The 230,686-nt window shown below is 74.8% G+C and carries 187 protein-coding genes, 3 pseudogenes and 1 riboswitch; of the genes and pseudogenes, 79 read left to right on the top strand and 111 right to left on the bottom strand.

The features are described from left to right. Nucleotides 1–16 precede the first annotated feature (16 nt). Nucleotides 17–736, bottom strand: coding sequence for a hypothetical protein (locus C593_RS0121280; RefSeq protein ID WP_018849338.1), 720 nt, complete (start codon nt 734–736; stop codon nt 17–19). Between the two features lie 397 nt (nt 737–1,133). Here C593_RS0121280 and C593_RS0121275 point away from each other — a divergent pair, with 397 nt between their 5' ends. Then, a complete protein-coding gene (locus C593_RS0121275; protein WP_018849337.1) occupies nt 1,134–2,225 on the top strand; it encodes a hypothetical protein in 1,092 nt (363 codons plus the stop codon). Between the two features lie 43 nt (nt 2,226–2,268). Further along, a complete protein-coding gene (locus tag C593_RS0121270) occupies nt 2,269–2,811 on the top strand; it encodes a hypothetical protein (RefSeq protein WP_018849336.1) in 543 nt (180 codons plus the stop codon). Between the two features lie 51 nt (nt 2,812–2,862). Here the strand turns inward: C593_RS0121270 and C593_RS0121265 are convergent, their stop codons facing one another. Next, nucleotides 2,863–4,401: an NHL domain-containing protein gene (locus tag C593_RS0121265; RefSeq protein ID WP_026277918.1), complete on the bottom strand. Its 1,539-nt coding sequence runs from the start codon at nt 4,399–4,401 to the stop codon at nt 2,863–2,865. A gap of 621 nt (nt 4,402–5,022) precedes the next feature. Between C593_RS0121265 and C593_RS33085 the strand changes: the two genes are divergently transcribed. After that, the gene (locus C593_RS33085) at nt 5,023–5,379 is read left to right on the top strand and encodes a hypothetical protein (RefSeq protein WP_018849334.1); all 357 of its coding nucleotides are present in this window, start codon (nt 5,023–5,025) and stop codon (nt 5,377–5,379) included. A gap of 15 nt (nt 5,380–5,394) precedes the next feature. Here C593_RS33085 and C593_RS33885 read toward each other — a convergent pair. Beyond that, nucleotides 5,395–5,687: pseudogene (locus tag C593_RS33885) on the bottom strand (IS5/IS1182 family transposase); the annotation flags it as partial. A 340-nt stretch (nt 5,688–6,027) separates the two neighbouring features. On the opposite strand from C593_RS33885, the gene C593_RS0121250 reads away from it, so the two are divergent. The 4 genes from C593_RS0121250 (at nt 6,028) to C593_RS0121235 (ending at nt 9,852) form a co-directional block, all read left to right on the top strand. Continuing rightward, nucleotides 6,028–6,882, top strand: coding sequence for an NAD(P)-dependent oxidoreductase (locus C593_RS0121250; protein WP_018849332.1), 855 nt, complete (start codon nt 6,028–6,030; stop codon nt 6,880–6,882). A gap of 151 nt (nt 6,883–7,033) precedes the next feature. Further along, nucleotides 7,034–8,407 carry a cryptochrome/photolyase family protein gene (locus C593_RS0121245; RefSeq protein ID WP_018849331.1) on the top strand — a complete coding sequence of 458 codons (1,374 nt, stop codon included), beginning with the start codon at nt 7,034–7,036 and terminating at the stop codon, nt 8,405–8,407. A gap of 261 nt (nt 8,408–8,668) precedes the next feature. Then, the gene (locus C593_RS0121240; RefSeq protein ID WP_018849330.1) at nt 8,669–9,025 is read left to right on the top strand and encodes a PRC-barrel domain-containing protein; all 357 of its coding nucleotides are present in this window, start codon (nt 8,669–8,671) and stop codon (nt 9,023–9,025) included. Nucleotides 9,026–9,213: 188 nt separating this feature from the next. Further along, entirely contained in the window at nt 9,214–9,852 is a 639-nt protein-coding gene (locus C593_RS0121235; RefSeq protein WP_018849329.1) for a pyridoxamine 5'-phosphate oxidase family protein, read from the top strand. Nucleotides 9,853–9,908: 56 nt separating this feature from the next. Here the strand turns inward: C593_RS0121235 and C593_RS33080 are convergent, their stop codons facing one another. Next, nucleotides 9,909–10,130 (bottom strand): hypothetical protein, encoded by a 222-nt coding sequence (locus C593_RS33080; RefSeq protein WP_018849328.1) that lies wholly within the window; start codon nt 10,128–10,130, stop codon nt 9,909–9,911. A gap of 383 nt (nt 10,131–10,513) precedes the next feature. Between C593_RS33080 and C593_RS33075 the strand changes: the two genes are divergently transcribed. Both C593_RS33075 and C593_RS0121220 read left to right on the top strand, forming a co-directional pair. Then, nucleotides 10,514–11,053 (top strand): RNA polymerase sigma factor, encoded by a 540-nt coding sequence (locus C593_RS33075; RefSeq protein WP_018849327.1) that lies wholly within the window; start codon nt 10,514–10,516, stop codon nt 11,051–11,053. A gap of 41 nt (nt 11,054–11,094) precedes the next feature. Continuing rightward, nucleotides 11,095–11,328, top strand: a complete 234-nt coding sequence (locus C593_RS0121220; protein ID WP_018849326.1) for a hypothetical protein — start codon at nt 11,095–11,097, stop codon at nt 11,326–11,328. 34 nt (nt 11,329–11,362) lie between these two features. Here the strand turns inward: C593_RS0121220 and C593_RS0121215 are convergent, their stop codons facing one another. Next, nucleotides 11,363–12,325 carry an aldo/keto reductase gene (locus tag C593_RS0121215; protein ID WP_486591164.1) on the bottom strand — a complete coding sequence of 321 codons (963 nt, stop codon included), beginning with the start codon at nt 12,323–12,325 and terminating at the stop codon, nt 11,363–11,365. 235 nt (nt 12,326–12,560) lie between these two features. On the opposite strand from C593_RS0121215, the gene C593_RS0121210 reads away from it, so the two are divergent. Continuing rightward, the gene (locus C593_RS0121210; RefSeq protein WP_018849324.1) at nt 12,561–13,400 is read left to right on the top strand and encodes a methyltransferase domain-containing protein; all 840 of its coding nucleotides are present in this window, start codon (nt 12,561–12,563) and stop codon (nt 13,398–13,400) included. A gap of 149 nt (nt 13,401–13,549) precedes the next feature. Next, on the top strand, nt 13,550–14,224 hold the full coding sequence (locus C593_RS0121205; protein WP_018849323.1) for an adenosylcobinamide amidohydrolase: 675 nt from the start codon (nt 13,550–13,552) through the stop codon (nt 14,222–14,224). A 149-nt stretch (nt 14,225–14,373) separates the two neighbouring features. On the opposite strand, the gene C593_RS30125 is transcribed toward C593_RS0121205, so the two are convergent. From C593_RS30125 to C593_RS0121190, 3 genes are all read right to left on the bottom strand, one after another. Next, nucleotides 14,374–14,580, bottom strand: a complete 207-nt coding sequence (locus C593_RS30125; protein WP_018849322.1) for a hypothetical protein — start codon at nt 14,578–14,580, stop codon at nt 14,374–14,376. A gap of 89 nt (nt 14,581–14,669) precedes the next feature. Continuing rightward, entirely contained in the window at nt 14,670–16,031 is a 1,362-nt protein-coding gene (locus C593_RS0121195) for an NAD(P)/FAD-dependent oxidoreductase (RefSeq protein WP_026277915.1), read from the bottom strand. 349 nt (nt 16,032–16,380) lie between these two features. Further along, nucleotides 16,381–17,319, bottom strand: a complete 939-nt coding sequence (locus C593_RS0121190) for a MerR family transcriptional regulator (protein ID WP_018849320.1) — start codon at nt 17,317–17,319, stop codon at nt 16,381–16,383. A gap of 113 nt (nt 17,320–17,432) precedes the next feature. On the opposite strand from C593_RS0121190, the gene C593_RS0121185 reads away from it, so the two are divergent. Further along, nucleotides 17,433–19,091, top strand: a complete 1,659-nt coding sequence (locus C593_RS0121185; protein WP_018849319.1) for an alpha/beta fold hydrolase — start codon at nt 17,433–17,435, stop codon at nt 19,089–19,091. Nucleotides 19,092–19,568: 477 nt separating this feature from the next. Here the strand turns inward: C593_RS0121185 and C593_RS0121180 are convergent, their stop codons facing one another. The 3 genes from C593_RS0121180 to C593_RS33415 all read right to left on the bottom strand — a co-directional run bounded on the left by C593_RS0121180 (nt 19,569) and on the right by C593_RS33415 (nt 22,224). Beyond that, complete coding sequence (locus tag C593_RS0121180) at nt 19,569–20,678, bottom strand: hypothetical protein (RefSeq protein WP_018849318.1); 1,110 nt, start codon at nt 20,676–20,678, stop codon at nt 19,569–19,571. 131 nt (nt 20,679–20,809) lie between these two features. Beyond that, the gene (locus C593_RS0121175; protein ID WP_018849317.1) at nt 20,810–21,805 is read right to left on the bottom strand and encodes a DUF3048 domain-containing protein; all 996 of its coding nucleotides are present in this window, start codon (nt 21,803–21,805) and stop codon (nt 20,810–20,812) included. Between the two features lie 260 nt (nt 21,806–22,065). After that, a complete protein-coding gene (locus tag C593_RS33415) occupies nt 22,066–22,224 on the bottom strand; it encodes a hypothetical protein (RefSeq protein WP_018849316.1) in 159 nt (52 codons plus the stop codon). 246 nt (nt 22,225–22,470) lie between these two features. Here C593_RS33415 and C593_RS0121165 point away from each other — a divergent pair, with 246 nt between their 5' ends. Both C593_RS0121165 and C593_RS0121160 read left to right on the top strand, forming a co-directional pair. Further along, nucleotides 22,471–22,929: a hypothetical protein gene (locus C593_RS0121165; protein ID WP_158686865.1), complete on the top strand. Its 459-nt coding sequence runs from the start codon at nt 22,471–22,473 to the stop codon at nt 22,927–22,929. 207 nt (nt 22,930–23,136) lie between these two features. Then, nucleotides 23,137–23,949: an SAM-dependent methyltransferase gene (locus tag C593_RS0121160; protein ID WP_018849314.1), complete on the top strand. Its 813-nt coding sequence runs from the start codon at nt 23,137–23,139 to the stop codon at nt 23,947–23,949. Between the two features lie 132 nt (nt 23,950–24,081). Here C593_RS0121160 and C593_RS0121155 read toward each other — a convergent pair whose 3' ends face one another. Beyond that, nucleotides 24,082–24,987: a Scr1 family TA system antitoxin-like transcriptional regulator gene (locus C593_RS0121155; protein ID WP_018849313.1), complete on the bottom strand. Its 906-nt coding sequence runs from the start codon at nt 24,985–24,987 to the stop codon at nt 24,082–24,084. Between the two features lie 92 nt (nt 24,988–25,079). Beyond that, on the bottom strand, nt 25,080–25,313 hold the full coding sequence (locus C593_RS0121150) for a DUF397 domain-containing protein (RefSeq protein ID WP_026277912.1): 234 nt from the start codon (nt 25,311–25,313) through the stop codon (nt 25,080–25,082). A 276-nt stretch (nt 25,314–25,589) separates the two neighbouring features. Between C593_RS0121150 and C593_RS0121145 the strand changes: the two genes are divergently transcribed. Continuing rightward, nucleotides 25,590–26,027 carry an ATP-binding protein gene (locus C593_RS0121145; protein WP_018849311.1) on the top strand — a complete coding sequence of 146 codons (438 nt, stop codon included), beginning with the start codon at nt 25,590–25,592 and terminating at the stop codon, nt 26,025–26,027. 121 nt (nt 26,028–26,148) lie between these two features. On the opposite strand, the gene C593_RS33070 is transcribed toward C593_RS0121145, so the two are convergent. Further along, nucleotides 26,149–26,691 carry a CAP domain-containing protein gene (locus tag C593_RS33070; RefSeq protein ID WP_018849310.1) on the bottom strand — a complete coding sequence of 181 codons (543 nt, stop codon included), beginning with the start codon at nt 26,689–26,691 and terminating at the stop codon, nt 26,149–26,151. Between the two features lie 340 nt (nt 26,692–27,031). On the opposite strand from C593_RS33070, the gene C593_RS0121135 reads away from it, so the two are divergent. Then, the gene (locus C593_RS0121135; RefSeq protein WP_018849309.1) at nt 27,032–27,766 is read left to right on the top strand and encodes a class E sortase; all 735 of its coding nucleotides are present in this window, start codon (nt 27,032–27,034) and stop codon (nt 27,764–27,766) included. 31 nt (nt 27,767–27,797) lie between these two features. Here C593_RS0121135 and C593_RS30115 read toward each other — a convergent pair whose 3' ends face one another. From C593_RS30115 to C593_RS0121110, 5 genes are all read right to left on the bottom strand, one after another. Next, nucleotides 27,798–28,370: a VanZ family protein gene (locus tag C593_RS30115; RefSeq protein WP_486591161.1), complete on the bottom strand. Its 573-nt coding sequence runs from the start codon at nt 28,368–28,370 to the stop codon at nt 27,798–27,800. Nucleotides 28,371–28,501: 131 nt separating this feature from the next. Next, nucleotides 28,502–29,230 carry an SDR family oxidoreductase gene (locus tag C593_RS0121125; RefSeq protein ID WP_018849307.1) on the bottom strand — a complete coding sequence of 243 codons (729 nt, stop codon included), beginning with the start codon at nt 29,228–29,230 and terminating at the stop codon, nt 28,502–28,504. Between the two features lie 85 nt (nt 29,231–29,315). Beyond that, nucleotides 29,316–31,595: an MMPL family transporter gene (locus C593_RS0121120; protein ID WP_018849306.1), complete on the bottom strand. Its 2,280-nt coding sequence runs from the start codon at nt 31,593–31,595 to the stop codon at nt 29,316–29,318. Between the two features lie 234 nt (nt 31,596–31,829). Continuing rightward, on the bottom strand, nt 31,830–32,045 hold the full coding sequence (locus tag C593_RS0121115) for a hypothetical protein (RefSeq protein ID WP_018849305.1): 216 nt from the start codon (nt 32,043–32,045) through the stop codon (nt 31,830–31,832). 324 nt (nt 32,046–32,369) lie between these two features. Then, nucleotides 32,370–33,872 carry a hypothetical protein gene (locus C593_RS0121110; RefSeq protein ID WP_018849304.1) on the bottom strand — a complete coding sequence of 501 codons (1,503 nt, stop codon included), beginning with the start codon at nt 33,870–33,872 and terminating at the stop codon, nt 32,370–32,372. Between C593_RS0121110 and C593_RS0121105 the strand changes: the two genes are divergently transcribed. Further along, the gene (locus C593_RS0121105; RefSeq protein ID WP_078521724.1) at nt 33,871–35,685 is read left to right on the top strand and encodes an FAD-dependent monooxygenase; all 1,815 of its coding nucleotides are present in this window, start codon (nt 33,871–33,873) and stop codon (nt 35,683–35,685) included. The two genes, C593_RS0121110 and C593_RS0121105, sit on opposite strands and share 2 nt — an antisense overlap. 83 nt (nt 35,686–35,768) lie before the next feature. Here the strand turns inward: C593_RS0121105 and C593_RS0121100 are convergent, their stop codons facing one another. Continuing rightward, nucleotides 35,769–36,914: a trypsin-like serine protease gene (locus C593_RS0121100; protein ID WP_018849302.1), complete on the bottom strand. Its 1,146-nt coding sequence runs from the start codon at nt 36,912–36,914 to the stop codon at nt 35,769–35,771. 302 nt (nt 36,915–37,216) lie between these two features. On the opposite strand from C593_RS0121100, the gene C593_RS0121095 reads away from it, so the two are divergent. Continuing rightward, complete coding sequence (locus C593_RS0121095; protein ID WP_018849301.1) at nt 37,217–38,899, top strand: serine/threonine-protein kinase; 1,683 nt, start codon at nt 37,217–37,219, stop codon at nt 38,897–38,899. Then, nucleotides 38,896–39,738, top strand: coding sequence for a hypothetical protein (locus C593_RS30110; RefSeq protein WP_020610369.1), 843 nt, complete (start codon nt 38,896–38,898; stop codon nt 39,736–39,738). Before C593_RS0121095 ends, C593_RS30110 begins: the two co-directional genes overlap by 4 nt. Before the next feature lie 95 nt (nt 39,739–39,833). On the opposite strand, the gene C593_RS0121085 is transcribed toward C593_RS30110, so the two are convergent. The 6 genes from C593_RS0121085 to C593_RS0121060 all read right to left on the bottom strand — a co-directional run bounded on the left by C593_RS0121085 (nt 39,834) and on the right by C593_RS0121060 (nt 46,442). Then, on the bottom strand, nt 39,834–40,709 hold the full coding sequence (locus C593_RS0121085) for a MurR/RpiR family transcriptional regulator (protein ID WP_018849300.1): 876 nt from the start codon (nt 40,707–40,709) through the stop codon (nt 39,834–39,836). A 125-nt stretch (nt 40,710–40,834) separates the two neighbouring features. Then, nucleotides 40,835–42,151: a Type 1 glutamine amidotransferase-like domain-containing protein gene (locus C593_RS0121080; RefSeq protein ID WP_018849299.1), complete on the bottom strand. Its 1,317-nt coding sequence runs from the start codon at nt 42,149–42,151 to the stop codon at nt 40,835–40,837. 158 nt (nt 42,152–42,309) lie between these two features. Then, entirely contained in the window at nt 42,310–43,593 is a 1,284-nt protein-coding gene (locus C593_RS0121075; RefSeq protein WP_018849298.1) for a M20/M25/M40 family metallo-hydrolase, read from the bottom strand. Continuing rightward, the gene (locus C593_RS0121070) at nt 43,590–44,342 is read right to left on the bottom strand and encodes an amino acid ABC transporter ATP-binding protein (protein ID WP_018849297.1); all 753 of its coding nucleotides are present in this window, start codon (nt 44,340–44,342) and stop codon (nt 43,590–43,592) included. The genes C593_RS0121075 and C593_RS0121070 overlap by 4 nt, the downstream gene beginning before the upstream one ends. 112 nt (nt 44,343–44,454) lie before the next feature. Then, entirely contained in the window at nt 44,455–45,465 is a 1,011-nt protein-coding gene (locus C593_RS0121065; RefSeq protein WP_018849296.1) for an ABC transporter permease subunit, read from the bottom strand. Between the two features lie 2 nt (nt 45,466–45,467). Continuing rightward, entirely contained in the window at nt 45,468–46,442 is a 975-nt protein-coding gene (locus tag C593_RS0121060) for an ABC transporter substrate-binding protein (protein WP_018849295.1), read from the bottom strand. 298 nt (nt 46,443–46,740) lie between these two features. Between C593_RS0121060 and C593_RS30105 the strand changes: the two genes are divergently transcribed. Then, complete coding sequence (locus tag C593_RS30105; protein ID WP_018849294.1) at nt 46,741–47,772, top strand: hypothetical protein; 1,032 nt, start codon at nt 46,741–46,743, stop codon at nt 47,770–47,772. Between the two features lie 61 nt (nt 47,773–47,833). On the opposite strand, the gene C593_RS0121050 is transcribed toward C593_RS30105, so the two are convergent. Both C593_RS0121050 and C593_RS0121045 read right to left on the bottom strand, forming a co-directional pair. After that, nucleotides 47,834–48,343, bottom strand: a complete 510-nt coding sequence (locus C593_RS0121050) for a TspO/MBR family protein (protein WP_018849293.1) — start codon at nt 48,341–48,343, stop codon at nt 47,834–47,836. Between the two features lie 164 nt (nt 48,344–48,507). Next, a complete protein-coding gene (locus C593_RS0121045) occupies nt 48,508–48,846 on the bottom strand; it encodes a winged helix-turn-helix domain-containing protein (protein WP_106434720.1) in 339 nt (112 codons plus the stop codon). Between the two features lie 147 nt (nt 48,847–48,993). On the opposite strand from C593_RS0121045, the gene C593_RS0121040 reads away from it, so the two are divergent. From C593_RS0121040 to C593_RS0121015, 5 genes are all read left to right on the top strand, one after another. Further along, on the top strand, nt 48,994–49,326 hold the full coding sequence (locus tag C593_RS0121040; protein ID WP_018849291.1) for a hypothetical protein: 333 nt from the start codon (nt 48,994–48,996) through the stop codon (nt 49,324–49,326). After that, nucleotides 49,323–50,363: a TerC family protein gene (locus tag C593_RS0121035; protein ID WP_018849290.1), complete on the top strand. Its 1,041-nt coding sequence runs from the start codon at nt 49,323–49,325 to the stop codon at nt 50,361–50,363. Before C593_RS0121040 ends, C593_RS0121035 begins: the two co-directional genes overlap by 4 nt. Before the next feature lie 318 nt (nt 50,364–50,681). Then, nucleotides 50,682–54,137: a DNA polymerase III subunit alpha gene (locus C593_RS0121030; RefSeq protein ID WP_018849289.1), complete on the top strand. Its 3,456-nt coding sequence runs from the start codon at nt 50,682–50,684 to the stop codon at nt 54,135–54,137. After that, nucleotides 54,134–55,141 (top strand): DinB/UmuC family translesion DNA polymerase, encoded by a 1,008-nt coding sequence (locus C593_RS0121025; RefSeq protein WP_018849288.1) that lies wholly within the window; start codon nt 54,134–54,136, stop codon nt 55,139–55,141. The genes C593_RS0121030 and C593_RS0121025 overlap by 4 nt, the downstream gene beginning before the upstream one ends. Nucleotides 55,142–55,384: 243 nt before the next feature. After that, nucleotides 55,385–56,917, top strand: coding sequence for a DUF6056 family protein (locus C593_RS0121015; protein WP_018849286.1), 1,533 nt, complete (start codon nt 55,385–55,387; stop codon nt 56,915–56,917). 56 nt (nt 56,918–56,973) lie between these two features. Here C593_RS0121015 and C593_RS0121010 read toward each other — a convergent pair whose 3' ends face one another. The 3 genes from C593_RS0121010 to C593_RS0121000 form a co-directional block, all read right to left on the bottom strand. After that, the gene (locus C593_RS0121010) at nt 56,974–57,567 is read right to left on the bottom strand and encodes an NUDIX hydrolase (protein WP_018849285.1); all 594 of its coding nucleotides are present in this window, start codon (nt 57,565–57,567) and stop codon (nt 56,974–56,976) included. 46 nt (nt 57,568–57,613) lie between these two features. Beyond that, nucleotides 57,614–58,639 (bottom strand): glycosyltransferase family 2 protein, encoded by a 1,026-nt coding sequence (locus tag C593_RS30100; RefSeq protein ID WP_018849284.1) that lies wholly within the window; start codon nt 58,637–58,639, stop codon nt 57,614–57,616. Between the two features lie 169 nt (nt 58,640–58,808). Then, entirely contained in the window at nt 58,809–59,789 is a 981-nt protein-coding gene (locus tag C593_RS0121000; RefSeq protein WP_018849283.1) for a lytic polysaccharide monooxygenase, read from the bottom strand. A gap of 169 nt (nt 59,790–59,958) precedes the next feature. Between C593_RS0121000 and C593_RS31900 the strand changes: the two are divergent. Further along, a pseudogene (locus C593_RS31900) lies at nt 59,959–60,453 on the top strand (aquaporin); the annotation flags it as partial. A 297-nt stretch (nt 60,454–60,750) separates the two neighbouring features. Here the strand turns inward: C593_RS31900 and C593_RS32620 are convergent. Together C593_RS32620 and C593_RS0120985 are read right to left on the bottom strand one after the other, a co-directional pair. Continuing rightward, a complete protein-coding gene (locus C593_RS32620; protein WP_037746585.1) occupies nt 60,751–61,617 on the bottom strand; it encodes an endonuclease/exonuclease/phosphatase family protein in 867 nt (288 codons plus the stop codon). Nucleotides 61,618–62,102: 485 nt separating this feature from the next. Beyond that, nucleotides 62,103–62,858, bottom strand: coding sequence for a class I SAM-dependent methyltransferase (locus C593_RS0120985; protein WP_018849280.1), 756 nt, complete (start codon nt 62,856–62,858; stop codon nt 62,103–62,105). A 151-nt stretch (nt 62,859–63,009) separates the two neighbouring features. Here C593_RS0120985 and C593_RS0120980 point away from each other — a divergent pair, with 151 nt between their 5' ends. The 7 genes and pseudogenes from C593_RS0120980 (at nt 63,010) to C593_RS0120955 (ending at nt 70,258) form a co-directional block, all read left to right on the top strand. Then, the gene (locus C593_RS0120980; RefSeq protein ID WP_018849279.1) at nt 63,010–64,071 is read left to right on the top strand and encodes an SPFH domain-containing protein; all 1,062 of its coding nucleotides are present in this window, start codon (nt 63,010–63,012) and stop codon (nt 64,069–64,071) included. Continuing rightward, nucleotides 64,068–65,039, top strand: a complete 972-nt coding sequence (locus tag C593_RS0120975) for a hypothetical protein (RefSeq protein ID WP_018849278.1) — start codon at nt 64,068–64,070, stop codon at nt 65,037–65,039. Before C593_RS0120980 ends, C593_RS0120975 begins: the two co-directional genes overlap by 4 nt. A gap of 419 nt (nt 65,040–65,458) precedes the next feature. Continuing rightward, on the top strand, nt 65,459–66,109 hold the full coding sequence (locus tag C593_RS0120970) for a DUF4360 domain-containing protein (RefSeq protein ID WP_026277911.1): 651 nt from the start codon (nt 65,459–65,461) through the stop codon (nt 66,107–66,109). Nucleotides 66,110–66,303: 194 nt separating this feature from the next. Next, nucleotides 66,304–66,732 carry a hypothetical protein gene (locus C593_RS0120965; protein ID WP_018849276.1) on the top strand — a complete coding sequence of 143 codons (429 nt, stop codon included), beginning with the start codon at nt 66,304–66,306 and terminating at the stop codon, nt 66,730–66,732. 169 nt (nt 66,733–66,901) lie between these two features. Then, entirely contained in the window at nt 66,902–69,283 is a 2,382-nt protein-coding gene (gene secD / locus C593_RS0120960; protein WP_018849275.1) for a protein translocase subunit SecD, read from the top strand. Nucleotides 69,284–69,338: 55 nt separating this feature from the next. Beyond that, a pseudogene (locus C593_RS33880) lies at nt 69,339–69,536 on the top strand (ricin-type beta-trefoil lectin domain protein); the annotation flags it as partial. A 206-nt stretch (nt 69,537–69,742) separates the two neighbouring features. Then, nucleotides 69,743–70,258, top strand: a complete 516-nt coding sequence (locus tag C593_RS0120955) for an SRPBCC family protein (RefSeq protein ID WP_018849274.1) — start codon at nt 69,743–69,745, stop codon at nt 70,256–70,258. A gap of 29 nt (nt 70,259–70,287) precedes the next feature. Here C593_RS0120955 and C593_RS0120950 read toward each other — a convergent pair whose 3' ends face one another. From C593_RS0120950 to C593_RS0120930, 5 genes are all read right to left on the bottom strand, one after another. After that, nucleotides 70,288–71,202 carry a LysR family transcriptional regulator gene (locus tag C593_RS0120950; RefSeq protein WP_018849273.1) on the bottom strand — a complete coding sequence of 305 codons (915 nt, stop codon included), beginning with the start codon at nt 71,200–71,202 and terminating at the stop codon, nt 70,288–70,290. A gap of 51 nt (nt 71,203–71,253) precedes the next feature. After that, nucleotides 71,254–72,447: a glycine C-acetyltransferase gene (locus C593_RS0120945; protein WP_018849272.1), complete on the bottom strand. Its 1,194-nt coding sequence runs from the start codon at nt 72,445–72,447 to the stop codon at nt 71,254–71,256. A gap of 127 nt (nt 72,448–72,574) precedes the next feature. After that, a complete protein-coding gene (gene tdh / locus C593_RS0120940) occupies nt 72,575–73,603 on the bottom strand; it encodes an L-threonine 3-dehydrogenase (RefSeq protein WP_018849271.1) in 1,029 nt (342 codons plus the stop codon). Between the two features lie 211 nt (nt 73,604–73,814). Beyond that, a complete protein-coding gene (locus C593_RS0120935; protein ID WP_018849270.1) occupies nt 73,815–74,219 on the bottom strand; it encodes a roadblock/LC7 domain-containing protein in 405 nt (134 codons plus the stop codon). Between the two features lie 127 nt (nt 74,220–74,346). Then, nucleotides 74,347–74,973 carry an ATP/GTP-binding protein gene (locus C593_RS0120930; protein ID WP_018849269.1) on the bottom strand — a complete coding sequence of 209 codons (627 nt, stop codon included), beginning with the start codon at nt 74,971–74,973 and terminating at the stop codon, nt 74,347–74,349. A gap of 96 nt (nt 74,974–75,069) precedes the next feature. On the opposite strand from C593_RS0120930, the gene C593_RS0120925 reads away from it, so the two are divergent. Next, a complete protein-coding gene (locus C593_RS0120925; RefSeq protein ID WP_018849268.1) occupies nt 75,070–75,729 on the top strand; it encodes a GNAT family N-acetyltransferase in 660 nt (219 codons plus the stop codon). Nucleotides 75,730–75,811: 82 nt separating this feature from the next. Here C593_RS0120925 and C593_RS0120920 read toward each other — a convergent pair whose 3' ends face one another. Further along, nucleotides 75,812–76,258: a DUF742 domain-containing protein gene (locus C593_RS0120920; RefSeq protein WP_018849267.1), complete on the bottom strand. Its 447-nt coding sequence runs from the start codon at nt 76,256–76,258 to the stop codon at nt 75,812–75,814. 409 nt (nt 76,259–76,667) lie between these two features. On the opposite strand from C593_RS0120920, the gene C593_RS0120915 reads away from it, so the two are divergent. The 3 genes from C593_RS0120915 to C593_RS0120905 all read left to right on the top strand — a co-directional run bounded on the left by C593_RS0120915 (nt 76,668) and on the right by C593_RS0120905 (nt 78,909). Beyond that, nucleotides 76,668–77,315, top strand: a complete 648-nt coding sequence (locus C593_RS0120915) for a methyltransferase domain-containing protein (RefSeq protein ID WP_018849266.1) — start codon at nt 76,668–76,670, stop codon at nt 77,313–77,315. Between the two features lie 135 nt (nt 77,316–77,450). Next, entirely contained in the window at nt 77,451–77,777 is a 327-nt protein-coding gene (locus tag C593_RS0120910; RefSeq protein ID WP_018849265.1) for a hypothetical protein, read from the top strand. 109 nt (nt 77,778–77,886) lie between these two features. After that, complete coding sequence (locus C593_RS0120905; protein ID WP_018849264.1) at nt 77,887–78,909, top strand: hypothetical protein; 1,023 nt, start codon at nt 77,887–77,889, stop codon at nt 78,907–78,909. Between the two features lie 45 nt (nt 78,910–78,954). Here C593_RS0120905 and C593_RS0120900 read toward each other — a convergent pair whose 3' ends face one another. Next, a complete protein-coding gene (locus C593_RS0120900; RefSeq protein ID WP_018849263.1) occupies nt 78,955–79,140 on the bottom strand; it encodes a hypothetical protein in 186 nt (61 codons plus the stop codon). Nucleotides 79,141–79,195: 55 nt separating this feature from the next. After that, a complete protein-coding gene (locus C593_RS0120895; protein WP_018849262.1) occupies nt 79,196–80,359 on the bottom strand; it encodes an acyl-CoA desaturase in 1,164 nt (387 codons plus the stop codon). Between the two features lie 308 nt (nt 80,360–80,667). Here C593_RS0120895 and C593_RS0120890 point away from each other — a divergent pair, with 308 nt between their 5' ends. The 4 genes from C593_RS0120890 (at nt 80,668) to exaC (ending at nt 88,094) form a co-directional block, all read left to right on the top strand. Beyond that, entirely contained in the window at nt 80,668–83,625 is a 2,958-nt protein-coding gene (locus tag C593_RS0120890; RefSeq protein ID WP_018849261.1) for an ATP-dependent helicase, read from the top strand. Beyond that, nucleotides 83,622–85,091: a hypothetical protein gene (locus C593_RS0120885; protein ID WP_018849260.1), complete on the top strand. Its 1,470-nt coding sequence runs from the start codon at nt 83,622–83,624 to the stop codon at nt 85,089–85,091. Before C593_RS0120890 ends, C593_RS0120885 begins: the two co-directional genes overlap by 4 nt. 99 nt (nt 85,092–85,190) lie before the next feature. Then, nucleotides 85,191–86,444, top strand: a complete 1,254-nt coding sequence (locus tag C593_RS0120880) for a GAF domain-containing protein (protein WP_026277908.1) — start codon at nt 85,191–85,193, stop codon at nt 86,442–86,444. A gap of 126 nt (nt 86,445–86,570) precedes the next feature. Next, nucleotides 86,571–88,094, top strand: a complete 1,524-nt coding sequence (gene exaC, locus C593_RS0120875) for an acetaldehyde dehydrogenase ExaC (RefSeq protein ID WP_018849258.1) — start codon at nt 86,571–86,573, stop codon at nt 88,092–88,094. A 136-nt stretch (nt 88,095–88,230) separates the two neighbouring features. Here exaC and C593_RS0120870 read toward each other — a convergent pair whose 3' ends face one another. Continuing rightward, on the bottom strand, nt 88,231–89,463 hold the full coding sequence (locus C593_RS0120870; protein ID WP_018849257.1) for a cation:proton antiporter domain-containing protein: 1,233 nt from the start codon (nt 89,461–89,463) through the stop codon (nt 88,231–88,233). 169 nt (nt 89,464–89,632) lie between these two features. After that, nucleotides 89,633–90,055 carry a winged helix-turn-helix transcriptional regulator gene (locus tag C593_RS0120865; protein WP_026277907.1) on the bottom strand — a complete coding sequence of 141 codons (423 nt, stop codon included), beginning with the start codon at nt 90,053–90,055 and terminating at the stop codon, nt 89,633–89,635. A 96-nt stretch (nt 90,056–90,151) separates the two neighbouring features. On the opposite strand from C593_RS0120865, the gene C593_RS0120860 reads away from it, so the two are divergent. Beyond that, nucleotides 90,152–90,994 carry a Rossmann-fold NAD(P)-binding domain-containing protein gene (locus C593_RS0120860; protein ID WP_037746515.1) on the top strand — a complete coding sequence of 281 codons (843 nt, stop codon included), beginning with the start codon at nt 90,152–90,154 and terminating at the stop codon, nt 90,992–90,994. Nucleotides 90,995–91,058: 64 nt separating this feature from the next. On the opposite strand, the gene C593_RS0120855 is transcribed toward C593_RS0120860, so the two are convergent. From C593_RS0120855 to C593_RS0120785, 15 genes are all read right to left on the bottom strand, one after another. Next, the gene (locus C593_RS0120855) at nt 91,059–91,832 is read right to left on the bottom strand and encodes a 4'-phosphopantetheinyl transferase superfamily protein (protein ID WP_018849254.1); all 774 of its coding nucleotides are present in this window, start codon (nt 91,830–91,832) and stop codon (nt 91,059–91,061) included. Nucleotides 91,833–91,839: 7 nt separating this feature from the next. Next, complete coding sequence (locus tag C593_RS0120850; protein WP_018849253.1) at nt 91,840–93,234, bottom strand: MFS transporter; 1,395 nt, start codon at nt 93,232–93,234, stop codon at nt 91,840–91,842. A 77-nt stretch (nt 93,235–93,311) separates the two neighbouring features. Next, nucleotides 93,312–93,761, bottom strand: a complete 450-nt coding sequence (locus C593_RS0120845; protein ID WP_018849252.1) for a hypothetical protein — start codon at nt 93,759–93,761, stop codon at nt 93,312–93,314. Beyond that, nucleotides 93,758–95,254, bottom strand: a complete 1,497-nt coding sequence (locus tag C593_RS0120840) for a glutamate synthase-related protein (protein ID WP_018849251.1) — start codon at nt 95,252–95,254, stop codon at nt 93,758–93,760. Before C593_RS0120840 ends, C593_RS0120845 begins: the two co-directional genes overlap by 4 nt. Next, the gene (locus tag C593_RS0120835) at nt 95,251–96,258 is read right to left on the bottom strand and encodes an asparagine synthetase A (protein WP_018849250.1); all 1,008 of its coding nucleotides are present in this window, start codon (nt 96,256–96,258) and stop codon (nt 95,251–95,253) included. The genes C593_RS0120840 and C593_RS0120835 overlap by 4 nt, the downstream gene beginning before the upstream one ends. 159 nt (nt 96,259–96,417) lie before the next feature. Further along, the gene (locus C593_RS0120830; protein WP_018849249.1) at nt 96,418–97,746 is read right to left on the bottom strand and encodes a hypothetical protein; all 1,329 of its coding nucleotides are present in this window, start codon (nt 97,744–97,746) and stop codon (nt 96,418–96,420) included. Then, nucleotides 97,743–98,153 (bottom strand): cobalamin-dependent protein, encoded by a 411-nt coding sequence (locus C593_RS0120825; protein WP_018849248.1) that lies wholly within the window; start codon nt 98,151–98,153, stop codon nt 97,743–97,745. The genes C593_RS0120830 and C593_RS0120825 overlap by 4 nt, the downstream gene beginning before the upstream one ends. A gap of 164 nt (nt 98,154–98,317) precedes the next feature. Further along, entirely contained in the window at nt 98,318–98,533 is a 216-nt protein-coding gene (locus C593_RS0120820; RefSeq protein WP_018849247.1) for an MbtH family protein, read from the bottom strand. After that, on the bottom strand, nt 98,530–105,720 hold the full coding sequence (locus C593_RS0120815; RefSeq protein WP_018849246.1) for a non-ribosomal peptide synthetase: 7,191 nt from the start codon (nt 105,718–105,720) through the stop codon (nt 98,530–98,532). The genes C593_RS0120820 and C593_RS0120815 overlap by 4 nt, the downstream gene beginning before the upstream one ends. Before the next feature lie 262 nt (nt 105,721–105,982). Further along, nucleotides 105,983–109,768, bottom strand: coding sequence for a condensation domain-containing protein (locus C593_RS0120810; protein WP_020610366.1), 3,786 nt, complete (start codon nt 109,766–109,768; stop codon nt 105,983–105,985). A 59-nt stretch (nt 109,769–109,827) separates the two neighbouring features. After that, nucleotides 109,828–111,717, bottom strand: a complete 1,890-nt coding sequence (locus tag C593_RS0120805) for a non-ribosomal peptide synthetase (RefSeq protein WP_018849245.1) — start codon at nt 111,715–111,717, stop codon at nt 109,828–109,830. 8 nt (nt 111,718–111,725) lie between these two features. Beyond that, entirely contained in the window at nt 111,726–112,760 is a 1,035-nt protein-coding gene (locus C593_RS0120800; RefSeq protein ID WP_018849244.1) for a TauD/TfdA family dioxygenase, read from the bottom strand. Between the two features lie 97 nt (nt 112,761–112,857). Beyond that, entirely contained in the window at nt 112,858–113,670 is an 813-nt protein-coding gene (locus tag C593_RS0120795) for an alpha/beta fold hydrolase (RefSeq protein ID WP_018849243.1), read from the bottom strand. Then, nucleotides 113,667–123,230: a non-ribosomal peptide synthetase gene (locus C593_RS0120790; RefSeq protein ID WP_018849242.1), complete on the bottom strand. Its 9,564-nt coding sequence runs from the start codon at nt 123,228–123,230 to the stop codon at nt 113,667–113,669. Before C593_RS0120790 ends, C593_RS0120795 begins: the two co-directional genes overlap by 4 nt. 151 nt (nt 123,231–123,381) lie before the next feature. Beyond that, nucleotides 123,382–124,731 carry a helix-turn-helix domain-containing protein gene (locus C593_RS0120785; RefSeq protein ID WP_018849241.1) on the bottom strand — a complete coding sequence of 450 codons (1,350 nt, stop codon included), beginning with the start codon at nt 124,729–124,731 and terminating at the stop codon, nt 123,382–123,384. 340 nt (nt 124,732–125,071) lie between these two features. Between C593_RS0120785 and C593_RS33410 the strand changes: the two genes are divergently transcribed. Then, complete coding sequence (locus C593_RS33410) at nt 125,072–125,344, top strand: hypothetical protein (protein ID WP_018849240.1); 273 nt, start codon at nt 125,072–125,074, stop codon at nt 125,342–125,344. A gap of 74 nt (nt 125,345–125,418) precedes the next feature. Here C593_RS33410 and C593_RS0120775 read toward each other — a convergent pair whose 3' ends face one another. Next, a complete protein-coding gene (locus C593_RS0120775) occupies nt 125,419–128,568 on the bottom strand; it encodes a BTAD domain-containing putative transcriptional regulator (protein WP_018849239.1) in 3,150 nt (1,049 codons plus the stop codon). 246 nt (nt 128,569–128,814) lie between these two features. Here C593_RS0120775 and C593_RS0120770 point away from each other — a divergent pair, with 246 nt between their 5' ends. From C593_RS0120770 to C593_RS0120750, 5 genes are all read left to right on the top strand, one after another. Next, nucleotides 128,815–129,243 carry a nuclear transport factor 2 family protein gene (locus C593_RS0120770; protein ID WP_018849238.1) on the top strand — a complete coding sequence of 143 codons (429 nt, stop codon included), beginning with the start codon at nt 128,815–128,817 and terminating at the stop codon, nt 129,241–129,243. A gap of 274 nt (nt 129,244–129,517) precedes the next feature. After that, nucleotides 129,518–130,249 carry a hypothetical protein gene (locus C593_RS0120765; RefSeq protein WP_051093741.1) on the top strand — a complete coding sequence of 244 codons (732 nt, stop codon included), beginning with the start codon at nt 129,518–129,520 and terminating at the stop codon, nt 130,247–130,249. A 102-nt stretch (nt 130,250–130,351) separates the two neighbouring features. Then, complete coding sequence (locus C593_RS0120760) at nt 130,352–131,059, top strand: AAA family ATPase (protein ID WP_020610364.1); 708 nt, start codon at nt 130,352–130,354, stop codon at nt 131,057–131,059. A gap of 578 nt (nt 131,060–131,637) precedes the next feature. Next, a complete protein-coding gene (locus C593_RS0120755; RefSeq protein WP_018849235.1) occupies nt 131,638–132,726 on the top strand; it encodes an adenosine deaminase in 1,089 nt (362 codons plus the stop codon). 229 nt (nt 132,727–132,955) lie between these two features. After that, nucleotides 132,956–133,222 (top strand): DUF5133 domain-containing protein, encoded by a 267-nt coding sequence (locus C593_RS0120750; RefSeq protein WP_018849234.1) that lies wholly within the window; start codon nt 132,956–132,958, stop codon nt 133,220–133,222. 143 nt (nt 133,223–133,365) lie between these two features. Here C593_RS0120750 and C593_RS0120745 read toward each other — a convergent pair whose 3' ends face one another. Then, the gene (locus tag C593_RS0120745) at nt 133,366–133,782 is read right to left on the bottom strand and encodes a Fur family transcriptional regulator (protein ID WP_018849233.1); all 417 of its coding nucleotides are present in this window, start codon (nt 133,780–133,782) and stop codon (nt 133,366–133,368) included. Between the two features lie 304 nt (nt 133,783–134,086). On the opposite strand from C593_RS0120745, the gene katG reads away from it, so the two are divergent. Beyond that, nucleotides 134,087–136,327 carry a catalase/peroxidase HPI gene (gene katG / locus C593_RS0120740; RefSeq protein ID WP_018849232.1) on the top strand — a complete coding sequence of 747 codons (2,241 nt, stop codon included), beginning with the start codon at nt 134,087–134,089 and terminating at the stop codon, nt 136,325–136,327. 330 nt (nt 136,328–136,657) lie between these two features. On the opposite strand, the gene C593_RS0120735 is transcribed toward katG, so the two are convergent. From C593_RS0120735 to C593_RS30080, 3 genes are all read right to left on the bottom strand, one after another. Continuing rightward, nucleotides 136,658–136,918 carry a hypothetical protein gene (locus tag C593_RS0120735; protein WP_018849231.1) on the bottom strand — a complete coding sequence of 87 codons (261 nt, stop codon included), beginning with the start codon at nt 136,916–136,918 and terminating at the stop codon, nt 136,658–136,660. Nucleotides 136,919–137,052: 134 nt separating this feature from the next. Continuing rightward, a complete protein-coding gene (locus C593_RS30085; RefSeq protein ID WP_018849230.1) occupies nt 137,053–138,090 on the bottom strand; it encodes a YihY/virulence factor BrkB family protein in 1,038 nt (345 codons plus the stop codon). Next, nucleotides 138,080–138,439 (bottom strand): hypothetical protein, encoded by a 360-nt coding sequence (locus C593_RS30080; RefSeq protein ID WP_078521695.1) that lies wholly within the window; start codon nt 138,437–138,439, stop codon nt 138,080–138,082. Before C593_RS30080 ends, C593_RS30085 begins: the two co-directional genes overlap by 11 nt. 242 nt (nt 138,440–138,681) lie before the next feature. Between C593_RS30080 and C593_RS0120720 the strand changes: the two genes are divergently transcribed. From C593_RS0120720 to C593_RS30075, 6 genes are all read left to right on the top strand, one after another. Continuing rightward, complete coding sequence (locus tag C593_RS0120720; RefSeq protein ID WP_018849228.1) at nt 138,682–139,248, top strand: PadR family transcriptional regulator; 567 nt, start codon at nt 138,682–138,684, stop codon at nt 139,246–139,248. 152 nt (nt 139,249–139,400) lie between these two features. Further along, a complete protein-coding gene (locus C593_RS0120715) occupies nt 139,401–141,119 on the top strand; it encodes an acyl-CoA dehydrogenase family protein (protein ID WP_018849227.1) in 1,719 nt (572 codons plus the stop codon). Nucleotides 141,120–141,384: 265 nt separating this feature from the next. Then, nucleotides 141,385–141,759 carry a hypothetical protein gene (locus C593_RS0120710; protein ID WP_026277902.1) on the top strand — a complete coding sequence of 125 codons (375 nt, stop codon included), beginning with the start codon at nt 141,385–141,387 and terminating at the stop codon, nt 141,757–141,759. A 195-nt stretch (nt 141,760–141,954) separates the two neighbouring features. After that, the gene (locus C593_RS0120705; RefSeq protein ID WP_018849225.1) at nt 141,955–142,317 is read left to right on the top strand and encodes a metalloregulator ArsR/SmtB family transcription factor; all 363 of its coding nucleotides are present in this window, start codon (nt 141,955–141,957) and stop codon (nt 142,315–142,317) included. 214 nt (nt 142,318–142,531) lie between these two features. Beyond that, on the top strand, nt 142,532–143,179 hold the full coding sequence (locus tag C593_RS33065) for a class I SAM-dependent methyltransferase (protein ID WP_018849224.1): 648 nt from the start codon (nt 142,532–142,534) through the stop codon (nt 143,177–143,179). A gap of 120 nt (nt 143,180–143,299) precedes the next feature. Next, on the top strand, nt 143,300–143,506 hold the full coding sequence (locus tag C593_RS30075; protein ID WP_018849223.1) for a hypothetical protein: 207 nt from the start codon (nt 143,300–143,302) through the stop codon (nt 143,504–143,506). 110 nt (nt 143,507–143,616) lie between these two features. Here the strand turns inward: C593_RS30075 and wrbA are convergent, their stop codons facing one another. The 9 genes from wrbA to C593_RS0120650 all read right to left on the bottom strand — a co-directional run bounded on the left by wrbA (nt 143,617) and on the right by C593_RS0120650 (nt 154,204). Then, the gene (wrbA, locus tag C593_RS0120690) at nt 143,617–144,219 is read right to left on the bottom strand and encodes an NAD(P)H:quinone oxidoreductase (RefSeq protein ID WP_026277901.1); all 603 of its coding nucleotides are present in this window, start codon (nt 144,217–144,219) and stop codon (nt 143,617–143,619) included. Between the two features lie 133 nt (nt 144,220–144,352). Next, complete coding sequence (locus C593_RS0120685; protein ID WP_018849221.1) at nt 144,353–145,006, bottom strand: spherulation-specific family 4 protein; 654 nt, start codon at nt 145,004–145,006, stop codon at nt 144,353–144,355. Further along, entirely contained in the window at nt 145,003–146,001 is a 999-nt protein-coding gene (locus C593_RS0120680; protein ID WP_018849220.1) for an SDR family oxidoreductase, read from the bottom strand. Before C593_RS0120680 ends, C593_RS0120685 begins: the two co-directional genes overlap by 4 nt. An 8-nt stretch (nt 146,002–146,009) precedes the next feature. Beyond that, a complete protein-coding gene (locus tag C593_RS0120675; RefSeq protein ID WP_026277900.1) occupies nt 146,010–146,723 on the bottom strand; it encodes a sugar phosphate nucleotidyltransferase in 714 nt (237 codons plus the stop codon). A gap of 116 nt (nt 146,724–146,839) precedes the next feature. Further along, nucleotides 146,840–147,841 (bottom strand): SDR family NAD(P)-dependent oxidoreductase, encoded by a 1,002-nt coding sequence (locus C593_RS0120670; protein WP_018849218.1) that lies wholly within the window; start codon nt 147,839–147,841, stop codon nt 146,840–146,842. 90 nt (nt 147,842–147,931) lie between these two features. Then, a complete protein-coding gene (locus C593_RS0120665) occupies nt 147,932–149,356 on the bottom strand; it encodes a hypothetical protein (RefSeq protein WP_018849217.1) in 1,425 nt (474 codons plus the stop codon). Then, the gene (gene pelF / locus C593_RS0120660; RefSeq protein ID WP_018849216.1) at nt 149,353–150,897 is read right to left on the bottom strand and encodes a GT4 family glycosyltransferase PelF; all 1,545 of its coding nucleotides are present in this window, start codon (nt 150,895–150,897) and stop codon (nt 149,353–149,355) included. The genes C593_RS0120665 and pelF overlap by 4 nt, the downstream gene beginning before the upstream one ends. A 100-nt stretch (nt 150,898–150,997) precedes the next feature. Beyond that, nucleotides 150,998–153,196, bottom strand: coding sequence for a hypothetical protein (locus C593_RS0120655; RefSeq protein ID WP_018849215.1), 2,199 nt, complete (start codon nt 153,194–153,196; stop codon nt 150,998–151,000). 480 nt (nt 153,197–153,676) lie between these two features. Then, a complete protein-coding gene (locus tag C593_RS0120650) occupies nt 153,677–154,204 on the bottom strand; it encodes a hypothetical protein (RefSeq protein ID WP_037746509.1) in 528 nt (175 codons plus the stop codon). A gap of 818 nt (nt 154,205–155,022) precedes the next feature. On the opposite strand from C593_RS0120650, the gene C593_RS0120645 reads away from it, so the two are divergent. Further along, the gene (locus tag C593_RS0120645) at nt 155,023–156,030 is read left to right on the top strand and encodes an Acg family FMN-binding oxidoreductase (protein ID WP_018849213.1); all 1,008 of its coding nucleotides are present in this window, start codon (nt 155,023–155,025) and stop codon (nt 156,028–156,030) included. Between the two features lie 579 nt (nt 156,031–156,609). Then, nucleotides 156,610–157,329 carry a response regulator transcription factor gene (locus tag C593_RS0120640; protein ID WP_018849212.1) on the top strand — a complete coding sequence of 240 codons (720 nt, stop codon included), beginning with the start codon at nt 156,610–156,612 and terminating at the stop codon, nt 157,327–157,329. Nucleotides 157,330–157,489: 160 nt separating this feature from the next. Here C593_RS0120640 and C593_RS0120635 read toward each other — a convergent pair whose 3' ends face one another. From C593_RS0120635 to C593_RS0120625, 3 genes are all read right to left on the bottom strand, one after another. After that, on the bottom strand, nt 157,490–158,554 hold the full coding sequence (locus C593_RS0120635; RefSeq protein ID WP_018849211.1) for a zinc-dependent alcohol dehydrogenase family protein: 1,065 nt from the start codon (nt 158,552–158,554) through the stop codon (nt 157,490–157,492). Between the two features lie 286 nt (nt 158,555–158,840). Further along, entirely contained in the window at nt 158,841–160,286 is a 1,446-nt protein-coding gene (locus C593_RS0120630; RefSeq protein ID WP_020610363.1) for a glyceraldehyde-3-phosphate dehydrogenase, read from the bottom strand. Nucleotides 160,287–160,528: 242 nt separating this feature from the next. Continuing rightward, the gene (locus C593_RS0120625; protein WP_018849208.1) at nt 160,529–161,515 is read right to left on the bottom strand and encodes a hypothetical protein; all 987 of its coding nucleotides are present in this window, start codon (nt 161,513–161,515) and stop codon (nt 160,529–160,531) included. Between the two features lie 149 nt (nt 161,516–161,664). On the opposite strand from C593_RS0120625, the gene C593_RS0120620 reads away from it, so the two are divergent. Next, nucleotides 161,665–162,549 carry a universal stress protein gene (locus tag C593_RS0120620; protein ID WP_018849207.1) on the top strand — a complete coding sequence of 295 codons (885 nt, stop codon included), beginning with the start codon at nt 161,665–161,667 and terminating at the stop codon, nt 162,547–162,549. A gap of 62 nt (nt 162,550–162,611) precedes the next feature. On the opposite strand, the gene C593_RS0120615 is transcribed toward C593_RS0120620, so the two are convergent. Continuing rightward, complete coding sequence (locus C593_RS0120615) at nt 162,612–163,574, bottom strand: polyprenyl synthetase family protein (protein WP_018849206.1); 963 nt, start codon at nt 163,572–163,574, stop codon at nt 162,612–162,614. A 771-nt stretch (nt 163,575–164,345) separates the two neighbouring features. Then, nucleotides 164,346–165,182, bottom strand: coding sequence for a LysR family substrate-binding domain-containing protein (locus C593_RS0120610; RefSeq protein WP_018849205.1), 837 nt, complete (start codon nt 165,180–165,182; stop codon nt 164,346–164,348). 58 nt (nt 165,183–165,240) lie between these two features. Here C593_RS0120610 and C593_RS0120605 point away from each other — a divergent pair, with 58 nt between their 5' ends. Then, nucleotides 165,241–165,636 (top strand): DUF5997 family protein, encoded by a 396-nt coding sequence (locus tag C593_RS0120605; RefSeq protein WP_018849204.1) that lies wholly within the window; start codon nt 165,241–165,243, stop codon nt 165,634–165,636. Between the two features lie 88 nt (nt 165,637–165,724). After that, nucleotides 165,725–166,075, top strand: a complete 351-nt coding sequence (locus tag C593_RS0120600) for a DUF779 domain-containing protein (RefSeq protein ID WP_018849203.1) — start codon at nt 165,725–165,727, stop codon at nt 166,073–166,075. Between the two features lie 33 nt (nt 166,076–166,108). Here C593_RS0120600 and C593_RS0120595 read toward each other — a convergent pair whose 3' ends face one another. From C593_RS0120595 to C593_RS0120535, 13 genes are all read right to left on the bottom strand, one after another. Then, nucleotides 166,109–166,303 (bottom strand): hypothetical protein, encoded by a 195-nt coding sequence (locus C593_RS0120595; RefSeq protein WP_018849202.1) that lies wholly within the window; start codon nt 166,301–166,303, stop codon nt 166,109–166,111. 279 nt (nt 166,304–166,582) lie between these two features. Then, on the bottom strand, nt 166,583–167,242 hold the full coding sequence (locus C593_RS0120590; protein WP_018849201.1) for an ATP-binding cassette domain-containing protein: 660 nt from the start codon (nt 167,240–167,242) through the stop codon (nt 166,583–166,585). Then, nucleotides 167,235–168,458 carry an ABC transporter ATP-binding protein gene (locus C593_RS0120585; protein WP_018849200.1) on the bottom strand — a complete coding sequence of 408 codons (1,224 nt, stop codon included), beginning with the start codon at nt 168,456–168,458 and terminating at the stop codon, nt 167,235–167,237. Before C593_RS0120585 ends, C593_RS0120590 begins: the two co-directional genes overlap by 8 nt. Continuing rightward, the gene (locus C593_RS0120580; protein ID WP_018849199.1) at nt 168,455–169,366 is read right to left on the bottom strand and encodes an ABC transporter permease; all 912 of its coding nucleotides are present in this window, start codon (nt 169,364–169,366) and stop codon (nt 168,455–168,457) included. The genes C593_RS0120585 and C593_RS0120580 overlap by 4 nt, the downstream gene beginning before the upstream one ends. Next, complete coding sequence (locus C593_RS0120575; RefSeq protein ID WP_018849198.1) at nt 169,359–170,351, bottom strand: ABC transporter permease; 993 nt, start codon at nt 170,349–170,351, stop codon at nt 169,359–169,361. Before C593_RS0120575 ends, C593_RS0120580 begins: the two co-directional genes overlap by 8 nt. Further along, nucleotides 170,348–172,015 (bottom strand): ABC transporter substrate-binding protein, encoded by a 1,668-nt coding sequence (locus C593_RS30070; protein ID WP_078521691.1) that lies wholly within the window; start codon nt 172,013–172,015, stop codon nt 170,348–170,350. The genes C593_RS0120575 and C593_RS30070 overlap by 4 nt, the downstream gene beginning before the upstream one ends. Nucleotides 172,016–172,131: 116 nt before the next feature. Next, on the bottom strand, nt 172,132–173,211 hold the full coding sequence (locus C593_RS0120565; RefSeq protein WP_018849196.1) for an acyl-CoA dehydrogenase family protein: 1,080 nt from the start codon (nt 173,209–173,211) through the stop codon (nt 172,132–172,134). Continuing rightward, nucleotides 173,208–174,389 (bottom strand): acyl-CoA dehydrogenase family protein, encoded by a 1,182-nt coding sequence (locus tag C593_RS0120560; RefSeq protein ID WP_018849195.1) that lies wholly within the window; start codon nt 174,387–174,389, stop codon nt 173,208–173,210. Before C593_RS0120560 ends, C593_RS0120565 begins: the two co-directional genes overlap by 4 nt. Next, nucleotides 174,386–175,363 carry an NADPH:quinone oxidoreductase family protein gene (locus tag C593_RS0120555; protein ID WP_026277897.1) on the bottom strand — a complete coding sequence of 326 codons (978 nt, stop codon included), beginning with the start codon at nt 175,361–175,363 and terminating at the stop codon, nt 174,386–174,388. Before C593_RS0120555 ends, C593_RS0120560 begins: the two co-directional genes overlap by 4 nt. Nucleotides 175,364–175,515: 152 nt before the next feature. Further along, a complete protein-coding gene (locus tag C593_RS0120550; RefSeq protein WP_018849193.1) occupies nt 175,516–176,118 on the bottom strand; it encodes a cupin domain-containing protein in 603 nt (200 codons plus the stop codon). Between the two features lie 7 nt (nt 176,119–176,125). Then, nucleotides 176,126–176,869: a PIG-L deacetylase family protein gene (locus tag C593_RS0120545; protein WP_018849192.1), complete on the bottom strand. Its 744-nt coding sequence runs from the start codon at nt 176,867–176,869 to the stop codon at nt 176,126–176,128. Between the two features lie 85 nt (nt 176,870–176,954). Next, entirely contained in the window at nt 176,955–178,253 is a 1,299-nt protein-coding gene (locus C593_RS0120540) for an alpha/beta fold hydrolase (protein ID WP_018849191.1), read from the bottom strand. Nucleotides 178,254–178,379: 126 nt separating this feature from the next. Further along, a complete protein-coding gene (locus C593_RS0120535; protein ID WP_018849190.1) occupies nt 178,380–179,486 on the bottom strand; it encodes a glycoside hydrolase family 5 protein in 1,107 nt (368 codons plus the stop codon). Nucleotides 179,487–179,801: 315 nt separating this feature from the next. On the opposite strand from C593_RS0120535, the gene C593_RS0120530 reads away from it, so the two are divergent. Next, nucleotides 179,802–180,965 carry a betaine/proline/choline family ABC transporter ATP-binding protein gene (locus C593_RS0120530; protein WP_018849189.1) on the top strand — a complete coding sequence of 388 codons (1,164 nt, stop codon included), beginning with the start codon at nt 179,802–179,804 and terminating at the stop codon, nt 180,963–180,965. A 157-nt stretch (nt 180,966–181,122) separates the two neighbouring features. Here the strand turns inward: C593_RS0120530 and C593_RS0120525 are convergent, their stop codons facing one another. The 5 genes from C593_RS0120525 to C593_RS0120505 form a co-directional block, all read right to left on the bottom strand. Beyond that, the gene (locus tag C593_RS0120525; RefSeq protein ID WP_018849188.1) at nt 181,123–182,085 is read right to left on the bottom strand and encodes an ABC transporter substrate-binding protein; all 963 of its coding nucleotides are present in this window, start codon (nt 182,083–182,085) and stop codon (nt 181,123–181,125) included. Next, nucleotides 182,082–182,759, bottom strand: coding sequence for an ABC transporter permease (locus C593_RS0120520; RefSeq protein WP_018849187.1), 678 nt, complete (start codon nt 182,757–182,759; stop codon nt 182,082–182,084). The genes C593_RS0120525 and C593_RS0120520 overlap by 4 nt, the downstream gene beginning before the upstream one ends. After that, nucleotides 182,756–183,436 (bottom strand): ABC transporter permease, encoded by a 681-nt coding sequence (locus tag C593_RS0120515; RefSeq protein WP_018849186.1) that lies wholly within the window; start codon nt 183,434–183,436, stop codon nt 182,756–182,758. The genes C593_RS0120520 and C593_RS0120515 overlap by 4 nt, the downstream gene beginning before the upstream one ends. 198 nt (nt 183,437–183,634) lie before the next feature. Then, nucleotides 183,635–184,405, bottom strand: a complete 771-nt coding sequence (locus C593_RS0120510; protein ID WP_018849185.1) for a LysM peptidoglycan-binding domain-containing protein — start codon at nt 184,403–184,405, stop codon at nt 183,635–183,637. Between the two features lie 2 nt (nt 184,406–184,407). Further along, nucleotides 184,408–184,607, bottom strand: a riboswitch (cyclic di-AMP (ydaO/yuaA leader). 317 nt (nt 184,608–184,924) lie between these two features. Continuing rightward, a complete protein-coding gene (locus C593_RS0120505) occupies nt 184,925–185,626 on the bottom strand; it encodes a pyridoxamine 5'-phosphate oxidase family protein (RefSeq protein ID WP_051093739.1) in 702 nt (233 codons plus the stop codon). A 269-nt stretch (nt 185,627–185,895) separates the two neighbouring features. Here C593_RS0120505 and C593_RS0120500 point away from each other — a divergent pair, with 269 nt between their 5' ends. Then, complete coding sequence (locus C593_RS0120500) at nt 185,896–186,507, top strand: CBS domain-containing protein (RefSeq protein ID WP_037746504.1); 612 nt, start codon at nt 185,896–185,898, stop codon at nt 186,505–186,507. Between the two features lie 156 nt (nt 186,508–186,663). Here C593_RS0120500 and C593_RS0120495 read toward each other — a convergent pair whose 3' ends face one another. Next, a complete protein-coding gene (locus C593_RS0120495; RefSeq protein WP_018849182.1) occupies nt 186,664–189,072 on the bottom strand; it encodes a glycosyl hydrolase family 65 domain-containing protein in 2,409 nt (802 codons plus the stop codon). After that, nucleotides 189,069–189,335 carry a hypothetical protein gene (locus C593_RS0120490; protein ID WP_018849181.1) on the bottom strand — a complete coding sequence of 89 codons (267 nt, stop codon included), beginning with the start codon at nt 189,333–189,335 and terminating at the stop codon, nt 189,069–189,071. Before C593_RS0120490 ends, C593_RS0120495 begins: the two co-directional genes overlap by 4 nt. 182 nt (nt 189,336–189,517) lie before the next feature. Between C593_RS0120490 and C593_RS0120485 the strand changes: the two genes are divergently transcribed. After that, nucleotides 189,518–190,363, top strand: a complete 846-nt coding sequence (locus tag C593_RS0120485) for a universal stress protein (RefSeq protein WP_018849180.1) — start codon at nt 189,518–189,520, stop codon at nt 190,361–190,363. 627 nt (nt 190,364–190,990) lie between these two features. On the opposite strand, the gene C593_RS0120480 is transcribed toward C593_RS0120485, so the two are convergent. Next, nucleotides 190,991–191,281, bottom strand: a complete 291-nt coding sequence (locus C593_RS0120480; RefSeq protein WP_018849179.1) for a DUF1876 domain-containing protein — start codon at nt 191,279–191,281, stop codon at nt 190,991–190,993. Nucleotides 191,282–191,477: 196 nt separating this feature from the next. Here C593_RS0120480 and C593_RS0120475 point away from each other — a divergent pair, with 196 nt between their 5' ends. Further along, a complete protein-coding gene (locus C593_RS0120475; RefSeq protein WP_037746548.1) occupies nt 191,478–192,293 on the top strand; it encodes a transglutaminase domain-containing protein in 816 nt (271 codons plus the stop codon). A gap of 30 nt (nt 192,294–192,323) precedes the next feature. Here the strand turns inward: C593_RS0120475 and C593_RS0120470 are convergent, their stop codons facing one another. Further along, on the bottom strand, nt 192,324–192,554 hold the full coding sequence (locus C593_RS0120470) for a DUF6296 family protein (protein ID WP_026277894.1): 231 nt from the start codon (nt 192,552–192,554) through the stop codon (nt 192,324–192,326). 106 nt (nt 192,555–192,660) lie between these two features. Further along, on the bottom strand, nt 192,661–193,218 hold the full coding sequence (locus tag C593_RS0120465) for a TerB family tellurite resistance protein (RefSeq protein WP_018849176.1): 558 nt from the start codon (nt 193,216–193,218) through the stop codon (nt 192,661–192,663). A gap of 236 nt (nt 193,219–193,454) precedes the next feature. Between C593_RS0120465 and pgm the strand changes: the two genes are divergently transcribed. Next, nucleotides 193,455–195,098, top strand: coding sequence for a phosphoglucomutase (alpha-D-glucose-1,6-bisphosphate-dependent) (gene pgm / locus C593_RS0120460; protein ID WP_018849175.1), 1,644 nt, complete (start codon nt 193,455–193,457; stop codon nt 195,096–195,098). A gap of 215 nt (nt 195,099–195,313) precedes the next feature. Here the strand turns inward: pgm and C593_RS0120455 are convergent, their stop codons facing one another. Beyond that, nucleotides 195,314–195,667: a cupin domain-containing protein gene (locus C593_RS0120455; RefSeq protein WP_018849174.1), complete on the bottom strand. Its 354-nt coding sequence runs from the start codon at nt 195,665–195,667 to the stop codon at nt 195,314–195,316. 173 nt (nt 195,668–195,840) lie between these two features. On the opposite strand from C593_RS0120455, the gene C593_RS0120450 reads away from it, so the two are divergent. Next, nucleotides 195,841–196,482 (top strand): TetR/AcrR family transcriptional regulator, encoded by a 642-nt coding sequence (locus tag C593_RS0120450; protein ID WP_018849173.1) that lies wholly within the window; start codon nt 195,841–195,843, stop codon nt 196,480–196,482. Next, nucleotides 196,479–198,161, top strand: coding sequence for an acyl-CoA dehydrogenase family protein (locus C593_RS0120445; RefSeq protein ID WP_018849172.1), 1,683 nt, complete (start codon nt 196,479–196,481; stop codon nt 198,159–198,161). Before C593_RS0120450 ends, C593_RS0120445 begins: the two co-directional genes overlap by 4 nt. A 121-nt stretch (nt 198,162–198,282) precedes the next feature. Here the strand turns inward: C593_RS0120445 and C593_RS0120440 are convergent, their stop codons facing one another. From C593_RS0120440 to C593_RS0120400, 9 genes are all read right to left on the bottom strand, one after another. Further along, complete coding sequence (locus C593_RS0120440; RefSeq protein ID WP_018849171.1) at nt 198,283–199,857, bottom strand: alkaline phosphatase D family protein; 1,575 nt, start codon at nt 199,855–199,857, stop codon at nt 198,283–198,285. A 302-nt stretch (nt 199,858–200,159) separates the two neighbouring features. Then, nucleotides 200,160–201,203 carry an NEW3 domain-containing protein gene (locus C593_RS0120435; protein ID WP_018849170.1) on the bottom strand — a complete coding sequence of 348 codons (1,044 nt, stop codon included), beginning with the start codon at nt 201,201–201,203 and terminating at the stop codon, nt 200,160–200,162. A 53-nt stretch (nt 201,204–201,256) separates the two neighbouring features. Further along, entirely contained in the window at nt 201,257–202,693 is a 1,437-nt protein-coding gene (locus C593_RS0120430) for a Gfo/Idh/MocA family oxidoreductase (protein ID WP_026277893.1), read from the bottom strand. Between the two features lie 310 nt (nt 202,694–203,003). Beyond that, complete coding sequence (locus C593_RS0120425) at nt 203,004–203,489, bottom strand: peroxiredoxin (RefSeq protein ID WP_018849168.1); 486 nt, start codon at nt 203,487–203,489, stop codon at nt 203,004–203,006. Nucleotides 203,490–203,581: 92 nt separating this feature from the next. Continuing rightward, nucleotides 203,582–205,429, bottom strand: a complete 1,848-nt coding sequence (locus C593_RS0120420; RefSeq protein WP_018849167.1) for an SIP domain-containing protein — start codon at nt 205,427–205,429, stop codon at nt 203,582–203,584. Between the two features lie 94 nt (nt 205,430–205,523). Then, entirely contained in the window at nt 205,524–206,567 is a 1,044-nt protein-coding gene (locus C593_RS0120415) for an ABC transporter substrate-binding protein (RefSeq protein ID WP_018849166.1), read from the bottom strand. 2 nt (nt 206,568–206,569) lie between these two features. Further along, nucleotides 206,570–207,406 (bottom strand): ABC transporter ATP-binding protein, encoded by an 837-nt coding sequence (locus tag C593_RS0120410; protein ID WP_018849165.1) that lies wholly within the window; start codon nt 207,404–207,406, stop codon nt 206,570–206,572. Continuing rightward, entirely contained in the window at nt 207,403–208,485 is a 1,083-nt protein-coding gene (locus tag C593_RS0120405) for an iron ABC transporter permease (protein WP_018849164.1), read from the bottom strand. Before C593_RS0120405 ends, C593_RS0120410 begins: the two co-directional genes overlap by 4 nt. After that, on the bottom strand, nt 208,485–209,531 hold the full coding sequence (locus C593_RS0120400) for an iron ABC transporter permease (protein WP_026277891.1): 1,047 nt from the start codon (nt 209,529–209,531) through the stop codon (nt 208,485–208,487). Before C593_RS0120400 ends, C593_RS0120405 begins: the two co-directional genes overlap by 1 nt. 135 nt (nt 209,532–209,666) lie before the next feature. On the opposite strand from C593_RS0120400, the gene C593_RS0120395 reads away from it, so the two are divergent. From C593_RS0120395 to C593_RS0120355, 9 genes are all read left to right on the top strand, one after another. Beyond that, nucleotides 209,667–210,479, top strand: a complete 813-nt coding sequence (locus tag C593_RS0120395) for a helix-turn-helix domain-containing protein (protein WP_018849162.1) — start codon at nt 209,667–209,669, stop codon at nt 210,477–210,479. A 133-nt stretch (nt 210,480–210,612) separates the two neighbouring features. Then, on the top strand, nt 210,613–211,284 hold the full coding sequence (locus tag C593_RS0120390) for an isochorismatase family protein (protein WP_018849161.1): 672 nt from the start codon (nt 210,613–210,615) through the stop codon (nt 211,282–211,284). Nucleotides 211,285–212,207: 923 nt separating this feature from the next. Then, nucleotides 212,208–213,236, top strand: coding sequence for an N-acetyl-gamma-glutamyl-phosphate reductase (argC, locus tag C593_RS0120385; RefSeq protein ID WP_018849160.1), 1,029 nt, complete (start codon nt 212,208–212,210; stop codon nt 213,234–213,236). Continuing rightward, on the top strand, nt 213,233–214,387 hold the full coding sequence (gene argJ, locus C593_RS0120380) for a bifunctional glutamate N-acetyltransferase/amino-acid acetyltransferase ArgJ (protein WP_018849159.1): 1,155 nt from the start codon (nt 213,233–213,235) through the stop codon (nt 214,385–214,387). The genes argC and argJ overlap by 4 nt, the downstream gene beginning before the upstream one ends. Further along, nucleotides 214,384–215,409 carry an acetylglutamate kinase gene (argB, locus tag C593_RS0120375; protein ID WP_018849158.1) on the top strand — a complete coding sequence of 342 codons (1,026 nt, stop codon included), beginning with the start codon at nt 214,384–214,386 and terminating at the stop codon, nt 215,407–215,409. Before argJ ends, argB begins: the two co-directional genes overlap by 4 nt. Continuing rightward, nucleotides 215,406–216,683: an acetylornithine transaminase gene (locus tag C593_RS0120370; RefSeq protein ID WP_018849157.1), complete on the top strand. Its 1,278-nt coding sequence runs from the start codon at nt 215,406–215,408 to the stop codon at nt 216,681–216,683. Before argB ends, C593_RS0120370 begins: the two co-directional genes overlap by 4 nt. Before the next feature lie 223 nt (nt 216,684–216,906). After that, complete coding sequence (locus C593_RS0120365; RefSeq protein WP_018849156.1) at nt 216,907–218,364, top strand: lysine N(6)-hydroxylase/L-ornithine N(5)-oxygenase family protein; 1,458 nt, start codon at nt 216,907–216,909, stop codon at nt 218,362–218,364. Beyond that, nucleotides 218,361–219,833 carry a condensation domain-containing protein gene (locus tag C593_RS0120360; RefSeq protein WP_018849155.1) on the top strand — a complete coding sequence of 491 codons (1,473 nt, stop codon included), beginning with the start codon at nt 218,361–218,363 and terminating at the stop codon, nt 219,831–219,833. The genes C593_RS0120365 and C593_RS0120360 overlap by 4 nt, the downstream gene beginning before the upstream one ends. A 59-nt stretch (nt 219,834–219,892) precedes the next feature. Further along, the gene (locus C593_RS0120355) at nt 219,893–220,102 is read left to right on the top strand and encodes an MbtH family protein (RefSeq protein ID WP_018849154.1); all 210 of its coding nucleotides are present in this window, start codon (nt 219,893–219,895) and stop codon (nt 220,100–220,102) included. Nucleotides 220,103–220,155: 53 nt separating this feature from the next. Here C593_RS0120355 and C593_RS0120350 read toward each other — a convergent pair whose 3' ends face one another. Further along, a complete protein-coding gene (locus C593_RS0120350; RefSeq protein WP_018849153.1) occupies nt 220,156–220,677 on the bottom strand; it encodes a GNAT family N-acetyltransferase in 522 nt (173 codons plus the stop codon). Between the two features lie 155 nt (nt 220,678–220,832). Here C593_RS0120350 and C593_RS0120345 point away from each other — a divergent pair, with 155 nt between their 5' ends. From C593_RS0120345 to C593_RS0120335, 3 genes are all read left to right on the top strand, one after another. Then, nucleotides 220,833–221,099: a phosphopantetheine-binding protein gene (locus C593_RS0120345; RefSeq protein ID WP_018849152.1), complete on the top strand. Its 267-nt coding sequence runs from the start codon at nt 220,833–220,835 to the stop codon at nt 221,097–221,099. Next, nucleotides 221,092–222,453, top strand: a complete 1,362-nt coding sequence (gene entS / locus C593_RS0120340; protein ID WP_486591163.1) for an enterobactin transporter EntS — start codon at nt 221,092–221,094, stop codon at nt 222,451–222,453. The genes C593_RS0120345 and entS overlap by 8 nt, the downstream gene beginning before the upstream one ends. A 119-nt stretch (nt 222,454–222,572) precedes the next feature. After that, on the top strand, nt 222,573–230,686 hold an 8,114-nt coding region (locus tag C593_RS0120335; RefSeq protein ID WP_026277889.1), incomplete at its 3' end, for a non-ribosomal peptide synthetase.

Genomic DNA, 230,686 nt, shown 5'->3' with positions numbered 1-230,686 from the left:
GGGTGGCGGCCGCGGGTCACGTGAAAACGTGGTGGTAGGGGACGCTCCACTCGTTGGGCAGCCGCGGGTAGAACGTATTGATGACCGTGCCGGTGAAGTCCCCGCCCCAGTTGTAGGTCACGCGCGCCTCGCTGTCGGCCGCCACCGCGTGGTCCTTGAACCCCAGGATGGCGTCAGGGTGGGTGATCGGCACGAAGGTGAGCCCGCCCCACGGCGTCACCGTGACGACCCACAGCTGGGTGTCCTCGGGCGCGCCGTTCTTCCCGCGCCATAGGTCTCCGACCTTGTCGGGCAGGCCCACCTGGACGGTGGCGGCCGTGCCCTCGGGGGCTTTCTGATGCACGGTGATGCGCCGACGCTGCGGCTTGGGTGTCCCGTCGTCACCGCGCCCGGCGTCGGCCTGGCCCGAACCGGCAGGCTTGGGCGGTACCTGGCCCGCGGCGCTCTCGACGAAGTACAGCGGCCGCTGCCCGAAGAAGCCGGCGGGAGTGATGTACCAGAGGTGGCCCTGCGCTTCCTTGGTGGCCGAGTCGAGCGCGGTGGACAGCTTGACTCCCTTGTCGTGGACGCTGTCCTTCAGCTCGGCGGGCCGCAGGAAGCCGCCGTTGAAGGCGTGGACGAGCATGACAGGCCGGTTCTCGATCAGCGCGGCCACGATCGCGTTGTCGTAGCTGTTCACCGCCACCGGGCCGCCGACCACCAGGTTCGACATCGTCGTGCGTTCTTGGGTGTACATCGCGGAACCTCACCTGTTCTTGAAGTGGGGAATGAAATCCAGCCACAGCGCAGCGCTTCGCCGCGCTGCATTACTGCAGGATTTGACCGCCCTGCAAGCGGAAATGACTCGGGCTGCAATGGACAACCAAACAAAACCCCCACCACCGCACGAATCACAAGTGCAACATGCACGTGGAGCGCTTTCCGAAGGCGTCGATCGAGCGACCGGCAGTGCTTCACTTTACCGTTATTCCCGGCGACTTGGGGATGACCGGTGGGCACGTTCACCCGTTTGAGTGTGATAAGCGACGGCTTCTTCCCGGGAAACCAGTCGGCTGATAGCTTCGAATTTCGGAAAGCGCGCAGATGCCTTCCATTCCATCGGGCGCGTTTCGGAAAACAGTCGAGGACGGGGAATGCCTTCCACTGCTTATAACCTGGAACGGTTCAAGCGCCATCCGCTGACGAAAAAGAACCTGCGGGAACTCGGCATCGACCTGCCGTCCCTCCTGAACCATCCCAACCTGGTCTACACCAGCAACAACGGCGTGCAGCACAGACCGGTCGGCATCTCCATCAACAAGTCGAGCTCCGGCACCATTGGCGATTCCGCGTTCGATCTTGGCTGGCTCGCCTACATGAATCTCGGGGAGCCGCTGATCGAGGAGCGGGGCGACATCACTCCGCCCCCGCCCGACACGTTCTCCTCACGCGCCTATGTCAACCGCAGCGAGATGTACGAGATGACCTTCACCGACTCGGTCGACTTCACCGTGTCGAACGGGGTGACGTGGTCGCTCCACGGGGATGCGAAGCTCACCTTCGGCGGCAATATCGGCGCACAACTGCAGTTGCAGTTACAGAACCAGCTCAAGATGGACCTCCAGGCTCAGCTCGGGACGCAGCTGCGGAACGACATGGCGAACAAAAACGCCAACACGATCACCAACAAGAACAGCAAGGACAACGTCGGGGTCGACAACGCCAACGGCACCGAAACAGCCACGACGAACTCGGCGGGCAACTCCGCGTCCAACTCCGTGACGAACTCGGTGGCGTTCACGACCCAGGGCAGCGCCACCGGCAGCGCCTCACTCAACGCACAGCTGGCGCTGGGCCTCGCGGCCACCGTCGGCGGCTCCCTGACGACGAGCTGGACTTCGAAATCGCAGATCTCCGGCAAGGTCCCGAAGGAATCCCGGGTGGAAACCATTGCCACGCAGCGGCGTGCCCACAAGCATTACGAGTACGAGATCCCGGTGACCTTCGCCGGGTTCCTCGCGGTGAAGTACGCCGTGCCGGTTCCGGTCCTGTCTCCCCCGCAGCTCGGGTCCTTCCCGGGCCTCGCTCAGGTGGTCGCCCGCGACATCGCCGACGTCAACCTGGCCGGCGGCGGATACCGCATCAAGGGGCGGATGGAGGTCGTCTCCTGCCTGGACGTCCACCACACGATGTTCGAAGCCGAGCCTCTGACCTTCAGCCAACGAGCTCTGCACAAGGGGCCTTGACCGGGCAGCAGCACCGCCACGACGACGACCAGGGGTGACAACAATGGTGTTCGACAATATTCTCGGTTTCGCGCAGAACAGCGCGGGGCTCTTCTCGGTGAAGGCCGACGAAGGCGACGCGCAGCCGGGTGCGGACGTTGACTTCGAGGACGCCGAAGAGGACACATACGACGACAAGAGCAAGAGCCTGTTCATCCATGCGATCCACGGGGCTACCTCACGCTCGAAAGTCGTACAGGAGCAGTCCCCCGAAGCGCGGGTCATCCTGGGCATCCTCGGCTCCTTCATCCAGACCACCCGGGACTCGGCCGGCACGCAGGCCAAGCACGCCCATGCCAGCTCGGTCTCCGACACAGCGTCCGCCGGGATGACAAAGGCGAGTGAGAGGGTGAAGAAGGAGGACGGCCTGCAAAAGAACGAGGACCTCCAGGCCGAGCCGGACAAGGAGGCATACGCCAAGGCCCCCCAGGCTTCGGGAGCACCCAAGGCAGCACAACCCCCCAAGTCGCCCCAGGCGACCGCCGAGACACCGCAGAAGCTGGGGAAGACCGAGCCGACCACCGAGGGGCCCTCAGGTTCCCAGTAGCTCCCAGAGCACGCGGGGCAGGGGCACGACCGCCCCTGCCCTTCTCCTGTGTCATACCGGGAGCAACTGCCACTGCCGGTTCCGGTGGTCGCCCTGCGACCCGTGCTGCCTGATCACCGTGCGGGCGTTGGTGTCGACCTGTAGGAGCAGCCCGCTGTTCCGGTTCGCGATCTCATACACCCGCGGGGCGCCGTTCACCGAGCCCACCGGAATCAGCCTCCAGTGCTGGTGGTGTGCGTCGTTGCCATCGTAGGCGCGCTGTGCGACCAGCGCGCCGGACGCGGTTCCCGCACCGGCGACCTCCAGGACCTTGCCGCTGCGTACGTTCTCGATCCGGTAGAGGATGTCGCCGTTGTCGTGGCCCGCCTCGATGAGCCGCCACTGCTGGTGGTCCCGGGGGACGGCGAGGGTTTGGTGGACCTCGGCCCCGTCCTTGGTGGACTCACGCGCGACCCCCATCCGCAGTTTGCTGCGGACGTTGGCCCAGGAGACGACCGTGCCTGAGTCGGGCAGCCCGACCATCCTCGCCGACCCGACCCTCCGGACCCGGTGGTTGGCCAGATCGGCGATGTAGAGGGTGTCGACACAGTCCACGGCAAGCCCGTACGGGTGTTTCAACGGGGCCGAGGCTGCCGGAACGCCGTCAGCGCCGAAGGTCGCGGCGCCCGTGCCCGCGACCGTGCTGATCTTCTTATCGGCCGTCACCTTTCGAACCCGGTGATTGTTGCAGTCGGCGATGTAGAGGGTGCCCGCGCTGTCCACCACCACCGCCATGGGGGAGTGCAACGGAGCCGTGGTGGCCGGGACTCCGTCGGCGCCGAAGGTCGCGGCGCCGGTACCGGCGACCGTGCTGATTTTCCCGTCGGTCATGGTGACCTTCCGGACCCGGTGGTTGTTCTGGTCGGCAATGTAGAGGTCGCCCGCGCTGTCCACCGCCACCCCGTGCGGGTTTCGCAGCTGGGCCGAGACGGCGAGGCTGCCGTCTCCACCGGGCCCCGCGGCCCCGGTACCCGCGACCGTGCGGATCTTCCGGTCGGTCATGGTGACCTTCCGGACCTGGTGGTTGTTGCAGTCGGCGACGTAGAGGTCGCCTGCGCTGTCCAGCGCCACCCCCGACGGGTAGTTCAGCCGGGCGGCGGTGGCAAGAGTGCCGTCAGGGTCGGTGCCTGCGGCACCCGTGCCGACGACCGTGTTGATCTTCCCGTCAGCCCACGTGATCTTCCGGACCCGGTTGTTGCCGGCATCGGCGATGTAGAGGTCGCCCGCGCTGTCCACCGCCACCGCACGCGGGTATTGCAACTGCGCCGAGACGGCGAGGCTGCCGTCTCCACCGGGCCCCCCGACCCCGGTACCCGCGACCGTACTGATCTTCCCGTCCGTCGTGACCTTCCGGACCCGATGGTTGTAGAGGTCGGCAATGTAGAGGGTGCCGGCGCTGTCCACCACGAGCCCGATCGGACCGTTCAACTGAGCCGAAACAGCACGCTCAATCCCACCCTGGGGCGGTCCCGGGGCCCCGGTCCCGGCGACCGTGCTGATCAGAGGGTCGAATTGCTCGTCATCTGTGGCTGCCGCCTGGGCAGTGCTCATCGTCATCCCCTTCACCGTTGACCATTGCCGACCGTCCACTACGGACGGCTGGAGGTTGACTGCAGGAAGTCACAGGAGCGTTGGGGCGGCGGAGGTCACTTGTGTGATGTTCCGTGCGGGGGCACGTCAGCGAGACACCACAGCGGATCGGCAGTAGCCCCGCCAACGCCCGGACATGGAAGCGCTCGACCGCGGCGGCGGGGCTTGGGATCCGCCCGACGCGCTCTGGGAGCCGGTGGCACCAACAGCTCGCCCCGACACGCCATCACCGAGCGTCAATAAATTCGGGCAGCTCCCTTCCACCCGTCCAAGCCGCGATCTCCCTTGAAGAACACTCCCTGCAGAGGACATGCTGGCAGTCCGGCAGGTCAGGCAAACAGCGTAAGCATCATCCAGGTCGACGACTCCGTCCCAAAGGAGACGTTTAGTGCTGCATCAGCGCACTCGTTCCTTGCCTCCGGCAGGCCCGACGGTCCACCGACTGACCTGAAAGAACTCGCCCACATGGGTTACCCCGTCTCCCACACGCAGCCCTCGCAACGCGGTGCGGCGGACGACGCCGATCGAACATGCACCGGGCGTGGCCGCAGCCGACGCCGGCGGGGACGAAGCCGCTCGGCCGTGACGCAGGCGGCCCGGCTCGTTCTGCGAGGTCGCTTCGTCGTGGAGGTCCTGAGCGACGCGGTCCGGATCGGGCATGCCCAGCGCGCTGCTGACCTGTCCGACGTACCCGGCCAGTTGAACGAACAGCTTCGGGTCGACGACGTCGGTGTTGTTCTGGGTGAAGTGCTGCTGCTCGCCGATGATGACGCCCTTGGCGTTCGGCAGGTGATTGGCGTACGTGGTGCCGGTGCGCGCCGGGCTGGCCCGGTCTTGCCTGGCCTTACCCGGCCTGGCTGCTGCACTGTGCTGCTACCAGCGACGGTCCGCCTCACCACGTACGACACCGTCTGGACGTGTCCTCGTCGAAGCCTGTAGGCCTGTGCCGCCTGTGCCCTCGCGGCCGCGGCGTCTGCGATGGGCCCGCTGGTCCTTCGGCTGTGCTTGATCTGCCGTCTGCGCAGGTAGCGGCGGTTTCGCCGGGAGGAGCACGCCTTGTCGCCGCCGAGCTGTTCGGGCCGGGTGCGTGGATGCCCGCCTCCCGGCCGGGCAACGCGGACGCGTTCGAGGACCGGGATGAGCTGGGGCGCGTCGCCCCACTGGCCCGGTGTGATCAGCAGGGGGCGTCGTCCGCCATCGCCGACGAGGTGGATCTTGGAGGTCAGGCCGCCCCGGGACCGCCCCAGTCCCTCGTCGGGGCAGTGATGCCGGGGCGTCGATCCTTCTTCGGTACACGCGGTGCCTTCTTGCGGGCCCAGGCGGCGTGATGGTGAGCGCGGCACGAGGTCGAGTCCACACTCACCCTTCTGAAACGCACCCTGACCCCCGGCCCGGGGGCGCGCGGGGCGGGCCCGCTCCGGGTCGTGCGCCGGGTGCGTGGACCGGACCGGCGCGCGCGGACGCGCCGTCACGGACGGAGCGTGCTCCGGCGCTAGTGTGACCCGACGTCAGACGGCGCCCGCGCCGCCGCGCGGGCCGCGGCCGACCGTCGGTGCCACCCCGATCCCCGACGGGAGTTGCCTCACCATGACCTCACGCGTGGCCGTCCTCGGAACCGGCATCATGGGCAGCGGTATGGCGCGCAGCCTGCTGCGCGCCGGGTTCGACGTCGTGGTGTGGAACCGGAGCGCGGAGAAGACGGGTCCGCTCGCCGAGGCGGGCGCGCGGGTCGCCGAAACACCCGGGGAAGCCGTCGCGGACGCCGGCACGGTGCTGACCATGCTCTTCGACGCGGACTCCGTCGCCGGGGTCGTCGGCGGCTGCTCCGGCGCCTTCGCCCCGGACGCGGTGTGGCTCCAGTGCACGACGGTCGGCGTGGACGGCGCCCGGCAGCTCGCCGAGCTGGCCTCCCGGCACGGGCTGCGCACCCTGGACGCGCCGGTCCTCGGCACCCGGGAGCCCGCCGAGAAGGGCGAGCTGACGATGCTGGTGTCCGGCCCCGCCGAACTGCGCCCCGCGGTCGACCCCGTGCTGGCGGCCGTCGGCGGCCGGACGCACTGGGCCGGCGAGACCTACGGCGCGGCGAGCCGGCTGAAGCTGGCGGCGAGCGCCTGGGGGGCGACCGCGGTCAGCGGAGTCGCGCAGTCCCTGGCGCTGGCGCGGCGGCTGGGGCTGGAGCCCCGGCAGTTCCTGGACGCGGTCGCGGGCTCGGCGGTGGACGCACCCGCTGTGCGGCTCAAGGGCGCCGCGATGATCGAGGAGGACTGGACCCCGTCGCTCGGAATCGGGAACCTGCTGAAGGACCTCGATCTGGTCAAGGCCGCGATGGAGGGCTCGCACACCGACAGCGCGCTCCTCGACGCGGTGCGCGGACGGTTCGCGGCGGCGGCCGGGCACGGGTACGGGTCGGCCGACACGGCCGCGGTGGTCACCGCGTACTGAACCGGCCGCGCGGCGGCTGCGATGGCGTGCGCCTCACCCCCGGGGGTGAGGCGCGCATCCGGACGGGCCCCGGGAGCCGAATCCGCCGTACACCACCGGACCGGGTGCCGACCCGGGCCCGGTGCCGAACGAGTACCGAGGAGCCCCCGCCATGACCGTCGCGATCGTCCTGTTCACCTCCGACCTGCGGCTGCACGACAACCCCGTGCTGCGGGCGGCTCTGGACGCCGCCGACGAGATCGTGCCCCTGTTCGTGCGCGACAGCGGTGTCGCGGACGCCGGCTTCGCCACCCCGAACCGCACCGCTTTCCTCGCCGACTGCCTCACCGCCCTGGACGAGGGTCTGCGCGAACGCGGCGGGCGGCTGGTCGTCCGCTCCGGGGAGGTGGCCGAGGAGGTGGCGAAGGCGGTCGCCGAGACGGGGGCCGGGGAGGTGCACCTCGCCTCGGGGGTGAGCGGGTACGCGGCCCGCCGGGAGGAGCGGCTGCGCCGGGCGCTGGAGCCGGAGGGCTGCCGGCTGCACGTGCACGAGGCGGTGCTGACCGCCGTGGAGCCGGGCGCGGTCACGCCGTCGGGCGGCGACCACTTCGCCGTGTTCACCCCGTACTTCCGGCGCTGGTCCGGCGAGCGGCTCCGCTCCCCGCTCGGCGCGCCCCGCACGATCCGGGTGCCCGGGGGCGTCGGGTCGGAGGAGCTGCCGCGCCGGGACGCGGTGGAGGGGGTCGCGCCCGGGGTTCCGGCGGGCGGGGAGCCGGCCGGCCGGGAGCTGTTTTTCAGCTGGCGGCGGGACGGGATGGACGACTACGAGGACCGGCACGACGACCTGGCGGGCGACGCCACCTCCCGGCTCTCCCCGTATCTGCACTTCGGTGCGGTCTCCGCGGCGGAGCTGGTGCACCGGGCGCGGGAGCGCGGCGGGGCGGGCGCGGAGGCGTTCGTGCGGCAGGTCTGCTGGCGGGACTTCCACCACCAGGTGCTGGCGGCCCGGCACGCGGCCGCCACCGAGGACTACCGCGACCGGCACGACCGCTGGCGGAGCGAGGACGAGGCCGCCGACGACATCCGGGCCTGGCAGGAGGGCACGACCGGCTATCCGGTGGTGGACGCGGCGATGCGCCAGCTGCTGCACGAGGGCTGGATGCACAACCGGGGCCGGCTGCTGACGGCGAGCTTCCTGACCAAGACGCTGTACGTGGACTGGCGGGTGGGCGCCCGGCACTTCCTGCGCCACCTGGTGGACGGGGACGTGGCGAACAACCAGCTCAACTGGCAGTGGGTGGCCGGGACCGGCACCGACACCCGGCCCAACCGGGTCCTCAACCCGCTCGCGCAGGCCCAGCGATACGACCCGGAGGGCGGCTATGTGCGGCGCTGGGTGCCGGAGCTGGCGGAGGTCCGGGGCCGGGCGGTGCACGAGCCGTGGCGGCTGCCGGCGGAGGAACAATCCGCGCTGGACTACCCGGAGCCCGTGATCGACCTGGCGGACGGGCTGGCCCGCTTCAAGCACGCCCGCGGCAAGGACTGAGCCCGGCGGCGCGGGGCCCCGGCCGTCTGCGGCCGGCCGCACCGGGCAGCCTTGCCGCACCAGGGGCGGCCCCGTCACCGGGGCGCCGCCCCCTGCGCCGCCCCGGGGCCCGGTCTTCGGTCCCCGCCGCCCTGCCGGCACCCGCCCACTGCCGTGACGCGGCACGGAAGCGCCCCACAGCGAGCGTGAACCACCGCATTCCGGGCACGATGGAGATCCACGCCCATGGCCGGGCGGCCAGGTCACGGCAAGGAGAGCACAGTGGTCCAGAGCGCAGACATCCGCGAGTGGCGGAACGAGGAAGTGGTCGACCAGGACGGCAAGAAGATCGGCATCCTGGAGGCCGTCTACGTCGACACCCGCAGCGACGAGCCGACCGTCATCACGGTGGCCGTCGGGCTGCCGGGCCGGCGCAGGCTGGTGTTCGTCCCCCTCGCGGGCGCGACGGCGGGCCCGGGATACCTGCGGGTGGCGTACGGGAAGTCCCTGGTCAAGGACGCGCCCAGCATGGGCACGGACGATGTGCTGCCGGTGGAGAACGAGGAGGGGATCTTCAGCCACTACAGCCTGCCGTACGAGCCGGGCCCGAGCGGCGAGCGGCAGCTCGCCCGCCGCTGAGCGGGACGCGCCGCGGGGTCCGTCCCGGCGCCTGCCGGCCCCGGCGGCGGATCTTCACAACTGTCCGACGGCTTCACCCCCTCCCCCGGCCGCCGGGGCGGCACGATGGTGCCCACCGGTCCCGCCGGGGGGCCCTCTCCCTCCGGGGCCGTTCGCGCCCCCGAGGAACCCGAGGAAGAGGCCCGCCCGTGACGCCCGACAGCAGCTTCGGATCCGCCGGTGAACACCTGCTCCAGGCACACCTGGGCAGCACGGAGCGGGCCGCCGAGTTCTACGGCCGCCAGGTCCAGCCCCAGCTGACCCCCCGGATGAGGGAGTTCGTGCGCCGCCGGACGATGGTGTTCCTGTCCACGGCGGACGGGCGGGGCGAATGCGACGCGAGCTTCCGGGCGGGCCCGCCCGGCTTCGTCGTCGACCTGGACCAGCGCACCCTCACCTACCCCGAGTACCGGGGCAACGGGGTGCTCGCCAGCGCGGGGAACCTCACCGAGAACCCGCATCTGGGGCTGCTGTTCATGGACTTCACCCATGACCACATCGGGCTGCACGTGAACGGGCGGGCCGAACTGCGCGCGGACGAGGAGCAGCGGCGGGCCTTCCCCTTCCTCGCCCCAGACACCGCACCGGGCCGCCGGCCGGAGTTCTGGGTGCACCTCACGGTGCAGGAGGCGTATGTGCACTGCTCGAAGCACATCCCGCACCTGGAGCCCGCGCCGCGCCCCCGGAGCGCACCCGGCGTACGCCCCCGGGACCCGGAGTACTTCGTGGCTCCCCGGCCCTCCGCACCGCCCGCCGCCCTCCCCGAGCAGGCGCGCACGTCTCCGTGACGGGGCTTGACCGCGCCTCCGTGACAGCGACCTGACCGCGCCTCCGCGACGGCGGTTCACCGCGCCGCGCGGTCACCGGCGAGGCGGGCGAGCGGGACGCCGTGCGGCCGGACCTCGTACGCCCGGCGCGGTGCACCGGGTACGGCCCGGCTCCGGGCGCGCCAGGACAGGACCAGGGCGTCGTAGATGGGTGAACCGGCGGTGCCGGACGGGGCCGGGCCGCCCCCCGGCTCCGGCGCGGCGGCGCCGGCCGGCTGGTGGGTCTCTGTGGTGTCCATGCCCGTTCCAACGGCGCAGAGGCACCAGGGGCGCGCGCCCGGCGTACGCCGGTCCGCAAAGTATCCATCGGATAACGAAATGCTTCTTCCCGGGGCATAGTCCACAAGATTCAGACATTTTGTTCCGCAGTCAGGCGCGGCCGGCGGTCGGCGACCGGGGCGGCGGGGCGTGCGGATGCCGTCCGGGAACCGCCGGGGGCCGGGGCTCACACCGGCACGCAGCTGCTGACGACATCACAGGTCAGGCGATCCGGCCCGCCGGAGAACCGGAAACGGGGCCGCCGGATGCGACCCGGCGACCCCTGATCGACCGCCCCGCAACCAGAGATGGGGAAGCCTTGAATCAGCAGGTTATCCGAAGAACCCCCCGGTCAGCCCCGGAGTTGACCATCCAGCACGCCCGCGAAGGGGACGAGCAGGCGTTCGCCCTCCTGTACGGCACCTACCGCCAGCAGGTCCTGGGCTACGTGCGGTCCCGGGTGGGCGACGCCCACCTCGCCGAGGACCTCACGAGCGACACCTTCGTCCGCGCCCTGGGCGCCATCGGCCGCTACACGCCCGGCCGTTCGGACATCGGCGCCTGGTTCTGCGCCATCGCCCGCAATCTGGTCATCGACCACTACCGCTCCTCCCGGGTGCGCCGGGAGGTCCTCGTGGCCGACTGCCGGACGTTCAGCACGGCCACCGCCGACTCGGCCGAGGAGAGCGCCCTCGCCTGTCTGCGCCGGGAGCCGGTGCGCCGTGCCGTGGCGGCACTGCCCGCCCGGCACCGCACGGTGGTCCTGCTCCAGTACTGGGGCGGCTGGCCGAACGACCGCATCGGGCGGGAGCTGGGCGGCTGCTCACCGGGGGCGGTGAAGGCCCTGCGCCGCCGGGCGCTCGCGGGCCTCGGCTCCGCTCTCGGACCGGACGGGCCGGCATGAGGCGGTGGTCCGTGCGGCGGCGGCCGGGGCGGGAGGGGCCGGTGACCCCGGGGCCGGGGACGCCGGTGCTGCCCGTCCCCGTCCCGGGGCTGGCGGCCGGGCGGCCGCTCGCCCCGGACGAGGCCCACCGGGTGCTGCTGCACTGCGCGCTGGACGCGGCGGGGGTGCGGTTGTCCCCCGCCGACCACCAGGCGATCGCGGACATCGCCCGGCTGGACTTCCCGGCCGTGAACAGCGTGATCACCTGGCTGTCGGCGTCGTCGGCGCGCTCCTGAGCGGCCCGCCCGGGGCGGCCCCGGCGGCGGGGGTCTACGGCAGCGGCGTGCCCCGGGCGGCGATCCAGAGCCCGTACCACTCCTCGTGGCTGAGCCCGGGTGCAGCCGTCGCCGCGTCCCGGCAGGCGAGGATGCGCTCGGGCCGCGCACTGCCGATGACGGGGGCGATGCGGGCCGGGTGGCGCTGGAGCCACCACAGCAGGATCGTCTCCGGCGTCGTGCCCTTCGCCTCGGCGAGGCCGGCGACCAGGCGGGCGGTGGCCCGTTCCGCCGGGGTCTCCTCGCGGCCCGTGTAGCGGCCCTGGGCGAGCGCGCCCCACGCCTGGAGCCGCACACCGTTGTCCCGGCAGTACTCGACGGTGCCGAGCGGGAACCCGGTGTCCGTGGACGCCGGGGTGTTGACGAGTACCCCGGCCTCCAGCCAGTCCCGGCGGTGCAGGCTCATCTCCAGCTGGTCGACCGCCAGCGGGAGGTCCAGTCGCGCCTGGAGGGAGGCGATCTGGGCGCCCGACATGTTGGAGACGCCGAACCGGCGCACCAGACCCTGCCGGTGGAGGTCGGTGAGGGCCGCGGCCGTCTCGTCGGGGTCGGCCAGCGGGTCGGGGCGGTGCAGCAGCAGGACGTCGAGGACGTCGGTGCGCAGCCGGGTCAGGCTCTCCTCGACGCGGCGCACGATGCTCGGGCCGCGCAGGTCGTAGAGTCCGGGCCGGTCGCCCTCGGCCAGGCGGATACCGCACTTGGTCTGGAGGGTGACGCGCGACCGCAGCTCGGGGTCGCGGGCCAGCAGCTCGCCGAAGACGGCCTCGGCCTTGCCCATCCGGTAGATGTCGGCGTGGTCGAAGACGGTGACGCCGATCTCCAGGGCGGCCCGCACCGCGGCCTCGGCCCGGTCGATGTCCGCGGGGCCGTACGGCTCGGGGCCCCAGCTGCCGCCGAGCCCCATGCAGCCGTAGAGCAGCCGCTCACCGTTCCTGCCCGCGTCCCCGTCCCCGCTCACACCCGCGTCCCCGCTCACGTTTCCGTCCCCGCCCCGGTCGCCGCCGGTCTCGCCGCTGATCACGGCGCTCACCCTACGCGGAGGCACCGGCGGGACGCGGCGGGGCGGGGGGGCCGCCTCGCGGTGGCAGCCGGGGCGCAGGCTCCTACCCTGGGAGAAAAGGCACAGAAGTTCGTTCGCCTCCTCACGGCTGTCGGGCCGGGTGGCCGCCATGAGGCTCGGGAGGAGAGACGTCATGTCCCCAACGACCGACGCGGTCGAGGCAGACCGTGCCCTCAAGAGCAAGCACCGCGCGATGTGGGCCCTGGGCGACTATCCGGCCGTCGCCGCCGAGCTGATCCCCGAACTGGGCACCCGGCTGGTGGACGCCTGCTCGGTGGGCCCCGGGCAGCGCGTCCTGGACGTCGCGGCCGGGTCGGGGAACGCGGCGATCCCCGCCGCGCTCGCCGGTGCCGAGGTGACCGCCTGCGACCTGACGCCCGAACTCCTGGCGGCGGGACGGCAGTCGGCGGAGCGGGCCGGGGTGTCCGTGGAGTGGCGCGAGGCCGACGCGGAGGACCTGCCGTTCGCCGACGGCGCCTTCGACACGGTGATGTCCTGCGTCGGCGTGATGTTCGCCCCGCACCACGAGACCGCGGCGGCGGAGCTGCTGCGGGTGTGCCGGCCGGGCGGCACCCTCGGGCTGATCGACTGGACGCCGGAGGGCTTCGTCGGGCGCATGTTCACGACGATGCGGCCGTACGCGCCCCCGCCCCCGCCAGGGGCGTCGCCGCCGCCCCTGTGGGGCTCCGAGGACCATGTCCGCAAGCTGCTCGGGACGGGCGTGACGGACATGGGGATGCGCCGGGAGACCGTCCGGGTGGAGGCGTTCCCCTCGCCGGAGTCGTTCCGGGACTACTTCCGGGCGAACTACGGCCCGACGATCGCGGTCTACGGCCGCCTCTCCGGTGACGCCGACCGCACGGCGGCCCTCGACCGCGAGCTGGCGGACCTTGCCCGGCACCACGCCGACCCGTCCGGCTCGGGGGCGATGGAGTGGGAGTACCTGCTGGTCGTCGCCCGCCGCGGCGGCTGAACCGCGCCGCCGCCGAGGACCGGATCGGAGGGCGACGGGGCTCCCCGGAAGGCGGGTTAGGGTACGGCGTGCCCCGGACCCCGCCGCCGTCCCCCGTCCCCCCGGCCCCTCGCGCGCCGCGCGGGGAGCCCGCGCTCCGCGGGGTTCCCGTGCTGACCCGCGAGGAGGACGGCGGTGCCTGGCCGATGCTCCTGTGGGTGCCGCGGGGCCCGCGCCGGATGGTCTCCAGCGCCCTGCTCGGCGGCGGCATCGGGGAACGCGCGTGGGTGCTCAACGCCCAGGTGCCGCCCGGGTACGGCCGCCTGGATCCGGAGGCCCACCTCGCCGGGCTGGCGCGCGGGGCGGGTGCGGCCGGGCCGGGGGTGGGGCTGATGACCGCGGCCGATGTCCGGGCGCGCCGCTGGGCCGCGGACGGCGGGGTGGAGGCGCTGGTGACCGCGGGCATCGGCATCCGCGGCTGGGCCGCCGGGCCCGGCGCGGGAAATGCCGCCGCGCCGGCCCCGGGCACGATCAACATCCTGGTGTCCGTGCCGGTCCCGCTGAGCGACGCGGCGCTGGTCAACGCGGTGGCCACGGCCACGGAGGCGAAGGTCCAGGCCCTGCTGGACGCGGGGGCGGACGCGTCCGGCACCCCGACGGACGCGGTGTGCGTGGCGGCGGCCCTCCCCGTTCCGGGCGCCCCTGCCGAACCCTTCGCCGGACCCCGCTCCCTCTGGGGCGCCCGCCTGGCCCGGGCCGTCCACCGCGCGGTGCTGGCGGCCTGCCGCCCGGCGCTGGCTCATGTCCCCGCCCCGGCCGACCGGGCGGGCACGCCGGCCTCGTGACCGTGCTCGGGCGGGCGCGCCGAGGCCCCTGGCCGGGCCGGGGCTCGTGACGGGCCCGGTACGGGGGCGGGCCGGAACGGCGCGCGGCGCCTGCCGTGCCGGGGCACGGGCAGGCGCCGGGGGGTCCGAGGGCCGGGGCACCGTCGGCGTCAGGCCAGGTCACCCGTCGCGTCGCGGACGGTCTCGCCGACCTCGTCCGCGAGACCGGCGGTCGGGGCGTCCAGCTGGCTGAGGGCCTCCCCGCCGGTCAGGGCGCCGTCCAGGGTGTCGGCCTGGGCGGCCGGCGGCGGGCTGACGGCGGCGATGAACGCGCCGGTGGCGAGGGACATGACGGCGAGCATGCTGCGCTTCTTCATGCCCCGTTCAACTGCCGCCGGTGCCCCGGGGACACGGGTCGTCGGCAGAATGCCCGTTTCCGCAGGTCACACCCTGCGCGCCGGAAGTGTCACAGGCCGGCGCGGAGGGACGCGGTGTGCTCGCGGATCTGCTCGGGCGTCAGATAGGCGTCGGTGTACTCGAACTCCCGCAGGGTGCCCGGGCTGCGCGCGAGGAAGCCGGTCCGCACGAAGTCGTCCCCGGCGACCGCGTTGAGCATCCAGTTGGTGGCGACGCGGATCTTGGCGACGTTGGTGCGCAGGGCGCTCCAGTGGTAGCCACGGGCGACGGCCTGGGCGGGCAGGCCGCGCAGTTCGATGCCGAGGGGCTTGGAGACGGCGTCCTTGCCGCCGAGGTCCACCACGAGCCCGAGGTCCTTGTGCTCGTAGGGCTTCAGGGCGGCGCCGCGCAGGGTGGCGATCACATTGGCGGCCGCGGTGCGGCCCTGGCGCTGGGCGTGCTGGGCGGTGGGCGGGCAGATCGCGCCGTCGCCCTTAACCAAGTCGGGCACGGCGGCCGCGTCGCCGAGGGCGAACACCCCGGCGGCGCCGGGGACGGTGAGGTCGGGCCGGACCAGCAAGCGCCCCTTGACGGTTTCGGAGTCCAGGGTGGCGACGAGCGGGCTGGCGGCCACACCGGCCGTCCAGATCAGGGTGCGGCAGGGCAGGACCCGGCCGTCGGTCAGGGTGACCTTCTCGGGCCCGGCCTCCGCGACGGACACTCCGAGAGAGACCTCGATGCCCCGGCGCCTGAGGATGGCGAGGGCGGCGTCGCCGAGCGTCTCGCCGAGTTCGGGCATCAGCCGGGGGGCGATGTCCACCAGGTGCCACTTGATCTGGCGCGGGTCCAGGCGGGGGTAGCGCTTGACGGCGCCGGCGGTGAGGCGCTGGAGGCAGGCGGCCGTCTCGGTGCCCGCGTAGCCGCCGCCGACCACCACGAACTGGAGCCGGGACTCGCGTTCGTCCTGGTCGTGGCTGGCGTCGGCGAGGTCGAGCTGGGCGATGACGTGGTCGCGGATGTAGGTGGCCTCGGCCAGGGTCTTCATGCCCCGGGCGTGGTCGACGAGCCCCGGGATGTCGAAGGTCCGGGTGACGCTGCCGGGCGCGAGGACCAGGAAGTCGTAGGACCGGGCGTACAGCTCGCCGGTGATCTTGCGGATGACGCACGCCTTGGCCTTGGTGTCGATGCCGACGGCCCCGCCGGGGACGATCCGGGTGCGGTGGCGGCGGCTGCGGCGCAGCGAGAGGGCGACCGACTGGGGGGTGAGGACCCCGGAGGCCACCTGGGGCAGCAGCGGCAGGTAGAGCTGGTACGAGAACGGTGTGACCAGCAGGATCTCCGCCTCCGACGGGGAGAGTTCGCGTTCCAGGCGGCGTACGCACTCGACTCCGGCGAAGCCGGCGCCCACCACAAGAATCGTCGGTCGTGCCACGGTGTCCGTCCCTTCTGCGACGGGTGAGGTCTCTCCGCGCCGGCTGCGGTGTCCCCGTCCGGGCGGGCGGCCGGGTCCCCGGCCCGCGGGGCGGCCCGGATCGTCGGCCGGGCCGCGGGGACGAGCCGTCGGCACGACGATTCTCCGTCAGCGGGCGGCTCGCTGCCTGCTCAGACGATCGGGTGCCCCCGGGTGGGGCGTGGCATGCGCGCGTTTCGCCCGCCGGGCGCCGGGCGGGAAACCCTGGCGGCCCGGACCCCTCCGGTCGTGGACGAGCGGGTGCACGACCCGCCCGCGCTGCCGGCGGCCCGGGCCCGGCGCGCGGCCCGCCTCACCCGGAGAGGCGGACTCACGCCGCGGGCGTGGGCTCCGTGTCCGACGTCAGGGCCGCGTACAGCCAGTCGTGGGCGGCTCCCGGGGTCGGCGTCGTCGGACCGAAGAGGACCGCCGCGTCCTGCCAGTACCTGTCGATCCGGGGATCGGCGGCGAGCCGGTCGCCGAGCAGCCGGCGGAACGCCGGGGTGTCCCGGGTGCCGCACGCCGCCGCGTGGACGGCGACGAAGGAGTCCAGCGCCTCGCCCGGACCGGGGTCGCGGCGCGCCAGCACCTGGGCGGACGCGAGGGCGAACGCCTCCGGCAGGCCCTCGTAGAGGACGGTGGGACGGTAGCCCGTGCCGCTGCGGTGGGCGGCCGGCCGGCAGGGCGTCCCGTCGCCGGGGCACGGGCCGGAGACCAGCGCGTGCAGCCGGGCGAAGGCGAGCACCTCGGCGGGCGCGGGGTCGGCGGGAGGCTGCGGCACCGCGTGCTCGACGACGGCCGCGACGACGCGGGCGGGCAGTCGCGGGGGCAGCCAGCGCCGCCAGAAGCGGACGAGGGACGCCGTACCGGGTGGCGTGCCCACCGCGCCGATCAGCCGCAGCCGCTCGGCCCGTTCCCCCGGCGGGCAGTCGTGGACGAGCCGCAGGGCGGCCTCCCGCCAGCGCAGGGCCGCCAGTTGGGAGCCGACCTCGCGCAACTGCCCGGCGACGGCGCTCTCCACGGCGCTCCCGAGCCCGTCCGCCTCGCTGTCGAGTACGCGGCGCACCTCGGCGACGGGCAGGCCCAGGGTGCGCAGGGAGCGGATCAGCCCGATCCGTTCCAGCGCACCGGGGCCGTAGCGCCGGTGGCCCCCGGCGCTACGGCCGGCCTCGGGCAGCAGTCCGCGGTCGGAGTAGAAGCGGACGGTCTTCACGGTGGCCCCCGCGCGTGCGGCGAGTTCACCGATGCTCCAGGTGCCGTCGGGTGACACGAGGCGGACCTCCCTCGGGGTTGAACCTCCCTCAGGGGGAGTTCCTACCGTACCGGCGACGGCGGCCGGACTTCCGGGGGCGGCCGCGCGACCGCACTCACGAGGAGACCTTCATGACGGCATCCGTTCCGGCACCCGCCACGGCCTCCGCGCCGGATCCGGCGCCGGACTCCACACCCGTCTTCGTCCTGGTCGCCGACGCGCACACCGGCGGCTGGGTCTGGGAGGAGGTGGCCGGCCACCTGCGGAGACTGGGCGCCGAGGCGCACCCGGTGACCCTCACGGGCATGGGCGACCCGCTGCGTCCGGCCGGTCCCGGTACGGATCTGGAGACCCATGTCGCGGACGTGGTGCGGGTGATCGACTCCATCGACACCGTCGACGCCGCGAAGGCGCCCCGGGCGGTCCTCGTCGGGCACGGCTACGGCATCCACCCGGTGCTGGGCGCGGCGGACCGGCGGCCGGAGCGGGTCGCCAGGATCGTGCACCTGGACGCGGGCCTGCCCGGGGACGGTGACGCGCCGCTGCTTCTGGTGCCCGACGAGGAGCTGCGCGAGCGGCTGTCGGGGGCCGGTGCGGGCGGGCCGGGCGGCGCGGGCGGGTGGCTGGTGCCGCCGCCCGCGCCCGGGGAGTGGCACCGGTGGGGCAGCACCGACGGCGTGCCCCGCAAGGCCCTGGCCCGGCTCTCCGCCCTCGCCGCCCCGCAGCCGTCGGGCACCCTGACGCAGCCGCTGGGCCTCACCGGAGCGGCGCCCGCGCTCCCGTCCACCGGAGTCCTGTGCACCGCGAACGGGTCGGACATCGCGCTGGTCGAGATGGCGGTGGGGCTCGGCGACCCGCGTCTGCAGGCCCTCACGGACCCCCGGGTGACCTTCTTCGAACTCCCCACGGGGCACTGGCCGATGCTCTCCGCGCCCGAGGAGCTGGCCGGGGTCCTGGTGCGGGCGGCCCGGGGAGAGGGCCACCGGATCACGGGCGCCGCGGCGCAGCCGCCGGCCCATCTGCGTCCGTTCGTCCTCGACCCGCCGCACTGCCGCCGCGAGCGGTCGGGCCCGGTCGACCTCTATCTGCCCGAGGGCCTGCCCGGGCACCTGCCCGGCCGTCCGGACGAGGGCGGGGCGCTCGCGGACGGTGCTCCCAGGGGCGGGCCGCGCCCGGCGGTGCTTCTCGTCCACGGCGGTCCGGTGCCCGCCGGGGCCCGCCCCACGCCCCGGGACTGGCCGGCCTTCGTCGGCTACGGCCGCCATCTGGCGGAGCTCGGCGTGATCGCCGCGACCCTCGACCACCGGCTGCACGACGTCGGGGAGTACGGACGGGCGGCCGAGGACGTGGCCGCGGCGGCCGACGCCGTGCGCGCCGACCCGCGGGTGGACGGGGACCGGGTGGCGCTGTGGTTCTTCTCCGGCGGCGGGCTGCTGTCGGCGGAGTGGCTGGCCGCCCCGCCGCCATGGCTGCGGTGCGTGGCGGCGACCTGTCCGGTGCTCGCGCCCCTGCCGGGCTGGGGGCTGCGCCCCGGGCGGTTCCGTCCGGTGGATGCGCTGCGGACGGCGGGCCGGCTGCCGGTCGTCCTCACCCGGGTGGGCCGCGAACACCCCGGGATCGCCGCGACGGTGGCGGAGTTCACGGACGCGGCCCGGGAGCGCGGCGCGGCGGTCGAGCTGATCGACGTGCCCGAGGGCCACCACGGCTTCGAGACGGTCGACCACACGGAGGAGGCGCGGAAGGCGGTACGGGCGGCGGCGGCCTCGGTGGTGGGCCATCTGCGTGCCTGACCCGGCGGGCCGGGCGGGCGCCGGACGGGCGCCCGGTGGGCGGGCACTGGAGTGACGGCCGCCCGCCCGGCGGGCGTGGCTCGCGCCCGCACCCACCCCCGTTCCCAGGGTCTGCGGGGCAGCCGCCAGGGCGGAGAGGGCGAGATGGCACGAGGCGGGGCAGCGGACCCACGGACGGCACGGCAGCGGCCGGCGCCGGCGGGGCGCCGGGCGGGCCCCGGCGCGGCGGAGGAGAGGCCGTTCGCGGCGCGGGCACCGGCAGGTCACCCTCCCCTCGGGCGGGCTCAGCACGCCGGCCGGTCTGGCGCTCCCGCCCGGGGCGACTACCCCCGGCCGGGGTTCCCGGGGCAGTGAGCAGCGGCCCAGGGCAGAACCGCGTGAGCGGCGGGGCGGGGCAGAACCGCGTGAGCAGCGGCCCAGGGCAGAACCGCGTCGGCGGCCGGGCGGGCCCGGTCGGCGGCGGCCGGGCCCGGTCCGTCACCAGCCGCCGTCGGCGACCGGTTTGCCGGGGGCGGGGGCGTCGCCCAGGGGGTGGATCTGGTGGGCGCCGGGGGCCTGCCAGGGGGTGTGGTCCTCGCCGAGCCACTCCCCGGCCGGCTTGACCTGCCCCAGGGCGTCCGCCGGGGCCAGGTCGGCGGCGTCGTCGTCCTCGTACGTGAACCAGGGCAGCCCGGCGCGGGTGTAGGCGGCCCGGTCGACGGGGGACGGCGGAGGCTCCTCGCCCGTGATGGCGCGCCACTGCGGCGGGGTGACCAGGTGGACGAAGACCCGGGCGGCCGGACGGTCGTCCCAGTCCGAGAGCGGGCGGGTGTCCGCGTAGACCTCCTGGCGCATCGTGCCGCCGGCCCCGAGTCCCATCGCGGGCGCGGCGACCGGGGCGGGCGGCCCCCCGGCGCGGGGCATGGCGTCCGCGCCGAAGGCGGCGGGCACGGCGCCGTAGCCGCCGGACGGCGCGGGCGGGGCGCCGTAGCCGCCGGGCGGGGCGACGGCGGCCCGCCCGCGGCACAGCTCCTCCTCGCGGCGCAGGCGCTCCTCCGCCCGCCAAGCGGCGAGCGCCCGCCCACCCAGCGGGAAGCCCTGGAGCTGGACGCCGCCCCAGGTCTCCTCGCCGGTGACCTGGCCCTCCACGGTGGCGCCGAGGCCGAGCGGGACGGCGACGAACTGGCGCACGGTGCCCGTGCCGGAGTTGATGCCGTCCAGCCACGGCTGGCGCGGGGTGACGACGTAGTTCTGCGGGTCGCGGGCGAGTTCCCCGCTCCAGGGCTTGCCGGAGATCGCGCACACCTTACCGACGCCGACCTGGAGGGCGGTGGGCTCCCGGGTGCCGGCGAAGCTCAGCCACATGGCCTCGCGCAGGTACATGGGCAGGAACTCGCCGCCGCGCTCCCGCATCGCCGGGGGCACGGTGTCCGGGTGGTCCCCGACCCGCCGCAGCGGGAAGTCGCCGAGGCCCGGCGGCAGGGGGTGGGTGCCCGTCTCGGGCAGCCGGAGGGTCCTGATGAAGCGGACCGAGGGCCCCTCGCCCAGCAGCAGCGCCGTCCCGTCGATCCGTACCTGCCCCGCCGGTCCCGCCCGTTCCTTGCTCAACCGAACCCCCCGGGGTGCCTGTGCCTGCAGGTGCCTGTGCCCGTACATGTGCGCTCAGGTGCGCGCAGCGGTGCGATGTCCGGTATCACGCGCGGGCAGGCCGGACGGTTCCCCTCGCCACGCCCGGGCCGTCACGCCTCGCTGAGCACCACCCACACCTGCCCGGGCGCGAAGTCCAGCCGCTCGCCCGCCGCGTCGGTGAACACGGTGCCGTCCTCCGCCGCGGCGCGCTCCCAGCGGGCGTCGTACCCCTGCCCGTCGCGCAGGACCAGCGCCCGCCCGGAGCCGACCGTCTCGGGGTAGGGGGAGGCGTTGCCCCAGCGGTCGCCGAAGCGGGACGGGCGGACCTCGGTGTACTGCACGACCACGGTCGCGGGGGCGAGGCGGCCGTCGTCCGTCGTGGACGCCGGGGTGCCGTCCATGGCGACGTGCCAGCCCCGGTCGGCCTGGGACCAGGTGAACGCGTAGCGGGCGGAGGGGTAGCGCACGGTGTGCTCGCTGACGGGCCGCCCGCCCTCGGCCGGCGCCGGGCCGAAGCGGAAGCCGATGTCGGAGGCTGTGCCGACGTCCCCGGCGGCGGCGAGGGCTGCCTCGGGGCGCAGATAGAGGTTGTGCGGCGCGGGGCGGTCGCCGGAGCGGACGTAGGCGTCGGGGGCCCGGCCGGGCGGCAGGGCGGCCAGCGGCGCGGCCTCGATCAGGGGCAGCAGCGCGGTCTGGGCACCCGAGTAGGCGAGGGCGGGGCGGTCGAACTGGCGGAGCAGTTCGAGATCCGGCTCGCGGGCGCTGCGGACGGGGCCGATGCGGGGCGGGAGCTCGGTGGAGTAGACGGCGAGCAGTCGGGTCAGCCCCGCCTCCACGGGCTCGACATAGACGATGTCGGCGGCGCCGAGACCGGTGTGCGGGCGGGCCGGCCGGACATTGTCGATCTTCACGGCGAGGACGGGGCCGTTGCGGCCCGGGAGCCCGGTGAAATAGGAGGTGCGCGGGGCGGAGGTGGGGGGTGCGGTGGGCTCGGGCCGGGGTGCCGGGTCGGAGCAGGCGGCGAGGCCCACCAGGAGGGCGGCGGCCGACAGCAGGGCGGCGACCCTGCCGCCCCGTCCCTGCCGTCGTGCCCGCGATGTGTCCATAGGCCCCGTTCCCGTCACTCCAGTGGACCACGGGGACGGGCCGGGCGACAGCCGCCGGTGGCGGATACGCGCTGTCCCCGGCGTCGAAGGGCCGGGCAGGGTGTGTGCGTCGCAGCCATGGGGTGCGACGCCATGTGTGCGGGAGCCATGTGGTGAGGCTCGGGTGTGGGCGGGCCCTCGGTAGGGGCGCAGGCCATGGCGCGGAGTCCCGAGGGGCGGGCCCTGTAGGGCCGCGAGCCGTGTGGGGCGCGCGCGGGATGTCAGCGCAGGGCGCCGGCGCCCTGGAGCTCGAAGTCGAGGGTGCGGCTGACCTCGCGAAGGGTCTCCTCGGCCGTGCGGCGGACGTCCGCGGGAACGTCGCCACGCTCCTCGACGAGGCCGTCGTAGATCGGTGCGTCAGCCCTGTCTGCGGAGCTCACGATTCGTCCTTTCGTTCGGTTGCACGTGTCGGGCCACCGGCCCGGGGTCCGTGTCCCGCGTCGGAAGCAGGGGCGAGTGTACGGGGTCGGGACCCCGCTCCACCCCGCCGCCCCGGCCCCTGACCGGCTCCGGCGGCCCTTTCGGTATGCGCTCTTTGGGTGGGCGGGTGCGCCGTACGGGTACATATCCGGCCCCTGTGGCCCGAGTCGGGGTGACCGGGGACGGGCCCCGTCGTTGGGGCGGGCGTGAAAAGGATCACTTACTCCGCCGCCGTGTGCGCCCTCGCCGTGGGCCTCCTCGCCGCCGCCCCCGCCCAGGCGGGCCCGGTCGGCCCCGCCGAGGAGTGCGAGGGTCTCGGCCGGGCCACCGCCCTGCGCGTCGACGGCCGTGACGACCCGGGTCCGGTGACGCTGCGTGCCGGGCGGTCCACCGAGTTCGCGCTCGACTTCCGCCCGGCGCGCTCGCACGGCGCGACCCAGTTGCACCTGAAGGCGGAGGGCGGGTTCGGCGAGTACGCCATGACCCGGGGAGCGGTCGGCGCCGTCGAGGCCGGGCAGACGTACACGGTCCGTCAGCGGGTGACGCCGAGCGAGGCGCTCACCGGGCAGGACCTGCGGCTGCGGCTGCACGTCACGGGCGACGAGAACGTACGGGAGGCGTGCGTCACCCTGACCGTCCGGGTCGCGGCGGCCGACGCCCGCTGACGACACCCCGCTCCCCCGGCACTCCCCGGGTCCCGGCCGGCCCGGGCCGGGGCCGGGGCGCGTTCCGGAACGCGTCCCGGACAGATGCTGGCCGAAACATGTCCACCGGGCCCGGCCTTGCGCCGATCGTCTGTACCGGCGTTCCCCCGCTCCCTAGCATGTGGCACCCACTGCTACTGAAATTTCACGGACGCGGGTGAGGACTGGATGGGACGCGAGTCGTGGCGCCCGGACGCCATCGACACCAAGGTGCCCAGCGTGGCACGCATGTACGACTACTTCCTCGGGGGCGACGACAACTACCAGTCGGACCGGGAGGCTTGTGAGGAGCTGCTGAAGCAGGTCCCGAGCACCAAGGTCCTCGCCCTCAACAACCGGGGTTTCCTGCGGCGCGTGGTGCGCCTGCTGGCGACCGATTACGGGATACGCCAGTTCATCGACCACGGTTCCGGCCTGCCCACCCAGGACAACGTGCACCAGGTGGCCCAGGCCGTCGACCCCCGGTCCCGCGTCGTCTACGTGGACAACGACCCCATCGTCCTCGCCCACGGCCGCGCGCTGCTCGACGAGAACGACCGCACGACCGTCATCCAGGCCGACATGCGGGACACCGACGGCATCTTCGGCCACGAGGAGACCACACGTCTCATCGATTTCGACCAGCCGGTCGCGGCCCTGTTCGTCTCGGTGCTGCACTGCATCCCGGACGAGTCCGATCCCGGGGCCCTGGTCCGCCGGGTCGCCGAACGGCTGGCGCCGGGCAGCTTCCTGGTGGTCTGCCAGCTCGTCAGCGACCGCCCCGAGATCCGCTCCTTCGTCACGGACTTCATGGCCGAGGCGACCGGCGGCAACTGGGGACGGGTCCGCGAGGAGCACGAGGTGACGCGCTTCTTCGACGGGCTGGAGATCCTGGAGCCGGGGCTGGTGGAGGTCTCGACCTGGCGTCCGGACAACGACCTCGCGCCGGTGCAGCAGACGGACGAGTGGATCGAGTGGGGCGGCGTCGCCCGCCTGCCCTGAGCCCCACGTGGCGGACCCGGCGAACAAGGCCCGTCCAGGCCCGGATCACGGCCCGGTGGACACCGCGTCACGCGGCCACCGGGCCGTTGCCCGTGCCGTGCGCCCCGGGGCGTCGCTCGGCGGCCGGGAGGCTCAGCCGAGGGCGGCGAGCCGCTCGCGCAGCAGCCCTTCCGACTCCTTCGGGGTGAGCGCGCAGGCGCCGAGGCGGTCGAGCATGTCGCGGTACTGCTCGACGGTGGATGGTTTCTGCGTGAACGTACTGTCCGTCAGATGCTCGATGTACACGGCGTCCTTGAGGTCGCCGAGCGCGAAGCGCAGATAGCTGACGCCGGTGCCGACCCCGACGGCCGCGGTCACGTCCAGGGGAGCGATCTGGAGGGTGACCCGGGCCCGCCGCATCATGGCGAGCAGATGCTCCAGCTGCTCGCGCATCACCTGCGCACCGCCGACGGAGCGCATCAGCACCGACTCGTCCACGACGGCCCACAGCCGCGGCGCGTCCGGCTGGTCGAGGTGCCGCTGCCGCTCCTGGCGCAGGTCGACCCGCCGCTGGACGTCGTGCGGCAGCAGCCGTCCCGGCCCGGACTGGATCACCGCGCGGGTGTACGCCGGGATCTGGAGCAGCCCGGGGATGTAGAACGGCTCATAGGTACGGATGGTGGCCGCGGCGCCTTCGAGGGCGACCAGCGGCGTGAAGAAGTCGGACAGGACGTCGTTGAACGAGCGCCACCAGTCGGGCCGGCGGGACGCGTCGACCAGCCGCATGAACTCGGCCGCCTGCTCCTCGTCGTCCACGCCGTAGAGGTCCAGCAGGGCGAGGGCGTCGGAGGGCTTGCAGCCGTGGCGGCCCAGTTCGATGCGGCTGGTCTTCGACCGGGAGAAGCCGAGCTTGCCGTCCACGTCGGCGGGGTCGAGCCCGGCGGCCACGCGCAGTTCGCGCAGCTTTCCGCCCAGGATGAGCTTCAGGGCGGTCGGGTTGCCCTCGACCGCGCCCAGCGGCCGAACGAACAACGACGGGCTCGGATCGGCGGCGGTCATCGCACACTCCTGCGGAGACTCGGAGAAGGCGCCAGTATCCCAGCACAAGCCCCGCCGTACCAAGGGGCGGCGGGCCCCCGCAGGCAAGGGATTCAGCCAACCATGGTGTCGAAGTCGCCGTCGCGCGCCCCGGCGACGAACGCGGCGACCTCCTCCCGCGTATACACCAGCGCCGGCCCCTGCGGGTCGCGGGAGTTGCGGACGGCTATCCGGCCGTCCGGCAGCGCCGCGAGCTCCACGCAGTTCCCGGTGGCGTTGCTGTGACTGCTCTTGATCCACGTCGTGCCGGTGAGCGCTCCGGCCGGCATTCCGTTGACGAACTCCATGCCCATCAGCCCCTCGTCCCTCATAAGCCAGTTCCGGCGATCCTTCGGTGCAATCCCAGATGCAATTGCATCATGGGACACGGCTCGACAATACTCGTCCTGCGCCGGCTGTCGAACAGCGATTCCTGCAGGGAGACATGACCCGTGACGATTCATCTGCCGAACCGCCAGAGCGGGGGCCCCGTGCGAGGAGAGACGATTCGGCATGCCGGACCGGGCGTGAAGTCGCCCTCGGCGGGGCCGGGTTCGCTCTGCGCCCATGGCCCCGGGTGCGGCGTGGACGCCACGCTCACGGCCGGCGGCTTCGCCGCGTGCGGGCTCGACGGCGATCCTCGGAACGCGGGGCAGGCGCGGCGGTTCGTGGCGGTGACCCTGGACGGCTGGTCGCTGCCGGCACTCGCGGGCGACATGCAACTGCTCGTCACCGAGCTGGTCACCAACGCGGTGCGGCACGCGCTCGGCCCGGCGCCGGCGTACGGGGGTGACGACTATCCCGTGTGGCTGGGCCTGTTCCGGCACTCCGACCATGTGGTGTGCGCCGTCTCCGACCCGAGCCCCGAACCGCCCCGGCCCCGCGCCGCCGGGACATCGGCGACGGGCGGCCGCGGTCTCGCCCTGATCGGGGCGCTCAGCGACGCGTGGTCCTGGTGCCCGACGGCGCCGTACGGCAAGACGGTGTGGGCGTCCCTGCCCTTCCTGACACCCGCCCACTGAGCCCGGGCCGTTCGGGGCGGGCGAGCTGCTGGACTTCGCCTGGCGGTCGGCCGGCGAGGGTGCGCTCCTCATGGAGCTCCAGCGTCTGGAGCCGGCCTCCGCCCCGGCGGGGGGAGGCGTGTCAGCGGGGCACGGCGAAGTCCTGCACCCACCAGGGGCCCCCGGCGGCCAGGGAGACGGCCGCGCCGGTGTCCTTGAGGGCGCAGTCCTCGACCACCCTGCGGTGGGCCTCGCTCCTGGTCCAGTCGCGCACGACGGCGGCCGCGTCGGCCGGGCCGCGGTGGATGTTCTCGGCCGCCCGGCTCCAGGTGTACCCGGCGTCCCCGATCCGGTCGCCGACGTCCCGGCCGTCGGGGCCCCGGTGGGCGTAGTAGCGGTGGGCGGCCATGTCGTCGGCGTGGGCGCGGGCCGCCGCCCGCAGGCGTGCGTCGGTGCGCAGGGGGCCGCAGCCGGCGGTGCGGCGGTGGGCGTTGACCAGGTCGACCAGCCGCCGGGCCTGCTCGACGGCGGAGACGGCGGAAGAAGCCCGGTCCGGCGCGCGTTCCGGTGCCTGCCGCGGAGCGGGCGGCGGGCCATGGGTGTCCGACGGGGATGCGTCGCAGCCGGTGAGGAGGAGGGCGGCGGCCAGCAGGGCGGCGGTGCGGGTGGGCCGGGGGTGCGGCACGGGGGGGGCTCCCTCTCGGGCGGGTGGGCGCCTGGTCGTCCGCCACCGTAGGCGGCACGGTCGCGCGGGGTGGTCGGGACGCGCGGCCGCGGAGCGCGAGGGGCCCCGTCTGCCATGTGCGGTCGCGCGGGGTGGGGGGACGCGCGGCCGCGATGCGGGAGGGCCCCGTCTGCCGCGTGCGGGGGGACACCGGCCGGTTCGCCGTGCGTCCGGCCGGTGTCCGGGATGTCCGATACGATGGAACACCTGATCGATCCCCGTGCTCACGCGGGGAGCGGTATGCGTCCGGATCCCTTCGGGCGCGGGGTGCCGACCCCGTCCCCGGCCCCCGTCCGACGCCATGAACGCTCTGCGCACCCTCCCCGCGGCCCTGGCCGGTGTCTGCGCGCTCGCCCTCGCCGGCTGCGCGACCGCCGCGACGACCACGCCGGCCGGCGACGGGTCCGGCGGGGACCGCCCGCCGACCGCGACCGTCGCCGCCGCGGCACCCGCGTCCTCCGCCGCCGCGCCCACGACCGCACCCGCCGCCGTACGGCCCCAAGCGCCCGCGCCGCCCGCCGCCGACCCGCGGACCGAGCCCGCGCGGCTGTCCATTCCGGAGATCGGGCTGGAGGACCTGGAGGTCGTGCCGTACGAGGGGACGACGGACGACTGGCCCGGCACCCGCATCCAGAACCGGGGCCTGGGCGCCAGCCCGTACGGCCCCGAGGGCGGGGTGGGCCCCGGCGAGGTCGGGAACTACCTGGTCACCGCGCACCGGCTCTCCGCGGGCGGACCGTTGCGCGACCTGCCGGCGCTCGCCGAGGGCGATGTGGTGCGGGTGGCTTTCGGTGGCCGGGTGTACGAGTACGAGATCACCGGGACCCGGCAGACGTCCTTCCGCTCCGAGCGGTCCCTCGCCGAGCAGCGTGCCGCCGTGCCGGGCGAGCCGGGCGCGAAGCCCACCAAGGCGATGATCACGATCTCGACCTGTGCCACCCCGGAGGACGACGCGGCGGGCAACTTCTGGCGGGACGACCGGGGCAACCCGGAGCACCGGATCGACAAGATCGGCGTCCTGCGCGCCACCCGCTGAACCGCCCCGCCACCACGCCCGCCCCGGAGGATCAGGCGGTGGGCGCTTCCTTGCGCGCGGCCGCGTCGCGGCGGTTCCACCAGTGCCTGCGGCGCGGGTGGACGGCCCGGCCGAGCCGGCGGCCCAGCAGCAGGTAACCGAGCAGTGCGCCGGTGCTGTTGAGGATGACGTCGTCGATGTCGAAGGCGCGGCCGGTGACGAGGGACCCCTGGATCAGCTCCACCAGCACCATCACGGCGGCGGTGATCACCAGCACCCGCAGCAGTCCGCGCGCGACGGGCGCGAGCACCGGCAGGAGGACGCCGAAGGGCACGCCCAGCAGGATGTTCCCCCCGAGCTGCTTCACCGTGTCCTGGAAGGCGGGGCTCTCCAGGTAGGCGCGGATCGAGGAGCCCGGTTCGAGGTTGTTGTGGGTCAGGGGTTCGGAGGCGGCGGACGGTTCGAGGGTCAGCTTGGCGAGCACCACGCTGAACGCCACGGTCGCGAGGAACGCGAACATCATGGCGATCACCCGCACCCAGGGCGCCGCGGGCGCTCCCGGTGCCGCGGGTGGCGGTGCGCCCGCGTCCTTTCCGTCCGTCCTGTCCGTCACTCTGCGCGGCATCACGGCCCCACTTCCTTCTCGCTCCGGTCGGCGGTCACGGCAGGGAGGCGGTTACCCCCGGTGGTGGCGGGCATACCTGGGCCCGCGGGGCGCACACCGCACTCCGGGGGCGGGGACGGCGGGGCGGGGGCTCACATGCCGCCGGCGACGCGCAGCACGGCTCCCGTGGTGTAGGACGCGTCCGCCGAGAGCAGCCAGGACACGGCCCCGGCGACCTCGTGCGGTTGCCCGGACCGGCCCATGGGCACCAGGGCGGCGATCCTCGCGGGGCGCTCGGGGTCCTCGTGGAAGTCGGTCCAGATGGTGCCGGGGGCCACGCAGTTGACGCGGATGCCGTCAGCGGCGACCTCCTTGGCGAGGCCCACGGTCAGGGTGTCGACGGCGGCCTTGGTCGCCGCGTAGTGGACGTACTCGCCGGGGCTGCCGAGGGTGGCGGCGGAGGAGGAGATGTTGACGATCGCCCCGCCGCCGGCCGCCGTCATCTCCCGCACGGCACGCCGGGCGCAGAGGAGGTAGCCGAGGACGTTGACCTCCAGCACGCGCCGCATGGCGTCCGCGTCGGCGTCGGCGAGGCGGCCGTTGGGGCCGGGGACGCCGGCGTTGTTGACGAGTCCGGTGACGGTGCCGAGGCGGGCGGCCGCGTCGAAGAGGCGGTCGACGGAGGACTCGTCGGCGGTGTCGACGGGCACGGCGAGGGCGCGGCGGCCGGTGGCCTCGACGGCGGCGGCGACCTCGCGGGCGGCCGGCTCGTCGCTGCGGTAGCCGACGACCAGGTCGTGGCCGTCGGCGGCGAGGCGTTCGCAGATCGCGGCGCCGATGCCGCGGCTGCCGCCGGTGACGACGGTCAGATGCTGGGACACGGGGGCTCCGGGGTGCCGGGGGCGGTGATCGGGTGGCGCGCCTCGGAGTGTAGGCGCCGCCCGGACCACCGCCCCGGCGGGGAGGTCAGCCCGGGCGGGGGCCGGTGGCGGTCTGCTCGCCCTCGGGGTCGACGCGGGGCAGGACACGGTCCAGCCACCGGGGGATCCACCAGGCGGCCCGGCCCATCAGGGTCATGACGGCGGGGACGAGGAGGAGGCGGACCACGGTGGCGTCGATGAGGACGCTGGCGGCGAGGCCGAGGCCGAGCATCTTGACGACGATGTTGTCGCTGATGAGGAACGCCGCGAAGACGCTCACCATGATCAGGGCTGCGCAGGTGATGACCCGGGCGGTGATCTCCAGGGCGTGCGCGACGCTGGCGCGGGCGTCACCGGTGCGAATCCAGGCCTCGTGGACGCGGGAGAGCAGGAAGATCTCGTAGTCCATGCTGAGGCCGAAGACGATGGCGAACATCATCATCGGCACATAGCTCTCGATGGGCACGTCCCCGGAGACGCCGAGCGCCGGACCGCCCCAGCCCCACTGGAAGACGGCGACGACGACGCCGTAGGAGGCGGCGATCGAGAGGACGTTGAGGACGGCGGCCTTGACCGCGACGAGCAGACCGCGGAAGACGATCAGGATGACGAGGAAGGCGAGGCCGACGACGACCGCGATGATCAGCGGGAGCCGGGAGGAGACGATGTCCAGGAAGTCGACCTGGGCTGCGGTGGTTCCGGTGACATAGGTGCTCGCGTCGGTGCCGGAGACCGCCTGCGGCAGGACGTCGTCGGTGAGGTGGTTGACGAGGCGGGTGGTGGTCTCGTCCTGGGGCGCGGCGTCGGAGTAGGCGGTGGCGATGAGGACATCGCCGTCGGAGGTGGGCGTGAGCGGGGTGATGGTCTTCGCTCCGGGGACGTCCGTGAGGGCGTCCTGCACCTGGGAGGTGAGGGCGGAGCGGTCGGACGAGGGGACGTCGCTCTGGTCGACGACGAGGGTGAGGGGTCCGTTGGAGCCGGGGCCGAAGGCCGAGGACATCAGGTCGTAGGCGCGCCGGTCGGTGAACGACGTGGGGTCGGCGCCGTCGCCGATGTGGCCGAGCTGGATGGAGAACAGGGGGATGGCGAGGACCGCGAGGACGGCGACGCCCCCGCTCAGGAACCACCAGGGCCGCCGCTCCACGCGCTGTGCGTACCGGTGCCAGGTGCCCTGGACCTCCTCGCCGGGTTCGGCGTCGGTCTCGGCGACGGGTTTGCGCACGTGGTAGCGGTCGATGCGCCGTCCGATGATGCCGAGGAGGGCGGGGACCAGGGTGAGGGCGCCGAGGACGGCGGTGACCACGGTGACGGCGGCGGCCAGGCCGAGTTTGCCGATGAACGAGATCCCGGAGACCCACAGTCCGGACAGGGCGATGACGACGGTGCAGCCGGAGACGAGGACCGCGTGTCCGCTGGAGGCGGCGGCGATTCCGGCGGCGGTGTGCGGGTCCCGGCCGTTCATCAGGTTCTGGCGGTGGCGGGTGATCAGGAAGAGGGCGTAGTCGATGCCGACGCCGATCCCGATCATGGTGGCGAGGGTGGGTGAGACGGTGGCGAAGATGGTGGCCGCGGCGAGGAGGCCGAGCAGGCCGAGGCCGCCGACGACCGCGATCAGGGCGGTCACCAGGGGCAGTACGGCGGCGATCAGACTGCCGAAGCCGGCGAGGAGGACCAGGATCGCGACGCCGAAGCCGATGGCCTCGCTGGTGCGGTCGTTGGGCTGCGGGCGGGCGAGTTCGCCGAGGGAGCCGCCGTATTCGACGGTGACGCCCGCGGAGCGCAGGGGCTGGACGGCGTCGTCGACGCCGTCCAGGTAGGAGGCGCCGAGGGTGGAGGGCTGCTGGTCGAAGCGGACCGTGATGTAGGCGGTCTTCCCGTCCTGCGAGAGGGGGCCGACGTCGGTGGCCGGGGAGGACGGGGGCGGGCTGCCCGGCGGGGGCAGCGGGTTCTGGGCGGAGAGGACGTGCGGCAGCTTCTCCAGGTCGCTGACGGTCGTCGACATCTGGTCGGCGGTCCCGGTGAGCGAGCTCTTCGGGTCGTGCAGCACGATCTGGGCGCTGTAGCCGCCGGCGGAGGGCTCATGGGCCCTCAGGACGTCCAGCCCCTCCTGGGACTGGGTGCCGGGGAGGGCGAAGTTGTCCGAGTAGTCGCCGCCGTAGGCGCGGTCGAGGGCCTGGGCGCCGACGACGGCCGCGACCCAGAGGACCACGACGACCACGCCGTGCCGCGCGCACCATTCGCCGAGCCGGCGGAGCAGGCCCTTGCGGCCCGGGGCCGGGTCCCGGCCGGAGGGCGGGGTGGATGCGGGGGGCGCCTGCGCGGACATACGGCTCCCGGTGTGTGCGAGCCCCCGCGGGGGCTGGTGCGCATCGGCCCGCGGGCGTGCCGGACGGGCGGACGGGCGGACGGAGATGTCCTGCATTCAACGCGGGCGGCGGCGGGACGGCACGCCGGGGCGGAGAAACGGGTGACGCAGGGGCCCGCGAGGCGCCGCGGCCGGGCACGGAGGAGGGTGCGCACCCCGTGGGAGTGCGCACCCTCGGTGTTCCGTGGGCCCGGATCAGCTCCGGTGGCGGCCCTGCTCCTCGTCCAGCATCTGCTGGCGCGGCTCGCGCTCCTGACGGCCGCGCTCCTGACGGCCGCTCTCCTGCTGACCGCGCTCCTGCCGTCCGCGCTCCTGGGGCTGCCGGCCGGGCTCGCGCTCGTCGCCCATGCGCTTCTGGGCCTCGTTCTTGAGCTGCTCGGCCTTGTCCTGGAACTGGTCCTTGATACCCATCAGACTCTCCTTCGAGCTGGTTGGTGTGGGCGGGATCAGCCTTGCACGGGGGGACATTGGGCGCATGTCGGTTGAACACGGACAGTAAGTGTCAGGGGAAAACGGCTTGTCGGGGCCGTGATCGCCCGAAAGTCAGGGGCGCACGAGCGTTCTCGGAACCGTGTTCCGGCCCCAACTGCCGCCCGGACGTCTGCGGTCGGTGGTGAGCCGGCCGGGGCGCGCGCTGATTCGCGGCTGACGCTGCGGCGGTCGACTCGACGGCCGCGCGCCGCGCAGCCCGGTGCGGCGGGTCCCTCGCGGGGGCCGTGGCGGCGGACGGGTGGTTCAGGTGCCGGGGCCGAGTGCCGCGAGGCGGCGGCGGAGCAGGAGCAGGGCGGCGCCGTCCGGGCCGGGGACCTGCCGGCGCAGACGCAGGAGCGCCGGGGCCAGGCGGCGGGCCGCCGCGCCGTCGCGCACCTGCTCCCACTGGTGGTGGGCGCGGTCGACGGCGCCGGTGACATCGGGGGCACCGGGCGGCTCACCCCTTGTGAGCCGGGCCTCGGCCGCCTCCGCCCAGAGCGCGCAGCTGCCGGCGGGGTTCCCGGCGAGGCGCGCGAGGTCGGCGCGTACCTCCAGCCAGTGCAGGACTTCGGCGGTGCCCGGACCGTGAGTGCGCCGGGCCTCGCCCTCGTGGACGGCCGCGGCCGCGGCGGCCTCGCCGTGCCGCCCGGCCAGCGCGGCGGCGAGGATCGCGGCATGGGGGTCGGGGGCGGGGGCGCCCGGCGGGGCGTCGGGGGTGCTTCCGGCGGGGGCCGGCCGGGTGGGGGCGGTCGGCGCGGGTGCGGCTGATTCGGGCTCGGGCTCGGGCTCGACGGACGGTCCCGGTGGGGCCTCGGGGGCGGATGCGGGGGGCGGGGCGGCGGCGGGGGGCGGGAAGGGCGTGGGGGCGGAGGACGGCGCGAACAGGAGGCGGTCGGCGGGCTGTTCGGGGGCGCTCGCCGTGGCGGCCAGCTCGTGGAGTTCGTCCAGCGGCGGGCGGGCGCCGCTGCGCCAGATCGCGGCCATGGCCTTGAGATAGGCGGGTTCGGCGAGGCAGCGGCGCCCGGCGGCGCGGACCGCGCTGCCGTACAGCCGAACCGACGGCCCCAACGCCGCCCGCCCCTCGGCCAGTTCGGGCCAGGCGTCCGCGTCGGCGACGAGGTCCACGACCACGGTGGTGCTGCCCGGCCGCCGGGGCCCGAGCTCGCCCGCCAGCCAGTGCCAGGGCAGTGCCGTGTAGCGGACCGTCGCGGGGGTGGTGCGCGCCAGGGCGAAGTGCAGCAGTCGCTGCCTGCGGTCCATGTGGAGCTGCCCGGCCAGGTAGAGGACGAGCGGACCGGGCGCTGCCGCCGCCGCGCGGATACGGGTGAGCACGGCCTGGGGTTCCAGGGGGTCGGCGAGTTCCACCACGGTCGCCGCCGGCCCCGGCCTTTCCCGGTCGGTCCCGGCCGCACCCGCGCCGGCCATCACCGCCCCGGGCACGGCGGCGAGGGCGGGCAGTACGGACGCCGCGTCGATGAGCCGGGCCCGCCCCGCCGGTGCCGCCGTGAGCAGCAGCGCCGTGCCCGGTGCCGTGTTCCCGGCGGTGCCGTGTGCCGTGCCCCCTGCGGAGTGCTCCCCTGTGATCACCACAGCGGCACCGTATCGGACGCGGGGGAACGGACCGGTGGATCGGGGGCGGGGGCGCGGGTGGGTGAAACGGAACTCGGTGCTGCTGGGCCACGGCGTGCCGGGGCGGACCGCGGTGCCGGGGAAGTCCGGCCGCCCGTCCCCGGCGAAGTCGCCCGTCCGGCGGACGCGGGGGAGCATGGGAGTCGGGAACGCGGGGGTGGCTCTGCGAACGGGAGGCACCGTGGTGGACACCGATGTCCTGGTGGTCGGGGCCGGCCCGGTCGGTCTGACCGCGGCGCTGGAACTGCGGCGGCGCGGTGTCGCGTGCCGGGTGATCGACAAGCTGCCCGGCCGGCTGCCGTACGCCAAGGCCGTGGGCGTCCAGCCGAGGACCCTGGAGCTGTGGGACCGGGCGGGTGTGGTGCGGGACGCGCTGGAGGCCGCCACGCCGATGCGCGGGCAGCTCGCCTATGTGAACGGCGCCGAGGCGGGACGCGTCGAACTCGCCCTGCCGCCGGAGATCCCGTACGGCTTCGCCTGCCTCCCCCAGTACGAGACGGAACGTATCCTCACCGACCACCTGGAGCGCCGGGACACCCGGATCGAGCGGGGCACGGAGCTGGTCGGTTTCGAGCAGGACGAGGGCGGGGTGTGGTGCCGGCTCACCACCTCTTCGGGGGACGCGGAGGAGGTGCGCTGCCGGTTCCTGGTCGGCTGCGACGGAGCGCACAGCGCGGTCCGCAAGGGCCTCGGGCTGAGCTTCGGGGGCGGGGCGTTCCCCGAGGAGTACATGCTGGCGGACGTCGAGGCGGACTGGCGCCTGCCGCCCGGCTACGGCGTCCGCTCGATGCACCGCGGCCCGGACGGCGCGGTGGACGACCTGCTCGTCTGCATTCCGCTCCCCGGGCACGGGCGCTACCGCATGTCGATGCTGGTGCCGCCGGAGCTCTCCGCGGCCGCCAACGGCACGGCGGACACCGCCGGGCGGTCCGGGACCGCGGCGGGCGGCGCGCGGGGCGGTGAGAGTGTGGCGCACGGGCTGGAGGCAGCCCGGACCCCCGAGCTGGGCCACATCCAGGCGGTCGTCGACCGGCTGGCCCCCGAGCCCACCACCCTCTCCGCGCTGCGCTGGTCCTCCGTCTTCCGGATCAGCCACCGGATCGTGGACCGGTACGGCCGGGGGCGCGTCTTCGTCGCGGGCGACGCCGCCCACATCCATCCGCCGACCGGCGCCCAGGGCATGAACACCGGGATCCAGGACGCCGTCAACCTCGCCTGGAAGCTGGCCCTCGCGGTGTCGGGCGCGGCGCGGCCCGCGCTGCTGGAGAGCTATGACGCGGAGCGCCGGCCGGTCGGCGAGGAGGTCGTCGGCCGCACGGTGCGCCATGCGAGCGCGGGCGGTGTGCAGGCGGACCCCGGCGACCCGCGGACCCTGCTGCTGCGCGAGGCGCAGTTGCTCGTCGGATACCGGGACAGCCCGGTCGTCGGCCGGACGGGCCCGGCGGACGCGTCCGGGAACTCGGGCCCCGGCGCGGCGGACACGCCCGGACGGGCCGGGCTCGGTGCGGCGGACACCCCGTCGGAACCCGGCCCCGGCGCGCCGCCGGAGGCGGGCGACCGCGCGCCCGACTGCGGCGGCCTGATCGGGCTCGTCGCCGTCTATCCGGTGCGGTTGTTCGACCTGCTGCGGGACAGTTCGGAGCATGTGCTGGTGGTGTACGCGCCGGACCCGCAGTCGCTGGCGCGGTTCGCCGGGCCGGCCGCCGCGGCGGCCCGGCTGACGTACGGGCGTACGGGCACCCGCGCGGTGCTGGGCGCGGCCGAACCGCCGGTGGGTGACGCGGGGTTCCCGACCTGGGCGGACAGCCGGGGCGAGTTCCGCCGCGCGTACGGCGTCGACGGGCCGGCCGGGTTCCTGGTCCGGCCGGACGGGTACGTGGGGCTGCGCTTCGGGCCGGACGAAACGGCGGCGCTCACCGCGTATCTCTCGGGGATCCTGCGCACCACCTGAGGCGCCGGTCCGGCGAGCACGGCGGCTCGGGCGGACGCGCGTCCGCCCCCGGGGCGGCGTACGGCCCCGGGGGCGGAGACGGTTCACGCGGTGTGGAGCCGCAGGCCGTAGCGGTTCAGGATCTCGTTGACCGGCTGGTACCAGGTCTCGCCGCCGGAGGAGCAGTTGCCCCAGCCGCCGGAGGTGACGCCCTGGGCCTGGTCACCGCTGATGAACGACCCCCCGGAGTCCCCGCCCTGCGCGCAGACACTGGTCTTGGTCATCTGGTGCACCGCGCCCTGGCTGTAGTTGACGGTCTCGTTCTTGGCGAGCACGCGTCCGCAGTGCCAGCGGGTGGTGGAGCCGGAGCGGCAGACGGACGCGCCTACGGGCACCTCGTTGGAGCCCCGGACGAGCTGGTCGGGCACGGTGCCCCAGCCGAGGACGACCGGCACGGTCCACCAGCCGCTGCCGACGTTCACCCAGGCGTAGTCGTTGCCGGGGAAGGACGAGCCCTGGAAGTGGCCGATGTGGGAGCCGTCCCAGCCGCGCACGGCGGCGCCCACGCCACCGCAGTGCCCGGCGGTGACGAAGCCGCCGTGGACCGAGAAGCCGATCGAGCAGCGGACGTTGCCGGTGTAGTACGGGTCGCCGCCGACCGTGCCCGCGGCGAAGGTCTGCGGGGCCCGGTCGATCTCCTTCACGGTGACCGGGCCGGTCGCCCGGGCTCTGGCCAGGAAGGCGGAGACATCGTTGTCAGCCTTCTCGGAGGCGACCACGTGGACGACGACCTTGCCGGCCGCCGGGTCGACGTGCCAACTGCTCACGCCCCGGGGCGCGGAGAGCTTGTCGATCGCGGCCTTCGCGCGGTTCAGGGTGCGTTCGCTGTGCCGCACGAGGCGGGTGTCGGCGCCGGTCGCGCGGACGGCGGCGGCGGTGCGGGAGTCGGTGACGGCGACGGTCAGTTTTCCGCTGTCCGCGTCGAACCAGGATCCGCCGTAGCGGGCGCCGGCGACCTGCCGCGCCCTCTTCTCGACGGCGACGGCGGCGCGTTCGGCTGCGAGGCGTTCGACCGCCTGGCGTTCGGTGAGGCCGAGGTCGCGCTCCATGGCCTCGATCAGGCCGGTGGAGACGGAGGTGTCGGTGGCGGAGGGGGCGGCCGCGGCGGTGGCGGGGATCGCGACAGCGGCCCAGGTGCCGAGGACGAGGAGCGTGGACAGACCGGTGCGTACGGCAGTGGTGCGTCTCAAGGCGTCGACCTTTCGGATCGTTCCAGCACGGTGGGGGGTGGAACTGAGCGGACGCGGATCTGGATCTGGATCTGGGCCTGAGAGCGCTCTCAGGCAGCGCCCGGGGCGGAGCGTAGCGAAGAACGCGGGTCAGGTCCATGCCAATGGCGCGTCGGGTTCCGGACGGACGCATGGCCAAAAACGTGCGGAACACCGGGAACCGTGCGGGCCGCCGCCGGTGTCTGTGCCGTCGACGGTACGCGGACCGCGCCGTGCTCCGGTGGGGAGCGGGCGGGACGCGTCGGCCGGTTCGGGGGAACGCGATGGGCGTGTGGACGGTGCCGGGATACACGGAGTCCCGGGAGCTGGGCGCGGGCGGCGGCGGACGGGTCGTGCTCGCGGTGCACGACGCGACCGGGGTGCCGGTGGCGGTGAAGTACCTGGGCGAACGGCTGCGCGGGGACGGCGCGTTCGTCCGCGCCTTCCGGCGCGAGGCACAGCTCCTGGGCGCGCTGGACTCACCCTGCATCGTCCGGCTGCACGAGTACGTGGAGGCCCCGACCGGTGCCGCGATCGTGATGGAGCTGGTGGACGGCACGGCCCTGCGGGCGCTGCTCGCGCGGGAGGGGGCGACCGGCCCCGAGGCCGCGCTCACGGTGCTCAAGGGCTCCCTGCTGGGGCTGGCCGCGGCGCACGGGCAGGGTGTGGTGCACCGGGACTACAAGCCGGAGAACGTGCTGGTCGCCGCCGACGGTTCGTCGAAACTGGTGGACTTCGGCATCGCGGCCCGCGACGGTGCCACACCGGGCGCCGCCGGGACGCCCGCGTACATGGCACCCGAGCAGTGGCGGGGCGGGCCGGCCTCCCCGGCGGCGGACGTGTACGCGGCGACGGCGGTGTTCTACGAGTGCCTGACCGGCCACAAGCCCTACGACGGCGGGAACATGGCCGAGCTGGCCCTCCAGCACCTGGACGCGCCGGTGCCGGCCGAAAAGGCGCCCGAGCCGGTGCGCGCGCTCGTGCGGCGGGGGCTGGCGAAGGACCCCGGGGAGCGTCCGGCGGACGCGGCGGCCTTCGTGGCCGAGCTGGAGGCGGTGGCGGCGGGCGCGTACGGGGCGGACTGGGAGGAGCGCGGGCAGCGGCGGCTGGCGGCGCTGGCCGCCCTCGCACCGCTGCTGCTGCGGCCGGCCGGCAACGGCCCGGCGGTCGCCGACGACCGGGCGACGACCGCACTCGGGACCGGCGCGGCGCCCGGGGCCGGGACGGGCCCCGCGGCGTGGCTGACTCCCCCGCTGCGCCGGGCCCTTGCCGGGGTGGTCGCCCTCGCGGTCGCGGCGGTCCTGGCGCTGGCGGTGCGGGCGGACGAGGACGGCCGGGTCACCACGGCGCAGGTGGTGGCGACGACGAGCGCGGGCCCGGCAGGGCCGGAGGGCTTCGCGCCGCCCGTGAGCGCCTCCCCGGGGCCGTCCCCCACCGGGTCCGGGCCTTCGGCGGAAGCGTCCGCCGACGCCTCGGCGTCGCCGGACGTGCCGGGGACGCCGGAGACGGTGACGCCCGGCGTGTCTCCGGTGCCGACCGTGTCCGGTAGACCGACGGCTCCGGTACCGACGGCTCCGGTACCGGGCGGCCCGTCCGCCGAGCCGCCCGCCCCGGCTCCGCCGGCACCGTCGCCCGAGTCCGTGGCGGTCACCTCGGTCGCGGTGACGGGCTTCCGCCAGACAGGCCCCTGGGAGTCGGCCGCGACGGTCGAGGTCACGGCGGACGGGCCGGGCCCGGTGACCGTGGTCGTGGCCTGGTACACCGGCGACGCGGCGGACGGCCTCGGCGCACCGGACGGCACGGAGGTGTTCGAGCGCAGCGGCGCGACCCGGTACACGCTTGCGCTGACGCACACCGTCCAGGGCAAGGGCTGCCGTTGGGGCGTGCGGGCGTCCACCGAACCGGCCGCGGCGGGCGGGGCGGCGGAGCGGCAGCTCGTCGTCCGGAGGGGGTGTCAGGTCGGATGAGCGGACACGCCGGCGAGGACGCGACCGTGCGGGGGGCCGGGGCGGGCGGGACCGGGGCCGACGCTCCGGGCGACTTCCCGGTATCCCCCGCCTTTCCCGACTCCCCCGACTCCCCCGACTACAGTGCGACGGCGCTGGGCAGCCACTGGTTCGAGGGTCCGGAGCAGGCCCGGGGCCGGGTGACGCCGTCGGCACCGCCGCCGGCCGGCCCGGACGGCACCCTGGTCGCGCCCCGGCCGGCGGAGGCCCCGACGGCGCGTGGGGCCACCGGAGTTCCCGACGGAGTCCCGTACGAGGCCGTGCCGGACCGGGTGGAGGGCGAGGTGCTGCGCTTCGGCCCGGGGGTGACGGCCTCGGCGCGTCCGGTCGCGGGGCCCGCCACCGCCGCCGGGGTGTGGCACGGCACGCCGGCGGCCGGGACCGGCACCGGTCCGGAGCGCCGCTCCGGGCGCGGTCCGCGCCGCTATCTGCTCGCCGCCGGCGTCCTCGCCGCCGTGCTGGTGTTCCTCGCCTGGCAGCACTTCGGCCCGGGTGTGGCGGTCCGCTCCATCGAGGTGCGGGCCCCGGCCGAGGGGCCGCGCTGCGACGGCACCGCCGAGGTGGTGGGGACGGTACGCACCAACGGGCGCCCGGGCACCCTGCGCTACCGCTGGGTGCGGAGCGACGGCAGCTCCTCCGGACTGCTGCGCGAGCGGGTGGCCCGGGGGCAGGAGGAGGTCCGGCTGCGGCTGCTGTGGACCTTCCGGGGCCGGGGCGAGCACCCGGCCCGGGCCGAGCTGCGGATCGAGACGCCGGACCCGCGCGCGGCGTCCGCCCGTTTCACGTACAGGTGCGGTTAGCCGGACACCTCCCGGGCACGTGCTGTGCGGCAGCACCTCTCGCCCGGGCAGGCGCTGTGCGGCAGCGCTTCCCGCCGCCCGGGCCGTGCGGGTTCTCAGTACAGGCCGATACGGCCTGCGGTGTCCTCGGCGCGGCGCATGTGGGCGTGGGCGTCCTCGCCGAGGGCGGTGATCACCGCCGCGACGACCGTCTCGACGACGGCGAGGGTGGGCACGAGACTGTCGTACGGGGACGGTGCGTCGACGTGCGCCGGGAGGACCACGTCCGCGTGGGTGGTGACCGGGGAGAGCCAGGGGTCGGTGAACAGCACGACCTTGCCGCCGTGTTCCTGCACGAGCTGGGCGAGCGCGACCTTGTCCTGCTCGTACCGGCGGAAGTCGAAGACCACCAGGACGTCGCGGCGGCCGAGGGCGGCGAGGACGGCGGTGCGCTCGACCTCCCGGTCGGGCAGCAGGCGGACGTCGTCGCGGAGTTGCATCAGGTGCAGGCCGAGGTACTGGGCGAGGAGCTGGGTGAACCGCCCGCCGGTGAGGGTGATGCGGCGTTTGGAGTCGGTCAGCAGCCGGACGGCGTGGTCGAGGTCGTGCGGGGGGAGTTCGGCGAGCGTGCGGGAGACGCCGGAGGTGAAGGCGGCGCCGGTGCGCTCGGTGAGCGGGAGCTCCTCGCCCTCCTCGGCGGTGCGGGCACGCCCGTAGCCGGTGGCTTCGTACAGCGAGAGAGGGGAGGCGTTCCGCTCGTCGAGCTCCTCGCGCAACGCGGTCTGGAAACCGGGGAAGCCCCGGTAGCCGAGGCGGTGCGCGAAGCGGATGACGGTCGGTCCGCTGACGCCGGCCCGCTCGGCGAGGGTGGCGACCGTCTCGAAGCCGGCGGAGGGGTAGGCGGCGAGGAGAACACGGGCCACCTTGCGCTCGGCGGGGCTCAGGTCGCCGAGCTTGCTCCTGATTTCGTCGGCGAGTCCGCCAGAGGCCATGATCCGGTTCGTCCTTCCCAGGAGCGAGGGGGTGCGGTCCGATCCTATCGACGGGCCCGGGGCGTGCCGGGCGGCCGGTTCCCGCGGGCGGGAGCGCCGGTGGGCGGCCCCCGCCCGCGGGCTCCTCACGACGCGCCGGGGGTCCGGCGCGGGACGATGTCCACGCGCAGGCCGAGGAGGGTGCGGGCCGTGCGGTTGTCGTCGGTCCACGCCGCGAAGTCGCGGCCCTTGGTGAGGGTCACGTCGAAGCCGGGGTTCCTTTCGAACGTCGTGCCGGTGGCCCTGTGCTGGACGCGGCTCTGCGCGAGGGCGCGGGCGGTGCCGAGGAAGGAGTAAGGGCGGCCGTCCGGGTTGCGGACGGAGTAGAAGATGTCCGGGTTGGCGGGGACGGGCCCGGTGCCGCGCGGGCCGAGCGGCCGCTTGCCGCGGCCGGGGCTCACCCGGCGGGTGCGCGGGTCGTAGGCGTCGCCGTCGGTGAGGAAGCTGTAGCGGGCGCCGGTGAGGGTCCAGCCGTCGGACGTCTGCCGGGCCCGGGCGGTGGCCAGGTCGGCCAAGGTGAGGCCGTTCGTGCCGAGCACCCGCACCCGCTCGCGGGAGGTGCCGGGGCTGTCGACGATCAGTGCCGTGTCCTCCTCCAGCCCGTAGACCCGGTCGTGGCCCGTGTCGGAGGCCAGACGCAGGATGCGGCCCTCGCGGCCGTAGGAGCCGGTGTGGGTGTCCAGCAGGCCGGAGGCGAGGAAGCCGAAGCCGCCGCGCCGCCAGTACCCGAGCCTGGTGGCGTCGTCGAAGTAGCCGGCCGCGCTGCCGTCGCGCAGCCCCTCCCACGACTCACCGCCGGTGACCATGTCGGGGCCGGAGGCGATCTGGGCGCCGGCGCTGGAACCGGAGACCACGGCGCCCGCGGCGAGCTTGGCGCGGATCGTGGCGAGCACCCGTGAGTCGCGGTGGGCCGCGCCGCCGAGCAGGCAGGTGACGTAGCGGAACTGGTCGCCGCCGCCGAAGAAGAAGCCCGTCATCGATGCGGCCTGTGCGACGGTCCTGTCGTCGTCGGCGTTGGCGATGTGGTCGAGGTCGACGGGTATCCACTCGGCCGCGGCCGCCCCGTGCCGCAGGAACAGATCCGCGTAGTAGGCGCCGTTGAACTCGGAGTTCGACGCCCTGTCCGGGTCCCCGGCGTCCGGGTCCTGGGACTTGGGGACGGAGGCGGCGGTGATCACGCCGATGCGGGCACGCGCACCGCCGGCGCGGCGGATGATCTCGCCGTAGATCCTCTCGTTGTCGTCCGCGAGGGAGCCGCCAACGAGCACCAGGGAGCCGGCGCGGCGGGCCGTGCCGGTGCGGGTGGCGGCGGTGGCCGTCGCCGGGCGTGCGGCGAGGGCGCCGAGGACGAGGGCGGCGGCACCGGTGACGGCGGTGCGCCGGGTGGTGGGGCGGTGGTACATCGAGCCTCCTGCTTCGGGCGCGGACGATGGCGGGTGCGGACCCGGCCGGGCCGTGCGGCCGGGTCCGGCATACGGCGGGGGCCGGCCGTGTGGCGTCCCGGGCCGGGGGGCACGGGGGCGGGGTCCCGGGCCGGGTGTCACGGGGGCGGGGCGGGCGGTCAGCAGCGGTCACGCCGGTCGAGGACCCGGAGGTCCTGTGGCGCCGGGACAGAGGCGCGCACCGGGCCGTGCGCGCCGCCCCGGCCTCCGACTGCGGCGATCAGCGCCGCCAGCAGCGCCACCCGGGTCGGGACGGTGTCGACGCGCAGCCACTCCCGCGGCGTGTGGTCGGCGCCGCCGACCGGGCCGAGGCCGTCGAGCACGGGAACACCAGTCCCGGCTATGTAGTTGGCGTCCCCGACACCCCCTGTCGCCGCCGCGCCCAGGCTCAGGCCGAGCGCGGTGGCGGCCTCGCGTGCCCGGCGCAGGATCTCCCGGGAGGCGTCGGTCGCCTCCATCGGCGGGCACTCGTCGAGCTGCCGGACCGCCACGGTGGTGCCCGCGACCGCCGGGCGGGCGGCGGCACCCTCGATGGCACGTCGTGCCGCGGCGAGGCCCGCCGCCGTGGCGGCCCGCACCTCGACGCCGAGTTCGGCCTCGGGGCACACGATGTTGGTACGCGTCCCGGCCCGTACGGTGCCGACGTTGACGGTGACTCCCTCCCACCGCCCGTTGAGGTTCTGCAGTTCGACGACCAGGTGCGCCGCGGCGAGTGCCGCGTTCGCGCCGCGCTCCGGCTCGATGCCGGCGTGTGCGGCACGGCCGGTGACGGTGAGGAGGAAGTCCGCGACGCCCTTGCGAGCGATGACGACGTCGCCGTTCTCCCGGGCGCACTCCAGCGCGAGGGCGACGTCGACCCCCTCGCAGGCGGCCTCGGTGAGCGGGCGGCTGGCGGGCGAGCCGATCTCCTCGTCGCCCGTGGCGACGAACACCAGCTCGGCCCAGTCCTCGCAGCCCGCCTCGGCGAGGACCTCCAGCGCGGTGAGGCCGGCCAGGAGACCGCCCTTGTCGTCGCTGACGCCGGGTCCGTGCGCGCGCGTCTCCTCGACGCGGAAGGGGCGCGCCGCTGCCGTGCCGTCCTCGAAGACGGTGTCCATGTGCGCGGCGAGCAGGACACGGCGGCCCCCCGCGGCCCGGCTGAGAGCGCCGGCCCTGCGGGCGATCAGCACGTCACCGTGGACGTGGCCGCGGGCTTCCGGCCGCCGGTGGCGCTCGACGGTGAAGCCGAGCCGCTCCAGCCGGGCCGCCGTCCAGTCCGCGACGCGGCCGATCCCGCGGGGGCTGTGGGAACCGGAGTCGATCGCGACGAGTGCCGCGAGGTCGGCGAGGAACGCGTCCTGCCGTGCCTGCGCCAGGGCGAGCAGGTCCGTGGGACGGGCGCTCCGACGCGCCGTGGCGGTCACAGGACCTTGGACAGGAACGCGCGTGTGCGTTCCCGCCGCGGGTCGGAGAGGACGGTCCGCGGCTCGCCCGCCTCGACGACGACGCCGTCGTCCATGAAGACGGCCGTGTCGCCGACCTCGCGGGCGAACCCGATCTCGTGCGTGACGACGACCATCGTCATGCCGTCGGCCGCCAGCTGCCTCATCACGTCCAGGACGTCACCCACCAGCTCGGGGTCGAGCGCCGAGGTCGGCTCGTCGAACAGCATCAGCTTCGGCTTCATCGCGAGGGCCCGGGCGATCGCGACGCGCTGCTGCTGGCCTCCGGAGAGCTGGGCGGGGTGGGCACCGGCCTTGTCGGCGAGACCCACCCGGTCCAGCAGTCGGCGGGCGTCCTCGCGCGCCTGTGCCGTGGGCACGCCGGCGACCCTCACCGGCGCCTCCATGATGTTCTCCTCCGCCGTCATGTGCGGGAAGAGGTTGAAACGCTGGAAGACCATGCCGATGTCCCTCCGGCGCAGGGCCACTTCGCGTTCGCGCAGTTCGTAGAGGGTGTCGCCCTGCTGCCGGTGGCCCACGAGGCGGCCGTCGACGGTGAGCCTTCCGCCGTCGACCTTCTCCAGGTGGTTGATGCAGCGCAGGAAGGTCGACTTGCCGGACCCGGAGGGCCCGAGCAGGCAGCACACCTGCCCTCGCTCCACGGTCAGGTCGATGCCCTTGAGGACTTCGAGCTGCCCGAACTGCTTGCGCACGCCCTGTGCGTGCACCATCGGCGCGCTCACCGCGACCGTCTCCTTGCTCTCGTGACGCCCGTGACGCTCGTGACGCCGACGCCGCTCATACCGCTTATGCCGCTGATACCGCTCATGGCGCAAATGCTGCTCATGCCGGGGTGCTGCCCTTCCCGCTCAGGGCCGCCGCGTCCCGGGGCCCGTCCGCCGTCGCGGGGCGCCGGAACGGGCCGGCCGCACCACCGGCGAGCATCCGCCGCAGCACTCCCGCGCCGCCGGCGCGGACGCTGCCGCGGCCATAGCGCCGCTCCAGCCACGACTGCGGGACGGCCAGCAGGCTGACGAGGGCGAGGTACCAGAGGGAAGCCACCACGAGCATCGGAATGACCTGGTAGTTGGCCGCGTAGACCGCCTGGACGTTGGACATCAGGTCGTTGGCCGCGATGACCGAGACGAGCGCGGTCATCTTCAGCATGTTGATCGTCTCGTTGCCCATCGGCGGGATGATGACGCGCATGGCCTGCGGCAGAACGATCCGGCGCATCGTCAGGGCGGGCCGCATGCCCAGCGAGTGCGCGGCCTCCGTCTGTCCGGCGTCGACCGACTGGATGCCGGCCCGGACGATCTCGCTCGCGTACGCCGCCTCGTGCAGCGCGAGGGCCAGCAGCGCGGCGACCGGAGCGGTCAGCAGGCTGTTGGTCTCCGCCTCGAAGAACACGACGTCCGTGAACGGGATCCCTACGGTCACCTTCTGGTACAGGGCCGCCGCGTACCCCCAGAAGATGATCTGCACGAGCAGCGGGGTGCCGCGGAAGAACCAGACGAACAGGCCGGACAGGGCCTTGAGGACCGGGTTCGTCGACAGTCTCATCACGGCCAGCAGGACGCCCAGCACGACGGCCGCGGCCATCGCGCCCGCCGTGAGCCACAGGGTGGTGAGCAGGCCGTCGAAGACGAGGCCGGCGAAGAGGTAGTCACCGACGACGTCCCAGCGCAGGTTCTTGTTGCCGGCGAGCGAGACGCCCAGGGAGACCAGGGCCACGGTGGAGGCCACGGCCGCCGCGGTGCGGCCCCAGTGCCGGACGCGGACGACCTTCAGCTGCTCCGGCGCCGTCCCGTCCGCGCTCGGCGCACCGGGAGGAGCGGTGGTGCTCACGCTCACGTTCACTCCTTGCCGGCGTTGACGGTGGCCTTCTCCAGGGCTATGGAGGCGACGCCGTAGCCGGCACAGATCTTCTCGAGGGTGCCTTCGTCCATCAGCTGCTGGAGCGCCTTCTGGATCGCGTCCCTGAGCTCGGGCAGCTTCTTGGAGACGGCGATGCCGTTCGGGGAGGCGTTGTAGCCGCCCTCGGCCGCGGGGTCGTCGACGACCTCGAACGCTCCGCCGTCGTCGGCGGTCTTGGCGGTCCAGCCGGCGGCCGGTTTGGTGAGGACGTCGGCGACGACCTTGCCGGAGCGCAGGGCCAGCTGGGCATCGGAGTCCTTGGGGAAGGTCTTGATGTCGATGCCGGCGCCGGGGCACTTCTTCGTATGGGCCTTCAGGAGGTCGAGCTGGTTGGTCGCGGCCTGGACGGCGACCGCCTTGCCGCACAGGTCGTCCAGTGTGGTGATCTTCTCCGGGTTGCCCTTCTTCACCATGATCCCGGAGCCGGACTCGGAGTAGTCGACGAAGTCGACGACCGCCTGCCGCTCCTTGCTGTCGGTCATCGCGGAGATCGCGACGTCGAACTTGCCGGCCTGCATCGCCGGCACGATGCCGTCGAACTTCTGCGGTGTGAACGCGAACTCGACGCCGAGCTTCGCGCCGAGGGCCTGCCCGAGGTCGTAGTCGAGACCGGTCAGCTCGGTTCCGCCCTCCTCGACGAACATCTCGAAGGGCGCGTAGGGCACGTCGGTGGCCACGCGGACCTCGCCGGCGTCGGCGATCCGGCTCGGCAGGGACGCGTGGAGCTTCTCGTCGACCTCGATCTCGACGCCGGCGACCGTCTTCGTCGCGGAGGAGCCGGTCTTCGCGGCGGTTTTCGCGGCGGTCTCGCTCCCGGCACCGCCGCAGCCGGACAGCGCGAGCAGCGCGGCGGAGGCGAGGAGAGCCGCCGACGTGTGCCGGGCGGCGGGGGAAGGGGGCATCTTGGCTGTCACGGTCGATCCCTCTCGATGGAGCCAGCAGTTGCGGCGGAGTGCGGGGAGGCCCTCGCCGGCTGACACCCGGGAAGTTACAGCATCACCCTTTCAGTGCCTAGATGTAACGCGCATTACTCAGCGCCGGGGGTTCGCGCGGAGCGACCGAAGCCTCGCCGTCAGCAGGCGTGACCCGTCCTTGCGGGCACACTCACACACGAGGGACACACTGCCGTACGTTACATCTTCCCCGTATGGCGATTCATCTGTACTTTCCATTTCCGAGCCCCCGGCCCGCCCTCGTCACCGGAGCTGCCCGATGTTCAGACACACCGCCGGCACCCTTCCTCTCGCCCTCTCCCTCGCACTGCTGGGCAGCGTCCTCGCAGCCCAGCCGGCCCATGCCGCCGCGACCCGCGACCGGCAGGGCAGCGCCTCGGACGCCTCCCGCTCCTCCTGGTCCGGCCCGGCCCACACGATGAACGGCGCGGGCGCGGTCGTCCCCGCGACGGCGGCCAAGGCGGTCGACGCGATTCGCGGCGGCTCCGGAAGTCTCGACGTCGTCGTCCTCGCGGCCTCCGCCGCCGCCGGCGGGGGCACCCCGGAGTGCGACGACATCATGAGCCTGGCCGGCGTCAACTCGTGCACGACCTGGACCCTGACCACCGCGAAGGACGGGAACAACGCCCGCCTCAACACCGATGTCCGCAACGCCGAGTTCGTCTATTTCACCGGTGGCGACCAGTGCAGGTACGCCGCGTGGAAGTCGACGGCGCTGCGCGACTCGGTCCGCTCGGTGGTCGCCAAGGGCGGCGGCAGCGGGGGCGGCAGCGCCGGCCACCACATCAACTCCTCCGTGGTGTACGACGCGTGCAACGGCAGCGTCTACTCCGACGAGGCGCTGGAAGACCCCTACAACCGCTACATGTCGTTCACCACGGGGATGTTCGACTGGCCGCACTACGGCGGCACGGTGAACGACTCGCACTTCGTGGCCCGCGACCGCATGGGACGCCTGATGGCCTTCACCGCCCGCGCCGTGAAGGACGGACTGACACCGGACGGAAAGGCATGGGGCGTGGGCGTGGAGGAAGGCGGCTCGCTCTACATCGGCCCGGACGGAAAGGCGTCGGTCTCGGGCGAGGACGTCTACGTCGTGCTCGCCGACCACCAGCCGGAGCGGGCGGTGCGCGGCGAACCACTGACATACGAGGGCTTCAAGATCTGGCGCCTGCGCCCGGGCGACACCTACGACTTCGCCGACCGTCCGGCCTGCGGCTACTACCTGCGCAGCGTCCTCGACGGCCGCCCGGACTCCAGCCTCTACAGCGGCACGCCGAGCAGCTGCTGAGCCAGGCCCGGCGGCGAGAGCCGGGCCCGGCGGCGACAGCGGGGCCCGGCGCCCGCCCGGGTCAGGTGTTGAGCTGCCAGACGGCGAGGTTGAGAGCAGCCGCGTAGAGCGTCCACACCGCGTAGGGCACGAGGAGGAGGGACGCGACGGTGTCGACGCGACGGAAGAGCAGCATGGTCGTGCCGAGGGCGGCCAGGAGCAGGCAGATGTCGAGGAACGCGAGTCCGTACTGCCCCGCGCCGAAGAAGAGCGGGGTCCAGGCGAGGTTGAAGGCGAGCTGCGCCCCCCATGCCACGACCTGACCCCTTACGTCCTTGAACGCGCGGCGCCGCCAGGCCAGCCAGGCGGCGAAGGCGATGGTCGCGTAGAGAACGGTCCAGACCGGGCCGAACAGCCAGGACGGCGGCGCCCAGCCGGGGCGGTCCAGCGACCCGTAGACGCTTCCGGCGTCCCCGGCGGCGACAGCCCCCACCGCGGCCACCGCGTAGCACAGGCCGAGCAGCAGGAGCAGGAGCGGCCACCTCGACGGGTGACGAGGACGGGTGACGGCTCGGTGCGCGGTGCCGGCCATGTTCTCTCCCTGCTCGGTCCCTGATCAGCGTCCGGTCGGTGACGCAGGAGAGCGGGTGCCCCGTGATCGGGCAGGCATGCCGGAGCCGGAGGAAACGGGCGCGGCTCCCGGCCGGGCCCCGCGAGCGGACCGCGCGGGGCGCGGCGCCCCGGCAAACGGATGCCTCACGGGGTGGCGTGTTCCGGTCCGGTGACGGAGGGGTCCTCGCGGTGCAGGAAGGTGGCCAGGAGGTCGCCCACGGGGTGGTCGGCTTCGTTGGGGTGACGCAGGGCGACGGTGGGGTCGATGGTGTAGCGGTTGCGGCGGCCGACGCGTTCCCGGGTGAGGTATCCGGCCGCTTCGAGGTCCGCGACGATCAGCTGCACGGCACGTTCGGTGATGCCGATCAGACCGGCGACGTCCCGCAGGCGGGCCTCCGGGTCCTGGGCGAGGGCGATGAGGACGCGGGCGTGGTTGGTCAGGAACGTCCAGTGGGCACCGCGCGGGGAGGGGGGGTTGCTCATGACCTTCAGCATACGAACCCGGCAGCATCACCAGTAGCGTTTCGCGAAAAAATACACCCGAAAATATTTTCACGTAAATCTTGACGGGGATCAGGAGGTCAGTCCACCCTGGAATCCCCCTCCGCCCCCACGGGAAGAGAGCTCGCGATGTCCGCCCACTCGGCCCCGGCGGTCCGTCTGCCGCGCCCGGTGACCGCCCTGCTGACCAACCGTCCCGACGACCTGGCCGTGGTGGACGCCGCGGTCCGGGGACCGACGGGGCTGGACGCCCACAGCCCCGTCGAAGCCGCGGGCCTGCGCGGTGGTCCGCTCGCCCGCGCCGTGGGCGGTGGTCCGCTCGCCCGCGCCGTCACTCCCGCGCTCGGGACGGTGTGCGCCGCGGGGACCGGGCCCGGCGTCCGTCCGAGCGCGGACCGCCCGCACGTCCACCCGGCGGCGTCCGCGCCGTCCTTCGTCCCCCAGGAAGCCGACCAGCCATGAATGAGCTGTCGTTCACCGTCCCGCTGTGGGTGTGGGCCGCGGTCACCCTCGTGATCGCCGTCATGCTCGCCGTCGATCTGGTCGCCCACCGCGACAACCACGTGATCGGCTTCAAGGAGGCGGCGATCTGGTCCGCCGTGTGGATCGCCATCGGCCTCGCCTTCGGCCTGTTCCTGCTGCTGTGGCAGGGCGGGGAGGTCTCCTCCACCTACTACGCGGGCTACCTGATCGAGAAGGCGCTGTCCATCGACAACGTCTTCGTCTTCGCGCTGGTCTTCTCCTTCTTCGCCGTACCCGACGCCTACCAGCACAAGGTTCTGTTCTGGGGTGTCATCGGCGCCCTGGTCTTCCGGCTGGTGTTCATCTTCGTCGGCGCCGAACTGCTCCAGGTGTTCTTCTGGACCGCGTACCTGTTCGGGGCGTTCCTGATCTGGACCGGCTACAAGATGGCCGTCTCCAAGGACGAGGAGATCCACCCCGACCGCAACCCCGTCGTCCGCCTCGTCAGGAAGGTCGTCCCCACCGACGCGAAGTACCACGGCGGAGACTTCTTCACGAAGATCGACGGACGCCGGGTGGCGACCCTGCTGTTCGTGGCCCTGGTCGCGATCGAGGCCACCGACCTGATCTTCGCCGTGGACTCCGTGGCCGCGATCCTGGCGATCACCACCAACACCTTCCTGGTGTGGACGGCGAACGCCTTCGCCGTCCTCGGCCTGCGCAGCCTGTACTTCTGCCTCGCCGGGCTGCTGCGCCGCTTCGCCTATCTGCACTACGGGCTCGCGGTCCTGCTCGCCTTCGCCGGCGTCAAGCTCATCCTGTCCGAGACTCCCGTCGGCAAGCTCCCCATCCCCCTCACCCTGGGCGTCATCGTCACCACCATCACCGTCTCGATCGGCTGGTCCCTGATCGCCACCCGCGGCCGGGACGGCGAGACCACCCCCCACACCGGCCCGCCCCCGCAGGACTCCGGGACCGCCCCGGCGCCCGGCCCCGGGACCACCCCGCACCACCACACGCACGAACCCCCGCCCTGATCACCCGGCCCCGGGGCCGGCCGCCACCTGCCCGGCTCCGCCGCACCGCGGCTCCCCGGCGCCCCCTGCCCCGGCGCCCTCCACCCCGGCCTCGCGCGACGCCGGCGCGGGGGGGCGCCGGCGCGGGGGGGGCGCCGGCGCGGGGGGGCGCCGGCGCGGGGGGGCGCCGGCGCGGGGGGGCGCCGGCGCGGGGGGGCGCCGGGCGCGCTTCGCGCGCGAGGCGGTCACTCGAACCCACCTGTTCGAATATTTGTTCGGTATGGTGGCTTGTATCTGGTCACGGTGGCTGGAAAGGGGTGGTTTGCGGGAGGTGGCCGTATGCGTGCGGACGGTGTGCACCTCCATGTGGCCAGCGGGTTCTCGGCCCGCTACGGCGCTTCTCACCCCCGGGATCTGATCGCCCGGGCGGCGGAGCGGGGGATCGGGACGGTCGCGCTGACGGACCGGGACACGGTCGCCGGCGCGGTGCGGTTCGTGGCGGCCGCGACGGCGGCCGGGGTGCGGCCGGTCCTCGGGGTCGACCTCGCGGTGACCGCCCACTCCCCCGCCCCGGATCCCGCCAGGCGGCGGACGCCGGTCCGCGGCGGGGCGCACGTGGCGCAGGCGCCGCTGCGGGCGGTCCTCCTCGCGCGGGGCGGGGGCGGGTGGGGGCGCCTGTGCCGGATCGTGTCCGCCGCGCACACGGAGGCGGCCCGCACCGGCGGGGTGCCGGCCGCGCCGTGGGAGGCCCTCGCCGAGAACGCGGGCGAGGACGTCGTGGTGCTGCTCGGTCCGGTGTCGGAGCCGGTGCGCGCCCTGGCGGCGGGCCGCCCGGACGTCGCGGAGCGGCTGCTCGGGCCGTGGCGGGAGCTGGCGGGTGAGCGGCTGCGGCTGGAGGTCGTGTGCTGGGGGCTGGACGGGACGGGGCCCGGATCGGTGCGGCTGGCCGCGCGGACCCTCGCGCTGGCGGACCGGGCAGGTGTCCCGGCGGTGCTGTCGAACGCGGTGCGCTACGCCGACGGCTCGCAGCACCGGGTGGCGGACGTGCTGGACGCGGCCCGGCTGCTGCGGCCGGTGGACCGGCGGCGGCTGGACTGCGGACAGCGGTGGCTGAAAGGGCCGGCGGAGATGACGGCGGCGGCGGAGCGGATCTGCGCGGCCGCGGGCTCCGGGCCGGGGCGGGCCGCCCGGCTGCTCGCGGAGACGGCGGCCGTGGCGCGGGCGTGCGTGATCGACCCGGTGGCCGATCTCGGGATCGGACGGGCGCACTTCCCCGAGCCGGAGGTCGTCGGCGCGCCGGGGGGCGCGGGCGGGGCGATGGAGGAGCTGCGGCGGCGGTGCGCGGCGGGGATGGCGGCCCGGGGCCTGGACCGGGACGGGCGGTCGGTGGCGCGGCTGGAGGACGAGCTGGGAGTGATCGGCCGGCTCGGCTACGGCCCGTATTTTCTGGCGGTGGGGCAGGTGGTCGCGGACGTGCGGGCGGCGGGGATCCGGGTCGCGGCCCGCGGGTCGGGGGCGGGGTCGATGGTCTGCCATGTGCTGGGCATCGCGACCGCCAACCCGTTGGACCACAGGCTGCTGTTCGAGCGGTTCCTGTCGGAGCGGCGGGCGTCGCTGCCGGACATCGACCTGGACGTGGAGTCCGCGCGCCGTCTGGAGGTCTACGACATGATCTTCGACCGGTTCGGACGGGAGCGGGTCGCGGTCACCGGGATGCCGGAGACGTACCGGGCGCGGCACGCGCTGCGGGACACGGGGCTCGCCCTCGGGATGGAGCCGGGTGTGGTGGACCGGGTCGCGAAGTCGTTTCCGCACATCCGGGCCTGCGACATCACCAGCGCCCTGGCCGAGCTGCCCGAACTCGCGGGTCTGCGGGAGGAGTCGGCGGGCGGGCGGTTCGGGCCGCTGTGGGAGCTGGCGGAGCAGCTCGATGCGCTGCCGCGCGGGTACGCGATGCATCCGTGCGGCGTGATCCTCTCGGACCGGGGTCTGCTGGGGCGGCTGCCGGTGCAGCCCACCCCGGGCGGGGCGTATCCGATGGTCCAGGCCGACAAGGAGGACGTCGAGGCCCTCGGCCTGGTCAAGCTGGACGTGCTGGGGGTGCGGATGCAGTCGGCGATGGCGCACGCCGTGGCGGAGGTCCGCCGTACGACCGGCCGGCTCCTCGACCTCGACAGCCCGGACCACGTCCCCCTGGAGGACCCGGCCGCCCTCGGCCTGATCCGCCGCAGCGACACGGTGGGGATGTTCCAGCTGGAGTCGCCGGGCCAGCAGGACCTCGTCGGCCGGCTCCAGCCGCGCGGCCTGGCCGACGTGGTCGCGGACATCAGCCTGTTCCGGCCCGGGCCGGTCCAGGGCGGCATGCCCGCCCGGTTCATCGCCGCCCGGCACGGGGCCACCCCCGCGTTCGCGCACCCCGACCTGGAGCCCGTCCTCGCGGACACGTACGGGGTGACGATCTGGCACGAGCAGGTCATCGAGATCCTCTCGGTGATGACCGGCTGCGACAAGGCGCTCGGCGAGATCGCCCGCCGTGCTCTCGCCGACCCCAAACGCCTGCCGAGGATCGAAGCCTGGTTCCGGAAGGCGGCGGGCGGGCGCGGCTACACCCCGGCGGTCCTCGACGAGGTCTGGGACACCGTCAGCAGCTTCGGGGCGTACGGGTTCTGCCGGGCCCATGCGGTGGCCTTCGCAGTGCCCGCCCTCCAGTCCGCGTGGCTGAAGGCCCACCATCCGGCGGCCCTGTACGCGGGGCTTCTGGAGCACGACCCGGGGATGTGGCCCCGGCGGGTGATCGTCGCCGACGCCCGCCGCCACGGCGTGCCCGTCCTCGCGGTCGACGTCGACCGCTCCCGCCCCGCCTACACGGTGGAGGAGACCGGGACCGGCTGGGGGGTGCGGATCTCGCTGTCCTCGGTGAAGGGGATCAGCGAGGAGGAAGTCGCCCGGATCGCCGCCGGGCAGCCGTACACCGGCCTCCAGGATCTGTGGCACCGCGCCCGCCCGGCCCTGCCGACCGCCGAGCGGCTGATCCGCATCGGCGCCCTCGACCGGCACGCCGGCGAGGCGTCCCGCCGCGACCTCCTCCTCCAGGCCGCCGAACTCCACCGCCAGAGCCGCACCCGGCCCTCCCCGGGTCAGCTCCCCCTGGACGACGGGACACCCGTCGTCGCCGGTGCGGCCGGTCTGCGGGAGCTGACCGCCCGTGAGCGCCTGGCCGCCGAGGTCGACACCCTCGGCATCGACGTCACCCGGCACCTCATGGAGGACCACCACCGCCTCCTCGCCGAGATCGGCGCCACCACCGCCACCCGCCTGGCCGCCCTCCACCCCGGACAGCGCGTCCTCGTCGCCGGGGTGCGCGCCTCCACCCAGACCCCGCCCATCGCCTCGGGGAAGCGCGTCATCTTCGTCACCCTGGAGGACGGCACCGGCCTCGTCGACGTCGCCTTCTTCGAGGACTCCCACCCCGCGTGCGCCCACACGGTGTTCCACCACGGGCTCCTCCTCGTGCGGGGAACGGTGGAGGCCCGCGGGCCGCGGCGGACCGTCGTCGGGCAGATGGCCTGGGACCTGGACGCCCTCTCCGCCACCCGCGCGACCCACGGCCCGCAGGCCGTCCTCGACCTCCTCGGCCGCACCACCCCCGCCCCCACCCCCGCCGGGGCCGGCCGCACCGTCACGGACGGCACCACCGGCGCCCGGCTCCACCCCTGGGCCGACCTCCGGGCCCCCGGCACCCGCTCCGCCGACCTGCGCCGCCTCGGCCACACCAGCCCCGGGAGCGCCGGATGACCACTCCCGCCCCGGGCCAGGCGACGGAGCGCCAGCGGGTGCTGCTGCGCATCCACTTCCACCCGACCGACCCCGCCACCCGCTACACCGACCTGCTCGCCGTCCTCGACACCGTCACCGCCCGCGTCGAACCCCACCCCGGGACCTGGTCCGCCGACGCCGACCTCACCGGCGCCCTGCGCTACTGGCAGCGCACCCCGGCCGACCTGATCACCCTGATCCGGCTGCGCCTGCTCGCCCTCCACGCCACGCACAGCACCGCCGGAGCCGGGCCGACGCGCACGGTCGCCGAAGTCGCCGCCGCCACCGCCCCGCCCCACACCGCCCGCACCGTCAGCACGGGCGAGGTCGAGGAGTTCCTCCGGCACCAGCCCGTCGCCGTCCTGCCCGGCATCGGCCCCGCCCGCGTCCGCGCACTGACCCGCTACGGCATCCACACCGCCGGCGACATCACCGCCACCCCCCTGCCCACCCTCCACCGCATCCTCGGCACCGCCCCCGCACGCCTCGCCCACGACCGCGCCCGCGGCCACGACCCCCGGACCGTCACCCCCACCCCCGTCCCGCAGTCCGCGACCGCCGAGCACCACTTCGACCACGACGAACTCGACCCCCACCGGCAGCGCGCCGCCCTGCTCGGCCTCACCCACCACCTCGGTCACCAGCTCCGCAGCCGTGAGCAGGCCGCCGGAGCCCTCACCCTCACCGTCCGCTACGCCGACCGCACCACCACCGCACGCCACAGGACTCTCCCCGAAGCCACCGCCCACACCCCCGCCCTCACCGCCACCGCCTACGCCCTCCACGAGGCCCTCGGCCTCCAACGCGCCCGCGTCCGCGCCCTCACCCTCCGCGCGACCGGCCTCCGCCCTGCGGCAGAGACGGCCCGGCAGCTCCTCCTCGATCCCACCGACGACCGCGCCCGCCACCTCGAAGCCGCCGCCGACCGCGCCCGCGCCCGCTACGGGCCGGCCGCCGTCAGGGCCGCCACCCTCGCCTCGTGACCCGTCACCGCCGCCGCCACGGCGGCGACGCCGGAGCGGGCGGAGAGCCGCTGCCGGGCCTTGAGGCCATGGTCCCGGGTGCGCGGGTGCGCGCGGGCACGGCCTGTCGCGCCACGGTGATGATCGCCACGGGACCAGAATGGAACGGCGCGCCGGGGATCCGCCTCTTCGGTGCCGTACCGAAGGTCCGGGCCCGGGCCGCGCAGGTCCGCGATGCCGGACATCCCGAAAGGCAGTGGTGACATGGCCGCCGACGCATCGAGCGTCACCGTCGCGGACGAGGGGGGCGGCGACGACGCCCCGAAGCGGCGGCCCGGCCCCCTGCCGGCCCGATGGGCGCGCCGGTGGCCGCTCGCCCTGGCCGCCCTGCCGCTGGCGCTGCTGGCCCTGGCCTCCTGGTACGGACGCCACGTCCGGCCCAGCGCCGACGAGTGGTGCTTCATCCCGGTGGTGCGCGACGACGGGATCGCCGGGCTGGTGGGGAAGTTCTGGTTCACGGACAACGGCCGGCTGGCCAACGGCCTGCTGGTGGGCCTCTACACGAAGTTCCCGGTCGCCGGGCACCAGTGGTACGGGCCGGTCAGCGGTGTGCTGATGCTCGTACTGCTGTGGGCGGTGGCCGTGTCGGTGCTGCGCCGGGCGGGCCTGTCCGCGCCGCGCGGGGTGCCGCTGCTGGTCGCGTCGATGGTGACGGCGGTGTTCCTGTTCGCCACGCCCAACACGTACAAGACCTTCTACTGGCCGGCCGCTTCGGTGTCGCACACCCTGGCGCCGGTGCTGGCGCTGGCGGCGGTGCTGCCCTTGCTCGGCGTCCGCGCGGGCCGCGCGGGCCGGCGCGGCCGGGTGGCGGCTCTCGTCCTGGCCGCGGTGGCGGGGGTGTTCCTGGGGACGCTCTCGGAGGAGGCGTCGGTCGTCTCGCTGGTGGTGCTGTCGGCGGTGGTGCTGTGCGCGGGGCGGGCGGCGGTGGCGCGGGCCGGGCGGTACGTCCGGGTGTGGGCGCTCACGGGCATGGCCGGGATCGCGGCGGGGACGCTGATGCTGGTGCTGTCGCCGGGCTCGCGCAACCGGCGGGAGCGGTACGGCGCGCAGAGTGTGTCCATGCTCGCGCCGGACTCGCTGACGGGCTCGCTGCGGGGGTACGTGGAGATCCTGGCGACCGTGCTGACGTCCTGGCAGTACGCCGGGGCGGTGGCCGCGGGTGTGCTGCTGGGGCTGGTGGCACGGCGGACGCCGGACGCGGCAGCCTCCCCGGTGCCGCGGCCGGTGCGCCCGGGGCCGCTGCTGGGGATCGGCGCGGCGGCGTTCCTGGTGAGCGGCTTCCTGTGCACGGTGATCACGTATCCGGTGTTCGGCGCGCAGGTGGTGACGGCGCACCGCACCTGGAACGACTATCTGCTGCTGTTCGTCGTCCTGCTGACGGCGGCGGGCGCGTTCGCGGGGCGGGCCCTGCGGGAGCGGGCGGCGGGTGCCCGTCTGCCGTTCCGGCCCGCGGCCGTGCTGGCCGGGGCGGTGTGCGCGGTGACGGTCCTCGCACTCGCCGTGCCGCTGGTGTCCCTGGGGCAGGACATGCGGGTCCGGGCCGAGCGCTGGGACCGCCAGGACCGGTTCCTGCGCGAGGGCGCGGCGGCGGGGGCGCGTCAACTGCCCTACACCCCGCTGTCGGTGGGGCGGATGCTGGAGCCGTTCGCCGACCAGGGGCGCCGGACGTGGCCCGCGCAGTGCGTGGCCGACTACTACCACCTGGACCGGGTGACGTACTCGCGCACCCTGCCGTGACGCGCCCGGCACGGTGAGGGGGCGGTCAGCTCCTGGTGTCCGGCGCGTGCCGGGCCCTACCCCGTTGCGCGCGCGAGGAGTTGGAGCAGTCCCGTCAGGGCCACGCCGGTCACGATCTGCCGGGAGTCGATGAGGGACTGGACGCGGTCCAGGGGCACCCATTCGATGCGGTCCGCCTCGTGGGTGTCGACCGGGTCGGCGACGCGGCGGGCGGAGCGGGCCAGATAGAGGTGGTGGACGGCGTCGCACATCCCGCTGATGGGCTCGATGTACGCGAGGGGCGTGAGCCGGTCCGGGGCGACGGCGTAGCCGGTCTCCTCCAGGACCTCGCGCAGGGCGGCCGCCTCGGGGGCCTCGCCCGGTTCCACGATGCCGCTGGGGATCTCCCAGGACCAGGAGCCGGTGGCGAAGCGGTGGCGCCACATCAGGAGCACGTTCGGGCCGCCGTCGTCGCCGCCGCCACCGTCGCTGCCACCGCCGTCGCCGTCGTCGAGGAGGACGACGGCGACCACCGGCGACACCTTCACCAGGTGGTGCTCGTAGCGGGCCCGGCCGGGGGGCTCGACGTCGACGAGGTCGAGCGACACCCAGGGGCTCGTGTAGACGGAACGGTGCCCGTGGACGGCCCATTCGCTGCGGTTGATCTGCATGGCGGCCACCTTCGCACAGCGGCCGGGAGCACCGGCGGACGGCCCGTCAGCGGCTCCAGGCGGCCGCACGCGCGGCGAGCTCGGGAACGGCCGCGGACTCGGGGCCGGCCGCGGACTCGGTCCCCGGCCGGCCCGCGCCGCCGGTCTCCCGGATCACGTAGTGCGGGCGGCGCTTGGACTCGTGGTAGATACGGCCCACGTACTCCCCGATGACGCCCAGGGTCGCGAGCTGGATGCCGCCGAGGCCGACGACGGCGGTGATCAGGGTGGCGTAGCCGGGGGTTCCGACGCCGAACAGCAGGGCGCTGGACACGATCCACAGCGCGTAGGCGAGGGCGGAGACCAGCAGCCACAGGCCGGTGTGGATGGCGAGCCGCAGGGGGCGGCTGTTGAAGGAGAGCAGCCCGTCGATGCCGTAGTTGAGCAGCCGCCGGCCGCCCCACTTCGACCGGCCCGCCGCCCGATCGACGTTGGTGTAGTCGAAGCTCACGGTGTCGAAGCCGATCCACGAGAACAGCCCCTTGGAGAACCGGTTGGTCTCGGGCATCGCCAGCACCGCTCCGACGGCGCGCCGCGACAGGAGGCGGAAGTCGCCCGCGCCGTCGACGACTTCGACGTCCATGCAGCGCCGGACCAGGCGGTAGTAGGCGCGGCTGAGCGCGGAGCGCACGGCGCCCTCGCCGGTGCGGTCACGGCGGGCGACGACCTGGTCGTAGCCGTGGCGGTGCAGTTCGAGCATCCTCGGGATCAGCTCGGGCGGGTGCTGGAGGTCCGCGTCCATCAGGACGACCACGTCCCCGTGGGACATGCGCAGTCCGGCGAGCATCGCCGCCTCCTTGCCGAAGTTCCGGCTGAAGGAGGTGTAGCGGACGCGGGGGTCGGCCGCGGCGATGCCCTTGAGGAGCAGGCGCGTCCGGTCGGCGCTGCCGTCGTCGACGTAGCAGATCTCGAAGCTCGTCCCGGTCGGCTCCAGAGCGGCGACGAGGGTCCGGTGGAACTCCTCGACGACCTCGCTCTCGTTGAAGCACGGCACGACGACCGACGTGACGACCGGAGCTGGGACCGTTGTCATCTCTCTCCATGCGCTGTGGTGCTGCCGGCGGGCCGCGCGGCGGCGCTGCCCGTTGCATGGAGGGAAGAGGGCCGTCGGTCCGTCGAGGTTGCCTCCATGGTGCGGCGGGGGCGGTCCGGTCGGCGGGAACGGCGTGCCTGCGGCGCGTCGGCGGGACGGCATCCCAGCGTCAGGCTTCGCGCCTGCGCAGCAGGACCGCCGCGCAGAGGGCCGCGAGGGCGAGGGCGCCCGCCACTCCCCCGGCGACGATGCCGACGCTGTCGTCGATGTCCCGTCCGGCGGAGGCGGGTGCGGGCCGGGGCGCGGGGGCGGCCGCGTTGCCGACGGGCGGGGCGGCGGCCTCCCCGTCGCCGGACGCTTCCGGGGTCGGCGCGGGCGGCGGCTCGGACTCGGACTCGGAGGGACCCGGCGAAGGGAGCGGGACGGGGGGCGGCTCGGCGCTCGCGGGCGGCTCGGCGGGGCGGGAGGGGGCGCCGGCACCGGACCCGTCGCCGCCGGGGGCGTCACCGTCGCCCGGGGTGAGGATCACGTCCGAGCAGGAGTAGTACGTGTCGGGGGTGTCCGAGTTGCGCCAGATCGTGTACATGACATGGCGTCCCGTCAGGCCCTCGGGCAGGCGGACGCCGAAGCGGTACGCACCCCGGACGAGGGCCGGGTCCCGCACGGTGACCAGGGGCCGCGCCACCAGGTCGGACCAGCGCAGCGGGGTGCGGGGGTCGTACCCGGGGCGGGTGATGTGGACGGCGAAGGCGCCCCGGTGCGGGATGGTGGAGCGGTAGGCCATGGTGAGTTCGCCGCCCGCCTCCAGGGGTGTGGCGGGCCAGTCCCGGCGGGCGAGGTCGAGCCCGCGGTAGGCGTCGAGCCCGGCACTGCACAGCTGTCCGTCGGGAATCACCCGGCGGTCGCGCCCGGCCACTCCGGCGACGCGGATGTTGTCCCAGGCGCGGAACTCCACTCCCCCGTTGGCGTCGACGGCGGCCCGGCAGGCGGCCGTGGCGCGCAGGTCGGGGCCGCCCGCGCCGCAGGCGGCGGCGCGGCTGACGGGATCGGTGGGGGCGCCGTGCGCGGCGGCGGGGCCCGCGGCAGGGGCGAGGAGGAGGGCGGGCACGGCGGCGGTGGCCGCGAGGACTGCGGCGACTCGGTGCTTCACGGGGCGGACCTCCTGCGGGACGACGGTCGAGGAGCAGTACGGGGGGCGGGGGCGGGATGTTCAGCCGGGAGCCGCCGGTTCCCGTCGGCGCGGGCGGGGCGCTCGGCCTCTTTTGCCGGAACGGCGGCGCGGCCTCCCCATTTTTCGTTTCTCGGAATATATTTTCCGTATGACGGATTGCGTGGGTGGGGTGGCGGCGGCACCGGAGGGGACGGCCGCCGCCGGGGAGCCCGGTCTCGGGCGGCGTGCGGTGGCGGAGTTCATGGGCACGGCGGCGCTCGTCACGGTGGTGGTGGGCTCCGGAATCCGCGCGGAGGCCCTGAGCGCCGACCCGGGGGTGGCACTGCTGGCGAACACGCTGGCCTCGGCGATCGGGCTCGGGCTGCTGGTCGCCCTGCTCGGACCGGTCTCGGGCGGCCACCTCAATCCCGTGGTGACCCTGGCGGCCTGGTGGTCCGGGCGACGGCGTTCCGTCTCCGGCTCCCTCTCCGTCTCCGGCTCCGGGGTGGCGGGCACCGGAGGCTGGGTGCCGTGGTACGTGGTGGCGCAGGTCGCGGGAGCCGTGGCCGGGGCCCTGCTCGCGGACCTCATGTTCGGCCGCGCGCCGGGTATCTGGTCGCGGCAGGTCCGCTCGGAGGGTCATCTGCTGGTCGGGGAGACCGTGGCCACGGCGGGGCTGGTGCTGCTGATCGCCGGTCTGCGGCGGACCGGGCGGGCGAGGTGGACGGCGCCGGCGGTCGCGGCCTATCTGGCGGCGGCGATCTGGTTCACGTCCTCGGGCTCGTTCGCCAACCCGGCCGCGGCACTGGGCAGATCGCTCTCCGACTCCTTCGCGGGCATCGCTCCGGTGTCGCTGCCCGGCTTCGTCGCGGCACAACTCCTCGGCGGGGTGCTGGGGCTGGCGCTGACGGCGGCGGTGTACGGGCGGGAGCGGGCACCCGCCCGCCGGAGCGCCGGGGGCTCAGCGGCGGATGTCCGCGACGACCGGCAGATGGTCGCTGCCGGTGCGGGGCAGCGTGCGGACGGAGGTGACGGTCGCGCCGCGGGCCAGGATCTGGTCGATCCGCGCGATGGGGAAGGACGCGGGCCAGCTGAACGCCATGCCGGGGCCGTCGACGCCGAGACCTGAGGTGAGCGGGTCGAGCCCCCGGTCGTCCAGAGTGCCGTTGAGGTCGCCGAGCAGGATCACCGTCCCGGCCCTCTCCTCGGCGAGTGCCGCGCCGAGCAGCCTCGCGCTCTCGTCCCGGGGACCGGAGCTCATACCGCCGGGGCCGAGGCGCAGCGAGGGCAGATGGGCGACGTAGACGGCGATGTCGCCGCCGGGCGCCCGGAGGGTGGCGCGCAGGCCCCGGTTCCAGCCCGGTCCGATGCCGGACGGCCGGATGTCGACGGGCCGCACCTCCGTCAGCGGGTGCACCGACCAGAGGCCGACGGTGCCGACGACGGCGTGGTGCGGGTAGTCGGGTGCGAGCGTACGGCGGTAGGCGGGCAGGGCCGGTGGGGTCACCTCCTCCAGGGCGATGAGCTGGGGGCCGGCGTCGGCGAGGGCGCGTGCGGTGGCGGCCGGGTCGGGGTTCACATCGCTGACGTTGTGCTGCACGGCGACCAGGTCCGGCTTCCCACCGCTCGCGGGCAGGAGCAGCGGGCCGAACAGGACGAGCCACGCGGCGGCGGGCAGGGCGGTGGCGGCCGCGGCGAGGGCGCTGCGGCGCAGCAGGGCGACGAGGAGCAGGACGGGGACGGCGAGGCCGAGCCAGGGCAGGAAGGTCTCCAGCAGACTGCCCAGCCGGGGGCCCGCGTTGGGGACGAGGCCGTGGCCGGCGAGCAGGAGCGCGAGGAGGGCCGCGCAGGCGGCGGTGACGCGGCCGCGGCGCGGGGCGGCCGGGCGGGCCGCCGCGGCACGGGGGCCGGGGCCGGGGGCGGTGCCGGCGGCGTCGCGGCTGGTGGCATCGGGCGCCTCGGCCGGGCGGGGGCCGGCCTGGCGGGGGTCGGCCGCCCCGGTGCCACGGGCTCCGGCGTCGCCGTCGACGGCGTCGCCCTCGACGGCGTCGGCGGCACCGCGCGCCGCAGCACCGTTCGCTCCGGCACCGTCCGTCGCGGCACCGCCTGTCCCGGCACCGCCCTGGCCGGCCTTGCCCGCGCCGGGGTCGGCGGCACCGCCCTGGCCGGCGTCGCCCGCGCCGGCAGTCCCCGCGTCCGTGTCCCCGGTGTCGCTCATCCGTGCCTCGCCCCCGTGATCGTCGGCCCTGGCCGCGATCCTGTCAGACCGCCCCGGCCGATCCCGCGACCGCCCGGGCCGCTTCCGTGCCGGGGTCAGTCGCGCCGCGCGACGAGGAGGCGGGCGCGCGGGGAGCCGTCCGGCAGGCTGCCGAGGCCGGGCAGGGGCACGAGAGCGACGGTGAAGCCCGTGCGCTCCAGGTCGGCGAGGACCCCGGAGAGCGGGAAGGTCCGGTAGTACATGATGAACTTCGGCCGCCAGAGCGCGTTCCGAACGCGCATCGCGGCATCGAAGCCGAACAGCGTCCAGTAGAGCCGGGTCCGGGGGCCGGGCGGGGCCAGGACCGGGAAGGCGAACCGGCCGCCGGGGCGCAGCGCCGCGTACACCTGGGCGAAGAGGGCCGGGCGTTCGGCGGGCAGGAAGTGCCCGAACGCGCCGAAGCTCACGGCGAGGTCGAACACCTCCCGGAAGGGCAGGGCGCGCGCGTCCGCCTGGACCCAGTCGAGGCGGGGCGCGGGGCCCGTGCGGGCGGGACCGGCTCCCTCCGGGTCCGCGGCGGCCCGCTCCCGGGCCCGGGCGAGCATCCCGGCGCTGAAGTCGACACCGGTCACACGTTCCCCGCACAGCTCGCCGAGGACGCGGACCCCCGCTCCCGTGCCGCAGCAGACGTCCAGTCCCCGGGCGAACGGGCCGTAGGGGCGCAGCGCCTCGGTCACCGGATCGAGGACCGCGTCCGGCGTCCGGAACGGGGTGGCGTCGAACTTGGGCGCGAGGAGGTCGTAGCCGCGCCGGGTGGAGGAGAGAGCCTGCACGGCGAGCTCTCCGAACGTGGGGCCCTGTGGGGTGAACACCGGGCCCAGCCTAGTCCCCACGGGTGTCCGGCCGGGCGCGAAGGACAGCACCGGACCGGGCGGGAGAAGCAGCACCGGACCCACATCTCGTCCTGTTGACGACAAGAGGCTTCCCTCGATATCGTCACGACGACGAAAAGGGAGTCCTTCCATGGCCGACATCACCACCCGCTTCGGCTGGCGCCATCTGCGCGCCGCGCCCACCGCACACATCCGGCACCACCGCCGTGGGCGCCTCGTCCACGACGGTCCGGGGCTGAGCTTCTGGTTCCGCCCGCTGACCGCCGCCCTGTCGGAGGTGCCGGTGGACGACCGGGAGCTCTCGGTCTCGTTCCACGCCCGGACCTCGGACTTCCAGGACGTCGGCGTCCAGGCCACGGTGACGTACCGGATCCACGACCCGGAGACGGCCGCCGCGCGCCTGGACTTCTCCATCGACCCGGACTCGGGCGCCTGGCGGGGCGCGCCGCTGGAGCAGATCGCGACGCTGCTCACCGAGACCGCCCAGCAGCACGCGCTCGACGTCCTCGCGGGCACGCCGCTCGCCTCGGCCCTCGCGGACGGGGTGGCGGTGCTGCGCGAGCGGGTCGGGCAGGGGCTCGCGGCGGAACCCCGGCTGCCCGCGACGGGCATCGAGGTGGTCGCCGTCCGGGTGGTCGCCGTCCGCCCCGAACCGGAGGTGGAGCGCGCGTTGCGCACCCCGGCGCGCGAGCGGATCCAGCAGGAGGCCGACCGCGCCACCTACGAGCGCCGGGCCGTCGCCGTGGAACGCGAACGCGCCATCGCCGAGAACGAACTCGCCAGCAGGATCGAACTGGCCCGGCGCGAGGAGCAGTTGGTCGAGCAGAACGGGGCCAACGCGCGCCGCCAGGCGGAGGAGGCCGCGGCGGCGGACGGCGTCCGGGCGCAGGCGGAGGCCACGCGGACCGTGCGGCTGGCCCGCGCCGAGGCCGAGGCCGCCCAGCAGACCGGCGCGGCGCGCGCCGAGGCCCAGGCGGCGTGGCTGCGGGTGCACGCGGCGGTCGACGCGTCGACGCTGCACGCCCTCGCGGTCACCCGGCTCGCGGAGAACCTGCCGCGGGTCGACAGCCTCACGCTCTCCCCGGACGTGCTCACGGGGCTGCTCGCGAAGCTGGGCGCGGCGGACGGCGGCGGCCTCGCGGGCAGCGGCGGCGCGGGCGAGGCGGGACACGGACGGACGGCGCGGCCGTGAGCCTCGCGCCCCGGGCCGTCCTGGTCCACCGCACCACCGAGTACGAGGAGCTGCTGGCCCGGCACGGCACCCACGGGCAGGCGGAGTTCTTCCTCGCGAGCCGCGGCCGTGAGATCCGGGAGGTGGCCGAGCGCCACCACCGGGTGCGGCAGGCGGTGGCGGACGCGGCCGCCGCGATCCCGCTCGCGTGGCGCCGGGCCCGGGTCGAACGGGCCGGTCTCGACCGCTTCCTGTTCGCCCCGGAGGACGTGGTGATCGTGGTGGGGCAGGACGGTCTCGTCGCCAACGCGGCCAAGTACCTGACCGGGCAGCCGGTCGTGGGCATCGATCCGGAACCCGGCCGGAATCCGGGGGTGCTGGTGCGGCACCGGGTGCGTGACGCGGCCCGGCTGCTGACGGCGGCGGTCACCGCCGGTGCCCGGACCGAGGACCTGGCGATGGTGGAGGCGGTCACGGACGACACCCAGCGGCTGGTGGCCCTCAACGAGATCTACCTCGGCAGGCCGGGCCACCAGTCCGCGCGCTACCGCATCGGCCCGGACGCCGGCGCGGCGCGGACCACGGCCCGGGAGATGAGCCGGGGCGGGGACGCGACGCAGGCCGGGAAGGAGGACACGGACGCGGAAGGGGACGAGGCCCAGGCGTCCTCCGGGGTCCTGGTCGGGACGGGCACGGGCGCCACGGGCTGGCTGCGCTCGCTGTGGCGGGAACGCGGCGGCGCTCCGGCGCTGCCCGGGCCCGCCGAGCGCCGGCTGGTCTGGTTCGTGCGCGAGGCGTGGCCGTCCCCCACGACCGGGGCCACCCGGGTCGCGGGCTCACTCGCGGGAGCCGAGCGCCTGCGGGTCACCGTGGAGAGCGACCGGCTGGTGGTGTTCGGCGACGGGATGGAGAGCGACGCGCTGGAGGTGACCTGGGGGCAGACGGTGCGCTTCGGCCTCTGCGCGACGGCGCTGCGCCTGCTGGTCTGAGCGGCGGCGGGCCGGGCGGGCCGTCCCGCCGCTCCGGGGCCGGCGGCGCAGGAGCGGCGGCGGCCCGACCGCACGCGGCGGCCGCAATGACCGATCCCCGCCAAAGTCCGGGCGCCCGGGGCCCCGTCATTGGCCGGGTCGCGCCCTGGTGCGCGGATGCCGCCGGTTCCTAGCATTCGAGCACTCCCGGTCCACTCCGACGGGAGGATCCGGCGCGGTGAGTGTCATGTCCCTGACCATTCAACCATCGACAGCGCCACCGTGTCCGGGCGCATCACCCGTTCGAGCCCGTGCACCGGTCCCCCGCGGACCGTGCCACGCGGTCCGCGACGGCCGCCCCCGCACCCCTGAGGCGGTCGCACCCCCCGGCCCGGGGCGACTTCCGCCCCGGGCACCCGAGGCAACGGAATGGGAGAAGCATGAGAGCCCCGTTACTGGTGGGCGGAGCGGTCGCCGCTCTGTTCTTCTCGGCCCTGCCGGCCCAGGCGGGTCCGACGATCCCCGACCCCCCGCCCGACAAGATCGTCATCGACATCGCCACGGTGAACGGCTCCGGGTGCCCCCTGGGCACCGCGGCCGTGGCGGTCTCCGAGGACAACACCGCCTTCACGGTGACCTACAGCGACTACCTCGCCCAGGTCGGCGGCGGCGCGCCGCCCACGGCCGCCCGCAAGAACTGCCAGCTCAGCCTGCTCGTGCACGTCCCCGGCGGATTCACCTACGCCATCGCGAGCGCGGACTACCGCGGCTACGCCTCCCTCCAGCCCGGCGCGTCCAGCACCGAGAAGGCCTCGTACTACTTCCAGGGCTCCCCGAACACCGAATCCCGGACCCATACGTTCCGCGGGCCGTACGAGGACAACTGGCAGGCCACCGACGAGACCGACTGGGCCCAGCTCGTGTGGGCGCCCTGCGGTGTGCAGCGGAACTTCAACATCAACACGGAGATCCGCGTCAACGCGGGCACCTCGCACCCCTCGACCACCAGCTACATGACCATGGACTCGACGGACGGTGACATCAGCACCGTCTACCACCTGGCCTGGAAGGAGTGCCCGAAGAAGAGCTGACTCTCCGCGCGTCCCTCGCCGCCCCGGCCGGGCTCCCCCTTCCCGGCCGGGGCATCCCTCTGTCCGGGCGGAACGTCCCCCGGCAGGGCCCGGAGCCGGCGGGCACCGGGGGTGGCCTACGCTGAGGGTTCGTCATGGGCGCCGGGCCGTGAACCGGGTGTCCGGCCGGCAGGGGCGGGAAGGGGGCGGCGCGGATGAACCGCTGGGCGCGGCGCACCGCCGGGACCGGCCCTCTGCCGTCCGTACTCCTCGGCCTCTGGTCGCTTCTGATCGTCCTGCTCGGCAGCGCCCCGGCCGTCGCCGGCGCTCCCCCGGCCGCCCCGCCCGCCGCGGCGCCGGCGCACGGTCCGGCCGCGTCACCGTCCGGGCGCGGTACCGGTCAGGCCCCGCAGGCGCGCCTGCCCGAGCGGGGCGGCTCCGACGCCGCCGTGCAGCGGACCACGCCCGCCGAGCACTCCGTACGGCTGCCCGCGGCTCCGTCCGCGGTGGCCGGCGCCGCGTACACCGCGCCCCCGCCGCTGCGCGGCACCCTCCGCGCGGACGGCTCCGGCGAACGCGCCCCGCCGCACGCCTCGCACGGCCCCGGGCATCCCCGGGGACCTCCCTCCGCACGACACGGCTGACGCGACCGCGTGCCGCGTACCCGGGATCCCGTCCCGGGAGCGGGCGCGGCCTTCCCGCGCGCCGCGCCGCTTCTGCGGCGGTCCGGCGCCCCGTCCTGTGTCCGCCTCCCCGGCCGCCGGGTGCGCGACCACGCGTGCCCCGGCCGGGGACCCCTTGTGGAGTCCGTCCATGTCGCCCAAGCCCCACCCGCCCGCCTCCCGCGGGCCGAGCCGCCGTGCCACCTGGTGGCGTGCGCTGCTCGCGCTCGCCGTCGTCGGCGTCTCCCTCTACGTCGCCCTGACCACCCCCGCCCGCCTCGGACTCGATCTGCGCGGCGGCACCCGTATCGTCCTGGAGGCCCAGGACTCGCCCACCGTCCGCGCCGACGCGGCGGCCACCGACCGGGCACTGGAGGTGCTGCGCCGCCGGGTCGACGGACTGGGCGTCGCCGAGCCCTCGCTCGCCCGGTCCGGGGAGCGCCGGATCGTCGTCGAACTGCCCGGGGTCCAGGACCCCCGGGAGGCGGCCGAGGTCATCGGCCGCACCGCGCAGCTGACCTTCCACCCGGTCACCGGGGCCGCGGCGGAACCGGGCGGCGGGGCGCAGCCGGGCGGCGCACGGGTGCTGCCCGACCCCGACGCGCCCGGCGCCTTCCTCCGGCTCGGCCCGCCCGCCCTCACCGGGGAGGGCGTGGACGACGCGGCTGCCGTCCTGGACCCGCAGACCGGCGGCTGGCGGATCGACCTGTCCTTCCGCGGCAAGGGCGGCGACCGCTGGGCCGAGGTGACGGGCAAGGCGGCCTGCGCGGCCCCGGGCGATCCGGCCCGCCGGGTGGCGATCGTGCTGGACGACCAAATCGTCTCCGCGCCCGGGATGCAGAGCGGCGTGCCGTGCGGCGCGGGGATCACCGGCGGCTCGGCCCAGATCACGGGCGACTTCACCGCCGAGGAGGCGCGTGAACTCGCGGCCCTGGTCAAGGGCGGTGCGCTGCCCGTGCCGGTGACGGCCGTCGAGCAGAGCACGGTGGGGCCGACGCTGGGCGCCGAGGCGATCCGGGCGAGCGCGCTGGCCGCCGTCATCGGGCTGATGTGCACCGGGGTGTTCATCATCGCCGTGTACCGGCTCCTCGGCTTCCTCGCCACCGTCGCCCTCGCGCTGTACGGACTGATCTCCTACGCGGCGGTGGTCGCGCTCGGCGCCACCCTCACCCTGCCGGGCCTCGCCGGTTTCGTACTCGCCATCGGGATCGCCGTGGACGCCAACGTCCTCGTCTTCGAACGGGCACGGGAGGAGTACACCAAGCCCGGCACCCGGACACGTGCGCCGGTACGGGATCTGCGCCGGTCGCTGCGGACCGGGTTCTCGCGGGCGTGGAGCGCGGTGGCGGACTCCAACATCACCACCCTGATCGCGGCCGGGCTGCTGTTCGCCTTCGCGACCGGGCCGGTGAAGGGCTTCGGGGTGACCCTCGCCATCGGTGTGGTCGCCTCGATGGTGTCGGCCATGGTGATCACCAGGCTGCTGGCCGAGTGGGCGGTGGGCCGGAAGACGGTGGCCCGCCGGCCGGCGGTGACGGGGATCGCGGGCACCGGCCGGCTGCGGGCCCGGCTGACCCGCCGGCCGCTCCGGCTGATGCGGCACCGGCGGCGCTGGCTGGGCGTCTGTGCGGGCCTGCTCCTGGTCGCCTTCGCCGGGATCGGGGTGCGCGGGCTGGACTTCGGCGTCGAGTTCACCGGGGGCCGGGCGGTGCAGTACGCGACCGAGCGCCCGCTCGACGCGGACACGGCCCGCGCGGCCGTCGTCGACGCCGGCTTCCCCCAGGCCGTGGTGCAGACGACGGACGACGGAGACGTCTCCGTGCGCACGAAGGAGACGGGCGACGAGGACCAGCAGCGCATCCGCGAGGCGCTGGCGGCGGACGGCGGCGAGGTGACCGCCGAGCGGGACGACCTCGTCGGGCCGAGCCTCGGCAGCGAGCTGCGGACCCATGCGCTGATCGCCCTCGGGGTCGCCGTCGCGGCCCAGCTCCTCTATCTGAGCGTGCGGTTCCGGTGGACTTTCGCCGCGTCGGCGGTGGTGGCGATGGTGCAGGACGTCCTGCTGGTCGTGGGCCTGTTCGCGTGGCTCGGCAAGCCGGTGGACAGCGTCTTCCTGGCCGCGCTGCTGACCGTGGTCGGCTACTCCGTCAACGACACGGTGGTGGTCCTGGACCGGCTGCGTGAACTGCGGCGCACGGGCTCCTCGTTGAGCTGGGCCGCGCTCGGGGACCGGGCGGTGGCGCAGACGCTGCCGCGCACCGTGAACACCGGAATGGGGGCGCTGTTCGTTCTGCTGGCGCTGGCGTTCCTGGGCGGTGACTCGCTGGCCGACTTCTCCGTGGCGCTGCTGGCGGGCGTGGTGCTGGGCATGGCGTCCACGGTGTTCACGGCGATGCCGGTGACGGTGCTGCTCCAGGACCGGTTCACGGTCGGACGCCCGGAACGGTCCCGTCCGGCGAAGGGCTCCGGGAACGCGGCGGGCACCTCGGCGGCGGGCGGGCGCGGGCGGACGGGCGACGGGGCCGTGGTCTGAGGCCCTCCGGGGACCGGCCTCCCGGGCCGGGCGGCGCCACACCGCCCGGCCCGGGGCCGGGCGCCCCGCCGCCGGCACACCCGGCCGGCTCTGGGACTGCGACGGCACCGCGGCCCAGCGGTGGGTGGTCAGCGGCGCGCGCGACATCGTCAGCCGCCGGCAAGTGCCTGGACGCCACCGGCAACAGCTCCGCCAACGGCACCCGCCTCCCCTGTGGACGTGCGCCGGCACCGCCAACCAGAAGTGGACGGTGAACCGCTGCCCCACGGCGGGGCGCACTCTCCCGCACACGGCGTCCGACGCCGCACGGGCAGGCGGGCCCGCCCTTCGGGGAGGACGGGCCCGCCTGCCCGTGCGGCACCCCCCGCCGGGACGCCTCCCCCGCCCCGGGACCCCGGCGCGGGGAGCCGGACGCGCGCGCGGTAGCGTCGGGCGGCCCCCACGATCGGAGTCGTACGGATGCCACGGATTCTCACCGTCTCGGACAGCGTCGTGATCGACGCGTCCCCCTCGGCGGTCTACGCACAGGTCGGCGACCCGACGCGGATGGGGCGCTGGAGCCCGGAGAACCGGGGGGCGGTGGTGCGCGACGGGTCGGCGGCACCGGGCCCGGTGGGTGTGGGCACCGTCTTCGACGGACGGAACCGGCGGGGGCGGCTGAGCTGGACGACGCGCTGCACGGTGACGGCGGCCGACCCGGGTGAGCGGTTCGCCTTCCGGGTGCGGGCGATCGGCGGCCGGCGGCCCGTGCTGCCGGGACGGATCGCCACCTGGGAGTACCGTTTCGAACCCGCCGACGGCGGCGGAACCCTGGTCACGGAGACCTGGACGGACGACCGGCGCTGGCCGGACGCGCTGGCGAACGCCTTCGACAGGGCGGCGACCCGGGGGTACACCTTCGCCGACTTCCAGCGCCGCAACATCCGCACCACGCTGGACAACCTGAAGCGCGCGCTGGAGAACCGCGGCGCCTGACCCGCCCCCGGGCGGGCCGGCCTTGCTGCTCAGTTGGTGGAGAGGCCGGCCGCCGCGCGGGCGAGGGCGTCGAGGACGGGCCGGGTCAGCGGGTGGTCCTCCGCACCGCGCCGGACGGCGGCGAAGACCCGCCGGGTGGCGGCCGGTCCGGTCACCGGGCGGACCACGGCGTCCCGCAGGTCCATGCCGCGCAGCGCCGAGCGGGGCACGAGGGCGACCCCGGCGCCCGCCCCCGCGAGGACCGCGACGGCCCGGAAGTCGTCCGAGAGGTGCACCAGCCGGGGCTGGAAGCCGGCGAGTTCGCAGGCGAGGAGCACCATGTCGTGGCAGGGGTTGCCGGGGTAGGGGCCGATCCAGTCGCTGGCGGCGAACTGCGCCAGCTCCACCCGTTCCCCGGCGGCGAGCGGATGGCCGGCCCGCAGCACCGCGTCGAAGGGCTCCGCGTAGAGGGGGACGCGGGCGAGGCGCCGGTCGTCGGCGCCGGGGGCGCCCCGGTACTCGACGGCGACCGCGAGATCGGCCTCCCCGTCCAGGACGAGGGGCAGGCTCTCGTCGCCCTCGGCGTCCCGGACCCGGACGGCGATCCCGGGCCGCTCCCCGGCCAGGTCCGCTATCGCCGGGGCGACCACCTCGGCGATCCCGGTGGCGAAGGCGGCCACCGTGACCGTGCCGGACGAGCCCTGCGCGTAGGCGGCGAGCTCTGCCTCGGCCCGTTCGAGCTGGGCGAGGACGGAGTGCGCGTGGGCGAGGAGGATCTCCCCGGCGGCGGTCAGGGTGACGCCCTTGCCGCCGCGGATCAGCAGGGTGTGGCCGGTCTCCTGCTCCAGGGCGTTGAGCTGCTGGGAGACCGCCGAGGGGGTGAGGTACAGCGCGGCGGCCGCGGCGGTCACCGTACGGTGGTCCGCCACGGCCCGCAGGATGCGCAGCCGGCGGGGGTCGATCACTCCGCCATTGTGTCAGCCCCGGTCGGCGTGCCCCGCACGCCCCGGCCCGGGTCAGCCCCGGAGCGCGGCGCGCGCGTCCGTGAAGGCGGCCACGGCCCGCTCGACGTCCTTGGTCGAGTGCGCGGCCGAGAGCTGCACGCGGATGCGCGCCTGGCCCATCGGGACCACCGGGTACGAGAAGCCGATCACGTACACGCCCCGCTCCAGCAGGAGTTCGGCCATCCGGCCCGCCTCGGCCGCGTCCCCGATCATCACGGGGGCGATGGCGTGGTCCCCGGGCAGGATCTCGAAGCCCGCCTCCGTCATCCGCTCACGGAACAGTTTGGTGTTGGCGGCGAGCTTCTCGCGCAGGTCGCCCGCGGACTCCAGCAGGTCGAGGACCTTGAGGGAGGCGGCGGCAATGACGGGGGCGAGGGAGTTGGAGAACAGGTAGGGGCGGGAGCGCTGGCGCAGCAGCTCGACGATCTCCGCGCGGGCGGCGACATAGCCGCCGGACGCGCCGCCCAGGGCCTTGCCGAGGGTGCCGGTGATGATGTCGACACGGTCCATCACGCCGTGCAGTTCCGGGGTGCCCCGGCCGCCGGGGCCGACGAAGCCGACGGCGTGCGAGTCGTCGACCATGACCATGGCGTCGTAGCGGTCGGCGAGGTCGCAGATCTCGGCGAGCGGGGCGACATAGCCGTCCATGGAGAACACGCCGTCGGTGACGATCAGGCGGCGGCGGGCGTCCTGGGTCTCCTTGAGCTGCTGCTCCAGGTCGGCGAGGTCACGGTTGGCGTACCGGTGGCGGCGGGCCTTGGAGAGGCGGATGCCGTCGATGATGGAGGCGTGGTTGAGGGCGTCGGAGATGACGGCGTCCTCGGGGCCGAGCAGGGTCTCGAAGACACCGCCGTTGGCGTCGAAGCAGGAGGAGTAGAGGATCGTGTCCTCCTGGCCGAGGAACGCGGAGAGGCGCTGCTCCAGTTCCTTGTGGATCTCCTGGGTGCCGCAGATGAAGCGGACGGAGGCCATGCCGTAGCCCCAGCGGTCCAGGGCGTCCTTGGCGGCGGCCACGACCTCGGGGTGGTCGGCGAGCCCGAGGTAGTTGTTGGCGCAGAAGTTGAGGACGTCCCCGGGGGCGCCGCCGGCGGTCACGGCGACGGAGGCGCTCTGCGGGGTGCCGATCACGCGCTCCGGCTTGTAGAGGCCGGCGGAGCGGATCTCGTCGATGGTGGCGCGCAGTTCGTCGCGGACGGACGCGTACATGGAGTCTCCTTGAGGCGGGTGCCGCGGGTGGGCGGCGGCGATGCGGGGGCGGGGCGGCGGCGGGGGGCGCGGGCCGGCGGCGGGCAGGGGCGCGGGCGGGGGGCCGGGGCGCGGGCCTGGGGCCGGGTCAGGCCGTCCAGTCCAGGACGATCTTTCCGCTGCGGGCGCTGGACGCCTCGTCGAACGCGGCGTCGAAGTCCCGGAAGCCGTAGCTTCCGGTGATGACGGGGCTGAGGTCGAGGCCGCCCTCAAGCAGGACCGTCATCGCGTACCAGGTCTCGAACATCTCGCGGCCGTAGATGCCCTTGATGGTGATCATCGAGGTGACGATCTTCGACCAGTCGACGGCGAAGTCCTCGGCGGGCAGGCCGAGCATGGCGATGCGGCCGCCGTGGGTCATGTTGTCCACCATGTCCCGCACGGCCTCGGGGCGGCCGGACATCTCCAGGCCGATGTCGAAGCCCTCCTTCAGACCGAGCTGCCGCTGGGCGGCGGCGATGTCGGTCTCGGCGACGTTGACCGCGAGGGTGGCGCCGGCCTTGCGGGCCAGTTCCAGGCGGGGCTCGCTCACGTCGGTGATGACCACGTTGCGCGCGCCGGCGTGCCGGGCGACGGCGGCGGCCATGATGCCGATCGGGCCGGCGCCGGTGATCAGCACGTCCTCTCCGACGAGGGGGAAGGACAGGGCGGTGTGCACGGCGTTGCCGAAGGGGTCGAAGATGGCGGCGACGTCCAGGTCCACCTGGGTGCGGTGCACCCAGACGTTGGAGGCGGGCAGGGCGACGTACTCGGCGAAGGCCCCGTCCCGTCCGACGCCCAGGCCGATGGTGCTGCGGCAGAGGTGGCGGCGGCCGGCCAGGCAGTTGCGGCACTTCCCGCAGACGAGGTGGCCCTCGCCGCTGACGATGTCGCCGACCGCGATGTCCGCGACATCGGCGCCGACCGAGGCGACCTCGCCCACGAACTCGTGCCCGAGGATCCGGGGCGTGCTGACGGCCTGCTGCGCCCAGCCGTCCCAGGAGCGGATGTGCAGGTCGGTCCCGCAGATACCGGTGCGCAGCACTCTGATCAGCACATCGCCGGAGCCGGTCTCGGGCTCCGGCACGTCCATGAGCCACAGCCCGGGCTCGGCGTGCTGCTTGACAAGTGCCTTCATGGTGCGGCTCCAGGCAGGTGACGGGACTGACCGGATACCGAAAATACGGCTCCGCCCAGTGGACGGGCTCCAATCTGCCCAGCTCGGAGCGTCGCGTCCATCGAGGATTTCTTAAGCGGCCCCACAGGGGAGCTTCAGATGCCCCGATCCACCCGCCCCGATCCGCCCGCCGAACGGACTCGCCTCCGGCTCAGCCGGTGTGCCTGTCGGCTCAGCCGGTGTGCGGGTCCGGCTGTCGGGCGGCGACGCCGAGGTGTTCGCCGACGCGGTTGACCATCAGGGTCATCTCGTAGGCGATCTGACCGACGTCCGCGTCACCGGCGCTCAGCACGCACAGACAGCTGCCCTCGCCCGCCGCGGTCACGAAGAGCATGGCCTCGTCGAACTCGACCATCGTCTGCCGGGCCCGCCCGGCGCGGAAGTGCCGGCCGGACCCCCGGGCGAGCGAGTGCAGTCCGGAGGAGACGGCCGCCAGATGCTCGGCGTCCTCCCGGGCCAGGCCGCTGCTCGCGCCGGTGACCAGCCCGTCGTTGGAGAGCACCAGCGCGTGCGTGATGTGGTCGACCCGCTTGGTCAGATCGTCCAGCAGCCAGTCGAGTCCCTTGTCCAGCGCCATCGCGGCAGTCCCCCTCCGTCGTACGTTCCCCGTCGTCTCGCGTCCGGCCGCCAGCCTTTCGCACGCGGCGGCGCACGGCAAGGTGCTGCCCCCGGCGAGGGCCCCGCCCGGGGGCGTGGGGCACCTCCTAACCGACGGACTCCAGCAGGCGGGCGGCGTGCATACGGCCCGCGTACTCGACGAGGCGGACCAGCACCTCCTTGCCCGAGTCGCGGTCGCGTGCGTCGCAGAGGAGGACCGGGGTGCCCCGTTCGAGGTCGAGCGCCCGGGACACCTCGTGTGCGCCGAACGACCGTGCGCCGGGGAAGCAGTTGACGGCGACGACGAACGGGATGCGGCGGTGCTCGAAGTAGTCGACGGCCGGGAAGCAGTCGCTGAGCCGCTGGGTGTCCGCGAGGACCACGGCGCCGAGCGCCCCGTGCGCGAGTTCGTCCCACACGAACCAGAAGCGCTCCTGGCCCGGGGTACCGAAGAGGTAGAGCCCGAGGCCGGAACGGACGGTGATCCGGCCGAAGTCCATGGCGACGGTCGTGGCGCGCGGGACGCCGTCCCCGGCGGTGGCCGTCGTGCCCGCCGCGCCGAGGGGAGCGGGGGCGCCCGGTTCGCTGACGAGTTCCTCGGTCCGCAGCGGGCGGATCTCGCTCACCGCCCCGACCAGCGTCGTCTTGCCGGCGCCAGGCCCCCCGGCGACGAGGATCTTCAGGGCGAGCGCGGAGTCGTCCGCGCCGCTCCCGTCGTTGTACGCGAAGGCCATGGCTCACTTCTTCCAGGAGGGGCGGTCGGGACAGGAAGTACGGGTGCGGGCGGATACTCGCTCGCGGCGGGGCGGGCGGCGGCCGATGATCGGGCCGTGCACACGTTCCTGGAGACCGAACGCCTCACCCTGCGGCCCTGCGACGCCGCCGACGCCGAGGGCGTCCTCGCCCTGGACAGCGACCCCGAGGTCATGCGCCATCTCAACGGCGGACGCCCGGTGACCCGGGAGGAGGTGGTGCGCGAGACGATGCCGCGGCTGCTCCGCCGCCATCCCCTCGGTGCGGGCCCGTCCGGACCGGGGTATCCGGGCTACTGGGCGGCGGAGGAACGGGGCTCGGCGGCGGAGGAACGCGGCTCGGCGGCGGAGGAACGCGGCTCGGTGGCGGAGGAACGCGGCTCGGGCGGCTGGCTCGGCTGGTTCGAGTTCCGTCCGGTCGACGGGGAGAACTGGGCCGAGGTCGAGCTGGGCTACCGGCTCGGCCGAGCCGCCTGGGGGCGCGGACTCGCCACGGAGGGCGCGCGTGCCCTGCTCCGCCTGGGCTTCACGACCCTCGGGGTGGAGCGGGTCGTGGCCACCACCATGACGGTCAACACCCGTTCCCGCCGGGTGCTGGAGAAGTCCGGCCTGCGCTGGGTCCGCACCTTCTTCGAGGAGTGGCCGGAGCGCATCGAGGGCTCCGAGCAGGGTGACGTCGAGTACGCCGTGACACGGGCGGAGTGGCTGCGTGAGGCGTCGGCGGGCGGCGGGCGGTGAAGGGACGAGCTCGCGGGCCGGGGGGCGCCGGGGCGCGGCACGCGAGGACGCGGCCGCGTGCGCGTCCGGGGCCGGTGGGCTCTCAGAGCGCCCGCAGACCGTCGATGAGCTCACGCAGAATCCTTTCGTCCGAGAGGAGTTCCACCGCGGGGGCCGGTGCGACGCGCACCAGTCCGGCGGCGAGCAGGTCGCCGGTGAGGACCCGCACCGCGGTGACCGGCAGACCGGCGTCCGCCGCCAGATCGGCGACCGACTGCGTCCCTCGGCGGCACAGGTCGAGCAGGGTGCGGTGCTCGGGACCGAGGAGGGAGTCCGCCGCGGGGGCGGGAGGGTCCGGGGCCCCGGTGACGAGCGCCGTCAGATCGAGGCGGGCCCCGTCCGACCCCTGGCCCGTGCGGCCGCCGGCCATCGCGTACGGGCGGACGAGGGGGCCGGGGTCGGGGTCGTACCACCGGCCGCGGGCCGGGTCCGGCTGCCGGTGGGCCGGACGGGAAGGGGCCGGCGCTCCGACCGGCGGGGTTGCCGGCATCGCGGCGGGGGCCGCGGCGGGGCACGCGGCTGCAGCCGGGGGCGCGGCCGGGCCGGGTGCGGGCGTCTGGCCGGTGTGCTCGACCGCGGGCGCCCCGGCGTGGGCGCGCCGCCCGGTGCCGCCCGGCGCCGGAGGGGGCGGCGGAAGCGGTGTCCCTCCTCCGGGGACGGCGTGTGATGGGCGCATGGCCTCCTCGTTCCGGGTGCGGACCGGAGTACGTCGAAACGATCCGGCGCGTGGGGGTGCGCGGCCGTGTGGTCCCGTGGCTCAGGGACGCTAGCCCGCGGACTGCCGCCCGCGCGGGCGGCAGTCCGAAAGCTGATGGAAGCTGACAATCCGGCGCTCCGGAACGATCACTCCGGGCACATCCGTGCACGGAACGGTCGCCTCCGGGCCGCATGATGGGTGCATGAGCGACAACCGCAGCGGTGACGGCCACGACGACCACAGCGCCGACGACCGCACTCGCGTGCAGGAGTTCTTCGGTTCCCGGGCGGCCGGCTGGGACGCGAAGTTCCCGGACGACGGCCCCGCCTACGCCGCCGCTGCCGCTGCCCTGGGGCTGCGCCCGGGCGACCGCGTCCTGGACGCGGGCTGCGGCACCGGCAGGGCGCTCGCCCCCCTGCGCTCCGCCGTCGGCCCCGCCGGCACGGTCCTCGGCATCGATCTGACACCCGCCATGCTGGACCGGGCCCGGGCCCGGGACAAGGGGCGCGAGGCACGGGGCGCGCTGCTCCTCGGTGACGTGGCCCGGCTCCCCGTGCGGGACGCCGCGCTGGACGCGGTGTTCGCGGCCGGGCTGATCGCCCATCTCCCCGAACCGGCCAGAGGTCTGCGCGAGCTGGCGCGTGTGGTGCGGCCCGGCGGGGTGCTCGCGCTGTTCCACCCCGTGGGGCGGGCCGCGCTCGCCGCCCGCCACGGCCGCGAACTCGGTGCGGACGACCTGCGGGCGGAGCCCAACCTCCGTCCGCTGCTGTCCCGTTCGGGCTGGCGGCTGACCTCCTACACCGACCGGGACGACCGCTTCCTCGCCCTGGCCGAGCGGGCCGGCGGCTGACGGGCGCGCACGGGGGCGCAGTCCTTCCGCCGCTGCGGACCGGCCGGGGAGCGGCTGTTCGAACTCGGCACGCCGGTGGAAGACTTGAGGTACCGGCGGCAGGTGCCGCACCCTCGCCCGGAGAAGGTGGTCCGCGTGTTCGCCCTCCGCAAGGTCCTCGACCGGCTCCGCACGCTGTTCGCCCCGCACCCGCCCGTGCCCGTCGGGCCCCCGGGGCGCTCCGGCCCCCGGCACAACGTCTTCGAGGCGGCCGCGACCTATGTCACGGCGAGCGTCGAGGACGACCAGGACCGCGCCGACGAGGCCACCGGCTGGGTGGCGCCGGACGCGCTCGTCTTCGGGATCAACGAACTCGCCTGCCGCGCGGTGATCGCGCTCGCCCGGGAGCGGGACCAGCCCGTCGAGGCGGTCGCCCGCGGCCTGCTGGGCCTGCCGGGAGCGGAAGCGTCCCGGCCGGCCTGACCCGCACCGGCTGCCCGCCCTTCGGCGGACCCGTCTCGGCCCGACCCTCGACGTGCGGGTTACCCACTGGTTAAGGTGCGCCGACGAACGATGGGACCGGGAGGCAGCCGTGGGCGTGGCGGACGAGGTCGTGGACGAGGACGCGCTGTACGTACTGACCGCTGTGCTGCTCACGCCCGCGCAGTTCCCCGGCGTCCTCGGCGACGACTACCCGCAGGCGTGCGCCGCGCTGGACCTGGAACCGTACGCCGAGGGCTACGGGCTGGTGCTGGGGCAGGACGCGGCCGGAGCCCGGTGGACGGTGGTCGTCGACGATGTGTCGCTCGTCGCCGTGGCCATCGCCTCCTGGGACTGCGGCATGGAGTACGACCTCTCGCCGGACGAACGCTCGATGGTCACCGCGCTCCCTGGCTGGCCGGTGGAACTCGCCGTCGCCGCGCCCGGCATCCCCGCACCCCGTGACCCCGACCCCCAGGACGCCGGCCGGGCACCGCTCGCCCCGCCGGACGTGGACTCCTGGGGGTCGGCCCAGCGCCGGCTCGGGGCGGACGAGGTGGCTCTCCAGTGGGCGCAGTGGCGTGCGGAGACGTCCCCCGAGGACGCGGACCCCCACGAGCCGCGGCCCGGGAAGGGCACCGAGGGCACACAGGCGTCCGGCGCGGAACCGTCCGGCGCTGAGACGGACGGCGCGGAACCGACCGGCGCGGAGGCGGACGAGGCCCCCGGCACGGCGGCGACCGCCGCAAGCAGCCCCGGCACGACCGCCGGGGCCGACGCGGAACCGGGACCGGCCACGGCCGCCGGCGCGGAGCCGCCGGCGCCGTCCAGCGCGCCCGGCACCGCCGCACCCGCCGAACCCCGACTCAACGCGGAGGTGCGCCGCGCTCTGCGGGAGGCGCGCGCGTACGGCGAGCAGGCTCCCCCGCCCGGCCGCGTCCGCTCCGCCTTCGCTCCCGGCGGTGCGCGCACGATCCGCGCCGACGGCCCCGGCTGGTCCATGGTCGCCCGGACCGACGACATCGCCTATCTCCTCCTGGACACCGAGCCCTGCGAGGTCATCCCCGTGCCGCGCGGCCCGGAGCTGGAGTCCCTGCTGGAGGTGCTGGAGAAGGTCGCCGTCCACCCGGCCTGACGGAGCTGCCGCCGGCAGCCCGGTCCGCCCCGCCCGGCGAGCTGCTCAGCGCCCTATCTCACGGCGGGACGAGACCCGGCGCAGCCTGCGCCGCTGGCTGGGGTCGAGCATCAGATACGCGGCCGTCGGCACACCCAGCACGATCAGCAGGGAGAACCAGAACCCGATCAGCGGCCACAGGAGCAGACCTACGGCCACTCCCCCGATGACGATCTTCGTACGTGTCGACATGTCGTCGCCTCCTTCGCGGCGGCTGCCGCTTCTGACCGTAGAACGCGCCCGCATCTCAGACGGTTCCCCGTACCGCGCCGGACTCGCGCAGGGGTCCCCCGACCTCGTGCAGGTGGCCCAGGGCCTGCCGGTACGAGTCCACGAGCCCGGTCTCCGTGTACGGCAGGCCCAGGTCCCGGCAGTGGGCGCGGACCAGGGGCCGGGCCAGCCGCAGATGGGGGCGGGGCATGCTGGGGAAGAGGTGGTGCTCGATCTGGTAGTTGAGTCCGCCGAGGAGCCAGTCCGTGACCGGGCCGCCGCGGATGTTGCGTGAGGTCAGGACCTGTCGGCGCAGATGCCCCCAGTCCCGGCCGTGCTCCTCGTCCGGCATCTCCATGCCCTTGTGGTTCGGTGCGAAGGCCATGCCGAGGTGCAGTCCGAGGACCATCTGGTGCAGCAGCGCGAAGAGCAGGGCGCGGACCGGCGGCATCGAGGCGAACAGCAGTGCCGCGTATCCCGCAGCATGGGCGGTCAGCAGCACCGCCTCCACCAGGCGTTCCCGGTCCCGCCGGCCGGTGCCGCGGGCGGCGAAGACCGCGCGGAAGCCGTAGACCTTGAGGGCGATGCCTTCGAGCGTGGTCAGGGGGAAGAACAGCCACGCCTGGTGCCGGGTCAGCCACCCGCGCGGCCCCGTCCGCCCCACGGCCTGCCGCTGGGTGAAGACAAGGACGTCGGCGGCGACGTCGGGGTCCTTGTCGACGTGGTTGGGGTTGGCGTGGTGGCGGTTGTGCTTGTCGTTCCACCAGACCCGGCTCATCCCTAGCAACAGGTCGGCGTGCACGAGCTGGATGATCCGGCCCGCGCGGCGCCTCCCGGTGATCTGGGCGTGCCCGGCGTCGTGGCCGAAGAAGGCGGCACGGGCGGAGAACAGCGCGAGCGGCGGGGCGAGGAACAGCACCCACCAGGAGCCGCCCGCCAGGACGACCCCGGTGACCACCGCCGCCAGGGCGAGGAGGTTGATGCCCATGCCGCGTGCGTACCAGGCGACCCGGCGGTCCAGCAGCCCCTGCCCCCGGACGGCGCGCAGCAGCGGGGCGAACTCGCTCGCGGCCGGAGCAGCCGGCGCGGTCCCGGGGGGCGCGGGAGGCGGAACGGACGCGCCGGGCAGGCGGAACGCGGCCGGGGCGTCGGGTGCGCCGTCGGCGAGCGGGACTGCGGGCGGGGCGGCGGGCTGGGGCATGGCGGTCTCCGGTCCGTCGGATGGGCACGGGGTGGGCGCGGACCCGTCGGCCACGTCGGGCGGCATCGGGTCCCGCGCGTCGGATGTGCCGTGACCTGAGAAAACGTACGGATCGGAGTCCGCGGGAACCATGGCGGCACCACCCGGGCCGGTGCGGGGGCCCACCCGCCTCCCGGGGTGGGGCCCCCGGCACCCCCGCACGCGGGTCCGCCCGTCGCCGTCCCGAAAGCGGTGCGGACCGGTCGCCCCTGAGGTACCATCGGCGGCTCCCGCGCCCAGTAGTCAAACTTGAGGAGTACGCCATTCACGTGCCCAGGCCCTCCGCGACACCCACACCGCCCCCTTCCACGCCACCGCCCCCCGACGTCGGCCTGGCCCGCCACCCGGCCGTCTTCCTGCCCGGTGACCCCGCCCGCACCGGCCGGGTCGCGTTCCTTCCGCCGCCGGACGCCGACGGCACCGGCCGTCCCGGCACGGGCACCGTCACGGCCGTCGTCCCGGTCGCCGGGGGCGGCGTCCGCGCCGAGGAGCGCACCGCGGTGGTCCTGGACCTCGCCGACGCCCTGCCCGTGCTGACCCGCGCCCGGGTCCGCGAGGACGCCTCACCCTCGGCCGCCTTCTGGGGCGCCGCCACCGTGTTCGCCCTGCACCTGGCCGCGCGGGGCCTCCTGCTCCCGGGGCTCAGCCCGTCCGGCCACGACGCCTGGCGGACGGGCCCGCTGACGCCGGCCGATCTGGACCGGCTGCGCACCCTCGCCGCGTCGATGCCGCCCTCGGCCCACGCGGTGCCCCTCCCCGCCCTTCCCGGCCCGGACACCGGAACCGCCCCCGGCACCGAACCGCTTCTGCTGCCCGAACCCGAGCGCCTGCTGCGGCAGTTCACCGACGCGGTGGCCGACACCCTGCCCCGTACCCCCGCTGCCCCGGACGCCGCCGGCGGTCCCGCCTTCGCGGCCCGGGAACCCCAGCGGCTCCCGGGCCTCGCCGCCTGGGCGGCGGACATCGCGGCCGGGCACGACGCGGGCGTCCGCCTCTCCCTGCGTATCGAGGTGCCCGGCCTGGCCACCGCGGGCGAGGACGGCACCGGCGCCTCCTTCCGCGCGGTCGTCCAGGTGCACGGCGTGGCCGACCCGGGGCTGGTCGCGGACGCGGCCGACATCTGGGCCGGAACGGGCGCGGCCGCGGCGGCCTTCGGACCGCGCGTCCGGTTCGACGCCCTCCTCGCGCTGCGCCGGGCCGCCCGCGCCTGGCCGCCGCTCACCCCGCTGCTGCACACGGCGGTGCCGGACGCGGTCGAGCTCGCCGACGAGGAGGTCACCGAGTTGCTCGGCGAGGCATCGCGCGCCCTCGCCGCCGCCGGTGTCCAGGTCCACTGGCCCCGGCGGCTCGCCCGCCGGCTCACGGCCCGCGCGGTCATCGGCGCGTCGGACCCCGCCGGCTCCGGTGCCGGCGAGTCCGGAGCGCACCGGGCGCACGGCCACGGCCCGCACGCCGTCGGCGGCGGGCCCGGACTCCTGTCCGCGGACGCCCTGTTGTCCTTCGACTGGCGCTTCGCCCTCGGTGACGAGGAGGTCAGCCGGGCCGAGCTGGACCGCCTGGCCGAGGCCGGCCGGCCGCTCGTGCGGCTGCGGGACTCCTGGGTGCTCATCGACCCCGAGGAGGCCCGCCGCGCCCGGGACGGCAAGGACCGGACCGTGACGCCGGTGGACGCCCTCGGGGCCGTCCTCACCGGCACGGCCGAGGTCGACGGACGGCGCGTCGAGGTCACGGCCGCCGGGTGGCTGGAGACCCTGCGGGCCCGGCTCGTGGACCCGGAGGGCGGCCGGCTCGACATCGCCCAGCCCGCCGCGCTCGCCGCGACCCTGCGCGACTACCAGCTCCGCGGCCTCAACTGGCTGCACCGGATGACCTCCCTGGGGCTGGGCGCCTGCCTCGCGGACGACATGGGCCTCGGCAAGACGGTCACCGTCATCGCCCTCCATCTGCACCGGCAGACCGACCCGGCGGCGGCCGGGCCCACCCTCGTGGTCTGCCCGACCTCCCTGATGGGCAACTGGCAGCGGGAGATCGAACGTTTCGCCCCCGGCACCCCGGTCCGCCGCTTCCACGGCCAGGCCCGCTCCCTGGACGATCTCGCCGACGGCGAGGTGGTGCTGACCACGTACGGCACGATGCGTCTGGACGCGGCGCGCCTCGCGGACGCGGGCTGGGGGCTGGTCGTCGCCGACGAGGCCCAGCACGTCAAGAACCCCTACGCGGCCACCGCGCGGCAGCTGCGCACTCTCCGCTCCAAGGCGCGCGTGGCGCTGAGCGGCACGCCCGTGGAGAACAACCTCTCGGAGCTGTGGGCGCTGCTCGACTGGACCACGCCCGGTCTGCTGGGCCGTCTCGGCACCTTCCGCCGCCGGTACGCGGAGGCGGTCGAGGGCGGCGGCGACCCCGCGGCCGCGGCCCGGCTGGCGGCCCTCGTCCGGCCGTTCCTGCTGCGCCGCCACAAGTCCGACCCCGGTATCGCGCCGGAGCTGCCGCCGAAGACGGAGACCGACCATCCGGTGTCCCTGACACGGGAGCAGACCGCGCTGTACGAGGCGGTGGTGCGCGAGAACCTGGCGGCGGTCGCCGCGGCGGACGGGGTGGAGCGGCGCGGGCTCGTCGTGGCGCTGCTGACCGCGCTCAAGCAGATCTGCAACCACCCGGCGCAGTACCTGAAGGAGGAGGACCCCCGGCTGGCGGACCGTTCGGGGAAGCTCGAACTCCTCGACGAGCTGCTGGACACCATCCTCGCCGAGGGCGCCGGGGTGCTGGTGTTCACCCAGTACGTGGCGATGGCGCGGCTGCTGGAGCGGCATCTCGCGGCGCGGGGCGTACGCACCCAGTTCCTGCACGGCGGCACGCCGGTCGCCGAACGCGAGGCCATGGTGGGCCGGTTCCAGGGCGGGCGGGTGCCGGTGTTCCTGCTGTCGCTGAAGGCTGCGGGCACGGGCCTCAACCTGACGCGGGCGGAGCATGTCGTGCACTACGACCGCTGGTGGAACCCCGCCGTCGAGGCGCAGGCCACCGACCGGGCGCACCGCATCGGGCAGAGCAGCCCGGTGCAGGTCCACCGGCTGATCGCCGAGGGCACCGTCGAGGACCGGATCGCCCGGCTGCTGGAGCGCAAGCGGGACCTGGCCGACAGCGTCCTCGGCTCGGGCGAGGGCGCGCTGACCGAACTGACCGACGCCGAACTGGCGGAACTGGTCGAGCTGAGAGGGAGCGGACGATGAGCGGCGCACACGACGAGCACGCGGCCGGGGGCGCGGACCCGGTGAGGACCTTCGAGGCGCTGCCTCCCGCCCGGGGGCGGGCGTTCGCGACGACCTGGTGGGGCCGGGCGTGGCTGGGCGCACTGGAGGACACCGCCCTGGACGGGGAGCAGCTGCGCCGGGGCCGACGGCAGGCCCGGGAGGGCGCGGTCGGGGCGGTGAGCGTGCGCCCCGGGCGGATCACGGCGGTGGTCCGGGACCGGGACGGCACCGCGTACCGCAGCGATGTGCTGCTCCAGCGGCTCGGCGACGAGGACTGGGACCGCTTCCTGTCCGCGGCGGTGGAACGCGGGGAGCACATCGCCGCGCTTCTCGACCGGGAGATGCCGCCGCATCTGGTGGAGGACGCCGCGGCGGCCGGGGTGGACCTCCTGCCCGGCATCGGCGACCTGGAGCCCGAGTGCACCTGCGAGGCGTGGGACCACTGCCCGCACACGGCCGCGCTCTGCTACCAGTTGGCGCGCCTGCTGGACCGGGACCCGTTCGTGCTGCTGCTGATGCGCGGGCGCGGGGAGCGCCGGCTGCTGGACGAACTCCAGGTGCGCAGCGCTTCGCGGGCGGAGGCATCGGACGAGCCGGAGGCCCCGGCGGCGGAGGGGGTGCGCGCCGACGAGGCGTTCGCCGCGGCGGAGATCCTGCCCGCGCTGCCTCCTCCGCCGCCGCTGCCCGCGGCTCCGGGCCCGGCGCCGTCGCTGGACGCGGAGACCGGTCCGGGGCCGGGCGTGGACGCGGCGGCGCTGGAGTTCCTCGCGGCCGACGCGGCGGGCCGGGCGCTGGCGATGCTCGGGCGCGCGCTGGCGCCGGGGCACGCGGACCGGGAGCCGGAGCCGGTGTTGAGCCGCGCCGAGGACGCGGTGCGGCTCGCGGCGGTGGCGACGGCGTCCGCGGGCGCGACGGGGCCGGCGTCGGGGGGTGCGTCGGAAGCGGGTGCGGCGCCCGGGTCGGCGTCGGCGGGTGGGGCGATGGCGTCGGGAGGTGCGTCGGAACCGGGCGCGGCGGGCGTGGGCGCCGGTCCGGGCCCGCACCCGGGTGCATCGGGCTCGGCTCCGTACGCGGGTGTCGTGTCCCGGCTGGCCGCCGCGACCGGTCGCACACGGGCCGGGATGGACCTCGCGGTGCGCGCCTGGCGGGCGGGCGGGGCGGCCGGACTCGCCGTCCTCGAGGGGGAGTCCACCCCCGGCACGGCGCTGCTGGCCCGTGCGGCCGACGCCCTGGAGAGCGCCTGGGGCGAGGACGGGACCCGGCCCCGGCTGCGGGCGGCCGGGGCGGGCCGCTGGACCGTCGTCGGCACCGGCGCGCAGCTCCGACTCGGTCCGGACGGGCGGTGGTGGGCGTTCGTCCGGGAGGGCACGGCATGGGCGCCCGGCGGCCCGCCGTCCCCCGATCCGGCGACGGCCCTCGCGGCGTTGACGGCGGACGCACCCTAGGCGCCCCCAAGGGCAACCGGGAGGCGGCCGGAGGCCGGGCGGCGCAGGATGCTTGTCGCCGCCCGGCCGCGGGTCCACGATGGGCGCGAGGAGGCCGACGTGAGCGACCCATGGGTGGCCCTGGAGCCCGGCGCCGATCCGGCGGAGCGGAGCGCGGCGCTGCGGCGGGCGTACGACGCGTACCTGACGACGGGCCGGGTGGAGGTCCCCGTGCGGCCCGAAGTGGCGGACTCCTGGCGCAGATCGGCGGCGGCCCGGGTCAGCCCCGAGGGCGTGGCGGGCGTGGAGCCGGGGGACGGGGACCTGGAGGCGTACCGCGCCGCCCACGTCCTCGCCGCCGTGATGCCCCTGGTGCGCGAGCTGACCGGCGCCTATGCGCGGGACGGCGAACACCTGGTCGCGGTGTGCGACGCACACGGTCGGCTGCTGTGGGTGGAAGGCCCGGCCGCGACCCGGGCGAAGGCGGGCCGGATGAACTTCGTGCCCGGGGCGCGCTGGTCGGAGACGACGGCCGGCACCAACGCGCCGGGGACGGCGATCACCGTGGGCCGGCCGGTCCAGGTGTTCGCCGCCGAGCACTTCCGCCGCCCGGTGCAGGCGTGGACGTGCGCGGCGGCCCCGGTCCACGACCCGGCCACCGGTCACCTGCTCGGAGCCGTCGACATCACGGGCGGCGACCGGCTGGCCCATCCGCACAGTCTGGCCTTCGTCGGGGCGGTGGCCCGGGCGGCCGAGGCCCAGCTCGCCCTGCTGACGCCCCCTCTCCGGGCCGAGTCCCTGCGGCTCACCGCGCTCGGCCGCAACGAGGCGCTGCTGACGGCCCGGGGGCGGCGGATCCGGCTGAGCCCCCGGCACAGCGAGATCGCCGTGGTGCTGGCGGGCCGCCCGGAGGGCATCGGCGGGGACGAACTCCTGGTGGAACTGTACGAGGACGAGGCGGTCACCCCGGTGACCCTGCGCGCCGAACTCTCCCGGCTGCGGCGGCTGCTCGGCCCGGAGCTGCTGCGGTCACGGCCGTACCGGTTCGCGGCGCCGGTGGAGGCCGACTTCGACCGGGTCGCGCGGCGGCTGGCGTCGGGGGCGGTGTCCGAGGCCCTCGCCGGGTACGCGGGCCCGCTGCTGCCCCGGTCCGCGGCCCCGGCGGTGGTGCGGCTGCGCGGGCGGCTGGAGGACGGGCTGCGCGCGGCGCTCGTCGCGCGCGGGGACCCGGCGTTGCTGGCGGACTGGGCGTACAGCCGGTGGGGCGGCGACGACCTGGCGGCGTGGCGGGCGCTGGCGGCCGCGCTGCCCCCGTCCCGGCGCGCGCCGGCGCTCGCGCGGGTCGCGGAACTGGACGCGTGGCAGCGGGCGTGACGGCCCGGCCGGTGGCGGGGCCGGTGCGGCCGGGCGGGGACGCAACCGGGTTGCAACGTCCCGCCGCCTAGCCTCCTCGGCGAGCGCCGCCCGACGGCGGACGGCGCCCGACCGGGAGGCCAGGGCATGACCCGATACGCACAGCCGAACACCGACGGCGCGGTCGTCTCGTACGAGTCCCGCTACGACCACTGGATCGGCGGCGCGTACGTACCGCCCGCGCGGGGCCTGTACTTCGAGAACCCGAGCCCGGTGGACGGGCGGCCGTTCACCGAGATCGCGCGGGGCACGGAGGAGGACGTCGAGAAGGCGCTCGACGCGGCGCACGCGGCGGCACCGGCCTGGGGCCGCACCTCCCCGGCGGAACGGGCCGGGATCCTGCTGAGGATCGCGGACCGGATGGAGGCGAACCTGGAGCGGCTCGCCGTCGCCGAGACCTGGGACAACGGCAAGCCGGTCCGCGAGACGCTGGCGGCCGACATCCCCCTGGCGATCGACCACTTCCGCTACTTCGCGGGGGCGGTCCGCGCGCAGGAGGGCTCGATCGGCGAGATCGACGACGACACGGTGGCGTACCACTTCCATGAACCGCTGGGCGTGGTCGCACAGATCATCCCGTGGAACTTCCCCCTCCTGATGGCGACCTGGAAGCTGGCGCCCGCGCTCGCGGCGGGCAACGCGGTGGTCCTCAAGCCGGCCGAGCAGACCCCCGCCTCGATCCACGTCTGGCTGAGCCTGGTCGCGGACCTGCTGCCGCCGGGTGTGCTGAACGTGGTCAACGGCTTCGGCGTGGAGGCGGGCAAGCCGCTGGCGTCCAGCCCGCGCGTCGCGAAGATCGCGTTCACGGGCGAGACCACGACGGGGCGGCTGATCATGCAGTACGCATCGGAGAACATCAAGCCGGTCACCCTGGAGCTGGGCGGCAAGTCGCCCAACCTCTTCTTCGACGACATCTCCTCGGCCGACGACGACCTGCGCGACAAGGCGCTGGAGGGCTTCACGATGTTCGCCCTCAACCAGGGCGAGGTGTGCACCTGCCCGTCGCGGGCCCTGATCCAGCGCGGCCACTACGGCGAGTTCCTGGACGCGGGCATCGCGCGCACCGAGGCGATCGTGGCGGGCCACCCGCTGGACACGGACACGATGATCGGCGCGCAGGCGTCCAACGACCAGCTCCAGAAGATCCTCTCCTACCTCGACATCGGCCGGCAGGAGGGCGCCAAGATCCTGACGGGTGGTGAGCGCATCGACCACGGAGGCGACCTGGCGGGCGGCTACTACGTCCAGCCGACCGTCTTCGAGGGCGACAACCGGATGCGCGTCTTCCAGGAGGAGATCTTCGGCCCGGTCGTCGCGGTGACCTCCTTCACCGACTTCGACGACGCGATCACCACGGCCAACGACACCCTGTACGGCCTCGGCGCGGGCGTCTGGACCCGCGACGGCAGCACGGCCTACCGCGCGGGCCGCGCGATCCAGGCGGGCCGCGTCTGGACCAACTGCTACCACGCGTACCCGGCGCACGCGGCGTTCGGGGGGTACAAGCAGTCGGGGATCGGGCGCGAGACGCACAAGATGATGCTGGACCACTACCAGCAGACGAAGAATCTGCTGGTGAGCTACTCGCCGAAGAAGCTCGGCTTCTTCTAGGGGGCGACCCGGGGGCCGGATCTGCGGCCGGATCTGCGGTCGGATCAGCGGTCGGATCAGCGAGGTCCGATCGACGGGGCCGGGGCGGCGGCCGGTCGGGGGCTCGATGGCGCAGGGCCGTTCGCCGCCGGGCCGGTCAGCCGCCGCCCGGCGGGCCGGGCGGGGCGGCAGGGACGGCCGGGCGGGCGTTCAGGCGGGCGAGGCGGCGGGCGGCGGGTTCCGCGGTGGCGCCGTGGACGACGACGCTGAGCAGGACCGTCGCCATCGCTGCCTTCACGACGAGATTCGCGTCGCCCGGGGCCAGTTCGAGGTAGGCGAGGACGGCGAAGACGACCGAGGTGACGCCGCGGGGGCCGAACCAGCCGATGGTGAGCCGTTCCGGGAGGCTGAACGGTGTGCCGATGAGCGCGAGCACCACCGGTAGGAACCGGGCGACGAGGAGGACCATGGCCGCGTAGAGGAGGATCTCGGGGGTGATCCCGTCGGCGAAGGCCTCGGTGGCCAGCGAGCCGAAGGCGTACCAGGCCGCGAAGGCCATCAGATGGCTGGTGTCGTGGACCAGTTCGAGGGATGCGTGGCCGGTGACGGAGACGCTGTTCGCGTACCAGAGCCCGGCGACGAAGGCCGCGACGAAGCCGTTGCCGCCGATCAGCACGGAGACCGCGTAGGTCACGAAGGGCACCGCCAGTGCGGCCAGTCGCAGGCTCGCGGGCCGGGCCCACCCGGACTCCAGGGCCGCGCTCACCAGACGCGAGGCCGTCCAGCCGAGGACCGTACCGGCCAGCACCGCGTACAGGGCGCCCTCGCCGGCGTTGAGGAGGAGGTCGGCGAAGGTGTCGCCCTCCGCCGAGACGACGTTGGCGACGCAGAAGACGAAGAGGGGCGAGATCAGGCCGTCGTTGAAGCCGCCCTCGATGTTGAGCGCGGCCCGTACCCGCAGCGGCACCCGGCCGTCGCGCAGAAACGCCATGATCGGGGCGAGGTCCATGGGCATGACGACGAGGGCCGTGACGGCGAGCAGCCACCAGCCCGTGCCGGGAAAGACCAGGGCCCCGGCGAGGACGGCGAGGCCGACGGAAGCGGGGAGGGCGAGCCCCAGCAGCCGCCCCTCCCCCACCGGTTCACGGACGCGCGCGTACTCCCGCGCCTCGGTGGCGTCGGTGAACAGCATGACCGCCAGCACCAGTTCGATGCTCCGCTGGAAGGTGTGGGTGTCCATGTCCAGTGGCACCACGGGGTCGTCCCCGCCACTGAGGACGATCCCGGCCACGGCGAAGGTGATCGGCGCGGTGATGCTCCACCGGGCCAGCCGGTCCGAGACGACGGCCCACAGGAACAGCAGGGACAGCAGCACGAGGAGGGCGATCACGGCGACTCGCAGGAGCGGACGGCGGGAGACGGGCGGCGGGCGACGGACGGGACGAGCAGCGGACGGCGGGGGCGGGCGAGGGAGCGGCCTCATCCTCGCAGGCACGGGTGGCGTCCGGCGCCGGGACACCCCGGGGCCGGGCCGGTGTATGCCGGTCGGCGGCGGTCCGTCAGCGGATGTCGTGGCCGGGGTGTTCGGCGTCGTAGGCCCGTCGGGCGTCGGCGATGGCGTCCCGGTGGGTGAGGGACCAGTCGGCGAGGGCCTTGACGAGGTGGGTGAGGCTCGCGCCGGTGGCGGTGAGGCGGTAGTCGACCTGGGCGGGGACGGTCGGGTAGACGGTCCGGGTCACCAGGCCGTCGCGTTCCAGCCGCCGCACGGTGAGGGTGAGCATGCGCTGGGAGATCCCGTCCACGGCACGCTGGATCTCGCGGAACCGGCGTGGCCCGCCGGCCAGTTCCACGACCACCAGGACCGACCACTTGTCCCCGACGCGGTCGAGGACGTCGCGGATACCGCAGTCGGGGTGGTCCGGCTGCCCGCACGGCTCCAACTCGGCGGCCGCCGTGGTCACACCGGTGTGCCTCACTGACACGGAACTGCCTCCTTGTGGGTCTCTGGTCACCGTTCCACGATCTCATCGGCGGTTACCGAAGAGAACCACCGAAGAGAACCACCGAGGAGTCCCCTGATGATCATGGTTACCGGAGCGAGCGGGCAGTTGGCGTCGTTGGTGCTCGGCGCGTTGGCGTCCCGGGGCGTGCCCGCGATCGGCGGCAGCCGCTCCGCCGGGGACGGCCTGCGGCGGCTGGACTTCGACGATCCCGGCACCCTGGATCTGGTGGGCGTCACCACCCTGGTCCTGGTCTCGGCAGGGTACGCGGAGGACGACCGGGTCGTGGCCCGGCACCGGGCCGTGGTCGAGGCCGCCGTGCGGGACGGCGTGGGCCACCTCGTCTACACGAGTGTGACCGGCGCCGGGGACCACCTCGGGTTCGCGCTCGCCCACCGGGCCACCGAGCGGCTGGTCCGCGCGAGCGGCCTGGGGTGGACCGTGCTGCGCAACGGGCTGTACGCCGAACTCTTCGGCGCGCTGCTCAGCGGGGCGCCGGACGGGGTCGAGTCGCCGTTCGGGGCGGGTGCGCTGGCGGCGGTCGTCCGGCGGGACCTGGCCGAGGCGGCGGCGATCGTCGCGGCCGCGCCGGACGCCCACGCCGGACGGACCCATGAGCTCGTCGGCACGCCGATCACGGCGGAGGATGTGGCCGCGCGGCTCGGTGTGCCGCACCGCACGATCGGGCTGGGTGCGTACCGGTCGCGGCTGCTCGCCGACACCGGGCTGCTGCCGTTCCAGCCCCCGATGCTGGCCTCCCTCGCCAGCGGGGTGCGCCACGGGTTCCTCGGCGGGACCGACCCCGCCCTCGCGGAGCTGCTGGGCAGGCCGCTGTCGGACCCGCTCGCTGTGGCGGCGGAGGTGGCGGCGCGGAGCGGTGTGGCGGCGGGTGCGGCTGCGGCTGCGGCTGCGGGGAGCTGAGCGGGCCGGGTGGGTTGGGGGCCGGCCGGAGCGCAGGTGCGTGGTGCGTCCCGGCCGGCTCTCGTCAGCCCCGCAGGGCCACGGCCGCGTGGTGGCCGGGCGGGACGGTGACGTCGGAGAGCAGCCAGCCCGGCGGCCCCGTGGGGATCGGCCCGGAGCCGACGTAGTCCGCGGACGGGTCGGCGCCCAGGCCGACGCCGAGCCCCTTCAGATACGCCTCCTTCCGGGTCCAGATCCGGGCGAACGCGGCAGGGCGGCGGCCCGGCGGCAGCGCGGCGAGTTCCGCCGCCTCCGCCGGGTGGAGGACCTCGGCCGCCTCCGCGACCGTGTGCTGCGGCGGTTCGCGTTCGATGTCCACGCCGACGGGGACGGCCGCGAGGGCGATCAGGCTCAGCCCCTCACAGTGGGAGAGCGAGAAGTGCAGCCGCCCGTCCGGCAGCACCGGCCGCCCGTGCGGCTCGCCGCAGCAGGGGCACGGTGCCCGCCCCATCGGCACGTTGCGCGGGGCGGTGCCCAGATGGGCGCCGAGCAGCCGGCGCAGCCCCACATGGGCGCAGAGGTAGGTGGCCCGGTCGATGGGCCGCCGGAACTCCTCGCTGCGCGTCAGCTCGGCCGCGTCCAGGACCAGGGACGCGTACCGGAACACGCTGTCCCGGTGGGTGTCCGTCTCCACCAGCCACAGGTGCGGGCGCGGCGGACGGACGGGGGGCAGCCCCGGCAGCGGGGCCGGGAGGAGTGGGAGGGGCTCGGGGAGGAGGGGCCCGGCGGACAGGTGAACGTCCGGTGGCGAACCGGCTCGTGGGATGTCGGGCGTGGGTGGGACGACCAGCGGAATCATGGCTGCCTCATACGGTCGTGGCGGTGGGCTCCGGTGCGGTGCGGGTCCGGTCCCCGGCCGGCCGGTCGGTGGCGGTGGGTGTGTCGTGGGTGGTGGCCGTTGCCGCGTCGGTGGCAGGTGAGTCGGGAGCGGCGGGGGCTGTTGAGTCGGGGGCGCCGGCCGCCGGGGCCTCGTGGGCGGGGCGGCCGCGCAGGGCGATGGCCGCGGCGACCGGGGAGAGCATCGCCAGTCCCGCGCAGAGCAGCCAGGTGCCGGTCACCCCGAGCTGCAGCGAGACCGGGGTGAAGACCGCGAGCGACAGGGGCGCCGCTCCGATGCCGGAGAGGGCGAAGGTCGACATGGCCGCGCCCATCCGGCCCTCGGGGACGGCTTGTTGGTACGCGGTGACCAGAGCGGGCCCGTTCAGACCGGAGAGGAGTCCGACGGCGGCGCCGGCGGCGGCGAGGAGGCCGGGCGAGGGGACGAGGGCCATCGCGCCCATGCCGGCCGCGAGGCCCGCCCCGGTGACCACCAGCTTGACGCGCGCCGGAATGCGGTGGGACAGGGCGGCGCCCAGCGCGGCCGAGGCGAGCGCCCCGGCGCTGAACGCGGCCAGGACCAGGGCGACCGCGCCGATGCCCCAGCCCTCCTCGGAGGCGCGCAGGGGCAGGGCGATCTCGGCCGGCCAGAGGAAGGCCAGGTCCATGGCGAAGCAGGCGACGAACATCCACCGCAGTCGCGGGTGCGCGGCCAGCAGCCGGAAGCCGTCGCCCGAGCGCCGGACGAGGGAGGGTCCCTGGGGGGACCGTTCCGGCCGGGGCATGCCGTGGGTGACATGGGCGGCGCAGGCCAGCCAGAGGGCGCAGCCCACGGCGGCGGCGGTCATGGCGGCGGGCAGTCCGCCGACGACCACGAGCCAGGCGCCCAGGGGTGAGCCCGCGATGGGTGCCAGGCGCAGGGTCATGGAGAACAGGGAGTTGGCGCGGCCGAGTTGGTCCTGCGGCGCGAGCCGGGGCAGGAGGACGCCGGAGGCGGGCCCGGTGAGGCCGAGCAGGACGCCGTCGACGAGGGCGATGACGACGAGGGGCCAGAGGGTCTCGGTGGTGACGGTGACCAGCGCCCCGGCCACCAGGACGGCGACGCGGACACTGGTCGCGCGCAGCAGCACGGCACGCGGGCCGAGCACATCGGTGAGCGCGCCGCCGAAGAGGAGGAGCAGGGCACGGGGGACAGTGGCGGCAAGGGTCACGAAGGTGACGGCGCCTCGGCCGCCCAGCTCCACCGCCGTCCAGCTCATGGCGATCAGCAGCGCGAAGCTGCCCGCCTGGACGGCGGCCTGGCCGAAGACGAGGCTGCTGACGCGGGGCCAGTCGACGGCGGACGCGGGGCCGCCCGGGGTGCGGGCGGCGGGTGACGATCCCATGGATTCGGCTTTCTGTGCGCGGTGGCGGGGTGCGGGACGCGGGGCATCGGGTGGGGCGGAGTCCGAACTCGGCTTCCTCAGGCAGTCGTTCGCAGCCGGACGCGGATGTCGCCGGTCCCGCCCCGGAGGGTGGCGGCTACGGCGAGGGCCACCGCGCGGTCGGCGGCCCTGCGCACGGCCCGGTCGGCGGCCCGGTCGGCGGCGCGGCTTCGGGTGCGTTCGGCGGTACGGGGCAGGGGCCGGTGGTGGGCTGGGGGACGGGCCGAAGGCCCGGGCGTACGCAGTTCGACGCGGCCGCCGAGGTAGGCCCGGCCCGCCTCGGCGAGGGCGCGCTGCGCCGTGCGGCGGGCCGAGGCGGCCAGCTCGCCTTCCGCCCGGCCGTCGCCGTCGCCGCCGTCGCCGCCGTGGGCGGTGACGGCGATGCCGGGAGTCTCCCGTACGGAGAACCGGGCGTGGACCGTGCGGCGGCCGCGCGTGCGGGTCCGGGTGCCGGCGGCGGCCGGCCGCCGCCGGTGGCGCGGGCTCACGGGGTGCCCCCGGCCGGCCGGGGCCCGGCCCCCACGGCACCGGCGGCACCGGGGCCGCCGGTGCCGCCGGTGCCGCTGCCGGGCGCGGTGCCGGGCCCGTGCGCGGCCCCGGGGCCGTGTGCGGTGCCATGCGCGTGCGCGGTGCCATGTGCGTGCGCGGTGCCATGCGCGTGCGCCGCACCGGGGTCGTGTACGGGCTGGGGGGCCGGGGCCGCAGGACCGGGGTGGGCGTCGGGCCACCACAGGTCATCCGGGGCGAGAGCGCCCACCGTGTACTTGCCCAACGCGCTGACCAGCAGGCGCAGTTCCAGGGCGAGGGCCTCGGCCAGGCGTTCGAGTCCGTGTTCCGGGTCCTCGTCGACGGCGAGCAGTGCGGCGCGCCCCAGGCCGACCGCACGGGCCCCCAGCGCGAGGGCGCGCACGGCGCGTCCGCCTTCCCAGACACCGCCGGAGGCCAGGAGGCAGCCGTCCGGCCGGCCGATGCGGCGCAGGCACTCGGCGAGGGGCAGGCCGACGTGGTCGAGGAAGACCCCGGGGGCCCAGCCGCTGCCGCCCTCGGCGCCGTCGACGGTGACGGCGTCCGCCCCGGCGGCCCAGGCGGTGCGGGCGGCCCGGTCGATGTCCCGGCCGGGGTGGAACTTCACCCAGGTCCGGGCCTTGGGGAAGTTGTTGCGCATGAACCGGAGCTGCTGCCGCAGGATCTCGTCGGTGAAGGTGCCGGGCGTGGCACAGCGCAGCCGGTGCCCGTCGTCCGGGCCGAAGACCTCCCGGACGGTGAAGCGCCCGGCGAGCCGTTCCCCCTCGGCGCGGTCGACGACGGTCATGCCGCCGAGCCCGGGTTTGGCGCCCTGACCGGTCTTCAGCTCGAAGGCGAGCCGGCCGGTCTCCAGCAGCGGCCGGAAGGCGGGGTCGCTGTAGAGGAGGTTCCACACCTCGGAGTCGGCGTCCTCGGTGGACTGCTGGACGACGATGCCGCCGGCACCGTCGGGCACCGCGTCGAGATACGCCTCGACCCGGGCGCGCAGGGCGGAGCGCAGCACGTCGCCGGCCCGGCGGTAGCCGTGGACGGGGACCATGTTCTCGCCGATGACCATCGGGATGCCGAGGCGGGCGGCCTGCCGGCTCGCGTGGACCGCGAGGTCGCCGCTGCCCGCGCGGGTGGAGCCGAAGGCGGAGAGGTAGAGCGGCAGCCGGGCGGTGAACCCGCCTACGGCCGTGCCCAGTTCGACGTCGGTGAACTCGGGTTCACGGGCGAGGTCGATGAGCTTTTCGAGGCGTTCGGGCATGAAGACGGGCGGCACGATCCGGGCCCGGTCCAGCGCGTCGCCCGCGACGCCCGCCCCGGGGGCCGTGGACGGGCCGAGGAGGTGGGTGCCGTAGGCGGCCGGGGCGGGGAAGACCTCGGCGGTGCCACGCCGGGCGCGTGCGCGGATCGCCGCCTCGGGGAGGCCGGGAGCGGCAAGGGCGGCGGGGTTGCCGGTGGGCGCGGTCACGGGGCCACCACCCCGGGGAGCTTCGGGTAGGCGCTGACCTGCCAGAGGGCGTCGAGGCCGGTGAGGAAGCGGACCAGGCGCTGGAGTCCCATGCCGAAGCCGGCGCTGGCGGGGATGCCGTCGCGGGCCTCCTTGAGGTACCAGGCGTACTTGGCGGGGTTCTCGCCGCTCTCCCGCATCCGGGTGACGAGGGTGGCGTAGTCGGCCTCGCGTTCGCTGCCGGAGACGAGTTCGCCGAAGCCGTGCGGGGCGATCAGGTCGAAGTTGCGCAGGACGCCCGGCCGTTCGGGGTCCTCGCGGTCGTAGAAGCCGCGGGAGCCCTTGGGGTAGTCGTTGAGGAAGAACGGCCGGTCGGTCTCCAGGGAGAGCAGCCGTTCGCCGGCCCAGTCGATCTCCCCGTCCGGGTTCTGCGGGTGGCCGGCGGCCAGCAGGCGGTCGACGGCCTCCTGGTGGGTGTGGACGTCGTACTTTCCGGCCCGGACGTCGGCGAAGTCGGCCTCCGCTCGGCCGAGTTCGGTGAGGATGCCGGGGACGGCCGTCCAGACGTGCTCGCTGACGTGGGTGAGCAGCCCGGCGGCGATCTCCTGGGCGTCCTCGCGGCTCGCGTCGGCGATCTCCACGTCGATCTGGTGGAACTCCACGAGGTGGCGGCCGGTGCCGGCGGTCTCCTCGGGCTCCACGCGGACGTTGGGGGCGATGTAGAAGAGCCGGGGGAAGCCCCGCAGGGAGGCCTGCTTGTAGAGGATGGCACTGGTCATGAGCTTGTACGGGTGCCCGTAGTAGTCGACGTCGAGGGCCTTGGCGCCGCGTCCGCCGGGATCGGTGACGGGGCCGACGAGCGGCGGCAGCAGCTCGGTGAAGCCCTCGCCGCGCAGATAGGCGCGGGCGGCGAGCAGAGCCTCCTGCTGGACGAGCATGGCGGCGCGCAGCCGGGATGAGCGCAGGTGTTCGCCCAGCGGGGGGACGGCGGCGGCCGGCGCGCCGGCGGGGAGGGGCTGGTCCATGACGGGGGCTCCTGTTCGGGTTCCGGGCGGTGCAGGTGTCGGTACGGGCGGTACGGGTGTCGGTGCGGGCGGGTGTCGGTGCGGGCGGGGCGGGCGGTCCGGCCGGCGCGCGTCCGTGCGGCCGTCGGGCTGGTGCGTCTCGTGATGCGGGTGCGCGGGTCAGACGGTGAGCGGGGTGGCGGGTGGCCGGTCGTGGCCGTCGTCGCGGTCCTGGTGGCGCGGGTCGTCGTAGCGGCCCGCGACGTGGTGCAGGGCGGCGAGAAGGCCGTCCGAGGTGAGCGGGGCCGCGCCGGCCGCGGTGTCGGCGCGGATCGGCATGGCGCCGGTGCGGGCCCAGCGCAGCCGCCCGGCCGGGTCGATGAAGCCCAGGGAGCGGCCCGCATTGTCGGGGTGGAGGCAGAACGGCACGTCCAGCAGCCCCCGCCGGAAGGCGGTGGTCAGGGCGCGGGGCAGGTCGGGGTGAAGGCCGAGGACGGTCTCGATCAGGGTCCGCGCCTCCTGGTACACCTCGCCGTCACCGTCCGCGCCGTCGTCCTCGTGGCACGGTGCCTGGGCGAGGGCGGCGGCCGCGGCGGCGGTCTCCAGGGCGCGGACGTTCTCCCCGACGCCGGGAATCCGGTGCGCCTCGGCGGGGGTCTTGACGATGAGCCGGCCCGCGCCGGAGCGCACGGCCAGCCGGGCGGACGCCTCCAGAAGGCGGATGGCGCCCTGTTCGGTGCGAGGGTAGACGCCCATGTAGGTGTAGAGGACGACATGCCGGTCCACGTCGGCGGGCAGGAACTCGGCGGCGAGCCGGTGCAGGGCGCGCAGGGCCTCCTCGTCCTGGGCCGGGTCGGTCTGCTGGGCGTAGCTGAGGGAGACGCTGCGCAGGCCGAAGCGGACGAAGAACAGGCACTCCAGGAGACTGGTGGCGACCAGCAGGCCCGGGGGGCAGAGCTGGCCGAGGAGGCAGCCGCCGAAGCTCTCCAGGTGGGGGACGGCTCCGGGCCGCGCACCGTCGGCGAGCAGTTCGCAGGCGCGGACCCAGGCGTCCACGGACTCCCGCAGGGGCGTGCGCCCGTACGGCAGGCAGTAGGAGACGGGCCCGCCCTCGGTGGCGTCGAGTCCGGCGGCGGTCAGCGCCCGGACGATGGCCGCCGGGCGGGCGGAACCGTGCCGGACCTGGACGGGGAAGTCCGGGCCGGCCAGCCCGTGCAGGACGGCCCGGGTGGTGTCCGGGGAGTGGGCGGCGATCGGGTAGCCGTTGAGGCCGGTGCCGCCCTCGGCGACGGCGGCACGGGCGCCGGCGAGGTCGCCGACGCGGGTGTAGCTGTCGACGGTCAGAGTGCCGGCGGTGTGGGCGGTGGCCGCCTTCGTCCGCGCGAGTCCGGACCGCATCCGGCCGGGGTCGCCGAAGCCCATGCGGGGCTGGACGACGAGACGGCCGGCGGCCGTCGCGGCGGCGACGAAACCGCCGAAGGAGGCGCGGGCGGGTGCATGGGCGGTCAAGCCGGCACCTCCCGGTGCGCGCGGGCGGCGAGGAAGCGGCGCAGGGCGTCCAGGTCCTCGCCGAGGACGGCGTCGCAGCCGGCCTCGGTCAGCCGGGCCACGTCGGCCTCCTGGCGGTGGCCGGCGACGCCGAGCTTGCCCCCGAGGACCACGGGAAGGCCGGCGAGCGCGGGTTCCGCGCGCAGCCGGCGGACGGCGTGGAGGCCGTCGCGGTAGCCGTGGCCGTTGACGCTGCTGAGCACCACCGCGTCGGGCCTGTGCCGCAGACAGCCGGCGGTCAGCAGCTCGGCGTCCACGCACGGGCCGAGCCCGACGACCTCGTATCCCTGTTCCTCAAGGAAGAGACGGAGGTACACGAGATTCCAGGTGTGGGAATCCGATGCGGTTCCGCTCAGGAGAATCTTCATACCGGAAGAGTAGTTTTCCGGGGAATGCGCGAGGGGAAGTCGAAGCGGCAGGAACGACCGGCACTTTACCCATCGGAATCACCCGCACCGGGAAAGCGGAAAGGGCGCCGTGCCCCGCTTGGGTGCGGGGCACGGCGCCCTGGGCGATTCCTCTTGGCGAAGGGTCAGGCGTACTGGGCGACGAGGCTCCGGGGGCGGATGTCGGTCCAGTTGGCGGTGATGTACTCCAGGGCCTGGTCCCTCTCCCCCGGCCCCCAGACGCCGGTCCAGCCTGCCGGGACGTCCGCGAAGGCGGGCCACAGGGAGTGCTGGCCCTCGTCGTTCACGACGACATGGAAAACACCCTCGGCATTGTCGAACGGGTTGACGGAATCGCTCATGACTGGGTCCTCATTTCCTTCTTCTCGACCGCGGAGAGTTTCTCCGCGACGATTCTTCCGATGTTTTCGAGAGGTTCCGGTTCGGCCATCCGGAGATGGTCGCAGTCCAGGGTGTGGTTCTCGACGGTCCCCTCGGCGAAGGGAATCCAGGTGGCCGCGAGGGCGCCTTCGGGCTCCCCGGGGCGGCGGGCGGTGAAGAACAGGACGTCGGTGTCGGCGACGCCCGGCACATGGCGGGCCATCAGGGCCGCGTGGGTCTCCGAGGCGCGCAGCACGGCCCGCAGCTCCGAGGCGGAGAAGCCGGCCAGGACGGGGTCCTCGCGGCGGACGCGTTCCATCGCGGCGGCGAGGTCCCCGGCGGGGTCGGGTGCCGCGGCCGGGTCCGGGGCCGCGGCCCCGGAGTCCGGGCCGGCGGGCCGCGCTTGCGGTGGCAGGACGGAGACGCTGCCGGGCCCGGTCCGGTGCACGTCCATCAGGGCCAGGAGTTCGACTCGCTCGCCCGCCTCCCGCAGGCGCACCGCCATGGTGTGCGCGACGAGGCCGCCGAAGGACCAGCCGAGCAGCCGGTAGGGGCCCCAGGGCTGGACCTCCCGGACGCGTTCCAGATAGGCGTCGGCCATCTCCTCGACGCTGCGCGGACGGTGGCCGGGATCGCTCAGGGCGCGGGCCTGGAGGGCGTACAGCGGCTGCTCGTCGCCGAGGTGCCGGGCGAGCCCCGCGTACGCCCAGCCGACGCCGGTGCCGGGGTGGACGCAGAACAGCGGGCGGCGGGCGCCCCGGGTGCTCAGCGGCAGCAGCACCCCGAGGGCGGCGGCGGTGCCGTCGTCGGCCGGGCCGAGGAGTCCGGCCGGGGTGGGCGCGCGGAACAGGTCGCGGACGGTGCGCTCCACGCCCAGGACCCGGCGGATGCGGTTGACCAGGCGCACTCCGAGGAGCGAATGGCCGCCCAGGGTGAAGAAGTTGTCGTCGATACCGACCCTGGTGACGCCCAGAACCTCGGCGAACAGGCCGCACAGCACCTCCTCGCGGGCGTTGCGGGGCGCCCGCCCGCCGGAGGCGGCGGCGGGCCGGACGGGGGCGGGCAGCGCGGCCCGGTCCGGCTTGCCGTTGGCGGTCAGCGGCAGGGCGTCGAGGACGACGACCGCGGAGGGCACCAGGTGCTCCGGGAGCACGGCCCGCGCCTCGGCGACGAGTTCGGCCCCGGTGACCGCGTCGTCCGCGCGGGGGACGACATAGGCGACGAGGGCCTTCTCGCCCGGCCGGTCCTCGCGGACCACGGCGAGCGCCTGGCCGACCGCCGGGTGCGCGGCGAGGGCCCGCTCGACCTCGCCGGGTTCGATGCGGACGCCGCGCAGCTTCACCTGGCCGTCCGCGCGGCCCAGGAAGCGCAGTTCACCCGCCGGGGTCCACAGGACGCGGTCGCCGGTGCGGTACATCCGGCTGCCGTCCGCCTCGAAGGGGTCGGGGACGAAGCGTTCGGCCGTCAGGTCCGGCCGTCCGGTGTACCCCCGGGCGAGGTGCGATCCGGCGATGTACAGCTCCCCCGGCACACCGGGCGGGACGGGCCGCAGGGCCGCGTCGAGGACGTGGCTGCGGGTGTTGTCCATGGGCCGGCCGAGGTGGAGACCCGCGCCGCGCAGGGTGCGCTCGCCGGTGGTGAACCACTGGTTGTGGGAGGCGAAGGTGGTCTCGGTGGGCCCGTAGGAGTGGACCAGGACGGTGTCCGGGCAGTGGGCGAGGACGCGGGCGACGGCGGCCGGGGCGGCGACGTCGCCCCCGGTCCACACCTCGCGCAGCAGGCGGAGGGTGTCCAGGCCCTCGTCGGCCATCACATGGAAGAGGCCGACGGTGAAGTAGGCGCAGGTGACGCCGTGTTCGCGGACGGCGCGGCCGGTTTCGGCGAGGTCGGTGCCGTCGCCGCGCATCAGCACGAGGCTCCCGCCGTTCAGCAGCGGCACCCAGATCTCGAAGACGGAGGCGTCGAAGCCGGTGGCCGAGTGGACCAGCATCCGGTGCGGCCCGCCCCGGGTCACGTCGCCGTCGGCGGCGAGTTCGACGACGTTGCGATGGGTCACGCCGACGCCCTTGGGGCGGCCGGTCGAGCCGGAGGTGAACATCACGTACATCAGGTCGTCGCCGTCGGCGGCACTCTGCGCGGCGGTTGTCTGCGGGCGGCCCGTCTCCGGGGTGTCCACCAGGCAGAGCGCGGCTCCGGGCAGGGACGCGGCGCGGCCGGTCTCGGTGGCGACCAGCGCCGCTCCGGCGTCCTCCAGCATCAGCCGGATCCGGGCTTCGGGCAGCCGCGGGTCGAGCGGCAGATAGGCCGCCCCGCACTTGAGGACGGCGAGGGCGGTGACCACGAGGGGCACCCCGCGCTCCAGCAGGACGCCGACCGTGTCGCCGCGCCGCACTCCGGCGGTGCGCAGGCGGGCGGCCAGGGTCTCGGCGCGGGTGTCGAGTTCCCGGTAGGGGACGGTCTCCTCGTCGGTGATCAGCGCGGGCGCGTCGGGGGTGCGGGCGGCCCGGCGGGCGATCAGCTCCGGCACGGTGCCCGTGCCGGGGACGACGGTCGCGGTGTCGTTGTAGTCGCCGGTGAGGCGGAACCGGTCGGCGTCGGTGAGCAGGGGCACGTCCGAGACGCGCAGCCGGGGGTCGGCGGCGACGGCGCGCAGGGTGCGTTCCAGGTGGGCGGCGATCAGGGCGGCGGTCGGGGCGTCGAACAGGTCGGTGGCGTACTCGAGTCCGCCGGCGAGTCCCGCGGGCCCGCCACGGGGGTCGCGCCGCTCGGTGAGGGCGAAGGTCAGGTCGAACTTGGTGGTGACGGTGTCCAGGAGCGCGGGGGCGTCCTCGCGGAAGAGACTCCGTGCCGTGTCCGCGCCGGGAACGCCGCGGGCGTAGTCGTGGTGGAGCTGGACGACGATCTGGGCGAGCGGGTGGTGGGCGGTGGTGCGGACGGGGTTGAGGTGTTCCACGAGGCGGTCGAAGGGCAGTTCCTGATGGGCGTAGGCGGCCAGGTCGGTCCGCCGGACCCGGTCGAGGAGTTCGGTGAAGGCGGGGTCGCCGGAGGTGTCGGTGCGCAGCACGAGGGTGTTGACGAAGAAGCCGACCAGTCCGGTGAGGTGGTCGTCGTCGCGTCCGGCGGTCATGGTGGCGAGCGGCAGGTCGGTGCCGGCGCCGTGCCGGGTGAGGACGGTGGCGAGGGCGGCCTGGAGGACCATGAAGAGGGTGGCGCCGTGGTCCCGGGCGAGGGCCTCCAGGGCCCGGTGGGTGGCGGCGTCGACGGTGACGGGGGCGTGTCCGCCGCGGTGGCTCGCCTCGGCGGGGCGCGGGCGGGCGGCGGGGAGGTCGAGGACGGCGGGGGCGCCGGCCAGGGTCTGCGCCCAGAACTCCCGGTGCGTCGCGGCGTCGGGGCCGTCGGCGAGCCGGTGCTGCCAGAGGGTGTAGTCCGCGTACTGGAGGGGCAGCGGCTCCCGTTCGGGCTTCCGGCCCGCGGCGCGGGCGCGGTAGGCGGTGGCGAGGTCACCGAGGAGGGGACCGGTGGACCAGCCGTCGGCGGCGATGTGGTGGACCAGCAGGACCAGGATCTGGCCGCTGCCGTCGTCGGGGGTGAGGAGGGTGGCCCGCAGCGGGATCTCCCCGGCGAGGTCGAAGACGTGTCCGGCGGCCTCGGCGGCGGCCGCGGGGAGTCCGGCGGCGGGGAGGGTCCGGACGTCGAGGACGGGGCGGGCGGCGGGCAGGATCTCCTGGTGGGGTTCGCCGTCGACGGCCCGGTAGCGGGTGCGCAGCACCTCGTGCCGGTCGCAGAGGTCGGCGAGCGCCAGGGCCAGCGCCTCCGCGTCGAGGGGTTCGGCGGGGCGCAGGACGAGGGGGATGTTGTAGGAGGCGCTGGGGCCTTCGAGGGTGTCGATGAACCAGAGCCGGCGCTGGGCATAGGAGAGAGGTACGCGCTCGGGCCGCTCGGCGTGGGGGACGGGCCGGGGCCGGGCGGCGGCGCCCGGGGCGCCGGTGTCGGGGGCGGGGCTGTCCGGGTGCGCGGGTGCGGAGGCGGCGATGCGGCGGGCGAGGGCGTCGGGGGTGGGGGCGAGCAGCAGGTCGCGGACCTGGATGCCGGCGCCGAGGCGGGCCCGGACGCGGTTGGCGAGGCGGACGCCGCTCATGGAGTGGCCGCCGATGGTGAAGAAGCCCTCGTGGGGGCCGACCCGGTCAAGGCCGAGGACCTCGGCGAACATCGCGCAGAGGGTGTCGACGTGCTCGGCGGGTGGCTCGGTGGCGGTATGCGCGGCGGCTGCCTCGGCCGCGGCCGCTCCGGCGGCCTCCGCGGCGGCGAGGGCGCGGCGTTCGTCCAGGGCGCGGCGCTCGGCGGCGGGGACGAGCAGTTCGTCGCGGACCGGATCGCCGGTGCCCTCGGCGGCGAGGCGCAGGGCGCGTTCCAGGGCGGCGAGCAGGACCCTGGGGCCGTCCGCGTCGAACACGTCCCGGGCGTACTCCAGGGCGAGGCGCAGACCGGCGGGGGTGCCGTCGGCGTCGCGGAGTTCGGTGCAGGCGGCGGTCAGGTCGAACTTGGTGGTGGTGGGGCCGTCGCCGGCGAAGGTGCCGGGGATGCCGCCGAAGCGGAAGGCGCCCTCCTCGTGGGTGGCGGTGCGCAGGGTGAGCATCACCTGGAACAGGGGGTGGACGCCGGGTGTGCGGGGCGGGTTGAGGTGTTCGACCAGCAGGTCGAAGGGGACGCGCTGGTGGGCGAAGGCGGCGAGGTCGCTCTCCCGGACGCGGTCCAGCAGTTCACCGAAGGGGAGGTCGCCGGAGGTGTCGGCGGGCAGGACGAGGGTGTTGACGAAGAAGCCGACCAGGGCGTCGAGGGCCTCGTCGTCGCGTCCGGCGACGGGGGTGCCGAGGGCGACGCGCTCCCCCGCCCCGGCCGCGCGCAGTGCCAGGGCCAGGGCGGTCTGGAGGACCATGAGCAGGCTGGCGTCGTGCTCCTCGGCGAGACGGACCAGGCGGGCGTGGAGGGCCGGTTCGAGGCCGGTCTCCACCGTGCCGCCGTCGTGGGTGCGGACGGCGGGCCGGGGCCGGTCGAAGGGCAGATCGGTGGCGTCGGGGAGGCCGGCGAGGGCGGTGCGCCAGTGGTCGAGGCCCTGGACGGTGAGGGAGCCGGGGTCGGCGGGGTCGCCGAGGAGGTCGTGCTGCCAGAGGGTGTAGTCGGCGTACTGGACGGGCAGCGGCTCCCACGCGGGGACGTGGCCCCGGGCGCGGGCCCGGTAGGCGTCGGCGAGGTCGGTCATCAGGGGGGTGAGGGACCAGCCGTCGCCCGCGACATGGTGGAGCAGCACGGCGAGGGTGGCGCCGGGGCCGTCGTCGGGGTGGAACAGGGCCACCCGGAGCGGGAGTTCGCGGGAGAGGTCGAAGGTCCCGGCGGTGAACCGGGCGACCTGCGCGGCGAGTTCGCCGGCCGGGCACTCGACGGTGCGCAGCCGGACCGCGCCGGGGGCGAGGACGTGCTGGTAGGGCTCGTCGTCGGGGGCGAGGAACACGGTGCGCAGGACCTCGTGCCGTCCGACGAGGTCGGTGACGGCGGCGGCGAGGGCGGCCCGGTCGGGGGCCTGCTCCAGGTGGAGGACGATGGGCATGTTGTAGGCGGCGGAGGGACCGTCGAGCTGGTTGACCAGCCACAGCCGCCGCTGGGCGTGGGAGAGCGGCACCCGGTCCCCGGCGGGCAGGGGCTCCTCGTGGACGACCGGCAGACGCGGGTCGGCGGTGCGCAGGGCCTTGCGGTTGATCTTGCCGGAGCTGGTGCGGGGCAGGGCGACGACGGTCGCCACGGTGGGCACGGCGGCGGCGGGCATCCGTTCGCGGACCCGGTCGCGCAGTTCCTCGGCGCCGGTGCCGCCGTCGGTGACGACGAAGGCGACGAGCCGCTTGACGCCTTCGGCGTCCTGCTGGGCGACGACGGCGGCCTCGCGGACGGCGGGGTGGCCGGCGAGGACGGAGTCGACGGCGGCGGGGTCGATGCGCTGCCCGCCGATCTTCACCTCGTCGTCGAGGCGGCCGTGGTAGAGGATCTGGCGGTCCTCGCCGATGGTGACCAGGTCGCCGGTGCGGTAGGCGCGTTCGCCGTCGAGGGTGGTGAAGCGGCGGGCGTTCAGCTCGGGCCGGTGGAGGTAGCCGCGGGTCAGTCCGCCGCCGAGCAGCCACAGTTCACCGGCGACGACTGCGGCACGCACCCCCGGGAGGGGGCGGCCGATGGGGACGGGACCGCCGTCGTGGCGGGTGAGGTCGGCGACGGTGGCGACGACCGTGGCCTCGGTCGGGCCGTAGGCGTTGAGCAGCCGGACCCGGTCGCCGACGAGGGTGCGCCACTGGGCGATCCGCTCGGGGAGGGCGGCCTCGCCGTAGACGATCACGGTGCGCAGGCCCTCGGGCAGGCGGACGGAGCCGGTGGTCAGCACATGGACCAGTTCGTGCCAGTAGGCCATGGGCAGATCGAGGAGGGTGACGCCGTGGCGGGCGCAGCCGGTGAGGAGTTCGCCGACGTCGAGCATGTCCTCGGTGCGCAGGACGAGGGTGCCGCCGGCGCCGAGGGTGGTGAAGACCTCCTGGATGCTGGCGTCGAAGTGCAGGGGGCTGAACTGGAGGACCCGGTCCTCGGCGCCGATGCCGTAGGCCGGGGTGGCGCCGGCGATGAAGTGGGCGAGGGAGTCGTGGGCGACGACCACGCCGTTGGGGGTGCCGGTGGAGCCGGAGGTGTAGATGACGTAGGCGGCCCCCTCCCCCGCGCCCGGCCCGTCCAGGACGAGTTCACCGTGCCGGGCGACCTCGGCGGGGGTGGGCGCGTCCGCGCCGCAGGCGTCCTGGAGGATGGCCTCGTTGCGGGCGTCGGGAGCCTGGATGTCGAGGGGCAGGTAGGCGGCGCCGGTGGTCAGGACGGCGAGGAGGCCGACGATCGCGTCGATGCCGCGCGGCCGGTGGAGGGCGACCAGCCGGCCGGGGCCCGCTCCCCGGGCGGCGAGATCCGCGGCCCGCGCCCCGACGGCCTCGGCGAGGGCGGCGTAGCTGAGCCGGTCGTCGCCGTGGACGAGCGCGGTGGCCCCGGGCCGGGTGCGCACCTGGTGGGCGATCAGTTCGAGTACCGGCGGCGCGGGGACGGGCGAGGGCCCGCCGTCGAGCAGGTCGTCCGTTCTGCTGGGGGGCATGCTGAGTTCCTCCGGTGAAGGTCCGAGAGACCGGGGCGAACGGTTCCTCTCGCCTCCGTGACCTCCACGCTAGGGGCGCCCCGCGGGGCTCCGGGGCAGGAGACGCGGCAGCTCCGGGCGGCAGAACTCGCCGTCCGGAGCTGCCGGTCGGGGGTGCGGTGGGGGCGCCGTGGGGGCGCGGGTCCCGCCGGGGCGGGGCGGCTGCGGGTCGGGTCCGGCCCGGCGGCGGGCGTGCCGCCGGCCGGCGCCGGCCGCCCGCGGATCAGCCGCCGTGGCGGGCGCCCGCGCGGGTGCGGCGGCGGAGGGCGGGTGCGGGAACGGGCGGGTTCGGCACGGTGGGCCGGGGCCCGTCTGCCGTGCGCTCGGTCTCGGCCAGGCGGTGGGCGAGGGAGGCGGCGGTCGGGTTGCGGAACAGGTCCCGCAGGGTGAGGTCCTGCCCGAACTCTGCGCGGATCCGGTTGAGGAGCCGGACGGCGAGGAGGGAGTGGCCGCCCGTGCGGAAGAAGTTGTCGTCCGGGCCGACCGGGCGGCCGTCGAGCACCGCGCGGAAGAGGAGCAGCAGGCGTTCCTGCCGGGGGTCGGCGGACGGCGCCTGCGGCGGCTCCTCGGTGCGGGCCCGCTCGCCGGGGGCGGGCGGGCGGCCGGTCACGATCCGCGCCGGGGCCAGGTACTCCGGCAGCCGTTCGGCGGCCCAGCCGCGCAGCTCCGCCTCCGTCTGCGCCGCCCCGGGCGCGCGGGTGATGTACCCGTACAGCCGGTTCTCGTGGACGGTGACGGTCGCTTCGGTGACCGCCGGGTGGGCGAGGAGGACCCCCTCGACGCGGCCGGGCTCGACCGGGTAGCCGCCGGCGGTGAGGGTGGCGACGGGGCGCAGGGAGCCGTCGGCCGCGAGGTAGGCCCGGCGGCCGGTGGCGTGGCGGCCGCCGTCGGGCGTGAGGGTGTGGACCTCGCCGGGGACGCGGACGGGCGCGGGGCGGCCGTGCTCGTCGAGAACGGTCTCCCGGGCGGTTGTGGAGGGTTGGCCGTAGGGCGTCGCCGACACCCGCACCGCCGGGTCGGCGGCGAACGCGTCCAGGGTCGCGACCAGCCGTCGCGCGAGCAGCCGCGCCGTGTCCGCGTCGTAGAGGGCGGTGGCGTACTCCAGGGCGCCCTGCAGTCCGGCCGGTGAGCCGTCGGCGTCGGCCCGCTCGGTGAGCGCGAAGGTGAGGTCGCTCTTGGCGCCGGTGCCGCTGAACGCGACCGGGTCGCCGTCGAAGACGGAAGGGGCGGCGGCCTTCCCCCCGGCGGCGTGCACCTGGAGCATCACCTGCACCAGCGGGGCGTGGGCGGCGGAGCGGTGCGGGCTGAGATGCTCGACGAGCCGGTCGAAGGGCAGGTCCTGGTGGCTGTAGGCCGCGAGCCCGGCCGTCCGGACGCGGCGCACCAGCTCACCGGCCCCGGGGTCGCCGGAGGTGTCGGTGCGCAGCACCAGCGTGTTGACGAAGAAGCCGACGAGCGGGTGGAGGGCGTCGTCCGCACGGCCCGCGACGGTGGTGCCGATCGCCACGTCGGTGCCGGCGCCGTGCCGGGTGAGGAGGGCTGCGAGCGCGGCCTGCACCACCATGAAGAGGGTGGCGCCGTGGGCGCGGGCGCAGCGCAGCAGGCCCCGGTGGGTGTCGGCGCTCACCTCGAAGGCGGTGAGGGCGCCCGCGCCGTCGCTCTCGACGGGCCGGGGCCGGTCGGTGGGCAGGGCGAGCAGCGGCGGCAGGCCGTCGAGCGCGGTCCGCCAGTGCGTCAGCTGCGCCTGGGCGATGCCGTGTTCGCCGTCGAGGAGGTCGTGCTGCCAGAGGGTGTAGTCGGTGTACTGGACGGGCAGCGGCTGCCAGTCGGGGGCCCGGCCCCCGGAACGGGCCCGGTACGCGGTGTCCAGATCGGCGAGAAGGCAGGCGGTGGACCAGCCGTCGCCGGCGATGTGGTGGACCAGCAGGACCAGGGTCTGCCGTCCGTCGCCGCCGGTGATCAGGGAGGCCCGGAACGGGATCTCGGCGGCCAGGTCGAAGACATGTCCGGCCGCCGCGTCGACGGCGGTGCGCAGGGCCTGCGGCTCCTCGGCGCGGACCTGTTCGAGGACGGGCGTGGCGTCCTCGAGGACCTCCTGGTAGGGCTCGCCGTCCGCGGAGCGGTAGACGGTCCGCAGCACCTCGTGCCGTCCGGCGACATCGGCGAGCGCCGCCGCCAGGGTGTCCGGCTCGACGGGCCGGTGCAGCCGGGTCACCACGGGGATGTTGTACGTGGCGCTGGGCCCCTCCAGCCGGTTGAGGAACCACAGGCGGAGCTGGGCGGCGGAGAGCGGGACACGCGCGGGGCGCTCCTCGGCCGGGACGGGGCGCAGGGCGGGCCGGGGCGCGCCGGTGCCCCGCCCGGCGAGGCGGCGCAGCAACTGCCGGGGAGACGGCGCGAGGAACACATCGCGGATCGCGGCTTCCGCGCCCAGCGCGGCCCGGATGCGGTTGGTGAGCTTGCCGGCGAGCAGCGAATGGCCGCCGAGCTTGAAGAAGTTGTCCCCGGCCGCGACCTCCTCCCGGCCCAGTACCTCGGCGAACAGGCCGCGCAGGATCTCCTCCCGGGGGTCGGCCGGGGACGCGGGGGGCGCCGGCTCCTCGGTGGGGGGTGTCGCGCGCCGTTCGGCGGCCTCCGCGAGCGCCCGGTGGCGGCGGTCCAGGGCGTCCCGTTCCGCCCCGGTCAGCAGCTGGACCGCGCTGAGCGGTGTGTCCTCGCCCCGCGCGGCGAAGGCCCCGAGCGAGCGCCGGAAGAGATCGAGGAGCAGGGTGGCCGTTTCCTCGTCGTAGAGATCGGTCGCGTACTGGAGTCCCAGGGTCAGCCCGCCGGGTTCGCCCGCCGGGGCTTGGGTCTCCAGGCAGGAGAAGCTCAGATCGAACTTGGCGGTGGCGAGGTCGGCGTCGTCGAGTCCGGCCGGCAGGTCGCCGAGGGCGAGTTGCTTCTCGTGGCGGGTCCCGGTGCTGACCATGACCTGGAAGAAGGAGTGACGGCCCAGGGAGCGTTCGGGGTTGAGGTCCTCCACCAGCAGGTCGAACGGCAGGTCCTCATGGGCGAACGCGGCGAGGTCGCCGTCCCGGACCCGGTCCAGCAGCTCGGCGAGGGTCGGGTCACCGGAGAGATCGGTGCGCAGGGCGAGGGTGTTCACGAAGAAGCCGACCAGCTCGTGCAGATCCTCCTCGGGCCGTCCCGCCACCGGTGTGCCGACGACCTGGTCCGTGCCCGCGCCGGCCGCCCGCAGCGCGAGCGACAGCGCCGCACGGACGACCATGAAGAAGGTGGCGCGCCGTGCCCGGCCCACGCCGAGGAGAGCCCGGTGGGTGGCCGCGTCCAGCTCCGCCGTCACGACCGCGCCCCGGTGGGCGGGCTCGGCGGGCCGGGGCCGGTCGGCGGGCAGCCGGGTTTCGGCCGGGATGCCGTCCAGCGCCTTCCGCCAGTGGGCGAGTTGTTCGTGTGCGGTGCTGTCGGGATCCTCGGGGTCGCCGAGCATGTCCCGCTGCCAGAGGGCGTAGTCCGCGTACTGGACGGGCAGCGCCTCCCACTCCGGTGCGCCGCCTCCGGCGCGGGAGCGGTAGGCCGCGTCCAGGTCGCGTAGCAGGACGCCGACCGACCAGCCGTCGGTGGCGATGTGGTGGACGGCCAGGACCAGCACCGCCGTCCCGTCGTCCACCGTGAACAGCCGCACCCGCAAAGGCAGTTCACTGGTGATGTCCAGCGGCAGGCGGGCGAAGGCGGTCACCCTCTCGTCCACGTCCCCCGCCCCGCACGCCACCACCTCGAACGACACCCGGGCACCGTCGACGACCCGCTGGTACGGCTCACCGTCCCGCGCGGGGTACACCGTGCGCAGCACCTCGTGCCGTTCCACCACGTCCCGCACCGCCGCCTCCAGGGCCACGGCGTCCGGCAGAGCGTCCAGACGCAGGACCAGCGGAGCGTTGTAGGCCGAGGAGGAACCCTCCAGCCGGTTCAGGAACCACAGCCGACGCTGGGCATAGGACAGGGGGATCACGGTTGCTGCTCCTCGGGGGTTGCGGTGGCGAGTGGGTGGGCGGCCGGTGCGGTCGGCGGTCAGGCATCCCGCGCGGCCGTCAGCTCCTCGATACGGGCGGCGAGGTCACGCAGCCGCGGGTTGGCGTAGACGGCCTTGACCGGCAGCGTCACCGAGAGTTCGGCGCGGACCCGGGAGGCCAGCTTGATGGCGAGCAGGGAGTGGCCGCCGAGCTTGAAGAAGTTGTCCTCGGGACCGATGGACGCGGCACCCAGGACCTGCTTCCAGACGCGGGCGATCAGCTCCTCCGCCGGGCCGTTCAGCCCGTCCGCGCCCGCCTCTGCCGGGCCCTGTTCCTCCGGGGCCGCGACCAGCGCGGACAGCGCGGACCGGTCCAGCTTGCCGCTCGGCGTGGTCGCGAACCGGTCCACCGCGACGAAGGCGGACGGCACCATGTACGCGGGCAGGGCGGCAGACAGCGCGGGGCGCAGGGCGTCGGCGTCGCCGCCCCGGTGGTAGGCGATGAGGCAGGCGCTGCCCGAGGCGTCCTCGCCGAGGATCACAGCCGCCTCGTGGACGCCGCCGATCCGGGTCAGGGCGGCCTCGATCTCCGGGAGTTCGATGCGGTGGCCGCGCAGTTTCACCTGGCCGTCGGCGCGGCCGAGGTAGGCGAGGCGGCCCCCGGACAGGAGCCGGCAGCGGTCGCCGGTGCGGTACATACGCCCGCCCGCGACGCCGGAGGCCGGGTCCGACGGGTCGGCGACGAAGCGTTCCGCGGTGAGGGCGGGGCGGCGTCGGTAGCCGCGGCCGACGCGCGGGCCCGCGAGGTAGAGCTCTCCGGTCTCCCCCGGTGCGACCGGGGCCAGGTGCTCGTCCAGGAGGAGCGCCCGCAGTCCGGGCAGGGCGGTGCCGATGTGGGGTGTGCCCGGCGCGTCGATCCAGGCCGAGGTGGCGTCGACGGTGCACTCGGTGGGGCCGTAGACGTTGAGTGCCCGCAGCAGTCCGGAGCTGTGGGCGGCGGCGAGGCGGTCCCACAGGGAGGGGCTGATCGCCTCGCCGCCGACGAGGAGCGTCAGCGGGCGGGGGCCGCCGTCGGGGGTGAGCAGGTCGAGCAGCGGATCGGCGTGTGAGGGCGTGATGTCGAGGTCGGTCAGGGCGTGCGCGTCGATGCACGCGGCGAGCAGGGCGGGGTCGCGGCGGGTCTCCTCGTCGATCATGACAAGGGTGTCGCCCCGGGAGAGCCGGACCCACTGCTGGACGGAGGCGTCGAAGGAGGGCGAAGCGTTCCAGCCGACCCGGCGGGCCTCGCCGGTGGCCGCGCCGGCCGACTCCAGCTCCCGCAGAAGGAGGGAGGCGGCGCCCCGGCCGATCTCGACACCCTTGGGACGTCCGGTGGAGCCGGAGGTGTAGATGACGTAGGCGAGGGTGCCTGCGGTCACGGCGACCGGCGCGAAGGGGGGCGTCTTTGGTGCGGGGGCGGTGAGTTCGGCGACGGTGACGGTCCGTGCGCCGCCGGCCCGGGCCGCGGCGGCCTCGGTGTCGCCCGCGACGACGACCAGGTCGGCGCCGGAGTCCTCGAAGAGGTAGTGGCGGCGCTCGGCGGGCAGGGCCGGGTCGACGGGGAGGTAGGCGGCACCGGCGGCGAGGGTGCCGACCAGGGCGGTGACCAGGGCGGCCCCGCGCGGAAGGCAGAGCGCCACGACGCTCTCCGGGCCCGCGCCGAGGGCGGCGAGCCGGGCGGCGACGGTAGCGGCCTCGGCGCGCAGTTCGCCGAAGGTGAGGGACCGGTCACCGGCGACGACCGCACCGCGGTCGCCGGGGACGAGCGCGAGCCGGGCCATCAGGTCGGCCGCGCCGGTACCGGCGGCGCAGGAACCGCAGGCGCAGACGGCGGGGTGGGTCGCCGTGGTGGCGGTGGCGCGGCAGTCGGCGGCCTGGGCGGCGGAGCGCTCGGGGAGGACGGCGGTCATGTCGGGGCTCACATTCCGTACGGAGAGGCGGACGGGGCGGTGGTCGGGGAGCAGTCGGACAGCGGCACCGGCTCACCCATCGCGACGAGGATCTTGCGGTCCCCGGTGAAGGACTCGCGGCCGTGGGCACAGAGGATGTTGTCGACGAGCATCAGGTCGCCGTTCTGCCAGCTCTCCCGGACGGTGACGGCCTGATAGGCCGCGTTGATCGCGTCCACCTCGGAGTCGGTGAGGGGGGTGCCGTCGCCGAGCCGGGTGTCGAACGGGAGGCCGTCCGCGCCGAAGGTCTCGGTCAGCACCTCGCGCACGTCCTCGTCCAGGCTGCGGGCGTTCCAGAAGGCGAAGTGGTTGAACCAGACCTGCTCGCCGGTCACCGGGTGGGTGATGATCGCGGAGCGGAGCTGACGGGTCCGCAGGGTGTCCTCGTCCAGCCACTCGTAGCCGATGGCGTGCTCGTCGCAGTACGCCTCGGCGCCCGCCGGCTCCTCCGAGGAGAAGGCCTTGCGCCAGGGCATGCCCGCCAGGTCGGAGTAGTTGCGGATCAGCAGCCAGCCCGCCTCGGCGAACCGGGCGACCAGCTCCGGCGGGAGGAGGGCGAGCGCCTTGCGCATGTCGCCGATGGTGGTGGCGCCGCCGGTCTCGGAGGCGGTGACGCAGCCGAAGAGGAGGACGCCGGGGAAGTCGAGGGTGTAGCTGTTCTCGTTGTGCAGGCGGATCGGCTGCGCGGCAGGCAGGTCGGTGGAGGAGAAGACGCCCTCGCCGAAGTCGGTGCGCGGGGTGGCCTTCTCCTTGTATCCGGCACGCTGGGCGATGAGCGCGTCCCGCGCCTCGGCGAAGTCCGCCGCGTCGGTCACCGGCAGCCCGCGCAGCATCAGCGCTCCGGAGCGGTGCAGTTCGGCCTGGATCGCGGACCGCTGCGCGGTCAGCCAGGCGGTGGCCTCGGTCAGGGTCGCGAAGTGGGGCACCTGCACGAGGGCCGGCTTCCCGGGCTCCCGTGCGACGGTGAAACCGGCGGTGGACGGGTTCGGCGCGAAGGTGGTCATGGCGGGGTTCCTTGTCTTCTGGGGAGCCGGGGTGCGGGTGGAGTGGTGGCGGGACCGCCGGGCGGGCCCGCCGGGCGCAACCGGTCGTGACGGGACCTCAGGCGCTGGCGGCCGCGGTGCCGTGCAGGGCTTCGAGGACCGGGTTCAGCCGGGCGAAGAAGCCGGGGAGGTCCTGCTGGAAGTAGAAGTGGTCGCCGGGCAGCACCTCGGGCTCGATCTCGTGCCCGGCCACCCCGGACCAGCCGGCGAGCATGCCGACCGGCACGATGGGGTCGGCGTCACCGCCGAAGACCGCGACCGGGCAGTCCAGCCGCACGCCCGGGGCGGTGCAGCGGTAGACGTCGTCGATGGCGAAGTCGGCCCTGATGGACGGCAGGACGATCTCGCGCAGCTCCGGGTCGTCGAGGATGCCGTCGTCGGTGCCGCCGCGCGCCTTGATGGCGGCCACCAGCTCGTCGTCGTCCATCCGCTCCGGGTGCACGGGGCACTGGTTGGGCAGGACGGGCGCCCGGCAGGCGGAGGCGATCAGTCCGCGCGGGGTGCGGCCCGCGGCCTGGAGGGCGCGCGTCACCTCGAAGGCCACCAGGGAGCCCATGCTGTGGCCGAGGACGACCAGGGCGCCGGTGTCGGCGGGGAGGGCCTCGACCACCGGCAGGGCCAGGTCGTCGACGGAGCCGGGCAGGTCCTCGCAGTAGCGGGCGCCCCGGCCCGGGTACTGGCCGATCAGCAGCCGCACATCGGCCGGCAGGTGCTCGCGCCAGACGCTGTACGCGTGGGCGTTGCCGCCGGCGTGCGGGAGCACGAGCAGCGACAGGCGGTGCGGCGCGTTTCCGGGGAGGTCCCAGACGACGTCCTCGGGGGCGGGGCCGGTCTCGGGGCTCGGGGAGGTGGTGGTGTCGTTGCTGCTCATGAGCTGATCCGATCTGTCTCGGTGCGGCGGCGGAGGGCGGGTCGCGCCTTCCGTGCCGGAGTGGTCCTGAGGGTGTCGATGTGCGCCGCGAGCCGGGCCGCGGTGGGGTGCTGGAAGACGTCCCGCACGGTGAGGCGGACGTCGAGGGCGCCGGCGATGTGGTTCGTGAGGCGGGCTCCGAGGAGGGAGTGGCCGCCGAGGGTGAAGAAGTCGTCGTCGATGGTGAGGGTGTCGGTGGAGGTGTCGAGGGTGCGGGCGAAGAGGGCGACCAGGGTCTCTTCGAGGGGTGTGCGCGGGGCGCGTCCGCCGGTGGTGAGGGGCGCGGGGGCGGGCAGGGCGCGTTTGTCGACCTTGCCGTTGGGGGTGAGGGGCAGCCGCTCCAGGACGGTCAGATGGGTGGGCACCAGGTGTTCGGGCAGCCGGTCCGCCACGTACCCGCGGATCTCGTCCGGTGCGGTGTCCCGCGCGGTGACGAGGTAGGCGGCGAGCCGGTCCCGGTGGACGGTGACCACGGCCTGGGTGACCTCGGGGTGGGTAAGCAGTGCGGCCTCGGTCTCGCCTGGTTCGACCCGGAAGCCACGGATCTTGATCTGGTCGTCGGCCCGGCCCTCGTAGACGAGACGGCCGTGGGCGTCGAAACGGGCCAGGTCACCGGTGCGGTAGAGCCGGGAGCCCGGGCCTCCGAAGGGGTTCGGGACGAAACGTGCGGCGGTCAGGTCGGGCCGGCCGAGATAGCCGTGGGCCAGCCCCTCCCCCGCGAGATACAACTCGCCGGTGACCCCGGGCGGGCAGAGGTTGAGATGTGCGTCGAGCACATAGGCGCCCTTGTTGGTCAGCGGTACGCCGATCGGGACGAGGGTGTGAGGTGCGTCGCCGGGTTCGATGGTGTGGGTGGTGGTGAAGCCCATGGACTCGGCGGGGCCGTAGCCGTTGGCGATCACGATGCCGGGCTTCAGTCGGTGGAGTTTGTGGACGTGGGCGGGGGACGCGGCCTCGCCGCCGGTGAACGCCACGGTGACCGAGTCGAAGGCCTCGGGGTGCTCGTCCACCAGGAAGTTGAACAGGCTCGCCGACAGCTGGAGCATCGTCACCCGGTGCCGGCGGGACAACTCGCTGATCAGGGCGGGTTCCGGACGCTGCCCCGGCTGGAGGACCGTCGTCCCGCCGTGGAGGAGGGCTCCCCAGAACTCCAGGCTGAACGCGTCCCACGACACCGGCGAGCACTGGAGGAACACCTCCTCCGGGCCGAAGGAACCGTACGACTGGCCGCTGACCGTCGAGACCAGGTTCCGGTGCGAGGAGAGAATCCCCTTCGGCCGCCCGGTCGACCCGGAGGTGAACATCAGGCAGGCCGGGTCCTCGGGGCCGACGGGGACGCCGAGGTCGTCGGTGCTCTCGGAGGTGAGGGTGTCGCGTGTGCCGGTGTGGACGGCCCACGGTCCGTCGAGGCGCTGCGCGAGGGCCGGTCGGGTGACGAGGTGGCGGATCCCCGCGTCCTCGGCTGCGGAACGCAGGCGCTCGTCGGGGAAGTCCGGGTCCAGCAGGGTGTAGCCGGCGCCCGTCTTCACCACCGCGAGGAGGGCGACGGCGAAGTCCGCGCCGCGTTCCAGCAGGACCCCCGCCATATCCCCGCGCCCGAGGCCGTGGGACCGCAGGCGGTGGGCCAAGCGGTTGGCGCAGGCGTTGAGTTCTCTGTACGTGAGTGTCCGGGCCCCGTCGACGATGGCGGTCCGCTCCGGGGTTCGGGCGACCTGTTCCTCGAACCGTTCGACCAGCGTCCCGTCACCCGTCTCGGCGACGGACCCCGCCCACGGCCCGGTCAGCAGCGCACGCTCCTCACCCGAAAGGGTCTCCAGACGGGAAAGCCGCACCCCGGGGTCGGCCAGCACCTGGGACAGCACCCGGCCGAGCAAGCTGCCCATGCGCCGCACGGTCCCGGCGTCGAAGAGATCGGCGGCGAAGAGGATCGCGCCGTGCAGGCGGCGGCTGTCGTCGGATCGGAGCAGGAATTCGAGGTCGAACTTGGCCGCGCCGTTCGCCGTGCCGGAGACCGTGGCCGTGCCGCCACCTGCCAGGTCGAGTGCGGGGCGGCTGCCCACTTCGAGGCCGAGGCAGATCTGGAACAGGGGGTGCCGGGCCAGACTCCGGGAGGGGTTGACCGCCTCCAGGACCAGATCGAACGGGGCCTCCTGGTGCGCGAACGCGTCCAGATCGGCCATGCGGACTCGCCCCAGCAGTTCACGGAAGGTCGGATCGCCGGCGCTGCTCGTGCGCAGGACGACGGTGTTGACGAAGAAGCCGACCAGCTCGCTCAGCGCTTCGTCGCCACGGCCCGCCACCGGGGAACCGATCGCCAGGTCCTCTCCCGCGCCGAGCCGGCTCAGCGCAGCGACCAGGGCCGCGTGCACCACCATGAACGGGGTGACCCCTTCGGCGCGGGCCAGAGCAGCGACGCGCTCGAAGGCGGCGTGACCGAGGTCGAGTTCAACCTGTCCGCCACGGTGGGAGGCCGTCGCCGGACGGGGCCGGTCCAGCGTCAGGCCGTGCTCCTCCGGGAGCGCGCTCAGCGCCTCGCGCCAGAAGCCCAGCTCCCGGTTGAGCACGCCCCCGGCGTCGTCCGGGGCGCCGAGAATCCTCCGCTGCCACACCGCGTAGTCCACGTAACTCACCTCCAACGGCTCCAGAGCACTGCTCTCCGCACCGGCCGCGCGCGCCGCGTACGCACGCTCCAGGTCCTCGAAGAACACTCCGTTGGACACGCCGTCCGTCGCGATGTGATGCAGCACCAGCGAAAGAACCGATGAGCCGTCACCGCGGTCGAAGAGCACCGCTCTCAGGGGGATCTCCGACGCCAGGTCGAAGGCCTGCCCGGCGGCCCGGGCGAGGAGGGCGTCCAGTTCGGCCGCTCCGGCCCGGCGACGCCCCACCGAGACCCGGGCTCGGTCCGCGGGAAGCACTCGCTGGCGTGGCTCGCCGTCCACCACCTCGAACACCGTCCGCAGCGGAGCATGCCGCTCCACCACATCGCAGAGCGCCAGCTCCAACGCGTCGACATCGAGCGCCCCGCCGTCCAGGTGCACCGCCATCGGCACGTTGTAGGCAGCGCTCCCGCCGTCCAGTTGAGCCAGCAGCCACAACCGCCGCTGCGCGTGCGACACCGGGGGCAACGCGTCCCCGCCGTCGAGGGTGCCCTCGCCGGGGACGAGCGGCGGGAGGGCCGTGGTGCCGGCCTCGGCGGCGATCAGCTCCGCCAGACCGGCCACCGTCGGCCGGCCGAACACATCCCGGATCGTCAGGCGGGCGCCCAGCGCCTCGGCGATACGGTTCGTCAGCCGGGCCGCGAGCAGCGAATGGCCGCCCAGGGCGAAGAAGCCGTCGTCGATGGTGAGCGTGTCGGTGGAGGTGTCGAGGGTGCGGGCGAAGAGGGCGAGCAGGGTCTCTTCGAGGGGTGTGCGCGGGGCGCGTCCGCCGCTGGTGAGGGGCGCGGGAGCGGGCAGGGCGCGTTTGTCGACCTTGCCGTTGGGGGTGAGGGGCAGCCGCTCCAGCACGGTGACATGCGTGGGGACGAGGTGTTCCGGCAGGCGATCGGCGATATGCCGGCGGATTCCGGCGGCGTCGGTCTCCCCTGCCACGACCACATACGCGGCCAGCTGCTGCTGATACGCGGTGACCACGGCCTGGGTGACCTCGGGGTGGGTGAGCAGTGCGGCCTCGGTCTCGCCTGGTTCGACCCGGAAGCCACGGATCTTGATCTGGTCGTCGGCCCGGCCCTCGTAGACGAGACGGCCGTGGGCGTCGAAACGGGCCAGGTCACCGGTGCGGTAGAGCCGGGAGCCCGGGCCACCGAAGGGGTTCGGGACGAAACGGGTGGCGGTCAGGTCGGGCCGGCCGAGATAGCCGTGGGCCAGCCCCTCCCCCGCGAGATACAACTCGCCGGTGACCCCGGGCGGGCAGAGGTTGAGGTGTGCGTCGAGCACATAGGCGCCCTTGTTGGTCACGGGCGTCCCCACAGGGATCACCATGTGGGGCTCCGCCCCCTGCGGCACCGGATGGGTGGTGGTGAAGCCCATGGACTCGGCGGGGCCGTAGCCGTTGGCGATCACGATGCCGGGCTTCAGTCGGTGGAGTTTGTGGACGTGGGCGGGGGACGCGGCCTCGCCGCCGGTGAACGCCACGGTGACCGAGTCGAAGGCCTCGGGGTGCTCGTCCACCAGGAAGTTGAACAGGCTCGCCGACAGCTGGAGCATCGTCACCCGGTGCCGGCGGGACAACTCACTGATCAGGGCGGGTTCCGGACGCTGCCCCGGCTGAAGGACGGTCGTCCCGCCGTGGAGGAGAGCTCCCCAGAACTCCAGGCTGAACGCGTCCCAGGACACCGGCGAGCACTGGAGGAACACCTCCTCCGGGCCGAAGGAACCGTACGACTGGCCGCTGACCGTGGACACCAGGTTCCGGTGCGAGGAGAGAATCCCCTTCGGCCGCCCGGTCGACCCGGAGGTGAACATCAGGCAGGCGACGTCGTCCCCGGTGACCTCCGTGGCCAGGTTGTCGGACGGCAGGCCGGTGAGGTCGTGGGGATCGGCCGGGACCGTGGTCCACGCCCCGTCGAGCCGTGCCGCGAGGTCCGGCTCGGTGACCAGGACGCCGATCCCCGCGTCCTCGGCTGCGGAACGCAGGCGCTCGTCGGGGAAGTCCGGGTCCAGCAGGGTGTAGCCGGCGCCCGTCTTCACCACCGCGAGGAGAGCGACGGCGAAGTCCGCACCGCGTTCCAGCAGGACCCCCGCCATGTCACCGCGCCCGAGGCCGTGGGACCGCAGGCGGTGGGCCAACCGGTTCGCCGAGGCGTTGAGTTCGGCGTACGTCAGCTCCCGGGCCCCGTCGACGATCGCCTTCCGCTCCGGATACCGGACGACCGCCTCCTCGAACCGCCCCACCAGCGTCCCGTCACCCGTCTCGGCGACGGACCCCGCCCACGGCCCGGTCAGCAGTGCACGCTCCTCACCCGAAAGGGTCTCCAGACGGGAGAGCCGCACCCCGGGGTCGGCCAGCACCTGGGACAACACCCGGCCGAGCAAGCTGCCCATGCGCCGCACGGTCCCGGCGTCGAAGAGATCGGCGGCGAAGAGGACGATGGCCCGCAGCGCGCGGTCGTCCTCCGAGCGGACGAAGAACTCCAGGTCGAACTTGGCCGATCCGCCGGCCGTCTTCTCCACCCGGCCGGTCCCGGCGCCGGGGAGGGTGAGGTGTGCTCCGGACTCGTCGGTCTCCAGGGTGAGGCAGATCTGGAAGAGCGGATGCCGGGCCAGGGTCCGGGACGGGTTGACCGCCTCCAGGACCAGATCGAACGGGGCCTCCTGGTGCGCGAACGCGTCCAGATCCGCCGCACGCACCCGCCCCAGCAGTTCACGGAAGGTCGGGTCACCCGCACTGCTCGTACGCAGCACCAGCGTGTTGACGAAGAAGCCGACCAGCTCACTCAGTGCCTCGTCACCGCGCCCCGCCACCGGCGACCCGATCGCCAGGTCCTCTCCCGCGCCGAGCCGGCTCAGCGCAGCGACCAGGGCCGCGTGCACCACCATGAACGGGGTGACGCCCTCCGCTCGTGCGACCTCCCTCACCTGGGTGAACAGGGCGTCGCCCAGGTCGATCTCCACCTGTCCACCACGGTGCGAGGCCGTCGCCGGACGGGGACGGTCCAGCGTCAGGCCGTGCTCCTCCGGAAGGTCCTTCAGCGTCTCGCGCCAGAAGCCCAGCTCCCGGTTGAGCACGCCCCCGGCGTCGTCCGGGGCGCCCAGCACTCGCCGTTGCCAGGCCGCGTAATCCGCGTACCGCACCCGCAGCGGGTCGAGAGCACTGCTCTCTCCACCGGCGACGCGGGCCGCGTACGCACGCTCCAGGTCCTCGAAGAACACCCCGTTGGACACGCCGTCCGTCGCGATGTGATGCAGCACCAGCGAAAGAACCGATGAACCGTCCCCGAGGTCGAAGACGCAGGCCCGCAACGGGATCTCCGACCCCAGGTCGAAGACCCGCCCGGCCGCCTCGGCCAGCAGCGCGTCCAGCTCGGCGGGCTCGACCCGCCGGTGCTCGACGGACACCTTGGCCCGCTCCACGGACAGCACCCGCTGCCACGGCTCGCCGTCCACCACCTCGAACACCGTCCGCAGCGGAGCATGCCGCTCCACCACATCGCAGAGCGCCGACTCCAACGCGTCCACGTCGAGCACCCCGCGGCTCCAACGCACCACCATGGGCACGTTGTACGCGGCGCTCCCGCCGTCGAACTGCGCCAGCAGCCACAACCGCCGCTGCGCGAACGACACCGGGGCGAGCCCGTCGTCGCCGTCGAGGCCGCCCTCGCCCGGGACGAGCGCCGGCAGTGCGGCGCTACCACCCTGCGCGGCGATCAGCTCCGCCAGACCGGCCACCGTCGGCTGCCCGAACACATCCCGGACGGTCAGCCTCACGCCCAGCGCCTGGGCGACGCGGTTCGTCAGCCGGGCCGCGAGCAGCGAATGGCCGCCCAGGGCGAAGAAGCTGTCGTCGATGCCGACCGGGTGGCTCGTCTCCAGCACCGCGGTGAAGAGGGCGGCGAGGGTCTTCTCGGTCCGGTTGCGCGGCGCACGGGTCGGTTCCTGCACGGCCACCGGCTCCGGCAGCGCCCGCTTGTCGATCTTCCCGTTGGGGGTGACGGGCAGCCGGTCGAGCACGGTCAGGTAGGTGGGGACCAGGTGTTCCGGCAGGCGGCCGGCGACATGCCGCCGGATCTCGGCGGGCTCGGCCTCCCCCGCCGCGACCACGTACGCGGCCAGCCGCTGCTGATGCACGGTCACCACGGCCCGGGTGACTCCGGGGTGGGTCAGCAGCGCGGCCTCGGTCTCGCCGGGCTCGATGCGGAACCCGCGGATCTTGATCTGGTCGTCCGCCCGGCCCTCGTACACCAGCCGGCCGTGCGCGTCGAAACGGGCCAGGTCACCCGTGCGGTACAGCCGCCCGCCCGCCGGACCGAACGGATCCGGGACGAAGCGGGACGCCGTCAGGTCGGGCCGGCCGAGGTAGCCGTGGGCCAGGCCCTCGCCGCCCACGTACAGCTCGCCCGTCACACCCGGCGGGCAGAGCCGAAGACGCCCGTCGAGCACGTAGGCGGGCTTGTTGACCAGAGGCGTCCCGACGGGGACCGGGGCGGACGGCCCCGCCTCCTCCCCCACTGTGTGGGTGGTCGCGAAGATCATGACCTCGGCCGGACCGTAGCCGTTGAGTACCGTGATGCCGGGCTTCAGCCGGCGAAGCCGGTGGACGTGCGCGGGGGAGGCGGCCTCGCCGACGGTGAACGCCGTGGTGACCGTCTCGAAGGCCTCGGGGTGCTCGTCGGTGAGGTAGTTGAAGAGGGTGGCGGAGAGCAGGAGCGTGGTGACGCCGTGCCGGCGGGCCAGGTCGGCGACCAGGGCCGGTTCGGGCTTCTGGCCGGGCTGGAGGACCGAGGTGCCGCCGTGCAGGAGGGCTCCCCACAGCTCCAGGCTGAACGCGTCCCAGGAGACCGGGGAGCACTGGAGCCAGACCTGCCCGGGGCCGGTGGGCAGGTAGGGCTGGCCGATCAGGGTGGCGACCAGGTTGCGGTGGGAGGACAGGATGGCCTTCGGGCGTCCCGTCGAGCCCGAGGTGAACATCAGGCAGGCCGGGTCCTCGGGGCTCACGGGCACTCCGGGGTTCTCGCCGCTCCCGGCCCCGAACCCGCTCCCGGACCCGGGCACGTCCGGGTCCGCGTCGTGCACCGTCCAGGGCCCGTCGGCGCGTTCCGCGAGGCCGGGGCGGGTGACGAGGTGGGTGATGCCGGCGTCGGTGGCCGCCGAGCGGAGGCGTTCCCCGGGGAAGTCGGGGTCGAGCAGGACGTGCGCGGCTCCGGTCTTGAGGACGGCGAGGAGGGCGGTGACGAAGGGGATGCCGCGTTCCAGGAGGACGCCCGCCAGGTCGCCCCGTCCGAGCCCCCGGGATGCGAGGCGGTGGGCCAGGCGGTTGGCGGTGGTGTTGAGTTCGGCGTAGGAGAGGTGCCCGTCGGCGTCGACGAGTGCGACGGCGTCCGGGGAGAGCTCGGCCTGCTGTTCGAAGCGTGCGACGAGGGTGGTGTCCACCGGGTCGGTGAGGGGTCCGGCCCAGGGGCCGGTCAGGGTGGTGTGCTCGGCCTCCGTGAGCACGTGCAGGTCACCGACCGCGCGTCCCGTCGGGTCGGTCTCCGCGCCGAGGACGGTGGTGAAGAAGGCGGCGAACCGGTCCTGGTGGGCGGCGACGGCGGCCGGGTCGACGCCCTCGACCGGGGTGTCGAAGTCGATGCGCAGCCCGCGTGCGGCGCCGAGGTCGAGGACGGCGACGGCGAGGTCGTCGACGGGGCCGTTGCTGATGTTGTGGTTGACGGTGGGGTGCCCGCAGACGGTGAGTTCGCCGTGGAAGCCCATGATGTTGAGGACGGGGGTGGCCGGTCCCCGGGAGCCGGAGCCGTCCAGGGCACCGGCGTCCCGGCACAGGTCCTCGTAGCGGGTGGACTGGTGGCGCAGCCCGTGCTTCACCTCGGCCGCCACGGTCCGCACCAGGTCGCGGAGGGGTGCCCCGGGGTCCACGCGGAGCCGCAGGGGGACGACATTGGACATCATGCCGGGGGTGCTGCGGGCAAGGCGGGTGGTGCGGCCGGTGACGGGCAGGGCGATGACGAGTTCGTCCCGTGCGGTGACGCGGTGGAGGTAGGCGGTGAAGAGGGCGACCAGCAGAACGGACCAGGAGACGCGCTCGCCACGGGCGACGGTGCGCAGCCGGTCGGCGTCCTCGGCGGTGATGTGCACGCTGCGGCGGGCGAAGGCGAGGCCGCCGCGGGAGGGGGTGGCCCGGCCGGTGCCCCGGACGAGTCCGGCGGGTCCGTCGGGGGCGCCGGCGAGGTGGTCCCGCCAGGCGGCGCGGGTGGCGGCGGCCTCCTCGGAAGCCCGGTACGCGGCGTCCTCGGCGAGGAGTTCGGGGAGGCCGCCGAACGGTGAGTCGCCCCAGGGTTCCCCGGCCACGGCCCGCTCGTACAGTTCGACGAGCCGGGCGAGGGCCATGGACACGCCGACGCCGTCGACGACCAGGTGGTGGAAGCCGTAGAAGTAGAAGTGCCTCTTCTCGTCCAGTCTGATCAGTGCGCAGCGGACCGGCGGGGCCCCGCCCGCGAGGTCGAAGGGCGCGGTGATCAGGGCGTCGATGAGCCGCCAGGCCGCGGCCTCGGGGTCGTCCGTGCCGCTGACGTCGGTGAACGGGAGCCGTCGGTCGCCCGCGTCGGGGTCGATCACCTGGCGGATCTGCTCGCCGTCGTCCTCGAAGCGGCTGATGCGGAGGAAGTCGGCCTCCTCGACGAGCCGGCGCCAGGCGGCGTCCATCAGCTCCGGGTCTACCGGGCCGTTGATCTCGCGGCACTCGGCGACGTTGTACTTGACGCCGGTGGGGTCGAGGGTGTGGGCCGTCCAGATGTCCCGCTGGGCCACCGAGAGCGGCAGCCGGACCGGGGCCGGTGCGGGGACGACGGGCGGGCCGAACGGCATGGGGGCTCCTGGGGAAGTCACGGCTGGGGCGGGCGATGGCCTGCGGGCGGCACGGGCGGGGCGGCGGCGCAGTGCCATACAACCCGTGGGCGGCTGCCGGGAGCGGCAGTTGATCCGGCGGTACGCCAGCGGATCGGAAGTGCTGCGGCAGTCAGGCGGCAGCCGTTCCGGCAGGCACCGGGGCGGTGGCGGCCAGGGCGCGGACCACGCAGAGCACACGGAAGGCCGAGCGGCCGCCGTCCGTGCTGGGGCGCACCACACCGCTGATCAGCAGGTCGCGGATGACGCGGCCGCAGTGCGGCAGGGGCCGGCCGGTGAGGCGCAGGACGTCCTCCAGGACGAACTCGCCCGCGCCGTCGGCGCAGAGGCCGGTGATCAGGTCCCGGTGGCCGGGGGGCAGGGCCCCGAGCGTGCGGGCGACGCGGTCCTGGAGGCGGGGGCCGGAGCGGCCGTCGGCGAGGTGGTCGAGGAGGGCGGCGGGATCGGATTCGACGATGCCGCGGAGAGTGGGCAGGTCGCAGACGGTGAGCCAGGACGCGGCGGCGGCGAGGGCGAGCGGGTGGCCGTCCAGGCGGTGGCAGACCTCGGCGACATGGGCGAGGTCCTGCTCGTCGGGGACGAGGTCGGGGCGGACGCGGCGCAGCCGGCCGAGGAAGAGCCGGACGGCGGGCGCGTCGGGGCGGACGCCGCCCCGGGCCGGGTCGGGGGCCTCCAGCGGGGAGAGGAGGAAGAGCCGTTCGCCGGGGGCGTTCCAGGGTTCGTCGGCGGTGACCAGGAGGCGCAGGCCGGGGACGTCCCGCAGCAGCCGGGTGAGGCGGTGGGCGTCGAGGGTCGCGGGCTCCGCGCCGTCGAGCACGAGCAGGGCGCCGCGGTCGCCGAGCGCGAGGGCGAGGGCGGGGGGCAGGTCGTCGGGGTGGCCGTCGCCGCGCAGGTGGGCGGCGCAGTCGGCGGTGAGGGTGGCGAGCGGGTCGTCGTCGGCGGGGAGGCAGTCGGCGACGGCGCCGGGGGCGGTGTGCCAGAGGACGGGGAGGCCGGTCCCGTGCAGCCGGGCCGCGACCTCCAGGGCGAGCCGGGTCTTGCCGACGCCGCTCAACCCGACGACGGTGACGAGGCGTTCGGCCCCGGTCCGCAGTTCCTCGGTGACGACGGCGGCCTCCGCCCGGCGCTCGATCAGAGGGTGGAGGGGGACGGGCGGTGCGGAGCGCTCCAAGGGGAGGTGGTGGCGGGCCCCGGCGCCCGGGTGCCCCCGTCTGACCGCGTCTTCGAGGGCGGTCCGGGCTCTCGGCCCGAGGCGCAGCCCGTCGGCGATGAGGCGGATGGTGTCGGTGCGCGGGCGCTGGGCCTTCCCCTTCTCCAGGTCGCGTATGGCGCGGACGCTGATGGTGGAGAGGTCCGCGAGTTCGCGCTGGGTGAGGCCGATACGGAGCCGGTGGCCGCGGATGAGGGTGCCGAGGGCGGCGATCGCCGTGGTGCCGCCCTCCGGGGAGAGACCGGTCGTCATGAAGAGCTCCCGCTGGTCGAGTGGGGGCGAGTGCCACACGCGGGCCCGGGTCGGGCGCCGGTCCGGGCTGGTGTCTCGCCGTCTGCTGTCCCCCATCGTCGGGACGCGCCTATCGGAGGGGCATCCCGTCGTTAACCGGGGACATCAGGGGCGAATGTGGCGTCTGTGACGGCGGTTGAGCTGCGGTGACGGAACCGTGATAGCGGGCCGGCGACCGGCCGGAGAAAGGACCGTCCGGTGATAGCGGGGGGATAGGGCAGCGAGCGGTCCCGTGAATCCGGCCGTTCCTAGCGTGGTGGTCACAAGGAAACGCCGCCGCGAAAACCTCAGGGAGAGCCCGATGCAGAAGACCGCCGCCACCCGCAACGTCCTCCGCGCCACCGTCGCCTCCGCGCTGATCGTCCTGGTGACGGGTGCGGGGCTGGGCGCGGCTCAGGCGGACGAGACCGCCCCTGCCGCGCCCCCGGCGGCGACCGCGGCCACCGCCACCGCCTCCGCCGACGGCTCGGGTTCGGGTTCCGGTTCGGCCGAGGGTTCCGGTTCGGGCTCGGGTTCCACCGGCGGCGCGGGTTCCACGGGCGGCGCGACCACCGCCAACAACCCCTGGGACTGACCCGGCCGCCCCGGGCCGGCCGGCGCCTCACTGCAACAGCGCCCGGACTCCGCCCCTCCGCCGGGCAGACGGGGTCAGCAGGCCCCGAGGAGCCGTTCCGCCTCCGCCAGCTCCCGCACCATCCGCCGCTCACGGAAGACCTCCACCGCCGGCGTCAGCAGTTCCCGGGAACGCCCCGGTTCCTGCGCCGACAGCCTGGCCAGGTCCAGGCGGGCCAGTGCGCCACCGCTAAAATCCATGATCCTCTCCCGTGCGGCCACGGCACGGTCGTAGAAGTCCCTGGCCCGGTCCGGGCGGCCCATCAGGGTGAACGCCCGCCCCAGATCGCGCAGCAGGTGCCCCTCACCGATCACGTCGCCGGACTCCCGGCAGAGTTCCAGCACCTCGGCGAAGGTGAGCACGGCCAGATCGTTGCGGCCCTGCTCCAGCAGCAACTGCCCGACGCGCCGCAGGGTGCGGGCCCGGCCGCCGGTGTATCCGATCTCCTCGTAGACGGCGAGCGCCTCGTCGAGCTGCTTCTGTGCCATGTCGGTCTCGCCCTGGCGCATCCGGATGTGGGCGCTCTGGGTCAGCACGATGGCCCGGCCCACGACGTCGCCGGCCCGGTCGAAGTCGGCGAGGGACCGGCCGTACAGCTCCAGCGCGGTGGTGTCGTCGCCGCCGGTGCGGGCGATGAGCGCCAGGTCCCGGCGGCAGAGGGCCTCGCCCGTGGGCTCGTCGAGGGCCTGGAAGACGTCGAGGGCGGAGGTGAGGGACTGGCGTGCGGTGTCGAACTGGTTGCGGCTCATATAGAGGGAGCCGAGGGAGGCCCGGATCGCGGCGGTGCCCCGCAGGTTGCCGGCCTTGCGGACGGCGGCCAGCGCGCTGAGGTGGGTCCGCTCCCACAGGTCGTAGTGGCCGCGCACCTCGAACAGGGTGACCAGGGAGGTGGCGAGGTCCCAGCTGAGGTCGTGCAGTCCTTCCTCGGCGGCCTGTTCGACCATGCCGCAGAGCGCGGCCTGTTCCGCGTCGAGCCAGGCCAGCGGTTCGGCCAGCGCCTCGTCGGTGTAGGCGGCGGGCGGCTCCCAGCGGGCGGCCTCGCCGTGCAGGACGGTGAAGTCGCCGCCGTACACCTTCCGGTGGGCCTGTTGGGCGAGGTGCATCCAGCCGCCGGCCATCCGGGCGAAGGCGGCCCGCCGCTCCTCGGGCGGGTGCTGGACGGCGAGTTGTTCGCGGGCGTAGACGCGGATGATCTCGTGGAAGCGGTACCGGAAGCCGCCGGTGGGCTCGACCCCGGCGACATCCAGCATCTGGACGTCGACGAGGGGTTCCATGAGGTCGGAGGGGAAGGGGCGGTGGTCGTCGAGGAGGGCGCCGGGGAGCCAGCTCGGCAGGGTGGGGGCGCGGGCGATGCTGAGCAGCCTCAGCAGTCCGCGGTCCTGCGGGGCGAGTCCTTCGTAGGTCAGGGCGAGGCTGGCGCGCATGGTCATCTCGCCGTGCGCGAGTTCGTCGAGCCGGTGCCGTTCGCTGGCGAGGCGCTGCACCATGGAGGCCAGCGGCCAGTGGGGCCGGGCGGCGAGGCGGGCAGCGACGATCCGCAGGGCGAGCGGCAGGCGTCCGACGCTGCGGACCAGGGCCTCCGCGGCGACCGCCTCGTGGGCCACGCGTTCCCGGCCGACGATCCGGGCGAGCAGTTCCAGAGCCCGGTCCTCGTCGAGGACGTCGAGTTCCACGCGGTGGGCACCGGGGAGCGCGGTGAGGCGGGCGCGGCTGGTGACGAGGACGGCGCAGCCGCGGCTGCCGGGGAGCAGCGGCAGGACCTGTCCCTCGGCCGCCGCGTCGTCGAGGACGACGAGGACGCGGCGGGAGGCGAGCCGGGTGCGGTACATCTCGGCGCGTTCGTCGAGGGATTCGGGGATGAGCTGGCCGGGGATGCCGAGGGCGCGCAGGAATCTGCCGAGGACCTCGACCGGGGTGGCGGGGGTGCCGCTGGTGCCGCGCAGGTCGCAGTAGAGCTGTCCGTCGGGGAAGCCGGCCTCGGCGAGGGCGTGGGCGACATGGACGGCCAGGGTCGACTTGCCGGTGCCGGGCTTGCCGGTGATGGCGGCGAGTCCGACGGTGCCGCGGCGGCCCGGTCCGCCGGTGAGGGCTTCCTCCAGGGCGGCGCGCTGGGCGGGGTCGGCGACGAAGTCGGCCGCCTCGGCCGGGAGTTGATGGGGGACGGCGTCGGCGTGGTGGTCGCCGGGCGGCGGCGCGGCGGACGGGAGGGCGCCCTCACCCTCTGTGACCGGCGCCCCGGGTCCCGCGTCCGGCTGAACCGTTTCCTCAGACAGACTCCCGGCGGGTGCGCGGCGCGGAGCGCCGACGGTGGCCGGCCCGGATCCGTTCCCGGACGACCGGAAGCCGTTGCCGAACGGCTGGAAATCGCCCGTCGCTACGGACTCTCGGGACCGTGCGACCTCGCGCGCCGATGGCGGGAACTCGCTCACCGGCGGCGGCAGTTCACCGGCCAGGATCGCGGACTCCAGGTCCCTCAGCTCCCTGCCGGGCTCCAGGCCGAGTTCCTCCGCGAGGTAGCGCCGGGCGGTGCGGAACGCCTCCAGGGCCTCGGCCTGCCGGCCCGACCAGTACAGGGCCTGGATCAGCAGGCCGTGCAGCTTCTCGCGCAGCGGGTGCTCATGGGTGAGCCGCTGGAGCTCCCCCACCAGCCGGTCGTGGCGGCCGAGTTCGAGTTCGAGCCGGATGCGGAGTTCGAGGGCGGCCAGGCGCTCCTCGTTGAACTGGCACGCCTTGTTCGCGAGCGGGCCGCTGTCCAGCCCGGAGAGGCAGTCGCCCTGCCACAGGGTCACGGCGGTCCGCAGCAGTCGCACGGCCTCGTCCGCCTCACCGCGTTCGCGCAGGCCACGGGCGCGCAGCACCAGGGTGGTGAAGAGCGCCGCGTCCACGTTCCCGGCGTCGGTGTGCAGGACGTACCCCGGCGGGCGGGTGCTGATGGAGGCCTCACCGGCCGCCGCGGCGAGCAGCTTGCGCAGCCGCGAGACGCAGATCTGCACCTGGGTGCGGGCGGTCTCCGGCGGGTTGTCCTCCCAGATGAGGTCCACCAGGTGGTTGGTGCTGACCACCCGATTGCTCTCCAGCAGCAGCGCCGCGAGGATCACCTCCTGACGCCCGGGAGGCACGCGCAGGGGCCCGTCGGTCCCCTGTACCTGCAACGGTCCCAGCACCCGGAAGGTGAGCGGCGACATGTCCGGGAGGCGGTCTCTCTCCCCGATGCCGTCAGCCAAGGAATCCCCCATGCAACGAATGAGCCGACAGGCCGTGGTTCGCGCCGGCAGGCCGGAATGTCAGGATCGAGTGAGGACAGTCTCCACATCTCTCCCCACCCTGTCCATGGCGTGAAGATCCCGGTCCGGGCGGGATAGGACGGCGATAACGGGGAGTTGGGGCCGGGCAGCAGAATCGCTCACCGAACGTGAAAGGAGGCGCGACAGTTGAACAGCCATGACGACGTGCGCGACGACGCGACGGCCGGCCCGTGGGGCCCGGTCGACCTGGTCACCGCCGCGGGCATCGACCATGTCCGCCTGGTCTACGACTACCTCGACGCCGGTGACCTGGACTCGTGCGCGTCCCTGCTGCACGACCGGGTGGTGTTCGAACTGCCGGGCATGGAACCGGTCCAGGGCCGCACCGCCGCCCTGGCGGCCCACCGCCGCCACGCCGACCCGACGGCCCGCCACAAGATCGACCGGGTCATCGCCCAGGACCGCAGCGTGGTCGCGGCCGGCCGCCGGGTCCTCCCGGACGCGGCGGCCGGCCGCGAGCAGCGCTTCGTCGACTTCTTCAGCATCGCGGACGACGGGATGGTGCGGGGCTGCACGCGCTACTACCACCTGGCGCCGGGGGACGCGGGGCCCTGACCGCGCCGGCGGTGGCCCCGGCCCGGCGGGCGGCGGACCGGGCGCGCGGGCCCGGGTTCCCGGTGTCTTCGCGGGACATCGACGCCCGCTGCCGCCGACGCGGACGAGCCGCCCTCCACCGTGGCGCCGCAGGGTGGCGGACCCGGACACGCGCACGCGGCTGTGCGATCGTTGCGGCTCCGGAGGGAGCGCGGCACGGACCCCGGTCGTTGGACCTTCGACCGGGGCGTTCCGCAGACGCGCATCGCGACGCCCGTGCGACAAGGAGGACGGATTGAGCGCCGCCGAAGCAAGACGGCAGCAGGTGGACGAGGCCGGTGTCCTCAACGCGAAGAGGACGCTGGTCCAGCTCCTCGGCCGGGCCGGGTTCCCGGCCGGCGAGGCGGAGGAGCTGATCGGGCTGGTGGAGGCGGGCGCCCTCGCCCTCGCGCACAAGGAGATCCGCGACGTCCCGCGGAGCGCCCCCGGTGACAAGGGGGAGCTCTACGCGTCGGGCTGGCTGGACGGCGCGCTCGCCGTCACCGGCGAACTCGACGAGCTCGCCGAGCGCGTCCTGAGCCGGGCCCTCGGCGCGGACGCCACGGGCGCCGGATCGGACGGGCGCCGCCCGGTCGGGAAGATGGAGCTGGAGCGGGCGAAGGTCGCGGTCATGTCGCTGTATCTGTCCTTCACCGGCGTCTCCGACCTGGATCCGGAGGAGTCCGACCGGGTCCTCACCGCCGTCCTCGCCACCATGCCCCCGAGGGAGCGGGCCGGGTACGCGGGACGGCTGACGGAGTTCACCGCCTCCCACCGCGCACACCTGGAGCACTTGTACGCGCGGTACGGGCCCGGCAGCCGGATCGCCATCCACGGGCGGTACTCCCTGCTGCACTCCCCCACCAGCATGGCCGTGCTGGAGCGGCTCTCGGCGGCCCCGGCGGCCCTGCGCGAGGAGTGGGACGCGGCGGAGCTGCCGCCGGTGTGGCTGGAGGGGCTGACGACTGCCTGGAGCACGCCCGTGTGAGCTGCCGTCACCCGTCACCCGTCACCCGTCACCCGTCACCCGAGCGTCCGGGCCGGTGCGGGCGTGCGGGTCCGCGTGCACGGGCCGTGCGAGACTCGCCGGGTGATCATCGAACGCGCGTACGCCCACCCGCCGGCCGGCCGCGAGGACGAGTGGCCCTGGTCCCTCGCCTGCGTCCGCAGCCTGGCCGGGCGGGGGCTGCGCTTCAGCGCGCCGGTGACCTTCGTCGTCGGCGAGAACGGCTCGGGCAAGTCCACCCTGGTGGAGGCGCTCGCAGAGGGCTTCGGCCTGGACCCGTACGGCGGCTCCCACGAGTGGCGCTACGCCGGCCATCGCGAGAAGTCCGTGCGGGGCGAGCACATCCGGTTCGACGCCGCGCCCGGCGGCCGGCGCATGCTGACGAACTGGTCCAGCCGGACGGGCTTCTTCCTGCGCGCCGAGACGGCGGTGGACGCGCTCGACCGCGAGGGCCTGCGCCCGCACGCGGTGAGTCACGGCGAGGGGTTTCTCGGCGCCTTCCGGGACAAGTTCCTGCGGCGCGGGCTCTATGTGCTGGACGAGCCCGAGGCGGCCCTGTCGTTCACGTCCTGCCTGGAACTCCTCGGTCATCTGCGGCGGCTGGCGGACGACGGCGCGCAGATCGTGTGCGCCACGCACTCCCCGCTGCTCACCGCCCTTCCCGGCGCGGACATCCTCGAAGTCGACGCCACGGGCGTACACCGCTCCTCCTGGCAGGACCTCGCGCTGGTCGACCACTGGCGCCACTATCTGTCCGATCCGCACGCGTATCTGCGCCACGTCCTGGACTGACCACCCGGCGGCGGCGTGGGCGGGCGCCGTGAACCCGTGCGTCACACCCGTCACCCCGCTTTCGGGCACCGGCGTTTCGGCCAATCGCCGTCGCCCCACCGACTGCCCCGGCCGCGGGGACCGGGAGCCGGAGCCTTGCCGCACCAGGGATCGAGCGCGTCCGGAACCGAGCGCGTTCGATTCGCTCGCCGTCTCGTTGAGCCGTGCACCGCCGAGCCACCCAGGCCCTGGGTGCGGTGAACGAGCCGAGGAGCGACGCAGGTGACCGTGACCGACACCCCCACCACCGGAACCGACACCCCTCCCCCACCCCCCGCGACCCTCGCCTTCCAGGGCGAGCACGGCAAGAACCCGCTGGGAGCAGGGCACCTACGGCGACCTGGTGAACGCCGGCGGGGCCCTCGCCGACCTGCTGCGGCTGTCGCAGGAGCGCTGAGGCAGCCGCCGGCGGGCGTGTTGTCGCACGCGAGTGATACGTATAACCTTCCCCGAACCGCATCGCACACCCTGTACATCCGCACACCCGCACCCCGCGCACCCGTGCCCCTGTACACCGCACCACCGAGGAAGACACCCGCATGACCGCCACCACCCTCGCGCCCGCCCTCGGCGCCGACACCGTCCGCCGGCTCCCCAAGGCCGTCCTCCACGACCACCTCGACGGCGGTCTGCGCCCCGGGACCCTGGTCGAGCTGGCCGCCGCCGTGGGCCACACCCTGCCCACCACCGACCCGCAGGCGCTCGCCGACTGGTACGTGGAGGCCGCCAACTCCGGCGACCTGGTCCGCTACATCGCCACCTTCGAGCACACCCTCGCGGTGATGCAGCACCGCGAGGGCCTGCTGCGCACCGCCGAGGAGTACGTGCTCGACCTGGCCGAGGACGGCGTCGTCTACGGCGAGGTGCGGTACGCGCCCGAGCTGATGGTGAACGGCGGCCTCACCCTCCCCCAGGTCGTCGAGACCGTGCAGGAGGGTCTGGCTGCGGGCATGGCCAAGGCCGCGGCGGCCGGCACCCCGGTCCGGGTCGGCACCCTGCTGTGCGGGATGCGCATGTTCGACCGCACCCGGGAGATCGCCGATCTCGCGGTGGCGTTCCGGGACGCGGGCGTCGTCGGCTTCGACATCGCCGGCGCGGAGGACGGCTTCCCGCCCGCCGACCACCTCGACGCCTTCCGTCATCTGCGGTCCCAGAACGTACCGTTCACCATCCACGCCGGTGAGGCGCACGGGCTGCCCAGCATCGAGCAGGCTCTCCAGGAGTGCGGCGCCCAGCGCATCGGCCACGGCGTCCGGATCACCGACGACATCGTCGACGGGCGGCCCGGCCGGCTCGCCGCGTGGATACGCGACCGCCGGATCGCGCTGGAGATGTGCCCCACCTCCAACCTCCAGACCGGGGCGGCGACCTCGATCGCCGAGCACCCGATCACCGAACTGCGCCGCCTCGGCTTCCGCGTCACCGTGAACACCGACAACCGGCTGGTGTCGGGGACGACGATGACCCGCGAGATGTCCCTCCTGGTCACGGAGGCCGGCTGGGGGCTCGACGACCTGCGGGACGTCACGGTCGACGCGCTGAAGAGCGCGTTCATCCCGTTCGAGGAGCGCAACGCGCTGATCGACGAGGTGGTCCTGCCGGGGTACGCGGCCGCCGCCCTGCTCTGACCGACGCGCCTGGCCCCGTCCGGCCCGCCCGGTCCGGGACGGCGCGGGGCGGCCCGGGCGGGCGGGCGCGGCCCGGGGCGGCCCGAGCCGTCCACGCCGTCGGCGTCGCCGTCACCGTCCGGGGAACGAAGATCCGGGCGCGACGGATGCGTTCCGCGACCCGTGAGGGATGGGCGGCCCGGTCCGGGGCAGACGGCGGTCACCGAGGCCCACGAAAGGACCAGTCGCCATGCTGCTCGCCCACCCCGCCGTCCTGCGCAAGCTCGTCGACGAGTACGAGACCCTGCGCGTGCTGAACGGAGCCGAGGGCACCGCCGAGGTGCGCACCCGCATGGAGGACCTCGCGTACACCCTCTGCGTCTCCACCGGGACCCGGGACGTGGACGCGGCCCTGATCGCGGCCCGCTACCGGCTGCCCGGGGCGCGGCCGCTGGACGACTCGCTGCTGCTGGACGACCCGGTGGAGCCGGCGCCCGCGGTGGAGCGGGCGGGCTGAGACCCGGCCGCCGCCTCCCGCACCCGCCGGCGGCACCCATGAGGCCCGGTGACCGGAACAACGCGTTCCGGTCACCGGGCCTCATGCGCGTCCGGGCCACGGAGCCGCCCCTGCCGTCAGGTGAGTAAGCCCCGCCGGGCCGGTCAGGCGGTCGCGCAGGACGGGCAGAGCCCCCGGTAGACCACCTCCGCGCCGGAGAGGGCGAACCCGAAGCGCTCCCCGGGCGGCAGGTCGGCCAGCGGGTCGCCGGTCGGGTGCACGTCGCGGATGGCGCCGCAGCCCGAGCAGACCAGGTGCTGGTGAGGGCGATGGGCGTTGGGGTCGTAGCGCTTGGCACGGCCGTCCGTGGAGACCTCCACCACCTCGCCCAGGGCGACCAGTTCGCCCAGGGTGTTGTAGACCGTCGCCCGGGAGATCTCCGGCAGGCGCTCCGCGGCGCGGGCGTGCACCTCGTCGGCCGTCAGGTGCACATGGTCGCCGTCGAGGACCTCCGCGACGACGCGCCGCTGGGAGGTCACCCGCCAGCCACGCCCGCGCAGCCGTCGCAGCAGGTCGCTCATATCGGATTCACCTGTTCGGGGTCGGCGGGAGGTCCGCGGTTCACCGGGCATCTGTCCGGATCACGATGGCGTACTGATCCCGAGGGGATATGGATTCGGCGAGCTTCTTGACCTGGACTCTGTCCATCGTAGGATCGGTTCCGGCGACCGCCAAGGGAGCACGCCAAGGAAGTCGGGACGCTCGGGCACGACCGGGGACGGGGCATTCGTTCCCCGGTCGAGGGACCGGTGCCGGCCCGTCTCGGCCGCTCCACCGTCCGCACTACCTGGGCGCCCACCATCCGCCCAGTCCGGAAGGATTCCCATGTCCGAGAACCCCGACGCAATCGTCACCGACCCGAAGACGGAGAAGACGGAGGGGACCGGCGGCTGCCCCGTCGCCCACGGGCGTGCCCCGCACCCGACGCAGGGCGGCGGAAACCGCCAGTGGTGGTCGGAGCGGCTGAACCTGAAGATCCTCGCGAAGAACCCCGCCGTGGCCAACCCGCTCGGTGAGGACTTCGACTACGCCGAGGCGTTCCGGGGCCTCGATCTTCCGGCCGTGAAGCGGGACATCGCGGAGGTGCTGACCACCTCGCAGGACTGGTGGCCGGCCGATTTCGGCCACTACGGCCCGTTCATCATCCGGATGGCCTGGCACAGCGCGGGCACCTACCGCATCAGCGACGGCCGCGGCGGCGCCGGAGCCGGCCAGCAGCGCTTCGCGCCGCTGAACAGCTGGCCGGACAACGGCAACCTGGACAAGGCCCGCCGTCTGCTGTGGCCGGTCAAGAAGAAGTACGGCCAGGCGATCTCCTGGGCCGACCTGATGATCCTCGCGGGCAATGTGGCCCTGGAGTCCATGGGCTTCGAGACCTTCGGCTTCGCCGGCGGCCGCGAGGACGTGTGGGAGGCAGAAGAGGACGTGTACTGGGGCCCGGAGACCACCTGGCTCGGCGACGAGCGCTACACCGGCGACCGTGAGCTGGAGAACCCGCTCGGCGCGGTCCAGATGGGCCTCATCTACGTCAACCCGGAGGGCCCCAACGGCAACCCGGACCCGATCGCGGCGGCCCGCGACATCCGGGAGACCTTCCGCCGGATGGCGATGAACGACGAGGAGACGGTGGCCCTGATCGCGGGCGGCCACACCTTCGGCAAGACGCACGGCGCGGGCCCGGCGGACGCGGTCGGTCCGGACCCGGAGGCCGCCCCGATCGAGGAGCAGGGCTTCGGCTGGCGCAACAGCCACGGCACGGGCAAGGGCGGTGACACCATCACCAGCGGTCTGGAGGGAATCTGGACCAACACCCCGACCGCCTGGGACAACACCTTCTTCGACATCCTCTTCGGCTACGAGTGGGAGCTGTTCAAGAGCCCCGCCGGCGCCCACCAGTGGCGGCCGAAGGACGGCGCGGGCGCGGGCACCGTCCCGGACGCCCACGACCCGTCGAAGACGCACGCCCCGACCATGCTCACCACGGACCTGTCGCTGCGCTTCGACCCGGCGTACGAGCAGATCTCGCGGCGCTTCCACGAGAACCCGGCCGAGTTCGCGGACGCCTTCGCCCGGGCCTGGTTCAAGCTGACCCACCGCGACATGGGCCCGGTCGTGCGCTACCTCGGCCCGGAGGTCCCGCAGGAGACCCTGCTGTGGCAGGACCCGCTGCCCGAGGCCGGCCACGAGCTGATCGACGCGGCGGACGCGGCGGCACTGAAGGCCGAGGTTCTCGCCTCGGACCTGACGGTCGCCCAGCTGGTGTCCACGGCGTGGGCGTCCGCCTCCTCCTTCCGGGGCAGCGACAAGCGCGGTGGCGCCAACGGCGCCCGTATCCGCCTGCAGCCGCAGAGCGGCTGGGAGGTCAACGAGCCGGACCGGCTCGCGACCGTGCTGCGGACGCTGGAGGGCATCCAGGAGCGGTTCAATGCGGCACAGACCGGCGGCAAGCGGGTCTCCCTGGCCGACCTGATCGTGCTCGCGGGCGCGGCGGGCGTGGAGCAGGCCGCCAAGGACGGCGGGGTCGAGGTCGAGGTCCCGTTCACGCCGGGCCGGGTCGACGCCTCGCAGGAGCAGACGGACGTGGAGTCCTTCGCCGCCCTGGAGCCGGCGGCCGACGGGTTCCGCAACTACCTGGGCAAGGGCAGCCGGCTGCCGGCCGAGTACCTGCTGATCGACCGGGCGAACCTGCTCACCCTGAGCGCCCCGGAGCTGACGGTCCTCGTCGGCGGTCTGCGGGTGCTGGGCGCCACCTTCCAGGAGTCGTCGCTGGGCGTCCTGACGAAGAACCCGGGGACGCTGACCAACGACTTCTTCGTGAACCTGCTCGACCTGGGCACCACCTGGGCGCCGGTGGCGGGCGACTCCAACCTCTTCGAGGCGCGCGACGAGGCCACCGGCGAGGTGACCTGGACGGGTACCCGGGTCGACCTGGTCTTCGGCTCGAACTCGGAGCTGCGGGCCCTCGCGGAGGTGTACGCGAGCGACGACGCCAAGAAGAAGTTCGTGCACGACTTCGTGGCGGCGTGGGGCAAGGTCATGGAGCTGGACCGCTTCGACCTGGTCTGACGCGGACCTGGCCCCAAGGGGATCCGGTCCGACGCGGACCTGCCCCGAGGCGGATCCTGTCCGAGACGTCCGGCACTCTCGCGGCGCCCTCGGCCTCGCCCTTCACGGGGCCGGGCCGGGGGCGCCGTCGGCGTTCCGGGGCTCAGGGCAGTGGGGGGCGGCCGGGCCGCACGGGGCTTGCCGGGGCATGCGAGCGCGCCGGTCGACCCGTCGCGGGTGTGCGCGGGCGCGGGCCGGGCAGGCGCTTGTACAGGGCTCCCGTCGCTCCCCCCTTGCGGCGGGAGCCCGCCGACGTCCTGGCGCGGGGGCCGCGCGGGCGGGCCGCGCGGCTCAGGCCGGTGCAGCAAGACGGGCGAGGAGTCCGGCGGGCCGGTGGCTTCGGCGGTACTCCTCGCGGCGGGCGGCGTGCACACTGCGGCGGGCGAGGCACAGGGCTCCCGCTGCGACATGGCAGGTCGGGCAGCCGACCGAGAAGGGCCCGTGGCGGAACCGGCGGTGCGTCTCGTACGCGGCGTCGAGGGCGGCGTCCAGCGTCGTGTGCGCGGTCGGGCCGGCGGCCGGGATCGGGGGGCGGGGACGGGCCGGGGGCATGAAGCCTCCTCGTTGGTGCTCGACAAGGGCGCGGGGCCCCGGCCGGCGGTACTCGGACGGGACGCTGCCCTCCCCTGTGCCCGCGTTCCGGCTGGTCATGGGTGCGGGAACGGGACAGACTCGGCCGGATCCCGTCAGTCCGTGCTCTCCGCGCCGTCCATGGCGTCCCCGTCGTCCGCGCGGTCCCCGGGGAACCGGGGCGACGGGGCTCTGTCGGTCCGGGCGAGTTCGGCGGTGAACTGGGCGCCGGCGAGCAGGGCGAGGTTGGACAGCCACAGCCAGATCAGGAAGACGACGATCCCGGCGAGGGACCCGTAGAGCCTGCTGTAGGTCGACAGGACCGTGGTGTACAAGGCGAATCCGGCCGAGACCGCCAGCCACAGGACCGAGGCGAGGACTCCCCCGGGCAAGCTGTGCCGGCGGCGCCGGGCCGCCGGCGGCCCGGTGTGGAAGACGATCACGACCAGTACGGACACCAGGCAGAGGAGCAGGGGCCAGCGCAGCACGCTCCAGGCGACCGCCACCGTGGCGTCCAGGGACAGCATCCGGCCCGCGGCCTCCGCGATGGGGCCGCTGACCAGCAGGACCAGGGCGCTCACCACCAGCAGCCCGAGCAGCGCGAGCGCCGTGAGCACGATGCGCGGCGCGGTCCGCAGGGGCGAACGCCGGTCACTGGTGCGATGCATCCGGTGCAGCGCCCGCCGGAAGACCGCCAGATAGCTGCACGCGGACCACACCGCGCTGGCCGCGCCCGCGATCATCACCGTCCAGGCCGCGGAGTCACCGCTGCCCATCCGGACCAGGGCCTCGTGGAGTTCCCCGCCCGCGGCGCCGGGCGCCCAGGTGCTCACGTGGCTGATGAACGCCTCGGCGGTGCCGGGGCTGAAGAAGCCGAACGCGACGACGGTGACCACCAGGGCGGGCAGCACGGCCAGAATCGCGTAGTAGGTGAGGGCGGCCGCGTAGTCCGAGATGTCGTCGTTCCACATCGATACCGGCGTGCGACGCAGCGCCGGGTACGCCCTGCCCCGAAGCCGCAGGCGGGCCCGGGTGAACCGGCCGTCGTCGCCGGAGCCGGTGACTTGCGAGCCGGGGGCTTCGGTGCCGAGGCCGGGGCCGGTGGTGGGCGGGGGCCGGACGGCGGCGTCGGCGGCGTGCGGTTCAGCTGACATCGGCGGTTCCGGCTGTTCGGGGACGGGCAACTCCGGTGCGCCCGACGCGAGTGGCCCCGAAGGCCCGGGCACCGAGGCGGACGCGTGTGCGCAGCGTATACGGGCCGACGGACGCGTCCGTCTCCGTGAGGGAGGCGGCAAGCGGTGCGACGACCTCCTCCGGCGGTGTACCTGGTTCGAGGGGGACCCGCAGGCGTACGCCGAGGCGACCGCCGCGGTCGACCCACCCGCCGGTCGTCCAACCCGCCGCACCCAGGGCCGCGACCAGCAGGAACGCCCCGAAGCCCGCGAACCAGCCCGCGAACGCGAGCGCCATGCCCACGAGCATCCCTGTCGTCGCGCTGTTCACCGTGCCTGTTTCTCCTTCCGCGCCGTCTGGTCGGCGCTCCCTGACGCTCGTTCCCCGCTCCGCCCCCGGGCAGACGCGCCTGCCCCAGGCGCAGGGCGGTCACTCGACGCGGGGGCCGCCCGGAACGGCGTCGTCCTCGTCGCCGAGTGCATCACGGGGTGGGGCGGGCCCTTGGGTGAGCCGTGTCTCACCCAAGGCCACCACCTTGCCTATGCAACTCGTTGCATAGGAGCATCGTGGGCATGGCGCTCGACCACGCGATCCTCGTCTCCCTGCTGGAGCGGCCTGGCTCCGGCTATGAGCTGGCCCGGCGTTTCGAGCGGTCCATCGGGTACTTCTGGACCGCTACGCACCAGCAGATCTACCGGGTCCTCAAGCGCATGGAGGCCGACGGCCTGCTCGATCTGCGCGAGGTGTCCCAGCAGGGGCGGCCGGACAAGAAGGAGTACTCCGTTTCCCAAGCCGGCCACGCGGCGCTCTCCCGCTGGCTGCACGAGCCGATCGAGCCCGAGAGCCTGCGCCACGACCTTGCCGTCAAGATCCGCGGCGCAGCTTTCGACGATCCCGCCGCGCTCATCGGCGAGGTGGAGCGCCACCACCATGTGCACAGTGACCGCCTCGCGCACTATCTCGCCGGTGAGCAGCGGGACTTCACCGGCCCGGACGCGCCCGCGCCGGATCCCGGGCGCGAGCTCCAGCACGTCGTGCTGCGCGGCGGCATCGCGTACGAGCGCATGACCATCGCCTGGCTCGACGACGTCCTCGCCACCCTGCACCGCCTCGGCGCGGCGGCAGACCCGCCCGCCTGAACCCGGCCGGGCCCCGTCCGTCCCGTCCCGGTGCGCCCTCGCTCCGGGAACCCCGGCTGCCTCGACAGGCCGTCAGAACCACAGACCTTCGTCACCACAGGTCCTCAGAAGCACACACCCTCAGCCCCGATTCACGGAAGGCGGTCCTCCTCATGGCCGACCAGCTCCTGTTCAACCCGCGCACCTATGACCCGGCGCACTTCGATGCGGAGACCCGCAGGCTGCTGCGGGCGACCGTCGACTGGTTCGAAGAGCGCGGCAAGAGGCGGCTGATCGAGGACTACCGCACCCGCGCCTGGCTGGGTGACTTCCTCGGCTTCGCCGCCAAGGAGGGTCTGTTCGCGGCCTTCCTCACGCCGCAGTCGGTGGGCGCCGGGGAGAACCGCCGCTGGGACACCGCCCGGATCGCCGCGCTCAACGAGATCCTCGGCTTCTACGGCCTGGACTACTGGTACGCGTGGCAGGTGACCATCCTCGGCCTCGGCCCGGTGTGGCAGAGCGAGAACCCGGCTGCCCGCGCCCGTGCCGCCGAACTCCTGGAACAGGGTGAGGTGTTCGCCTTCGGCCTCTCCGAGCGTGCGCACGGCGCGGACATCTACTCCACGGACATGCTGCTGGAGCCGGACGGCGAGGGCGGGTTCCGGGCCACCGGCTCCAAGTACTACATCGGCAACGGCAACGCGGCGGGCCTGGTCTCCGTCTTCGGCCGGCGTACCGATGTCGAGGGCCCGGACGGTTACGTCTTCTTCGCCGCGGACAGCCGCCACGAGGCGTACCACCTGGTGCAGAACGTGGTCGACTCCTCCAAGTACGTCAGCGAGTTCCGTCTCGACGGCTACCCGGTCGGGCCCGAGGACGTGCTGCACACCGGCCGGGCCGCCTTCGACGCGGCGCTGAACACCGTCAACGTCGGCAAGTTCAACCTGTGCACCGCGTCCATCGGCATCTGCGAGCACGCGATGTACGAGGCCGTCACCCACGCCCGCAACCGGGTCCTCTACGGGCGCCCGGTCACCGCCTTCCCGCACGTCCGCCGGGAGCTGGCCGACGCGTATGTGCGGCTGGTGGGGATGAAGCTCTTCAGCGACCGGGCGGTCGACTACTTCCGTTCGGCCGGTCCCGGGGACCGCCGCTATCTGCTGTTCAACCCGATGACCAAGATGAAGGTGACCACCGAGGGCGAGAAGGTCATCGACCTGATGTGGGACGTCATCGCGGCCAAGGGGTTCGAGAAGGACACCTACTTCGCCCAGGCCGCCGTCGAGATCCGCGGGCTGCCGAAGCTGGAGGGCACGGTCCATGTCAATCTCGCCCTGATCCTGAAGTTCATGCGCAACCATCTGCTGGACCCGGTCGACTACCCGGCCGTGCCGGCCCGGCTGGACGCGGCGGACGACGCCTTCCTGTTCCGCCAGGGCCCGGCGCGGGGTCTTGGCTCGGTGCGCTTCCACGACTGGCGTCCCGCCTTCGACGCCTACGCCGAGGTGCCCAATGTGGCCCGGTTCCGGGGACAGGCCGACGCGCTCTGCGAGTTCGTCGCCACGGTCGCCCCGGACGAGACGCAGAGCCGGGACCTGGACTTCCTGCTCTCGGTCGGCCAGCTCTTCGCACTCGTCGTCCACGGCCAGCTGATCCTGGAGCAGGCGCGAACAGGGGACGTGGACGCGGATGTGCTCGACGAGCTGTTCTCCGTCCTGGTGCGGGACTTCTCCGCGCACGCGGTCGAGCTGCACGGCAAGGACTCGGCCACCGAGGCGCAGCAGAACTGGGCGCTGGGCGCGGTCCGGCGGCCGGTGGTGGACGAGGCCCGCTCGGCGCGCGTCTGGGAGCGGGTCGAGGCGCTGTCGGGGGCGTACGAGATGGCTCCGTAGGCCGACGAGGCAGGACCGGTCGGCAGCACCGGGGGGCCGTCACCGTTCGGATGCCCGGCCGAAGACCGATGGCCCTGTCCGGCGGCGAGGCGTACCCCCCGCGGCCCGCACCCCGCCGCACCCCGCTGCGGTTCGGTCATCGTTCGATCAACATCGGTCATTACTGAGCAGAGTCCGCCGGGGCCCTCTCCGGCGGCCTACGGTGCGATCACCGAATGTGCCGGGGGCAACCCCGGCCCACCGCACGCGAGATTGGGGAGAGACCGTGGCGAGTGTGGAAGTGTCGCTCAAGGAGATGATGGCCGGGGTCGAGGGGGCGCTGGGGGCCGCTGTCGTCGACTACACCAGCGGGATGGCGCTGGGAACCCTCGGCGGGAGCAAGGATCTCGACCTGACGGTGGCGGCGGCCGGGAACACGGACGTGATCCGCGCCAAGGTCCGCACCATGGAGCAACTGGGCCTGAAGAGCGGGATCGAGGACATCCTGATCACTCTGGCCAGCCAGTACCACTTGATCCGGCCGGTGTCCGGGCGCTCCGGGAACGGACTGTTCCTCTACCTGGTACTGGACAAGCAGCGCTCCAACCTGGCAATGGCCCGTCATCAGCTCCGCCGAGTCGAGGAACAGCTGGAGGTCTGACCCTCGGCAGTCGCCGGCCCTCTTTCGCGCCCACGATGTGAAGACTTCTTCAAGTCCCCACATCAGCATGAACCCAACTCATGGATGGGCGCCGTCCGGCTCACGGAGGATCGGCGAGGGACGAAGGCGCGGCGGCACTCCGGGGTGCCGCCGCGGCCAGGACGACAACCCCGACGCGTCAGGGAGCGAACGCGCATGCAAGTACCCCTCTACCAGGCCAAGGCGGAGTTCTTCCGCATGCTCGGGCACCCGGTGCGCATCAGGGTCCTCGAACTGCTCCAGCACGGACCGGTCCCCGTACGGGACCTGCTCGCCGACATAGAGATCGAACCGTCCAGCCTCTCCCAGCAGCTCGCCGTGCTGCGCCGCTCCGGGATCGTGGTGTCGATACGGGAGGGCTCGACCGTGAGTTACGCCCTCGCCGGCGGCGATGTCGCCGAACTCCTGCGCGCGGCCCGCCGTATCCTCACCGAGCTGCTGGCGGGCCGGAACGAACTCCTCGCGGAACTGCGCGAGTCGGACGAGCCGGCCCCGACGGCCGCCGGCGGACGGCTCTAGCCAGGACGGCCCGGTGCCACCGGCAGGGGGCGGGACCACCGACGGGGGCCGGGCCACCAACAGGCCCGGCGCCACCGACAGGGCGGGGGGCCGGGGACGGCCGAGCGCCACCGGCCGCCGCCCGAAGCAGGGGCAGAGCACCCGGTTTCGTACCGGGCGGGAAGGGGAAGCGTCCCCGCGCGGTGCCGGGGCCCCGGCACCGGACCCTGCGACCGTGCCCCGGGAGGCCACCGTGCAGGAACCGGCGTCCGCCGCCGAGTTGTTCGACGCGCTCGGGAAGGAGTACGAGGCCGCCTTCGCCGGGGCCGAGGGGCAGCGGCGGAGTGTGGAGTGGCTGATCGACCAGGTGCCCGACGGCGGGCGGGTGCTGGACGTCGGCTCGGGCACCGGCCGCCCCGCCGCCGCCGCGCTCGCCGCCGCCGGGCTGCGGGTGACCGGCATGGACGTCTCGCCTGTCATGGTCGAACTGGCCGCGCGACAGGTCCCCGAGGCGCGGTTCGTCCGGGCGGACATCCGCGCCGAGGTACCCGAGCCGGGGCAGTACGAAGGGGCGTGCGCCTACTTCTCCCTGCTCCAGATGTCCCGCGAGGAGCAGCGGGCCGTCGTCGCGCGGATCGCCGGGTCCCTGGTGCCCGGCGGGGTCTGCGCGCTGGGCACGGTCCCGCTGGACCTCGACGGTGTGGTGGGCACCTGGATGGGGCACACCGTCCGCCTCACCAGCTTCCCGCCGGACGGCTTCGTGCGGCTCGCGCAGGACGCGGGGCTCGACGTCGTGGAGGTGAACGAGGAGGTCTTCACCCCCGCGACGGAGCCGGCCCGCGTCGAGCCGCAGCTCTATGTGCACTGCCGGCGCCCCGGGTGAGGCCCGCCGGCGCGTACCCCGGCCTTCTGCGCCCACACCCATCTGTTCCCCGGTGCCCGGCCGCGCCTGCGGGAGCTGGGCTACCCGGCGGCCTTCGCCGCCGCGCCCCGGCCCGTCGGCGTGACACTGGAGTTCGCCGACGGAGTCGTCGCCGACGCCGAACTCCTGGTCGCGGGCCCGGGGGACGCGGTCCTCGCGGTGTCCGCGTACACCACGGCGGCCGGTACGCCGATCGCCGAACGCACTTGGCTGGTGCAGGAGTTGCGGACAGGCAGTGACGCGGAGAGCGGTGAGGTGGAACTCGTGCTCGGCGGCCGGGCCGTCTGAGCCCACGGCAGGCGGCCGCCCGCCCCGGGGCGTCGGTGCGCTCCCGGGGCGGGCGGGGACGGACATGGGCCGGCGGCGCCGGCGGGAGGCCGGGCCGCCGTCCGGTGGGGTCAGCCGGCCAGGCGGGAGGCGATGTCCGCGAGGTGGCGGCCCTGGTAGCGGGCGGCCTCCAGGGTCGGCTCGTCCGGCGCCTCGCCGCCGCCGCTCGGCCAGCTGGTGCCGTAGGGGTTGCCGCCGGCCGCGAAGAGCACCGGGTCGGTGTAACCGGGCGGGACGATGATGCAGCCCCAGTGGTAGAAGACGTTGTTCAGGGAGAGCAGGGTCGACTCCTGGCCGCCGTGCCGGTTCATGGCCGAGGTGAAGCTGGTGACGGGCTTGTTGTGGAAGACCCCCGCCTGCCACAGGCCGCCCGTCTGGTCGATGAACTGCTTGAGCTGCGCGGTCACATTGCCGAAGCGGGTGGGCGTGCCGAAGGCGTACGCGGTCGCCCACTCCAGGTCCTCCAGGGTCGCCTCGGCGACCTCGTTCTTCGCCGCGTCGACATGGGCCCGCCAGGCGGGGTTGGCGTCGATCGCCGAGTCCGGCGCGAGTTCGGCGACGCGCCGCAGGCGGACCTCCGCCCCGCGGCTCTCCGCGCCCTCGGCCACCGCCTGGGCCAGGCTGTGCACGTTGCCGGTCGCGCTGTAGTAGATGACGGCCACTCGGACACCCATGGGACGGGCCCTTTCCTCGGTTCTTGTGTGCGGTCGCGCGGTCACGTCGTCGCGCGGACCGTGCCCCTTCGACTGTCCCCCGGGACGGGCTCCGACACCTGTGCCGACCGCGCCGCCCGGCACAAGCTTCGCCTCAATGCAGCAAGGCGGGGGTGAGTCCCGCCCACGGGTTGGGCAGGTCGCCGGTGACCGGGCCGGTGACGGCGGCGCCCCGGCTCAGGGCGGTCCGCACCGCGAGCGGCACCAGGGCGTGCGGGACCCCGTAGACCAGGTGGCAGAAGCGCTCGGGCGGACGGCGGACGGTCCACTCGGGGCGGGTGAACGCGGAGACATAGGTGCTCCAGTGGCCCTCGAAGGTGACCACGAGGTCGGCTGTGCGCGTATAGCCGGGAGCCGGGTGGACGCCCGGGTTGAGGACGACGGGCGAGGCGCCGAGCCGGCGGACGGCGCGCACCAGGCGCCGGCAGGCCGGAAGTTCGGCGGCGCCGGGCGTCACCCGGTCGAGGAAGCAGCCGTCGGCCGCGTACCAGTCGCGGTGGCGGGCCACGTCGGCGACCACCTCCGCGTCCGGCCGCCGTCCATAGGCGCTGTCGACATAGCCGAGGACCCGCGCGCCACCGGCCCGCAGGGCGGCGGCGGCCGCGACGTATGCGGGATCTGGGGCGGTACCCGGCCCGTCGGCAGGGTTGACGACGACCGCCCAGGTGTCCCGGGCCGCGGTGATCAGCCGGTGCCAGGAACGGGGGTCCTCCGCCGGGTGCACATACAGGGGGACGAGGAGGCTCACCGCCCGCCGCCGTCCGCACCGGCCCGCCCCGCCGCACCGGGCCCGTCCGCGTCGCCTCGCCCCGCCGCACCGGACGGGCGGGCGCCCGCGACCACGCCCCGGTCCGGGTCCGCCGCCTCCGCCCACAGCGCCGCGGCGGACTCCGCCAGGGTGTGCTCCGGACGCCAGCCGAGGGCCCGGTCCGCGGCGGTGATGTCGGAGCACTGCCACGCCACCCCGCCCGAACGGGCCGAGCCCCCGGACGCCTCCGCGACCCGTCCCGGGAAGCCGGCTACCCGGGTCAGGGCGGTGACCAGTTCGCGGACCGGTACGGCCGCTCCCCCGCCGACGTTGAGGACGGGCGGCAGCGGGCCGGGCACGGTGGCGGCGAGGACGGCGGCCCGGGCCACATCGCGCGCGTCCACGAAATCCCGGTGCGGGGAGAGGTCCCCGAGCCGGATCACGGCGGCCGGGTCCGGCCCGGCCTCGCGCAGCAGTCGCGCGACGCGGCCGGGCAGCCCGGCGGCGGGCGCGCCCGGCCCGACCGGGTTCCCCACCCGCAGGACCACCGCGTCCAGGCCGGCGGCCGTGACCGCGACGGTGCCCGCGAGTTTGGTGGCGCCGTACGGGGTGACGGGCGCGGCCGGGGCCGTCTCCGGCGTGCGGACGCCCGCCGGCCCCGGCCCGTACTCGGCCGCCGACCCCAGGTGCACCAGGCGCGCCCCGGGGGCGGCCCGCCGGAGCGCGGCGCAGAGCAGGGCGGGGCCGCGGGCGTTCACCTCGGCCAGGGTGACCGGGTCGCCGCCGACCGCGCCCGCGCAGTTGACGACCGCGTCGGGCGCGGCCTCGGCGAGGGCCCTGGCGAGGCCGTCTGCGGAGTCGGCCGCCAGGTCGGCGGGGACGTCGGCGCCGGGCGCCCGCCCGCCGGTGAGGACGGCGGTTCCGGGGGTGCGGCGCAGCAGCCGGTCGACCTGGCGGCCGAGGTATCCGGTGGGGCCGAGGACGAGGATGCGCATGGCGGCGGTCAGGCTCCCTTGAGCAGCAGGGACTTGCGGCTGGTGAACTCGGCGTTGGCCCGGTCGTAGTCGTCGGGGCGGCCGATGTCGAGCCAGTAACCGTCGAACTCGTAGGCGTGCGGCGGGTTCTGGGCGGCGAGCAGGTCCAGGACGAGTTCGTCGAAGCCGAGGGGCAGTCCGGAGGTGTAGGTGTCGAGGGTGGCCCGGGAGAGGCCGTAGACGCCCATGGAGACGCGGTAGTCCAGGCTGGGCTTCTCCGTGAAGCCGACGATACGGCTGTCGGCGGTGGTGAGGACGCCGAAGTCGATGCGGACCCGGCGGTCGTAGGTGGCGATGGTGAGCGGCGCGCCGGAGGCGGTGTGCCGGTGGAGGAGGTCGGCGTAGTCGAGGTCGGTGAGGATGTCGCCGTTCATGACGAGGAAGGTCTCGGGCAGCCGCTCACGCAGGGTGAGCAGGGGGCCCATGGTGCCGAGGGGGCTCTCCTCGGTGGCGTAGTCGACGGCCATGCCCCACTGGGAGCCGTCGCCGACATAGGCGCGGATGATCTCGCCGAGGTGGCCGATGGCGAGGGTGCAGCTGCGGAATCCCGCGGTGGCGAGCTGGCGCAGCACGATCTCCAGGATGGCGTGCTGGTCGCCGATCGGCACCAGGGGCTTGGGCAGGGCGGTGGTGTAGGGCCGCAGCCGGACACCCTTGCCTCCCGCGAGGATCACTGCGTGCACGGGCTTGCTCCTTCGTGGTGGTGACGGTGGGTTGTTCGGGACGGTCGGTCGGGACGGTCGGTCGGTCGGGACGGTGAACCGCGCGGGACGGTGGCGGCAGGCGAGAGGACGACGCGTCAGATGTTGTAGATGCCGGTCTTGTAGCGGGCCAGGTTGGCCGGGTCGCGGAAGAACGCGGCGGTGGCGGCGAGGCCCTCCTCCAGGTCGTGGGCGGGCGCCCAGCCGGTGGCCCCGCGCAGCCGGGTGGCGTCGGCGACCAGGCGCATCACCTCGGAGTCGGCGGGCCGTACGCGCTCCTCGTCGGTGCGTACGTCGACGGGGGCGTCCATGACCTTGCCGATCAGGGCCACCAGCTCGCCGACGGAGATCTCCCCGCCGGTGCCCGCGTTGAAGGTCCGGCCGACGACCCGGTCCGCGTCGGCGGTGCCGACGGCGAGGAAGGCGCGGGCGATGTCGGCGGCGTAGGTGAAGTCGCGGGTGGGGCGCAGGTCACCGAGGGTGATGGTGCGTTCCCCTGCGGCGATCTGGCCGATGACGGTGGGGATCACGGCCCGCATCGACTGGCGCGGCCCGTAGGTGTTGAACGGGCGCAGGGTGACCACGGGCGTGCCGAAGCTGGCGTGGTAGCTGTCGGCCAGCCGGTCGCCGCCGGCCTTGGAGGCGGCGTACGGGGACTGGGTGTTGATCGGGTGGTCCTCGGTGATGGGGACGGTCCGCGCGGTGCCGTAGGTCTCGCTGGTGGAGGTGTGCACCAGGCGCGGGGTGCCGAGGGCGCGGACGGCCTCCAGGACGTTGAGGGTGCCGGTCACATTGGTGTCCACGTAGCTGTGCGGTGCCCGGTAGGAGTACGGGATCGCGATGAGGGCGGCCAGGTGGTAGACGCAGTCGGCGCCCTCGGCGAGGGCGCGGACCGAGCCGGGGTCGCGGACGTCGCCGAGGACGATCTCGACCTCGGCGAGGACGTCGGCGGGCAGGGTCTCCAGCCAGCCGTACGAGGAGAAGGAGTTGTACTGCGCCATGGCGCGGACGCGGTGTCCGGAGGCGACGAGGGCCTCGGTGAGGTGGGAGCCGATGAAGCCTTCGGCTCCGGTGACGGCGGCGAGCGGTGCGGAGGTCAACTCGGGTTCCTTCCGTGGACGTCGGCAGATGCGGGAACGTGCGGGGGTGGCGGCGGTCCCGGGCGCGGGCGGCCGGCCCCGGCGGGCGGCTCAGGTGTGCGCGGCGGGCCGGCCGAGGCGGTGGAGCACCCATCCGCCGAGGACGAGAGCCCCGGCCGCGCAGCACAGGGGCCCCAGCAGGGGGTGGGGCGGCGGGTGCGCCAGGGCGGGGACGCCCGCCGCACCCGCCGCCGCCGTACACACCAGGGCGGGCGGCCAGGCGACGCCGAACGCCTGGAGCAGCAGGGCGGTCCAGAGCAGCGCCGCGAGCGCCGGCAGTGCGGCGGGGTCGGAGCCGGTGAGCAGCGCGCCGGGCAGCAGGGGCAGCAGATAGGCGAGCAGGCAGCCGAGCAGGACGGCCGCCGAGCGGAGCCGGAACGCGGCCGGGGTGGCCGTCGCCCGGAGTGCCGCGACGGAGAGGCCGCGGTACCGGTAGAGCAGCCACTCGGCGGGCCCCATGCTCACGGTCAGCACGATCACGGCGAGCGGCTCGCTCCGCCCCTGGGCCAGCACCAGCGTTCCGGCGGCCAGTCCGAACAGGGCGTACGGCAGGGAGGCGGCGAGCCGGGGGCGGGGTACGGGCGGCGCGGGCGCGCCGGCGAAGGCCCGTGCCAGGACGTGGCCGGCGGCAGCGGCCGTGCAGGCCACCGTCAGGACCGGCAGCGCGAGCCGGACGGCCGGGCCGGGGTCGCTCCACGGCAGGACGGCGGCGCCCGCGATCACCGGAGCGAGGGCGGCGAGCAGCAGCCGTTCGCGGGCGAGGACCAGCAGTACGCCCGCGCCGGCCAGGTATGCCGACTGTCCGGCCACCAGCAGGACCGCGGGGCCGGACCCGGACCCGGGGCGGGTGCCGGCGAGGGCGACGGCGGTACCGGCGGCCGTCGCCAGGACCGCACCGAGCAGCGCGCCGGTGAGCAGGGTGCGCGCGGCTTCCCGGCGGCCGGTCGCCAGACGCAGATGCGCGCGGTGGCCGAGTCCCTGCCCCCAGGCCCAGGACAGGAGTCCGGCGGTGATCAGTGCCGGCACGGCGCCGGACGCCCGCCAGAGCGGCGCGGTCAGCAGGTGCGCGAGGCCGGGCAGGGCGAACAGGGCTCCGCGCAGGGCGCAGCGCAGATGGTCCGGCCGCCAGGGGTCGGGGGCCGGCGGCGGTTCGGGAAAGGTTCTGGGCACCCGCTGGTACAGGGCGGAGGCGAGGGCGAACAGGTCGGCCCTGCCGTAGCGTTCGCGGATCACCTCGGCCGTCAGGCCCTCGGACTCCAGCAGGGCGGCGATCTCGTAGGGGTGGACGGCGGGGCCGACGCGGTCGGTGAGTTCGGCGGCGAGCCGGTCCACCTCGTCCTCGTGCCGGGCACGGTGGCCCGGCAGGGCGAGGGTGAGGGTCCGCTCACCGCCGGAGCTCCGCTCACCGGCGAGCCGCAGCGTGAGGGTGTCCTCCCCGCCCGCCCCGGGCGGCTCCAGTGCCAGCGGCCCGCTCATCCGGCGGCCTCCACGGGGACGGCGGCCGCCGGCACCCCGGCCCGCGCCCCGGCCGCGGCCGCCGGGACCACCAGCGACACGGCCGGGACGGGCACCGTGGCCGGCCCGGGCCCGCCACGTGCCGCGAGGTCCGCGTAGATCGCGCGGAAGGCGTCGACGGTCTGACGGAGGGTGAACTGCTCGATCACCCGCAGCCGGGCCGCCTCCCCCATCCGCCGCCGGCGCTCCGGGTCCCCGAGCAGGTCGAGCGCCGCCGCGGCCATGGCCGCCGGGTCGCGGGGCGGGACGACGAGACCGGTGTCGCCGACCGCCTCGCGCACCCCGCCGACGTCGGTGGAGACCGTGGCCCGGCCGCAGGACATGGCCTCGATCAGAGTGAACGGGAAGCCCTCGCTGATGCTGGAGAGCATCACGACCGACCCGGCCGCGTAGGCGTCGGTGATGTCGTCGACGCGGCCCTCGAACACCACCGCGTCCGCCTGCCCGAGGTCGGCCGCGAGGGCCTCGCAGCGTTCCCGGTACGCCTCGCCGCCCCGCGGTGTGCCGCCGAACAGCCGCAGCCGGGCGGCCGGTTGCTCCTCGCGCACCAGGGCGAAGGCGCGGATCAGCGTCTCCAGGTCCTTGATCGGGTCGACCCGGCCGGCCCAGCTGAGCACGGGCCCGTCCGGTTCGGGCCCGGCGGGCGGGAAGGCGGCGGGGTCGACGCCGTTGTAGACGGTCCGGATGAGCCGGGGGTCGGCGCCGCCCTGCTCCTCCCAGAGCCGGTTGTAGCGGTTGCCGGGGGTGATCAGGGCGGCCCGGCGGTACGTTTCCTCGGCGAGCAGCCGGAAGAAGCCGAGCACCAGGGCCTTCACCGGCCAGCGGTAGGGCGCGGTGCGGTAGCCGAGGTAGCGCTCGCGGAGGTAGACACCGTGCTCGGTGAGGAGCAGCGGGACGCCGTGCCGTTCGCGTCCGGCGAGGCCGGGAAGGACGGCGACGCCGCCGCTGACCGCGTGCGCCACACCGTCCTCGGGCACGTCGGCGGTGAGCGGGCGCAGCGCGTGCTCCAGGAGGGTGGTGGCGGTGACGGCGTCGTGCAGGCTGGGCCGTGCCTCGCGCACCATCAGGCCGGGCCGGTTCCACACGGAGGTGAGCACGCCGATGGCGCGGTCGCCGCGGAGGAAGGGGCCGAGGTGTCCGTCGGCCGCCGCGTCGGCGAGGGCGTAGAGGGCGGGGGCGAACCCGTCCTCGGCACACGGGTCGAGGAGGGCGGTGACGAACCGCTCGTAGGCGGCGGCCAGTCGGCGGGCGCGGCGGCCCGCCGGGGCGCGTCCGGCGGGGGCCGGGCCCCACATCGGCACCGAGCGGACGCGGGCGACCTGCGGGGGCAGATCCCAGACGACCGGTTCGCCGCCGGTGCCGGTGACGGCGAGGACGTCGAAGCGGACGTCGGGCATACCGGTGACGAGCTGGTCGCACCAGACGCTCACACCGCCGTGGCTGTGCGGGTAGGTGCCTTCGGTCAGCAGGGTGACGCGCGGCGCGCCGGGAAGAGCGGGCATGGAGATGCTCCACCGTCGAGGACCGGTCGGTCCAGGGCTGGTCGGGGTCCGGTTCCGCGGGCCGCGGGCGTCGGGATGACGCCCGCGGCGGGCGGCGCGGTCAGCTCCCGGGAGCGGGGACCGGCGGCCGGACGGCCTCGGCGGCGGTGGTGGCGGTGGACCGGGGAAGCAGGGTGACCCCGGCGGGTACGGGCGTGTCCGGCGCGGGGGCGCCGACGGTGGGCGGGGCGGTGGTCTCGGTCGGCGCGGCCGGGGCGGTGGCCCCGGGGACGGTGCTCCCGGGGACGGTCAGGGTGAGCGTCCCGTCCGGTCCGGCGGCCCAGCCGGAGACCGCTCCGGCGTACGGCGTCCCGAAGGCTGACCCGCCGGCGGTGGCGTCGTTCGTCCCGGCGGGCACGGTCGCGGGGATCGCGACGCCCTCGGGGGCGTGCACGGTGACGGTGTCGCCGGTGCGGTGGGCGGTGACCTCGCCGTCGGCCAGGGCGGTGCGCCAGGCGGCGCGGCGCTGCTGCTCGGTGCCGATGTCCTTCATCCGCAGGTTGACGATCGGGGTGCTGTCGGCGAACAGCCCCGCATAGCTGCCGAGGACGCCGTCGAGGACCGGGTAGGCGATGCGTTCCTCGGCCAGGTTCGACTGGTGGATGAAGTGCGGCCGCGGGTCGTTGGCGAGGACATGGCCGAGGGCGATCCGGGTCTCCAGGGGCACGATGTGGCCGGTGAAGCCGGTGGCCGGGTCGAGGGGCTCCGGGAGGCAGGTGGTGGTGGCGGGGTTGTCCTCGCAGATGCCGCTGCCGCCCTGGGCGCGGCCGGTGTAGATCCAGTTGTACTCGTCGACCTGCTCGGCGGCGCGGCCCGCGTTGTAGAAGATGTTCATGGGGTGGCGGGCGAGGGTGAGCGCGGGGCCGACGCGGCGCAGTTGCGGGTCGCGGGAGTTGTCCGAGGCGAGCCAGGCGATGCCGTTGTCGCCGAGGGCGGGGGCCAGGTTCGGGTTGTCCTGGGGCTGCTGCGGGGTGACCCTGAGGCCGGAGTGCTCACCGGTGACGAGTTCCCCGTTCTCCAGGGGCAGTCCGGCGGCGGTGCCCCAGACGCGGTTGGTCGCGATCTCGTCGGAGATCTCCTCGCGGCTCACCCAGGCGGTGCCGCCGCCCGGCGCCGTCGCGCAGCGCCAGGGGACGACGGAGACGTCCTGGACGCAGCCGAGGAAGGCGTGCGTGTAGGTGTGGTTGATCCAGCGGAAGCGGTGCCGTTCGGCGAGGAAGCGGTCGGCGAGGGGGTCCTCGCCGTCGTGCTCCTCGCGGTGGTCGGCGCTGCCCGCGCCGTTGTAGGCGAGGTCGAGGGTGAAGTCCCGGTCGTCCTGCCAGGCGGTGGCGTGGTCCACGTCGGCGGCCGTCATCCGGATCGGGTCGGGCTCGACGTCGCCGTCGGTGCAGTCCACGTCGCCGGGGGTGCAGTTGAGTTCGCTGTTCCAGCGGTCGTCGGCGGCGAACACGTCGTCCACGTGGACGGCGAAGTAGTTGCGGGAGGCCCCCAGGTGGACGCCGCCGGTCATCCACTCCACGATGCCGCGGGCGAGGAGCCGGAACTGCTGCTGATGCTGGTTGTAGACGAAGGTGACGACGAGTTCGCGGCGGCCGTCGTGCCGGTACTCGCCCACCAGGGAGCCGCGCCCGGCCCGGCCGGGGATCGGCGCGTCCACGTACGGGGTGAAGTCGGCGCCGGCGACCGGGGTGGAGAGGAAGGCGTAACTCTCCCCCACCGCGGGGTCGTTGTCCTCGAAGGGCACGGCGCCGTCGAGGTAGCCGAAGGCCCCGGCCCGGCCCGCCGGGGTGACCCGGGCCTCGACCCCGTCGACACTGCCCGCGTACCCGGCCAGGACCGCGTACTCCAGGCCGGCCTCGGGGCGGGCGTAGGTGTAGGCGTCGACCTGCGGGATGCCGTAGGTGCGCTCGTACGCGGCCAGCGCCGTCATCTCGCCGGAGCCGGCGGAGAACGGGTTGTCGTTCGGCAGGACCACGGCCTGGAACTTCGCGCGCGGCCGTCCGTCCACGGTGTCCGCGAGGAAGTCCTCGTCGATGACCGGGCGGCCGGGCTCCCGCAGGTCGACCTCGGTGTACGGGGTGCCCCCGGCCGTGAGTTCGGCGGCGATGGCCTCCGTCGCCGGGCCGCCGTCGGTGACCATGAGCACCCGCAGGTCGATACGGGGTTCCGGCGCGTCGGCGTGGGCCCCTTGCAGGGGCACGCACAGGGTGGCCAGCAGCGCGCCGGCCGTGCACAGGGTGGTGCGAATGCTCCGCTTCATGCGGTCGAGTCCCTCCCCAGGGCGGGATGAGGCAGCCCTCGGCGGAGCCGACGTCACCCCCGTGCGGACGCCGCCGCCCCCCTCAGGCAACCGGTCGCGCCGCATCCGTCCCGACACATGGTGCGGCGTGTGTGGACCTTTTGTGTTCCTCCTGCGAAACCTGGCGGAAAACGTCAGGTGACGAAGAGTCAGAGACACTGCACTTGGCGGGTGTTGGACGCAGGAACGTTTCGAGCGCCGACACGGTTCCGAGCTGGCGTTACACCCGCCCGGCGGGTGCGCACGGAGCGGCCGGGACACATGAAGGCACCATTGGTAGAGACCAGGGAGATCATCCCGCCGACTGAGCGTTTCCGGTCACGGAAGCGCCCGCCGCGCCCCGTCGGACGGGTCACGGCGGGCGCTCGAACAGGGCCGTCAGGCCGTCAGGCCGTCAGGCACAGGGCCTTCGGGCACACAGCCCCTCAGGAACACAGACCCTCAGGAACACAGGACGCGGATCTCGGGGGTGTGGAGCGGGCCGCCGGAGGTGGCCGTCCCGTCGCTGAACTCGGCGTAGAAGTACGAGTAGAAGCCGATGTTGCCGTTGCAGCCGGAGTCCGGGGCGACCTGGAGCCTCAGGGTCACGGTCCGGCTCTGGCCGGGCGGGACGGTGGTGCCGTAGTTGGCCCCGAGATTCGCGGGACCGGTGCCGGCGCAGTCGACGTCGCCCGCGGCGGTGGCCCGCGTACAGCCGGTGAAGGCGTACCTCAGGTCCGGGCGCTGGGTGGTCAGCCAGGTGGGGTCGATCGTCTGGTACACGAACCACACGTCGTGGGTGTGGTGGTTGGTGAGCGTCATGGTGACGTCGACCGCGCCGCCCGGCACGGTGGTGGCCGCGCCGGTGGAGAAGGTCAGCTCGGCGGGCCCGGGCGGAGCCGCGTGCGCCGTGGGGGCGAGGCCGAGGACGGCGAGGAGGAGAGCGAGGACGGAAGCGAGGCCGAAGCGCCTCAACGGAGTGCGTCGCATGGGCGGAACGCTACGAGAGGCGACGCCGGGACGTGCCCGCCCCGGGCGGGGACGCGGCGGAGTCGACCGGAAGTGTGCGGCGCGTGAAGGCACGGTGAGGCGATCTTCACCGGCCGGGTGGGCGCGCCGTTCCCGCACGGCAGCGGGGCGGGGGCGCGGGCGGGACCGGTCGGCGCCGGGGCGTGCGCCCCGGGCGGACCGCCGCGCTCGCCGATGGCGCATACCGGGCCACGCGCGGGCCGCCCGGCGGCGGCTTACGGCGGCGCGCCCGGTCCGGCCGCCGGGGGCGGTTCGCGGGCCGGTTCGCGGGGCCGGGCAGGCCGGACGGCACCGGGCAGAAGGCCGACGCGGAGATCGCCGCCGAGATCCGCGAGGACGTGCTGCCGGGCCTGCCCGGGCCCGGCAGCACGTGTCGGTGTCCGTCGCCGAGGGCGCCGACACCGTGACGGGCGCGCTGCGCGACCGGGAGCCGGTCCCCCTGCCGGCCCGCGCGGCAGGGGCCGTGGAGGGCTTCGTCGACGTCCGCGTGGGCCTGTCCGCGCCCGTACCCACGGGTGCGACCGCCGGGCCCCCGGCCGGCCCGGCCCACGGGTGCGATCGCCGGGCCCCCGGCCGGCCCGGCCCACGGTCAGGGCCAGGCCCACGGTCAGGGCCAGGCCCACGGTCAGGGCCGAGCCCGGCGCACGCGGTGACCCGGCGCACGCCGTGGCCGGCCGGCGGGCGGAGAGGGCCGTTCGGCCCACCCCCGCTGACCGTTCGGCCACTGCCCCGCCCCGTCCTGTGGGCAGAGGCTGGAGGCACGTGGAAAGGAGGCCGTGATGGACACCAGTCCCCTCGACGTCGGCACCGCGGAGGCATTCGTCGCCGCCGCCGTGACCGCGCCCTCCATGCACAACGCGCAGCCGTGGACCTTCCGGTTCCGTCCCGGCGACGGGGTGCTCCAGCTGCGCCGGGAGCCCTCGCGGTCGATGCCCGCCACGGATCTGGGCGACCGGGCCCAGCACCTGGGCTGCGGGGCCGCCCTGTTCAATCTGCGGGTGGCCGCGGCCCGGCACGGCTGGCTGCCGCGCATCATTCTGCTGCCCTCGCCCCACGAGCCCGAGCTGCTCGCCGAGGTCTCCTTCCGCCGGTCGGACGCCGACCCCGAGGGCCTGGCGGAGCTGTACAAGGCGCTCCGCCGGCGGCGCACCAGCCGTGAGCCCTTCACCGGCGAGCCGGTGCCCCCGGAACTGCGGGACGCGCTGAGCGGCGCGGCGGTGGCGGAGGGCTGCCGGCTGACCTTCCTCTCGGACTGGCAGGTGGATTCCGTCCTCGAACTCACCGAGGACGCCGCGTACCAGGAGGCCACCACCGAGGAGATCCGGGCCGAGACCGAGCGCTGGGTCCACACCGGCGCCCCCGGAAAACCGGCCGGCGGCGCCCCGGCCGCGTCGGGCATCCCGGCCGCGTCGCTCGGGCCCCGGCGCTACGACGGACGCGCGCCGGTCCGCGACTTCGGGCCCGCGAACACGGCGGCCGGGCGGCCTTCGGCCGTCTTCGAGAGCCGGCCGTGCCTCGCCGTGCTGGGGAGCCGGAACGACGCTCCCCCGGACTGGCTGGTCGCGGGCCAGGCCATGGAACGGGTACTGCTGCGGGCGACCGTGGACGGACTGTCGACGGCGCTCAGCTCCCAGGCCCTCGAACGGCCCGAGTTCCGCTGGGCGGTACGCGACCCGTTCGCGGTCGGCCACCCCCAGATGATCCTGCGGCTCGGCTACGGACCGCCCGTCCCCGCCACACCCCGCCGGCCGGTGGCCGAGGTCCTGGAGATCGTCAACCGCGCGTGACGCGAGGCGCGAGGCGCGCGCGCAGGGCCGCGAGGGGCGGGCCTGCACGGTACGGCGGGTCAGGGGCACCTCGGGGTACTTCTCCCGCCAGGGGCGCAGCACGGCCGCGTCAGCGGTCTGCTCGTCGGCGAGCAGCCGGGTCTCCGGCAGCGCCGCCCAGGCGCGTGCGCAGCCGTACAGCGGCGGGGGCCGCCAGGCACACGGCACCTCCAAGGCGCCGCGCGCGCCGCCGCCTCGAAGACGAAGCCGGCCAGCTCGTCGTCGGCGGGGTCGAGGCCGAGGCCCAGCGACACGGTCTCTCCCAGGGGTCCCGCGCCTGACGCGCCTCCCGTGGTCGGGGCGGTCCCGGTGCCGGAGGTACGTCCGGCCGGGCGGTCCGCCTCCTGGCCGCCGTCACCGGCCGTGGGCGGCCGCCGGGAGGGGCGGTCCACCGCTGCCCGGGCCGGTGCGGCCCGGGTGGGACAGGGCCGTTCGGCCCCTGGCGAAGGGTCCCGCCCGCGGAGATGATCGAATCACCGTGCGGGCCAGGCCCCGGAAACAGCCGCCCGTGCCCAGCCGCGATGCCCAGGAGCAGCAGTCATGAACGAGGTACCGGCCTTCTCCGCCGAACGGCCCATCCGGGTCTTCCTGCTGGACGACCACGAGGTGGTGCGGCGCGGCATCGGCGATCTGCTGGAGGACGAGCCGGACATCGAGGTGGCGGGCGAGGCGGGCAGCGCCGCCGAGGCCCTGTCGCGGGGCCCGGCGCTGCGTCCGGACGTCGCCGTGCTGGACGTCCGGCTCCCGGACGGCGACGGGGTCACGGTCTGCCGCGAGCTGCGCGACCGGATGCCGCACCTGGCCTGTCTGATGCTGACGTCCTTCGACGACGAGGAAGCCCTCCTGGACGCGATCATGGCGGGTGCGGCGGGCTATGTGCTGAAGCAGATCAAGGGCACCGACCTGGTGGCCGCGGTGCGGACGGTGGCCACGGGCCAGTCGATGCTGGACCCGGTGACGACGGCCCGGCTGATGGGTTCGCTGCGCGGCCCCGGGACGGCCCCGGCGCCGCAGGACGAGCGGCTGGCGGCGCTGTCGGAGCGGGAGCGGGCGGTGCTCGACCTGGTGGGCGAGGGGCTGACCAACAGCCAGATCGGCAAGCGGCTGTACCTGTCCGAGAAGACGGTCAAGAACCACATCTCCCGGCTGCTGTCGAAGCTGGGCGTCGAGCGCCGGGTGCAGGCCGCGGTGATCGCGGCGCAGGCGCACGAGCACGAGAACGCGCCCGCGCGGGAGGACCGGCGGTACGGCCACGGCTGACGGCCCGGCTCACCGGCCGGCCGGTGAGCCGGGCCGAGCCGTGCGCCAAGCCGTGCGCCGGGCCGGACAGTGCCACCCGAGCCGGGGGGCGGGCGCCCCGGGCCGGGCGCGGGCCTCCGGGCCCGGGCCCCGCCCGCGTGCCGGGGCCTCGCGTCGTGTGTCAGGCGGCGACGACCGCGTCGTGGGGCGGCTCGCCGAGGACGACCTTGAGCGCCCCGGTGTCCGCCGCCTTGGCGAACACCTCGTACGCCTCCTCCATCCGGTCCAGCGGGAACCGGTGGGTGACCAGCCGGGACGAGGGCAGGCGTCCGGCCGCCAGCATGTCGAGCAGCAGCGGGGTGCTGAAGGTGTCCACGAGTCCGGTGGTGATGGTGACGTCCCTGATCCACAGGTCCTCCAGGTGGAGGACGGCGGGCTTGCCGTGCACCCCCACGTTCGCGACCCGGCCGCCGGGGCGGACCACGCGGGTGCACAGCTCGAAGGTCTCCGGCACGCCGACGGCCTCCACGGCCACGTCGGCGCCCAGGCCGCCGGTGAGGTCCTCGACGAGTTTCGCGGGTTCCTCGGCGGCGTTGACCGTGGCGTCCGCGCCGAGTTCCCGGGCGGCGGCGAGGCGGGTGTCCGCGAGGTCGACCGCGATGATCCGTCCCGGGGTGAAGAAGCGGGCGGTGGCGATCGCCGCGAGGCCCACGGGCCCCGCGCCGACGACGACCACCGTGTCCCCGGGGGCGACCTGCCCGGCGAGCACGCCCACCTCGTAGGCGGTCGGGAAGATGTCGGCCAGCAGGACGGCGGCCTCGCTGCGGACGGCGCTCGGCAGCGGATGCAGCGACAGGTCCGCGAACGGGACGCGCATGTACTCGGCCTGGGTCCCGTCGACGAGGTGGCCGAGGATCCAGCCACCTCCGCCACGGCACTGCCCGTAGCGGTTCTCGCGGCAGAAGCGGCACCTGCCGCACGCGCTGATGCAGGACACCAGCACCCGGTCGCCGGGGCGCACGGTGCGTACGCCGGAGCCGGCGTCGACGACCGTGCCCACGGCCTCGTGCCCGAGGACGCGCCCGGAGGCCACCTCGGGCACATCGCCCTTGACGATGTGCAGGTCGGTACCGCAGATGGTCACGGTGTCGACGCGGACCACCGCGTCCGCCGGGTCCTCGATCGCGGGGTCGGGCACGTCCTGCCAGGAGGTCTTCCCCGGTCCGTGGAATACGAGTGCCTTCATGGCGCGGGCTCCGTTCCGTGTGCGGGGGCCGGGCCCCGCAGGCCACGGGGCCCGCTTCCAGTCTCGCCCCGCGCCGCCTCCGCCGCTCGGGCCGGCCGGACCCGCGCCCCGGGGCCGACCGGCCCGGCCCCCGCCGGTCCGGCCGGCCCCGGCCCGGCGGGGGCGGGCGCCGCCGGGCCGTGAGCCCGTGCCCCGCCCGGCGGGACACGCGGCACGCCGAAGGGCGCCCGGCCGCGCTCGTGCGGCCGGGCGCCCTTCGGACGGCGCGGGGTGGTGTCCGGGCGGATCAGGCCACGGGGGCCGGGTACGTGGGGTACTCCACGCCGGAGACGTGCTGGACGACCCGGATGACCTGGCACGAGTAGCCGAACTCGTTGTCGTACCAGAGGTAGAGGATCGCGTTGTCGCCGTCGACCTTGGTCGCGCCGGCGTCCACGATCGAGGCGTGGCGGGAGCCGATGAAGTCGCTGGAGACCGCGTCGGGGGCGCTGGTGAAGTCGATCTGGCGCTTGAGCGGGGAGGTCAGGGACACGCCGCGCAGGTACTCCAGGACCTCGTCGCGGGTGGTCTCGCGGCCCAGCCGGAGGCTGAGGATGGCGATCGAGACGTCCGGCACGGGGACGCGGATGGAGCTTCCGGTGATCGGCGCCTTCAGCTCGGGGAGGGCCTTGGCGACGGCGGAGGCGGCGCCGGTCTCGGTGATGACCATGTTCAGCGGCGCGGAACGGCCGCGGCGGTCGGCCTTGTGGTAGTTGTCCAGCAGGTTCTGGTCGTTGGTGAACGAGTGGACGGTCTCGACGTGGCCGCGCAGCACCCCGTACTCGTCGTCCATCGCCTTCAGCGGCGGCACGATCGCGTTGGTGGTGCAGGAGGCGCAGGACAGGATCTGCTCGTCCGGCTTGATGTCGTCGTGGTTGACGCCGTGGACGATGTTCGGCACGTCGCCCTTGCCGGGCGCAGTCAGGACGACCTTGTCGATGCCGGGGCGCAGGTGGCCCGAGAGGCCCTCGCGGTCGCGCCACTTGCCGGTGTTGTCGATGAGGATGGCGTTCTTGATGCCGTACGCCGTGTAGTCGACCTCGGACGGGTCGCCGGCGTAGATGACCTTGATCTCGTTGCCGTTGGCGATGATCGTGCTGTTGGCCTCGTCGACGGTGATCGTGCCCTGGAACTGGCCGTGGATCGAGTCGCGGCGCAGCAGGGAGGCTCGCTTGACGATGTCCTGCTCGCCGCCGCGGCGGACCACGATGGCGCGCAGGCGCAGGCCGTTTCCGGAGCCGGCCTTCTCGATGAGCAGGCGGGCGACGAGGCGGCCGATGCGGCCGAAGCCATAGAGGACGACGTCGCGCGGCTCACGCCGGTCGATCTTGTTGGCGCCGGTGGCCCCGGCGACGGCGTCGGCGGTGAACTCCTGGACGGACAGGCCCCGGTCGTCGGCCTTGTACGTCGCGGCGAGCATGCCGATGTCGATCTGGGAGGGCCCGAGGTCGAGCGTGGTGAGGGCCTCCAGGAACGGGAGGGTCTCGGTGACCGAGAGCTCCTCACCGGCCATCTGCCGGGCGAACCGGTGTGTCTTGAGAATGCTGATGACCGACTTGTTCACCAGGGAGCGGCTGTGCAGGAGGACGGTGACGTCCCGCTCCCGCTGCAGCTTCCCGATGATCGGAATCATCGACTCCGCGATTTCCTCGCGGTTCTTCCAGTTCGTGAACGAGTCCTCGTTGACAGTCACAGGTTTCTCTTTCGAGCTAGACGGCGCTCATATGCTAACCCGACAGGCGTTCGGTCCTTCACGGGGTCCCCCTGAGCGGTCCCCAGCAGCCCGCTCAGCGAACGACCGGCCCTCCCTCCGACGCACAACCGGCCCTTCCCGCAAGCGAGTTGACGCTGCGGGGCGGGCCGGGACGGGACGTGGCGGCGGTGCCGGCCGCCGGAGAGCGGGCCCAGCGGTCAGCCGAAGGGCGGGCCCGTCGGTCAGCCGAGGGCTGCGAGGAGTTCCCGCTCCCGCCCGGCGGCGAGCCCGGCACGGCGCTCGCGCTCCAGGCCCTCCGCCCGCTCCCAGTCCAGGGTGTCGGCGAGCATCGCGGTCCGGGGCCGGTGGGTCAGCCCCGCCGCCCGCGCCGCCGCCCCGGTGCGGGCCATGAAGCCCTCCCAGCCCGGTTCGACGTGCCACATGGCCAGGGACCCGGGTCCCATGAACTCGCCCACACCCCGCTCCTTGAGCCAGGCGGACGAGGCGGTGACCAGCGGGCCGGTGTGCCCGCCGGCCGCCCGGGAGAGCTCGATCCACTCCCCGAGCGGGACCACGGGTCCCACCGCGTCACAGGTCCCGGTGGCGCCGGCCTCCGCCGAGCGGACCAGCCATACGGCGAGGTCGCGCACGTCCACCGCCTGGGTGGGCTGCTCGGGCTCGTCGGGCACGAGCATCGGCCCCCGCGGGTCGCGTGCGGCGCGGGCGGCCCAGTAGCCGGTGCGACCGGTGTGGTCGCCGGGGCCCCCGATCAGACCGGCGCGGGCGACGAGGAGACGGTCCCCGACCGCGGCCCGCGCCGCCTCCTCGCAGGCCGCCTTGGCCTCCCCGTACAGCGAGCGGCCGACCTCGTCGAGCGCCGTGGGCGGCAGCAGCGGGGTCGACTCGTCCGCTCCGACGACGGCGTGCGAGGCGTAGGCGCTCACCGAGGACACATAGGTCCAGTGCCGGGCGGAGGGGCCGAGGGCGGCGAGCGCCCCCCGGACGAAGCCCGGCTGCCAGGACACCTCCACGACCGAGTCCCACGTGCGGCCGGCGAGGGGCGCGTACACGTCCGGGTTCCGCCGGTCCCCGGAGACGAACTCGGCGCCCTCGGCGGTGCCGCCGCTCTCCCCGCGCGCCAGACAGGTCACGGTGTGCCCGCGTCCGATCGCCTGTCGTGTCACCTCACGGCCCAGCCAGGCCGTCCCACCCAGTACCAGGATCTCCATGCCCGCCAGCCAAGCACGGCGCGGGGCACGGGTCGGCGGGGTTCGCCGACGGCGGAGCCGCGGCGCGGCCCGACGGCCGCGCATTGCCGACCTCCCCCGCCCCTGTCAGCGTGGACGGTGGGACCGTGCACCGCGCCCGAGGAGGAACGATGGTCGACGCAGCAGCAGGCACCCCGGGAACCAGCCGGATCGTGGTCGGCGTCGACGGCTCCGACCACGCGCGCGCCGCCGTGCGGTGGGGGGCGGCGGAGGCCGCCCTGCGCGAGGTCCCCCTGCACCTGGTGCACGCCACCGACACCGACCGGGAGACCCTCTTCACCTCCGCCGAGACGGCCCGGCGGGTCCGCGAGGCGGGTCACGACCTGCTGGAGCGCACCCGGGAGCTGGCAGCCGGACGCCACCCGGGGCTGACCGTGACGACGGAGCTGACCCACGACGAGCCCGCCGACGCCCTGCGCGCCCTCGCCCGGCCCGGTACGACCCTGGTCGTCGGGCACCGCGGACTCGGCGGGTTCGGCTCCCTGATGCTCGGCTCCGTCGGCCTGTCCGTCGCCACCCGCAGCCCGGCGGCCGTGGTCGTGGTGCGGGGCGACACGGACGCGCCGCCGCGGAACGTGGTCGCCGCCGGTGTCCGCGGCGAGGACGACAGCCCCTGGCTGGCGCGCGCCGCCGAGGAGGCCGCGCTCCGGGGCGCCAGACTGCGCCTGGTGTGCGTGTGGAACGTTTTGACCCAGGTCGGCGACATGGTCAGCATGATGGACGGCCTGGACGAGACCGCCCTGCGGCACAGCGAACAGGCGGACGCCCTGGCCGAGGGGGTGCGCCGGGCGTTCCCGGGGCTGGACGTCGAGGTCCGGTCCGAGGCCGCCCGTTCGACGGCGGGCCTCCTGGTCGACGCCACGGCGGAGGCGGACCTGATGGTCCTGGGCGACCGGCGGACCCGGCGGGCCCTGGGTTCGTCACTGGGCCGGGTGACGCACACGGTGCTGCACCACGCGGCCTGCCCGGTGCTGGTCGCGCCCCGCCCGGAGTGAGCGGGCCGCGCCCGGAGTGAGCGCGCGTCCTGGAACGCGCCGGGACCGGACACCCCCCGGCGTCAGAGCAGCAGGCGCGCCGAGCCCTCCACCAGCTCCCGCAGCACCCGGACGTACTTCTCGTCGCCGCCCAGTGCGCCGAGGATCTCCAGCGCCTCGTCCCGGTGGGCGGCGAGGTCGGCGGCGTAGCGGTCCAGGGTGCCGGGGGCGAGGAGCAGCCCGAGCAGTCCGGCGCGCGCGGCCTCCGACTCCCGCGCCGCGCGGTGCAGTTCACCGATCCGGGCGGCCCGGGCGGGCGACGCGGCGTCCAGGGCGCGGGCCAGCAGCCAGGTCACCGTGCCGTTGGCGAGGTCCTCGTGCCGGCCGGAGCGGATGTCCTCCTGGTCGTTGAAGAGCTGCCACAGGACGCCGAACACGGCGCCCAGCTCCCGCCACCGGCCCACCCGTCCCTCGTCCGCTCCCGCGAGCAGCGCGGCCGTCGCCATGATCATGGCGAAGGGTGCGCCGGACTTCCCGCGGTACACCTCGGCGACGGCGGCACACGGCGCCGGGGCCGCGTCCCCGCGCAGATCGGCGAGCTGCCCGCCGGCCGCCTTGGCGGCGCAGGCCAGCACCTCGTCCGCCAGCGCGCCGCGCAGGGACTCGGCGACGGGGAGCGACCGGACGATCCGCAGCGGCAGCACATGGCCGGTGACCACCGCCGCGAGCAGGGCCTCGTCCGCGCCGAGGGCGCCGGACTCCACGACGGAGGAGTTGCCGTCGGCCATGTCGTCCAGACAGCAGGCGGAGGTCCACCACAGGTCGTGCAGCGCGGCCAGCGGGACGGCGGGGGCGGCGGTGCCGGTCTCCGCGCCGTGCACGAGGAGCGGCAGGACGGAGAGCGGGTGGGCGAAGGTCTGGTGGCGGAGCAGCCCCTCGGCCGCGGTCCGCAACGGGCCACCGGACGGCCCGAGGGTCGCGAGCGCCGCCTGCGTCTCCCTCTCGACGGCCGCCGCGAACTTCTCGTGAAGATCCAGGTACGTCACAGCGTCCACCCCTCGTCTCGCGCCCCCGTGCGGTGCGGCCGGTCGTCTCGGGACAGCCGCCGGTCTGCGGGACGCTACCCCGGGGCAGGGCGTGGGCGGACGTGCATTCGCGGCCATTCGCCCCATGGCCGGATCAGGCCAGGGGGCGCCGGCGGTCTGCTTGCGCGGGTTGGCCGGGAAGGCACCGGCCCCGTGCCACCCCGCGTCCGGTCCGACCTGAAAGGGCCCCGGCGGCGGCTCCGGACCGGACCCCGGGCGGTGCTTGTCGGCTCGCAGCGCGCCGGCTACGCCCAGCAGCAGTGGTGACCGTGCCGGAGGTCACCCTGGTCGTGAAGACGGCCCCGCCCGGCGGCGCGGCGGGAGCCGTCCGGCGGGGCCCGGTGGGTGGCCCGGGGCGTGAGCCCCCGGGCGGGCCCGGCGCGGGCCGCGGGCATCGGGCGCCGGGCGGGGTCGGCGCGCCCGGGGGCGTCAGGTTCCCGGCGGACCGGGCACCTCCCGGGTGTTGAGCTCCGTGCGGGGCCCGGCCCGGCCCGGGGGCGTCAGGCGCCGAGCGGATCCAGACCGCCGCGGGTGCCTGGCTCCGTACGGGGTCCGGCGCACCGCTCCATGCGGGCGTCTCAGCCCGCGCTGCGGCCGGCGGGCGCGGCCCGCGGGCGTCAGGCGCCGGGCGGGGCCGGCGCACCCGGGGGCGTCAGGTTCCCGGCGGGCCGGGCGCACCTCGGGTGCCGAGCTCCGTGCGGGGCCCGGCGCGCCGGGCTCCGTTCGGGCGTGTCAGCCCGCGCGGCGGCCGCCGCCCTTGCCCCGGCCCGTGCCGGGACGCCCGCCGCGGCCCGGCTGGGCGCCGCCGCGCTTGCCGGGCGCGGGCTTGCGGCCGCCGCCGCGGGCCGCGCCGCCCTTGGCGCCGGAGGCCGCCCGGCCCCCCGCCTTCGCCCCGCCGGACCGCCGGCCCGAGCCGGCCGATCCGCCACTCCCGCCCTTCCCCTGCGTCTCGGGCAGGGGACGGCCCCGGGTGCTGTTGACCGTCCGGCCGCGCACGATCCCGATGAACTGCTCCACCAGGTCCGTCGTCGCCTCCTCCGGCCAGGACAGCGCCACGCTCGACTGCGGCACGTCCGTGACCGGCCGGTAGGTCAGATCACGGCGGTGGTGCAGCCGGGCAAGCGACTGGGGGACGAGGAGGACGCCCACGCCCGCCGCGACCAGCTCGATCGCGTCCGCCGTCGTCGCGGGACGCTCGATCGCGGGGCGGCCCGGGGGCTGCTCCCAGCCGAGGGTGTCGTCGAGGGGGTGGAAGACGATCTCGTCCGCGAGGTCCTCGGCGGTCACCTCGTCGACGGCCGCCACGGCGTGGTCCTTGGGGACGACGACGACCGTGGTCTCCGTGTAGAGGGGGATGGCGCTGAAGTACGTCCGGTCGACCGGGAGCCGCACCAGGCCGGCGTCGGCCGCACCCTCGCGCAGCACCTCCGCCACACGCGCCGCGGGCACGTCGACGAGGGTGAGCGGGATGTCCGGGAGCCGCTCGTTCCAGATCCGCACCCACTTGGCGGGGGTCGCTCCGGGGACGTACGCGAGCCGGAACGACGGGGAGTTGTCCGAGCCTGTCACCGGGCCAGGCTACCGGCCGTGGTCGGCGGGGGCACACACGCTCGATACGCTGGTCACCATGACGTCGCACCAGAACACCCAGACCATGAAGCCCGCGACCGCGGCGAAGAAGCTGGGTGTGTACCTCAAGGCCACCCCCGCCGCGTTCCGTGAGGGCTCCGTCTCGCGCTCCGAATTCAACGCCCTCCAGGCCGACCCGCCGGAGTGGCTGCGGGAGCTGCGGCGCGAGGGCCCCCACCCGCGTCCGGTGGTCGCGGCCAGGCTGGGCGTCTCCATCGCCGGTCTCGCGCGCGGCGGGGTCACCGAGGCACTGACCACCGAGCAGATCGAGGCGATCAAGCGCGAGGAGCCCGAGTGGCTGCACAGGGAGCGCGAGACCCAGGCCGGGGTCCGCAAGGAGGCGGCCCGGCTGAAGGCGCGGGACGCGGAGCGCGCGGCGGCGGACCGCGCCTGAGCCGGGGCCCGGGCCGGCCGGCCGGGCCGCCTCCCCTGCGGACCCCGGCGCAACGGTGTCGCAACCTCCGGCCGGGTTGACTGGCCGCATGACCGAGATCCCGCGCGTGCAGCTGACGGAGGCCGCCGCCGGTCTGCTGCGGCTGCTGCGGTCCGCCCACGGGCCGCTGATGTTCCATCAGTCCGGCGGCTGCTGCGACGGCAGCGCGCCCATGTGCTACCCGGCCGGCGAGTTCCGCACCGGGGCCTCGGACGTGCTGCTGGCCGAGCTGGGTGTGGAAGGCGTGCCGGAGCCGGTGGCGTTCTGGATCTCCCGTGACCAGTACGCGCGCTGGAGCCACACCCGGCTGGTCGTGGACGTGGTCGAGGGTCGGGGCAGCGGCTTCTCGCTGGAGGCACCGGAGGGCGTCCGCTTTCTGATCCGGTCGTCCGTGATCTGACGGGCCCGGGCGGCGGACGGCGGGACTCGGCGGTCAGGGCTGGAGGCTGCCGACCACCGAGGCGGTCGAGGCGATCCCCTCGTGGATGGTCGGGGCCATGCTGGTGCCGGCCAGGAAGAAGCCGAGCAGGGCGCAGACGAGCGCGTGGGAGAACTTGAGCCCTCCGCTGCGCAGGAAGATCACCGCGAGCACCGTCAGCAGCAGCAGTACCGAGATCGTGATGGCCATCGTGAGCCTCCTCCGCCCCGCCTCCGGGGCCGCGCCCGCCGGTCGGGGCCCCGCACCGGTCGTCCGTACCGCACCGGATACGCGGCATTGCGCCGGATGTGCGGCATTCGGCGGCCAGTCTGGCGCAGCCGGGGGCCCGTCCGGGCGACTGGCGTGTCCGCCGTCCGGGTGAGAGACGGCCGAGGGCGGGTGAACCCAGAGCTCCTGGCGTGGCCGCCCGGGTGACCGCACGGACCTGGGTGACCGGACGGACCGGGTGACCGGCACTCGGCCCCGGCTTCAGGCCGCGGCGAGGTCCGCCCAGTCGGCCGTCCGGTCGCACCAGCGCTCCAGCAGGACGCGGTCGTGCCCCACGGCGAGCAGCCCGGCGCCCGTTGCGCGCCGGTACTCCTCCACGGCGGCGACCAGGGCCGCCGTGGTGGACGCGTCCAGCATCGCGGTCATCTCGTCGCACACCAGCCAGCGCGGCTCCAGCACCAGGGCCCTGGCCAGGCAGGCTCGCTGGAGCTGGCCGTCGCTGACCTCGTGGGGGCGGCGGCGCAGCAGCTCCGGGGTGAGGCCCACGGTCTCGGCGAGCGGGGCGGCGCGTTCCGCCACCTCGGCCCGGCGGCCGGTCGCGCGCAGGGGTTCGGCGATGAGGTCGCGCAGGGTGAGCCGGGGGTCGGCGGCGAGCCTCGGCTGCTGGAAGACCACGCCGATCGCGGTGCGCTGGGAGCGGGGCGCGCGGTGCCGCCAGCCGCGCACGGTCTCACCGTCGACGGTGACCCGCCCGGCGTCGGGCCGGTGCAGCAGGGCGGCGACCCGGGCGAGGGTGGACTTGCCGCAGCCGCTCGGGCCGAGCAGGCCGACGGACTCGCCGGGCGCGAGGCACAAGGAGACCTCGCGGACGACGGGCTTGCGTCGGTCGTACCCGGCGGTGATCCGGTCCAGCTCAAACACGCGGGCTCTCCTCGGTCGTTCGGTCGCCGTCCACCCGGCCCGTCCCGGGACGCGGCCCGCCCGGACCTGCGGCCGCCCGGGCGGTCTCGCCCTCGCCGGACGCGCGGGAGGCGTCCCCCGCCCCCGGTTCGCGGACACCGTCCACGACGGCTGGGTCCGCCGCGTGCTCCTTCCGGTCCCGGGCAGCAGCCCCGTCGTGGGGGTGGTGGCACGCGACCCCGTCGCCGAGCGCCGGCACGGCCTCGCACCGGGCGTCCGCCCGGGCGCAGCGCGGGGCGAAGGCGCAGCCCGGGGGCAGGTCGCCCAGTTCCGGGGGCAGGCCGGGGATGGGGGTGAACTCCCGCTCGGGCAGGGCCGCGAGGAGTCCCCGGGCGTACGGGTGCCGGGGGCCCGGTTCACCGAAGAAGGCGTCGGCCGGGGCGAGTTCGACGATGCGGCCCGCGTACATCACGGCGACCCGGTCCGCGGTGCGGTGCGCCGCGGCGAGGTCGTGGGTGATGAGGAGGAGGGCGCGGCCCCGGTCGGCGTGCCGGCGGAGTTCATCGGCGGTGTGCTCGACCAGGTCGCGGTCGAGTCCGGTGGTGGGCTCGTCGGCGACGAGCAGGGGCGCGTCGCCGACGAGGGCGAGGGCGGTGGCGGCGCGCTGGGCGAGGCCGCCGGAGAGTTCGTGCGGGTAGCGGTCGAGGTGCCCGGCGGGGAACGCGGCCCGGTCCGCGGCCTCGGCGGCGGCCTTGCGGGCCGCGGGTCCGCGCAGTCCGGTGAGGGCGCGGACGGTCTCGGCGAGCTGGTCCCCGACGGTGCGCACGGGGGTGAGGTGCGCGGCGGGGCTCTGCGGGACGAGACCGACGCGGCGGCCCCGGACGCTCCGGGCGAGGGTGCGTTCACCGGCGGCGAGCAGGTCGGTGCCGACGACGACGGCGCTGCCGCCGGTCTGCGCGTTGCCGGGCAGCAGCCCGAGGAGGGCGGAGGCGAGGACGGACTTGCCGCAGCCGCTCTCGCCGACGAGGGCCAGGCACTCCCCCGCGGCCAGGTCGAAGGTCGCCCCGGTGACGGCGGCGACATGGCGTCCGCCGCGCATCCGGAAGCGGACGGACAGGTCCCGGACGGCGAGCACGGGTTCGCCGGAGACAGCCGGAGCCGCCGCGGTGCCCGGCGCCGTCGCCTTGAGCGTGGTGGGCGGGGTGGGCGGGGTGGGCGGGGTGGTCGCCGGGGTCACAGCATCAGCTCCGATCGGCGGCGCGGGTTGATGCGCTCGCGCCAGGCGCCGGCGAGACCGGCGACGGCGAGCGTGGGGATGATCAGGAAGAGGCCGGGGAAGAGGGTGGGCCACCAGTCCCCGGCGAGCAGGGAGCCGCGCGCGCTCTGCACCAGGTTGCCGAGGCTGGCCTGGTGCGTGGGGAGTCCGAGGCCGAGGAAGGAGAGCGCGGACTCGTGCCACATGGCGTGCGGCACCATCAGCACGGCGGCGAGCCCGGCCTGGGGAAGCACCCCGGGCAGCAGGTGCCGCAGCAGCACCCGCCGCCGGCTCGCGCCGCCGCTGACGGCCGCGTCGATATGGGGCCGGGCGCGCAGCGAGAGCACTTCCGCGCGCACGATACGGGCGGTGGAGAGCCAGTGGGTGAGGGCGACGGACACGATCACGGGCCACACCCCGGGGCGGAACATGGCGACGACGAAGATGCCCAGCAGCAGGTGCGGCACGGAGGAGAAGGTGTCGACGAGCCGCATCAGCACCCGGTCGGTCCAGCCGCCGAAGGCGGCGGCGAGCGCGCCGATCGTGGTGCCGATGACGGTGGCCACCAGCGCGGCGACCAGGCCGACGAGCAGCGAGACGCGCAGCCCGTAGACGCAGCGCAGCAGCAGGTCGCGGCCCACGTCGTCGGTGCCGAAGGGGTGGGCGGCGGACGGGGGCATCAGCTTCATCGACAGGTCGACGGCCTGCTGGTCGAGCTGGACCACCGGCGGGACGACGAGGACGGCGAGGGCCACGGCCGCCGTGATCACGGCGGAGACGGTGACCCGCACGGTACGCGTGGAGCGCCGGGTGCGGCCCCGGCTGCGCCACTCGCCGGGAGCGGCGGGCCCCTCGGCCGCGGGGGGCGTCTTGCTCAGCAGGTCAGCCATCGAAGCCCACCCGGGGGTCGGCGAGCCCGTAGAGGAGGTCGGAGAGGAGGTTGCCGGCGAGGACGGCGGCGGTCGCCAGCACGGTGAGCGCGGCGAGCAGCGGGAAGTCGACGGCGGTGGCGGCCTGGACGGTGGCGGCGGCGATGCCGGGCCAGCTGAAGACGGTCTCCACGAGCAGGGCTCCGGTGATGAGTTCGGGGACGCGGGAGCCGATCAGGGTGAGCATCGGCAGCATCCCGGAGCGGAGGGCGTGGCCGGTGAGCACGGTGCGTTCGGCCAGGCCGCGGGCGCGGGCGCCGCGGACGGCGTCCTCGTCGAGCGCGTCGCCGACGCCTTGGCGGACGTAGAGGAAGAACCAGGGCATCTGGCTGATGCCGAGGACGGTCGCCGGGAGGACGAGGTGGCGGGCGACCTGGTCGAAGGTGACCGTGTCGCTGGCGGTGTCGGTGAGCCCGCCGGCGGGCAGTACGCCCAGTTCCAGGGCGAAGAACCAGATGGCGAGGAGTCCGAGCCAGAAGGAGGGCGCGGCCTCCAGGGTGTACGCGGCGGAGCTGACGCAGCGGTCGACCGGGCCGCCGCGGCGGCGGGCCGCGAGCACGCCGAGCGCGGTGCCCAGCAGCACGGCGAGGGCGAAGGCGGTGGCCGCGAGCAGGACGGACCAGCCGACGCGGCCGGCGATGACGTCGGCGACGGGCATCCGCATCACGCTGGAGTCGCCGAGGTCGCCGCCGAGGGCGGCGGTGATCCACTCCCCCCAGCGGGTGACCAGCGGCTGGTCGACGCCGAGGTTGGCGCGGATCTGGTCCAGGTTCTCCTGCGAGGCGGTGAGTCCGGCGGTGCCGGTGTACGCCTTGACCGGGTCGAAGGGGGAGGCGGCGGCGACCGCGAAGACGCCGAAGGTCACGGTGAGGAGGACGGGGACGGCGAACAGGGCCCGCCGTCCCGTCATCCGTGCCAGCGCCCCCCAGGGGAGGCGGCGCTTCACTTCTTCGCGTCCCGGGAGCCGGAGCCGTCCTCGGAGGCGGAGCCGCCCTCGGCACCGGCCCTGTCGCCGCCCTTGGGGGTCCACTTCTCGACGTTCCACCAGGGGCCGGAGGCGAGGCCGTGGTCGTGCGGCTCGATCTGGGTGCTCAGGCCGTCCCACTTGTCGGCGAGGACGTAGACATGGTCGATGTGGGTGAGGAAGGTGTAGCCCGGGTTCTTCACCAGTTCGCGCTGGACGGTGTCGTAGGCCTTCTTGCGCTCGGCCTTGTCGCCGGCTTTGCGGCCCTCGTCCAGGGCCTTGTCGACGGCCGGGTTGTCGTACCAGGCCATGTTGTTGAAGCCGTCGCCCGCGAGGTCGGAGCGGAGCAGCAGGTACTGGTCGAAGTCGGGGTCGCCCGGGGAGCCGCCGCCGGCGAGGACGGCGTCGTGCTTCATCCGTGGCTCGATGACCTCCCAGGTGCCGGCCTGGGTCTTGATCTCGATGCCGGCCTTGCGGGCGTCGGAGGCGTAGGCGAGGGCGTGGTCCTGGCGGAGCTTGTCGCCGCTGACGTACCAGAGCGGGAAGGCTGCGCGGACACCGTCCTTGACGCGGACGCCGTCCTTGCCTGGCTTCCAGCCGGCCTCGTCGAGGATCTTCTTGGCGGCGCGCAGGTCGTGGGTGCGCTCCGTGCCCTCGGTGAACCACTCGCTGTCGGTGGGGACGGGCCCGTAGGCGGGCTTTCCGGCGCCGTTGAGGATGCTGTCGACCATGGCCTGCCGGTCGACGGCGGTGTCCAGGGCGCGGCGGATCGCGGTGTCGCCGGTGACCTTGTTGCCGGTGGGCAGGGTGACGGTGCGGTAGTCGTAGCTGGTGGCCTCGTGGGTCCGGGTGCCGCTGTCCTCGCCGAAGCCCTCGGCGAGGTTGGGCGGGAGGATGGCGCCGTCCAGGTCGCCGGCGCGCAGCCGGGTGGCGCGCACGTCGTCGTCCTTGATGATCGCCATGGTGAACCTCTTCACCTTCGGCTCGCCGCCCCAGTAGCCGGGGTTGGCCTTGAAGCTGATCTTCTCGCCCTTGGACCAGTGGGTGAGGACGTAGGGCCCGGTGCCGATCGGCTTGGTGGTGAACGGGCCCGTGTTGACGTCCTGCTCGCCCGCGATGTGCTCGGGGGCGATGGGCAGCACGGTGCGCTGGGCGAAGGGCGCGTAGGGGTACTTGAGGGTGAAGACGACGGTGTCCTCGCCGGTGGCGCGGACGTCCTTGACGGCGTCCAGCTCGGTGCGGGAGGCGTTGTTGGTCTTCTCGTCGAGGATGGTGCGGTAGGTGAAGACGACGTCGTCGGCGGTGAACGGCTCGCCGTCGCTGAACGTCACGCCCTGGCGGAGCTTGTAGGTGTAGGTGAGGCCGTCGTCGCTGACCTCGGGCAGTTCGGCGGCGAGGGCCGGGCGGAGCTTCATCTCGCCGTCGAAGGCGAGGAGCCCGTCGAAGATCTTGCTGTTGCCGTCCTTGCCGTAGCCGAGGAGCGGGCTGAGGCTGTCGGGTTCGTAGGCGATGCCGACGACGGCGGACTCGCCGCCGCCCGCTCCGTCGGTGCCGCCGTCCTGCGGGTTGGAGCAGGCCGCCGCGCCGATGGCGAGCGCGGCGGCCATGGCCGCTCCGGAAGCGCGCCGTATGGATCGGCCCGTCATGTCGCACCCCTGTGGAAGATCGTCCGTTGTTGCAAAACCCTGGCAATTAAACAGCAGGTAAAGGGTGGGACGGAACAGGGGGTGTTACCCGGGGGGGCGGGTGCGGACCGGGGCCCTCAGGGGGCGGGCAGTCCGGTGAGGGCGGCCACCGTCTCCTTGTGCCGGCCGGGTGCGCCGAAGGCGGTCGCGTCGGCCTTGGCGCGCTTGAGGTAGAGGTGCGCGGGGTGCTCCCAGGTCATGCCGATCCCGCCGTGCAGCTGGACGCACTCCTCGGCGGCGCGCACGGCGGCGCCGGAGCAGTAGGTCTGGGCGACGGCCGTCAGCAGGGCGGTGTCCTCGCTGCCGGTGGCGAGCGCGTCGGCCGCGGCGCGGGCGGCGGCCCGGGCGGAGACGACCTCCAGCCAGGTCCCCGCCATCCGGTGCTTGAGTGCCTGGAAGGAGCCGACGGGCCGGTTGAACTGGTGGCGTTCGCGGGTGTGCCGGACGGTCTCCTCCAGGCACCACTCCGCGATCCCGAGCTGCTCGGAGGCGAGCAGGGCGGCACCCGTGAGCAGCCCCCGCCCCACCGCCCGTTCGCTCTCCGCCGCCCCGGCGAGCGGGGTCCCGGCTCCGGCGGGGACGGTGACGGCGGCGAGCGGCCGGGTCAGGTCGAGGGCGACCAGGGGTTCGACGAGGGCGTCCTGCGCCTCCACCGCCCGCAGTCCGTCCGGCCCGGGGACGAGGAGGACGTCGGCGGACGCCCCGTCCGCGACCGGGGTGATCCGGTCCGTGGCGCCGGGCAGCGGGTCGCCGGGGGCGAGGGAGAGGGGCACGGCGAGGGCGGCGGTGCGGCGGCCCTCGGCGAGGTCGCGCAGCAGGGCCTCGGTCGCCGCGCCGGGAGGGAGGGCGAGCAGGACGGAGGTGGCCACCACGGAGCTGGTGAGATACGGCACGGGCGCGACCGCGCGGCCGAGTTCCTCCAGGACGACGGCGGCCTCGCGGTGGCCCGCGCCCGCGCCGCCGAGCTTCTCCGGTACCAGGAGTCCGGCCGCGCCGACCTCGGCGGCGAGGGCCCGCCAGAGGGCGGGGTCGGCGGGGGCGCCGCTCTCGGCCCCGGGGGCGGCGAGGGCGGCGGCCGGGTCGGCACGGGCGGTGAGCAGGGCGCGGACGGCGGCCCTGAGGTCGGTCTCGTCCTCGGAGTAGAGCAGGTCCGTCATCGGGCGAGGTCCTTCCAGGGGATGTCCTTGTCGTCGCGGGGCTCGGCGGGCAGGCCGAGGACGCGTTCGGCGACGATGTTCAGCAGCACCTCGCTGGTGCCGCCCTCGATGGAGTTGCCTTTCGAGCGCAGGTAGCGGTAGCCGGCGCCGCGTCCGGTGAAGTCGACGCGTTCGGGGCGGCGCATGGTCCAGTCGTCGTACAGCAGCCCGTCCGCGCCGAGGAGTTCGACCTCCAGGCCGCTGATCTCCTGGTTGAGCCGGGCGAAGGCGAGCTTCATGGCGCTGCCCTCGGGGCCGGGCTGTCCGGCGACGAGCTGCTGGCGCAGGCGCTCCCCGGCGAGGCGGGCGACCTCGGACTCGACCCACAGGTCCAGCAGACGCTGGTGGAGGTCGTGGGTGCGCACTTCGGGGCGTTCGCGCCAGGTGCGGGAGACGGGGCCGATCATGCCGCCCTCGCGGGGCAGGCGCTGGCCGCCGATGGAGACGCGCTCGTTCATCAGGGTGGTCCGGGCGACCTTCCAGCCCTCGCCGACACCGCCGAGCCGGTGGGCGTCGGGGATGCGGACGCCGGTGAGGAAGACCTCGTTGAACTCGGCCTCGCCGGTGAGCTGGCGCAGCGGCCGGACCTCCACGCCGGGGTCGGTCATGTCGCAGACGAAGTAGCTGATGCCCTGGTGCTTGGGCAGGTCGGGGTCGGTGCGGGCGATGAGGATGGCCCAGCGGGCGAGGTGGGCGCTGGAGGTCCACACCTTCTGGCCGTCGACCACCCAGTGGTCGCCGTCGCGGACGGCGCGGGTGCCGAGGGCGGCGAGGTCGGATCCGGCGCCGGGTTCGGAGAAGAGCTGGCACCACACCTCCTCACCGGTCCACAGCGGGCGCAGGAAGCGCCGCTTCAGCTCCTCGGAGCCGTAGGCGAGGAGGGTCGGCGCGGCCATGCCGAGACCGATACCGATGCGGCCCGGGTCGTTGCCGGGCGCTCCGGCGGCGGCGAGTTCGGCGTCGACGACGGCCTGGAGGGAGCGCGGGGCGCCGAGGCCGCCGAGCCCTTCGGGGTAGTGCACCCAGGCGAGTCCGGCGTCGAAGCGGGCGCGCAGGAAGTTTTCGCGCGGGGTGCCGGCGGGCGGGTGGGCGTCGAGCAACGCGCTTACGCGGTCGCGGAGTTCAACGGCGTCGGTCATCGGGCCGCTCCGTCCGTGCCGCCGGGGAGGACGACGAGGCGACCGGTGGTGGTGCCGTCGGCGACACGCTGCACGGCACCGGCCGCGCCGGCCAGCGGCACCCGCTCGCTCACCAGGGGGCGGACGAGGCCCTTGGCGGCGTACTCGGTCAGCACCCGGTGGCACTCGGCGATGGAGGCGGGGTCCTTCCGCGCGTAGAGGCCCCAGTGCAGGCCGAGGATGGCGTAGTTCTTGACCAGGGCGTGGTTGAGGGCGGGGGCCGGGATGTCGCCGCTGGCGAAGCCGACCACCACGATCCGGCCCTCGAAGGCGACGCACTTGGCGGACTGGGCGTACGCGGGGCCGCCGACCGGGTCGTAGACCACATCGGCTCCGCGTCCGCCGGTGGCCTCCTTCACGGCGGCGACCACGTCCTGTTCGCGGCGGTCGATCACCAGGTCGCAGCCGAGGGCGCGGGCGACGGCGGCCTTCTCCGGGCCGCCGACGACGCCGATCACGGTAGCGCCGGCCGCCTTGCCGAGCTGGACGGCGGCGCTGCCGACACCGCCGGCCGCCGCGTGCACGAGCAGGGTCTCGCCCTCCTTGAGGGCGGCCCTGCGGTGCAGTCCGAACCAGCCGGTCTGGTAGCCGATGTGCAGGGCGGCGGCCTCGGCGTCGTCCAGGGCGTCGGGCGCGGGCAGCAGGGCGGCCGCGTCGGCGGGGGCGTACTCGGCGAGGCCGCCGTACGGGAGGGCGGGGTTGGCGATGACCCGGCGGCCGTCCTCGGTCTCGCCGCAGATCTCGACGCCCGGGGTGAACGGCAGCGGCGGGCGGACCTGGTACTGGCCCCGGCAGAGCAGGGCGTCGGGGAAGTTGACGTTGGCCGCGAGGACCCGCAGCAGCACCTGCCCCTCGCCGGGCACCGGCCGGTCCACCTCGTCGAGCTGCATCACCTCGCCGGGCTCGCCGTTGCGGTGCACTCGCCATGCCTGCATCTCGGGGCCTCCCACCAGCCGTAGGGCAGTACGTGCGGATCACGGGCGGCACACCACCCGCCCGATGCATACTAAGCGGTCGCTTGCCGCCTCGGGAAGCCCCGTGCCCGCACTCCCACCCGGTCCTGCCCCGGTCCTGCCCCGGCCCCGGCTCAGTCCCGCCGGGGCCGCGCGCGGACGTGCATCCGCTCCCCCTGCGGGCCGAACAGGCTCAGGAACTCCACCGGCGCCTCGTCCGCCGTGCCGAACCAGTGCGGCACCCGGGTGTCGAACTCGGCCGCCTCCCCCGCCGTCAGCACCACGTCGTGGTCGCCAAGCAGGAGGCGCAGCCGCCCCGAGAGCACGTACAGCCACTCGTAGCCCTCGTGGACACGCTGCTCGACCGGCTCCCGGGAGGGCTGGTAGACGCCCTTGAACGCCTGAAGGCCACCCGGCCGGTTGGTCAGCGGGTACATCGTGCGGTGCCCCCGGACCACGGGCTTCGCCCGTACCCGGGGGTCGCCGACGGGCGGGGCCCCCACGAGTTCGTCCAGCGGCACCTGGTGGGCGCGGGCGATCGGCAGCAGGAGTTCCAGGGTGGGGCGGCGCCGGCCGGACTCCAGCCGGGAGAGGGTGCTCACGGAGATGCCCGTGGCCTCCGAGAGCGCCCCCAGGGTCGCGCCGCGCTCGCGGCGGATGCGGCGCAGCCGGGGGCCGACCTCGTTCAGCACCGCGTCCAGGGGTTCGCCGCCCGGGGCGCCGTTCTCGTCGCTCATGCGTCCGTCAGCACGGGAAGAGTTCGAAGGTGACGGCCGGGCGGCCGCCGAAGCGCGGCGCGGCGGCCTCGGCCGCCGACACCAGGAAGCCCCGGCAGTACTCCTCGGGGTCCTGCTCGGTCAACCCCTCGATGTAGCCGCGGTGTTCGAGCAGGGAGAGGACGGAGCGCTCCAGCCCGGGGCGCGCGTCGACGGCGTGCGTGGGGCTCTGCGAACCGGCGACGGCCACCCAGCGCACCCCGCCCCAGGGTTCGAGGCCCTGCTCCACCAGCTCGGGGAAGATCCAGCGGTTCCCGGCGTCGGCCGCCGCGTCCAGGGTGGCGCGGCCGACCGCGCGGTGGTCGGGGGTGTTCCAGGCGACTCCGCCCCAGGTGTCCCGGTGGTTGAGGGTGATCACCAGCTCGGGGCGGTGGCGGCGGATCGCGGCCGCGATGTCCCGCCGCAGGCCGGTGCCGTACTCCACGACGCCGTCCCGGTGGTCCAGGAACTCCACGGCCGAGACGCCGACCACGGCCGCGCTCGCGCGCTGCTCCCGCTCGCGCAGGGGCGCGGCCTCCTCGGGCGGCACCGAGTCGATGCCCGCCTCGCCCCGGGTGGCGAGCAGATAGACCACGTCCTTGCCCTGGTCGGTCCATCCGGCGACGGCGGCGGCGCAGCCGTACTCCAGGTCGTCGGGGTGGGCGACCACGGCCAGCGCCCGCTGCCAGTCGCCGGGCATCTCCGAAAGCTGCTGCGAAACGTCATCGGTCATACCCGGCACCCTACGGCCCGCCCGCCCGGCGGCGGCCGATCCGCTACCGGACCCCGGCGCGTCCGCGCACGAACCCGATCCGGTGTCAGACCTCGCCGCGCGCCAGGCCGATGAGCCGGTCCAGGACCCGGGTGCCGCTCGCACGCACGCCGTCGTGCTCGTACTCGTCGGTCACCCAGGTCCGCAGCCCGCCGACGGCACGGGCGGTGGCCAGGGAGTGGGCCGTGTCCACGTACATGTCGTCGTGGTAGACGGCGGCGGCGACCGGGACGGTGTTCGCCGCGAGCCGCGCGGTGTCGTAGAGGACGGGCCAGTCGGTGCGGGCCGCCAGGAGCCCGGCCGTCTCGCGCAGGGGGCGCAGGGCCGGGTCGGTGGTGAAGTGCCAGGGGTGGATGGTCTCCCCGGTGAACAGCAGCGGCCCCTCCCCCGCGAGCGCGCCGGCCGCGTCGAATCCGGGGAACTCGGCGCGCACCCGTTCGGCGGCCCAGTCGGTGGGGCGCCCGCCCTGGGCGTAGATCGCCTCGTGGAGGACCGCGTACAGGGGGTTGGCGGCGAAGGAGAGGACCGGCCGGACGCCCGCGAGGAAGGCGTCGGACAGCTCGTGCCCGGCCGGGGTGCGCACGAAGGCGTTCTCCAGGAGGTAGTGCAGCTGGTGACTGCCGTCCCCGGAGCCGAGGAGGATGCCGAGGGACTGGAAGACCTCGGGGGTGAGCAGGTGTCCGCCCGGCAGTTCGGCCGGGTGCTCCGCCAGGTGCGCGGCGATCCGGCGGGCGCGTTCCACGTCCTGGGGGTAACGGGCGTAGTGCGCCTCGTTCTTGCGCCGGATACGAGGATAGGCGGCCCGGTAGACGTCGTCGGCGTGGACGTCCAGGCCGGGCAGCCCGCCGGTGATCAGGACGGTGTCGAGGCCCTCGGGCGCGGTGGACAGGTAGTGGGTGGCGCAGAAGCCGCCGAAGCTCTGCCCGAGCACGGTCCAGGGCGCCCCGCCGGTGAGCTGCCGGCGGACCGTCTCGCAGTCGCGGACGATGGCGTCGGCGCGGAAGTGGGCGAGGTACGCGGCCTGTTCGGCGGGCCCGCCGCGCAGCGGGAGGGTCTGCCGGTTGGCCGGGGTGGACCGGCCGGTGCCGCGCTGGTCGATCAGGAGGACCCGGTACTCCTGGACCGCCCGCGCGAGCCACGCCTGCGCGCCGGTGAAGCGCCGGACGGCGTTGCCGGGGCCGCCCTCCAGATAGACCAGCCACGGCAGCCGGTCCCCGCCGGGCCGGGCGGCGGCGACCTCGCGGGCGTAGAGCTCGATCCTCTCGCCGGAGGGGTTGTCGTGGTCGAGGGGGACGGCGAAGTGGTGGTCGGTGAGGACGACTCCCGGCTGCCGGTAGCTGGCCAAGGCTGCTGCTCCTGTGTGTGCGTGCCCCAGGGCGTGCCGCGCCCTCGTCCGCCCCAGTCGATCACAGGTGGGGGCGGACGAGGACACGGCGGGGGCGGCCCGGCAGGGGGCGACGCTCCGGGCGGGTCAGCCGGTGGGGAAGTCGTCCGGGGTGCGGATCCGGTCGCGGACCCAGATACCGGCGGGCTTCAGCGAGGAGGTCCCGGCCCAGGGGCCGCCCCGGTTGCAGGTCCCGGAGTGGAAGACGGCTCCGGAGCGGTGGTCGTCGGAGAAGTTCCAGTTGACCCAGCTGATCTTCTTGTTCGCCATCAGGTCGAGGTAGCGCTGCGCCATGGCGAAGTCGTCGGCGTCCTCGCCCGCGTAGTTCTGGGTGCCGAACTCGGTGACGAACACGGGGAGCCGGTCGGCGGCCCGGGAGAGGGTGGCCAGGTACGCCTCGCGGTGGGAGGCGGCGTAGAAGTGGAAGGTGTACATGAGGTTGGCCGCGTTGACGGGGTTGTCCACCACCTCGGACTCGTCCGCCCCCTCGGAGACGCCGAAGGACGACCAGGCGCGGGTGCCGACCAGGACCGGGGTCTCGGGGTCGTGGCTCCGGACGACCGGGATCAGCTGCTCCGCGTAGCTCTTGATGCGCGACCAGCTCACGCCGCTGGGCTCGTTGGCGATCTCGTAGAGGAGGTTGGTCTTGGCGTTGTGCCGCCGGGCGATCTCGGAGAAGAAGGTTCTGGCGCGTTCGAGGTTGTGGTGCGGGTCGCCGGGACTGAGCATGTGCCAGTCGACGATCACGTACATGCCGCGCGCGGTGGCCTGTTCGATGAGGGAGTGGGCGAGGTCGGTGTAGCGGCGGGGGTCGGTCTCGTAGCCGCCCTCCTGCACATAGGTGGAGACGCGCAGGACGTCGGCGCGCCAGTCGTGCGCGAGGGCGTCGAGAGAGCCGCCGGTGAGGCACTGGCCGTACCACTGGGTGCCGTGGCTGCTCATGCCCCGCAGCTGGATCGGCTTGCCGTACCGGTTGCAGAGCTTGGTGCCGCAGACCCGCAGCCGGCCGTTGACCGCGGCCGGGCTGCCGGCGGGGGCGGCGGTGGACCCGGGCGCGGCGGCGGGGACCGCGGTCCGGGCGGCGGGTGCGGTGCCGTGCGTCGCAGGAGCGGCGGGCGCGGTGGTCGGGGCGAGGGCCAGGGCGGCGCCGAGGGCGCCGGTCGCGGCGAGGGGGAGGAACCGTGCCGGTCTCATGGGGGGTCTCCGTTGGCTGGGCGGACGGGCCGGGCGGTACCGGTGCGCCGGGGTGCACCGGGCGGAGTTCGATTGGAAGGAACCTTTCCTAACGGAGGAGATAGCAGGGTCCGCCGAGGCTCGGCAAGAGTCCGGACGGACCCCGTCCGCTCCGCCCGCGCCGAGCGGGGAAGCCCGCCCGGAGCCCTGGCCCGGACAGTCCGGGCCCGTGTGCGCCGGCCACCGGGCCCTCGTGGGGAGTGTCCGGAACGTCGCGCCGTCGCCCGGACGCCGCGAACCGGGCCAGACGTTCCGGACATGACCTAGCGTTGGCCCATGATCCGGTTCGAGCAGGTCGCGAAGGTCTATCCGGACGGCACGACGGCCGTCGACGGGCTGTCGTTCGAGGTGGCCGAGGGCGAACTCGTCACCCTCGTGGGCCCGTCCGGCTGCGGGAAGACGACCACGATGATGATGGTCAACCGGCTCATCGAGCCCACCTCCGGCCGGATCCTCGTCGGCGGCGAGGACATCCGGAGCGTGGACCCGGTGAGGCTGCGCCGCCGGATCGGCTACGTCATCCAGCAGGCCGGGCTGTTCCCGCACCGGACCGTGCTCGACAACACGGCGACCGTCCCGGTACTGACGGGCTGGAAGAAGTCCCGGGCCCGCGCCCGCGCCGCCGAACTCCTCGACCTGGTGGGCCTCGACCCCTCCGTCTACGGCGGCCGCTACCCTGCGCAGCTCTCCGGCGGGCAGCGCCAGCGGGTCGGCGTCGCCCGCGCGCTGGCGGCCGATCCGCCGGTGCTGCTGATGGACGAACCCTTCGGCGCCGTGGACCCGGTGGTGCGCGAGCGGCTCCAGAACGAGTTCCTGAACCTCCAGGCCGCCGTGCGCAAGACCGTACTGATGGTCACCCACGACATCGAGGAGGCGGTCCGGATGGGCGACCGGATCGCGGTGTACGGGCAGGGCCGGATCGAGCAGTTCGACACGCCCGGCGCGGTGCTGGGCGCCCCGGCGACCCCGTATGTGGCCCGCTTCGTCGGCACGGACCGGGGGCTGAAGCGGCTGTCGGTGACCGCGATCGAGGCGGACGACCTGGAGCAGCAGCCGACCGCGCGGGTCGACGAGCCGGCGGCGCAGGCGGCGGCCCGGCTGCGGGCGGACGAGGCCCGCTGGGCGGTGGTCCTGGACCGGGCGGGCGCCCTGCACGGCTGGGTGGCCACCGAGGCCCTGTCGCTCGCGGGCGGGCGGGGGACGGTCGGGGACCTGGCCCGGCGGATGGACGCGTGGGTGCCGGTCGGCGCGCCCCTGAAGCAGGCGTTCAGCGAGATGCTCCAGCACGACGCCGGGTGGGTGGCGGTCCTGGACGGCGGCCGCTTCCTCGGGGTGCTGACCCCGGCGAAGCTGCACGAGGCCCTGCGCCGCTCGGTGGACGCGGACGCGCAGGGGGTGGCGCGGGACGAGGTGGAGTTCGACTCGGTGGCGGACGCCTGAGCGGGGCACCCGCTCGGGGCCCGCGGACCCGGGGCGGGTACTCGCCCGGGCGGACGGGGGGCGGACGGCCGCCTTGCCGCGCGGGATGCACGGTGGTCCCGGGGCCGGCGCCCGGGAGGGGTGTCCCGGTGACCGGCGGCCGGGGCTTCGAGGAGGGTCAGGGCCTCAGCAGGCCCTCGGACTCCAGATAGGCCCGGGCCACGTCCTCCGGGAGGCGGCGCCAGCTGTCGACCTGCTGGTTGAGCCGCGCCAGGTCGCCCGTGGTCAGGACATCGTTCAGCCGGTCCAGGGCCCCGGTGACCCCCTTGCCCCCCGCGCGGGCGCGGTTGACGACCGGCACGATGTAGTCCGCGTTCTGGAGGTGCTTGTCGTCGGCGAGGAGGACCAGGCCGAATTCGTCCAGGGTGGCGTCGGTGGTCGTGGTGAGGACCATCTGGTCGCGCCCGCTCCGGACGGCCTGCTTGGCCTGGGTGGTGCCCACGCCCTTGGGGTCCACGGCGGTGATGTCGATGCCGTACACCTTCCGCAGGCCGGGGGCGCAGTAGGGGCGGCTGACGCACTCGTCGCCGGCCGCCAGCCGGACCGGGATCTTCGCGCGGCCGAGGTCGCTGAGGGTGCGCAGGCGGTGTTCGGCGGCGAACTCCACGGTGACGGCGAAGGCGTTCTGGTCGACGGCGCGGCCGGGCGCGAGTACGTCGAGCCCGCGCGGGGTGGCGAGCCGGCGGAGCGCGGTCATGGTGGCGTCGAGGTCGGGCGATCCGGCGGGCGGGGCGTCGGGGCCGTTCTCCTTGGCGTTGAGCCAGTCGGCGAAGGTGGCCGCGTACTCGGGGACGACGTCGATCTGACCGTTCTCCAGGGCCGGTTCGTACAGCTCGCGGTTGGTGACGGAGAGGATCTCGGTGTCGTAACCGGCCTCCTCCAGCAGAAGGGCGTACATCCGGGCGAGGAGGTCGGACTCGGTGAAGCCGGCCGATCCGACGGTGAGGCTGCGGCTCTCACCGGGCGGAGCGGTGATTTCGCCCTGGTCCTCCAGGGAGGGGCCGGTCGCGCAGGCGGCGGTGAGTGCGAGGAGGAGTGCGGCGAGCACCGTCCGCAGGGCGACGGAGGGCGGTGCGGTCATACGGCGCCGCTCCCCCGCGCCCAGGCAGGGGCGAGCCGCTGCGCGAGTTCGAACAGCCCCTCCACGAGGAGGGCGAACACGGCGACGAGGACGGCCCCCGCGACCACCTGCGGCGTCGAGGCGAGGTTGAACCCGGCGGTGATGATCCGGCCCAGCCCCCCGCCGCCGGCCAGGGCCGCGATGGTGGCGGTGGCGACGAGCTGCACGGCGGCGATACGCAGCCCGGTGGTGATCAGCGGCAGAGCGAGCGGCACCTCGACGCGCACCATGGTCTGCGCGCCGGTCATGCCCATCCCCCGGGCCGCCCGCACCACGTCCGGGTCGACGCCGCGCATGCCGACATAGGCGTTGGTGAGGAGCGGCGGGACGGCGAAGAGGACCAGGGCGATGACGGTGGGCCAGGTCCCCCAGCCGCCGATCGGGCTGAGCAGCAGCAGGACGAGGACGGCGAAGGTGGGGACGGCGCGGCCCACGTTGGAGAGGTTGACGGCGAGTGCGCCGCCCTTGCCGAGGTGGCCGAGGACGAGGGCGACGGGGAGGGCGATCAGGCAGCTGATGCCGAGGCAGACGCCGGTGAGATAGAGGTGCTCGATGAGGCGCTGGGTGATGCCGCCGTCCCCGGACCAGTTCGAGCCGGTGGTGAGCCACTCCCACGCGGCGGAGAGGGTGTTCACGCGGCCCCCTTCCGTGTCCAGGGGGTGAGCAGCCGCTGCACCAGCAGCAGGACCAGGTCGGCGGCGACCGCGATGACCACGCACAGCACGGAGGCGGTGAGCACCTGGGCCTTGAAGTAGGTGTTCATCCCGGACCAGATGAGGTTCCCGAGGCCGCCGTGGCCGACGATCGCGCCGATGGTGACCAGGGAGACGGCCGAGACGGTGGCGATGCGCAGTCCGGCCATGGCGGCGGGGAGGGCGAGGGGCAGTTCGACGGTGCAGAGCAGCCGGACGGGCCCGTAGCCCATGCCGCGGGCGGCCTGCCGGGTCTCCTCGGGCACGGCGCGCAGCCCGGCGAGGATGTTGCGGACGAGGAGGGTGAGCGAGTAGAGGACCAGTCCCGCGACGACCAGGGTGGCGGAGAGTCCGTAGACCGGCAGCAGCAGGGAGAACATCGCCAGGGACGGGATGGTGTAGAGGATCGTCGTCAGGGCGAGGACGGGGGCCGCGGCCCAGCCCCAGCGGCGGGCGGCGACGGCGAGGGGTACGGCGAGGACGAGCCCGATGAGGACGGAGAGGAAGGTCAGCTCCAGGTGCTGGAGCACGGCGTCGACGAGGATCTCGCCGCGGGTGGAGAGGTAGTCGCCGCAGATCCACTCGTTGCGGGCGAGGCAGTCGTCGGGTGGCGCCGTCATCTGTCCATTGCAGCGCGGGCGGAGGACCGCCGCGCGGTCTGGTGCGCTGTCCGGGAGCGGCGGGCGCGCTCGCCGTCAGCGGGGGAATGCGCGGACGCCGGGCGGCCGGACCGTGTGGTGACGGTCCGGACTCCCGGCGTCCGTTGGCTTCTGCAATGCGATGGACGGAGGCCGAATCCGTGAATTCGGCGTCGTCGGTCAGTAGGGACCGTTGACGTTGTCGATCGAACCGTAGCGGTCGGCGGCGTAGTTGCAGGCGGCCGTGATGTTGGCGACGGGGTCGTAGCTGTCCGTCGAGGTACCCGGGACGTGGTACGCCTGGAAGGTCGGGTCGATCACCTGGAGAAGGCCCTTGGAGGGCGTCCCCTTGGCGGCGTTGGAGTCCCAGTTGTTGATCGCCAGCGGGTTTCCGGAAGACTCCCGCATGATGTTGCGGTAGATGCCGTCGTAGCTGCCCGGAATTCCGTGCTGGGCCATGATGTCCAGCGATTCCTTGATCCAGCCGTCGAGGTCGTCGGAGTACGCCTTCGGGGCGGCCTCCGCCTTCTGGGCGACCGGGGTGGCGCGCTTCTCGGAGCGGTCGGCGCGCTCGGCGGGGGCCTTGGCCTTGGTGGCGGCCTTGCCGCCGACGGTCAGCTCCAGGCCGGGGTGGATCAGGGACGGGTTGGCGCCGACGGCCCGGCGGTTGTCCTGGTAGAGCTTCTGCCAGCCGCCTTCCAGGGAGTGCGCGGCGGCGATCGCGGAGAGCGAGTCGCCGGCGACCACGGAGTAGGTGGTGGGCGCCTTCTTCGCGGGGGCGGCGGCCGCGACGGCCTTCGCGACGGCCGGGAGCTCGGCGGCGGGGGCGGCGTTGGCGGTGGCGGCACCGAGGACCGGGAGGGCGAGGGCGGCGGCGCCGGTGCCGGCGGCGACGAGGCGGCGGGCCAGGCGGTTGGTACCGGGGCGGCGGTGCTTGCCGTGTGCAGGCATGAAGAATTCCTCTCCGTCGCCTGCGAGGTGAGCTGTCGGGTTCGGGCTGGAGATGCCCGGCCGCGCTGGGCGCGGCTTCACCCCGAGCCGTCCGGTTGTTCCGTGTGGATTCCGGTCCGGCGACTTACCTGGTTCCCCCGCTCCTGCCGTTACGGGTGATGTGGTCGGGTATCCGGACAGCGGCAGGATTCGGCGTTCCATCCGGAATGCCGTGACCGTAGGCGAGAGGCGCACCGGGGAACAAGCCTGGAATTCACAACCGCAATGTACGCGATCTTAAAGGGCGGGTAAATGATGTTGCGCCCTTCCCGACGGACCGTCAGTTCGCTTGCACGGAAAGCCCTCTGAGGGCGCCCGGGAAGCGCCGGCGGACCGGGCGCGTGACCGATGTCACGGAACGGATCACAAAGAACGCCAGATACGCCATTGCGGATACAAACGGACATTGCGCCGCATGAATACACAGGGCCCCCCTCTCGAAAGAGGGGGTGATTTACTCAATGATGCCCGTTTTGCGAGCTATGCGTTTCCAGGTGCCCCGCGGACCAGAATGCGCCGCCCGGTGACCCGCTCCGGCGCGACGGCGATCCACAGCTCCCTGTCGCCGCCCGCCCACGGAGCGCTGTAAGCGAGTTCGTCGAGGCGGCGGACCGCGTCTTCCTCCGCCACCGTCCGCGCGTCCCCCACCAGCAGCACACTCCAGCCCTGGCTGAACGCCTCGTCGATATGGTCGACCTCGAAGGCGACCTCGCCGCCGGCGGCCCGGCCGGGCAGGGCCCCGGGGGAGGTGCGGAAGGCGACCTCGCCCTCCGAGACCAGGTAGTTCACCGGCAGGATCGCGGGCCCGTCCGGGGTGGTCACGGCGACCCGCCCGACGCCGTGGGTCCCGAGGAGGTCCCAGCACTCCGGCGCGGCCAGCTCCACCAGCTCCGGGTGGTAGCCCGCCCGCCCCAGCCCCTCCGGCAGGTCGGCGCCGCTGCCGGTGAGCGCGGTGACCGTCGTCTCCAGGGCGTCCGCGAGCCGCAGCAGGAACCCCATGCCCGGGGCCGCGGGGTTCTCCTCCAGGTACTGGATGTAGCCGGGGGCCGATCCGGCCCGGGTGGCGACCTCCTCGCGGGAGAGCCCCAGCTCCCGCCGCCGCACTCCGACTCGGCGGCCGATGTCCCCGCCGAGTCGTCCCCGGCCTGCTCCGGATGGCTCCGTGTGCGGTTGTCCCGGCATGGTCGGGCACCTTCTTCTGTCGGTCGGCTTCTTCTGTCGGTCGGTCCGGGTGGGCCGGTCGCCCGGCGCGGACACGGCGCGTACGCCGTCCCGCGCCCACGGTAGTCAGCGGGGGCCGGGCCCGCACGGCGGCGACGCGCGGTCGGCACCCGGCGGCGGAGTCCCGGACAGACTCGGAAATACTGTCCCCAACAGGACCGCACACATGTGGAGGTACCGCGCATGACTCCTCGCACTGACCCGCGCACAGGCCCTGGGGCCGGTGCGGGATGAGACGCCGCTCGGTGGCCGACCTGATGACCCCGCAGGCGGTGGTCGCCCAGCCCGGCACGGCCTTCAAGGAGATCGCCCGGCTGCTCGACGAGTACGGGATCACCGCCGTGCCCGTGGTCGACGAGGAGGGCCGGCCCCTGGGGGTCGTCTCGGAGGCGGACCTGCTGCGCCGGCACACCGGCGGCACCGCCTCCGACACCGCCGAAGGGCTGATGACCAGCCCGGCGGTGGTGGCCCGGCCCGACTGGAGCGCGGTGGCGGCCGCCCGGGTGATGGAGGAGCGGCACATCAAGCGACTGCCCGTGGTGGACGGCACGGGGCGGCTCGTCGGGGTGGTGAGCCGCAGCGATCTGCTCCAGCTCTTCCTGCGCCGGGACCGGTCGATCCAGGAGGAGATCGTCGAGGACGTGCTCTCGGGCACCCTCGGGGTCTCCCCCGCCGCGGTCTCGGTGCAGGTCGACGACGGCCGGGTGACCCTCAGCGGCACCCTGGAGCAGCGCTCCCTGGTCCGGATCGTCGTCCGCCTGTGCCAGAGCGTCGACGGCGTGGTGGACGTGGTCGACCGGCTCGACTGGGAGGACGACGACGTGGCGGGACCGGTGGCCTGACCGCCCCGGTGCCGGGGCGGAGGCGGGGCCGCTCGTGGCGGGACCGGGCCGGGGCGGGGCGGTACCGGACCGGGGCGGGGCGGTACCGGACCGGGGCGGGTATCAGGCGTCGGGCGGGTGTCAGGCGTCGGGCGGGTGTCAGGCGTCGGGCGGGTGTCAGGCGTCGGATAGGTCCAGGGTGCAGGAGGTGCCCGGGGCGACGGTCACCGTGCGGTCGCCGAGCCGTACGTCGATGGGCAGGCCGTCCGGGGTGGCCGGGAGGGCGATCGTCAGCTCCCCCGGCCGCATCCGCACCCCGACGCCCCAGTGGCCGTGGTAGCGCACGCTGAACCCGTACTCCGCGAGCTGCGGGGAGGGCACCGGGTCGAACCACAGGGCGCCGGAGCGGGTCTCCATGCCGGTCAGCCCCCGCTGGACCAGGTCCAGGGTGCCCGCCATCGCGCCCAGGTGGACCCCCTCCTCCGTGGTGCCGCCCTGGAGGTCCGCGATGTCTCCCTCCAGCGCCTCCCGGCAGAAGTCCCACGCCTCCTCGCGCCGGACCCGGGCGAGCACCCAGCCGTGGACCAGCCCGCTGAGCGTGGAGCCGTGGCTCGTGCGGCGCAGGTAGTAGTCGACCGTGCGGTGCCAGGTGCGGTCGTCCAGCTCGTAGCCGAGCCGGGTGAACAGGGCGCGCAGCTCCGCCGGGGCGAACAGGTAGCCGAGCATCAGCACATCGGCCTGCTTCGACGCCTGGTAGCGGTTGACGGTGTCGCCCTCCGCCTCCAGCACCCGGTCCAGGCGGCGGATGTCGCCGTGCCGGGCCCGCAGCCCCGCCCAGTCCAGCTGGGCCAGCTCCCCGTAGCCGTGGAACTGGCTGATGACACCGTCGTGGAAGGGGACGTACAGCTTCCGTGACACCTCCTCCCAGTGCTCCAGCTCGGTGGTGGTGAGACCGTGCCGCTCGAACAGCTCCACGCGTCGGGGCTCGGGCAGTTCCCGGGCCAGCTCCAGGGCCCGGGCGAGCACCCAGGCGGCGGTGACGTTGGTGTACGCGTTGTCGTCGAGCCCCGGCCGTTCCGCGTCCGGATAGGCGTCGTGGTACTCGTCGGGGCCGACGACCCCGCGGATGCGGTAGCGGCCGAGGCCGGGGTCCCAGTCCGCGAAGTCCGCCCAGAAGCGGGCGATCCCGGTGAGCATCGCCGCGCCCTTGGTGTGCAGGAACTCGGCGTCGCCGCTCGCCTCACAGTACTGCCAGACGTTGTACGCGACGGCCGAGCCGACGTGGTGCTGGAGGCGGGAGTGGTCGGGCAGCCAGCGGCCGGAGCGGGGGTTGAGATGGAGCTGCTGGGTCTCCTCCCGGCCGTCGCTGCCGCTCTGCCACGGGTACATGGCCCCCTGGTAGCCGGCGTCGCGGGCGAGGACGCGGGCGGCCTCCAGGCGGCGGTGACGGTAGGTGAGCAGGGCGCGGGAGACCTCGGGGAAGCGCAGGTTGAGGTAGGGCAGGACGAACAGCTCGTCCCAGAAGACGTGTCCGCGGTACGCCTCGCCGTGCAGGCCCCGGGCCGGGACGCCGACGTCGAGGTCGGCCGTGTGCGGGGAGAGGGTCTGCAGGACATGGAAGAGGTGCAGCCGCAGGATCCGGCCGGCCTCACCGCGCACGTCCAGGTCGCCGCGCCGCCACAGGGCCCGCCAGGCCGTGCGGTGGGACTCCAGGAGGGTCTCGAAGTCCGGGGCCCGGCGCACCCGTCCGGTCGCCGCGTGGAGCGGATCGCTGATCGCGGGGTCGCGCGAGGTGTGCAGGGCCACGATCTTGTCGACGGTGCGGGGTCGGCCGTGGGTGAGGGTGAGCCGCAGCAGTTGCACCGCCCGCATGGGCTCGTGGGCGGTGCGGGGCAGTTCGTGGGCGGCGGGCGCGTCGGCGCCGGTGCGGGCGGCGAGGCCGATGCGGATGTCGGAGGTGACCGTCCGGCAGCGCAGCCAGACCACCTCCGGGTCTCCGTCGCCCGCGTTGACGTGCACCAGGTGGCGGCCGTCGAGATCGCGGTAGCGGGCGACGCCGCTGTTGGTGACGGTGCCGTCGAGAGCCGCCTCCACCTCGATGTCGCCGGACCAGCCCTCGGCGGTGAACTCGGTGCGCAGGGCGGCCAGATGAGGGTCGCGCATGTGGACCAGGCGGAGCTGGCGGACCGTCAGGGTGCGTCCGTCCGGGGCTGCGTAGCGCATGGTGCGTTCCAGGGTGCCGCAGCGGAGGTCGAGTTGCTGGCGGTACTCGCGCAGCCCGTCGCCGTCCGGCGCGAACCAGGGCTCGTCGCCCTCCTCGCTGTGCGGCCGGAAGCGCAACGGGAGCCAGTCGGGGAGGTTGACCATGTCCTCGTTCTCGACCTGGCGGCCGGCGACGTCCGAGGTGAGGCGGTTGTAGCAGCCGGCCGCGTAGGTACCGGGGTAGTGGTACTCGCCGGCGGCGCACTCGGGGGCCGCGCCCCGGGTCGCGAAGTAGCCGTTCCCCAGGGTGCACAGGGCTTCGCGCAGCCGCTCGCTGCCGGGGTCGTAGCCCTCGTAGGCCCAGATCCAGTCCTCGTCGTTCATGACGCGCCCCCGGTCGCCCCGGTGGTCGTCGCGCAGAGCACACCGGTGGTTGTCGTGCAGGGCGCGCCGGTGGTTGTCGTGCAGGGTGCGCCCGCGCTGCCGGTGCCCGGCGGGTCGTCGTGGCCGCCCTCGGGGAGGGTGGGCCCCCGGGAGACGGGGAAGGCGTCGGCGCCGTCGGCACGAGGGCGGCCGCCGGCATGGCGCGGACGGTCCGCGACGGCGGCGCGGTGGCGCCGGCCGGCGGGGGTGCTCGCTGCGGCCATCCCGGTCCCTCCTCTCCGACCCGGGCCGTGTCTCCGCCCGCGCCGGGCGTCACGCGGGCCCTCCGATCAGGATGGCGTCGCGACGCCGGGCCCGCCTGCGGAGCGGGACGGGCCCGGGACGGCGGGCGGCCGGGGGCGCGAAGGGGGACCCTGGAGGCGTGAGGGTGTGAGGAGGGCGTGCCATGGTCCGCCAGGTGACCGCGGGGATCGACAGCTCGGAGGAGAGCGTCGCGGCGGGGCACTGGGCCGCGCGTGAGGCGGTGCTCCGCGGTGCGCGGCTGCTGCTGGTGCACGTCGAGGAGTGGCCGTTGCCGCTCGCCGTCGCCGCGCCGACGATCGTCCGGGACGACCACCGGCACTGGGCGGACCGGATGCTGGAGGAGGTCGCCGGGGAGCTGCGCCGCGCCCACCCGGATGCCGACCTGGCGACCCGGCGGCTCTCCGGGCGGGCCGCCGCCGCGCTGCCGGTGGAGGCCGCCGACGCGGAGCTGCTGGTGCTGGGGTCGCGAGGACTGGGCACGGTGGCCGGGGCGCTGATGGGGTCCGTCGGCATGGGCGTGATCGCGGCGACGACCACGCCCGTGGTGCTCGTCCGGGCCGGGGGTCGCGAGGCGGCGGGCGGTGTGGTGGTCGGCGTGGACCCGCACGACGACCCCGGCCAGGTCCTGGACTTCGGCTTCGCCGCCGCCCTGCGGGGCGGGCGGGCGCTGCACGCGGTGCACGCGGCACGGATCGCGCGCTTCCACGCGCACTCGCCGGCGCACCGGGCGGCCGCCGAGCGCCGTGCGGCGGAGGAACTGGCCGGGGTGCTGGACCCCTGGCGCCGCGGCTACCCGACGGTCCCGGTCGTGGAGCGCGCGGTCGAGGGCTCCCCCGGCCAGGCCCTGGTGGAGGAGGCGGCGGACGCGTCACTCGTGGTGGTCGGCCGCCGCGTCCGCCGGGCCCCGGTCGTCCCCCACATCGGCCCCGTGACCCACGCGGCCATCCACCACTGCGCGGCGCCGGTGGCCGTGGTGGCCCACGGCTGAGAGCGGGGCCGCGCTGGGCGCGCCGGGCGGCGCGGGTCGCCGCCGCGCGGCCCGGGGGCGTGCCGGGCCGCGGACTCCGGCGCGCCGGGGTGGGCGGCTCCGCGCGGACCCGGGGGCGCGGCCCACCCCGGGCCGCGCGCTCGGCGCCGGTGCGGGACGCGTCCCGGGACGGTCCCGGCGGCCGGAGGTTCCCGCTCCGCGGTGCCGGCGGCCCGGGACGGTGCAGGGCCCGGACTCCGGGCCGCACGGCGCGCGCCGGGAGCCGGGGTGCCCGGGGCGGGCTACGGCGCGGAGTAGGGACGGCCGTAGTCCGGCGCGGACGCGGTGCCCTCGCGCACCAGCCGCCCGGGTCGGGGTCCGCGAGCAGGTCGGGGTCCGCGAGCGCGGATCACGGCCGCGGCCCTGCGGCGGTGCCGTGCCCCGCGCCGCGGAGTCCGCGCCGGTCGGGACGCGGCCTGGGACGGTCCCGGGTCCGGTTCCGCGCCGCCGACGCCCTCGGACGGTGCCACTGGCGCAGCGGGAGCAGGCCAAAGCGGATGAGCTTGCCGAGCAGGGCTGGCCCGGGCAACGGAATCCGGACTGCGTCGCGCCGAGGCGCCAGGAGCCGGTGCGCCCAGGGCGGCCGGGCTACGGCGCGGAGTAGGGACGGCCGTAGTCCGGCGCGGACGCCGTGCCCGCTCCCACCGCCTCCAGGTCGCGGTCGGCCGCACGCATCAGCTGGCGCACCACGCTGTGCATGGCGCGTGCGGCGGCGAGTTCCTCGCCGATTTCGGGGACGTCGACGTCCTGGGGGCTGCAATGGGCCGTGCCGTAACCCGTGATCGTGCCGTTGCCCGTGGCCAGTCTCGCGCGGGCCCGCGTGGTGCCGTCGTCCTCGACGAGGACGACGTCGACCTTCCACTCCAGCGTTCTCACCATGGCGCACTCCCCGCCGGTCGGAACTCCTGCCGTCTGTTCTCCAGGATCCGCCCGTGCTCGCCTTCGGGCGAAACGGAGGGCCGGGGGCGGGCGGAGGGTGACCGGGGGGCGCACGCCCGTACCCGCCGTGCGAGGCGAGACGGAGGGACCGGGGGCGGGCGGAAGGTGTCCCGGGGGCGGCAGGAGAATGGCCGGCATGACCAGCTCCCTGCTCCGCCCCCGCGGGCGTGCCCGCACCGCTGCCGACCGGCCGCGGGACGCCTTTGGCGGCACCGTCCCGACGCCGATACTCGACTGGGAGCACCCGCGCGTGGGCCGCCTCGCCCGTGCGGCCGGGGCGACCCGCACCCCGGACGGCGGGACGGGTGACGGCGGCGACGGCGACGGCGGAGCGGCCCTGGCCACCCGGCAGCTGGAGATGCTGCGGCGCGCGCACCGGCTGATCACGGCGGCGGTGCGCCCGGTGTACTCCGTGCGCGACGACCGGCCCGTCTCCGAGGTGCTCCGCCGGGGCCGGGGCTCGTGCAGTCAGCGGCTGGCCGTGCTGGAGTGCGTCGCCCGCGCGGGCGGTGTGCCGACCCGGGTGCGGGGGCTCGTGGTGGACGGCGCCCTCTGGTACCCGCGGTTCCCGAGGCTGCGCAGGATCGTGCCGGATCAGGTGCTGCTGGCCTGGCCCGAGTTCCGCCCGGGCGGGGCGGACGGCGCCTGGCTGCCGGTGTCCGAACTCTTCGGCGATCTGGGCGAGTTGAGCGCCCGGCCGGGCGGCGGGTTCACCAACGCGGGCGCGGAGACGCTGTTCGAGGCGCTGTCGCGGACCGCGGTCGACTGGGACGGGACGACCGTGTGCCCGGCGGACGGCGCCTCCTGCGATCTGTCCGGGAGCGTCCTCGCCGACCTCGGGCGCTTCGACTCCCGGGACGAGCTGTTCGCCGCGCACGGGCAGACGCTGTGCGCGGCGGCCAGGCTGGTCGCCGACCCTGTGCTGGGCCGGCGGTCCGCGGGCGCCCGCTGAGCCGTGCGCGCCCGGGCAGGGGCGGGCGGCTCAGGCCGCCCGCTCCCGCGCGACGACGGGGAGAGGGTGGGCCTGGTGCGCCCCGCTGGCCAGCATCCGCACCTCGCCCTGGTCGCTGATCTCGGCGCGGACGATGCCGGTCTCGTCCTCGTAGACCGGGCAGCCGCCGGCGCCGGCCCGTTCGGTCCGGTGCACCACGACGACGTCGTCGGCGACCGCCGGGGCCTGGAAGACGAGCTCGTACGTTTCGGGAAAGTCCATGAGAGCCACCACCACCTCTTCCATCGTGGCCCTCCGGCCGGCTCCCCGCCTGTCCAGGGCCCGGGCCGCCCGCCACCGGGCGGCCCGGGAACGGGGCCCGGCCAGGTCAGACGCCGAACTCCGACGGGTTCAGGCCCAGCGCCGCGCACGCCTCGCGGATGATCTGCTCCTCCGCGGGGGCCACCCAGCCGTCGGCCCCGGCGACGACGATGCCCGTCTGGATCACCGCGCGGGCCTCCGCCTGCTTCTTCGACGCCTTGGCGACCTCCTTCAGGGCCTCGGCCTTGCCGTGCGCGAAGTTCGCAGCGAGCTGGTCGACGTGCTTGTTGAACCGCTCCCGCAACTGGCCCGCGGGGAAGTTCTGCAGGACGTCGTTGTTGAGGATGAGCTGCTCGACGTGCTGGCGCTCGGCCGGGTCGACATGGCCGTCCGCCGCGGCGACCAGGGCGCACATGGCCATGCTGGCGTCCCGGAAGGCGCCGCTCTTGAGCTCGGCCTTCAGCGAGGTCAGCTGGGTCTTCAGGGCGCTGACGAGCTGCGCCTTCGACCCGCCGGAGCCGGAGCCCGACCCGCCGCCGGGCCGCGCCTGCCCGGACCCGCGTGCCCCCTGGGCCTGCTGCTGGAGCCCCTTGGCCTGGTCCTTGATCCGATCCCACATCGCCACTGCTGCCACCTCGGCTTCGCCCTACGTCCGTCCTCCACCACGCCCCGTCGCGCGGCACCCTGCCAACGTGCCGGGGCACCGGCGAAGTTCCGCCACCGCGCCGGGTCCTTCGAACGAGTGAACGCGCGGGCGGGGCCCGCGCCGGGGGATCATGGGTGCGGTTCACCGCAACCCGGCAGAGCAACGACAGCCACGAGCAACGACAGTCACAGGCAACGACACTGAGGAGTGGACGGATGGCGAACGAGCGCGCGGGCCGGCCGGCCGGGCCGGACGATCTCGTCGACGTGGCCCGCCTGGTCACCGCGTACTACGCCCTGCACCCCGATCCGGCCGATCCCGGCCAGCGGGTGGCCTTCGGCACCTCGGGCCACCGCGGCTCGTCCCTCGCCGCGGCGTTCAACGAGGACCACATCGCGGCCACCAGCCAGGCGATCTGCGAGTACCGGGAGGCCCGGGGCACCACCGGTCCGCTGTTCCTCGGCGCGGACACGCACGCCCTGTCCGAGCCGGCGCGGGTCACGGCGGCGGAGGTGTTCGCGGCGAACGGCGTGACGCTCCTGGTCGACACGGCCGACGGCTACACGCCCACCCCCGCCGTCTCGCACGCGATCCTGGCCCACAACCGCGCGGGCTCCGGCGGGCGCGCGGACGGCGTGGTGGTCACGCCCTCGCACAACCCCCCGGCCGACGGCGGGTTCAAGTACAACCCGCCGAGCGGCGGCCCCGCCGGATCGGAGGCGACCGGCTGGATCCAGGACCGGGCGAACGAGATCATCGCCGGCGGGCTGAAGGACGTCCGCCGGGTGCCGTACGCGCGGGCGCTGGCCGCGGCCACGACCCACCGGTACGACTTCCTCACGCGCTATGTGGACGATCTGCCGTCCGCGCTCGACCTGGACGCGGTGCGCGCGGCCGGGGTGCGCATCGGCGCCGACCCGCTCGGCGGGGCATCGGTCGCCTACTGGGAGCGGATCGCGGAGCGCCACGGCCTCGATCTGACCGTGGTCAACCCGCTCACCGACCCGGCCTGGCGCTTCATGACGCTGGACTGGGACGGGAAGATCCGCATGGACTGCTCCTCGCCGTACGCGATGGCCTCCCTGATCGAGGGGCGGGACCGGTTCGCGATCACCACGGGCAACGACGCGGACGCCGACCGGCACGGCATCGTGACGCCGGACGGCGGGCTGATGAACCCCAACCACTACCTGGCCGCCGCGATCGGCTACCTCTTCCGGCACCGCGAGCACTGGCCCGCGGCTGCGGGGGTCGGCAAGACGCTGGTCTCCTCGTCGATGATCGACCGGGTGGCGGCGGACCTGGGGCGCGAACTGGTGGAGGTGCCGGTCGGGTTCAAGTGGTTCGTGGACGGTCTGGCCGGCGGGACGATCGGTTTCGGCGGTGAGGAGTCCGCCGGCGCGTCCTTCCTGCGCCGGGACGGCTCGGTGTGGACGACGGACAAGGACGGCATCCTGCTGGCTCTGCTGGCCTCGGAGATCCTGGCCGTGACGGGGCGGACGCCGAGCGAGCACTACGCGGAGCTGACCGGGCGGTTCGGCGAGCCCGCGTACGCCCGCGTCGACGCGCCGGCGACGCGTGAGGAGAAGGCGGTGCTGGCGCGCCTCTCCCCCGCCCGGGTGAGCGCGGACACGCTGGCCGGGGAGCCGGTCACGGCGGTGCTGAGCGAGGCGCCGGGCAACGGGGCGGCCATCGGCGGGATCAAGGTCACCACGGAGAACGCGTGGTTCGCCGCGCGCCCCTCGGGCACCGAGGACGTGTACAAGGTGTACGCGGAGTCCTTCCGCGGGCCGGACCACCTGGCGCTGGTGCAGGAGGAGGCGCGGGCGGTGGTGTCCGCCGCGCTCGGGGCCGCGTAAGGCGGCGCGGCGCCGCGCCGGTGCGGGGCCCGGGGGCGCCCGAGAGCCCGGGGGGCGGCGGCGCACCCTGGCGCGGGAGGGCAGGCAGGCACGGTACCGGCAAGGCCGGCCGGCACGGGGTGCGGACGCGGGCCCGCGAGGGCGGACGCGGGACCGCCCTCGCGGCCCGGGCGGGCGGAGACGTGACCGCCCGGGCACCGGGCCGGGCGGGCCGGTCAGGGCTGGCTGATGTGGTACGCCTTGCGCAGGGTCTCGTGGACCGTCCACGTGGTGCGGTCGCCCTCGCGCAGCACGCAGGCGTCCCCCGGCCCGACCTCCAGGACCGGCCCGCCCTCGACCTCGATCGTGGCGCGGCCGCTGACGACGACGAAGAGTTCGTCCGACTCGGTGTCGGTGACCACGCCCGGGGTGATCTGCCAGATCCCGCGCACCTGCCGCCCGTCGGCGGACTCCCACAGGACCTTCCCCGAGACCTCGGGCGTGCCGGAGACGATCTGGCCGGGGTCGAGCGGGTCCGGCGCCAGGTCTGCGTCGGAGATGTGGACGGCGAAGCTGGTGAGGTCGGTCATGGCGGCGACGCTAGGCGGCCGGGGGTGTGCCGCGCCATGACCGGAGTGTCGCGCGGTGCGGCGCGCGGCACGACGCTCCGTCGCGGTGATCGGCGCCTCCGGGCAGGCCACGGCGGGGAACGCGGTGGCGGACACCCTGGCGCCAAGGTCTGAACGGTGGTTCACTCTTTGGTATGGCCTATCGGAAGACGCCCGCCGTGCAGGGCCGGCTCGACGCGGCGCGCGAGCACCTGGTCGAACGGGCGACCGCCGTCGTCGCCGACGTGGGGTGGGCGAACGCCTCGGTGACGACGGTCGCCGCCGCGGCCGGGATGTCGGTCGGCTCCGTGTACCAGCACTTCGCGTCCAAGGGGGCTCTGGCCGTGGAGGTCTTCCGGCGCGCCTCGGGCCGGGAGGCCGGGGTCGTCGGCGAGGTCCTGGCGCACGGCACCGGCGATCCCGTCAGGCGGCTGGCCCTCGGCGTCAGCGTGTTCGCCCGCCGGGCGCTGGAGAACCGGGGGCTGGCGTACGCGCTGCTGGCCGCCCCGGCGGAACCGGCGGTCGGGCGGGAGCGGCTGGAGTTCCGGCGCCGCTACCGGGCCCTGTTCGCCGCCGTGGTGCGCGAGGGCGTCACCGCCGGGCTGCTCCCGGCCCAGGACGCGGATGTGACCGCCGCCGCGCTCACCGGCGCCATCGGCGAGGTGCTCGTCGACCCCCTCGCGGACCACGGCGAGGGGTCCTCGGACCGGCTGGTCGCCGAACTGGTCGCCATGTCCCTACGCTGCGCGGGCGCCCCGCCCGTGGCCGCCTCCCCCGATCCGGAAGGACCGTCATGACCGCGACCGCGGACACCCCGCACGCCGCCCCGCACAGCGAACCGGCCGCCCGCACGCACGAGGTCACCAACCAGCCGCCACCGCTGACCGGCCACGACGTCGCCGACGACCCGGTGCTGCTGGAAGGCGTCCGGCGGGAGGGCGCCGCGTGGGCCGAGGAGGACCTGCACCGGATCGGGCGGCTCGCCGGGTCGGAGCAGGTGCAGCGCTGGGGCGAGGAGGCGAACGCGTACGAGCCGGTCCTGCGCACCCACGACCGCTACGGCCACCGGATCGACGAGGTGGACTTCCACCCCGCCTACCACTCCCTGATGAAGGTCGCGGTCGGCGAGGGCCTGGCCGGGGCTCCCTGGGCGGACGAGCGGCCCGGGGCCCATGTGGCGCGCGCCGCCGGGTTCATGGTGTGGAGCTCGGCCGAGGCCGGCCACGGCTGCCCCGTCTCCATGACGTACGCCGTGGTCCCCGCACTGCGCTCGGCGCCGGGACTGGCGGAGCGGTACGAGCCGCTGCTGACCAGCCGGGTGTACGACCCCGGGCTGCGCGACCCCGCCGGGAAGCGGGGACTGCTGGCCGGGATGGGCATGACCGAGAAGCAGGGCGGCACGGATGTCCGGGCGAACACCACCTCCGCGGTGGAGCGGCCCGACGGCACCTGGCGGCTGCGCGGCCACAAGTGGTTCACCAGCGCGCCGATGAACGATCTCTTCCTGGTGCTGGCGCAGGCGCCCGGCGGTCTCTCCTGCTTCCTGGTGCCGCGGGTGCTGCCCGGCGGCGAGCGGAACACCTTCCGCATCCAGCGCCTCAAGGACAAGCTGGGCAACCGCAGCAACGCCAGCAGCGAGCCCGAGTTCGACGACACCGTGGCCTGGCTGGTGGGCGCCGAGGGCCAGGGCGTGCGGACCATCATCGACATGGTCACCATGACCCGGCTGGACTGCGTCCTCGGTTCGGCGGCCGGCACCCGGACCGCGCTGGCGCAGGCGGCCCACCATGTGCGCCACCGCAGTGTGTTCGGCGCCAGGCTGATCGACCAGCCGCTGATGCGGAACGTGGTCGCGGACCTGGGCGTCGAGTCCGAGGCGGCGACCGCGCTGGCCCTGCGGCTCGCCGGGGCGGTCGACCGGGCGCAGCGGGGCGACGCACGGGAGAAGGCGTTTCTGCGGCTGGCGACCGCGGTCGGCAAGTACTGGGTGTGCAAGCGGCAGCCGGCCGCGGTGGCCGAGGCTCTGGAGTGCCTGGGCGGCAACGGCTACGACGAGGCGTCCGGGATGCCGCGGCTGTACCGGGAGGCGCCGCTGAACGGGATCTGGGAGGGCTCCGGCAACGTCAACGCCCTCGATGTGCTGCGCGCCCTGTCCCGGGAGCCCGCCTCGCTGGACGCCTTCCGGGCCGAGGTGGAGGCGGCGGCCGGCGCGGACGCGCGGCTGGACGGGGCGTGGCGGGCGCTGCGCGAGGAGCTGGCCCGGCCCGAGGACGCGCAACTGCGGGCGCGGCGGCTGGTCGAGCGGATGGCGCTGGTCCTCCAGGGGTCCCTGCTGGTGCGGCACGCCCCGGCCGCCGTGGCGGACGCGTTCTGCGCGACGCGCCTGGCGGGCGAGGGCGGGGTGGCCTTCGGGACGCTGCCGCCGGGCGCGGACCTCGCCGGGATCCTGGAGCGGGTCCCGGGCGGGGGCCGCTGACACCGTCGTCATCGGGTCCGCGCACTCGGGCGCGGGCCCGGTAAGGGGCCCGGGCCCGGAGACGGCGCGGGCCCGGTAACGGCGACGCGGGCCTGGTCGGCCCGGGCCCGGTGGCGGAGGGTCAGACCTGGACGCCGGGGCGGCCGTCCTCGACGACCACGCTCGCCCGGGTGCTCACCGGCGCGCCGGGGCGGGTGACATAGGGGACCACCCGGAAGTCGCTGCGCCAGCGCTCCCGGTCGACATGGACGCGGACGTAGCCGCGCTGGGCGTTGAAGAACTTCATGTGCGGGTTGGCGGCCAGGAACTTGGTGCCGTCCGCGTTCATGTCGGCGCCGTCGCCGCCGCTGCTGATGGAGGTGCCGACGAACTCGCTGCCCACGGTGCGCGATCCGGGGTCGGCGTAGTCGCGCTTGAGGTCCCAGGCGTAGTTCTGGTGGCGGTCGCCGGTGATGACCACCAGGTTGCGCACCCCGGTCGCGTCCGCCTCGGCGAGGAGACGGTTGCGTTCGGCGACATAGCCGTCCCAGGGGTCGGTCCACACCGTGGCGCCGGGGCCCGGGTCGTGGTCGGTCTGGCCCATCGGAGCCTGGTTGCCGAGGATGCGCCAGCGGGCGGGGGAACGGCGGAAGCCCTTGAGGACCCAGTCGCGCTGCCTGGCGCCCAGGAGGGTGCGGGCGGGGTCGAATCGGTCCGCGCAGTCGCCGGTGAGGGTGTCGCCGCAGGCCTGGTCGTCGCGGTACTGGCGGGTGTCGAGCATGGTGAAGTCGGCGAGGTTGCCGTAGGGCAGACGGCGGTACATCTGCACGTCGGGGCCGTTGGGGAGCTGGGGGCGGCGCAGCGGCGCGTGCTCGTACAGGGCCTGGAAGGCGGCGGCGCGGCGGGCGCGGAAGGGGCCCGGGTCCTGGCCCTTCTCCGGGATGTCGTCGGCCCAGTTGTTCTCCACCTCGTGGTCGTCGAAGGTCATGATCCACGGGAAGTTGGCGTGCGCGGCGCGGAGCGGGGCCTCGGACTTGTAGAGGCCGTACTGGAGGCGGTAGCGGGCGAGGTCGACGGTCTCGGTGTGGAACTTCGGGTCGGTGGTGACGCCGCGCTTGTTGGTCTTGACGCCGTACTCGTAGAGGTAGTCGCCGAGGTGGACGACCAGGTCGAGGTCCTCGTCGGCCATGTGGTCGTAGGCGGTGAAGTAGCCGTCCTGCCAGGCCTGGCAGGAGGCGAAGGCGAAGCGCAGGTCGCGGGTGTTGGTCCAGGGCGCGGGGGTGGTGCGGGTGCGTCCGGTGGGCGAGACGTGACCGCCGGCGCGGAAGCGGTACCAGTAGACCCGGTCGGACTGGAGGCCGTGGATCTCGGGGTGGACGGAGTGGGCGAGTTCGGGGGTGGCGGTCACCGTGCCCCGGCGCACCGGGCGGGTGAAGCGCTCGTCGGCGGCGACCTCGTACTCGACCCGGACGGGTGCGGCGGGCATTCCGCCGTGGCCGTCGGCGGCGAAGGGGTCGGGGGCGAGGCGGGTCCACAGGACCACGCCGTCCCAGCGGGGGTCGCCGGAGGCCACCCCGAGGGTGAAGGGGTCGGACGGGAGTCTGGGGGCGGCGTGGGCGGCGCCGGAGCTCCACTCGCCGGTCCCCAGCATGAGCGCACTGACACCGGCGCCGGCGAAGCCGATCGCCTTCCGCCGGGTAACGGGACGTACGGCCACGGGGTCCTCCTTGGCTCTGGTTGGGTGAACCGCCAGAACCTTCGCGAGGGTTGGTGACCCGCGGCCTCCCGGAACGCGTCCGGGTACCGAGCAATTCGTGAACACGACAACGACATACACAGCCGGGCGGGGTGTTCCGTCGGTGGTGGCCCGCGGTTCACCTCAATGCCTTCGCCAGATAGCCCGTCAGAAAGCCGGTCCGGGCCGTGCGGACGGGCGGGCGCCCGGACGGGGCGCCCCGGTCGGTGCCGGCAGCCGCCCCGTCCGGGCGCGTGGTGGCGCGGTGTGGCTCAGTGACGCGGTCAGGGTGCGAGGGCGATGTCGAAGACGTGGATGTTGCCGCCTGCGGGCAGGACGACGAAGTCGGCCTGCTTCGCCGGGTCCAGGGCCACGGAGTGCGCGAAGACGCGGTAGGCGATGCCCGCGTTCCCGTATCCGTCCGGCCGGTTGCGGCCGTCGGTGGAGGCGACGAGGGTCGCGCCGTGGGCGTCGGCCGGGTCGAAGGACCAGTTCGGGAAGCCGATGGCGCCCTTGGTGGAGGTGCCGTCCTCGTAGTACACGGTGGCGGTGCCCGTGGCGCCGCTGGTCACCCCGGACCCGAGGAACACCAGCCGGCTGCCCTTGCCGCGCAGGGTGATCGCCTGCCCGGCGCCGGTGACGTTGTCCGGGGTGCCGGCCGGGACGTCGGGCCAGGTCAGCCGGGCGCCCAGGGCTTCGACCGGCGCGCCGGGGGTGAGGCCGGCGGCGGCGAGTTTCTGGGCGGAGAAGCTGTTGCCCTCGCCGTCGAAGTCTCCGGGCGCGGTGTCCGATTCATCGGTCACGGCGACGCCGTTGAACGCGGCGCGCAGGTTCGCGAGCGGTTCGCCGGTGCGCTGGGTGCGGGTGGCCGTGGCCCGTCCCTCGCCGTCGCCGCCCCGGTAGGAGGCGGTGGCGGTGAAGGTCCGGACGGTGAACCCGGGCCGAAGGCCGGGCACCTGGATCCGGAAGACGGTCTGCGCGCTCCGGCCCGGGGCGAGGGTGCCGTCCACCCGGCGTTCGGCGGGCTGCACCGCCCAGCCGACCGGTCCGGCGAAGGACACGCGCAGGGAGCGCATCCGGTCCGGGCCGGTGTTGCGGACGGTCACCTTCACCTCGGAGACCGCGGGTCCGTCGAGGTCGACGGGGGCGATGTCGACCACGGTGCGCTCGGCCCGGGCTGCGGGCACGGTGGGCCCGGCGGCTGCGGTGGGCGCGCCCGCCGGGGCGGGGTGGTGCGGGGTCGCGGCGGCCGCCGCCTGGGCGGGGAGCAGCAGCGCCGCGCCGGCGGCCGTGGCTCTGAGCGCGGTGATCAGCCGGTGGTGTCTCACGGTCGGTCTCCTCGACGTCGCTGGTGCGGGCGGTTCGGGCGCGGTGCGGACGGTCAGGAGACCGGGGGCATCTCGGTCTCGCGGGAGTCCAGTCCGGTGCGCAGGTTGACCCAGGCGCCCCGGGTGAAGTCGGGGATCTCCACCGGCCGGCCGCCCGCCGCCAGGGAGCGGACGCTCAGCGGGACGGGCGAGCACCAGGCGGCGGAGTCGTAGACGTCGATGTCCGGCACCAGTCCGGCGCGCATCAGCTGGACGGTGCGCCACTGGAGGACGTAGTCCATGCCGCCGTGGCCGCCGTTGTTGGCGGCGTCGTCGCCGATCTTCGTCCAGAGCCAGTGGTCGAACTCCTTGCGGTAGGCGTCGAAGTCCCGCCAGGAGTGGCCGCCGTGGTCCGGTTCGACGTAGATCCGGCCGCCGGTCTTCGAGGTGCCCGCGTAGTCCTCGAAGATGCCCCGGCTGCCGGCCAGGCTGTTGATGCGGCTGTAGGGGCGGGGCGAGCTGACGTCGTGCTCGGCGCGGATGACCCGGCCCCTCGCCGTGTCGATCATGCAGGTGATCAGGTCGCCGTTGACGTAGGTCTCCTTCCACGAGGGGTGCGACCGGGGCACGAAGCGCTCGCGGTAGTCGGCGAGGCCCTTCGGTTCGGTGGCGGTGGCCCGGAGCACGGTCATCCGGTCGCCGCGGTTGATGTCCATGGCGGCGGCGACCGGCGCGAGGCCGTGCATCGGATAGAAGGAGGCGGTGCTGCGGGCGTGCCAGCGCCGGCGCCAGGCGTCGGTGTAGTACGTGTCGGAGAAGAGGAGTTCGCGCAGGTCGTGCAGGTAGCCGCCGTGGCCGTTGGTGACCTCGCCGAACAGGCCTTCGTGGGCCATCTTCAGCATGGCCAGCTCATTGCGGCCGTAGTTGCAGTTCTCCGCCAGCATCAGATGGCGGCGGGTGCGCTCGGAGGTGTCGACGAGGTCCCACAGCTCGTGCAGTTCGGTGGCGATGGGGAGTTCGACGACGGCGTGCTTGCCGGCGAGCAGCGCGGCGCGGCCCTGCTCGTGGTGGAACTCCCAGGGCGTGGCGATGTAGACGAGGTCGATGTCGTCGCGCCGGAGCATCCGCTCGAAGGCGCGCTCCGAGCCGCCGTACTCGGCCGGGCGGGGCCTGCCCTTGGCGACCAGGCGGTCGGCGGTGCGCCTGGCCCGGTCGGCCCGGACGTCGCACACGGCGGTCACCGTGCAGCCGGGCACGACGGACCAGCCCTCGGTCATCCCCGAACCGCGGTTGCCCAGACCGATCACGCCGACCCGGACCGTGCGGTGGGGTGCGTAGGCCACGCCGATCATGGACTTCTGGCCGGGCCTGCGGCGGGGTGTGGCCGCGGGCGCGGCGGCGGACGCGGCGGCCGCGGTGCCCGCGCCGGCGGCCCCGGCCGCGAGCGCGCCGGTGCCGGCGAGGGCGCCTCCCAGGAGCAACCGGCGTGAGACAGCGGGGATTTCGGGCACGGGGGCATCGCTCCTCGGTCCGTGGACGGCAGGTGGCGGGGAAGACTCTGGCGGCGGGGACACCTCATGTCAATAGATGTTCATTAGAGGGCTATTTCAATCAGCTTCACGCACGGTTTCGCGCCAGGGCGCGCCCGGGGAACGCCGTTCCGGGGGCGGGGGAACGCCGTGCCCGACCCCGGGCAACGACCTTTCGGGCCGCGGGAACGCCGAGGGGCCCGGCCCGCAGGAGTGCTGCGGGCCGGGCCCTCGGAGGTGTACGGCGGATCAGGTCCGCGCATCTGCGCAACGGCGCCGGGCGGAGTGTTCGTCAGGAACCGGTCACCGCGCGGATCTGCTCGGTGAGGGTGTCCGTGCTCTGGAAGCTGAGACCGGCGAGGGCGACGTGCTTCCAGCGGACCGCGCCCTCCCCGTCGAGGACGAAGACCGAGCGCCGCAGCCCCAGCCCGGGCACGGCGATCCCGTACGCGCGGGCCACCTCCCGGTCGGTGTCGGCGAGCAGCGGGAAGCGCAGGTCGTACTGCTCGGCGAAGCCCTCGTGGCTGTCCAGGCCCTGCGGGCTGATGCCCCACACGGTCGCGCCGAGGTCCCGGAAGCGGTCCAGGTCCGAGGTGTACGAGCAGAGCTGCTTGGTGCACACCGCGGTGTTGTCCCCGGGGTAGAACACCAGGACCAGCGGGTTGCCGCGGTGTGCGGAGAGCGTGTAGTCGCCGCGCTCCGGCCCGGAGGCGGTGCGCACGGTGCCGGGGACGGTGAAGTCCGGTGCGGGGCTGCCGACGTCAGGGGTACGGGCCATGGGGATCCCTCTCTCGGGGCGGGACGGGGCGCGGGGGTGGCCCGGTCGCAGGACGCAGTCTGCCAACCCCCGCGCCGCCCGCCGGAAGCGGATCAGCGCCCGGGGGCCAGCTCCCACATCCGGTGGTCCCAGCCGATGTCGGTGACGGTGCGGACGGTGAGCCCGGCGCGTTCGGCCAGGGTCGTGATCTGCTCGGCGTCCCGGACTCCGGAGCCGAAGGCGCACTTCAGCCGGAGGTGGTGGAGCAGGGCGTCCACGTCGTCCTCGTCCGCCGCGGTGACCATCTCGACCAGGAGCAGCATCCCGCCGCCGGCCAGGGCGCCGCCCGCCTCGGCCAGGGCCTGGACGGCGTCCTCGTCGGGGAGCCACTCCAGGTGGCGGGAGAGGAGCAGGGTCCCCGGGCTCCGGGGCAACGCGCCCGTGGTGGGGACGAGTTCCACGTTCGGCAGGACATCGGCGTCCAGGATCTGCTCCTCGACCGCGCGCAGCGCGGAGGGCAGCGCGGCGATCCGGACGCGGAGCGCGGGGTGCGCCTTGACCAGGGCGTTGACGACGGTGGCGGCTCCGTGGCCGGCGGCGGTCAGCTCGGTGACGGCGGACCAGTCGCGGGAGCGCAGCACACCGGGGGCGATCCAGCGGGCCTCCTCCTCGATCGCGGTCCGTGCGGAGCCGGCGAGCCGGGGGTCCTCGGCGACCGCCTCGGCGAGGGGCTTGCCGGTGAGGGTGCGGTAGCCGGGGCCGCCGGTGAGCAGGGTGTCCAGCAGGCCGGAGAGGGAGGCGTCCATGGCGGCCTCGATGCCGCCGAGGTGGTACTCGTCGGAGGAGTGGTCGTCCTCGACGAGTTCCTCGCTGACCGGGGTGAGGCGGTAGCCGTCCTGGTCGTGTCCGAGGACGTCCAGGGAGACCAGATAGGTGAGCAGGGCGCCGAGTCCGGCCTCGTCGGCGCCGGAACGGCGGGCGAGTTCGGGCAGGGTGCGGACCCCGCCGTCGACCAGGTCGATCACGCCCAGGGTGACGGCGGCACGGATGGCGAAGCCGGGGGCGAGGTCGGTGAGCCGGTGGAGGCGCTCGTGGGCGTCGTCCTCGTCGTGGGTCTCCTCGGCCCCGGCGGCGGGGACGCCCGGGGCGGGCGGTCCGGTGCGGCGCCAGTAGCCGGTGATGTGCGTGTGGTCGCGCGGGACCTGGCGCTCGGCGACCAGGTGGCGGCGGATGCCCTTGAGGGCGACGGCCTCGCCGGCCACCCAGGCGAAGACCGTGCCGGGCAGCCACTCCATGCCGCGGACCGCCTGCTCCAGCAGGTCGGTGGTGCCGGCGGGCGCGCCGTCGCGGGAGAGCCAGGTGATGTCGGCGTCGGCGCGGGTGGGCAGTTCCTGGCGGTGGCTGTCCTCGCCGACCTCGATGAACACCTTGGCCCGGGTGCCCTCGGGCATCTCGGCGAGCCAGCGGCCGATGGCGGGCAGGGCGGTCTCGTCGCCGGCGACGAGGATCCAGTCGGCACCCTCGGGGTGGCTGTGGGACATCTTGGGGCCGGCGATCCAGGCGCTCTCACCGGGCTTGACGCGTTCGGCCCAGGTGGAGGCGACGCCGCCCTCGTGGCGGACGAAGTCGAAGACGATCTCGCCGGCGGCGGGGTCGTGGCGGACCGGGGTGTAGTCCTTGGCGACCGGGCGGCCGTCGGCGGGCCAGTCGAGGCTGCTGACGTTCTGCCGGGGCAGGACCAGGCGCCCGGACTCGTCGGTGAAGAAGAACTTCACATGGTCGTCGAAGCCCTCCGTGCGGAGCGCCGGCAGGTCCAGGCCGTCCCGGGTGAAGGCGTGCAACTGCTCCCCGCCGAGGGTCAGACGGCGCATCCCCGGGGTGATGTTCTCGGCGCGCAGCACCGTCAGTTCCCTGATCACGATGGGGAAGGTGACGACCGAACGGGGGCTGCGGGTGGACATGCTGGGGCTCCTTCGTGCAACGGGGCGCCCCCGCGGGTGCGGGGGCACGTCGGCGGACCGCCGGGCGTCGGTGCCCGGCGGCCCGTCCGGGGTGTTACGTGCCGGCTACGGCGTCGGCGAGGATCGGGGTCAGCTTCTCGACGACCCACGGGGAGCTGAGGGCGTCCGGGTAGGCGACGGCGGAGGAGAGGGTGTTCTCCGAGGGCACGACCGCGTAGTGCTTCTTCTTCACCACGTCGAGGGACTGGAAGAGCTTGTTCTTCTCCAGCTCGTCGACCGAGAGCAGGCCGTTGTCACCGAACGGGTAGGTCATGAGGAGGACGTCGGCCTCCAGCTCGTCCAGGTTCTCCAGGCTCACCGCGTTCTTCTCGGCGGTGTAGCCCTTGGCCTTGTCCGTCTTGCGGAAGCCGAGCTGCTCGAAGACGCCCGGGTCCTGGTCCGCGTGGGACATGAAGGTGATCTGCTCGGGGTGGACCACCGCGTAGGTGTAGGTCTTGCCCTTGAACTCGGGGTGCGCGGCGGCCGCGTCCTTCGTCGCCTTGTCGTTGGCGGCGATGACCTTCTCGGCCTCGGCGGTCATGCCGAGGGCCTTGGCGGCGGTGGTGAGCCGCTCCTGCCAGGTGAGGGTGTCGGCGTGCTTCTTGTCGGCGTAGGTGACGACCGGCGCGATGGGCTTCAGCTTCGCGTAGTCGGTGTCCATCGACCAGGTGTTCATGCCGAGGATGATGTCCGGGGCCTCGGCGGCGATGGCCTCGTAGTCGGTGCCGTCGGTGTCGTCGTAGGTCTTGAGCTTCTTGCCGCCGAGCTTGTCGATGGCGCGCTGCTTGTACTCGGGCACCGGGCCACCGTCCTCGGCGTCCGGGGTGATGACGGGCACCAGGCCGAGGGCGAGGGCGATGCTGGTGTCGCCGTCGGAGACGGTGGCGACCTTGACGGGCTTCTTCTCGACCTCGGTCTCGCCCCACGCGTTGGTGAGCGAGACGGGGAAGGCCCCGGAGCCGGCCGCGGGCTTCGACTTCGTCTCGGCGTCGCCTTCGTCGGCCCCGGAGCAGCCGGTGACGAGGGCGAGGGCCGCGGTGGCGGCGAGGAGCACCCGGGCGGCGCCGCGGCGGCCGGCCGGTCTTGCGAGGCGGTTCATGGTTACTTCTCCTGCGTGAGGTGACGGCGGCCCAGAGGGAAGATCTGCGGCCTGTCGGTACGGGGATGGGTGACGACGACGCAGTCCAGTCCGAAGACCTCGGACACGGTGCGGGCGTCGAGCACTTCCTCGGGCGGGCCCTGGCGCACGATGCGGCCGTCGCGCATGGCGACGATCGTGTGGGCGTACAGGGCCGCCTGGTTGAGGTCGTGGGAGACGAGGACGATCGTCTTGCCGGTCCGCTCGTTGAGGTCGGCCAGCAGGTCCATCACCTCGATCTGGTGCGCGATGTCCAGATAGGTGGTGGGCTCGTCGAGGAGGAGGGTCGGGGTGTCCTGGGCGAGGGCGAGGGCGATCCACACGCGCTGGCGCTGGCCGCCGGAGAGTTCGTCCACCGGACGGTCGGTCAGTTCGGCGGTGCCGGTGGCCATCAGGGCCTCGGCGATCACCCGCTCGTCGGCCTCGGTGCGGCGCTGCCCGAACTGGCGGTGCGGGTGGCGGCCGCGCCAGACGAGGTCGCCGACGGTGATGGACTCGGGGGCGACGGGGGTCTGCGGCAGGATGCCGAGGCGTCGGGCGACGTCCCGGGTGCGCATGGCGTGGATGTCGGCGCCGTCGAGGAGGACCGAGCCGCCGGCGATGGGCAGCAGCCGGGCGACCGACTTCAGCAGGGTGGATTTGCCGCAGGCGTTGGGGCCGACGAGGGCGGTGATCCGGCCGGTGGCGATGCTGAGCGAGAGGTCGTCGATGACACGGGCGTCGCCGTAGCCGGCGCTGATACCGCGGGCCTGGAGCCCCTGTCCGGGGGTCGCGGTGGTGGTGGCGGTGGTCGGGTTCACGTGACGGCTCCCTGCCTGCGCCGAAGGATCAGCCAGACGAAGTACGGCGCGCCGAGCAGCGCGGTGAGGACCCCGGTGGGCACCGGGCTGATCAGAGGGGCGTTCTGGGCGAGGACGTCGGCGCCGACGACGATGACGGAGCCGATCAGCGGGGCGAGGGCGATGGCCCGGTCGCCGCCGACCAGCCGGGCGGCGATGGGACCGCTGACCAGGGACACGAAGCCGATGGGGCCGACCACGCTGGTGGCGAGGGCCGCGGCGGCGGCGCCGACGAGCAGGGCGGTGACACGGGCCGGGGTGACCCGGGTGCCGAGCCCGGTGGCGAGCTGGTCGCCGAGGGAGAGCCCGGTGAGCGGCCGGTGGAGCAGGGCGGCGCCCGTGAGGCAGACGGCGAGTCCGGCGGCGAGGGTGGTGACGCCGTCCCAGTCGGCGCCCGCGGTGCTGCCGATGAGCCAGCGCATCGCGATGGCGATGCTGTTCTCGTCGGCCACCGTGAACAGGTAGTTGGTGTACGCGGTGCACACCGCGCTGAGGCCGATGCCGACGAGGACGAGCCGGTAGGTGTCCACGCCCCGGTGCCAGCTCAGCGCGTGGACGGCGGCGAGGAGGACGAAGGAGCCGGCGACGGCGGCGACGGGCGCGCCGAGGGCGAACACGCCGGGCGCGAAGAGCAGCACGGTGGTGGCGCCCGCGCCCGCGCCGGCGGAGATGCCGACGATGTCGGGGGTGGCCAGCGGGTTGCGGATCAGGCGCTGGTAGAGGGCGCCCGCGAGGCCGAACAGCGCGCCGGACAGGAGGGCGGCCATCGCCCGGGGCATCCGGATCTGGAAGATCATGTAGTCGGCGAGTCCGTCGCGCAGTCCGAACGCGGCGGGCAGCACGTCGGCCGGGTCCACCTTGCCGACGCCGCCGAGGAGGAGGGCGGCCGCCGTCAGAGCGAGCAGCAGCACGGTGCACACCGCGGCGACGACGGCGGTCCTGCGGTTGTGGGACCGGCGGCCGGCGCGCAGGCGGGCGACGACGGCCTCGGCGGCGGGCGGCGCCGGGGCGGTCGGGGTCTTGGGGAGCACGGTCGTCATCACACACGCACCAGGTTCCGGCGGCGGGCGAGCCAGACGAAGAAGGGGGTGCCGACGGCGGCGGTCATCACGCCCACCTGGATCTCCCCGTGGTCGACGATCAGGCGTCCGGCGGTGTCGGCGGCGGTGAGCAGGACCGCGCCGAGGGCCATGGAGAGCGGCAGCGACCAGCGGTGGTCCGGTCCGACGAGCATCCGCGCGATGTGCGGGCCGACCAGTCCGACGAAGGCGACCGGTCCGGCCGCCGCCGTGGCGGCGGCGCAGAGCAGGACGGCGACGGCGGCGGCTGCGAGCCGGGCCCGTTCGACCCGGACGCCCAGGCCGCGGGCGGTCTCGTCGCCGAGGCTGAGGATGTTGAGGGTGCGGCCGAGCGGGAGGGCGAGGAGCAGTCCGGCGACGGCGAACGGCAGGACCTCGTCCAGGATCGAGGCGCGGCCGGTGAGCTGGCCTACGGACCAGAAGCGCAGGTGGGCGAAGACCGCCTGGTCGCGCACGACCATCAGCGTGATCAGGGAGGACATCACGGCGGCGAGGGCGACGCCCGCGAGGACGAGTCCGATGGTGGAACTGCCCGCGTTGGTGCGGGTGCCGATCAGATAGACCAGCGCGGAGGTGACGGCGGAGCCGATCAGCGCCATCCAGAAGTAGCCCTGGAGGCCGGTGACGCCGAGGTAGAGGATGCCGAGGACGACGAACATCGAGGCGCCCTGCTGGACTCCGAGGATGCCGGGCTCGGCGAGCGGGTTCATGGTGAGCGCCTGCATGATCAGGCCGGAGGCCCCGAGGGCGGCTCCGACCAGCAGTCCCAGCAGGCTCCTGGGTATCCGCTCGGTCCACATGACGTGCGAGTTGTACGCCTCGCCGCCCGGGTTCAGCAGGATGCGGACGATCTCCAGCGGGGAGATGTCGCGGGATCCCAGCCCGATGCTCGCGACCAGGGTCGCGGCCACCGCGACGGCGGCCAGCACCAGGAAGACGGCGCCGCGCGAGAAGCTGGTCCGGGCCGGTGGTGAAGTCGACGTCACCGGCGGGGACGTTGTTGTCATGGGGTGTTCGGCTCCTCACGGGTGGTTCGCGAGGTTAGGTTACCCTTACCTTACTTCCGGCCGATCCAAGTCGGAGGCGCAGGCATCACATTCAGGGGCCGGCGACCCGGCCCAGGCGACTCACAGGGGGCCGTCATGGCGGAAGGCACGCCGGGGACGCGGGACCAGGCGTCCGCCCGGGGGGTCCGGATCACGGAGGTGGACGACGGCTTCATCGCGGCCGAGGGGCACCCCACGCACGTCCACACCTTCCATCAGTTCCACTTCGTGCCGCTGGGGCGGATCACGGTCACCGCGCTGGGGACCGATCACCTGCTCTCTCCGGCGGTGGCGCTCTGGATGCCGGCGGGGGTGCCGCACAGCGCGCGTTTCGAGCCCGACTCCCTGGTGCTCACCGAGGGGTTCGACGCGGACGAGCACACCCTGCCCTACACGGCGCCCGCCGCGGTCAACGTGACCGAGGCGCAGCGCAGGCTGCTGCTGGCCCGGATGCGCAGTTCGCGCCGGGAGCACGACGAGGCGGCGGTGTTCGCGGCGCTGACCGGCGGGCCGGAGGAGTGCCTGCCGCTGCCCGAGCCGACCAGCACGGCCGCCCTCGCGGTGGCGCGGGAACTGCGCACCCGGCCGGCGGACCCGCGCACGGCGGCGGAGTGGGCGACCGGGCTGCACACGAGCTCCACCAGCCTGCGCCGGGCGTTCCGGACGGAGACGGGCCTGCCGTTCTCGGAGTGGCGCACCCGGCTGCGCCTCAACCACTCACTGGACCTGCTGGCGCGGGGCTATCTGGTGGGTTCGGTGGCGGCCCGGGTGGGTTTCACGAGCACCAACGGCTACATCCTGGCGTTCCGCAAGCACTTCGGGAGGACGCCGGGGGCGCATGTGAAGGCGTGGTCGGAGCAGTGGGCCCCGCAGGAAGGCCACCCCGGGGACCACCCGAACGGATGTTAGGTTAGGTTAGCCTTATCTAAGTCGCACGGTGGTGTGCGCCCGGCACCGGCCGGGCCCTCCCGTGCGTGCCGTCCGTGCCGTCCGTGTGCTGTCCGGTTCTCCGCCGGCGCCGGTGTCAGCGAGGAGCCGTCCCGTGGATCTGCGCGCCGCCACCCCCTATCCGCTGCCCGGGGACGACCGGCTGCCGCCCTCGGCGGCACCGTGGAACTGGGAGCCCGACCGGGCCGCCCTGGTGGGCCTGGACATGCAGGTCCACTTCCTCGGGCGGTTCCCTCCGGGCGAGCCGCCGACCGGTCAACTCCTGGAGAACATCGGCGTGTTGCGCAAGCGGGCGGTCGGGCTCGGCATGCCCGTGGTGTTCTGCGCCGAGGCGCCGGTACGGCACCCGGAGCGGCGAGGGCTGCTCGCCGAGGTGTGGGGCGCGGGGATCAGCGATCCGGCGGACGCCGAGATCGTCGGTCCGCTCGCCCCGCGCACCGGGGAGCTCCTCGTCGAGCACACCCGGCCCAACGCCTTCCTCGGCAGCCGCCTGGAGCGGGTCCTGCGGGGCGCGGGACGCGACCAGATCGTGTTGTGCGGGCTGTTCGCCCGGCTCGGTGTGCTGCTCACCGCGGCCGACGCCTTCATGCACGGCATCCAGCCGTTCGTGGTGGGCGACGCCGTCGCTGATCTGTCGGCGGAGGACCACCTCGCGGCGCTGCGCTGGGCCGCGGCCCACGGGGCCGTCGTGACGAGCACGGCGCGTGCGCTTCCGGCACGCACGCCGGAAGAGGGTGCGGTCGGCACCGGGGGTCCACCGGGCTGAACTCCGGGCAGCCGACGGCCCGTCGGACCTGGGCCCGGTCGCGTCGTGCGGCCGGCCTGCCCGGGCGGGGCGCGGGCGGCGGCACGGGGGCCGCCGCGCCGCGGGCGTGCCCACGGTCGCGGCGCGGGAGGGGAGCGCCGAGCCCCCGGGCGCGCCGGGCAACGGGGTTGGCGGGGGCCGCCGTTGACGGCGGCGGGTGCGCCGGCCTGCGGGCCGGGGCCAGGGCGGGCACGCCGACGGGCGGGTACCGGCCCGCCCGGGGGCGACGCCACGGCCGCGCCCGGGCCGGGACGCGGCGCGCCGAACAGGGGCGGCCCGCCCGGGCCGTGACGCGCCGTACGACAGCCACGCGGCCGGCGCCGCGCCGCGCCGGGCCCGGGCCGGGGCGGGGCCGTCGGGCCCACGACAAGGACGACGACCGCCGGGCCCGGGCCGCAATGCCCACGACCGAGACAGGACCAGGACCAGGACGACCGCCCCGGGCCCGGCCGACGGGCCCACGACCGGGACCCGAGACCCGGACCAGGACCACAACGACCGCCCCGCTCGGGGCTCCACGACCAGGACGACGACCGCAGCGCCTCCACGTGCCGTACGACCACGACCGCCCCGCGCCGCACGACCGCGGCCGGGGCGCCGACCGCATGCCACCACGACCACGACCGCCCCGCGCACCCGCCCGGCGCACCCAGCACCCGGCGCAACCGCCCGCCCGACGCAACCAGCACCCGGCGCAACCACCGCCCGGCGCACCCGCCCGGCGCGACCAGCACCCGGCGCGGGCCGCGCCACGCGGCGCGCCCCGGCCCAGAACGCCTGCCCACGACCGCTCGCCCGCGCCCCGCGCGGACCCCGCGACTCCCGGAAGGAGACCACGAGGTGGACGACCACGTGCCCCACGAGGTGAAGGGACGGACCCGCCCATGACGTACACGGCAGCCGTGGCGGGCGCCAGCGGCTACGCCGGAGGGGAGATCCTCCGGCTGCTCGCCGCGCACCCCGGTGTGACCGTGGGCGCCCTCACCGCCCACAGCAGCGCGGGCCGCCCCCTCGGCGAAGCGCAGCCGCATCTCGCCTCCCTCGCGGACCGGGTGACCGTGCCGACCACGCCCGAGGCCCTCGCCGGGCACGACGTGGTCTTCCTGGCACTCCCCCACGGCGAGTCCGCCGCCCTGGCGGAGCGGCTCGGCCCGGAGACCCTGGTGGTGGACTGCGGCGCCGACTTCCGGCTCCGGGACGCGTCCGCCTGGGAACTCTTCTACGACACCCCGCACGCGGGCAGCTGGCCGTACGGCCTCCCCGAACTCCCCGGCGCCCGGGAGGGGTTGCGCACCGCGCGCCGGATCGCCGTGCCCGGCTGCTATCCGACGGCCGTCACCCTCGCCCTGTTCCCCGCCTACGCGGCCGGGCTGCTGGAGCCGGAGGCCGTGGTGGTCGCGGCGAGCGGGACCTCCGGCGCCGGCCGGGCGCTCAAGCCGCATCTGCTGGGGTCGGAGGTGATGGGCTCGGTCACGCCGTACGGCGTCGGCGGCGGGCACCGGCACACCCCGGAGCTGGTCCAGAACCTGTCCGCGGTGGCGCGGGAGCCGGTGGGCGTCTCCTTCACGCCCGTCCTCGTCCCCATGGCGCGCGGCATCCTGGCGACCTGCTCGGCCCGGGTGCGGCCCGGGACCGGCGCGGCCGAGATCCGGGCCGCGTACGAGAAGTTCCTCGGCGCGGAGCCCTTCGTGCGGCTGCTGCCCGAGGGGCGCCAGCCGTCGACCGCCGCCGTCCTCGGCTCCAACAGCGCGCGGGTGCAGGCCGTCCTGGACCCGGCGGCGGGCCGGCTCACCGCCGTCGCCGCGATCGACAACCTCGTGAAAGGCACCGCGGGCGGCGCGGTGCAGTGCATGAACCTCGCCCTGGGTCTGCCCGAGACCCAGGGACTTCCCCTGGACGGAGTGGCCCCGTGACCGTGACCGCAGCCCGAGGATTCTCCGCGAGCGGTGTCGCCGCGGGCCTCAAGACCTCCGGCGCGCCGGACTTGGCCCTGGTCGTCAACCACGGCCCCTCGTACGCGGCGGCCGGCGTGTTCACGGCCAACCGGGTGCAGGCCGCGCCCGTGCGCTGGTCCCGCCGGGTGCTGGAGGACGGCCGGCTCACCGCTGTGGTCCTCAACTCCGGTGGCGCCAACGCCTGCACGGGCACGGCCGGGGCCGAGGACACCCGGATGACGGCCGAGCGGGCGGCCTCCGTGCTCGACGTCGAGGCGGAGGACGTCGCCGTCTGCTCCACCGGCCTGATCGGCGTCCGGCTGCCCATGGACGCCCTGCTGCCGGGTGTCGACGCGGCCGCCGCCGCGCTGTCACCGGACGGCGGCGAGGCGGCGGCGGTCGCGATCAGGACCACCGACACCGTCCACAAGACCGCCGTGGCGCACGGCGACGACGGCTGGTGCGTCGGCGGCATGGCCAAGGGCGCGGGCATGCTCGCCCCGGGCCTCGCCACCATGCTGGTGGTGCTGACCACGGACGCCGAGCTGCCCCCGGCCGCGCTGGACGGCGCGCTGCGGGAGGCGACCCGGACCACCTTCGACCGGCTCGACTCGGACGGCTGCATGTCGACCAACGACACCGTCCTGCTGCTCGCCTCCGGCGCGTCCGGAACCGCCCCGTCCGCCGGGGAGTTCACCTACGCGGTGCGCGCCGTGTGCGCGGATCTCGCCCGTCAGCTCCTCGCGGACGCCGAGGGCGCGTCGAAGGAGATCACCATCGAGGTCGTCGGCGCGGCGAGCGAGGAGGACGCGGTGACCGTGGGCCGCTCGGTGGCCCGCAGCAACCTCCTCAAGTGCGCCCTGCACGGGGAGGACCCCAACTGGGGCCGGGTGCTGTCCGCCGTCGGCACCACCGACGCGGTCTTCGAGCCGGACCGGATCGACGTGGCCGTCACCGGGGTGTGGGTCTGCCGGGGCGGCGCGGCGGGCGAGCCGCGGGAGAAGGCCGACCTGAGCGGGCGTGAGATCACGATCACGGTCGACCTGGGCGCGGGCGCCGCCTCCGCCACGGTGTGGACCAACGACCTCACGGCCGCGTACGTCCACGAGAACAGCGCGTACAGCTCATGAGCGCGCACCAGGAACCCGCGCACCAGGAGCCCGCGCGGCCGGGCGCCGCGCCCGTGCCCCGCGACGCGGCCAAACCCGCCTCGCCCCCGCCCCGCCGCCGTCCGGCGGACCGGCCGCCCCGGGCCCGTACCGTCATCGAGGCGCTGCCGTGGCTGGAGCGGTTCCACGGGAAGACCGTGGTGGTCAAGTTCGGCGGCAACGCGATGGTGGACGAGGAGCTGAAGCGGGCCTTCGCCCAGGACGTGGTCTCGCTGAAGTACGCCGGGCTGCGGCCCGTGGTGGTGCACGGCGGCGGGCCGCAGATCAGCTCCGTGCTCGGCAGGCTGGACCTGGAGGTGCGGTTCGCCGCCGGGATGCGGGTGACGACGCCCGAGGTGATGGACGTCGTCCGGATGGTCCTGGCGGGCCGTGTGCAGCGGGAGATCGTCGGACTGCTGGGCTCCCACGGCCCGTTCGCGGTCGGTCTCACCGGCGAGGACGCGCATCTGCTGACCGCGGTGCGCCGCCCCGCGTGGGTGGACGGTGAGCCGGTGGACATCGGCCTCGTGGGGGAGGTCGTCCGGGTCGACCCGGAGATCCTGCTGGCGCTGATGGACCGGGGCCGTATCCCCGTCGTCTCGCCCGTCGGCCGGGGCGCCGACGGCCAGATCTACAACATCAACGCGGACCTCGCGGCGGCCGCGGTCGCCGAGGCGCTGGGCGCGGAGAAGCTGGTGATGCTCACCGACGTGGCCGGCCTGTACGCCAACTGGCCCGAGAGCACGGAGGTCGTCTCCCGGCTGACCGCCGGGGAGCTGGAGGAGCTGCTGCCCCGGCTCGCGAGCGGGATGGCGCCCAAGATGGAGGGCTGTCTGCGGGCCGTCCGCGGCGGCGTGGGCGCGGCCCATGTCATCGACGGACGGGTACCGCACTCGCTGCTCCTGGAGGTCTTCACCGACGACGACACCGGCACGACCGTGGTCCCCGACCCCCCGGGCGGCCGGGTGCGGGCGGGGACGCACAGGACGGAGACACCACGATGACCGCATCCGGCACGACCGCGTCCGGCCCCACCTCCGGCATCGCCCCGGGCGCGCGCACCGGCCCGCCGGGCGCCTCCTCCCCGCCGGGCACCGCCGCCGGCACCGCCCCGGCCGCGCCCGGTCTGCGGGAGCGCTGGCAGTCCGTCATGGCCGACACCTACGGCACTCCCCCGCTGGCGCTGGAACGCGGCGCCGGCAGCACCGTGTGGGACACCGCGGGCCGCGCCTATCTGGACTTCGTCGGCGGGATCGCCGTGAACGCCCTCGGGCACGGCCATCCGGCCGTGGTCGAGGCGGTGACACGGCAGGTCGGGCGGCTGGCCCACGTGTCCAACCTGTTCGCCGCCGAGCCGCCCGTGGCCCTGGCCGAGCGGCTGCTCGCCCTGGACGGGCGGGCCGGGCGGGTGTTCTTCGCCAACTCCGGCGCGGAGACCATGGAGGCGGCGTTCAAGATCGCCCGCCGTACCGGCCGCCCCCGGATCGTGGCGGCCGAAGGAGGCTTCCACGGGCGGACCATGGGCGCGCTGGCGCTGACGGGCCAGCCTGCGAAACGCGAACCGTTCCTGCCGCTGCCGGGCGAGGTGGTGCATGTGCCGTTCGGCGACGCCTGCGCCCTGCGGGCCGCGGTCGACGAACGGACCGCCGCCGTCGTCCTGGAGCCCGTGCAGGGCGAGGGCGGAGTGGTCCCCGCGCCGCCCGGCTATCTGCGGGCCGCCCGGGAGGCGACCCGTGCGGCGGGTGCCCTGCTGGTGCTGGACGAGATCCAGACGGGCGTCGGGCGCACCGGGCACTGGTTCGCGCACCAGGCGGAACCGGGCACCGATCCCGATGTGGTGACCCTGGCGAAGGGCCTGGGCGGGGGCCTGCCGATCGGCGCCGTCCTCACCTTCGGCGCGGCGGCGGGCCTGCTGACGCCCGGTCAGCACGGTTCCACCTTCGGCGGCAACCCGGTCGCCTGCGCGGCCGGTCTCGCCGTCGTCGACACGATCGAGGCGGAGGGGCTGCTCACGCGGGTGCGCCGGGTGGGCGGGCTGCTGCGCGCGGGCGTCGAGGCACTGGACCACCCGCTGGTCGCCAAGGTGCGCGGAGCCGGGCTGCTGCTCGGCGTGGTGCTCACCGAACCGGTGGCGGCCCGCGTCCAATCGGCGGCGGCCGGGGCCGGGTTCCTGGTGAATGCGATCGGGCCGTCGGTGATCCGGCTGGCACCCGCGCTCACCCTCACGGAGGACGAGGCGGCGGCGCTGGTCGCCGCCCTGCCATCAATCCTTGCCTGAATCACGGCAGTTGGGCCCACCGGCGAGGGGGCCGGCGGGCCCGCGGACGGCCGGGGCCGACTTGACACCGCTCCACTCCACAAGGCAACTTAGGCAAGCCTTACCTAATTAGTTGCGTCTTGTGCGGTCCGGCACCCGGTGCCCCGACCGTCCCGGCACCGGCCCGACCACCGGCACCGAGCACCGACCACCGGCACCGAGCAGGACCGAGCAAAGGATGAGCATGTCTGCAGGGCACGCAGGCGCGAGAGCGCAGCAGGGCGACACCGCCACGGAGGACCTGGTCGGCATAGGCTTCGGCCCCGCCAACCTCGCGCTCGCCATCGCGATCGAGGAGCACAACGCCCGGTCCGGGCCGGGCGGCGCGCTGCGGACCGCGTTCCTGGAGCGCCAGCCCGACTTCGGGTGGCACCAGGGGATGCTGCTCAGCGGCGCGACCATGCAGGTGTCGTTCCTCAAGGACCTCGCCACCATGCGGGACCCGGGCAGCCGCTTCACCTTCCTGCACTATCTGCACGAGCAGGGCAGACTCGCCGACTTCATCAACCAGAAGTCCTTCTTCCCCACCCGGATCGAGTTCCACGACTACTTCCGCTGGTGCGCGGCGATGCTGGCGGACCGGGTGCGCTACGGGCACGAGGCGTACGCGGTGCGGGCCGTGGCCGGACAGGAGGGCGCGGAGAAGCTCGACGTCCTGACCCGCCCGGCCGGAGCCGGCCCCGCCGACGGCCACGGTGCTCACGCCGACGGCTCCGACGCCTCCGGCGCGGAGACCCTGCGCACCCGAAATGTCGTCCTCGGCACCGGGCTGCGGCCCCGCCTCCCCGAGGGCGTCACGGCCGGTCCGCACGTCTGGCACAACCGGGACCTCCTCTTCCGGGCCGCCGCCGTGACCGACCGGCCGCACCGCCGCTTCGCGGTCGTCGGCGCGGGCCAGTCGGCCGCCGAGACCGCCGACTACCTCTACCGGGAGTTCCCGGACGCCGAGGTCTGCGCCGTCTTCAGCCGCTACGGCTACAGCCCCGCCGACGACAGCCCCTTCGCCAACCGGATCTTCGACCCGGACGCCGTGGACGCCTTCTACGACGCCCCCGACGAGGTCAAGCAGACCCTCCTCGGCTACCACGCCAACACCAACTACTCGGTGGTCGACGGCGAGTTGATCGAGCAGCTGTACCGCGCGGTGTACCAGGAGAAGGTGGCCGGCACCGAGCGGCTGCGCATCCTCAACGCCACCTCCCTCGCCGGGGTCGAGGACCTGCCCGACGGCGTGCGGGTGGCCGTCCGCTCGCTGACCACCGGCGAGCGGTACACCCTCGACTGCGACGCCGTGGTGATGGCCACCGGCTACCGCCCCACCGACCCGCGCGAGGTGCTGGGCCCGCTGGCCGAGGAGTGCCTGACGGACGGCCGGGGCCGGCTGCGGATCGGCCGCGACCACCGGGTGGCGACCACCTCCCGCGTCCGGGCCGGCATCTACGTCCAGGGCGCGGCGGCCGAGCACACCCACGGCATCACCGCCTCGCTGCTCTCCACCCTGGCCGTGCGCTCGGGCGAGATCTGCGACTCGCTGCTGCTGGGCGAGGCGGAGCGGCAGGTGCTGACCGCCCGCTCCGTGACCGCGCCGGCCGGGGCCGACGGCGTCGCCGCCCGCACCGCCCGAGCCCGCGCCGCGCGATGAGACCGTCCACCGAGGACTCCGGCGGGCGGACGCGCCCGGCCCCGCCCGCGGCCAAGGCCGCGACCGGATCCGCGGGCGCCGCCGGACCCGTCACCGAACCCGGGCCCGTCGATGGAAACCCGGCCGGGACCACCCCCGGGACGAGCGCCACGGAACTGACGGCCGCCCAGCGCGAAGTGCTCGCCGCCCAGCGGGCGGACCCCGCCAACACCACCTTCAACGTGGGCCAGTACGTGGACCTGCGGGGCCCGCTGGACACGGACCTCCTCCAGGAGGCGGTCCGGCGGACCCTCGCCGAGGCGCCGGGCCTGCACCTGCGGCTGCGCGAGGAGGAGGGCCGGCTCAGGCAGGAGCCGGTCCCCTTCGACGCCCCGGCGTGGCGGCTGCCCCGGCTCGACACCTCGGGGGCCGCCGATCCGGTGGCCGCCGCCGTCGGCCTGGTCCGCGACCAGCTCGCCCTGCCGCCGCGCCTGGACGCCCTGTTCACGGACGGCGGCGGGCCCGCCGGGTCCGCCGGCACCTCCCTGTCGGGGGCGGTCCTGGTGCGCGTGGGCCCCCAGCGGCATCTGCTGTTCCAGTACTTCCACCATCTGGCCGTGGACGGCTACGGCGTCTCCCTGCTGACCCGGCGGATCGCGGAGCTGTACACCGCACTCGCACACGGCACGCGCCCGCGCCCCTCGCCGTTCGCGCCGGTGGCGGTGCTGCTGGCCGCCGAGCGCGCCTACGAGGGCTCGGCCCGGCAGGAGGCGGACCGCGCGCACTGGGCGGCCCGTTTCGCGGACCGGCCCGCGCCGACCGGCTTCACCGGCCGCCGGGCGCCCGCCTCCGACCGGGTGCTGCGGGAGACCGTCACCCTGGACCGGACGGCCACCGCGCACCTGGAGGCGGCCGCCCGCGGCGCGCGCGCCACCTGGGCCGAGGCGGTCACGGCGGCCCTGGTCGCCCTGCTGCACCGGGAGACCGGCACCGGCGACGCGGTGCTGCGGATGTACGCGACCGCGCGCACCGCGCCCGGCACGCTGCGCGTCCCCGGGATGGCGGTGAACGTCCTCCCGGTGCGCGTCCCGGTCGGCGGCGCCTCCTGCTTCGCGGACCTGCTGCGCCTGACCGCCGGGGAGTTCCGCGACGTCCGGGCGCACCAGCAGTACCGGGGCGAGGGCGCGGAGCGCCCGCCCGGACTGCGCCCGGCGGGCGGACCGCTGCTGAACCTGCGGCCGTTCGACACCGAACTCGACTTCGCCGGTGTGCCCGGGCACGTCCTCACCCTGGCCTCCGGGCCGGTGGAGGACCTGTCGCTCTCCGTCGTCCGCCCTGCGGACGGCACCCTGCGGCTCGATCTCGACGCCAACGGCACGCTGTACGACCCCGCCACGCTGCGGAACCTGGCCGGGCGCTACGACCGTCTGCTGCGGCTTCTCTCCGCCGCCCCGGAGCGCGCGCTCTCCGCGCTCGACTACCCCTCCTGACCCTCCGCCACCGCACCGGTTCCCCCGGTGCGCCGATTCCCCTACGCAAGGAGCACGACATGAGCGCCACCAACCCGTTCGAGGACGAGGACGCCCGCTACCTGGTCCTCGTCAACGCCGAGAACCAGCACTCGCTGTGGCCCGCCTTCGCCGAGGTGCCCGCCGGCTGGACGAGGGTCCACGGCGAGGACTCCAAGGAGGGCTGCGCCGCGTACGTCGAGGAGCACTGGACCGATATGCGGCCGGCGTCGCTCGCCGCCCGGTCCTGAGACGCGTGCGCCGGGCCGGGGGCGGAGACCCCGGCCCGGCGCGCACCGTGCCGTCAGCCGTCCCCGGACAGGCGGCGGGAGAGGATCCGGGAACCGCGCCGGGGGTCGAGCGCGGCCAGCCAGGCGGCGGGGGCGCCCTGCCCGTCGCCCGGTACGAAGCCGTGGCGCAGGAACAGTTCACCGCCGCCCGCGGTGGCCGTGAACACGGCGCAGACCCGGGCCCGGGCGGCGTCGGCCAGCAGGGCGCGCAGCAGGGCGGTGCCGATGCCGCGGCCCTGGCTGCGGGGCGCCACGCAGACGTTGTAGACCACGGCCACGGGACCCTGCCCGGTGCCATGGGCCGCGCCGGCCGGCCGCGCGTACGTCCGCAGCGCGGCGCAGCCCTGGAGCCCGCCCGCGGGGTCCTCGGCGACCAGGAAGTCTCCGGCGGCCCGGACGTAGGCGTCCGCCGGGCGCTCGCGCAGGGCCCCGCCCGGCACGAAGAGGCGGGAGAGCCGGTGGAGTGCCGCGCCGTCCCCCGGGCCGGCGGGTCGGACCACCGGTACCGGCGCGGCCGCGGGGCCCGGTCGGGACATGGCCGTGGTCAATGGCTTCTCGCTCTCGTGGAGTTGAGGGCCGGCGGCGCCCGTCACGGGCGCGGGATCCGGCTTGACTTCGCACAACAATAGATAGTTAGGTAAGGCTTACCTAATCGATGCAATCGCACAGTGAACGGGGAGAGGACACCACGATGGCCGACACGGCCGCGCAGCAGCCCTTCGCACTCGAACGGCTCGTATCGGACGTCGCCGAGGTCCTGTACCTCGACACCGACGAGGTGGAGGTCGACGAGAGCCTGCTCGACCAGGGCCTCGACTCCATCCGCCTCATGACCCTGGTCGAGAAGTGGCGGGCCGACGGTGCGGAGATCGCCTTCGTCGACCTCGCCGAGCGCCCGACCCTCACCGAATGGGCGGCCCTGCTGAACCCGGCAGGAGCCTCCCGTGCGGATGCGTGACCTGCTCATCGACATCGAACCCCTGCGCACCAGCAGGGAGTTCCGGGCGATCTTCATCGCCCGGGTGGTGTCCCTGTTCGGGCTCGGCATGGCGATGGTGGCGCTCAACCTCCAGGTCTACGAGCTGGCGGGCAGCGTCCAGATCGCCGTCGTCAACACGATCATGGGCATCACGGTCCTGCTGGGCTCCCTGTGGGGCGGCTGGATGGCGGACCGGACCGACCGCCGCAACCTGATCGTCTGCGCCCGCGCCGCCGCGGCCCTCGCCTTCGCCGGGCTCGCCGCCAACTCCTTCGTGGACGAGCCCCGGATGTGGGCGATCTACCTCTGCGCCGCCTGGGACGGCCTCGCCACCGGTGTCAGCGTCACCGCCCTGATGGCGGTGGCCCCCACCCTGGTCCGGCCCGACCAGCTGCCCGCCGCCGGGGCCCTGATCTCCCTCACGGGCGAGATCGGCTCGATCGCCGCGCCGTTCCTCGGCGGTGTTCTGCTCGCCCTGAGCGGCCCCGGGCCGGTGTTCGCGCTCGCCGCCTTCACCACCGCGGTCACCACCCTCCTCATCTCCCGGATCCGCTCCCTGCCACCCGTGCGGGACGAGGACGAGGACGAGGAGGACTCCGGCTCGCCGCTGGTCGCCTTCAGGTTCGCGCTGCGCAACCGGGTCGTCGGCGGTCTGCTGCTGATGGGCTGTGTCGTCGCGGTGTTCAACCTGCCGATGGTCCTCATCCCCGAGATGGTCGACAAGGTCTTCGAGGGCGGCGAGATGACCGCCGGACTGCTCTACACGGCGCCCGCGATCGGCGCGGTCCTCGTCTCCGCCACCAGCGGCTGGATCAACCGGGCCGCCAAGCCCGGACTGCTGCTCCTCACGGCCGGCTTCGGCGGCGGCCTGGCGACCGTCGCCCTCGGCCTCAGCGGCCATGTGGTGGTCGCCTTCGCGGCCCTCGCGATCGCCGGCGCGGCCGGCACGGTCTACGAGATCCTCGAATACGCCCTCGTCCAGCACAACACCCCCGACCGGCTGCGCGGCCGCATGGTCAGCGTCCTCACCACCCAGGGGACCACCGGCGGCATGGCCGGCGACATGGAGGCCGCCGCCGTCGCCCGCTGGTTCAGCCCGGCCGCCGCGGCCGTCCTCAACGGCGCGGTCGTCGCCGTGGCCGCCGTCCTGGTCGCCGTCCTGGTGCCCGGTCTGCGCAACGCCGTCCTGCCGCGGGACGCGGACGAGGACACGGCGGAAGAGGACCACACGCCCGGCGGGCCCGGCCCGCGCAAGGCACCGGTCTCCGGCGCCGGCCCCGGTTCCCCCGGCGGCCCGCCCGCCGCCGTCACGGCCGGCCCGGCCGCCGGCTGATCCTCCCCGCGCCCCCTCGGCGCGGCTCGCGGCCGACCACCGGCAGCCGCGCCCCACCGCCTCTCCCCCGCGGCCGGTCCGACCCGATCCGGCGCAAGCCCACACTGGAGCAACATCCCATGACCGATCGTGCTGTGCGGCGTCTCCCCCTGACCGGGGCCCAGACCGGTGTCTGGTACGGCCAGCGGCTGACGCCCGACTCCCCGGTCTACAACGTCGGCCAGTACGTCGCGATCGACGCGGCCGTGGACCCCGTGCTCTTCGAGGCGGCCGTGCGCCGCACGGTCGGCGAGTGCGAGGCGCTCACCGTCACCTTCGCGGAGGACGCGGACGGCGAGCCGTGGCAGACACCCGCCGAGGGCCCCTGGACCGGCCCGGTCCTGGAGGTCGTGGACCACACGGCCGCGGACGGCCCCGAGGCGGCCGCCCTCGCGCGGATGCGCGCCGACATGGACCGGGCCACCGACCCGGCCCGGGACCCGCTCTTCGCGTTCGCCATCCACCGGGTGGGCCCGGAGCGGGTGCTCTGGTACCAGCGGGCCCACCACATCGCGCTGGACGCGTACGGCTTCTCCCTCGTCTCGCGCCGGGTCGCCGAGGTGTACACGACCCTCACGCGCGGCGAGGAGCCCGGGAACTCGCCGTTCGGGCCGCTCTCGGCCGTCGTCGACGAGGAGCGCGACTACCGGGGCTCCGAGCGGTGGACGGCGGACCGGGACCACTGGCTGGGCCTGCTCGCGGACCGGCCGGAGCCGGAGCCGCTGGCCGGGGCGTCGTTCCCCGCCTCGCCCGCCTTCCTGCGGGAGGGCGTCACCCTGTCGCGGGAGACCACGGACGGGCTGCTTGCCGTCGCCCGTGCCGCGCGCGCCAGTTGGGCCGACGCGGTCACCGCCGCGTTCGCCGCCTTCCTGCACCGCTCGACCGGCGGGCGGGACGTGCTGCTGTCGCTGCCCGCGATGGCGCGCCTCGGCTCGGCGTCCCTGCGGGTGCCCGCGATGGTGGTCAACGTGCTGCCGCTGCGGGTCGGGGTGCGCCCCGACGCGACCCTGGCGAAGCTGACCTCGGACGTGGCCGGCCGGATCCGCGACCTGAGACGCCACCAGCGCTACCGCGCCGAGGACATCCGGCGCGACCTGGGCCTCGTCGGCCGCGAACAGGGCCTGCTGGGCCCCATGGTGAACGTCAAGGCCTTCGACAACGCCCTCGACTTCGCGGGCACCCCCGGCACGGTGCACAATGTGGCCGCCGGCCCGGTCGACGACATCACCCTCGGCCTCTACCACGACGCGCGGGACGGCCGGATCCGCTTCGAGTTCGACGGCAACCCGCGCGCCTACGACAGCGGCGAACTCGCCGCACGCTGCGCCGAGTTCGCCCGCTTCCTCGACGGCGCGGCCGCCGCCGGGCCGCAGGCCCCCGTCGCCCGGCCCGACCTGCTGGACGCGGACGCCCTGCGCGCCCTCACCGGCGGGGGCGACGACACCGCCCGTACCGTGCCCGCCGGTTCCGTCGTCGACGCCTTCGCGGACGCGGTCCGCGCGCACGGCGGGCTGCCCGCCGTCGTCGCCGGCGGCGCCGGCGGCGCCGGAGCGACCTACGCGGAGCTGGACGCGCGCGCCAACCGGCTGGCGCGGCTGCTGGTGCGCCGCGGGGTGGGCCCCGAGACCTTCGCCGGGATCGCCCTGCCGCGCTCCGCGGACCTGCTGGTCGCCCTGCTGGCCGTACTGAAGGCGGGCGGCGCCTATCTGCCGCTGGACCTCGACTACCCCGCCGACCGGCTGGAGTTCATGGTCCGCGACGCCCGCCCGGTGTGCACCCTGACCACCCTCGCCGCCGCGCCCGCCGCCCCCGACGTGCCCGGAACCGAGACCCTGGTCCTGGACGCCCCGGACACCCTCGCGGAGCTGGCGGACCTGCCGTCCGGCCCGCTGGAGGCCGCCGAGCTGCGCGCCGAACCGCACGGCGACCACCCCGCCTACGTCATCCACACCTCGGGCTCCACCGGCCGTCCCAAGGGCGTCGTCGTCCCGCACGCCGCGCTCGCCAACTTCCTGCGGATGCAGGCCCACGAGCTGGCCCTGGCGCCCGGGGACACCCTGGTCCCCGTCACCACGGTCTCCTTCGACATCGCCGCCCTGGAGCTGTACGTCCCGCTGATCAGCGGCGCGACCGTGGTCCTCGCCGACCGCGACACCGTGCGCGACCCGGCCGCGCTCGCCGCCCTCGTGGCGGCCCACCGGCCGGCCGTGATGCAGGCCACGCCCTCCCTGTGGCACGCCCTGCTGGAGGACGGCGGCGTCCCCGGCGTCCTGCGCGGCACCCGGGTGCTGGTCGGCGGCGAGGCGCTGCCCGCCGCCCTGGCCGAACGCCTCACCCGCGCCGCGGCCTCGGTCACCAACGTATACGGCCCGACCGAGGTCACCGTCTGGGCCACCTCCGTCGTGCTGCCCCCGGACCACACCGGCACCCCGGACATCGGCACCCCGTTCTGGAACACCCGCGCCCACGTCCTCGACAGCGCGCTGCGCCCCTCCCCCGCCGGACGCCCCGGCGAGCTGTACCTGGCGGGCGCCCAGCTCGCCCGCGGCTACCTGGGCCGTCGGGCGCTCACGGCGGAACGCTTCGTCGCCGACCCCTACGGCCCGCCCGGCACCCGGATGTACCGCACCGGCGACCTGGTGCGCCGCCGGCCGGACGGCCGGATCGACTACCTGGGCCGCACCGACGACCAGGTGAAGGTGCGCGGCTTCCGGATCGAACCGGGCGAGATCGAGAGCGTGCTGACCGCCCTGGAGGGCGTCGCCCGCGCCGTGGTCACCGTCCGCGAGGACGTGCCCGGCTCGCAGCACCTGGTCGGCTATGTGACGGCCACGGCCGGCGCGGCCATCGACCCCCTCGCGCTGCGCGCCGCAGCGGGTGAGCGGCTGCCGGAGTACATGGTGCCGTCGGCGGTCGTGGTCCTGGACGCCTTCCCGCTGACCGCCAACGGCAAGATCGACCGGCGGGCGCTGCCCGCGCCGGACCTGTCCGGACTGACCACGGCGGGCGGCCGCGCGCCGCGCGACGAGCGCGAGGAGATCCTGACCGGCATCCTCGCCGATGTCCTCGGGCTCGCCTCCGTCGGCCCCGACGACGACTTCTTCGCCCTCGGCGGGCACTCCCTCCAGGCGGCCCGGGTCGTCGCCCGGGTGCGCGCGGCCCTCGGTGCCGAGTGCGGCATCCGGGACGTGTTCGAGGCGCGGACGGCGGCGGCCCTCGCGGACCGGCTGGCCGGGCGCACCGCCGCGGGCCGTCCGGCGCTGACCCCGGCCGCGGTGCGCCCTGAGCGGCTGCCGCTCTCGTACGCGCAGCAGCGCCTGTGGTTCCTGCACCAGATGGAGGGCCCGAGCGCGACCTACAACATCCCCTTCGTCGCCCGCTTCGACGCGGCCCTGGACACCGGGGCGCTGGACGCGGCCCTGGGGGATGTCGTCGCACGGCACGAGGCCCTGCGCACGGTCTTCGGTGAGCAGGCGGGCGAACCGTTCCAGCGGGTGCTGACGCCCGGGGAGGCCCGGCCGCTGGTGCGGCCGCGGATCGTGGAGGCGGCGCGGGAGCGGTTCGACGCGGAGGCGGAGGCCGCCCTCGGGCACCTCTTCGACCTGGCGGCCGAGCCGCCGGTCCGGGTGACCGTGCTGCGGGACACGGACAGCGGGGCGCACGCCCTGGTGGTGCTGCTGCACCACATCGCGAGCGACGAGTGGTCCATGGGCCCGTTCCTGCGCGATCTGGAGCTGGCGTACGCGGCCCGGCGCGCGGGCGCGGAGCCGGAGTTCGCCCCGCTGCCGGTGCAGTACGCCGACTTCGCGCTCTGGCAGCGGGAGCTGCTGGGCGAGGTGCGGGACGCGCAGTCCACGGCCGGGCGGCAGACCGCGCACTGGCGTGAGGTCCTGGCCGGGCTGCCGGCGGAGCCGGCACTGCCCGCCGACCGGCCGCGCCCGGCGCAGGCCACCCACGCGGGCGGCATGGTGCACCGGGAGGTGCCCGCCGAACTGGCCGCCGGGGTGCGGAAGCTGGCCCGGGAGAGCGGCACCAGCGTCTTCATGGTGGTGCACGCGGCCGTCGCCGCGCTCCTGCACCGGCTCGGCGCGGGCGAGGACCTGCCGCTGGGCACGCCCGTCGCGGGCCGCGGGGACACCGCGCTCGACGACCTGGTGGGCTTCTTCGTCAACACTCTGGTGCTGCGCACCGATCTGTCGGGCGACCCGGCCTTCACCGAGCTGCTGCACCGGGTCCGGGCCACCGACCTGGCCGCCCTGGACCACGCCGATCTGCCGTTCGACGCGGTGGTGGAGGCGGTCAACCCCGAGCGGGCCCTCTCCCGGCACCCCCTGTTCCAGACGATGGTCGCCCACAGCACGGTCACCCAGGACGTGCGGCGCCTCTTCGGCCTGGACGCCGCGGTGGACCGCACCGACCCGGGCGTCACCAAGTTCGACCTGGACATCACCTTCTCCGACACCGCCGACGCCGACCGGCTGGACCTGGAGGTGTTCTACGCCTCCGACCTGTTCGACCGGGAGACGGCCGCGGCCCTCGCCGACCGGCTGCTGCGGCTGCTGGCGCAGGCGGTCGCGGAACCGGAGCGCCGGCTCTCGGAGTTCGGCCTGCTGGACGAGGCCGAGCGGGCCCTGCTGGAGCGGTGGAACGCCACCGACCGGCCGGTGCCGGCCGGGACCGTCGACGCCCTGCTGGCCGGGCGCGCCGCCCGGGACCCGGAGGCGACCGCCGTCGTCCTCGGCGCCGAGCGGCTGACCTTCGCCGAACTGGACGCCCGGGTGGACGCCCTGGCCCGGGTGCTGGCGGCGGACGGCGTCGGCCCGGACACGGTGGTGGCGCTGGCCCTGCCCCGGTCGGTGGACTCGGTGACGGCCGCGTTCGCGGTCCTGCGGGCCGGGGGCGCGTATCTGCCGCTGGACCTGGAGCACCCTTCCGAGCGCCTGGAGTTCATGCTCCGCGACGCGGCCCCGGTCTGCGTGGTGACGGCCGCGGCGACCGCGGCGGCGGTCCCCGAACTGCCGGGCGCGGCACGGCTGGTGCTGGACGACCCGGCGACCGCCGCCCGGATCGCCGCGGCCGGTCCCCTGCCCGCGCCCGCCCCGGCCTCCCCCGCCGACCTGGCCTATGTCATCTACACCTCCGGCTCCACCGGCCGGCCCAAGGGCGTGGGACTGCACCACGCCGGACTGACCCACCTGTTCCGGGACCACGAGCGGGAGCTGTACACGCCGGTCGCCGAACGCCTGGGCCGCCGGGTGCGGGCCCTGCACACCGCGTCGTTCGCCTTCGACTCCTCCTGGGAGCAGCTGCTGTGGCTGGTCGCCGGGCACGAGCTGCACCTGCTGGACGAGTACGCCCGCCGGGACGCGGACGCCGTGGTCGCGTACGTGCGCGAGCACCGGATCGACACCCTGGACGTGACCCCCTCGTACGGGCGCCAGCTCCTGGACGCCGGACTGCTGGCGGGCGCGTGGAAGCCGCCGCTGTTCCTGCTGGGCGGCGAGGCGGTGCCCGACGCGCTCTGGGCGGAGCTGCGCGCGGTCCGCGGGGTGGAGACCGTCAACTACTACGGGCCGACCGAGTTCACGGTCGACGCCCTGGTCGCCCGGGTGACCGACTGCGCGACCCCGGTCGTCGGCCGGCCGCTGGACAACACCCGCGCCCATGTCCTGGACGCCGCTCTGCGCCCGGTCCCGCCGGGTGTCCCGGGTGAGCTGTACCTCGCGGGCGAGCAGAACGCGCGCGGCTACCTGGGCCGGGCCGCGCTGACGGCGGAACGCTTCGTCGCGGACCCGTACGGCCCGCCCGGCACCCGGATGTACCGCACCGGCGACCTCGCCCGGTGGCGGGCGGACGGGCTGCTGGAGTTCCTGGGGCGGACGGACGACCAGGTCAAGATCCGGGGCTTCCGGGTGGAACTCGGTGAGATCGAGCGGGCGCTGACGGCCCGTGCGGACATCTCCTCGGCGGCGGTGGTCGTCCGCGAGGACGTACCGGGTGTGCCGCGTCTGGTCGCCTACGCGACAGCGGTGACCGGGGGCGCCTCCGCGGGGACAGGGGACGCCACGGCGGGTGCGGTCGCCGACGAGGCCGGGCTGCGGCGGGCGCTGGCCGCCGAGCTGCCCGCGTACATGGTCCCGGCGGCCGTCGTGCTGCTCGACGTCCTGCCGACGAACGTCAACGGCAAGCTGGACCGGGCCGCACTGCCCGCGCCCGCCCTCACCACCGTGCTCGCGGCCCCCTCGCGGGCGCCGCGCGGAGCGGCCGAGGAGCGGCTCGCGGAGGTCTTCGGCGAGGTGCTGGGCCTGGAGCGGGTCGGGGCCGAGGACGACTTCTTCGCCCTCGGCGGCCACTCCCTGCTGGCCACCCGCGTGGTGGCCCGGGTGCGCGCCGACGGCGGGGCCTGCTCGGTCCGGGACGTGTTCGAGGCCCGGACGGTCGCCGCGCTCGCGGCCCGGCTCGCCGAGCGCACGGCCGCCGAGCGGCCGGTCCTGGCACGGGCCGCGGAGCGTCCGGAGCGGCTGCCGCTCTCGTACGCCCAGCAGCGCCTGTGGTTCCTGCACCGGATGGAGGGCCCGAGCGCCACCTACACCCTGCCGAGCGCCCTGCGGCTGCGGGGGGCGGTGGACGCGGAGGCGCTGCGTGCGGCCGTCGCGGACGTGGTGGCACGGCACGAGGTGCTGCGCACGGTGTTCGCGGAGGCGGACGGCGAGCCCTATCAGCGGGTCCTGGACCCGGCCGCCGTCACCGTGCCGTTCACCGCGCGCCGGGTCGCGGACGGGGAGGATCTGGAGCGGGCGGTGGAGTCGGCGGCGGGCGGGGTGTTCGACCTGGCGGCCGAACCGCCGCTGCGGGTCACCCTGCTGAGCGCGGCGGACGACGACCACGCCCTGGTCCTCGTCCTGCACCACATCGCGACGGACGAGTGGTCGACCGGGCCGCTCCTGGCCGACCTGGACACCGCCTACCGGGCCCGGGCCGCCGGGCACGAGCCGCAGTTCGCCGAACTGCCCGTGCAGTACGCGGACTTCGCCCTCTGGCAGCGGGAACTGCTGGGGGACCGGGCGGACGCGGACTCCCTCGCCGCGCGCCAGGCCGCGCACTGGCGCGAAGCCCTCGCGGGTCTGCCCGATGAGATCGCCCTCCCCACCGACAAGCCCCGCCCCGCCGTGCCGACGCACACGGGCGACACCGTGGTGGCCGAGCTGCCCGCGGAGCTGGTGGCGGGTCTGGACCGGCTGGTGGCGGAGTCCGGCGCGACGATGTTCATGACGGTGCACGCGGCCGTCGCCGCCCTGCTCCACCGGCTGGGCGCCGGGGACGACATCCCCCTCGGCAGCCCGGTCGCCGGGCGCGGGGACACCGCCCTCGACGACCTGGTGGGCTTCTTCGTCAACACCCTGGTGCTGCGCACCGATCTCTCCGGCGACCCGAGCTTCACCGAACTGCTGGGCCGGGTGCGCGCCGGGGACCTCGCCGCGCTGGACAACGCGGAGCTGCCGTTCGACGCGGTCGTGGAGGCGGTCAACCCGGAGCGGACCCTCTCCCGGCACCCCCTGTTCCAGACGATGGTCGCCTACGAGGGCGGCGGTCCGGACCTGAGCACGCTGTTCGGGGCGAGGGCGGAGGAGGCGGCGGCGGTCCCGGGGGCCGCCAAGTTCGACCTGGAGATCCTGTTCCGCCGCGCTCCGGGCCCGCACCCGGGCATGACCTGCGGGGTGCGGTACGCGACGGATCTGTTCGAGCGGGCGGGCGCGGAGCGCCTGACGGCCCGTCTGGTCCGGCTGCTGGAACGGGTGGTGGAGCGGCCCGACGCGCCGCTGTCGTCGGTGGACCTGCTGGACGAGGCCGAGCGGGAGGCGGTGCTGCGGGGCTGGAACGACACCGCGCACCCGCTCGACGGCCCGGCCACCCTCGCCGACCTGGTCGCGGAGGGAGCCCGGTGCGCCGGCGTCCCGGACGCACCGGCCCTGGTCTTCGAGGGCGCGGAACTGTCACGTGCCGCGTTCGAGGACCGCGTCAACCGCCTCGCCCGGCTCCTCGCCGACCGGGGCGTGGGACCGGAGGCCGTCGTCGCCGTCGCCCTCCCGCGCTCGTTCGACCTGCTCATCGCCCTGCACGCCGTGGTCCGCGCGGGCGGCGCCTACCTCCCCCTCGACCTCACCCTCCCCGCCGACCGCATCGCCTCCATGAC

The organism is Streptomyces sp. CNT372 (genome assembly GCF_000377145.1).
Note: the sequence above shows the minus strand (reverse complement) of the source record. Positions and strands in the feature narration are given on the sequence as shown.

What these genes read in the sequence shown, in the direction of transcription:
- C593_RS0120815 (WP_018849246.1), bottom strand. Translation starts at nt 105,720, where the DNA reads ATGCCCCCCAGCAGAACGGACGACCTGCTCGACGGCGGGCCCTCGCCC.
- C593_RS0121010 (WP_018849285.1), bottom strand. Translation starts at nt 57,567, where the DNA reads ATGCAGATCAACCGCAGCGAATGGGCCGTCCACGGGCACCGTTCCGTC.
- entS (WP_486591163.1), top strand. Translation starts at nt 221,092, where the DNA reads ATGCGTGACCTGCTCATCGACATCGAACCCCTGCGCACCAGCAGGGAG.
- C593_RS0120900 (WP_018849263.1), bottom strand. Translation starts at nt 79,140, where the DNA reads ATGTCGACACGTACGAAGATCGTCATCGGGGGAGTGGCCGTAGGTCTG.
- C593_RS0120965 (WP_018849276.1), top strand. Translation starts at nt 66,304, where the DNA reads ATGAACCGCTGGGCGCGGCGCACCGCCGGGACCGGCCCTCTGCCGTCC.
- C593_RS0121150 (WP_026277912.1), bottom strand. Translation starts at nt 25,313, where the DNA reads ATGGAGTTCGTCAACGGAATGCCGGCCGGAGCGCTCACCGGCACGACG.
- C593_RS0120850 (WP_018849253.1), bottom strand. Translation starts at nt 93,234, where the DNA reads ATGGGATCGTCACCCGCCGCCCGCACCCCGGGCGGCCCCGCGTCCGCC.
- C593_RS30100 (WP_018849284.1), bottom strand. Translation starts at nt 58,639, where the DNA reads ATGACAACGGTCCCAGCTCCGGTCGTCACGTCGGTCGTCGTGCCGTGC.
- C593_RS0121275 (WP_018849337.1), top strand. Translation starts at nt 1,134, where the DNA reads ATGCCTTCCACTGCTTATAACCTGGAACGGTTCAAGCGCCATCCGCTG.
- C593_RS0121035 (WP_018849290.1), top strand. Translation starts at nt 49,323, where the DNA reads ATGAATGAGCTGTCGTTCACCGTCCCGCTGTGGGTGTGGGCCGCGGTC.
- C593_RS0121160 (WP_018849314.1), top strand. Translation starts at nt 23,137, where the DNA reads ATGGGACGCGAGTCGTGGCGCCCGGACGCCATCGACACCAAGGTGCCC.
- C593_RS0120785 (WP_018849241.1), bottom strand. Translation starts at nt 124,731, where the DNA reads ATGACGACCGGTCTCTCCCCGGAGGGCGGCACCACGGCGATCGCCGCC.
- C593_RS0121105 (WP_078521724.1), top strand. Translation starts at nt 33,871, where the DNA reads ATGGGAGTCGGGAACGCGGGGGTGGCTCTGCGAACGGGAGGCACCGTG.
- pgm (WP_018849175.1), top strand. Translation starts at nt 193,455, where the DNA reads ATGGCGAACGAGCGCGCGGGCCGGCCGGCCGGGCCGGACGATCTCGTC.
- C593_RS0121070 (WP_018849297.1), bottom strand. Translation starts at nt 44,342, where the DNA reads ATGGTGCACGCACAGGGCGTGCGCAAGCAGTTCGGGCAGCTCGAAGTC.
- C593_RS0120750 (WP_018849234.1), top strand. Translation starts at nt 132,956, where the DNA reads ATGCTGCTCGCCCACCCCGCCGTCCTGCGCAAGCTCGTCGACGAGTAC.
- C593_RS0120645 (WP_018849213.1), top strand. Translation starts at nt 155,023, where the DNA reads ATGGACACCAGTCCCCTCGACGTCGGCACCGCGGAGGCATTCGTCGCC.
- C593_RS0120345 (WP_018849152.1), top strand. Translation starts at nt 220,833, where the DNA reads ATGGCCGACACGGCCGCGCAGCAGCCCTTCGCACTCGAACGGCTCGTA.
- C593_RS0120715 (WP_018849227.1), top strand. Translation starts at nt 139,401, where the DNA reads ATGGCCGACCAGCTCCTGTTCAACCCGCGCACCTATGACCCGGCGCAC.
- C593_RS0121210 (WP_018849324.1), top strand. Translation starts at nt 12,561, where the DNA reads ATGTCCCCAACGACCGACGCGGTCGAGGCAGACCGTGCCCTCAAGAGC.
- C593_RS0120425 (WP_018849168.1), bottom strand. Translation starts at nt 203,489, where the DNA reads ATGGCCCGTACCCCTGACGTCGGCAGCCCCGCACCGGACTTCACCGTC.
- C593_RS0120600 (WP_018849203.1), top strand. Translation starts at nt 165,725, where the DNA reads ATGACCGAGATCCCGCGCGTGCAGCTGACGGAGGCCGCCGCCGGTCTG.
- C593_RS0121115 (WP_018849305.1), bottom strand. Translation starts at nt 32,045, where the DNA reads ATGGGTATCAAGGACCAGTTCCAGGACAAGGCCGAGCAGCTCAAGAAC.
- C593_RS0121030 (WP_018849289.1), top strand. Translation starts at nt 50,682, where the DNA reads ATGCGTGCGGACGGTGTGCACCTCCATGTGGCCAGCGGGTTCTCGGCC.
- C593_RS30125 (WP_018849322.1), bottom strand. Translation starts at nt 14,580, where the DNA reads ATGAAGAAGCGCAGCATGCTCGCCGTCATGTCCCTCGCCACCGGCGCG.
- C593_RS0120920 (WP_018849267.1), bottom strand. Translation starts at nt 76,258, where the DNA reads ATGCCGGCAACCCCGCCGGTCGGAGCGCCGGCCCCTTCCCGTCCGGCC.
- C593_RS0121120 (WP_018849306.1), bottom strand. Translation starts at nt 31,595, where the DNA reads ATGTCCGCGCAGGCGCCCCCCGCATCCACCCCGCCCTCCGGCCGGGAC.
- C593_RS0121050 (WP_018849293.1), bottom strand. Translation starts at nt 48,343, where the DNA reads ATGGCCGGCACCGCGCACCGAGCCGTCACCCGTCCTCGTCACCCGTCG.
- C593_RS0120860 (WP_037746515.1), top strand. Translation starts at nt 90,152, where the DNA reads ATGATCATGGTTACCGGAGCGAGCGGGCAGTTGGCGTCGTTGGTGCTC.
- C593_RS0120365 (WP_018849156.1), top strand. Translation starts at nt 216,907, where the DNA reads ATGTCTGCAGGGCACGCAGGCGCGAGAGCGCAGCAGGGCGACACCGCC.
- C593_RS0120650 (WP_037746509.1), bottom strand. Translation starts at nt 154,204, where the DNA reads ATGCGACGCACTCCGTTGAGGCGCTTCGGCCTCGCTTCCGTCCTCGCT.
- C593_RS30085 (WP_018849230.1), bottom strand. Translation starts at nt 138,090, where the DNA reads ATGTCAGCTGAACCGCACGCCGCCGACGCCGCCGTCCGGCCCCCGCCC.
- pelF (WP_018849216.1), bottom strand. Translation starts at nt 150,897, where the DNA reads ATGCCCGCTCTTCCCGGCGCGCCGCGCGTCACCCTGCTGACCGAAGGC.
- C593_RS0120705 (WP_018849225.1), top strand. Translation starts at nt 141,955, where the DNA reads ATGCAAGTACCCCTCTACCAGGCCAAGGCGGAGTTCTTCCGCATGCTC.
- C593_RS0120970 (WP_026277911.1), top strand. Translation starts at nt 65,459, where the DNA reads ATGAGAGCCCCGTTACTGGTGGGCGGAGCGGTCGCCGCTCTGTTCTTC.
- C593_RS0120445 (WP_018849172.1), top strand. Translation starts at nt 196,479, where the DNA reads ATGACCGCGACCGCGGACACCCCGCACGCCGCCCCGCACAGCGAACCG.
- C593_RS0120745 (WP_018849233.1), bottom strand. Translation starts at nt 133,782, where the DNA reads ATGAGCGACCTGCTGCGACGGCTGCGCGGGCGTGGCTGGCGGGTGACC.
- C593_RS0120955 (WP_018849274.1), top strand. Translation starts at nt 69,743, where the DNA reads ATGCCACGGATTCTCACCGTCTCGGACAGCGTCGTGATCGACGCGTCC.
- C593_RS30105 (WP_018849294.1), top strand. Translation starts at nt 46,741, where the DNA reads ATGTTCAGACACACCGCCGGCACCCTTCCTCTCGCCCTCTCCCTCGCA.
- C593_RS0121110 (WP_018849304.1), bottom strand. Translation starts at nt 33,872, where the DNA reads ATGCTCCCCCGCGTCCGCCGGACGGGCGACTTCGCCGGGGACGGGCGG.
- C593_RS0120665 (WP_018849217.1), bottom strand. Translation starts at nt 149,356, where the DNA reads ATGAGCGGGCCGCTGGCACTGGAGCCGCCCGGGGCGGGCGGGGAGGAC.
- C593_RS0120640 (WP_018849212.1), top strand. Translation starts at nt 156,610, where the DNA reads ATGAACGAGGTACCGGCCTTCTCCGCCGAACGGCCCATCCGGGTCTTC.
- C593_RS0120525 (WP_018849188.1), bottom strand. Translation starts at nt 182,085, where the DNA reads ATGACCGCACCGCCCTCCGTCGCCCTGCGGACGGTGCTCGCCGCACTC.
- C593_RS0120605 (WP_018849204.1), top strand. Translation starts at nt 165,241, where the DNA reads ATGACGTCGCACCAGAACACCCAGACCATGAAGCCCGCGACCGCGGCG.
- C593_RS0120450 (WP_018849173.1), top strand. Translation starts at nt 195,841, where the DNA reads ATGGCCTATCGGAAGACGCCCGCCGTGCAGGGCCGGCTCGACGCGGCG.
- C593_RS0121185 (WP_018849319.1), top strand. Translation starts at nt 17,433, where the DNA reads ATGACGGCATCCGTTCCGGCACCCGCCACGGCCTCCGCGCCGGATCCG.
- C593_RS0120495 (WP_018849182.1), bottom strand. Translation starts at nt 189,072, where the DNA reads ATGAACGACGAGGACTGGATCTGGGCCTACGAGGGCTACGACCCCGGC.
- C593_RS0120680 (WP_018849220.1), bottom strand. Translation starts at nt 146,001, where the DNA reads ATGCGCATCCTCGTCCTCGGCCCCACCGGATACCTCGGCCGCCAGGTC.
- C593_RS0120820 (WP_018849247.1), bottom strand. Translation starts at nt 98,533, where the DNA reads ATGAGCGATTCCGTCAACCCGTTCGACAATGCCGAGGGTGTTTTCCAT.
- wrbA (WP_026277901.1), bottom strand. Translation starts at nt 144,219, where the DNA reads ATGGGTGTCCGAGTGGCCGTCATCTACTACAGCGCGACCGGCAACGTG.
- C593_RS0120560 (WP_018849195.1), bottom strand. Translation starts at nt 174,389, where the DNA reads ATGACCGACGCCGTTGAACTCCGCGACCGCGTAAGCGCGTTGCTCGAC.
- C593_RS0120755 (WP_018849235.1), top strand. Translation starts at nt 131,638, where the DNA reads ATGACCGCCACCACCCTCGCGCCCGCCCTCGGCGCCGACACCGTCCGC.
- exaC (WP_018849258.1), top strand. Translation starts at nt 86,571, where the DNA reads ATGACCCGATACGCACAGCCGAACACCGACGGCGCGGTCGTCTCGTAC.
- C593_RS0120635 (WP_018849211.1), bottom strand. Translation starts at nt 158,554, where the DNA reads ATGAAGGCACTCGTATTCCACGGACCGGGGAAGACCTCCTGGCAGGAC.
- C593_RS0120400 (WP_026277891.1), bottom strand. Translation starts at nt 209,531, where the DNA reads ATGACAACAACGTCCCCGCCGGTGACGTCGACTTCACCACCGGCCCGG.
- C593_RS0121095 (WP_018849301.1), top strand. Translation starts at nt 37,217, where the DNA reads ATGGGCGTGTGGACGGTGCCGGGATACACGGAGTCCCGGGAGCTGGGC.
- C593_RS0120805 (WP_018849245.1), bottom strand. Translation starts at nt 111,717, where the DNA reads ATGACCGCCGTCCTCCCCGAGCGCTCCGCCGCCCAGGCCGCCGACTGC.
- C593_RS0120935 (WP_018849270.1), bottom strand. Translation starts at nt 74,219, where the DNA reads ATGGCGCTGGACAAGGGACTCGACTGGCTGCTGGACGATCTGACCAAG.
- C593_RS0120800 (WP_018849244.1), bottom strand. Translation starts at nt 112,760, where the DNA reads ATGACCACCTTCGCGCCGAACCCGTCCACCGCCGGTTTCACCGTCGCA.
- C593_RS0120835 (WP_018849250.1), bottom strand. Translation starts at nt 96,258, where the DNA reads ATGGACCAGCCCCTCCCCGCCGGCGCGCCGGCCGCCGCCGTCCCCCCG.
- C593_RS0120930 (WP_018849269.1), bottom strand. Translation starts at nt 74,973, where the DNA reads ATGGCCTTCGCGTACAACGACGGGAGCGGCGCGGACGACTCCGCGCTC.
- tdh (WP_018849271.1), bottom strand. Translation starts at nt 73,603, where the DNA reads ATGAAGGCACTTGTCAAGCAGCACGCCGAGCCCGGGCTGTGGCTCATG.
- C593_RS0120350 (WP_018849153.1), bottom strand. Translation starts at nt 220,677, where the DNA reads ATGTCCCGACCGGGCCCCGCGGCCGCGCCGGTACCGGTGGTCCGACCC.
- C593_RS0120475 (WP_037746548.1), top strand. Translation starts at nt 191,478, where the DNA reads ATGACCAGCTCCCTGCTCCGCCCCCGCGGGCGTGCCCGCACCGCTGCC.
- C593_RS0120550 (WP_018849193.1), bottom strand. Translation starts at nt 176,118, where the DNA reads ATGAGCGACGAGAACGGCGCCCCGGGCGGCGAACCCCTGGACGCGGTG.
- C593_RS0120395 (WP_018849162.1), top strand. Translation starts at nt 209,667, where the DNA reads ATGGCGGAAGGCACGCCGGGGACGCGGGACCAGGCGTCCGCCCGGGGG.
- C593_RS0120415 (WP_018849166.1), bottom strand. Translation starts at nt 206,567, where the DNA reads ATGAACCGCCTCGCAAGACCGGCCGGCCGCCGCGGCGCCGCCCGGGTG.
- C593_RS0120485 (WP_018849180.1), top strand. Translation starts at nt 189,518, where the DNA reads ATGGTCCGCCAGGTGACCGCGGGGATCGACAGCTCGGAGGAGAGCGTC.
- C593_RS0120915 (WP_018849266.1), top strand. Translation starts at nt 76,668, where the DNA reads ATGAGCGACAACCGCAGCGGTGACGGCCACGACGACCACAGCGCCGAC.
- C593_RS0121080 (WP_018849299.1), bottom strand. Translation starts at nt 42,151, where the DNA reads ATGTACCACCGCCCCACCACCCGGCGCACCGCCGTCACCGGTGCCGCC.
- C593_RS0121045 (WP_106434720.1), bottom strand. Translation starts at nt 48,846, where the DNA reads ATGAGCAACCCCCCCTCCCCGCGCGGTGCCCACTGGACGTTCCTGACC.
- C593_RS0121025 (WP_018849288.1), top strand. Translation starts at nt 54,134, where the DNA reads ATGACCACTCCCGCCCCGGGCCAGGCGACGGAGCGCCAGCGGGTGCTG.
- C593_RS30115 (WP_486591161.1), bottom strand. Translation starts at nt 28,370, where the DNA reads ATGCCGCGCAGAGTGACGGACAGGACGGACGGAAAGGACGCGGGCGCA.
- C593_RS0121135 (WP_018849309.1), top strand. Translation starts at nt 27,032, where the DNA reads ATGAACGCTCTGCGCACCCTCCCCGCGGCCCTGGCCGGTGTCTGCGCG.
- C593_RS0120885 (WP_018849260.1), top strand. Translation starts at nt 83,622, where the DNA reads ATGAGCGGCGCACACGACGAGCACGCGGCCGGGGGCGCGGACCCGGTG.
- argC (WP_018849160.1), top strand. Translation starts at nt 212,208, where the DNA reads ATGACGTACACGGCAGCCGTGGCGGGCGCCAGCGGCTACGCCGGAGGG.
- C593_RS0120545 (WP_018849192.1), bottom strand. Translation starts at nt 176,869, where the DNA reads ATGACCGATGACGTTTCGCAGCAGCTTTCGGAGATGCCCGGCGACTGG.
- C593_RS0120405 (WP_018849164.1), bottom strand. Translation starts at nt 208,485, where the DNA reads ATGACGACCGTGCTCCCCAAGACCCCGACCGCCCCGGCGCCGCCCGCC.
- C593_RS0120980 (WP_018849279.1), top strand. Translation starts at nt 63,010, where the DNA reads ATGGCCGACATCACCACCCGCTTCGGCTGGCGCCATCTGCGCGCCGCG.
- C593_RS0120455 (WP_018849174.1), bottom strand. Translation starts at nt 195,667, where the DNA reads ATGACCGACCTCACCAGCTTCGCCGTCCACATCTCCGACGCAGACCTG.
- C593_RS0120530 (WP_018849189.1), top strand. Translation starts at nt 179,802, where the DNA reads ATGATCCGGTTCGAGCAGGTCGCGAAGGTCTATCCGGACGGCACGACG.
- C593_RS0120470 (WP_026277894.1), bottom strand. Translation starts at nt 192,554, where the DNA reads ATGGACTTTCCCGAAACGTACGAGCTCGTCTTCCAGGCCCCGGCGGTC.
- C593_RS0121085 (WP_018849300.1), bottom strand. Translation starts at nt 40,709, where the DNA reads ATGGCCTCTGGCGGACTCGCCGACGAAATCAGGAGCAAGCTCGGCGAC.
- C593_RS33080 (WP_018849328.1), bottom strand. Translation starts at nt 10,130, where the DNA reads ATGGACACCACAGAGACCCACCAGCCGGCCGGCGCCGCCGCGCCGGAG.
- C593_RS0120370 (WP_018849157.1), top strand. Translation starts at nt 215,406, where the DNA reads ATGACCGCATCCGGCACGACCGCGTCCGGCCCCACCTCCGGCATCGCC.
- C593_RS0120825 (WP_018849248.1), bottom strand. Translation starts at nt 98,153, where the DNA reads ATGAAGATTCTCCTGAGCGGAACCGCATCGGATTCCCACACCTGGAAT.
- secD (WP_018849275.1), top strand. Translation starts at nt 66,902, where the DNA reads ATGTCGCCCAAGCCCCACCCGCCCGCCTCCCGCGGGCCGAGCCGCCGT.
- C593_RS0120555 (WP_026277897.1), bottom strand. Translation starts at nt 175,363, where the DNA reads ATGCAGGCATGGCGAGTGCACCGCAACGGCGAGCCCGGCGAGGTGATG.
- C593_RS0120565 (WP_018849196.1), bottom strand. Translation starts at nt 173,211, where the DNA reads ATGACGGACCTGCTCTACTCCGAGGACGAGACCGACCTCAGGGCCGCC.
- C593_RS0120490 (WP_018849181.1), bottom strand. Translation starts at nt 189,335, where the DNA reads ATGGCCGCAGCGAGCACCCCCGCCGGCCGGCGCCACCGCGCCGCCGTC.
- C593_RS0121280 (WP_018849338.1), bottom strand. Translation starts at nt 736, where the DNA reads ATGTACACCCAAGAACGCACGACGATGTCGAACCTGGTGGTCGGCGGC.
- C593_RS0120790 (WP_018849242.1), bottom strand. Translation starts at nt 123,230, where the DNA reads ATGCCGTTCGGCCCGCCCGTCGTCCCCGCACCGGCCCCGGTCCGGCTG.
- C593_RS0120720 (WP_018849228.1), top strand. Translation starts at nt 138,682, where the DNA reads ATGGCGCTCGACCACGCGATCCTCGTCTCCCTGCTGGAGCGGCCTGGC.
- C593_RS0120420 (WP_018849167.1), bottom strand. Translation starts at nt 205,429, where the DNA reads ATGTCCACCCGCAGCCCCCGTTCGGTCGTCACCTTCCCCATCGTGATC.
- C593_RS0121040 (WP_018849291.1), top strand. Translation starts at nt 48,994, where the DNA reads ATGTCCGCCCACTCGGCCCCGGCGGTCCGTCTGCCGCGCCCGGTGACC.
- katG (WP_018849232.1), top strand. Translation starts at nt 134,087, where the DNA reads ATGTCCGAGAACCCCGACGCAATCGTCACCGACCCGAAGACGGAGAAG.
- C593_RS30110 (WP_020610369.1), top strand. Translation starts at nt 38,896, where the DNA reads ATGAGCGGACACGCCGGCGAGGACGCGACCGTGCGGGGGGCCGGGGCG.
- C593_RS0121245 (WP_018849331.1), top strand. Translation starts at nt 7,034, where the DNA reads ATGACCGTCGCGATCGTCCTGTTCACCTCCGACCTGCGGCTGCACGAC.
- C593_RS0121155 (WP_018849313.1), bottom strand. Translation starts at nt 24,987, where the DNA reads ATGACCGCCGCCGATCCGAGCCCGTCGTTGTTCGTTCGGCCGCTGGGC.
- C593_RS0120595 (WP_018849202.1), bottom strand. Translation starts at nt 166,303, where the DNA reads ATGGCCATCACGATCTCGGTACTGCTGCTGCTGACGGTGCTCGCGGTG.
- C593_RS0121250 (WP_018849332.1), top strand. Translation starts at nt 6,028, where the DNA reads ATGACCTCACGCGTGGCCGTCCTCGGAACCGGCATCATGGGCAGCGGT.
- C593_RS0120945 (WP_018849272.1), bottom strand. Translation starts at nt 72,447, where the DNA reads ATGTACGCGTCCGTCCGCGACGAACTGCGCGCCACCATCGACGAGATC.
- C593_RS0120580 (WP_018849199.1), bottom strand. Translation starts at nt 169,366, where the DNA reads ATGGCTGACCTGCTGAGCAAGACGCCCCCCGCGGCCGAGGGGCCCGCC.
- C593_RS0120795 (WP_018849243.1), bottom strand. Translation starts at nt 113,670, where the DNA reads ATGAGCAGCAACGACACCACCACCTCCCCGAGCCCCGAGACCGGCCCC.
- C593_RS0120625 (WP_018849208.1), bottom strand. Translation starts at nt 161,515, where the DNA reads ATGGAGATCCTGGTACTGGGTGGGACGGCCTGGCTGGGCCGTGAGGTG.
- C593_RS0120505 (WP_051093739.1), bottom strand. Translation starts at nt 185,626, where the DNA reads ATGCCGGGACAACCGCACACGGAGCCATCCGGAGCAGGCCGGGGACGA.
- C593_RS0120355 (WP_018849154.1), top strand. Translation starts at nt 219,893, where the DNA reads ATGAGCGCCACCAACCCGTTCGAGGACGAGGACGCCCGCTACCTGGTC.
- C593_RS0120480 (WP_018849179.1), bottom strand. Translation starts at nt 191,281, where the DNA reads ATGGTGAGAACGCTGGAGTGGAAGGTCGACGTCGTCCTCGTCGAGGAC.
- C593_RS0121265 (WP_026277918.1), bottom strand. Translation starts at nt 4,401, where the DNA reads ATGAGCACTGCCCAGGCGGCAGCCACAGATGACGAGCAATTCGACCCT.
- C593_RS0120360 (WP_018849155.1), top strand. Translation starts at nt 218,361, where the DNA reads ATGAGACCGTCCACCGAGGACTCCGGCGGGCGGACGCGCCCGGCCCCG.
- C593_RS0121270 (WP_018849336.1), top strand. Translation starts at nt 2,269, where the DNA reads ATGGTGTTCGACAATATTCTCGGTTTCGCGCAGAACAGCGCGGGGCTC.
- C593_RS0120510 (WP_018849185.1), bottom strand. Translation starts at nt 184,405, where the DNA reads ATGCCTGCACACGGCAAGCACCGCCGCCCCGGTACCAACCGCCTGGCC.
- C593_RS30070 (WP_078521691.1), bottom strand. Translation starts at nt 172,015, where the DNA reads ATGACGGGCCGATCCATACGGCGCGCTTCCGGAGCGGCCATGGCCGCC.
- C593_RS0121175 (WP_018849317.1), bottom strand. Translation starts at nt 21,805, where the DNA reads ATGGACACATCGCGGGCACGACGGCAGGGACGGGGCGGCAGGGTCGCC.
- C593_RS0120895 (WP_018849262.1), bottom strand. Translation starts at nt 80,359, where the DNA reads ATGCCCCAGCCCGCCGCCCCGCCCGCAGTCCCGCTCGCCGACGGCGCA.
- C593_RS0120535 (WP_018849190.1), bottom strand. Translation starts at nt 179,486, where the DNA reads ATGAGACCGGCACGGTTCCTCCCCCTCGCCGCGACCGGCGCCCTCGGC.
- C593_RS33410 (WP_018849240.1), top strand. Translation starts at nt 125,072, where the DNA reads ATGCAGAAGACCGCCGCCACCCGCAACGTCCTCCGCGCCACCGTCGCC.
- C593_RS0121015 (WP_018849286.1), top strand. Translation starts at nt 55,385, where the DNA reads ATGGCCGCCGACGCATCGAGCGTCACCGTCGCGGACGAGGGGGGCGGC.
- C593_RS0120500 (WP_037746504.1), top strand. Translation starts at nt 185,896, where the DNA reads ATGAGACGCCGCTCGGTGGCCGACCTGATGACCCCGCAGGCGGTGGTC.
- C593_RS0120855 (WP_018849254.1), bottom strand. Translation starts at nt 91,832, where the DNA reads ATGATTCCGCTGGTCGTCCCACCCACGCCCGACATCCCACGAGCCGGT.
- argB (WP_018849158.1), top strand. Translation starts at nt 214,384, where the DNA reads ATGAGCGCGCACCAGGAACCCGCGCACCAGGAGCCCGCGCGGCCGGGC.
- C593_RS0120620 (WP_018849207.1), top strand. Translation starts at nt 161,665, where the DNA reads ATGGTCGACGCAGCAGCAGGCACCCCGGGAACCAGCCGGATCGTGGTC.
- C593_RS0120775 (WP_018849239.1), bottom strand. Translation starts at nt 128,568, where the DNA reads ATGTCGCCGCTCACCTTCCGGGTGCTGGGACCGTTGCAGGTACAGGGG.
- C593_RS0120515 (WP_018849186.1), bottom strand. Translation starts at nt 183,436, where the DNA reads ATGACGGCGCCACCCGACGACTGCCTCGCCCGCAACGAGTGGATCTGC.
- C593_RS0120735 (WP_018849231.1), bottom strand. Translation starts at nt 136,918, where the DNA reads ATGCCCCCGGCCCGTCCCCGCCCCCCGATCCCGGCCGCCGGCCCGACC.
- C593_RS0120655 (WP_018849215.1), bottom strand. Translation starts at nt 153,196, where the DNA reads ATGAAGCGGAGCATTCGCACCACCCTGTGCACGGCCGGCGCGCTGCTG.